Below are 178,714 nucleotides of genomic sequence, written 5' to 3'. Positions count from 1 at the left end.
TCCTGTTTGTGATCGACGCGATGATCGGTCAGGACGCCGTCAACACCGCCAAGGCCTTCCAGGAGGGCGTGGACTTCACCGGTGTGGTGCTGTCCAAGCTCGACGGTGACGCCCGCGGTGGTGCCGCGCTCTCGGTGGCCTCGGTCACCGGCCGCCCCATCATCTTTGCCTCCACCGGCGAGAACCTCGACGACTTCGAGCCCTTCTACCCCGACCGGATGGCCAGCCGCATCCTCGACCTCGGTGACATCCTCACCCTGATCGAGCAGGCGCAGTCGGCCTTCGATGAGGAAGAGGCGATGAAGCTCGCGGAGAAGTTCGCGACCGACACCTTCACCCTTGACGACTTCCTGAAGCAGATGCAGCAGCTGCGCAACATGGGTTCGATCAAGAAGATGATGGGCATGCTCCCGGGCATGGGCCAGATGAAGGAGCAGCTCGACAACTTCGACGAGTCCGAGCTGAACCGTACCGAGGCCATCATCCAGTCGATGACCCGCGCCGAGCGTCAGAACTCCAAGCTCCTCAACGGCTCGCGTCGCCTGCGTATCGCACGCGGTTCGGGATCGACCGTGACCGAGGTCAACCAGCTGGTGAACCGCTTCGAGCAGGCCGCCAAGATGATGAAGACCATGGCCAAGGGCGGTATGCCGCAGATCCCGGGCATGGGCCCGATCCCCGGTGGTCGCCCGAAGATGCCGAAGAAGAACGCCAAGAAGAAGGGCGGCTCGCGCTCGGGTAACCCGGCAAAGCGCGCGGCCGAGGCCAAGGGCATCACCGCGGCTCCCGCGGCGCCCACCGGCGGCGGATTCGGCCTGGGCAAGGCGGCCGGTTCCGGTCAGCCCAGCGAGGACGACATGGCCACGATCCAGCGCATGCTGGGCGGTCAGGGCTAACAGCGCCTCACGGAACACTCACGGCGGCGGTGGACTTCGGTCCGCCGCCGTCGTCGTTTTGCGCCGTGGTTTCGCGTTCTGTGCCGGTTGATCCGGAGCGTTTAGAAGCCAGCACCCCAGTAGCTCACGCCGGGGAACATCTGGGTGGCCTGGTCAAAAACAACGGCGCCAATCTCTCGCGCGCGCGTCAAGTCCTCGGCACCGTCGGGGAAGAAGTCGGCGTAGTTCTTCTCGTTGCCGGTGTAGGAAATCCCCTTGCGGTCCAGCTCGGCAAAAACCTGCTGCAGCAGAACGGGGTCCATCCGCTGAGGGAACTGACGAATGTACTCGTGTTCAACCTCGGTGAGTTCGCTCCTCTGACACTCCGAGTCCGCGTCATTGTTGACCTGTGCACCCGGGATCATGGTGATCTCCCAGGCGTACTTACGTCCGCTGATGGGGTCGGGGATCGGCGTCGAAACCCGATAGCCCGAGTCGTTTTCCATGCACAGCGCGTAGTTGGCCCAGGCCTCCTTGTACTCGTCAAACCCGACCTGATCTCGTGCCAGAATCTCGCGCTGAGCCTGTGAGATACCCGTGGGAAGTTTTTCCGTAACGGATTCTTCGGCGGTGCAGCCGGTGAGGCTAGCCAGCAGGGCTGCTCCGAGTACGGTGGCGATCACGATGTTTCGGCTGCGCATGGTTCCCCTTCGGCTGCGTGACGAGCGACGCTCAGCCTAGCGAGCGGGGCACCCGCGAGATGGAGTGCCGCTCCCTGTTTCGGTCAGAAGCGCCCCGATCTGGGGGCGAGGCCCGGGGCTCTAGAAGTCGGCAGGCCATCCCGCGAAGTGAGGGAAGAGCTCTCCCATTGCCTCGCCCAAGATTTCATCAATTGCGCGGACCCGGGCCTGGTCCTCGTGGAGATTAGGGAGGAAGTCTCCGTAGCGCACTTCGTTACCGGTGTAGGAGATCCCGGCACGATCCAACCCCGCGAACATACGCTTCAGGAGCACGGGGTCCATCTGCTGCGGGTTTTGCGAGATGTATGCGGCATCAACAGAGCTCAGCTCACTACGCTGACATTCCAGCATCGCATCAATGTCGAACGTTGCGCCCGGGACAACCTCGAGGTTCCAGTTGTAGCGGCGCCCGCTGATGGGATCGGGGACGGGATCCGTCGCGCGATAACCGGTTCCGTTTTCCAGACACAGTGCGTAGTTTGCCCAGGCCTCCTTATGCTCGTCGAATCCGATCTGTTCTCGCTCGAGGATGGTCTGCTGCGCAGCGGAGATGTCCACCCGGGACTGAGTGCCCTCCGGCCCTTCCGTCTCCACCGAGCACCCGGTGAGGGCAAGACCAATGCCAACCGTGACGAGCAACCGTGCCGTCCTGGATATGTGAGTCTGCATGTTTGTCCTTTCACCTCGTTGCCGCGCATGGAGGTCTAACCTGTTTTGGCGATGCAGCCGTAGGGATCCCCTTACGCGAGTTAGAACCCGACGCTCACGAAGGGCGCATCCGGAAACATTTCACGAGTTGTGTCGGTGATGATTTCCGTGATCGCGGAGATCCGATTCTCATCGCTGACGTTCGGGAAAAAGTCGGCGATCTTGGTCTCGTTGCCGGTAAAGGAGATCCCCGCGCGCTCCAACCTTGCGAAGATTTCTGCGAGGAGCACCGGATCGATGAACGGCGGATTCTGACGCATGTACTCCTCCTCAACGTAGGAGAGTTCGTCCGGTGCACATGCAAGCTCACGTTGGGTGTCCTGTTTCTGTCCAGGGACGGGCTCGATCATCCCGTGGTAGCGGCGGCTATCGGTGGGGCTCAGCGCGACCTCCGTAATCCGGTATCCAGCGTCCTCGGTGCAGCGTGTGTAGTTGGCCCAGGCCTCCTTATACTCGTCAAACCCAATCTGCTCCCGCTCGAGGATGGCGCGCTGGGCAGCGGATATCTCGGCAGTGCTATCGCCGTCACCAGAAAAGTCCCTCCCCCCATCCGTTTTGGCGCAGCCGGTGAGAATGAGGGTGAGTATGCTCATCGGAACTAATATGTGGACTCCATGGTGTGCTTTCATTAGTGCACCTCTCGCCTTTTTTCTGGGTGGGGCCACTGGCGTGACCCCACCCAGATTGCGCTGGTTTTTACCGACTACGTAATCCAGCCATTTCTATCTACGATCGCACGCCAGTGATACCCGCCGACGATACGCGCGCCAATTCGTGAGGTTTCTGCGCGGTACGGATGGTTCACCCGGGTAGACCTGGTTCCATCCGAATACAGTATTGATACGCCCGGATGGCCCTTGCAAGAACCGTCAGTGCCCTTTCCTGATACCGCGGCACCCCCACCATTGATCGTCCAACTTGCGAAGCCGTACGTCGTTCCGCAACCGGAGTTGAAGACGTTTCGGGAGCCAAACGCGTTTGCCGCGCCGCCGGTGCTGAAGATCAGTCCGGCGTTGAGCGCCAGGGTGGCACCCGCCAGTGTTGATGTTCGTTTCATGTTTCACCTCCTCGGGTAACCGTTAGGAGGTAGCCTGAGGGAGCCGCGACGGCAGAGCAACGGCTCAGCTCAGATCGCAGCACACCAGCGGAGGCGATGCCCGGATTTCCGCGGGTCCTCGCCCTTTTCGGGCGCGCGAGAGCGAGCTAAAGCGGAAAAGCAGGACAGCCGGGAAACGGGATCGCGTGTGGCACGCGGGCGTTAGAACCCCGTGGCCACGTAGGGCAGATCGGGGAACAGCGCCCAGGTGGAGTCCTCGATGATCGAGAGAATTGCGTTCACTCGGGTCATATCCTCCGTGCCGCTGGGGAAGAAGTCGCCGATCTTGGTTTCGGTGCCGGTGAACGGGATGCGCTTTTGCGAGAGCCGGGCGAAGACCTCGGTTCGGAGCACGGGGTCCATGACCACGGGGTGATCTCGCAGATACGCGGACTCCACGCCGTTCAACTCGCGCGAACTGCAGGCATACTTATCCTCGTCACGGCCCTTTTCGCCGGGAATCGGGTTGATCATCGCGAGGAAGCGTCGGCTATCGGTCGGGTTGAGGGCGGGTTCCTCCACGGCAAAACCCACGCGCTTCAGGCACACCTCGTAGTTTGCCCAGGCCTCCTTATAGGAGTCGAATCCCACATCGTCACGATCGAGAATTGCGCGCTGCGCGGCCGACATCGTGGTGTCGTTATCGCGGCCCTCATTGACACCAGAGGCAGAACACCCGGCCAAAACTAGGACAGCTCCGAGCGCGGCCAGCGCGGTGATTCCCCGAGACATTCTTCCCCTTCAGAACGGCGGATACGCACGCATCCACATCCAATGCTAGCGGTATGCGGGCCGGGCGGCCGCGCGGGGCGATGGCCCATGTACGAGTGTTATCAAATTGACCGGTGACGGTCGAAACCACTAGCGTGAGGGGTGCCCGCGGAGATGCGGTGCGCACTCGATGAGCGACGCCAGCCCCGGCCACCACACCGGCTCACCCGGCAGCACGCACACGTACTTCTTGGGGGAAAACATGGCCACGCGTCGGTCAACCGGTCGGTCCGTGCTGCTCTGGATCGGGGCGGGGCTCTGGGTGATTCTGCCCTTCGGGCTCATCGCGGCCATCGTGCTGTGGAGCGGGCAGATCCGCTTCACCGAGGCCGCCGAAACCTGGACCCCGGTCGAAACCGGGCAGGCCCAGACCGACTCCCCGATGGAACTCGCGCTCGGTTGGGAACAGGGCCCGGTACTGCGCGCACCCGCGTGGACCGGCCTCATCACCGCCGTGCAGCCCCCGCGCACCACCGTTGCCCACGGCGACGTGGTGGTCACCATCGACGGCATCGACCGAATCGCCGCGCACACGCCCGCTCCGTTCTGGCGGCCGATCGGCCCGGACACCATCGCGGGTGCAGACATCGGCGCGCTCAACACTCTGCTCGGAGACCTCGGGCTCGCCCGCGGCACCGCCAACACTTTTGGTTCGGGCACGGCGCGCGGCATCACCCAGCTGGCCAAGAAGCTCGGCGCAGAGGGGGACACCTTCGACCCCGCCTGGGTGCTGCACCTCGCCGAGCCCCGAATCACCGTCGGCGCGGCGGCATTCTCGGTGGGCCAGACGGCACCGGCCGCCGGGGAAGAACTGTTTGCGCCCCGACCGCGCGTCACGGCCGCCCTCGTCACCGGAGAGGGAATGGCCCCCGAGAACGAAGGCCCGCTGGGCGGCGGCGGTAACGGCGGTGCTCGGGCGGCACTGCCGGTGTTTGACGCCGAACGCATCATGCGCATGCCCGTGCCCGCCGAGGCGATCCTCCGCGTGGGCGGTACCGAAATCCCGCTGGAGGAGACCCGAGACTCCGTCACCGCCGAGGGGCTCGCCGCGCTCACCGAAACCGTGGGGGCGGGCGAGGCCAAGGTTCGCGCGCTCATCTCGCAGACCACCCAGACGCAGGGATGGCAGGTCCCCGCCGCCGCCGTCTACGGCGTCGGAGCAGCCTCCTGCGTACTGACAAAGGACGGCCCGGTGCGCGTGGAGGTGAGCGCGGGGGAGGGCGGCAGCGTCGTCGTCTCCGGTGAGCTCAGCACCGCCAGCCGCGTGCTCCTCCAGGTGCCTGCGGAGCGCCGCGCATGCCCGTAGTCGCCACGGACATCAGCGTCGCCTTCGGTGAGCGACGGGTCCTCAACGGAATGAGTGCCACGTTTGAGGAAGGCACCATCACCGCGCTGCGCGCCCCCTCGGGATTCGGGAAGTCCACCCTGCTTGCCATCATCGCCGGGCATCAGAAACCCGACGCCGGCACCGTCACCATCACCTCGGCGGACGGCGGCGACGACACCCCGGGCATCTCCTGGATCGACCAGGCCTCACCGGTGTTCCCGCACCGCACCGCCACCGACAACGTCGCGATGGGCGCACTCTCCCGCGGCGCCACCCGGGAGGAATCCCTCACCATCGCCGCGCACAACCTCACCCGCCTCGGGCTCGACGACGTGCGCGACCGTGCGGGAAAGCGGCTCTCCGGGGGCGAGCGTCAGCGCGTGGCCGTGGCCCGATCAATGGCCGCCGAAACCCCGGTCATTCTCGCCGATGAACCCACCGCCTCACTCGATGCGGCCTCCCGCGGACTCGTGATCGACGCCCTGCGCGCCGCCGCCGACGCCGGAGCCATCGTCATCATCGCCACCCACGACGACACCGTGGCCGAAAGCGCCGACCGCATCATCCGGATGGACACACTGGACACCCCGAGCGCGCCGGAGGCCACCGCATGACTCGCGGGTTCCGCACCGGGGAGTTTGTGCGCGAACACGCCCGCGGCCTGCGCGCACGCCCCTGGCGCGCCCTCCTCGTGGCGCTCTGCGCCGCGGTGATCGGTGCCGCCGTGCCGCTGGTGTCGCTCATTGAAACCGGCGGGCTACGTGACAGCTGGGAACAGCAGCGACAGGCCGGACGCTTCGTGGAGATCATCCGTGCGGGCAGCATCACCGGTTTCCCGATGGAGTACTGCGAGAACATCGCGCGCACCGAGGGCGTGATCGCGGTCGGTGCCATCCTGCACCGTGAGCAGATTCAGCTCGATACCTTCCCCGGCCAGAACCGGGAACTGCTGCGGGTGTCACCGGGCATGGTGCGTATTGCCTGGCCGGGATTTGAGATCCCCGCGGCCGGTATCGTTGCTGGCCGCGACCTCGCCACCCAGACCGGTCTGGTCGCGGGCACCAGCGTGACACTCAGCCGGGCGGGCACCACCGAGTCGCGCGACATCGTAGGCGTCGCGGGGGAGCGCTCTCGCGTCGACGGCCTCAACTCCTCGCTCCTCGAACCCGATGTGCGCGCCGATCAGAACACGCGGGAGTGCTTCGTCGAGTTCGAGCCGGGTGCCGCCTCCGCGGTTCTCCCGGTACTCCGCACCGCGGTTCCCGAACAGTACGGCGCGATCACCGCACCGTTCCTCACCAAGAACGCCCTCGTGGGCGACCCCGAAAAGCTCCTCCCGCAGCGGGCGAGCAACTGGGCTTGGGTGGCCGGAGCGGGCGTCATCGCGCTGCTGCTCGGCGTGCTGTGGTGGTCGGGGCGCTCCGAAATGGCGCTGTATCGGGCCTTCGGTGTGCGGCCCATACAGATCACCCTCGCCCTCGCGCTGGAGGTCGTGGCAACGCTGCTCCTTCCGGTCGCGATCGGAGCGGCCGCGGTGATCGCCGTGGCCGGGCTGCTCGGCACCGGCATCGGATCACAGGAGTACCTGCTGGCCGGGGCCGATATCGCGCGCCTCATGCTCGCACTGCTCCCGCTCCCGCTGCTTGGAACGGCCCTCGCCTCGGCGATTTCGCCGTCCGCGGTGTTCAAGGGCGCCTAGCGCGGGGTAGCTCCGAGCAGGCCATCGCGGGCAGGCGTCTGCCGGGCTCGCTATGCGGCGCCGGGCTCGCCCAGATCCCACTCCACCGAAACCGGCAGGCGAAGGCGCGGGATCTCGCCACCGGGGGTGGCATCGAGGCGCGCGAGCAGGGTGTCCATCGCCTGGCGGCCGAGTTCGAGACCGTCAACCTCGAGCACCGGCACATTCTCGGCCCCCACCGCATCGGCGACGCCGCGATCCGCGCTCACCACGAGGTGCGTGACGCCACGGGACTGCAGACCAAACATGATGCCGGTGGACAGCGACGCCGAGTAGCTGATGACCGCGGTGGCCCCGGAGGTCAGGATCTCGTTCACCACGCCCACGCCCGCGGCGAAGGTTGAGCGGTGCGGGCCCAGCACGGTGAGCGCGGCCTTGCCACGCAGCGCCTCGATCACGTGGGCGACGCGGCGCAGGTTCTGCCAGGAACGGCCGGGGCCACCCACCAGCGCGATGTGTGTGTGCCCCTGCGCCACCATGCGCAGCGCGAGCTCGGCAAAGCCCGTCGCGGAGTCGGCCACCACCGAGGGGACACCCTCAATTTCGCGGTCGATCAGTACGGTGGGTTTGAACTTACACGCGGGCTCAACGAAGCGATCCTTACCGCGCGGGGCGGCCAGGAGGAAGCCGTCAACCTGCGGTACGAGGCGGGCGAACTGCTCCACATCCTTGTCTTCGAGAAACGCGGTGGAGGCCACGGTGAGCAGGTATCCGGCGGCGTCCGCCCGATCCTGCGCTCCCTGAATGATGGGCGTGAAGAACTGGTTCTCGAGGGTGGGCACCACCATCGCGATGACGCCGGTGCGCCCGCTGGCCAGGGCTGTCGCGGTGCGCGAGGGTGCGAAGTGCAGCTCCTCGGCGGCGCGCAGCACGCGGGCGATGGTGGCCGCGGCCACCAGCTCGGGCTTGCTGAGCGCACGCGATGCGGTGGCCTTGGACACTCCGGCGAGCCGCGCAACGTCCTCGAGTGTGCTCACGAAGCCTCCGAAAGTGCGGGTGGGTGAGGGGCGGAGCCCTCGGTGGGGGATGGGGTGACGGCGAATTGCGGTGCCGTCGGGGAAGAAAAAGAAGTGTTTGTTTCTTCGATAGAACTTAGCGTATAGTGTGTGAAACCGGTTGTGCAACCGGTTTCATTGCCCGTTTCGGCGTTTTGCGTCGAAATTGCCCGCCCGTGCGTGGGGATCCCCGTCCCGCACCCACAACACCACCGCCAATGGGGGCACACATGTCTCGAAAACCAGCCTGGCTGCTGCTGCCCGGTCTGGTGTTTATCCTGCTTGGATTCGCCATTCCCTCGGTCGCGATGCTGCTCGCACCGCCCGGGGTCAGTACCGGAGACGTCTTTGTGCGTTTCGGGGAGATGCTGACCGATCCGTACTCGCTCGCGATCATCGGCCGCACACTCGGCCTCGGACTGATCACGACCGTCACCTGCCTCGTGCTCGGCTTCCCGATCGCGTACCTGCTGGCCCGCTCCACCTCGCGCTTCGCGGGAATGTGGCTCGCGCTGGCGATCTTCCCGCTGCTGCTCAGCAACGTCGTGCGCACCTTCGGGTGGATCGTACTGCTGGGCAGTCAGGGTGCCATCGGTCAGCTGATCACCGGCCTGGGCCTCGCCCCGGAGGCACCGCAGCTGCTCTACACCGAGCTCGCCGTGGTGCTGGGTATGACCCAGCTGTTCCTGCCGCTCGCGATCATCTCCTGCTACTCCGCCGTCGCGCAGGTTGATCCGGGCCTCGACGATGCCGCCCGCGGCCTCGGCGCGAGCCGCACCCGCACCCTCTGGACCATCGTGCTCCCGCTGTCGGCCCCCGGCCTCGTGGTCGCCACGACCCTGGTCTTCGCCGGTGCCGCGACCGCGTATACGACGCCGTATCTGCTCGGTGGTTCCAGCCAGCGGATGCTCGCCACCGAGCTCTACAACTACTCAAACGTGACCGTGGACTGGGCCTCGGCCTCGGCCACCGCGCTGATTATGACGCTGCTGGTGTTCCTGGTCTCCGGCCTGAGTTCGCTGCTGTCGCGAGGAAAGAGCGTGCAGTCATGAGCCTGACCAAGCCCACCAACGCCCGCCCCGTCCTCGGCACGCTCGCCGTGCTCGGCTACATCATCATGATCGTCCCGATCCTGTTTGTGGTCAGCACCGCGTTCTCCGCCGGCCGCACGGTGTCCTTCCCGCCCAAGGGATTCACGCTGGACTGGTTTGGTGCCGCCCTCGGCAACAACTCCTTTATGTCCGCGCTGGGATCCAGCATGCAGCTCGCGCTGATCGCGACCGCCCTCGCCCTGGCGATTGGCGTGCCCGCAACCATCGCGATGCACCGCGGCAAGATCCCCGGCAAGTCGATCGTGCAGGGGCTGTTCCTCTCCCCGCTCGTGGTGCCCGAACTGGTGGTGGGCCTCGCGCTTTACCAGCAGATCATGGTGGTGCTGGGCCTCGGAAACTCGGTGGCGCTGCTCATCGGCCACACCGCGATCCTGCTGCCCTACGCCGTGCGCGTGACCGGTGCCTCGCTCGCCCTCGCGGACCCCGCGATCGAGGAGGCCGCCCGCGGTCTCGGTGCCTCACCGCTGCGCGCGTTCTTCACCGTGACGCTGCCGCTGCTGCGCCCGGGAATCTTCTCGGCCGCGCTGCTGAGCTTCGTGACCTCGTTCAACAACGTGCCGCTGTCCCTGCTGCTGCAGGATCGCCAGTTCCGCACGCTCCCGGTCACGATGCTCGACTACATCCAGCAGAACTACGACCCCACCATCGCAGCAATGTCGACCCTGCTGCTCGCCGCCACCGTGGTGGTAGCCATCATCGCCGAGCGCACCGTCGGCTTCGCCAAGATCTTTGGAGGCATCAACAAATGATTCCCGCAGCCGAATTTGTCGGGGTAACCCAGGCGTATGGCGACTTCCTCGCCGTGGACAACCTGGATCTCACCATCGAGGAGGGCAAGCTCACGACCCTGCTGGGCCCCAGTGGATGTGGCAAGACCACGTCGCTGCGCATGCTCGCCGGTTATGCGCGCCCCACCTCGGGCAAGATCCTGATCGGCGGGGAGGACGCCACCGCCCTGCCGCCGGAAAAGCGCGGCCTGGGCATGGTGTTCCAGTCCTACGCCCTGTTCCCGCACCTGACCGTGGCGGACAACGTGGGCTACGGCCTCAAGCTCCGCAAGGTACCCACCGCCGAGCGTAAGGCGCGCGTTGCCGAGGCGCTGGAGCTCGTGGGTCTCGGCCACCTGGCCGCCCGCAAGCCCAAGGCGCTCTCCGGCGGTCAGCAGCAGCGCGTGGCGCTCGCCCGTGCGATCGCGATCCGACCGAAGCTGCTCCTGCTGGATGAGCCGCTGTCGAACCTTGACGCCCGACTGCGCGTGCAGATGCGCGCGGAGATTCGCCGCATCCAGGCCGAGACCGGCCTCACCGTTGTGCTCGTCACCCACGACCAGGACGAGGCCCTCGAAATGAGTGACACGATGGTGCTCATGCGCGCCGGCCGGGTGATGCAGACCGGTGCACCGGACGAGGTCTTCCCCGCCCCGGCCAACCGCTTCGTCGCCGAGTTCCTCGGATATGAGAACTTCATTCCCACCGCCGAGGGCCTCTTTACAGTGCGTCCCGAGCAGCTGCAGGTGTCCGCCGCGGCAGCCACCGCCCCGGGCCTGAACCTCGATGGCGTGATCACGAGCAGCGCCTACCGCGGCGTTGACCTCGTGGTCGGCGTCAACGCGGCCGCCCCCGGTGGCGAGACCGTACCGCTCATCTCAGTGCTGCGCCGCGACTCCCTCCCCGCCGGGCACACCGGCTTCACCCCGGGCGAGCGCATCAGCGTCTCCGCTCCCGCCCCGGCGCTCGTGCACCTGCCCGAGTAGCGCGTGCTCCACAGACTCCCCACAACACCCCTTTCACAGTAAGGATCCATCCGATGAGTTCCCGTATCCCCGTTCGCGCCCTCGCGACCGCCGCGGCCCTGCTCACCTCCACCGCTCTGCTGGTGGGCTGCTCCGCCACCCCCGGCGCGAGCAACGGTGGCGATGACGACAACAAGACCATCGTGGTCAGCACCTTCCCGTTCGGTGTCGATGAGGTCACCAAGGCCATCATCACCCCGTTCGAAAAGGCCACCGGTTACAAGGTGGAGGTGGACACCGGATCGAACTCCGAGCGTCTGTCGAAGCTCGAGCTGAACGGCAAGCGCGCCGGAGCCGACGTCATGCTGATCTCGGACTACTACGCCGCCCTCGGCCAGTCGAAGAACCTGTTCCAGAAGGTGGATGAGGCACAGCTGCCGAACCTCGCCAAGATCGCGGTCTTCGCCAAGGAGAAGCAGTACGACGGCCCCGCCTACAGCTACCAGCTGAACGGCATGCTCTACCGCACCGACAAGCTGGACGAGGCCACCGCGGCCAAGTGGGACATGTTCGGAGACGCCGCCTACAAGGGCAAGCTCGCGCTGCCGGACTTCAGCGTCACCGCCGGTCAGCTGACGGTATCCGGTGTGGCCGAGTCCGTGGGCAAGGACGCCTATGACGTGGACGCCGCATTCAAGACCCTGGGCGAGTGGGCCCCGGGCGTGCTGCAGTTCTACAAGTCCTCCACCGAGGTCACCAACCTGCTGCTGCAGGGCGAGATCGTCAACGCTCCGGCGCTGAGCGGTTTTGCCACCAGCCTGGTTGAGGCCGGCGAGCCCATCGCCTGGACCCCGCCGGCCACCGGCAAGTTCATGGCCACCAACCGCGCCATGATCCCCGCCAACGCCGAGAACGTGAAGGGCGCACACGCGTTCATCAACTACCTGCTCGGTGCCGAGGCCCAGACCAGCTCCGCCAAGATCGTGGGTGACCTGCCCGTGAACCCCGAGGCGAGCGTGCCCGAGAACCTGACCAAGATCGTCGGCCAGGCCGCAACCGACCCCATCGGTGCCGGCTACAAGACCCTGGACATCTCGGTCATCGTGAAGAACCGCACCGAGTGGACCGACCGCTTCGCCCGCGAGGTCGCAACCCGCTAGTACCCGCCTCGCCCGGACCTCGCATGCGGGGTCCGGGCGTTGGCCATTTCTGTTTTCGTTTTACCCGAGGGGACCCGACCATCACCGCGTCAACCGATGCGACCGCAGAGTTTCTGCGCCGCGCACCCAAAACCGACCTACACTGCCACCTGATCGGCACCGTCCGTGCCTCGACGTTTGCCGAGCTGGCACGCCGCGAAAAGCTGGAGCTGCCCGCGGATCCGGAACTCATCTTCCGCGACATCAACTCGCTGCCGCCGGACCCGGCGCTCTACCGCGACACCCACATTCCGGTGCCGCAGGGCCGCTCCGCCGATGAGCCGGAGACCTCCTACTCCCTCTTTAAGGCGTCGGAGTGGGTGGTTGAGGTGCTGCGCAGCGCGGAGGACCTCACCCGGGTGACCTATGAGGCATTTGAGGCCGCGCACCGCACGAGTGCCACGCGTCACCTCGAGCTGTTCTTTGACGATCTGCCGCCGCACCTCGAAATGCTGGGGTACCGCGGCCAGGTGGAGGCATATGCCGAGGGCATCCGCATGGCCGAGCGCGACTTTGGGATGACCGGGCGCATGATCGCCGGGATTGACCGGAGTAAGTCGGGGGAGCACGCGCTGGCGATGGTGCGTCGTATCGTGGACAACCCCAACGAGTATGTGGTCGGCATCGGCCTCGACAACCTTGAGACCGCCGGTCCGCCCGAGCGCTTTGCCGACGCCTACCGGCTGGCGGGGGAGGCGGGGCTCTTCCGCACCGCTCACTCCTCCGAGCACGCGCCGGTCGCGGTCAACACCGTCACGTGCCTCGACCTCCTCGGCTGCGACCGCATCGACCACGGCTACTTCGTGCTGGAGGACCCCGCGGTTGTGGAGCGGGTCCGTGAGGAGCAGACCGCGTTCACCGTGGTGTCCACCACCTCGCGCCGCTCCTGGCGTCCGTGGCGTCGCGCGTCGATCGCCGCGATGCTCGAGGCCGGCCTGAACGTGATCCCCGCCTCGGATGATCCCGGCATGTTCCCGACGACCCTCGCCGAGGAGTACGCGATCCTGAGCGAACAGATCGGCGTGGACCGCCAGAAGCTGCGCGCGATGGCGATGGCCGGCGTCGAAGCCGCCTGGGTGCCCGCTCCCGAAAAGCAGGCCATGCGGGAGCGCTTCACCGCGGAGTTTGACGCTCTCGAAGCGGAGCTGTTCCCCGCCGTCTAGCAGGCCATTTTGCACGTGCCCCGCACCCGTTTGTCCAAACGGGTGCGGGGCATTCGTGTTGCGGGTACGGCTCTGGCCGGAAAGCAGCCGCGGGGCCGAGGGCCCCGCTTGGAGGCCACGAGGCGGAATTTTGACCCCCAGACCAGGGTATTTGCTAGGCGGGTGGCCTAAATTCTGCTAAACAGGGTCTCGTAACGTCGCAGTTACGGCGGTCACGTGTGCATTTCTAGTGGGGGAAATCAATGAACGGGTTGACACAGCAGAGTTCGGTTCTATCCCGGCGCGGTCGGGTGGTGCGAAAAGCCACGCTCGCCCTGGCTCTCTCCATCGGTCTGGTTGCCCCCGCATTCGTGGCGACCGCGGCGGGCGCGGCGGATGAGCCCGATAAGATCACAACTACGGTGGTAGCAGGATCGGTTGGGCAGCGCGATGGGAGTGCCACGATCATCATCAAAGAGCGTGCGACACTGGTGACGGTGACGCCACCGGCAGGTATACGTATCATCCGTCCCAAGACGGATTTTAGCTGCTACGACGCCAGTAACGTGCTCATTCCCCCAACTGACTTCACCACGTTGCACACCAAGATCTCGTGTGGTTTTCTCGACGGCGAAACCACGGGAGATTTTAGCTCGCCGCAGTATTTTTATGAGGTACCCGTGACCGCGCAGCCGGGAAGCGCCCTGGGATCGTTGTCGTATGAACTCTTTACAGGGGCGACCAGAGTGGACTCCGGCACGGTAACGCTGAGGGCCGAGGTGCTTCATCAACCCGTGATTATTTCTCCGACTCCTGGGCAGCTGGTAAATGATGCCCGGTTCCCCATCTCTGGTACGGCGGATAAGCTTCCGGGAACCGGGCTGAAGATGAATATCTTCGATTTTTCCTCGGGTACCTTCATTGATTTGATTCCAGTAAATGACGACGGCACCTGGACCTATACCCCGTCCGAGCCTCGACCTCAGGGGACCAACGAACTCGCTGTCATGGCAACCCTCAATGATGCGGGCACCATGGAAACCGAGATCATGTACGTCATTGATTCGATCCCACCCGCGGTGCCCGTCATTACCAACCCGCCTACCGGCTCGCCCACGAACAACAACACCCCAACCGTGAGCGGTACCGGTGAGGACGAATCAACCGTCGAGGTGCGCAATAGCGCAGATGCTACGTTGTGTTCCTCGCCCGTGACCAACGGCACGTGGTCCTGTACCCTCACGACCGCGCTGAGCGACGGTGATCACACTCTCGAACCGGTAGCCTTCGATGAGGCAACAAACACTTCTCGAGGAACACCCATCACGATCACCGTCCTCACCGCTCTGCCGGAAGCTCCGGTGATCACCGCGCCGGAGACCGGCCTGGTCACCAACGAGACCACCCCGACGGTGTCGGGCACCGGCCCGAATGGCGTGACCGTTGAGGTGCGTGGATCGGGAGGCGACGTGCTGTGTTCCGCCGCGGTGAGCGGTGGCACCTGGTCATGCACCCTGGAAACCGCCCTCGCTGCGGGCACCTACACCCTGACCCCGGTGTCCGTGGACGCCGCAACCAATGAACGGGCGGGCACCGCGATCTCCATCACGGTTGATCTCACGCCTCCCGCCAAACCGGTCATTACCTCGCCGGAGACCGGATTCGTCACGAAGGATGTGAAGCCCACCATCTCGGGCACGGCGGGTAACGGTTCGGCGATCGAGGTTCGCTCCGGCGGTACCCTGATCTGTTCGGCCACGGTCTCCGACGGGGCGTGGGAGTGCCAGCCGACCGCCGACCTGGCCGAGGGTGACTATACCCTCGTCGCCACGGCGAAATCGGTCGCGGGCAACACCACCGCCAGTGATCCGGTTTCGATCACCATCGATACCACTCCGCCCGCCATCCCGGTGATCTCGTCGCCGGTGGACGGCACCGAGACCAACGTGCAGAAGCCCGAGATCTCCGGCACCGGCGAGGCCGGCTCCACCGTGACGGTGAGCAGCACCGCGGGACCGGTGTGTAGCGCGACGGTTCTCCCCGCCGGCACCTGGTCGTGTATTCCCACGACCGACCTCTCCGAGGGCACGCACACGCTGACCCCCACGGCCACCGATACCGCGGGAAACCCGGCCATCGGCGCGGCGGTCAGCATCGTGATCGATCTCACTCCGCCCACCGTTCCGGTCATCACGTCTCCGACGAATGGTCACATCACGAACGAGGTGAGGCCCACGATCAGCGGTTCCGGTGAGAACGGCTCGACCGTGACCGTGCGCGACGGCGTTGTGGCGGTCTGTACCTCACCTGTGACCAACGGCACCTGGTCCTGCGTGCCCACGGCCGACCTGTCCGAGGGCTCCCACGCGTTCACCCCGAGCGCCACCGACGCCGCGGGAAACAGCTCCGAAGGGCAGCCCGTCACGATCACCGTGGACACCACGGCACCGGCGGTTCCGGTGATCAACGCACCGCTCAACGGCGCGGCAATCAGTGAGCTGAACCCCACGATTTCGGGCGGCGGCGAGAACGGTTCGACCGTGACGGTTCTGAGCGGCACCACGGTGGTGTGCTCCGCCGTGGTCGTGGCTGGAATCTGGTCCTGCGAGCCCGAAACCGATCTGAGTGAGGGTGAACACACCCTGACCCCGGTCGCTACCGATGCGGCGAACAACACCGCCACGGGCGTGGCAATCACGATCACCGTGGACACCACGCCGCCCACCGTTCCGGTCATCACGTCCCCGCAATCCGGTAACGCCACAAACGAGGCCACGCCCACGATCTCGGGCACCGGTGAGAACGGTTCGACCGTCACCGTGCGTGAGGGGTCGACCGTGATCTGTTCCGCGGTGGTCTCCGGCGGAGTGTGGTCCTGTGCACCCACGACGAACCTGAGCGATGGCTCACACTCGCTGATCCCAACCGCGCGCGATGCCGCCGGGAATGAGGCCGAGGGGGCAGCGGTGACCCTCACCGTGGACACCACGCCCCCGACCGTTCCGGTGATCACCTCGCCGACGGACGGCCACGTCACGAACGAGGTCACCCCCACGATCAGTGGTACCGGCGAGAACGGGTCCACCGTTGAGCTGCGCCACAGCGTCAGCGCAACCCAGCGCGCAGCCGAAACCGTGCTGTGTTCGGCCGTGGTCGAGGGTGGGACGTGGTCCTGTGAACCCACCGAGGAGCTCGCCGACGGCCTGCACACCCTGGTGCCGGTCGCGAGCGATGCCGTCGGGAACACGTCGACGGGTGCCGCGGTGTCATTCACCATCCTCACCGTCAAGCCCGCGGCCCCCGTCATCACCTCGCCGGTGAGTGGCACCTCGGTGAACACCGCGAAGCCGACGTTTGCGGGCACCGGCGAGGACGGCACCACCGTTCAGGTGCGCGACGCGAACGAGCGGATCCTGTGTTCGGCCGAGGTTCGAAACGGCAGGTGGTCGTGTGAGAGCACGGTCGAGCTGCCCGAGGCGGCGTACGCGCTGACCCCGGTGGCACTCGATATCGCCAAGAACGAGACCGCCGGAGCTCCGGTGCGCATCACCGTGGACACCACTCCGCCGGCCCCGACCACGGACATCACCTGCATCGTTGATGAGGCGGGCATGGTTGCCTGCGAGGGCGACGGCGATGAGGGAGACACCATCATCATCACCGATGGCGACGGCAACACCGTCTGCACGGTGATCATCCCCGAGGGTGGTCACTGGAGCTGCATCGGTGGCCCGGTTACGAAGTTCCCGATCGGCGTCGAGACCATCGATGAGGCGGGCAACTCCGGGGGAGTGACGATCCTGCCGGCACCGCCGGTGATTACGAGCCCCGTATCGGGATCCGCCATCGGCACCGCCACGCCGACCTTCTCGGGCACGGGAACCGCAGGGCACGACCTCACCATCGTGGACGAGAACGGCGACACCGTGTGCTCCACGACCGTGAAGGCCGATGGCACCTGGAGCTGCACGATCACGCAGACCCAAGAGGACGGCGAACACGAGTACCTGCCCGTCTCGACCGCCGAGGACGGAACCGTCTTCGCCGGAGCCCCGGTGCGACTGACGGTGGACACCGAGGCACCCGCACCGGTGACCGGTGCCGAGTGCGTCGCGAACGCCGATGGCACCGTGACCTGCTCGGGAACCGCCGAGCCGGGGTCGACGATCACCATCACCGACGCCGAGGGCAACACCGTGTGTGAGGCCGTCGCGGACGAAACCGGCGCGTGGTCCTGCACCTCGACCGGACCGGTTGATCTGGACGAACTCACGATCACCGTGACCGACGCGGCGGGTAACGTCTCGCCGTCGATCACCGTGGGCGTGGGCAACCGCCCGACGACGCCGACCCCGTCGCCGACGCCGGTCACCCCGACGCCGACCCCGGTCACCCCGACCCCGCAGCCCTCACCGGGTGGCGAGCTCGTTAGTACCGGTTCGGATTACGCGAGCCTGGGTGCCATGGCCATTGTGACCATGCTGCTCATCGGCTCCGGACTCTTCCTGCGGAACCGGAGAACCGGACAGAAGAACTAGCGAATCAGATCGAGGGCTCCTCCGACTCGTCCGTGTGGACGAGTCGGAGGAGCCCTCGATCCGTATGCGGTAAAGCGAATCCTCAGCCAACCGCCATGTATTTCTGACACCATCGCGCCAACGTACCTCAACCAGTGGTGCCGGTCGGAGGTCCACGACGTGATGGAAACGTGGTTTTTGGTGGTTTTGGCGATCATCTTCAACGGGGGTGATCGGCTCCTTACCCGTGCCACACTTCGACGGAGCGGAGAACCAGATCGCTTTCTTCTGGTGTACCAGGCAACGGCTACTCTGATCACGGCCCCAGCCGCGATTTTCTCGCTGGTGAACCCGCCTCAATACGCCGTGAACACTGAGCATCCGAGCGAGTTCTGGGTTCTCATTCCGCTGTCGATTGCACTGTGGGCAAGCTACTCGGTGTTTTCCTTTCGCAGCGCGAGCCTTCTCGAGGTTTCCATCGCCTCGACGATTGGGCGTCTCCGCATCGTCATTACAGCGGTACTCGGTGTCGTTCTGTTTGGTGAGACCCTGGGCCCCATCGGCTGGATCGGGATTGTCCTCCTTGTCCTCGCATATCTTCCGATCAGTCGACTGCCGAGCGCAACGATGAATCGTCGCGGGCTCGTCTATGCGGTGGCCGCAACACTGGCCATCTCACTGGCGCTCATACTCGACAAGGCACTCACGGCGGGTATTCCCCCGTCCGTCGTCGTGTTTCTGGGATTCCTCGGGACAACGATTGTCGCGCTCGTCCTCAACCGGAATCGACTTCGAGAACCGGAATCGTGGCTCTTGTGGCCTGCCGTCGTTGCCGGCATCGCCGGCGCGGCAGGCTATTACCTCCTGCTGAGCGCACTGGTTGACGGGCAGGCTTCGATCATCCTTCCGATCTATCAGGCAGCGGGAATTCTGTACGTCGTTGCGGGGATTATTATTCTTTCCGAGCGTGATCATGTCGCTCAAAAGCTCACCGCTGCGGGAATCGCCGCGGCGGGTGTCGTGCTCGTCGTGGGGACGTGAGAGTGCAGTGGCTTTCTCCGTATCCTGGTATGAACGATATGTGCAGATGGGAGCCCAGTGGCCCCAGCTGAGAGCCCCGCTCGTCGCCGTGATTACCGAGGCTCTGCTCGCTCGTCAAGCGCGGAGCGATCGAGCGAGTATCTGGCCCGAGGAACAGTCACTGATGTATGCGGCTAAGGTCGCACAACGATTGCATGTTGCTGCGGGGACCACCTCGATCGCTCTCAGCAGCGATGACCTGAGGAAGGACTGGTCGGACACTCTTGACGCGGTGGATTCTCTCTGTGAATCAGCGCTTGAACTCGCGGATCGAGGAGGCATTATCGGCGCGCAATTCGGGACCCCCGTGGAACGGGTGCTGCTCCAGCCAGGGCTGTCGGAGTCTCTTCGGATCGCCGGGTCTCGGGTGACACATCTTTATCGAGCTGAGGCTCGGCGTGCCAATAGATTTCGGCGTACCTATTCTCGTACGGGCACTGGAGAAAATCCGCATCCATCCGATCATCTCTTTGCGTCCCCGCGTGCCGAAGAATCTGCATACGCACTCAGACTGATGATTTGTCGTGAAATCGGTACGTCGATTCGACACGAGTGTAGGGACCTTGATCCCTCCGTCGTTGAACACTTCATTCCACGACCTGCGCGCAAACGAGCTCCCGAGGCGTGACGCCACGGCCTGGCCGCGTGAGTGCGGCTAGCGTGCGGTGAAGTTTGTGAGCAGCTCGGTGAGGTGCGCGCGGCTGAGGGTGCGAGCCAGCTCGGCGTCACGGTTGACGATGGCCTCGATCAGGCCGCCATGGCCGTCGGCATCGGTGGCCGCGGGTCGGGGCTGTGCCCGGAGCATCGCGATCATGGCCTGCCGGATGCGAGGCACGAAGGTGTCGAAGAGCTCGCTCAGTACCTCGTTGTGGGCGGCGGCGAGCACCGCACGGTGGAACTCGGTGTCGGTATCGACGTAGTCCTCGATCACGCCGCGGGCGGCCTCTCGCGCGGCCAGGGTCTTGCGCAGGAGACGGATATCCGCGCTCGTACGGCGCGAGGCGGCGAGATGCGCGGCCTCGGTTTCCACGGCGATGCGGGCCTCGATGACGGCGGTCACCTCGGCCGCGCGCACGACGTCCTCAAGGCCCTGTTCGACATCGAGTGCGGTCACGAAGACGCCCGCACCCTGGCGGCTCGTGAGTACGCCCTTGCCGGCGAGCTCACGGATGGCCTCGCGCAGGCTTGAGCGGCCGACCCCGAGTTGGGCGGCGAGGGTGGTCTCGCCGGGGAGCTTGTGGCCGAGCGGCCACTCTCCCTGGCGGATCCGGGCCAGAAGCTCCTCGGCAACGCGCGCAGCGAGTGGCTGTTGTGAAATCGGAGAAATCATCGTAACCTGTCTACTTGTCTGAGGGGTTGCGTGACCCCAACCATATCCCGACGCAACCGGGATGTCCACGCAATTGAAGGAAAAACATGCAAAACAGAGCAGGTCTGTGGGTGCTGACGGCCACCCACGCCGCCAACGATTTCTATGCCGGTGCCGTGTCCGCCCTGCTGCCGTTCCTCATTCTGGAGCGCCACTACGATTATGCCGCGGTGGCCGGCATTACCCTCGCCGCCACGAGCCTGTCGAGCGTGGCGCAGCCCGCCTTCGGTCTGCTCGCCGACCGCTTCCGCCTGCGCTGGCTCGTCCTGGCCGGCCTCCTCACCGCGGGGGCGGGGATCGCGATCAGCGGGCTCTTCGAGGACAGCTACGCGGCCACCTGGATCTCCATCGCTATCTCCGGCATCGGCGTCGCCGCCTATCACCCGTCCGGCACCGTGCTCGCGCGGGAGTATGGCGGGGGAACGAACCGATCGCTCAGCATCTTCTCGGTGGGCGGCAACGTGGGGGCCGCGCTCGCACCCACCGGTGTGCTGTTGACCGTGGGCGTGTGGGGCCTGTCGGCCACGCCGCTCCTGATGATCCCCGCCGCGGTGCTCGGGGTAGCGTTTCTGCTACGTCCGCGCGGCGGTGCGGTCGCCTCGAATGCGACGGGAGCTGCCACGGTGCGTGCGCTCGTCCCGGCGAAGGACGACTGGCGCGGATTCGGTGTGCTGGTCGCCGTGCTCGCCTGCTGGTCGGTGGCCTACATCGGCACCAGCTCGTTCATCACGCTGCTGGAGATTCAACGCTTTAGCATCTCGACCGCCGACGCCTCGATCGCTCTGACCGTGTTCCCCGCGGCCGGTGCCGCGGGGACCCTGGCCGGGGGATTCCTCGCCGATCGATTCGGCCGACTGCGCGTCATTCGCTCCGGTTACGCCCTCGCCCTGATCGCCATGGTGGCCATCATCCTCGCACCCGCGCCCCCGTTCGCGGTGCTCGCCACGGGTGTGCTGGGTGTATCCCTGTTTCTGCCGTTCTCTCCCCAGGTCACGCTCTCGCACGCGTTCCTGCCCAATCGAATCGGCCTGGCCAGTGGCGTGACCCTCGGGCTCACCCTCTCGTTCGGTGGCCTGATGAGCCCGCTGCTCGGCGTGATCGCCGATGCCAGCAGCGTTCGTACCGCGTTCGTGGTGATGGCGGGCCTGCTGATCGTCGCGCTTGCGGTGGCCCTGGTGCTGCGAGACCCCGCGCGCCGCACGGTGCGTTCAGGGGTCGAGGCGCTGGAGGGCGCGCAGTAGTCGGTTAGCTTTATTCGCGCAGCTCGGCCGCGAGTGCCGCGACCACCGCGCGCAGGTCGCCGCCGGTTTCGGCGGCGACCTGAAGCTGGCGCTGGTAGCTGCCGCCGCGGGCCAGGATGCCGGGGATCGCGGTCAGTTCCTTGGCGCACCCCAGCCGTTCGGCGATCGGCATCAGCTCGACCACCAGCTCACGCAGGTGGTCGGTAACCAGGCGCTCATCGCCGGCGGCGTTCACGATCAGTTCGGCCTCAAGCCCGTAGCGGGCGGCGCGCCACTTGTTTTCGCGCACGAACCAGGGCTGCAGAACGGTGAGCTCCTCGCCCGCGTCGAGCTTCTGGGCCAGGGAATCACTCAGGCAGTGGGCGAGGGCGGCGATGGCCCCAAACTCGGTCAGGGTCGAGGCGGCGTCGCAGGAGCGCAGCTCGATCGTGCCCCAGCGCGGAGAGGGGCGGAGGTCCCAGCGCACCTCGCTGTGGTCCTCGATGATGCCGGTGCGAGTCATATCCGCCACGTATGCCTCAAACTCGGACCAGTGCGCAAACTGCTGTGGGCTGCCGGCGGTGGGGAGCTGCTGGAACATGAGTGAGCGGTTCGACGCGTATCCGGTGTCGACCCCCGCCCAGAACGGGCTCGATGCCGACAGCGCCTGCAGGTGCGGGGAGTAGGTGAGGAGGCCGTCGAGCAGGGGGAGTGCGCGATCGACGTCCTCCACCCCGACGTGCACGTGCACACCCCAGATCATCATGTTGCGACCCCACCACCGTGTGCGGTCGATCAGTTTCTCGTACCTCGGTTTGGGGGTGATCGGCTGATCCTGCCACTGCGCAAATGGATGCGATCCGGAGGCGATGAGGTCAATTCCCAGGGTGTCCGTGGCGGCGCGCAGCTCGTCCAGCTGGCCACGCAGGTCGGCGATCGCCGCGGGCACCGTGGTGTGCACGTCGCTCACCAGTTCGACGGTGTTCAGCAGGAGCTCACCGGTGATCCGCGGGTGCGGCGCGCCGCCGGGCCCCGCGAGCGCGCGCAACACCTCATCGGCCCGGGAAACCGGGGCACCGGAGGCCGGATCAACCAGGGTGAGCTCCCACTCAAGCCCCACCGTGCCCCGCGCCGATCGGGCAAACGGAATGGCCGGAATCGCGGCGGATGATGCGGTGGCTGCCACGGTGGGCGTCGGCGCAAACGGAGTGGGCACGGGCATCGAATCTTTCTGCGCGGGCGAGTGTGGGGGTTCAATTCTGACACGCGTGCCGATCCGATTACCCGGATGCGTCGATTTCTGACAGAATAGGTGTTTGAGTCCGTGTATGGCCGACCCTCTATCCGCCTGCACGAACCCCATTAGAGCTTTCGCCGCGTGTGCACCCCACGCGCTCGGCACCAGTTCACCACACTAAACACACAGGAGAATTGTGGCTGTCAAGATTCGTCTCAAGCGCATGGGTAAGATCCGTGCACCCTACTACCGTGTCGTCGTTGCCGACTCGCGCACCAAGCGCGATGGTCGCGTCATCGAGGAAATCGGTAAGTACCACCCCACCGAAGAGCCCTCGTTCATCGAGATCGACTCGGACCGTGCCCAGTACTGGCTCTCCGTTGGCGCACAGCCGACCGAGCAGGTTGCCGCTCTGCTGAAGCTGACCGGCGACTGGGGCAAGTTCAAGGGTGACAAGGACGCCGTCTCGACCGTCAAGACCAAGGAAGCCAAGGCTCCCTTCGTGTTCGACGCAAAGAAGAAGCCGGTTCTGAAGCCCAAGGTGGAGAAGGCTCCCGCCAAGGTTGAAGAGGCTGCTGCTGAGACTGCAACCGAAGAAGAAACGGCGTAACATTGCTCTCCACCGCTCTGGAACACCTCGTTAAGGGGATCGTTGACCACCCGGAAGACGTCCAGGTCGCGGCGAAGAGCACGACGCGCGGCGAGATCCTCGAGGTTCGTGTGAACCCCGAGGATCTCGGCCGCGTGATCGGCCGCTCGGGTCGCACCGCGAAGTCGCTGCGTACCCTTGTAAACTCTCTCGCCGGTGACTCCCGGGTACGGGTTGACGTTGTCGACACCGCTGCCTGAGATGAATCGCGGAGTAAAGCCAAAGAGTAATCAGCTGCGTGTCGGCCGGCTGACGAAGGCACACGGGCTCAAGGGAGCCCTCAAGGTAGAGCTGTACACCGACGATCCCGCCCACCGGTTTACCCCCGGAGCCGAGTTCACCCTCCAGGTGCCCACCGGTTCGAAGTGGCACGGCAAGACCATTGAGCTTGTCGAGCTGCGCTGGTACAACGGTCACGCGGTTGCATTCTTAAAGGGTGTCGAAGACCGCAACGAGGCGGAAACCCTGGTCAAGGCGATCCTCTGGATCGACGCCGACGAGGCACCCGATAACGACGAACCCGATGCCTGGTACGACCACCAGCTCGCCGGGTTGCGCGTCATGCGCGACGGCGTGGAGGTCGGTACCATCGCACGTATCGAGCACATGCCCGCTCAGGATCTGCTGATCGTGAAGGCCGCCTCGGGCGAGGTCATGGTTCCTTTTGTCTCGGCCATTGTGCCCGAGGTGAACGTGGAGCAGGGCTATGTCCTGGTGACCCCGCCGATGGGCCTGTTCGAGGACATTGCGGACATCGTGGTGGAGGACGCTGAGCCTTCTGAGGACGCTGAGTCTTCCACGGACGCTGAGTCGTCTGAGGACGCTGAGTCTTCCGCAACCCCCGCGGAGTAGCGCCATGAAGATCGATATCGTCTCCATTTTTCCGGAGTACTTCGACGTACTCAACGTGTCGCTGCTCGGGAAGGCCCGCCAGTCGGGTCTGATCGACATGAACGTGCACAACCTGCGCGATCACGCCCATGATCGTCACCGCACGGTGGATGACACCCCCTACGGTGGCGGCGCGGGCATGGTCATGAAGCCCGAGCCCTGGGGCGAGGCCCTCGACTCCATTCTCGGTGCCGACGCCGTGGCCTCGGATGATTCGCCGCTGGTGATCTTCCCGTCGCCCGCGGGCGAGGTTTTTGACCAGAAGATGGCGCGTGAGCTCAGCCTGGAGCCCGCACTCGTGTTCGGCTGCGGCCGCTACGAGGGCATCGATCAGCGCGTGTTTGATCACACGGCAACCCAGGCGCGCGTGCGCCTGGTGAGCCTCGGTGACTACGTGCTGAACGGCGGCGAGGTCGCCGTGCTGGCGATGATCGAGGCCATCGGTCGCCTCATCCCCGGCATGGTTGGCAACCCGGAATCCCTCGTCGAGGAATCCCACGAGGACGGCCTGCTGGAGTACCCCAGCTACACCAAGCCCGCCACCTGGCGCGAGCGTGAGGTGCCGCCGGTACTGCTCTCGGGCAACCACGGTGCCGTTGATAAGTGGCGTCACGAGCAGCAGGTTGAGCGCACCCGTCGCGTGCGTCCGGACCTCCTGCCGCCGGATCTCACAAACTAAGCGTTATGTAATGCAAAACACCCCGTGCCGTGGCACGGGGTGTTTTGCGTGGGGCACTCGCTAGTCGCGGGCGGTCAGGATGACCGGGCCGTCGGCGGTGATCGCGACGGTGTGCTCCTGGTGGGCGCCGCGGGAGCCGTCGGCGGAGCGCAGGGTCCAGCCGTCGGGGTCGGTGAAGAGGAGATCGGTGGTCTGCAGGAACCACGGCTCAATCGCGATGACCAGGCCCTCGCGCAGCGGGAATCCGCGGTTCGGGCGGCCCTTGTTCGGGACGTGCGGCTCGCCGTGCATGGTGCGACCCACCCCGTGGCCGCCGAAGTCGGTGTTGATCTTGTAGCCGGCGACGGTCGCGACCGCGCCAATGGCGTTGGAGATGTCGCCCATCTTGTTACCCACCACGGCCTGCGCGATGCCGGCCTCGAGAGCGTTCTGGGTGACCTCGATCAGGCGGCGGTCCTCGGGACGCTCGGTGCCCACGATCAGGGACAGCGCGGAGTCGGAGACCCAGCCGTTTACCGAGGCGGCGAAGTCGACGCTCAGCAGGTCACCATCCTGCAGTACGTAGTCGTGGGGGAGACCGTGCAGCACGGCGTCGTTGACCGAGGTGCAGAGCACCCTGCCAAACGGGCTCGCACCGAAGGAGGGGTGGTAGTCGATGTAGCAGGATTCGGCACCGCGATCCCGGATCATCTTGTGAGCCAGCTCGTCCAGCTCCAGCAGGTTCACACCCACCGCGGCCTTCTCCTCGAGGGCGGTCAGGACCTCGGCCACGAAGCGGCCGGCTGGCCGCATCTGCTCGATCTCTTCGGGGGTGCGCAGTTCAATCATGCCTCCATTCTCGCAGGAGCGGTGCCCCACCCGCATCTGGCCGCGCGCGTGCCGTAGGGTGAGGGTATGTGGATCCCCTTCCTGCACCGCATTCGCTGGGTCGTGTACACCGTGGCGGCAGTCTGTCTCGTGGGCGGTATCATCGCGGGCATTCAGACGCCCGAAAACGTTGGCGCATGGGTAATTGCCGGTGCCGGAATCCTCGGTTTCCTCACCCAGCTCGCGATTCGACACGAGGTGCGTCAGCCGGGCCGTGATCCGCGAAACACGCTCGGCTAGGCGGCAGACCCCTGCTCGGCGGGCTCGGCCCTGCTGAGCCGTGCCGCTAGACCACGGGGTCGAAGGCGCGCCGCTGGGCGCTTGGCGAACCCACCGCGTCTGCTGCGCGGCGCAGCGCGAGCACACCCGCGGTGAGGTCCGCGTGGGTGTAGCCGAAGGGGAGGCGGAGATGGTGATCGAACGCGCCATCCACGCCGAACCGGGTGCCGGGGATGATCGCGAGACCCTCGGCGCGGGCGGCATCCGCGAGGGCGAGGGTCGAGACCTGGCCGGTGTGCTGCCAGAGTGACATGCCGCCATCCACCACGTGTGGGGTCCACTCGGGGAAGTGCTCGCGAATCAGGCTCACCAGGTGATCACGGCTGTCGCGCAGTTGCGTGCGGCGGAACCCCAGCACGCTCTCAATATCGCGTAGTGCGAGCGTTGCCACGATCTGTTCCAGGATTGCGGTGCCGAGGTCCACCGCCGAGCGAGCGGCGAGAATGCGGTCGACGAGCGGCCGCGGCGCGCGAATCCAGCCGATACGCATCGCGCCCCACACCACCTTCCCGAGCGATCCCAGGGTCACGACGTCGCCAGAGAACGCGGCCAGGCCGGTGCGTTCGCCACGATCGATGTCGAGCCAGGAGGTGGTCTCGTCCACGATCAGCGTGGTTCCGCTCTGTGTGGCGGCTCGCGCGAGCGTGCGGCGATCCTCCTCGGCGAGGCTCGCCCCACTCGGGTTTTGGAAGTCGGGCATGACGTAGCCGGCCGCGGGGCGCGTGCGACGCAGCGTGTCGACGGTGGCCGAGATATCCCATCCGCCGGGCTCGATGGGCTGGGGAAGGAGCCGGGCACCACCGGAAATCAGGGTGTCAAACGCGTGCGCGTAACTCGGATGCTCGATCAGTACCCGCTCACCGGGCCGAATGAGTGCCCGCGTGACCAGGTGGAGTGCGTGCTGCGCGCCGCTGGTCACGATGATCTGCTCGGATGTGGTGGGGATCCCGCGCCCCACGTAGTGCGCCGCCACCGCCTCGCGCAGCATCGGGAGCCCGTGAATGTCATAGCCGGACTCCTCGATGTGCGCGGGGATGCGCTCCACCGCCTCGGCATACAGATCGGTGATCCCGGGATAGGCTGTAAACGTCGCGCGGCGAAAGTCGATTGCGCTGGTGCGGCCGAGATCCGCGCCGCCGCGCGCCCCACCCGGCAGGCAGAGGCGCGAACCCGAGCCGCGCACACTGGTCAGATAGCCGGCCTCGCGCAGCGCCGCATACGCGGCCGCGATGGTGTTGCGGCTCACGCCCAGACGCGCGCCGAGATCACGTTCGGCCGGGAGCCGAGTATCGACCGCGAGGCGGCCATCAAGGAGCAGGAGCCGAATCCTGGCGGCGAGGGCTCGATACGTGGGCTGATCGGGGCGCTGCCAGTCGCCGAGCTCTCGAACGAGACGGGCGGGGGAGACCGGAAGCGGAGTGGCGGGTGACATGGTGCCACTTTATCGAATGTGGCACTGTTCGAAGGTGCCAATTTGTCGAGAGGATGGGATCCTGCCGGGCGGTCGCCCGGATGTCTCACTGAAGAAGGACCCCATGCACCACCTCCTGACCGGATCCCACCCCCTCCTGCGCACCACCCGACTCCTCCTCGGGCTCATCGGCTACGGCGTCGCGATCGCCCTGTTCGTGCGGGCGGCGCTCGGCCTCTCGCCGTGGGATGTCCTCTCCCAGGGGTTCTCGTTCCGTACCGGAATGGACTTCGGCCTGAGCGTCCTGGTGCTGAGCTTCCTTATCATGCTGCTCTGGATTCCGCTGCGCCAAAAACCCGGCATCGGCACCCTCGTCAATGCGCTGACCGTGGGACCCATCGCCGGTCTCACCCTCGCCGTGCTGCCTCTCACCGACTCGCTGATCGCCCGCATTGCGCTCTTTGTGGGCGGAATGCTGCTGCTCGCATTCTCCAGCGCGCTCTACATCGGAGCGGGCCTCGGCCCCGGGCCGCGTGATGGCCTCATGACCGGCATTACCGCCCGCACTGGTTGGACGGTGTGGAAGGTGCGCGGATCGATCGAGGTGGTCGTGGCGCTGGTCGGCTGGAGTCTCGGCGGTGGCCTCGGCGTTGGCACGATCGTTTTTGCGCTCGGCATCGGTCCACTGATCCAGCTCTCGCTGCGGCTGCTGCACGTAAACCTGCCGGGGAAGACCGCCCCCACGGCTACGCTGGATACCGCGCCTGCACTGGACACCGCGCCTGCGCACCCGGGCACCGAGCCGATCGAGCTTCCAGCCCGCTAGTATTCGCTCACGCTACGCCCTGGGTGAAATCATCCCTCCGGACGACCTCCAGGCATACCGTGATGGCCGCGGACGCCGTACCCTGGAAGCATGCTTGTACGTCGTATTTTCCTCCGCTGGATGTTCCTGGCCGTGGTGCTTCTGCCGCTGTGGCCGCTTCTGGGCTGGATCATCTTCGACGGCAACCGCAACGGCTGGGATTTCCTCGGGCTCCTGTTCGCGATGCCCGTGCTCTTTGTGGCCCTACTCACCGTCTCGCTCCTCTTCTATGGGCGAGCCCAGGTGCGTCGCCAGCGGGCACTCGAATGGGCGGACGTCGCGATCCTCGCGGCCTGGCACATCTCCATTGTCGGTTTTGGCTTCTTCGGCGAGTCGATGGCGGTCTTCGGGTTCCTCGGCATCGTGATCGCCCTCGGCGCGCTCTGGTACGGCATCTGGCGGCTATTCCGCGAGGCCGCGCTGCGCACCCGTGAGGCCATGGCGGAGTTTGAGCGTCTTGCCCAGCAGCAGTCCGGGGCACCGGGAAACACCGCTCCACGTTTTGATGACGATGGCGAGTACATCGTGATCGAGGAGCGTCCGCGCGAGTAGTGACGCTCACAAAGTTGAGTGCGCGGCCCGGAGTGTGACATAATTACCCCTTGTGCCGCGGCCACGCTCTGCCACAGGGGAGCCGGCGTCCACGCGATACACACCTACATCAAAATTCTATTTTCGTAGTCGACCTGTGGCGGGTACAGAGAGCGAACAAAAATGCATATCCTCGACGCAGTCGATGCAGCATCGCTGAAGTCGGACATCCCGGCATTCCGCGCCGGTGACACCGTCAAGGTTCACGTAAACATCATCGAGGGCACCCGCTCTCGTGTCCAGGTCTTCCAGGGCGCGGTTATCCGTCGTCAGGGCGATGGCGTTCGCGAGACCTTCACGGTCCGCAAGGTCAGCTTCCAGGTCGGCGTGGAGCGTACCTTCCCGGTACACTCCCCGGTGATCGACAAGCTCGAGGTCATCACCCGCGGTGACGTCCGTCGCGCCAAGCTCTACTACCTGCGCGAGCTGCGCGGTAAGAAGGCGAAGATCAAGGAGAAGCGCGACTTCTAAGCGCTGCTTCATATCTCTCACGGCAAGCCGTCAGAATAACCAGGCTCCCCACCGCTATGCTGGTGGGGAGCTTGGGCGGTTAAATGACAGAAAACACTCTGGCGGGGGAGAGCATTCCCTCGCGTCGGTCGCAGCGCGCTACCAAGAAGCGCGGCGGATGGTACTTCGTCCGCGACCTCGCGGTCATCGTGGTCATTGCGATACTCGCATCGTTCCTCGTGAAGACGTTTCTGGTGCGTTCGTTCTACATCCCCTCGGGGTCGATGGAGAACACGCTGATTAAGGATGACCGCATCCTCGTGAACGAACTGGTGCCGAACCTGGTGCCGATTCAGCGCGGTGACGTCGTGGTCTTCCGCGATCCGGGCGGATGGCTGCCCGTGACGCCGCAGAAGAAGCCCGGCAACCCGATCGTGGAGGGCGGCGAGTGGCTGCTCTCGCTCGTGGGTCTGGCCTCACCAGACAGCAACGACCACCTGATCAAGCGCGTGATCGGCCTTCCCGGCGACCGTGTTGAGTGCTGCAACGCCCTCGGCCAGATGATGGTCAACGGCGTGCCGCTCGATGAACCCTACGTGAAGCTAAAGGGCCACCAGAGCGTGTCGGAGATCAACTTCGACGTCGTGGTGCCCGAAGGTAGCCTCTGGGTCATGGGCGATAACCGCTATGACTCCCTCGACTCCCGGTTCAACCAGCAGGGCCCCACCAAGGGATTCGTGCCGATCAAGAACGTGGTTGGCCGCGCATTTGTCATCACCTGGCCCTTTGACCGCTGGGGCGGCCTCGGCAACTATCCCGAGGTGTTTGACGGCGTCGGAAAGAAGTAGCACCGCTCTATGCCCGTAGTTTTGCCCACCGATGAGGTGGAAACGCTGTTTTTGGCAACCGGATCGCGCCTGGTCATCGGCTGCGATGAGGTGGGCCGTGGTGCGGTGGCCGGCCCGGTCGCGGTCGGCATGGCCGTGTTTATTCCGGGTCTTGGCACACCACCGGACGGCCTGCGCGATTCAAAGCTCGTGAGCGAGAAGAAGCGTATCGTGCTCGAACCCCTGGTGCGCGTCTGGGCACCCCTGCACGCCGTGGGGATGGCGAGTGCCGAAGAGGTTGACGCCATCGGTATTGTGCCCGCGCTGGCCCTTGCCGGCAAGCGCGCCCTCGGCATACTGCACGCCGCGGGTGCCGATGTGGCGGGTGCCACGATCCTGCTCGATGGCTCGCACGACTGGCTCTCACCCGGCCTCGCGAGCCCGCTGGATGTGCGCACCCGGGTGAAGGCCGACCGAGACTGTGTCTCGGTGGCTGCCGCGTCGATCATCGCGAAGGTCGAGCGCGACACCCTGATGCAGGAGCAGGACGCGGCCTTCCCCCAGTACGGCTGGGCGAGCAATAAGGGGTATGGTTCGCCGACCCATCTGGAGGCGCTGCGCCAGCACGGGCTGACCCCACAGCACCGTGCGACCTGGCTCAGCGCGTATACGACGCCCGAAAACGTCTAGGATAGAGGCACCATGGATGATGACGAGATTGAGGACTACGACCGCGAGGTCGAGCTCGCCCTGTACCGCGAGTATCGCGATGTGGTTTCCCAGTTCAAGTATGTGATCGAGACCGAGCGTCGGTTCTACCTCGCCAACGAGGTGAGCCTCGTACGCCAGGACACCGAGCACGACTTCTACTTTGAGATCACGATGAACGACGTCTGGGTGTGGGACATCTACCGTTCGGACCGCTTTGTAAAGTCGGTTCGCGTGCTCACGTTCAAGGACGTGAACGTGGAGGAGCTCAACCCCAGTGATTTTGAAATTCCGAAGGATCTCTCGCTCGGTAAGTAGCGAGTGACCGACGTATAGACGTGGCGCGTTCCGGGACTGTCCGGGATGCGCCACTTTTATTGTGATGCTTGTGTCATCGGGTAGGCTCGAAACACGATGCGTACCAGTACTCGAATTCAAATTGCCGTAGTAGTTGTCCTCCTCATCGTATTGGGGGCGGTGATTTTGTGGATGGTAAAGCCATTCCAGAACGAGGCCGCACCCAGCCCATCGGCATCCGGCGGGCCCGTCGTCTCGTCGGTCGCCGAAAACAGCCACCGCATCGGTGAGGCCGATGAGAACGCCGTGGTGCTCACCGAGTTCCTCGACTTCGAGTGTGAGGCCTGCGCCGCGGTGCACCCCTACGTCGAAGACCTGCGCGCCGAGTACGGTGGCAAGGTGCAGTTTGTGCTGCGATACTTCCCGCTGCCGGGGCACCCCAACTCGGGCCCCGCAGCGCTGGCCGCCGAGGCCTCGGCACAGCAGGGCAAGCTCGAGGAAATGTACAACAAGCTCCTGGACTCCCAGGAGGAGTGGAGCCACAGCGACGAGTCTCGCGCAAACGTCTTCCGCGGGTATGCCGAGGAGCTCGGCTTCGACATGGCTGCCTACGATGCCGCCATCGCCGATCCGGCCACCGAGGATCGGGTGCGGTATGACTTTGACGCCGCGGTGGAGCTCGGCCTGCAGGGCACGCCATCCATCTTTGTGGACGACCGACTGATTCGCCTGACGTCCCTCGACGATATTCGCGACGCCATCGACGCCGCCCTCAAGGCGCGCGCCTAGCCGTTCGGCTGTGTGATCTCGCTGCCGGGTTGCGGGATCTAGCTGCCCGGCTGCAGGATCTCGACGGCCGCTAGCGCGAGTACGGCGATCAGGATCCACGAGCCGAGCGCCAGCAGGGCGGTGCGTGCGCCGCCGCGTCGCAGCTCGCCGATGCGGACGCCGGCACCGAGGGAAAACAGCGCGAGGGCGAGCAGCCAGTCCTGGGCGTGCCCAGCGATATCGATCAGGGTGGGGGAGACCACGCCCACGCTTCGCAGCGCGACCATGAGTAGGAAGCCGGCCACAAAGAGCGGCACGATCGGCGGAAGAACCCGCTCCTCGATGGTGGCGGTGGCGGGGTTTCGGCGGGCACGGGCACGCACCACGAGGGTGGTGGCGGTCACCATCGGTGCCAGCATGAGTACGCGGGTGAGCTTCACGAGTACGGCGATCGCGAGGGCGCTCGCGCCGGCGGTTTGCGCGGTGGCCACGACCTGGCCCACATCGTGGACGCCCGCGCCCACCCAGAATCCGAACTCCACCGGGGTGAGCCCGATCAGGTGCCCGGCAAGCGGGAGCACGGCGATGGCGAGGGTGCCGCACAGCGTCACCATTGCGATCGGTGCGGTGGCATCCTTGCTCTTGGCTCCCGTGGCGGCGCTCATCGCGCCGATCGCCGAGGCCCCACAGATCGCAAAGCCGGCGGCCATCAGAATCGGCTGATCGCCGGGAAGCCGCAGGAGCTTTCCGCCGAGGAGGGTGCCGGCAAAGGTGATAATCACGATCCCGATGATGACGAGGAGCGTGCCCCAGCCCAGGTTCAGGACGTCCACGATGCTGAGCTTGAGGCCGAGCAGCACGATGCCGAGGCGCATGAACTTCTTGGCTGCGAACCCGATACCCGGTTTGGCAGTCCCCGAGAGGATGCGCGCGGTGACGGGCACATTGGCGGCGACGATGCCGAGCAGTACCGCCCAGGTGAGCGCCGGAACGCTCGGGGTGAGCGTGTGCACGCCAAACGCGATGATCGCGGCGAGAAGCGCGATACCCAGCCCGGGCGCGAGGGCGCGGATCCTGGTGCCGAGCGTGGTCCTGTTCACGTGGGGCCTCTCTGCGGGTTGTCTCTTGTGGCGCGGGTGTGCGCGCTCTACGCTAGCGTCTTTTTCGATGGAATCCGCGCAGGCGGGAGGCGACGCGCGCGAGCCCGCAGGCGTCACGCGTATCCGGTCGTTTTAGAAGACGCGTACCGCCTGTTCGACGAGTATCCCGATGCCCACGGCGAGCATTGCGACGCCGGCACCGCGGGTCACGATCTGGCTGGCGCGGGGGCGCGTGCGCAGGAGCTTGCGTGCCAGCAGGGCGACGATCGTGTAGACCACGATGCCGTTGATCACGTGCAGGCTGCCGAGCACGAGCATCTGCCCGGATGCCGGCCATCCGGTCGGGCTGAGAAACTGCGGAAGGAGCGTCAGCAGGAGAAGGAGCCCCTTGGGGTTGAGACCGCTGACCGCCATGCCGCGCAAAAACTGGGGGAGCGCGCTGGTGTTGAGCGGGCGATCGCTTGCGGCGAGGCCCTCGGAGCGCTGCAGGACCGTGCTGGTGCCGAGGTAGATCAGGTAGCCCGAGCCGAGGAGGGAGAGCACGGTGAGCGTGATCGGCTGCGCGGTGACGAGCGCGCCCACCCCGAGGGCGAGCACTACGACGACGAGGCTGTAAGCGGCGGCCATGCCGAGGATTGCCGGAGCGACCGATTTAGCTCGCAGCCCGGCCGCGATCGCGTAGGCCCAGTCGGCCCCGGGGGTGAGCACCAGGAGGACCGCAACGAGCCAAAACTGTGCGATGAGTGTGGGGTTCACGGGGCCTACTTTCGGTATCTGATCGAAGATTCTAGGCAAAATATGGCGGGAGGTGCTCCGTAAATAGTCGCGACCAGCGGGGAATGCTGGAAGAATGGGTGCCATGGACGCAATTAACCGGGAGATTCTTTCACTCCTGCAGGAGGACGGCCGGATGAGTGCCACGGATCTCGCCACGCGCGTGGGGCTGAGCCTGTCCTCCTGCCATCGCCGCCTGCGTGATCTGGAGCAGTCCGGTGCGATCGAGCGCTACCGTGCGGTGGTTGCCCGTGCGGCGGTGGGGTTGACCTTCGAGGCGCTGATCTTCGTGACGATGAGTCATACGGATCTGCACACCATCACCGCGTTTGAGGAGGCGGTCGTGGCGATCCCAAACGTCGTCGATGCGCAGCGACTGTTTGGTGAGCCCGACTATATGATGCGCGTGCTCACCCGCGACATGGCCGCGTACCAGGAGCTCTACGACACCGAGCTGGGCGCGCTTCCGGGCGTGCAGAGGCTGACCTCCACGATGGTGATGAAGCGCCTGGGGGCCGAGGGTACGGTGCCGCTGTAGGACCTCGGGCTTTTTCTGTTCTGTTTCCCACAGGGGGCGGATCTGAATCTCTTGTGCACATAATCACTGCGCACCGCCCACCCGAGTGCCGCATCGTTCAGCCTGGTAGCAGGAGGCAAAACGATGGCCAATCAGGACGTAGGGCGCGACGGTGAAAACCTCGCGGTGGAGTATTTGAGCGCGCACGGTTTCGAAATCGTCGAGCGCAACTGGCGCTGCATCGCGGGCGAGGTCGACATCATCGCCCGAGACGGCACCACCGGTGTCATCGCCATGGTCGAGGTGAAGACACGGCGTGGTCTGCTCGCCGGCCATCCGTTCGAGGCGATCACGGCGAAAAAGCTTGCGCGGATGAACGCCGTGGGGGTGCACTGGCGAGAGCAGGCGGGCCTGCACGAGCGCGTGCAGCTGGATGTCATCGGCATCATCCTGCGCGGCGCCGGCCCCGCCGAAATCGAACACCTGCGAGACATCTCGTGAGCGTGGGAAGAACCTGGGCGGTTTCGCTGCTCGGTATTCAGGGCTCGATGGTCGAGGTAGAGGCAGACGTCTCGCAGAGCCTGCCACGCCTGGTCATCATCGGGCTCGCGGATCGCTCGCTCGGGGAGGCCGAGGGGCGGGTGCGCCTCGCCGCCAACAACTCGGGCTGCCGGCTGCCCACCGGCCGCATCACGGTCAACCTCTCTCCCGCGGGTCTTCCCAAAGCAGGGGCGGGGTTCGACCTCGCGATTGCGCTGGCGTGCCTCGCGGCCGATGCCCGCCTCCCGCTCGCCTCGGTGGCCAGCGTGGTACACCTGGGCGAGCTGAGCCTCGACGGCCGCCTGCGGGCCACGCCGGGCATCCTTCCGGCGGTATTGGCCGCGCGGGATGCCGGGTATCCCCGCATCATGGTGCCGGCGGCCAACCGTGCCGAGGCCGAACTCGTGCCCGACACCGAGATAATCCCCATCGAATCGCTGCGGGCCGCCGCCATCTGGCACGGCGCCGATCTCGAGCCCGAAGATCACGATGCCCCGCTCATGCGGGGAGGGCTCGAGAAATCGACGGAGCCGGCATCGGCCGGCACGGCGTCCGCACTGATCCGCTCCCCGCCCGAGCCCAGCCTGGCCGATGTCCTGGGCCAGACCGACGCGGTCAAGGCGCTGATCACGGCCGCCGCGGGTGGGCACCACCTCGGCATGGTGGGGCCGCCGGGTACCGGCAAATCGATGCTCGCAGCCCGGTTGCCCTCACTGCTTCCAGATCTCCCGATCGACGTCGCCCTGGAGGTCGCCTCCGTACAGTCGTTGGACGGCGCCAGATTCGATTCCGGTATCCCGGTTCGTCCGCCCTGGGAGGCACCGCACCACAGCGCCTCGGTGGCGTCGATCATCGGTGGGGGAAGCACGCTGATCCGCCCCGGTGCCGCGGCGCGCGCGGCACACGGCGTGCTCTTTCTCGATGAGGCGGCGGAGTTTCCCGCCCACGTGCTCGACATGCTCCGTCAGCCGCTCGAAACCGGCGAGATCGTGATTCATCGCGCCATCGGAGCAGCCACGTTTCCCGGCCGATTTCAACTGGTACTCGCCGCCAACCCCTGTCCGTGTGGCTACCACGGCGAGAAGGCCCGCCGGTGTGACTGCCCGCCGCAGTCCGTCCGGCGCTATCGTGGCCGGCTCTCGGGGCCGCTACTCGACCGAATCGACATTCAGGTGCGCGTTCACCCCATCACCTCGGCGCAGCTCAACCTCGCCAGAGACTCACCCCGGTATGACCATCAGGCGCTCCGCGAGGACGTCAGACTCGCTCGTGAACGCGCGGCCCATCGCCTCCGAGACACTCCCTGGACCCGCACCGCCGACGTGCCCGGAAGCTGGTTGCGCGAGGGCACCCACCGGGTTTCCTCGGCGATGCTCTCGCCGCTAGACAAGGCCTTCGCCGCGGGTCGACTGAGTATGCGTGGCTACGATCGCGTGCTTCGCGTCGCCTGGACGGTCGCCGACCTCGGCGCCCACGCGGCCCCCACCCTCGACGACATCGGGGAGGCCCTCTTCCTCAGAGACGGCCTCACCGTGTGACCACCAGGCAAAACAGAGAGGCGAACCATGCCCATCCCACCCACGGTATTTGGTCTTCCCCGCGACCGCGTCATTAACGCCGCACGCGCGGTGCGTCAGACCTCGCGGGACGCCCTGTCCGATACCAACACCGATGACGCCCGAGACCACATCGATACGTTTGCGCGCGCGGCCTGGTCATCAATCGTCGAGCCCGGAGACTCCACCGCCTCCGAGCTCATCAACATCCTCGGGGCCACCGCCGCGCTGGATGCGCTCGTGCGCGACGAATCCGCGCACTACTGGGCCTCGATTCTGCTGGAGCGTCACGCGGGCGACCTCGACTCGGCCACAACCCTCGACGGTATGCACCGGGCACTGGAACGCTGGCAGCCACGCCTCGTCGCCAATCGAGTCCTTGACCTCCTCGAGCGCGCCCAGCGCACCGAAACTCTCGTCCTCGGCCCGTTCGATCACGAGTGGCCCCTCGCCCTGAACGACCTTCGCCTGCACACACCGCTCTGCCTCTGGGTGCGCGGCAACCTCGACACCATCGAGTCGGCACGCAACTCCGTCGCGCTCGTGGGTGCGCGCGCCTCAACCCGGTACGGCGAGGAGGTGACCCTCGAGATCGCGTCCGGCCTCGCCGTCCGCGGCTACTGCCTGGTGTCCGGCGCAGCCTACGGCATCGACGCCATCGTGCACCGTTCCGCATTTGCGAGTCACGGCCAAACCATCGCAATCGTGGCCGGAGGAGCCGACCGCCCCTATCCGAGCGGGCACGCCGACCTCCTTGCCCGCGTCGTACGCGATGGCGCCGTGATCTCCGAGGTTCCCAACGGCACGGCACCCACCCGCTGGAGGTTCCTGCAGCGCAACCGACTGATCGCCGCCCTCACCCGCGGCACCGTGGTGATGGAGGCGGGGCAGCGCTCCGGTTCGCTCAACACGGCCAACCATGCGGCCTCGCTCGGACGCCCCCTCGGGGCCGTTCCCGGCCCGGTCACGAGCACCACCTCGGCCGGCTGCCATCGCCTCATCCGCGACTATGCGGCCGCGCTCATCACCGACGTCGACACCGTCGTGGAACTCATCGAACCCCTCACCGGCCCCAGCGCACCCGCGGGCGTCCATCCTCGCACGGACGCTGATACTCGCCGAGGTTCCAGCCAGCCTCCCGGTGTCGAAGCGGTCGAAGTGCCCGGTGGCGGTTCGGGCTCCGCCCTGCCTCCCGAAGCCGACAACCGTGCCCGCGCTCGCCCAGGCATCAATCTCGCCGCATCCGGCGACCACGCTGGCGGTGCATCGAGCAGCGCGCCCGGGGATAAAACAGCCGGTGTTAGCCCCCAAAATCCTCGTCATACATCCGCGGGCGAGGAAGGCGAGGGCACGCCCACCGCCGAAGTCGAACGAAACCAGGGCGGAGCCGAGGCGATCAACCCCAACCCGGAATCAGCGGCGCCCGCCGTCACCTCGCAGAGGCGCACCCCGTTCTCGCGAACTCGCGTGGGAGGGGTCCCGCCACCGCTCTCGGCCCGAGCGCGAGCCGTGGAATCGGTGGAGGTCGCCCGGGTTCGCGACAGTCTCAGCCGCCGCCGTCCGCGAAGCGCCGAGGAAATCGCGGTCGATTCGGGGCTGTCCCACGAAACCGTGCGCTCCGCACTCGGTCTCCTCGCGGTCCAGGGCGAAATTGGCGGGGGTTCCGACGGCTGGACCCTCCGCGACGCCGAAAAGCACAGATAGGAGGTGAAACGAATGCCGTACGTGTTGAACCTGCACGCCTGGTTCAATTAGGTTGGTCGAGTCTGAATTGACTGGGAACTCCCGATGAATTGTGTTTTGGGAGAGAACGTAATTCACACTCATGGACTGATCTGGATTACTGGGGGAACCAGTCCGCGTGCCGGGCAGAGCTGCCCAAATTGAAGGGGAAAATGAACGTTATTATGTTGTTGACGCTCGTCATCGGGTTGAGCGGAGTGGTGTGGTGCCTTCTGCTAGTCGTCGTAGAGATTGTCACCTGGTCGTCTATTCGAGAACCGAAAAGGCGGAGCTTTAGCCGCATTCAGTTCGAAGCAAGACAGAGCCAGACCGTTATCGCCCCGGCGCTGGGCGCGCTCTATTCTGGGTTGTTCATTAGTCTCTCCGCCTCCTTTATCTTCAAAGGTCTCACGCCGGACGGGGGAGCAGACGAGTCTTCCCACCTCTGGAATCCCTTCATCGGGGTTGTCCTGTTCTTCGCGGGGGCCGTGACACTGCTGTTCATCTTGTGGGTGTTTTTCAAGGATCGGAGCGACTCGATCAGCCTTGCGCAGGACCCCTTCTCAATTCGTGCCGCCGCGGAGGAGTACATTAGCGCCCCAGAGCAGGCATCGTTGAAACCCGAGGATCTCGACACTCAGCTCAAAAACTGGGTGCAGAGAAAGGCCGCCTACACAATGGGGGTAGCGCCGGGACGTCCGAGGGAGAAGAACACCCGGGGGGAGGACCAGCGTGTCCGCAGAACCACCGCGCTAGAAGCAGCTCTGACCAAATCGGAAAACTCGCAGGGACGGCGGCAGGGCATTGTGAACTCGTTGAGGATCTACTACAGGGCGGCACGTAGATATCGACTCCGATTCATCTGGCCCGCGGGGGTTTCTGCAATTCTCTTGGTCGGAGTCGTTTGGATGGCCCTGGACCAGCCGGAGGTTCTTATCTCCAGCTCCGGCTGGGGAAGTCCATGGCTGATGGTCATTATCGTGGCGGTGGTGGAAATGGTTGTTGTGTTGGCATACGCGGTATTTCGAGGTAACCGCGCCCGCTTGTGGTATCGCGTCTATCGGTCCGCGCAAACGGGGGCGGAGCACCAGATCAGGGCGGCGCACGAGGTCAAAATCAGTCAGGTCTCCGAAGAGCAGCGTCTCCGGGAACTCGTCGATCAGCTAGAGAACATCCTGGAAAAGACCCGTACTGAGAGCGCTCCAATTGACGGTGCGAGGGCACGAGAGATCATTAGGCTGGGAAGGTTCCGCCTGGTCAAAGACTAGAAAACTGAGATTGGGCGCGGCCTCTGCCGGTCTGTGACACCATGGAACCATGGACATTCGGAGGTCGATCGAGGAATACCTCGACGTCGTACAACTTGAGCGCGGCTACTCGCCCGCCACGGTTACGGCATACGCGTCCGACCTCGGTGCCCTCGCGCAGTTTGCCGAGGAACGCGACATCGACGACTGCGCAGGCATCAGCCTCGAACTCCTCCGCGACTGGCTGTGGCAGCTCAGCCGAAACGGACTCGCCCCACGCAGCCTTGCCCGGCACGCGGCATCGGTACGAGGCTGGAGTGCCTGGCTGGCAAGAACCGGGAAAACGTCCCATGACGCCGCCGCACGGCTCCGTGCACCCAGCGCCGGGCGCACGCTCCCCAAGGTGGTGCCTCAGGACGCACTGCGTGAGCTCCTCGACGACCTCCGCACCCACGCCGCCGAAACCAACGACCCCCTCGCACTGCGCGACAGCGCAATCCTCGAGGTGCTCTACGCCACCGGAATCCGCGTCGCCGAACTCTGCACACTCAGCCCACACGACATCGACCACCAGCGCCTCACCCTCCGCGTCTGGGGAAAGGGCGGCAAGGAACGCATCGTGCCCTTCGGCGCCCCCGCCCGAGCCGCCCTCGAGGCGTACCTCGTGCGGGCCCGACCCGGCCTCGCCCATATCGCCGAAGAAAAAGCCCGCCGAAACACCGCCGCAGTCACCGACTCCGCCGCCACGTCCTTGGTCGCAGGTGACCCGGCGCGCGCGAACGACCGCGTATTCCTCGGTGCCCGCGGCGGAGCACTCGGCACACGGGCCGCCTACGGCATCGTCACCACTCGACTCGGTGCCCTTCCCGGTTCACCCACCTCCGGCCCACACACGCTTCGGCACAGCGCCGCCACCCACCTCCTCGACGGGGGAGCGGACCTCCGCACCGTCCAAGAAATGCTCGGACACGCCTCCCTCGGCACCACCCAGATCTACACCCACGTCTCGCGCGAACGCCTCCAAGACGCCTACCGGCTTGCCCACCCGCGCGCCTAACGGCCTGAACTCGACTGTGCCGCCTACCGGCTTGCCCACCCGCGCGCCTAACGGCCTGAACTCGACTGTGCCGCCTACCGGCTCGCACATCCGCGCAACCAGCACCCCGGGCACGGCACCCCGCCCGAAAAACAGAAGGGCACCCCGGCGGCCGCAGCTGCCCGCCGAGGTAGTGGCGGGCAGCCTGTTGCGGTCTTGCCAGGATGCGTTGCGTCCGTTTGCGACAAACGGCGAACGGATCACTATCGGGCGATAGCTGAACCTGATCCGTTCGTGATACACAATCTAATGATAAACATTAGGTTAGGCAAGCCTTATTTTCAATTTCGTCCGTTTGGGTGTTTCCACACAGGAAGTCGAGCCTAGTTTGGAGTCAACAGAAAGACGCGAACCGAGGCCCCAAAATAGAGCCGGGGATTGACATACTCATCGTTGAGTTTCACTCCCACGTGCAGGCACTCGGTGGGGCACACCCCGCCCGAGGCAACGACGCCCAGAACGTCACCCTGGGCGACGGGCTGCCCCGCCTCTGCCTCGGAGGACAGCGGCTCATACGTGGTGCGCAGCCCGCCGGGGTGCTCGATCGACAGCACCGGGCGGTTGACCACCGTACCCACAAACGCAATGGTGCCCACCGCCGGAGCGCGCACCACCTCGCCCATCGTGGCCGACAGTGCGATACCGCGTCGGCCGGGTCCCCAGGGTGTTTCGGGCGCCTGAAACTCCCAGAGTGCCACCGTCGGCGGCGGGATCGGCCACGGCCAGCGCGATGTGCGCCCCGCCTGAAGAACCCCGCGAGCGTGTTCCACCCCCTCGCCTGCGGGGGGAGAAACGGCTGAAGGGACAAAAACGGCTGAAGGGGTGGAAAAGGCGAGGCGGGAGGGAGGTGCCAAGGGTGTGGAAGAGAGGGAAACCACACGGATTGCTGCGTGCGGTGGGTCGGCGAGTGGCTGGGCGCGGGATACAGTGCCAGCGCCAGCGCCAGCGCCAGCGCCAGCGCCAGCGCCAGTGCCCGTGCCCGTGCCGAGCGACAAGCCCACCGTGAGCGTGAGCGCGGCAGTACCCAGCGCGCGAACCGGGGAGAATGGGAAGATCGTCATGGTGTCGATCCTCGGTGAATACCGCGGCGAGTGGGGCCCACGGACACAGAATGTGCACAACCGAGCTGGAGCCCTCGCCTGTGTAAACGGGTGAGGGCCCGAGTGCGCCGCCCGGCCGCTAGAGTCGCGCGATTTCCTGCCGCGGACGCACCGCAATGTCGGTCAGCTGGACATCAGCCGGGGCATCCACCACGAAGCGCACGGCCGCGGCCACCGAGGAGGGCTGAATATAGCGCTCCGGCGTGTAAGAAGACGGCGGAACGAGGGAGCGCAGCATTTCGGTGTCGGTCTGGCCCGGGGCGACGGTGGCCACGCGAATCCGGTGTGGCTCCTCATCGATGCGCAGCGTGTCGGCAAGGGCGCGCAGCGCGTGCTTGCTTGCGGCATAGACCACGCTACCCGGAACGGGGCGGGTGCTCGCGCCCGAGCCGATGAAGATTACCGTGCCGGCTCGCTCACGCAGCGTCGGCAGCAGGATGCGGGTGAGTTCCGCAGCGGCCACCACGTTGAGGGTGAGCTGCGCGGCCCAGTCGGCGGGGGAGGCCGTCTCGACGCTGTGTGCGGCACCGATGGCGGCCGCATGAACCAGCACATCCACGGCACTGGCGTCACCCAGCTCGGCACCAATCGTCTCCGGCCGCGCGAGATCCACGCGGCGGGAGTCGACGCCGGGAAGGAGTGCCAGCTCCGCGAGCTTCTCACCCGAACGGCCCAGCGCGATCACATCGTGGGTGCGGCTCAGATCCCGCACAATCTCAGCCCCCATGCCGCCGGTCGCACCGGTGACAATCGCGCGGGGGCGAGGGGCAACGCCCTCCACGGAACGGGTATCCGAACTGCTCATGGTGCTCTCCTTCTGCGCGCTCACGGCTGGCCCGCACCCCTCACGCTATCGCGCCTACCCGACGCTCGCGAGCCCCGCTGACCACGGGGATGTGTGACGACGCATGAGGTCATAGTTTGTCATTCCCGTTTTCTGGCGCGAATACGTCGGTACTGTCAGGTTTACGTTTTTACCCACCCCAACAGCCACCATCCCTCGTGTCGAGCCACCCCTTGCGGCCGCACGGACATCGCCAGGAGAAACACACATGCCTAAACCGAGACGCATTCTCGCCGGACTCGCCGCCGCGACGGTGCTTGCCATCGCGCTCGCCGGATGCTCCGCTAACGCGTCGCCCGCGCCGGGTAGCAGCACCGAGGCGGGTGCGCCCGTTACCGGAGGCACCCTGGTCTACCTCGAGCACCAGACCCACACCGGTCTGTACCCGCCGGGAGCCGGCTTCTACCCCAACGGCGGCATCGTCAACAACATCGCCGACCGCCTGGTGTATCAGGACCCGAAGACCCTCGAGTTCGAGCCGTGGATCGCCTCCAAGTGGGAGTCCAACGCCGACGCCACCGAGTACACCTTCACCATCCGCGATGGCGTGACGTTCTCCGACGGCACCCCGCTGGATGCCGCAGTCGTTGCCAAAAACTTCGACCTCTACGGCCTGGGCGATCCCGCCCGCGGCCTCACCGTTTCCGAGGCCATCAACAACTACGAGAGCAGCGAGGTGGTTGACAAGAACACCGTCAAGTTCCACTTCTCCGCCCCGTCGCCCGGTTTCCTGCAGGCCACCTCGACCATTAACTCGGGCCTGCTCTCGGACAAGACGCTCGACCTCACCTTCGAGAAGTTCGGTCCGGGTAACGCCGCCAACATCATCGGCTCCGGCCCGTTCACCGTGGAGAACGAGAAGATCGGTACCGGTCTCGACCTCGTGGCCCGCAAGGACTACAAGTGGGCCCCGAAGAGCTGGTCCAATCAGGGCCGCCCCTACCTCGACCGCATCCAGATCACAGTGACCCCCGAGGCGAGTGTTCGCGTCGGTGCGCTGCTCGCCGGCCAGGCCGGACTCGTCCGCAACGTCGAGGCTCAGGATGAGCCGCAGGTCACCGGTGCCGGATTCGAGGTCTTCGCCCCGCAGACAAACGGTGTGAACAACGGCCTCAGCCTGCGTTTCCGCAACGAAAAGCTCTCCGACATTCGGGTCCGTCAGGCTCTGATTGCCGGTATCGACCGGGCCGAACTGGTCAAGACCATCTACACCAAGAACTATCCGCTGGCCACCTCGGTGCTCAGCAAGACCGCACTCGGCTACGTCAACACCGAGGATAAGTTTGCCTACGACCCCAAGAAGGCCGAAACCCTCCTCGACGAGGCCGGCTGGAAGCTTGGCAGCAACGGCATCCGCGAAAAGGACGGCAAGCCGCTGACCCTCGTGGTCAACGAGGCAGCCCCGCAGCCGCGCTCCTTCGACGCACTGACCCTCGTCAGCCAGCAGCTGAAGAAGGTGGGTGTTGACCTGCAGATCCTCAAGGCCGATGCCGGCACCTACGCCAAGGCCATCCAGGATGCCGACCAGGTGCAGATCTACCACTCCATGGTTGGTCGCGCGGACCTCGACGTCATCAAGAGCCAGTTCTACTCCAAGAACCGCAACACCCTCCTGAACCGCGACAACTCGGATCAGTCGATCGGTGACCCGAAGCTCGAGGAGCTGCTGGAAGCTGTGGCCTCCACCGCCGACCCGAAGGCCCGCATCGAGGCGAGCCAGACCGTCCAGAAGTACCTGGCGGACGAGGCCTACGTGATCCCGTTCTTCGAGGAGCCCCAGGTCTTCGCCGCGGCCACCTACGTGCACGGATTCGCCTCCGAATCGGTGGGTCGCCCGAGCTTCGACGGCGTCTGGATCGACAAGAAGTAACTCACGAGCCCGGATCATCCCACGCGGGGTGATCCGGGCCTTCCGTGTTTCCCTGAAAGGACACCTCAATGAGGTATGTACTGGGCCGGTTGGGCCAGGCCGCGGCCGTGCTGCTCGCCGCATTCACCGTCGCATTTATTCTGCTTCAGGCGATGCCCGGCGATGCCATCATGATCAAGTTCGAAAACCCCGAGCTGGGGCTCTCGCCCGATCAGATCGCCGCCCTGCGCCAGGCATACGGCGCGGATACCCCGCTGCCCGCGCAGTACCTGCACTCGCTCCTGGGGTTTCTCGGGGGAGACTTCGGCTACTCGATTCAGAGCGGAACCCCGGTCAGGCAGCTCCTCGCCGAGGTGGTACCCGGCACTCTGATTCTCGCGGCGCTCGGTTTCGTCTCGGCCGTGATTCTCGCGGTGGGAATCACGATCCTCGCCAACCTGCCCGGTCTGCGTCGCATCGCCGATGTCTTCCGCTCGCTGCCCTCGCTGTTTGTCGCCGTGCCGGTCTTTTGGCTCGGTATCGTGCTGATCCAGGTGTTCTCCTTCCAGCTGCGCCTCATCCCGGTCATCAATCCCGGGCCGATCGAGGGCCTGATCCTCCCGGTGCTGACGCTCGCGGTGCCGATCTCGGCCCCGATCGCGCAGATCCTGATCCGCTCGGTGGACGACGTGCTGGGCTACCCCTTCGTCGCCGTGGTGCGCGCTCGCGGCGCAGACCCGTGGTGGATTCTCTGGCGTAACGTCGCCCGAAACGCGGTGCTTCCGGCTTTCACCATGGCCGGTGTGCTCTTTGGCGAGCTGATCGGTGGAGCGGTTGTCACCGAGACGGTGTTCGGTCGCGCGGGCGTGGGCCGCCTGACCGCGGACGCCGTGACACAGCAGGACACCCCAATCTTGCTCGCCATCGTGCTGCTCTCGGCCACCGCGTTTGTGGTCATCAACCTCGTGGTGGATCTCCTCTACCCGGTGCTCGACCCCCGCCTCGGTCCCCGCCGACGCGCACGGGTCGCGGCACCCCGCGAACGAAAGGTGGTGTCGGTATGAGTATCGACGAACGCGAGGCCGCGGCCGAACGCGAGATCTCGGTGGGCGGCACCGCTCCGGCCGAACGAGACGAGCGTGCCGCCCGCCTGCCCGACCCCTTCACCCCGCAGCGTCGCAGCCTGCGCGAGCGCATCGGCCGGCCCCGTATCGCGGTGGTGCTCTCCGTGGTCTGGCTCATCCTGGTGGTGCTGTGGGCACTGTTCCCCTCCGTCTTTACGCCGTTCGACCCGATCGCCGGGAACGCCGCCGAGGCGCAGCAGGCCCCGAGTCTCGCGCATCCCTTCGGCACCGATGCCACCGGGCGCGACATGTTCTCCCGGGTGGTCTACGGCTCGATCAACTCGCTCTCCGGCGCCCTGATCGCCGTGAGCGTGGGCTTCGTGATCGGCACCGCGATCGGCGTCTTCGCGGGTTCCTCACGCCGCCTGGTGGATGACATCCTGATGCGCATCGTCGACGTCTTCCTGGCGATCCCGTCGCTGCTGCTCTCGCTCTCGATCATCATCCTGCTTGGCTTCGGTACTGCTCAGGCGGCCATCGCGGTCGGTTTCACGAGCGTCGCGGCATTCGCGCGGCTCTCGCGGTCCGAGGTGGTGCGCGTGCGGGGTACCGACTACGTGGAGGCGGCCTTCGCGAGCGGCGGACGCTTCCTGCCGGTGCTGTGGCGACACGTGCTGCCCAACTCCCTCAATGCCGTGCTCGCACTGGCTGCACTGCAGTTTGGTACCGCGGTGCTCTCGATCTCGACCCTCGGGTTCCTCGGCTACGGTGCGCCGCCGCCCACGCCCGAGTGGGGCCTGATGATCGCCGAGGGGCGCAACTACGTGGCCACCGCCTGGTGGCTCACGACCCTGCCGGGTGCCGTGGTTGTGCTCGTGGTGCTCTCGGCAAACCGGGTGAGTGCGGCCATCGCCGCGCGGGGACGCATCTCGTGATCCCGCGCGCACTTCGCATCACCCCCTCCATCCGTCACTCCGCAGCGAAAGGACGCACCCAATGACCACCCTGCGAATTGAAGACCTCCAGGTGTCATACACCGTGGGGCGCGAGCGCCTCGACGTGGTGCGCGGAGTGTCCCTCGAGATCGAGCCGGGCCAGCTGCTGGCCGTCGTGGGGGAGTCGGGGTCGGGCAAGACCACGACCGCCCAGGCCGCCACCGGCCTGCTCGCGAGCAACGGTGCCGTTACCGGAGGCCGCGTGCTCATCGGCGAACACGACGTGACCGGCTGGAGCGAGAAGCGCTTCCGCGAGCTGCGCGGTCGCTCGATCGGCTGGATTCCGCAGGACCCAAACAACTCCCTCAACCCGGTCAAACGGGTTGGCGAATCCGTCGCCGAGGTGCTGCGGATTCACCGCTGGAAGGACCGCGCCGCGCGTCGGGCGCGAGTGATCGAGCTGCTCGACTACGTGGGCATTCCGAACCCCGAGCTGCGGGCCAGGCAGTATCCGCACGAGCTCTCGGGCGGGATGAAGCAGCGGGTGCTGATCGCGGGTGCGATCGCGCTCGAACCGGCACTGCTGATCGCCGATGAGGCCACCAGCGCACTCGACGTGACGGTGCAGGCCACGATTCTCGACCTGATCGACACCCTACGCCGCGACTCGGGGACCGCCGTCCTCATGGTCACTCACGATCTGGCCGTTGCCGCGGACCGTTCGGACCGCCTGGTGGTGCTCCGCGACGGAGTGGTGCAGGAGGCTGGCGAGACCGAGCGCGTGCTCGCCGACCCCGCAAGCGCATACACTCGGCGCCTGCTGCGTGACGCCCCGTCGTTCGCCTCGCTCTCCCTGGCGGACCCCCTCCGGCTGAATGTGAGCGAAGGTGCGGAGGCGGGGCTCCCTGAAACCGTTCCCGCGGCACACTCCGCCGAGATTACGGCCGAGAATCGTGCGAAGGAGAGACTCCGTTTGGTCCAGCGTGATGCGCTCCCGTCGAGCATTGAGGCCTCGGGAGACGCCCTGGGCCTCGCGGGACACACCGCGACCCCCGCGCCCGTCGTGGTTGCCCGCAACCTGGTTCAGAGCTTCGGCCACGGCGGCGATGCCCAGCGCGCGGTCGACGATGTGTCCTTCAGCATTGCGCCGGGAAGCACCCACGCGATCGTCGGGGAATCCGGATCGGGAAAGACCACCACCGCGCGCATTGTGCTCGGGTTCCAGCGTCCCACCTCGGGTACCGTGCAGATCCACGGTCAGGAGATCACGACCCTGCGTGGGAACGCGCTGCGTGAGCTGCGCCGCCGGGTGCAAATGGTGTACCAAAACCCCTTCGGATCGCTCGATCCCCGGCAGTCCATCGCGGACATCGTGATCGAGCCGCTGCGCAACTTTGGCATCGGCGACGCTGCCTCGCGACGTGCCCGCGCCGCCGAGATCATCGATCAGGTTGCACTCCCCGCCTCGGTGCTCACCCGTCGGCCACACGAACTCTCCGGCGGCCAGCGACAGCGCGTCGCGATTGCGCGCGCACTCGGCCCTGGGCCGGATGTCGTGGTGCTCGACGAGGCCGTTTCGGCCCTCGACGTGACCGTGCAGGCTCGCATCCTCGAGCTCCTCGGGGAGCTGCAGCGCGAACTCGGGGTGAGCTACCTGTTTATCTCCCACGACCTCGCGGTGGTGCGGCAGCTCTCGCACACCGTTTCGGTGCTGCGCGGCGGCCTCGTGGTTGAGGAGGGACGAACGGACAGCGTGTTCGACCGCCCCGAACATGAGTACACCCGCCAGCTCATCGCGGCGATCCCCGGCCGGCGCGCTGCCGCAACCGGGGCGCTGCGCAGCGCCTCCTAGCCCGCGCCGCCGCACTGCCCACTGCGCACTCCGGCCCGTCTCGGGCCGAGCGTCATACATCCCCACAGCACGAAAGAGATCTCCTCCCATGCCCGAACTCGCCTTCTTCACCCGCGTACTCGATGATGCCCCCGCCCCCGAGCGCTACCGGCTCGCGATCGAGCAGATTCAGGCCGCGGAACGCCTGGGCTACGACAGTGCCTGGGTGGCGCAGCATCACTTCAACGGCAACGAGGGCGGCCTGCCCGCGCCGCTGGTGCTCCTCGCCTCGGCGGCCGCGCAGACCTCCACGATTCGCCTCGGCACCGGCATCATCACCCTGGGTATGGAAAACGCGGTGCGCGTAGCCGAGGATGCCGCGGTGCTCGATGCACTGTCGGGGGAGCGGATCGAACTGGGTTTTGGATCCGGCGGAACACCCACCTCGTTCCCCGCCTTCGGCCTGGACTTTGAGGAGCGTCACCGCGCGTTTGATGAGAACTTCGAAACGCTGCGGCACGCGCTCCGCGGTGAGCGTTTCGGTGCGAGCGACAACCTGCTGTATCCGCCGGCGCCCTCACTTGCTGATCGTCTGTGGTTTGCGACCTTCAGCGCACCCCTCGCCGTGCGTGCGGGACACGCGGGGCTTGGCCTGCAGCTCTCCCGCTCGCAGCCGCGTCCCGCGGACAACCCCGATGCCACGCTTTCAGAACTCCAGCACCCCATCGTCGACGCCTATGAGGCGGCACTGCCGGCGGGTGCCCCGCGTCGCGTCTCAATCGCGCGCAGCGTATTCATCTCGGATGACCACGAGGCCGCGCGGGAGCTTGCCGAACGCCGCTACCGGGTGGCTCCGCTTGCCCGCTATCAGCTGGGCGATGAGGTGGACACCCTGGGGCGCGACGACCTGCTGCGCAAACTCGATGTCCACGTGGGGGATGTCGAATCCGTCGCCGCCTCTCTTGCCGCCGATTCGGTGCTGCAGCGCGCGACACAGCTGTCCTTCCAGGTGCACTCGGTTGATCCCGAACACGCCCTCATTCTGCGCTCGCTCGAGCTGCTGATCACGGAGGTCGCACCGAGGCTGGGCTGGCGCTGATTTCGCGCGCGGTCCGGTAGCGACAGGAGCACATTCGATTTCGGTCAGGGGAGGGGCGCTCACCAGCGAGCGTCGATAGAGTCTCGGAGCATTGTCGCGGTGGCTGGCCGGCGAGGTTGGCCATCGCGGCCCACACCTCCAGACACTGCTGAAAGTTGCTCCCATGACCGGTCCCACCGCGCCCTCTCCGACCCCCGGGCCCGATCGGTCCACGCCGCGTGCCGGGCGTACCGGGGCGTGGGTGTCCCATCATCGTCCGCTCGTTGTTGCCCTCTTTTGCCTTCTCGCCGTGATGCTGAGCGGTGGAATGATCATCGTGGCCTGGATCGGGGGCGGCGATCACCTGTTCGCGTCCGCCGAACAGTCCACCTCGCAGACCGCCCAGGCGTCGGCGAGCACGGGTGCCACCGAGTCGACTTCCCCGAGCGCATCCGCTCGACCGACCACTCCGGCCGAGGAGGAGGAAGAGGAGCCCACGGAGGAGCCCGTGACCGGGGGCGGAGGTGCCCCGGAGGACTTCGACGAGGATGCGCTGCGTGCGGTGATCGCGGCGGAAGACACCACGGCCCAGCGCATCGAAAAGGTCACGAACGCGCTCCTGGGAGGGCGCGCGGGAGACTGCGCGATTGGCGACTGCCTGCGCAGCGTCACCTATGACGGTGCCGGGGCGTACACGATGATTCTGGGATCGAAGATCGAGGCGCGATCCACCACTCCGGGGGATCTCATGTCCATGATGCGTGCGACGGGCTCCATCGTCACCTTCGCGGTGAGCTCCTCGGATGCCGCCGACTTTGCGCGACTAACGATTAGAACCCGTGACGGTTCGCTCCAGGCCACGACGCCCGTGGCTCTCGGCGACTAGGTTTTCGGCATCGCGGGTCGTGGCCGCGACCCCGCAGCGCGGATACGGGGAAAAAGCGGGCCGTCCGCGCGACGCGCGGGAGTTCGGCATCGACGCCGATCCTGCTAGGATGTGAAGAGCGCCTTCTTCTGAGGGCGACTACGCGTGCACGGATCACGCACAACCCCCTTCGGTCACCCTCGGTTTCGAGGGTCTGTGGGGCTGTGCCCGGTACCAGGCTACGCACCGTCGGTGCGTGGATCAACCGAGAACTATATAAAAGGAGAACGACCATGGCAGTCGTTACCATCCGCCAGCTGCTCGACAGCGGCGTACACTTCGGACACCAGACCCGTCGCTGGAACCCGAAGATGAAGCGCTTCATTTTCACCGAGCGCTCGGGCATCTACATCATTGACCTGCAGCAGTCGCTGGGTTACATCGACAAGGCCTACGACTTCGTCAAGGAGACCGTCGCTCACGGTGGCACCATCCTCTTCGTTGGTACCAAGAAGCAGGCTCAGGAGTCCATCGCCGAGCAGGCAACCCGCGTGGGTCAGCCCTACGTGAATCAGCGCTGGCTGGGTGGTCTGCTGACCAACTTCAACACCGTGTCGAAGCGCCTCGCTCGCATGAAGGAGCTCGAGGAGCTGGACTTCGAGGACACCTCGAAGTCGGGCTTCACCAAGAAGGAACTCCTCATCAAGAAGCGCGAGCTGGACAAGCTCCACAAGTCGCTCGGTGGTATCCGCAACCTCACCAAGACTCCGTCTGCGCTGTGGGTTGTTGACACCAAGAAGGAGCACCTCGCAATCGACGAGGCTAAGAAGCTGGGTATCCCGGTTATCGGTATCCTCGACACCAACTGTGACCCCGACGAGGTTGCCTACCCGATCCCGGGTAACGACGACGCCATCCGCTCCGTCAGCCTGCTGACCCGCGTGATCGCCGACGCCGCTGCCGAGGGCCTCATCCAGCGTCACCAGAAGCCGGCCGAGGGCCAGGCTGCTGCCGAGCCGCTGGCCGAGTGGGAGCAGGAGCTCCTCGCCGGTGCCGAGGCCGAGGCTGCCGCTGAGGCGCCCGCCGCTGAGGTTGCCGCCGAGGTCACCGAGGTTGCCGCTGAGGCAACCGACGCAGAGTCCAAGTAACAACCGAACCACGAGGGGTTAATACCATGGCTAATTTCAGCATTGCCGACCTGAAGGCCCTCCGCGAGGCCCTGGGCACCGGTATGGTCGACACCAAGAAGGCGCTCGAGGAGGCCGGCGGAGACGTCGAGAAGGCCACCGAGATCCTGCGTCTCAAGGGTGCAAAGGGTAACGCGAAGCGTGCCGACCGCTCCACCAGCGAGGGCCTTGTTGCCACCACTGAGAAGGACGGCGTCACCTACCTGCTCGAGCTCGCTTGCGAGACCGACTTCGTTGCCAAGAACGAGCGCTTCGGCAAGCTCGCCGACGACGTGCTGGCCGCGGTTGCCGCAGCCGGTGCCGACTCGGTCGAGGCTGCCCTGGCCGCTCCGGCCGGCGACAAGACCGTTGCCGAGCTGATCAGCGACGAGGCCGCCATCATCGGCGAAAAGGTTGAACTGCGTCGCGTCGGTGCCCTGAAGGGTGACGCGTTCGAGGTTTACCTGCACCGCACCAACAAGGACCTGCCGCCCCAGCTGGGTGTCGTCGTGGCCTACACCGGTTCGGACGCCGAGACCGCTCGCTCGATCGCGCAGCACATCTCCTTCGCGAACCCCTCCGTTCTGACTCGTGACGACGTCCCCGCCGACGCCGTTGAGAAGGAGCGCGAGATCGTGACCGAGATCAGCCTGGCCGAGGGCAAGCCCGAGGCCGCACTGCCGAAGATCATCGAGGGTCGTCTGACCTCCTACTTCAAGCAGGTTGCCCTGCTCGAGCAGGACTACGCCAAGGACAACAAGATCAACGTTGCCAAGGTGCTCGAGGATGCAGGCCTGACCGTTACCGGATTCCTCCGGTTCAAGGTCGGCGCCTAGTCTCACCCGATAGGAGTCCGGATTGCATTTGCGATCCGGACTCCTTTTCGCTGTCGCCAGCCAGGGGCGAACCACTAGCCTGGACTTTACATACGAACCACCGAAAGGGAAATAACCATGGCCTCGAGCGAAAAACGACGCGTCCTTCTGAAACTCTCGGGTGAGGCCTTCGGTGGTGGCTCCCTCGGTGTGAACCCCGACGTGGTCAGCGCCATTGCCAAGGAGATTGCCGAGGCGGCAAAGACCGTCGAGATCGCGATCGTCGTCGGTGGCGGTAACTTCTTCCGTGGTGCCGAACTCTCGACCCGCGGCATGGACCGCGGCCGCGCCGACTACATGGGCATGCTGGGTACCGTGATGAACGCCCTCGCCCTGCAGGACTTCCTCGAGCAGGCCGGTGCCACCACCCGTGTGCAGTCCGCCATCGAGATGACCCAGGTTGCCGAGCAGTACATTCCGCGCCGCGCCGAGCGTCACATGGATAAGGGCCGCGTCGTAATCTTTGGTGCCGGAGCCGGTCTGCCCTACTTCTCCACCGACACCGTGGCCGCGCAGCGCGCCCTCGAGATCGAGGCCGACGTTGTTCTGGTCGCGAAGAACGGTGTGGATGGCGTCTACACCGCCGACCCCCGCATCGACCCCACTGCCACCCGGATCGAGGAGATCACCTACCAGGAGGCGCTGCAGCGCGGCCTGAAGGTTGTCGATTCGACCTCGTTCAGCCTCTGCATGGACAACGGCATGCCGATGCGCGTCTTTGGCATGGAACCCGCAGGAAACGTGACCCGCGCCATCCTTGGCGAGGAAATCGGAACCCTGGTTCGCAACTAGTTCCCTCCCAACCGACCGCGCTCAGATACCGTTCCCGGTAGACTGTAGCGAGCCCCAAGAAACTTGAAGGAGTCCCCGTGATCGCGGAAGTACTGACCGATACCGGCGCGCGTATGGCCAAGGCCGTCGAGGTTGCCAAGGAAGATTTTGCCGGTGTGCGCACCGGACGAGCCAACCCCCAGATGTTCCAGAAGGTGATCGTGAGCTACTACGGCACCCCGACCCCGCTGGCCCAGCTGGCCGGTATGCAGAACATCGAGGCACGCACCATCGTCGTGACTCCCTACGACAAGGGTGCGCTGCGCGACATCGAAAACGCGATTCGCGACGTCCCGAACCTCGGTGCTAACCCCACCAACGATGGTTCCGTCATCCGCGTTACCCTGCCCGAGCTCACGGAAGAGCGTCGCAAGGAGTACGTGAAGCTCGTTCGTACCAAGGGTGAGGACGCCAAGGTTGCCGTGCGCAACATTCGTCGCAAGGCCAAGGAAGAGCTCGACGCGCTGAAGAGCGAGGTCGGCGAGGATGACGTGGCACGCGGTGAGAAGGAGCTTGAGGCCCTCACCAAGTCGCACACCGACGCGATCGACGAGGCTCTGAAGCGCAAAGAAGCCGAGCTGCTCGAGATCTGATTCCGTTGACCGAATCGATCATGAACTCCGGCGAGGGCGCTCGTGGCTAAGGCCACGGGCGCCCCGCTCGAGCCCGAATCCGGGGAGAACGAGGAGCACCACTCGTCCCGGGATGTTTTGCACGCCCAGATTAAGGCGACCCGCGCCGACATTGAACGCCAGGTTCAGGTCACGCGAGCTCAGATTGATCAGGTTAACGAGCGCATTGCCGCGCGTACCGGGCGAAACCTTATTCTTGCGATTCTGATCGGCCTGGGGCTCGGCGGCGCACTGCTCGTCAGCCTCATCGTCATCAAGGACCTGTTTGCACTGCTCGCGCTCGCTTTTGTGGTGTTTACCACGCTGGAGCTCGTGACGGCGCTGAGGATTACCCCGCGCAAGGTCGACCCGATCCCCAACGTGATCGCGGCCGCGGGTATCGTCGTGGCCGCCTACGTGGCCGATCCGGTCCTGATCTGGAGTTCGCTCCTCGGCGGGATCGCGGTGGTCATCGTCTGGCGCCTGATCGCCCAGATGATCGAGGCCGACGGCCGCACGGCACCGGAAATTCTCCGCGATGTGCTCGCGATCTTCCTCGTGCAGGTGTATGTGCCGTTCATGGCCGCGTTTGCCGTGCTGCTCACTCGCCAGACCCACGGAGAGTGGTGGGCGCTGTCCTTCCTCATCGTGGTCGTCTGCGTGGATGTGGGAGCGTATGCGAGTGGCCTGAGCTTCGGTAAGCACCCGATGGCCCCGAAGATTAGCCCCAAGAAGACCTGGGAGGGTCTCGCCGGTGCGGTGGTTGCCGCGCAGATCGCGGGCATCCTGTTGGCGATCTTCCTGCTCGAGACCCCGTTCTGGGTGGGCATGATCCTCGGTGCCGTCCTGGTGGTTTCGGCGACGTTCGGCGATCTCGCCGAGTCCCTCATCAAGCGTGACATCGGCATCAAGGACATGAGCTCCTGGCTGCCGGGGCACGGCGGGTTCCTGGACCGCATCGACTCGATGCTGCCCTCGGCTCCGCTGGCTTTCGCGCTGTTCATGATTTTCAGTCCGCTCTCAAGCGCGGTGTCCTAGGCTCCGTCTCGTCCCATTTTCGCGTTCGGTCGTCGCTCTGCGCGGCCCATGACGCCTTACAGGAGGTTTCTCGTGTCCACCACGTTCCCGGATAACAAGCGCGGTGTGCGCGGTTACCGTCCCGCCGACGTTGATGCCTTCCTCGAGCGCGCCCGGATTGCCTATGACGCGGCTCCCGGGAGTCCGGAGGCGCTGTCGAGCGCCGACATCCGTTCCACCTCGTTCAAGCTGGTAAAGAAGGGGTACTCCACCGGGCACGTTGATGCCGCGTTAGAGCGCCTCGAGGACGCCTTCGCGCTGCGTGAGCGCGAACTGGCACTGTCCGCGAGTGGACAGGACGCCTGGCTGACCCGGGTACGCGAGACCGCCCAGGTGCTCCTCAATCGCCTGGCTCGCCCCGAGGGGGAGCGTTTCCGCCGTGCCGGCCGACTGACTCAGGGCTATTCGGTCGCCGATGTGGATGCCTTTGCCGCGGAACTGCGCGGGTATTTTCAGGATGGTCTGCCGCTCTCTCTTGACCGCGTGCGCACGGTCACGTTCTCCGCAGAGCGGGGCGGTTATGCCGAGGAACAGGTGGATCTGGTCCTCGACGAGGTCACCAATGTCATGCTTGCGGTCCGGTAAGCGCATCGCTTTTTTGCCGACCGTCGACTAGGGTGGGGTAATCGTGGGTAAACATCGAGCTAATTCACAGCCGCGGGATCGGGCGCAGCAGCGCCGGCCGCGGATCTCGCGAACCCGCGGGCGTCGGGCACTGGGTGCCGTTGCCTTTACCGCGGTGTCTGGATTCCTGATGGTCAGCATCATTGATCCATACTCCGGCGCGACGGCCTCTCCATATTTCCAGCTTGCCGGAACGGCGGTCTCGACCGAGGCCGACCCCGGGCAGAGCCTCGTGAGTGAGGGCACGTACGAGAATACGATCTCGCGCCACGGCTACGAGATCGCGATGATCGAACGCGTGGTTGACGAGCCGGAGACCCCCGCAGACGAGCCTAAAACCCCCGGTCGCAAGGTTGTTGCGGATCCCGGCGGGGCAAAGTCGGTTGCGCTTTCCATGGTGCGATCGCGTGGTTGGGGAGACGAGCAGTACATCTGTCTCGAGCGACTCTGGCAGAAGGAATCCAACTGGCGCGTCAACGCGGCAAACCGCAGCAGCGGTGCGTATGGCATTCCGCAGGCGCTGCCCGGCCGCAAGATGGCCTCCGCGGGCGCCGACTGGGAATCCAACGCCGCCACGCAGATTAAGTGGGGGCTGGGCTACATCTCCGGCCGCTACGGGTCGCCGTGTGGTGCCTGGGGGCACTCGAAGGCGAAAAACTGGTACTAACCGCTCGATCGGGGTGATATTTCCCCCGTTCGGGGGTGGCGTTGGTGGCCAGAATCGATTTTGCCGCGTATGCTTTATCAAATCGTGACAAAACACCTCGCTCCCGTAACCACCGCATCCGCACGTCGTGCTCGACGTACGGCCCCGGTGCGCCCCTTCTCCCGGGGTCGGTTCCTTCTTGGTTGTGTTGCCTTCGCCGCGTCTGCGGGCTTTGTGCTGACGACCGTGATTGATCCCTCCGGTGGAGCCGTTGCGTCTCCCTATCACACCTCACCCTTTGCCCCGGTGTCCGCAGACGTCCTGACGTCGGCCACCCAGGCGCTTGAGGCCACAGGGGAATACACGAACGACTTCTCTCGTGACGGCTTTGACGTCGCGCTCACCCCGAAGATCGAGGTTCCCGTGGCGCCGCCCGCCACCGACACCTCGGACACCACCAAGTCCACCAAGGGAACAAAAACCACCGGCAACAGCGGTGGCGGTTCCCCCTCGGCTCCGCCGGCCGCACCGCCGAACGCGGGTTCCGCCCAGGCCATCGCATTTGACATCGTCATGTCGCGTGGTTGGGGTCAGGACCAGTACGCGTGCCTCGTTGCGCTGTGGAACAAGGAGTCCGGCTGGCGTTACAACGCCGCGAACCCCAGCGGTGCCTATGGCATCCCGCAGGCGCTGCCCGGTCGCAAGATGGCCTCCGCGGGTGCCGACTGGCAGACGAACCCGGCTACCCAGATCCAGTGGGGTCTCGGCTACATCACGGGCCGCTATGGCTCGCCATGTGGTGCCTGGGCTCACTCGCAGGCATTCAACTGGTACTAAACCCGATTCGATCACCGAACGCGAAAGTGGCGGATCGCACGCATTCTGGCGTGTGGCTCGCCACTTTTTCGTACCCGGCGCACCACCCTCATACAATGGACAACATGCCTCGGAGTAATCGGCCGCGGGGACGTAAACCTCCCGCTCATGACCATGACAGCCTGCACCACCTGGTGGTGGGCTTGAAGCGCTCAGAGTCGCGTCGAGGCATCGAGTATGCGGTGCAGCCGGTTTCCCCGCGCAGCGCGATCAAGCCCTATCTATGCCCGGGCTGCAACCTCAACATCGAGATCGGTGTCGCCCACGTTGTGGTGTGGCGTACCGACAGTGTGATGGGGGAGCGTGCCGGCCTGGAGGCTCGCCGCCACTGGCACACGCACTGCTGGCAGATCGCCTAAGTTTTACCCCGAGAGCGGAGAGAAATATGGCTCAGATTGAGGTGCGTGCCGGAGCGATGCTTCCCGCACGCCGTGAAGACATCACCCTGCACACGGGTGACGGCCTGACGCTGGTGGGAGAGCTCGCACTTCCGCTCGAGCATCCGCCGGTCGCAACGCTCGTGACCCTGCACCCGCTGCCCACCGCTCAGGGGTTTATGGACTCCCACATCCTGCGAAAGGCCGCGGCGCGGCTGCCTGCGCTCGCGGACCTTGCCGTACTGCGCTTCAACACGCGCGGCACGTCCTCGCCGCGGGGAACCAGCGACGGTCACTTCGAGGAGGGCGAGGGCGAGCGCTTCGACGTGGCCGCGGCGATGGCGTTCGTGGCCGAGCGGGGGCTCCCGAACCCCTGGTTGGTTGGCTGGTCGTTTGGCACCGAGCTGGCACTCAAGTATGGACGCGAGCATGCGATTCGCGGTGCCATCCTGCTGAGCCCGCCGCTACACCGCGCGAGCGCCGAGGAGGTGGCCGCCTGGCACGGCGACCCCCGAGGGCTCACCGCGCTCATTCCCGAGCACGACGACTACCTTCAGCCGGAGGAGGCAGCGGCACGATTTGCGTCGGTGCCGGAGATGACACTGCTGCCGATCGAGGGTGCCAAGCACCTCTGGGTCGGGGAGAAGTACGTCAAGATCGTGCTGGACGAGATCGTGCGCGTCACCAACCCGGATGCACTGCCGCTGCCCACCGAGTGGGACGAAGCCGAGGCCTAGCTCAAACGAGCGGGTGCTACTTCCGGTTTTGTCGGGGGATGAGCACCTGCTTGACGATCATCTGAATGGCCGCGGCGGTCGGGATCGCGATCAGAGCTCCGAGGAGGCCGAGCAGGGCCCCACCGCTGAGTGCGGCGATGACGACCACCGCGCCGGGAACCGCGACCGCACGGCTCATGATGCGCGGGGAGATGATGTACGCCTCAACCTGCATGTAGATGAGGTAGTAGATCGCCGCGATGAGCGCGATGGTGGGGGAGCCGAGCCCCGGGATCAGGCAGATGAGTGAGATCACGACGGCGGCACTCAGCGTACCCACCAGCGGAATCAGCGAGAAGAAGAAGGCGATGAAGGCGAGCACCTGCGGGAAGGGTGCGCCGATGATCGACAGGAAGATGAACGACAACACGCCGTTGAACGAGGCGGTGGCGATCTGGCCGATCACGTAGCGACCCACCGAGTCGGTGATCTGCTCCGAGAGCTCGGCAAAGCGCACGCGCTTACTTGCGGGCACGAGCAGGTACATTCCACGCTTCATCGCGGGCAGTGATGAGGTGAAGTACACCGTGAGAATTGTGATGACCAGTGCCCCAAAAAGGAACGTGCCAAATCCGAAGGCCACCTGAATGGCCTGACTGCCGATATTCGAGATGTTGGCGAGGAGGAAGTTGGAGACCTGGTCGAGCAGCTGCGGGATGTTGAGTGCAGGGAACTGCTTTTCAAGGTAGTCGACGATGTCGGTGTTGGTGAGCTGGCGCTGAATATCCGGCAGCATCGCGATAAATCGGCTGATCTGCTCCACCACGATCGGCACCACCATGCCGGCGAGCCCGGCGATGACGCCGAGTGCACCCAGGACAACGGTGAGGACGGCGGTCCAGCGCGGGAAGCGCTTCTTTTCGAGCCAGCCCACGATGGGATCGAGGCCCAGAGAGAGGAACAGCGCCGCACCGACGTAGACGAGGATCGTCTGGAGGGAGACGATCGACATCAAAATGAGAAGACCGAGGCCAACGCCGAGCGTGCCCACCAGCCCGAGCCGGAACGCGTTCTTAATCTGCACCGGATGGCCCTTCTTTCCCGTAAATCCTCTACCCGAGCTTAGTCCGGCAGCGTGTTCTCGGTACGGACGATGTCCGGCGCGCCCGTGCGTAGACGCTGGGAGTTTTCGTACCCTTCTAGGCGGTTTAGTTCCCGGTCGGTTATCCTGAGGAGTCTGTGTGTGTGACCGCGTACCCAAAAGATGATGACTGGTAACCCGATTTGCGGTGACACAGAAGGAGAAAATCCGTGCGTTTTGTTTTCGCCATTGCCTCACTCGTACTCGCCTCGGTGCTCATTGTCTTGGGCATCGCGCAGCGAACCGTGTTCCTTGGCCCCGCATACTTTGAGCTCGAAACCAAGGTGTCCTCTTCGGAGCCGTACACCGTGATCGGCGGCTCGGTGCTGACGTCCCACGAGGGCCGGCAGTCGCTGTCGGTGTCGAGTGATAATGGCGAGAAGGTATTCGTGGGCTATGGCCGCACCTCGAACGTCGAGGCGTGGCTCGGGCAGTCCCCGTATAACCAGCTGTCGCTGAACAAGCAGGGCACCGAGCTGGTTTCCAAAGTTCGTACGCCCGAGGTGAAGGACAACATCCCCGGAAGCACACCGCCCGAGGGCGTCAGCGCCGCGGCCTGGGCGAACCCCGCCGGGTCGGATATGTGGCTCGGCGAAAAGACCGAGGAGGGTGCCGCGATCAGCACGATCGCCGTGCCCGAAGACGTATCTGTCATCATTGCCTCGGATGGCACTGCCCCGGCACCGTCGAACATTCGCATCACCTGGCCGCTCGATAACAGCACGCCGTGGGCCGGTCCGCTGATCGTCGCGGGCCTCGCGTTCCTGCTGCTGGGTATTGTGCTCTACCTGCTGGGTGTTCGCCACATGCGCAAGTCTCGTGGCCCCCGCCGAAAGAGCCTCGCGCCGCTTCCGGATGAGGAGGGCTCGATGAAGCTGCCGCGTGTACGTAAGTATCGCCCGGAGGGTCAGGCTTCGCCCGGCCGTCGCTTCGGCAAGCGCAGCATGGTGATCGCCCCGCTGGGTCTCGTCACCGTGCTCGCCCTGTCTGGTTGTTCTCCCGCCTACTGGCCGGGTGGAGCCGACCCCACGCCGGAGAGCGACACCGTTTCGGTGGAGCCCCTCGCGGGTGCTACCCCCTCGGCCAGCGCGAGTGCCACCACCGATGCCGATGCGCTGCCGAACCCGGTCATCACGGTGCCGCAGGCGGAGCGCATCATCGAGCGTATTTCGGTGACCACCCACGACGCCGACCAGAATCTCAATCTCGACCTCGCAAAGACCCGGTTCGCCGGCCCCGCGCTCACCGAGCGTGAGGTCAGCTATAAGATTCGGGCGACCAAGCCCGATCTCGCGCCGGTCACCCCGGTCCCCGGATCGCCGCTGCGCCTGACCCTGCCGCAGGCCACCGATGGGTGGCCGCGCACGGTACTCGCCGTGGTTGCGGACAACGAGGATAAGGAGCTCGCCCCGACCGCGCTCATGCTCGTGCAGGACAGCCCGCGTGCCAACTACGTCGTGCACTACGCAACCCGGCTGGAGCCGAAGGCCACCATCCCGGACGTTGCCTCGGCCGCGATCGGTGCCGCCTCGGTTCCCGCGGACTCCGCGTTCCTTGCGATGGCGCCGGATCAGCTCGCCGCCGCCTATGGTGACATCCTCACCAACGGCGACCAGAGCCAGTACTATGCACAGTTTGCCGCCGATGGCGACTCGCTGCGCACCCAGATCAAGAAGTTCCGCGATGATGTCACCGCGAGCCTCACGGACAAGGCCGCATCCGCGGAGTTCCGCACCGAGGCGGGCACGGGCAAGCCGCTCGCCCTCGCCACGAACGACTCCGGTGCGATCGTCGCGGTCAGCCTGCACGATATTGTGAAGGTGTCGCCGACAAACGCCGACGCCAAGGTCAAGCCGAGCGGTGAGGCCGTGGCCGCCCTGCTGGGTGCGGCCGAAACGGCGAAGCCGCTGCAGACGACCTATGAGGAACAGCTACTGTTTTACGTGCCGGCTAAGGACAGCACCGAGAAGATCACCCTTCTCGGCTTTAGCCAGGCCCTGATTAAAGCCGAGGAAGTACAGTGACCGCACACGAGTCCATCCCCGCGGGTCTGCGCGGAGCCGCAGACCTGTCAAACCTAGGCCGCCCGGCCGCGCCCGCTCAGCCCGCCGCTGCGGGTGCCGGCTTCGGCGCGCCCGCAGCTCCGGCCGCTCCGGTGGCTCCCGCCGCATCGGATGCCGTCCAGGTGTCCAGCCTGGTGCTGGTCGCGACCGACGCGACCGTGGGCGAGATTGCCGAGCTGTCGAGCCGCGTGCCGGTGGCCCTGCTGATCTGGTCGCCACGCAGCCCGGAGAGCGATGCCATGCGCGCTCGCCTGGGTCAACTGGTCGAGGCATTCTCCGGCCGCCTTGTGCTCGCGACGGTGGATGGTGACGCCAACCCGCAGCTCGTGGGGGCGTTCCAGGCTCAGACCGTCCCGACCGTTGCCGGCCTCATCGGCGGGCGTCCGGTCCCGATGTTTGAGGGCGATCTGCCCGACGACCAGGTGCAGTCGGTCTTCGCCCAGCTCATCGAGCTGGCCGGGCAGAACGGCGTGGTCGGAATCGCCCAGGCCACCGGTGCACCGGTGGAACCCGAGCCCGAACCGCTGACCCCGCAGCAGCAGCGCGCGTTTGACGCGATCGAGGCGGGCGACTACCCGACCGCCGTGGAGGCCTACTCCGAGGCCCTCGAGCTTAACCCGCGTGATGAACTCTCGCGTGCGGGCCTGTCCCAGGTGCGCCTGCTGGAGCGCCTGAGCCACGGCACACTGGACGACATTCGCCGCGCGGCCGCCGAGGGCCCCACCGATGTGAGCGCCCAGCTCGCGGTGGCCGATCTCGACATCTCCGGTGGTCACATCCAGGACGCCTTCGTGCGCCTGCTCGATCTGTTCCCCGCGGCTTCGGCCGAGGATCGTGGCCTCCTGCGTCAGCGCCTGGTCGAGTACTTCGACGTGGTCGGTGCCGAGGACCCGCGGGTGCGCGCCGCACGCCGCGCGCTGTCCGACCTCCTGTTCTAGAACCCGCACGCATGTCGATTTATCTCGACCACGCCGCAACCACGCCGATGCGCGAAAGCGCCCTGCAGGCGCTGGTTGCGGCGCATGCGCGCGTGGGTAATCCGGCGTCGATCCACGGCCCCGGTCAGGCGGCGCGTGCGGTGCTGGAGGAGGCTCGCGAGCGGGTGGCGGCCACCGTTGGTGCCGACCCGATCGAGGTGATTTTCACCTCCGGCGGGACCGAGTCCATCAATCTTGCGCTCAAGGGCCTGTACTGGCAGCGTAATGCGGGCGTTCGACGCCCGGTACTGCTCGTGCCCGATGGCGAGCACCACGCCACGATCGATACCGTCGAGTGGCTGGTGTCTCACGAGGGTGCAATCACCGTGCCCATTCCGCTGGACGAGCACGGCAGTATTTCGGTGTCCGCACTGAACGATGCGCTGGCCGAGCACGGCGATGCCGTGGCCGCGGTCACCGCGATCTGGGCGAACAACGAGGTGGGTACGATTCAGCCCGTCGAGGAGATTTCTCGCGTGTGTGCCGCAGCCGGAGTGCCGCTGCACCTGGATGCGGTAGCCGCCTATGGGCATGCGGATATCGATCTACGTGCGCTGCGTACCGCCTCGAATGCTCGGGGAAACGCGGGGCCGGTGGCGATCAGCATCTCGGCACACAAGATTGGCGGCCCGATCGGCATCGGCGCGCTCGTGCTCTCCCGTCAGGGTGCGGTGGAGCCGCTACTGCACGGGGGTGGGCAGCAGCGCCAGGTGCGCTCCGGCACCCAGGATGTTCCGGCGGCGGTGGCGTTTGCTGCGGCCGCGGGGGAATCCGAGCGGGAGCGAGCGAGCGAACACGCCCGGCTCGAGCGACTGCGCGATCATCTGATCGACGGAGTTCTGACGGCCATTCCGAACGCCCGGCTCTCCGGACTCACCGGCGAGGGTCGCCTGGATAACAACGTGCACATCGCGTTCCCCGGAGCGCAGGGCGACTCCCTGCTCTTCCTGCTGGACATGGCGGGTGTTGCGGTGTCTACCGGCTCGGCCTGCCAGGCCGGCATCCCCGAACCCTCGCACGTTCTGCTCGCGATGGGCAGGGATGAGGCGGCCGCACGCAGCGTGTTGCGCTTCACCCTCGGACACACCACCACCGCCGCGGACGTAGATGCCTGCCTCGGGGCGCTTCCCGCGGCCTATGCCTCGGCAGCCCGCGCGGGTCTCTCTAACCGAGCCGTCTAAGGGAGTGTGGTGTAGCCGTAGGCCCACCCCTCCGGGCGGCCCGCGGCACCACACTCAGGCACCGGTGCCGCTCACGGCCGACAGCGCGTAAACTTGTCCGAGTGAAGGTACTTGCAGCAATGAGTGGCGGGGTCGACTCCGCCGTAGCCGCAGCCCGGGCGGTAGAGGCCGGGCATGAGGTCGTGGGGGTGCACCTGGCGCTGAGCCGGATGCCCGGAACCCTGCGCACGGGCAGCCGAGGCTGCTGCACCATCGAGGACTCGATGGATGCCCAACGCGCGGCCAACATCATCGGAATTCCGTACTATGTGTGGGACTTTTCCGAACGCTTCAAACTCGACGTCGTCGACGACTTTATTGCCGAGTACTCCGCCGGCCGCACCCCGAACCCGTGCATGCGCTGCAACGAGAAGATCAAGTTTGCCGCCCTGCTGGAAAAGGCGCTCGACCTCGGTTTCGACGCTGTGTGCACCGGCCACTACGCCGGAATCGTCAAGGATGACCAGGGCAACATCGAGCTGCACCGCGCGAGCGCCTGGGCGAAGGATCAGTCCTACGTGCTCGGGGTTCTGACCGCCGAGCAGCTCAAGCACTGCTACTTCCCGCTCGCCGACACCCCGACCAAGGCGCTCGTGCGTGCTGAGGCCGAGGAGCGCGGGCTGAGCGTCGCAAACAAGCCCGATTCCCACGACATCTGCTTCATTCCGGACGGCGACACCCGCGGCTGGCTGGCCGACCGCGTGGGCACCCAGACCGGTGAGATCGTGGACCGCGCCGGAAACGTCGTGGGCAGCCACGAGGGCGCCCACGCCTACACCGTGGGGCAGCGCCGTGGCCTGCACCTCGGTACCCCGGCCCCGGATGGCCGCCCGCGCTTTGTGCTCGAGGTGCGCCCGAAGACCAACGAGGTCATCGTTGGCCCGAAAGAGGCTCTGGCCACCGCCGAGATCGCCGGATCCCGCTACACCTGGGCCGGGCTGGCACCGGAGAACCCCACCGAGTCATTCGACTGCGAGGTACAGATCCGCGCCCACGCCGATCCCGTGCCCGCGGTGGCGCGCATCGCCGAGACCGAGGACGGCACCGAGCTGCACATCATCCCCGAGACCCCGCTGGACGGTGTGGCCCCCGGCCAGACCGCCGTGGTGTACGTGGGTACCCGGGTGCTCGGCCAGTGCACCATCGATCGCACCGTCTCCGCGGTGCCGGCGGGTGCGCTGGGCTAGAACCCAATCAAAAAGGCGGCGACCGGAATTCCGGTCGCCGCCTTTTTGTGGGAGAACTAGTTCTTCTTCGACACGTTCTTGCGCGTGAACAGGGTTTCCGCCTGTTCGAGGCTCAGACCGTTGGTCTCGGGAATCTTGAACCAGACGAACACCAGCGAGGCAAACGCAAACAGCGCGTACATGCCGTAGGTCAGCGGCAGCGAGGCGGCGGCCATGACCGGGAAGCTCACGGTGATGAGGAAGTTCGCGATCCACTGGGCCATCGCGGCCACACCGAGCGCCTTGCCGCGGATACGACCCGGGAAGATCTCGCCGAGCAGCACCCACACCAGCGGGCCCCAGCTCGCGGCGAAGCAGATGACGAACAGGTTGGCGGCGATCAGGGCCACGGTTCCCCAGGCACCGGGCAGGTGCGGTTCGCCGTTCACGACGGTGGCGTTCGCAAACGCGATGGCCATGGCGCCGAGTGAGATTCCCATGCCGAGCGAGCCGGTGAGTAGGATCGGGCGGCGACCGATGCGGTCCACCAGCGCGATTGCGACCAGGGTGGCGGCCACGTTGATCACGGAGGTGATCACGCCGATGAGCAGCGAGTTGCTCTCGTCGAACCCGACGGCCTTCCACAGGGTGGTGGAGTAGTAGAAGATCACGTTGATGCCCACGAACTGCTGGAACACCGACAGGATGATTCCGATCCACACGATCGGCAGCAGGCGACGGCCCTCAAACAGCGAGGCCTTCTTGGTGGTCTTGTCCTCCTCGATGGCGCGGTTTGCCTCGGTGACGGCGGCCTCGATGTCCTCGGACTTCCACATGGTGGCGAAGATCTTGCGTGCCTCGGGCTCGCGGCCGTGCATGAGGAGGAAGCGCGGGGATTCGGGCAGGCGCAGGGCCAGGATGCCGTAGACGATTGCCGGAACCGCGCAGGCGAGGAACATCCAGCGCCAGGCCTCGATCCCGAACCAGAACTCGGATTCGGCGCTTCCGGCGGCTCCGGCGAAGGAGGCGTCGGAGAGCAGGGCGGCGAAGATACCCAGGGTGATCGCGAGCTGCTGCAGCGAGGCCAGACGGCCACGCTCATACTTTGGTGCAACCTCGGCAATATAGGCGGGTGCCACCACGGAGGCGATACCGATTCCGAGGCCACCCACCACGCGCCAGATGATCAGATCCCAGGGTGCGAATGCGAAGGCCGCACCGAAGGAGGACACCAGGAAGAGAGCGGATCCGAGCAGCATCGTGAAGATGCGCCCGCGGCTGTCGGCGATGCGGCCGGCAAAGTAGGCACCGATCGCACAGCCGAGCAGGGCGGATGCGACCGCGAAGCCAATGAGTGCGTCGGAGAGTGCGAAGTGTTTCTGCATGGCGTCGACGGCTCCGTTGACAACGGATGAGTCAAAGCCGAAGAGGAATCCACCTACGGCTGCGGCTGCGGCGACCCCCACCACACGCCGATGAAGCTGTTTTTGTTCCGCAGTTGACTGCGGCCCCCTTGATTCGGACACGACTTCTCTTTTCTCGTTCGGGGATTAACCCGCGTCCGACCGTGAAGAGTCGGGCTCGGCCTACGGCTGCCCCCGGAGCCACCGTGGATCGAATTACTACGTCTCACACCATAAGCACGTTTGTGCAAAACACGGAAACTCTGGCCGATATCTAATCAAAATTCACGGCAAACACCAGACAAAGTGTGTATCAGCGAGGCGGGTGGTGGATGTCTGAGGCCGTTCGTAGAATGAGACCGTGACTACAGACGCAGGATCCGACGCTCCCCAGGCCGCCTTGTCCGGGAACGAACCCGCCCCCGGCGGGCACATCGAGCTCGCCGCCACGGCCGTACCGATCGACACCCTCGCCGAGGTAGAACACCTGGACCGCGCCGCCGCGGCCGCCGAGGTGGCCGAGCTGACCGAGCGGATTCTCTCGCTGCGAGACGCCTACTACGGGGGCGATTCGGCCCCGGTCACGGATGCCGAATACGATGCCCTGCAGCACCGGCTGGCACAGATCGAACGCCTCTATCCCGAGCTGCAGAGCCAGGACAGCCCCACCCTCACGGTGGGTGCCGCCAAGAACACCCTGTTTTCCGAGGTTACCCACGCCGAGCGCATGCTGAGCCTCGACAACGTCTTTAGCCTCGACGAGCTGCGCGAGTGGGCCGAAAAGGCCCGCGCCCTCGCCGGCCGGGACGTCCGCTTCCTGACCGAGCTGAAGATCGACGGCCTGGCGATCAACCTGCGATACCGCGACGGTGTGCTGGTGAGCGCGGCCACGCGTGGTGACGGCGTCGTGGGGGAGGACGTCACCGAAAACGTGGCACTGATCCCCGGCATTCCGGATCGCCTCGTCGGGGAGAACCTCCCCGAGCTGGTCGAGGTGCGCGGTGAGATCTTCTTCCCCGTGGCAAAGTTTGACGAGATCAACCTCGCCCAGCAGGCGGTCGGCGAGAAGGTCTTCGCGAACCCGCGGAACGCCGCGAGCGGTTCGCTGCGCCAGAAGCCCGACCGCAAGACGCCGGCACAGCTGGAGGCCATGAAGACGCGCCTCGGCAGCCTCGCGATGCTCGTGCACGGCATCGGTGCCTGGGAGAACCCGCCGGTTTCGGCGCAGTCCGAGGTGTACGACCTGCTGGCGAGCTGGGGCCTGCCGACCTCGCCGAACTCCCGGGTATACGAGACCATCGACGAGGTGGCCGACCGGATCGAGTACGTGGGCGCGCATCGCGGGTCGTTCTCGCACGAGATCGACGGCATCGTGGTCAAGGTGGATGAGCTGGCGCTGCACTCGGAGATGGGCGCAACCAGCCGTGCCCCGCGCTGGGCCACGGCCTATAAGTACCCGCCCGAGGAGGTCCACACCCGCCTGCGCGACATCGTGGTGAGCGTGGGCCGTACCGGCCGTGCCACCCCGTACGCGGTCATGGACAAGGTGCGTGTGGCGGGTAGCGAGGTGGCTCAGGCTACCCTGCACAACCAGGACGTCGTGAAGGCGAAGGGCGTGCTGATCGGCGACATGGTGGTGCTGCGTAAGGCGGGAGACGTCATTCCCGAGGTGTTGGGCCCGGTTGTCGACCTGCGCGATGGCACAGAACGTGCGTTTGTCATGCCGACGGGCTGCCCCGAGTGTGGCACCGAGCTGCGGGCCATGAAGGAGGGCGATATTGACCTCCGCTGCCCGAACGCCCGCTCGTGCCCCGCGCAGGTGCGCGGCCGGGTGGAACACATCGGTTCCCGCGGCGGGCTCGACATCGAGGCGCTGGGCGAGGTGGCCGCGGCCGCGCTCACCCAGCCGGTGTTCCCCGAGGTGCCGCCGCTCGTCACCGAGGCCGGCCTGTTTGCGCTGCGCCTGGAAGACATCTTCCCGATCGTGGTCGAGGTGCGTGACGGCGAAACGGGCGAGCCGCGCATTGATGACAAGACCGGTGAGCCCAAGCGGCTGAACCCGTTCCGTCGCAAGCGCAGCAAGCGTGATCCCGAGTTTGATCCCGAGGGCGAGTTCTTCGGCGACGCCGAGTGGGTGCCCTCGAAGAACGCCGAGGAGCTGCTGCGCAACCTGGAGCTCGCCAAGACCAAGCCGCTGTGGCGCCTGCTGGTGTCCCTGAACATTCGCCACGTGGGCCCGGTGGCCGCGCGCGCCCTGGCCGACTATTTCGGCTCGCTCGAGGCCATCCGTTCGGCCACCCGTGAGGAGCTCGCGGAGGTTGAGGGGGTGGGGCCCACCATCGCCGACTCCCTGCTGGAGTGGTTCCCGATCGACTGGCACGAGGAGATCCTCACCTCCTGGAGCGCTGCCGGCGTGCAGTGGGCCACCCCCGGCCACCCCGGCCCGGGTGCCGCCGCCTCGGCGGATGGCGTCCTGACCGGCCTGACCATCGTCGCGACCGGCTCCCTCGAGGGCTTCACCCGCGAGGGTGCCGCGGAGGCGATCATCTCGGCGGGCGGAAAGTCCGCGTCGAGCGTGTCCAAGAAGACCGATTTCGTCGCAGCCGGCCCCGGCGCGGGCTCGAAGCTCGCCAAGGCCGAGGCGCTGGGTGTGCCGGTGCTCGATGCCGCGCAGTTTGCGCGCCTGGTGGTGGAGGGGCCCGGGTTCCTCGCCGCCGAGGCCGGGGAAGCGACGGCCGAGGACGCCGCCGAGTAGCACGCTCGCATAACGAAGAGATCCCCCGGAGGCTTCGGCCGCCGGGGGATCTTCGTTGTCGCGGTCTACGCGGCGTCGAGCTCCTGAATCTTCGCGCGCACCTCGCGGCGCAGCACCTTGCCGATGAGCGAGCGTGGCAGCTCGTCCAGCACCACGATGCGGCGGGGCACCTTATAGGGGGTGAGGCGTTCGCGCAGCCAGGCGCGCACCTCCTCCTCGTTGAGGCTCTGGCCGGCCTGCACGATGACGCCGGCCACAACGTCCTCACCCGAGTGCGGGGAGGGGAGCCCCACCACGGCCACGTCGGCGATGGCCGGATGCGTCTTCATGGTTGCCTCCACCTCGGAGGGCGAGACGTTGAAGCCGCCGGTGATGATGAGTTCCTTGATGCGGTCGACGATGCGGGTGAAGCCGTCCTCGTCGATGGTGACGATGTCTCCGGTGCGGAACCAGCCGTCCACGAACACCTCGGCGGTTTCCTCGGGCTTGCGGTAGTACCCCGAGAACACCTGCGGGCCCTTGACCAGGAGCTCACCGGGCTGGCCCAGCGGCAGCTCGACCGTGGGGCTGTCCGGATCCACCACCCTGAGCAGGGTGCCGGGCATCGGCAGGCCCACGGTGCCGGCCTTGCGGTTTTCGGCGACCGGGTTGGCCATCAGCACGGGGGAGCACTCGCTGAGGCCGAAGCCCTCCACGAGGTATCCGCGGCTCAGCTTCTCCCAGGGCTCGACCAGCTCGGTGAGCAGCGGCATGGCACCGGAGATCGCGATTTCGATGCCCTCGAGCGAGATGCCGCGCTCCACGGCGCGCTGCATCAGCCGCTCGGCGATGGGCGGAACCGCGGGGAAGAACGTCGGCGGGTGCTTCTTCATGACCTTGAGCACGAGGTCCGGATCGAACTTCGGGAAGAGCACGAGGCGTGCGCCCATGCTCATCGCAAAGGTGAGGCACAGGGTGAGGCCGTAGGCGTGGAACATCGGCAGCACCGCGTAGACCACGCAGCCGCCGCGGGTGATGGTGGGGGTCCACGCCTGCGCCTGCATCGCGTTGGCGAGCAGGTTTGCGTGGCTGAGCACCGCGCCCTTGGGGCTGCCGGTGGTGCCGGATGTGTACTGGATGACCGCGGTGTCGGCGGTCTCGGGTTCGGTGATCTCCGCGGAAATGCGATCATTCTTGAGGAGCTTTTCCCAGCGGATGGTGTTCTCGACCTGGGTGGTCAGCTGCTTGCGAGACGCGCGGGCGGAGGCGATGGGTAGGTGTAGGGCGGCCCGCATCGCCCGCGGCATCGCGGTGGTCACATTGACCGAGACCAGCGAGCGGACGCCGAGGTCCACCGGGAAGTCCTGCACGGTTTCGGCAACCTTGTCCCAGACGATCGCGGTCTGGGCACGGTGGTCTTCGAACTGGTGGCGCAGCTCGCGCGGGGTGTAGAGGGGGTTGTGTTCCACCACGATGGCACCGAGGCGCAGCACCGCGTAGAAGGCCACGATGTGCTGCGGGCAGTTGGGCAGCACGAGTGCGACGGTGTCGCCGCGGCGCACGCCCAGGCGGCGCAGACCCTCGGCGACGCGCTCGATCTGATCCTGCAGCTGTGCGTAGGTGGTGGTGGCACCGAAGAACTCCAGCGCCACGGCGCTCGGGTACCTCTCGGCCGAGCCGCGCACGAGCGCGCCCAGGTTACCCTCGGGGACGGCAATGTCCTCGGGCACGTTTTCGGCGTAGCTGGCGAGCCAGGGACGGGTTTCGGAAGCGAAAGACGACGTGTTCACGCGCCCCATACTACGCAGACCGGCGTGATTTTCGGAGGAAAATCGGGGCGTGGTGCCAGGCTCACCGCCTCGACTCCCCGGATTTGCGGTGGCGGGAAGAGATCGGGCGGCACCCCGCGATAGACTGGAACGATTCTTCCCACCCTCTGAGATGGAGCTACATGTCGGAAATTACCCCGGAGCTCGTGACGCACCTCGCGTCGCTCTCCCGGATCGACCTCAGCCCGGACGAAATCGCCAGCCTCACCACCGAGCTGGGTCAGATCGTCGACAGCATCGCGAAGGTTTCGGAGGTGGCCACCGCTGACGTGCCCGCCACGAGCCACCCGATCCCGCTGACCAATGCGCTGCGCGCCGACGTGGTGGGGGAGACCCTCACCCAGGAGCAGGTGCTCCAGAATGCGCCCGAGCAGCAGGACGGCAAGTTTGTGGTCACCGCGATCCTCGGGGAGGAGCAGTAATGAGCGACCTGATTCGCCTGTCCGCGGCCGAGCTGGCCGCCAAGCTTTCCGCCGGTGAGGTCTCCGCTGTGGAGGCCACCCAGGCCCACCTGGACCGCATCGCCGCCGTTGATGGCGACGTTCACGCGTTCCTGCACGTGTCGGATTCGGCGCTGGAGACCGCCCGCGGTATCGACGAGCGTCGCGCCGCCGGCGAGCAGCTGCACGAGCTGGCCGGTGTGCCGCTCGCGGTGAAGGACGTCCTCGTCACCACGGACATGCCGTCCACCTCGGGATCGAAGATCCTCGAGGGCTACATGTCCCCGTTCGATGCGACCGTGGTGGAGCGTGCCCGCGCCGCCGGCCTGATCGCCATCGGTAAGACCAACATGGACGAGTTCGCGATGGGTTCCTCCACCGAGCACTCGGCCTACGGCCCGACCCACAACCCGTGGGACCTCTCCCGTATCCCCGGTGGTTCCGGTGGTGGCTCGGCCGCGGCCGTGGCCGCCTTCGAGGCACCGCTGGCCCTGGGTTCGGACACCGGTGGATCGATCCGCCAGCCCGCCCACGTCACCGGTACCGTCGGCGTGAAGCCCACCTATGGTGGCGTGAGCCGCTACGGTTCGATCGCCCTGGCCTCCTCGCTGGACCAGATTGGCCCGGTCACCCGGACCGTCCTCGACGCCGCGCTCCTGCACGACGTCATCGGTGGGCACGATGCCCGCGACTCCACCTCGATCCCCGAGTCCTGGGTATCGATGGCCGCCGCTGCCCGTGAGGGCCAGTCGGGCGAGGTCCTCAAGGGCCTGCGCGTCGGCGTGGTCAAGCAGTTCTCCGGCGAGGGCTTCCAGGCCGGTGTCGAGCAGCGCTTTGCCGAGACCCTGACCCTACTGCAGGGTGCCGGTGCCGAGATCGTCGAGATCGACGCCCCGCACTTCGAGTACGCCGTTGCCGCGTACTACCTGATCCTGCCGGCCGAGGCCTCCTCGAACCTGGCCCGCTACGACTCCGTGCGCTTCGGACTGCGCGTGCACCCGCAGGGTGGCGGCACCGTTGAGGACGTCATGGCCGCGACCCGCGAGGCCGGCTTCGGTCCCGAGGTCAAGCGCCGCATCATCCTCGGTACCTACGCCCTGAGCTCGGGTTACTACGACGCCTATTACGGTAGCGCGCAGAAGGTCCGTACCCTGATTCAGCGCGACTTCAACGCCGCGTTTGACCAGGTGGACGTGATCGCCTCGCCGTCGGCCCCGACCACCGCCTTCAAGATCGGTGAGCGCGTGAACGACCCGCTGTCGATGTACCTCAACGACATCACCACCATTCCCGCGAACCTCGCGGGTGTGCCCGGAATCAGCATCCCGATGGGTCTCGCACCCGAGGATGGCCTGCCCACCGGTCTGCAGCTGATGGCTCCGGTTCGCGCCGATGACCGTCTGTACCGCGTCGCCGCCGCAATCGAGGCTCGCCTCGAAGAGGGCTGGGGACACACCCTCATTTCGCAGGCACCCGCCCTGGGAGGAAAGTAAACATGGCCAAGGACAAGATCCTCTCCTTCGAGCGCGCGCTCGAACTGTACGAGCCCGTACTCGGCTTCGAGGTTCACATCGAGCTCGGTACCAAGACGAAGATGTTCTCGTCGGCACCGAACGAGTTCGGTTCCGAGCCCAACACCAACATCACCCCGGTGGACCTCGGCCTGCCGGGCACCCTGCCGGTGGTCAACGAGCAGGCCGTGCGCTACTCGATCAGCCTGGGCCTCGCCCTCGGCTGCGAGATCGCCGAGACCTCGAGCTTTGCCCGGAAGAACTACTTCTACCCGGACATGACCAAGAACTACCAGATCACCCAGTCCGACCAGCCGATCGCCTATGACGGTTCGGTCGAGGTTGAGCTGGCCGACGGCACCATCTTCCACGTGCCGATCGAGCGTGCGCACATGGAGGAGGACGCCGGAAAGCTCACCCACGTGGGTGGTTCGGCCGGCCGCATCCAGGGTGCCTCCGCCTCGCTGGTGGACTACAACCGCGCGGGTGTGCCGCTGGTGGAGATCGTGACCCGGCCCATCTTTGGTGCCGAGCACAACGCCCCCGAGCTGGCCAAGGCCTACGTGGCCGTAGTGCGTGAGATCGCGATCTCGCTGGGTATCTCCGAGGCTCGCATGGAGCGTGGTAACCTGCGCTGTGACGCCAACGTGTCGCTGCGCCCCCGCGGCCAGGAGAAGCTGGGTACCCGCACCGAGACCAAGAACGTCAACTCGCTGCGCTCGGTTGAGCGTGCGGTGCGCTACGAGATCCAGCGTCAGGCTGCGATCCTCGAGGCCGGTGGCACCATCACCCAGGAGACCCGTCACTGGCATGAGGACACCGGTACCACCAGCGCCGGCCGCCCGAAGTCGGACGCGGATGACTACCGCTACTTCCCCGAGCCCGACCTGCTGCCCGTTGTTCCGGGCCGCGAGCTGATCGAGCAGCTGCGTTCCGAGCTGCCCGAGGCACCCGCCGCCCGCAACCGTCGCCTCAAGGGCGAGTGGGGCTTCACCGACCTCGAGTTCCAGGACGTCGTGAACGGTGGCCTGCTGGCTGAGATCAGCTCCACCGTCGCAGCCGGCGCGACCGCACAGGCCGCCCGTAAGTGGTGGACCGGTGAGATCGCCCGAATCGCCAACACGCAGGGCGTTGATGCCGCATCGCTGATCTCCCCGGAGAATGTCGCCGCGACCGCCAAGCTCGTCGAGGCCGGCACCCTGACCGATAAGCTGGCCCGCCAGGTTATCGAGGGTGTTATTGCCGGTGAGGGTTCGCCGCAGGAGGTCGTGGACGCCCGCGGTCTCGCCGTGGTGAGCGATGATGGTGCGCTGATCGCCGCCATCGACGAGGCTCTCGCCGCCCAGCCCGACATCCTGGAAAAGCTCCGCGAGGGCAAGGTCCAGGCCGCCGGTGCCGTGATCGGTGCCGTCATGAAGGCAATGAAGGGCCAGGCCGACGCCGCCCGCGTGCGCGAACTCCTGCTGGAGCGCGCCGCGCAGGCGTAGCTCACGCCCCGTTACACGGCGGCCCGCGCTCCCTTCGGGGAGGGCGGGCCGCCGTTTTTGCTCGCCGTGGTGCTGCGATGTGCGAGCGATTCCGGCTACTCTAACGAGCATGGAGCAGCAAATCATCTCGTTACTTCAATCGGACAAGTATGCCCGGAAGGCCGCGGCGCTGGAGGCCGAGCTTGCTCGGATTGACGAAGACCTGCATTCAAGCAGCGAGAAGGATCGCCTGCACGCGGCACGAGCACTGAACAGGTTGGCTCGTGCCGAGCTCAGCTGGATGCTCCTCTCCGTCAGAAACCATTTCCTCTCTCCGGCTTTTCGAGACCTCCTCGACCCTGTTATCGATACCGCTGATGCCCGGACTCGTGCGATCCTCCTCCACACGATGAGAAACGCATACGAACGCTATATCGTGCACCCAATGTGGGGAGACCTCCGCCGCGAGGATGACGGTTCGTGGTGGGATGCGTGGATTCTCTCCACCGGTGAAACGTTTATTGAGAACTCGGATCTGCCAATACGGGGTGAGGCCGCCTATCTGCTGGCGCTGAGCGGCGATCCGCGCGGCTGGGAGACCTATCTTGAGATCGTGCCGAAACGCTCTGCGCTGTTGGGACAGCTGGAACTCGCGATCCTGCTGTGCCCCGATTCCCGCACACCCGCCATGGTTGATTCGATTCTCGCCCTCGCCGATGAAACCGAACGGCGTCACCCCGGGCAGGCATATACGGCGCAGAGCATCCGTGATGCCCTCCGTGTCAGGTTCGGCGATTAGCCTGTAGCCCGGCCCTGTGTCGCAGTTTCTGTCAGTCTGCACGTAACAAGTGCGAAGGTTTGTGCGTTGTGGATGAGGGAGGCAGGTCGTAGGATTGGGTCAAACGTCCCACCCCGCTGATAAGAACCCCAGAAGGTTCTGCCGAAAGGCTAGGCGGGGTGGTCATTTTTCACCGGGATGACGATGTTGATCCTCAATACTGATCCTCGATTGCTCGTCGAGTTCCCTGACCTCCTGGGTGATTCCGCTGAGCGCTCGAAGCGGAAGATCGTCGAGGCGCTCGAGCTGACGAAATAGAGACCACGCAAAATAGTCGGCGATCTGCCCGTTAAAGTCTGATTTGACGGGCATGAACGATATTCGGTAGCTCTGAGATGTGTCATTCAGTCGAGCCTTGAGACGCTGCATCAGCTTTCCCCGCTGCCCTTTTGTCAGCACGGAATCGAAATTGATCAGCACACGATCAGACGAGGTCACGAGTGTCTCTGTAAGCCACATCCCGAGAGCCTCGGCAAACCTTTCGAAGTACTCCGCTGGATCCGGGGCATCGTGCCTAAGCGGTCCCTTATGTCCGTAAATGCTATGAACTCGAATGCAATCGATGCCCTGAATCGCGTCACTCACTCGTTTTCGGGTCCCTCGAGAATTCTCTGTTGCATGAAACTCGAGCTGGTCAGATCCCTGGGCAAGGAGTTCATACCGCAACTCTTGCAAGACCGCGGCCGACCTTGAGGGCTTCTGCGTGATGATTGCGGATACGACAAAGTAGCTGGTGCCCTTTCGCCCGAAATCTAGATTTCCCGACTCATCGACAAATACGTAGGTCGCTGCGCGGGATGAAGCCGATGAGGACACCTAGTTTCCCTTCTTTTGACGTCGCTCCGTTTCTCACCATTTTCGGGTTATTGATGCTCCTATGCACGGAGAAAACCCTTGAAATCTTCTGATCCCTCAGGACCTATGCGGTGATCGGCGATGCAGGCCACAGCCAGTCTGTCCAGCCATACGACTGGTGGTGGCGTGCACCTGATATCTCCTGTGAGCCCAGGGCAGATAGGGGACGGGGTATGGCGGTCGAACCTAGGCTGTGAACCTGATCTTCGCACCGTGCGGAGGCGGTTCAATCCACAATGATGCGGAGCCTTCGATGTCCGAGCGCCAGTTCCTTCGATCCCTGACCCGACGCAAGCCACTCGATCAGATCGTGGCCGACGCCGCCAACAGCCCGTTCAAGAAGACCCTCGGCCTGTGGCACCTCACCGCGCTCGGCATCGGCGGCATCCTCGGCGTGGGCATCTTCTCCCTCGCCGGGCTCGTTGCCCGCGGGAGCGAGGATATGCCCGGGGTGGGGCCGGCCGTGATGTTCTCGTTCCTGATTGCCGGGCTCGCATCCGCCGCGGCCGCACTGTCCTATGCCGAGTTCGCCGGAATGGTGCCGCGCGCGGGCTCGGCCTACACCTACGGATACGTCGCGCTGGGGGAGCTCGTCGGCTGGTTCATCGGCTGGGACCTCCTGCTGGAGTACATCGCCGTGGCAGCCGTAGTTTCGATAGGCGTGGCCGGATACTTCCAGGCGTTCCTCAGCGGAATCGGGCTGGAACTGCCCATCTGGCTGACCTCAACGGTAGACGAGGGCAAGGGCGGATTCATCAACCTCCCCGCCATTATGGTGTGCCTCATCGTCACCTGGATACTCAGCCGCGGGGCACGTGCGTTCGGCCGCTTTGAACTCATCGCCGTGGTCATCAAGGTCGCGCTCGTGCTCGGAATCGTGGGCCTCGGAGTGTTCTTCATCAACACCGACAACTACGACCCCTTCATGCCCAACGGCTTCACCTCCGTCGTCACCGGAGCCGCGATCGTCTTCTTCGCGGTGTTCGGATACGACGCCATGAGCACCGCCGCCGAGGAGGCCAAGGACGGGCCCAAACACATGCCCAAGGCCATCGTGCTCTCCCTCGGCATCGCACTCGTGCTCTACATTGCCGCGAGCCTCGTACTCACCGGGATGCAGCACTACGCCGACATCGACACCCGCGCCGGCTTCGCCTCCGCATTCAACAGCGTGGGGCTCCAAAACATCGCCACGATCATCTCGATCTTCGCCGTGGTCTCCATCGTCACCGTGGTCCTGACCTTCCTCATGGGTGTCTCCCGCGTCTGGTACTCCATGAGCCGAGACGGCCTGCTGCCGCGCTGGTTCGCCCACACCGACAAGCGCGGCGTGCCCAACCGCGTCACCTGGATCGCCGGGTGTGCAGCGGCATTCCTCGCCGGGGTGTACCCCATCCGCGAGGTCGCCGAACTCACCAACATCGGCATCCTCTCCGCCTTCATCGTCGTGTGTATCGCCGTCATCGTCTTCCGATACACCCGTCCCGACGCCAAGCGCTCCTTCAAGATTCCGCTGTTTCCGATCGTGCCCGCCTTCGGAATCCTCGCGTCCGGATTCCTGATCTACCAGCTCGACGGCCTCACCAAGGTGCGCTTCCTCGTCTGGCTCGTGATCGGGCTCGCCGTCTACTTCGGATACTCCCGCCGTAACTCGCTCCTGAATCCCAACAGCCCGAGACACCGAACCGATGCCGCCACGAACGCGCCGGTGGACGAGCCCCCGCGTTCCTAGCGAAGGCGCGACAGACCGGTTAACAGCAGGAGCCGGGTTTCATCGCCCATCCCGATGAAACCCGGCGGTCTTGAATCCTTACTAACAGCTAACAGCTAACAGCTAACAGCTAACAGCTAACAGCTACGCGCTCGCCGCCAGGGCGAGCCGCGCGAGGCGGCGCTCGCGCTGGCGCTCGGGATCCGGCACCGGAGAGGCGGCCAGGAGCGTCTGCGTGTACGGGTGCGTCGGATGCTCGGTGACCCGCTCGGTGGGGCCCTGCTCGACGATCGCCCCGCGATACATCACCGCAACCCGGTGACTAATCGCGCGAATCACCGCGAGGTCGTGCGAGACAAACAGGTACGCAACCCCGGTGCGATCCTGAATCTCCGCAAAGAGATCCAGCACCCGCGCCTGGGTGGTGAGATCCAGCGCCGACACCGGCTCATCACACACGATCAGTCGCGGCTGAATCGCGAGTGCCCGGGCAATCGCCACCCGCTGCCGCTGCCCACCGGAAAACTCCGAGGCAAAACGATCCGCGGCATCCGCCGGCAGGTTCACCTCGCCCAGCAGGCCCGCCACACGATCCCGAGCCTGCGCCCGCGATACCCCCTGCGCACGCAGCGGCTCGGCCAGAATGTCGCCCACCCGCATCGCCGGATTCAGCGAGGTGTAGGGATCCTGGAAGACCACCTGCAGGTCACGGCTCAGCTTTCGCCGCTGCGCGGGGGAGGGCTGCCCGATCTCATTCCCGGCAAATTGGATGCTGCCCGCACTCACCGGGGCGAGCCCCAGCACCGCGCGGCCGAGCGTCGTCTTTCCCGAACCGGACTCACCCACGAGGCCCAGGGTCTCGCCGGGTGCGATCTCGATGTTGATGTCCGTTAGCGCACGGAAGGAGCGTCGGCGGCCGGTACGGTAGTCCACGTTGAGGCCCGTTACCGAGAGCAGTGGTGCGGTCATGATTCCTCCGAAACGGTTGAGGACGATGCGGGTGCCGCGGCCAGCGTGCGGATCGGTGCGTTTTCGAGCCCCGATCCGAGCAGCAGACGGGTGTATTCGTGACGCGGCCGCGCGAAGATATCCGCCACGCTGCCGTGCTCCACGATCTCACCCGAACGCATCACCGCGACGCTGTCGCAGAGATCCGCCACCACACCGAAGTTGTGCGTCACGATCAGCACGCTGAGATTGCGCTCGCGCTGCAGGTCTCGGATGAGCTCCAGAATCTCCGCCTGCACGGTCACATCCAGCGCGGTGGTCGGCTCGTCGGCGATCAGGAGCTCGGGCTCGCAGGCCACCGCACCGGCAATCAGCACGCGCTGTGCCATACCGCCACTGATCTGGTGCGGATACGATTTGAACACGCGCGCGGGGTCAACGATCCCCACGCGATCCAGCAGTTCGAGTGCGCGCGCTTTCGCCGCCGCCTTCGAGAGGTCGCCACGCAGGCGCATCGGCTCGACGAGCTGAGATCCGATCGTAAACGAGGGATCAAGGTTGCTCATCGGCTCCTGCGGAATGTACCCGATGGTCTTGCCGCGCAGCTCGGAAAGCACGCGCTCCCGCTCACCCACGATCTCGCGACCGTTGATGCGGATACTTCCGCCGGTCACGGCACCACCCGCGGGCAGCAGGCCCAGGGTAGACAGCGCGATCTGCGTTTTACCCGAGCCGGACTCACCCACGAGACCGAGGATCGTCCCGCGTTCAAGCGTGAGCGAGACCCCGTGCACCACCTCGGTTTCCTCGCGGCCGGTGGCATACGCCACCTTCAGGTTCGAGATCTCCAGCACGCCGTGTTCCGCGGTGTCCTTCAGGATCGCCGGGGCATCCAGCGTACTGATCGCCGCGGTGGAGGCCAGCGGTTCGGGCTGCCCGGCCGCCGCGGGAAGAACCGCGGTGGGTGCCGTACTGCGCGGAGCACCGGTCACCGGGGAGATCGCCGTTCGGCGACGCGGGCGCCGGCTCGAGCGATCGGTTCCGGCCAACGCATCGCGCACGGCGTTGGCAATCAGCAGCAGCGAAATCGCGGTGATACCGATCATGATGCCGGGCGGCCACATCAGGTGCGGCCCCACGTAGAGGTTGTTGAAGGCGTCGAGCAGCATTCCACCCCAGGTCGGGGTCGAGGGATCGCCGAGCCCGAGGAACTCCAGACCCGCCTGCACCACGATCGCGGCGCCACCCACCGAAGCGCCCAGAATGATGATGGGTGCGCGAATGACCGAGAGGATATGCCGCGCAATAATCCGTCCGTTTGAGAGCCCGGATACCCGGGCGGCATCCACGTACAGCTCATTCTTGACCGCGATGACCTGGTTACGCACCACGCGGAAGAAGTTCGGGGCCATCATGAAGCCGAGGATCACCATCGTGAGGATCACGTTTGGGCCCACCACGGCGAACAGCGCCACCAGCACGATCGTGCCGGGGAGCACGATCAGGAGGTTTGCGACCCAGCCGCCGATCTGGTCAAACCAGCCGCCCACATAACCGGCGATGAGGCCGGCGGTCACGCCGAGGGCGATGGCCACGCCCACGGTGGTGGCCGAGCCGAGCAGGGTCAGGCGGCCGGCGAAAATCAGCCGGCTGAGGACGTCGCGTCCCGCGCCGTCACCGCCAAGCAGATACTCGCCGCCCGGCGCAATGTTTACCGCGCTGAGGTTTGCGGTGGTGGGGCTCATCGGGGCGATGAGGTCGGCGAAGATCGCCGCGAGCACGATCAGGAGGAGCACCGCCGCCGGCACCGAGAACAGCGGATTGCGGATCAGCCGGCGCATAACGCCGAGCCGGGGCGCACGCGGCGAGGGGGCCGCGGAGGGGAGGAGTGTCTGGGTCACTGGACTCTCGCTTTCGGATTGACCCACCCGTTGAGGAGGTCGACGAGGAGGTTGATGATGACCACGATCAGGGACATGGTGACCATGACACCCATGATGGTGGGCACGTCGCCGCGGATCGCCGCGGTCACGGCGAGGGTGCCGAGCCCCTGCAGAGCAAACACCTTCTCGATCATGATCGCGCCGCTGATCATGCCGATGAACTGCAGCGACAGCACGGTGATCGCGGGCGGGGCGGCGTTGCGCAGCGCGTGGCGCAGAACCACCCGGTGCGCGGGGATGCCGCGGGCCCGCAGGGTACGCACGTAGTCGCGGCTGAGGACGTCGATCAGGGCGCTGCGCACCTGCTGTGCTGCGCCGGCAATACCGCCAAACGCGAGGGCGGCCACCGGCAGTGCGATCGTCGCGAGCCAACCGGCGGGGGACTGCGTAAACGGCACAAACCCGGTGGGCGGGAACCAGCCGAGCGAGAGGGAGAAGGCGGATACCAGCACGAGCGCGATCCAGAAGTTGGGGAAGCCCTCACCGACCACCGAGAACAGCTGAACGATGCGGTCGATGACGCCGCCGCGCACGGCGGCGATCACGCCGAGAGTGACCGAGATGATGATCGCCACCACGATGGCGGCGACGACGATCGAGAGGGTGAGGGAGATGCGGTTCAGGATGGCCGAGGATACCGGCTCGGCGGTAAACCAGGAAACCCCGAGGTTGCCCTGTAGCGCCTGCGATACCCAGGAGCCGTACTGGGCGAGGAGCGGCTGATCGAGGCCGAGCTCGGCCTGCTTCGCGGCTACCTGCTCGGGGGTGGCAAATTCGCCCAGAATGGTGCGGGCAATGTTCTCGCTCGAGATGCTCATGAGCGCAAACACGATGGCCGTGATCGCGAAGATGAGAACGACCCCGGCGAGGATTCGTTTCACAATAAAGGAGACCATGGGAGCCTTTCGGTCCACCGGCCGGGCGACGCGTGAGCGCCACCCGGCCGGCAATGGGGAGGTCGGAACCGGTTAGGAGGCCGGGGCGAAGCCGCGGATGTAGGGCACGACGTTCTGCGGGTGCATCGTTACGTTCACGTTCTTTGCGGTGAAGTAGACGGTGTCGGCCACGAACCAGGGCTGGAACCAGGCCTCCTTCACGAGCCACCGGTTGACGTCCTGCAGTGCGCTCGCGTAGGCGGCGTCATCCGAGGCGGTGCGGGCCGCATCGATGTGCGCTTGAAGCTCGGGGTTGGTGTTGTCGAACACGTTCCACACACCCTCGGGCAGGATGCTCTTCTGCACGTCCCACCACGGGTCTCCCGCGGTCAGGCGCATCCAGAACGCCGAGTACTTGCCCGACTGGATCGCGGTGATCCAGGAGTCGTTGGGCACCTTGTCCCAGGTGACGCGGATGCCGACCTCGCCGAGCTGCTGCTCGATGATCGGGTTTGCGGCCACCGAGGCGTTTTCCGGCAGGAGGAGGTCGAAGCCGTTTGCATAGCCGGCCTCGGCCAGGAGCGCCTTGGCCTTCGCCGGGTCGTACGGGTAGGCGTTATCCAGCTCGGGGACGTGGGCAACGCTCGTGGTGTTGAACACCTGATCGGTCGCGGTACCGAAGCCCTGCTGGATGCTCTTCAGGATGCCCTCGGTGTCGATCGCGTGGTTGATCGCTTGGCGGACGCGGGCATCACCCATGGCCGGGGTGACCGAGCCGTCACGGTCAACGAGCAGCAGGCCCTCGCGGTCCAGCGGCTGCTGGGTCACGTTGAGTCCGGCTGCCTTCGCCTCGGCGACGGTGGCGGGGGAGCCCGATGCGCCATCGATCTGGCCGGCCTTCAGGGCGTTCATGCGGGCGGTGGCCTCGGCCATCGGCTTCAGCTCGATCGTGTCGTACGGGAAGGCGTCCTTGTTCCAATAGTCCGGGTTGCGGGTGTAGGAGTAGACGGTGCCCTGCACGGTCTTCGCCGCATCCAGCAGGTAGGGGCCAGAGCCCACGGGCTTCGTGGCGAAGTCCGCGTTGTTCAGTGCGTCCGGGCTGCCCTGAGCGCCGGCCACGAAGGTGAGGTAGGCGAGCAGGGCGGGGTTCGGCTCCGAGAGGTGCAGCTCGGCCACATACTCGGAGGGGGTTTCGACCCGCTCAACGGTCGAAACCATCACGCTGTTCTGGCCGGTTCCGGCCTTCAGATGCTCGACGTTTGCCTTGACCGCGGCGGCGTTAAACGCGGCACCGTCCGAGAACTTGACGTCCTTGCGCAGTTCGAGGGTGAGCACCGTGTGATCGTCGTTGTAGGTCCAGGAGGTGGCGAGGCCGGGCTGAATCTGGGCGTCCTTATCCATCAGCAGCAGGGTGTCGTACACCGGGAGCCAGTACTGCGCGCGATGCCCGTTTTCGAGCAGCGCGGTATCAAACGAGTTGTTGTCCTGACCGATGGCCAGGGTGAGCGAGGTGGGGGCGGCACCATCGCCGGATCCTCCGCCGGGGGTGCCGGGGGTGCCGGCGCACGAGGTCAGAACGAGGCCGAGGCTGAGCGCCGCGGCGGCGACCACCACGAGCCGCGAGCGGCGCGATCGAATGGGTTTCATGTTGACTCCTTTGTCACGGGTAGTGCGGGGGTTACTCGGGTGGCGGCAGCGACGGACATCATCGTTGTCGCGGGGAGGGGATTCCGGATGGCGGGCCGAGGGGGCCGGCGCCGCCATCCGGCGAGGGGCGAAGGTGGTGCCTAGGCCAGGGTGAGATCCAGCGACTCGATCAGTTCGGTCATGTTCTGCAGCGGTGCAAATCCGTGGTCGTCCAGCGGGTAGGCGCCGGGCATGCGGCTGGCCGCGGTGATCGGCATTCCGGTGCGCTGGGCGAGCAGCTGCTTGGCCGAGCTCGGGTAGTTGACGTTGATCATCCGCTCGGCCACGGTCAGCAGGCGCTGCACGAGGCGGGTCTGCTCGTTGTCGGCGCCGTTCTGCGCGCACAGCCACACCACGAGCTCGGGGTACAGGCTTGAGGCGTACCCCGAGTGGCCGCGGCCACCGAGCGCCATCGACTCGATGACCGAGGAGATCTGACCGTTGTAGAGGCGCAGCGGGGTGCCCGCGGAGGCCTCGAGCTTGCGGGTCATATCCGGCACCGAGTGGCTGACGTCCTTGTGGAACACGAAGCGTCCGGTGTGGGCGGCCCAGCCATAGACGTTCGCCGGGATGAGGCGCTTCCACGGGGTCGGGCACTCGTAGAAGCCGAGCTTGATGTCGCCGGTTCCCTCGACGATGGTTTCGAGCTGGCCAGACCACTCGGCCTCGGAGGCACCGGGCTCGCCCAGGTGGTTGGTGAGGATCACCACGGCGTCGGCACCGGCGTCGTGCACCTTCTTGATCGAGGTGATCTCCTCGGCGGCGCTCTGACCGAAGGTGCCGGTGGCGACCACGGCGGCGCGGCCGTCGGCACGGGCCACGACGCGGCGGACGAGTTCGACGCGCTCGTCGGGGGTGAGGAACTCGACCTCGCTCGAACGCGAGTTTGTAAACAGGCCCTCGCAGCCGGCGTTGATGTACCAGTCGGTCACGCGGTCCACGCCGGCCCAGTCGATCGTGCGGTCGGCGTTCATCGGGGTCAGCATGACGGGCCATACGGCGTTGGTCATGAGTTTGTTGCTCGTCATCGAGGTGCTCCTTGGGTTATCGCGGTGCCCGGGGAAGGGCGAAGGTCGGGGTGCCAGCCCGGATGGGGCCGGCGAGTGCGGCACGCAACACCTGGGTCAAGCGTCCTTGCCGATCACATTTTCGACTGTAGAAGATTAATCAATGCTCAACAAGTACACTCTTGTGCTTTTTGCGGTCATAAATATAGGGTGTCTGCATGGACTTCAATGAGGACGTTTCAGAAATACGCGGGGTGCGCCTGCACGCCCCCCGCGTCGCCGCCCGACTCCCCACCGCCGAGGCTGCGAGTACGTTTGCCCGCCTGATTGCGAGCGGCACCGCGACCACCCGATCGGCGCTCGCCCGCGAAACCGGTCTGTCCCGCACCACCGTCACGACGGGTGTGGACTACCTGTTCGAGCGCAACGTGCTGCTCCGAGAGGGGGAAACTGAGACGCTCCCCGGCGGCCGCGGGCGGCCCTCCGATTCCCTGGCCCTGAACCCCGCCTACGGGAGCGTGCTCGTCGCCGATCTCGGAATCGCCTCGACCCAGATCTCGCTCTACGACATGGAGCAGCGCACGATCGCCTCGCGCTCGCTCACCCTGGATCTCTCGGCCGGCCCCGAAACCAGCGTGCCCGAGCTCGTGCGCGCCTGCGTCGCCCTGGTCAAGGAAAACCTGGAGCGCGTGGGGCCGCTGCGCATGTGTGTGATCGGTGTGCCGGGCCCGGTCGACGCCCGCCGCGGCGAAATGTCGCGCCCACCGATCCTGCGGGGCTGGACCAAGTTTCCCCTCGCCGACGCCTTTCGTCGTGGCCTCGGCTGCCCGGTCACCGTGGAGAAAGACGTCGGGCTGCGCGCGCTCGGGGAGGCGCGCTCGCGCCGCGGAACCGAACGCTCGCTGCCGCTGATCTATATCAAGGTGGCCTCGGGCATCGAGGCGGGCATCGTCACCGCCGATGGCCGGCCGTATCGCGGGGCGAACGACGCGGCCGGGGACCTCGGCCACGTCTGGAGTCGAGCCGCGGGCGATGCCCCCTGCACCTGCGGAAACACCGGCTGCCTCGCCACCATCGCCACCACCACGGCGCTGGTACGGCTGCGCAACGAGGAACTCGGGCTCACCGATGCGGGCCTCGACGAGTTTGAGGAGGCCGTGCGCCTCGGCGAGCCGGTGGCCGTGCGCATCCTGCGCGAGGCCGCCTCCGCCGTGGGCGAGGCCGCCGCCGGGATCGTCAACTTCTTCAACCCGGCGCGCATCGTACTCGGCGGCTCGATTGCCGCCGTCAGCGACGACATCCTCTCCGGGGTGCGCGGTGCCGTGTATCAGCGCTCGCTGCCGCTTGCCACGCACACGCTCGAGGTATCCATGCCACATCACGGCCACCTCTCCGGTGCCGCGGGCGGGCTCGTGCTCGCCCTCGAACGGATCTTCGCGGCGGAGTCCCTGGACGCGGGATCCTGCGGGATCGGGCTGCCGAGAACCGGCCCGATCACGGTGCCGGAGGCCGCGCGGCGGTAGCCAGCTCCGGCACTCAGCTCACTCTCGGTCGCAATGTCGGGGGTGAGTGGGACAATGGAAGCGTGAGTAAGCAGGATGGGCGTGAGCGGGTGGTCTCGGCGGTAGACGCCGACGATAGCGAGACCCCCATCATGCACATCGATATGGACGCCTTCTTCGCCTCCGTGTCGCTGCTGAATCGCCCCGAAGACGCCCATCGCCCGGTCGCGATCGGGCACGTGGCGGGGCGCAGCGTGGTCTCCACCGCCAACTATGCGGCCCGCCGCTACGGGGTCAACGCGGCCATGCCGATGGCCCGGGCGCTGCAACTGTGCCCAAACCTCCTCGTGATCGAGCCCGATTTCACCGCCTACCGGCACTACTCCGGCATCGTGATGAACATCTTCCGCGAGATGACACCCATGGTCGAGGTCCTCGGCATCGACGAGGCCTTCCTCGATGTCTCGGGCGCGCGTCGCCTTCTGGGCAGCCCCACCGAGATCGGGCACGAGATCCGGCGTCGGGTACGGGAACAGACCGGGCTCGCCTGCACCGTGGGCATCGCCGCCACCAAGTTCGTGGCCAAGATCGCCTCGGGTAAGGGCAAGCCGGACGGCCTGCTCGTGATCCCGAAGTCCGAGACGGTCGCCTTCCTTCGCCCGCTGCCTATCCGCGCCCTCTGGGGAGTGGGGGCGAAGACCGCGGAGTCCCTCGAACGTCTCGCTCTGCGCACGGTGGCCGATGTGGCCGATGCCCCCGAGCGTCAGCTCGTGCGTGCGGTGGGCCCCGCCACGGCCCTCAAGCTGCAGCAGCTGGCTCGCGGGCACGACCCGCGCCGGGTCGAACCCGCGGTTGCGGCCGAGAAGAGCATCGGGCACGAGGTCACGTTTGAGCACTCGATCACCGACCCGCGGGCGATCCGACGCGAGCTACTCGGCCTGAGCGACCGCGTTGCGGCGCGGCTGCGCGCGGCCGAGATGTCGGCGCGCACGGTCGCGATCAAGGTGCGCTTTGACGACTTCACCACCCTCTCGCGCTCGCGCACCCTCGCCGAACCCACCCACGTGGCCCGGCGCATCTACGAGGAGGCCAGCGATATGGTGGATGCCCTCGAGATCGCCGGCCGGCCGGTGCGCCTGATCGGTGTGCGCGGGGAACAGCTCCAGACCGGAACCGATCCGCGTGCCGCCCTCTGGGATCCCGACGAGGAGTGGCGGGAGGCCGAAACCACGATCGACTCGCTGCGTGCCCGGTTTGGCTCCGCCGCCATCATGTCGGCCTCGCTCCTGGACCGCGCCGCTCCGACCCCCTCGGTGCCGCCACACGGCATCGTCCGCGACCACATCGAACCCTACGATCACTAGGCCCCGCTCCAAAGCGCCGCCCCCTCATCACACCCTGGAGTACCCGTGTCACTGCCCGAAAACACCACCCCCGCGCGCGAAGAATTCGTCTACGTCTCGCCCGAGGACCCGCGCGCGCTGCCGCTCTTTACCGAGCTCGCCGAGGAGTACGATCAGCGTTACGGCAGCATTTTTGGTGAGCCCGCCTCGGCCGAGCTGTACCGCTATCCGGCCGAGACCTTCCTGCCGCCGCTCGGTGCCTTCGTGCTCCTGCTGCGCGACGGTGTGGCCGTGGCGGGCGGCGCATTCAAGATTCTTGACGACCGCACCACCGAACTCAAGCGCATCTGGGCGTCTTCGGCCCACCGCCGGCAGGGCCTCGCCAAGCGGGTGCTCACCGAGCTGGAAGACGAATCGCGTCGCCGCGGATACGTCCGCTCGTATCTGACCACCGGCCCGCGTCAGCCCGAGGCCGTGCGCCTGTACCTCGGTGCCGGCTGGACGCCGCTGTTTGACGTCGACGCCACCGCCGACGAGATCGGCGTGTACGGTTTCGCGAAGTCGCTCACCGAGGCACCGCTCGAGGCCGAGGACATTCAGCGGGGATACGATGCCGAGCGCGCCGAGGCACGCGTGGCATTTAGCCACCTGCTCTCCGGGGAAAGCACTGCGGCCTAGCCGCGGCAGCCGATCCTATCGCCGGGCGTCGAGGGCGAACAGACTCGGTGCTTCGCGATCCTGCACCAGGTCGGCCAGATAGGTGCCGACCACCGGGGTGAACTTGAAGCCGTGCCCGGAAAAGCCCGCGCCAACCGCGACCGGGCCGATTCGATCGATCACAAAGTTCGAATCCGCGGTGGTTGTGTACGTGCAGCTGATCTCGGTGAGGCTTTCGGCGTCGGCACCGGGCAGCCAATCGCGCGCATAGCGGCGAAGGTTTTCGAGCTGCCCGGGTTCGCTGCGATACGTGCGGCGATCCGGGTCGATGAGCGGACCGACTCCGTGCCAGCCCGCCTTGATGCCCTGCCCCGGAGTCTGCATGCCGTACACGGGGGTGTGCCAGTATCCGTAGCGCTCATCGCCGGGTGCGGGCGTGTGGTTGAATCCTGGCCAAATCAGGCCCGGCTCACGCTCGGCAAAGTGGGCGGGCTGCTCCTGCGTGACCGTGAGGGTGGGCAGCGCGAGGGCGTCCCCCAGAAGCCGGGTGGTCCAGGCACCCAGGGTGACCACCGCGCGCCGAGCCTCGATGATCTCGGGGTCGGCGATCCGTTCGCCATCGGGGCCCTGCCGCACCACCTCGATGCGCACGCGGTCCTCCCCGAGCACCGTGATACGGGTGGCGCGGGAGCCGTGCCGTACCCGGGCGCCGTGCGTTCGGGCCGATTTCTGGAGTGCGGCCACCGCGGCGTCGGCGTTGAGTCGCCCGGCCTGCGGGGTGTAGAGCACGCGCTGATCGAATCGGATGCCGGGCCAGCGCCGCCCCGCCTCGGCGAGATCGAGGAACCGGGCGTCGAATCCAAACGTGGGAAGCATCTCGGCCACCGCATCGAAGGCCGGGTTGTGTCCGTGATTGACCACCCCCACCTGATCAAGCAGCGCGGTTCCGGTCTCCGCCTCGAGCTCGCGCCAGGCGGGTAGGGCCGCGGCGAGCATGTCGAGGTACACCGGCTCGGCGTAGGACAGGTTGAAATTGCGCGAGGCCCCGTGGGACGCACCCCGCGTGTGACCGGGGAAGAACCGCTCCAGCAGGATCACCTCTATGCCGCGGCGGGCCAGCTCGCGCGCCGCGGCGGAGCCCATCGCCCCGCCGCCGACCACGACGGTGTCGACGGTCTCGGTCATCGAGACTCCGCCGCGGTCCCGATGAGCTCGGGCTCAAAAACCTCGGACCTCACCCGTGCAATTTCGGCCGCGTGCGCGAGGAGGGCTCGGGCGACTCGATCATTTTCGCGGAACGCCACCGCGTTTGTGCGTGGGCGCGAGAACGCACCTACAAACGGCGAGTTCGTGTACGGGCCGATGGCATAGCGCCGCTCGGAGGGTGTGCCCGAGGAGCGCACCACGCGGCGATCCGCCGCGCGCACGGTGAGCCGTCCGGTGGCCGCGGACTGGATGGTGGTGTTCACCCCGCCGATGTTACCGGGCGGTGCCTCGGGATCGCGTGCGATCTCCTCGATTCCATGGCCCGATCCGAGCAGGTTCAGCAGAATCTCGCTGTCGCTGCGGGCGATACTGGTGTCGGGCAGGCGGGCATCCACCAGTGCGGTGGCGGTCACGATGCGCTGGTGGTTCGCGCTTCCCGCACGGAACACCCCGCCCACCTCGTCGGTATCAACCCAGATTTCACCGCCCAGGAAATCGACGATGCCCGCCTCCGAGAGCGCAAGCAGCTCCTCCAGCCGGTGTGCGGGCGGGCCGCTCGCGATGAAGGAGAAGTAGCCCTGCCACCAGCCGTGAATGTCGGAAACCCGGGAGTTCGCGGTCCACTTCGGCGAGGCCACCAGCTCGGCAAAAACGAACATCGAGGTCAGGATCGAGAGAAACAGGCCCAGCGTGGCACTGTGCTCGGGGCGGGTGCGCAGCGTGAGGTCACGCCGAATGTACGCGCGCACCGCCGCCTGAAGATCCTCCGCGGTGTCGAACCGGGCATCGGCGAGGGGGCGATCCAGTTCGGGTAGGAACAGGCGATCAATCTCGTGCGGCACCCGGGACTCGATGAGTTCGGTCAGTGCCCGGGCTTCGGCGCGCAGCCGTGCCTCCTCGGCGGGGTCGGTGCCCCGCGGAACGGGATGCCCGCTCGTGCGACCGGCGGTAGTGCTGGCCCGGGTACCGGCCGTGGCATCGGCGGCGGTGCCGGTCGCGGTGCCGGTCTTCTCGGCGGCCCCGGCCGAGGGGCCCGCCAGGATCACCGCTCGCGGATCGATGCCCTCGTACGCGCGGGCGAAGTCCTGCCAGCTGCCGGACACCCGATCCGCATGCCCGGTAAAGAGCTCGCGATAGTAGCCCCAGAGCATGTCCTTCGCGATCAGGGGCCAGATGTCTCGCCCGAAGTCGAGCGATTCGCTGTGGGCCTCGAGCTCGGCGGCGATTGCGGGCGTGAGAAAACGCGGGGCGGGAGCCTCGCCAACGATGGCCGAACCAATCTTGGAGTGATATGGCACCCCGCGGCGGGATCCCACAACGATTTTTGGTTCCTCGCCGGAGGGCACATACGTGAGCGATCCGCCGTCTTCGGAACGCACAAACTCGCCGCCGCGGCCCTCCGTGAGCAGCACGATGAGGTCCACCGCGGCGAGGCCAAACCCGCGCACCAGCACCCGCTCGCCGGCCGCGATCGGGCGGGTATCCGCATCTGCGGTGAACGCCGGCGGGAGGTAGTAGCGATCGTGGCGCGCGGCGAAGTCGGCGAGCCGGGCGTGCGCGGGTTCGGCGGTCACCCCGGTGTGGCCGAGGGAGTAGAGCACGAGATCCGCGGTGAGTTCGGACCCATCATCGAGACGGACGCGCTGCCGGGTGTCCGCGGTGTCCTCTACGTCCAGTGCACGCGCCCGGTGCTCGCGTACGCTGACATCCACCCCCAGCTCGGCGAGGGCGCCCTCAAAGAACCAGCGTAGATACAGGCTCTGCAGCCTGCGGGTGGGGAAGCTGGCCGGCCCGAGCGCCCGCACCTCGCGCCACAGCGCATCGTCGAGACCGGCTGCGCCACCAGGCCCCGCCGCGGGCAGGGTGATTTCGCCCGCACTGACCCGCGCCGCCCACTCCACCAGCGCGGGGCCGGGACGCACCGGGCCCTCGATTGTGGAGGTCTCATCGGTGAACATCGTGACGTCCGCCGCCATCGAGTTCAGCTTCAACAGCGGAGACTGGGCAAAGCGCCAGATACGCCCGGGGCCGGCCGGATGCGGATCAATCAGGTGCACCTCGAGGGGTGTTCCGGGCGTCCAGAGCTCGTCAAGATTCGCGGCAATCCGCTCGATAACGCCCACCGCGCGCGGCCCGGCACCGATCACGGCGATCGAGACGGCGGGGGAGGACGGGGACGAAGTGATGGGGTCTGACATTCCAGCAGGCTAATCACCCCGCGCGAAAAAATCCGCTGTGTGACCTCCCACGCTGGCGCGTGACGAACTGTGAATGGGGGCCATTGTCGAGCGGCGGAATCCGGTGTTAGCGTCTCGCAACCGCACCACGACCGGCCAGGCTGATCGCGAGTGAACCACCGAAACGGAAAGGAAAGACCGTGCCCATCGAATTTCTCGGCATCGCCGCACTCAATGATGGAAGCGAGACCCGTGCACGCAGCGGCGCCAGCTTCGACAAGGACTTCACGCTGCGTTTGGCGCGAGCTCACGAGGACAACGGCTGGGACCGCATCCTCTTCGCCTACCACTCGGGCTCCCCGGATCCCGCGACCATCGCCGCGTACGTGGCCTCGAAGCTCGATCACCTGAAGCTGCTGCTCGCGCACCGCCCGAACGTCTCGGCACCGACCTATGCGGCGAAGGTCATCGCGACCCTCGACCAGATCAGCGATGGTCGACTGAACGTGCACATCATCACCGGTGGATCCACCGCCGACCAGGCCGCCGAGGGCGACTTCCTCAGCAAGGACGAGCGCTACGCCCGCACCGGGGAGTACATTCAGATTCTGCGTCAGGCCTGGACCAGTCACGAACCGTTCAGCTTCGACGGCGACCACTACCGAATCGAAAACTTCGTGAGCGACATCTGGGCGGCCCAGCCCGGCGGCCCGCAGGTTTCCTTCGGGGGCTCCTCGCCCGCGGCCTACGCGATCGGCGCCGCGCAGAGCGACATCTACGCGCTCTGGGGCGAGCCGCTGGCCGACACCGCCGAGCAGATAAAGACCGTGACGGACGCGGCGCTCGCCGCCGGGCGCACGCAGCGGCCGAAGATTCAGGTGGCGTTCCGCCCGATCCTGGGCGCAACTGAGGAGCTGGCCTGGGAGAAGGCCGAGCGCATCCTCGGCCAGATCCAGAGCCGCACCAGCGCGCTACCGGCATCGTTCGCGGGTGACCTTCGTAACCCCGAAAACTCCGGTTCGCAGCGGTTGCTGTCGATCGCCGATCGTGGCGATCGCTTCGACCGCGCCCTGTGGACGCCGGTTGCCGCCGCCACCGGTGGCCGCGGAAACTCGAATGCGCTGGTGGGCACCCCGGAGACGGTCGCGGCCGCTCTGCTCGACTACATTGACCTGGGCGTGGACATCATCTCCGCCCGTGGATACGACTACGTGGACGACACCATCGACTTCGGTCGCTACGTGATTCCGCTGGTGCGAGCCGAGGTTGTCCGCCGTGACGCCGCCGCCGAAAAGCCCGCGGCACCCGCTGCCGATTCGGGTGAGACCCGTGACGCTGCTTGAGGGGCGGCACCAGCCCGACGCTGACGCCTCGGCCGGGAGCACCCAGCCCCGCGAGGAGTTTGTCTACGTCGCACCCGATGATGCGCGTGCGAGGCCGCTGTTGACCGACCTCGAGCGCGAGTATGACGCGCGCTACGGAGACATCTTCGGTGAGCCGGCCTCGGTCGAGCTCAGTCGGTATCCGGCCGAGGAGTTCAGCGCACCCCGTGGCGCGTTTGTCCTCCTGCTGCGCGACGGCGTGGCCGTGGCCGGGGGAGCCTTCAAGACGCTGGATGAGCACACCACCGAGCTCAAGCGCATCTGGACCGCGGCCGAGCATCGCCGCGAGGGTCTCGCCCGCCGCGTGGTGTTCGAGCTCGAGGAGGAATCGCGCCGCCGAGGCTTCACCCGCTCGTATTTGACCACCGGGCCGCGTCAGCCCGAGGCGGTGCGACTCTACCTCTCTGCCCACTGGACCCCGCTGTTTGACACCACCGAACCGCCCGAACGCGTGGGCATCCACGGCTTCGCGAAGTCACTCACCGACGAGCCGCTGAACGTTGAGGAGGTGCGCGCCCGTCACGACGCTGAGCAGGCGGAGTTCCGGGCCCACACCCCCGAATTCGCCGCGCGGCTCGCCGCAGAAGCTGCCGAAACCGCTGCTGCGCCTGCCGAGGCCGTAGCTGCCGCCCATCAGGCCACCCCACTCGCTTCGGCGACCGACTCACCCGGAGCTTCCTCATGACCGCCCTTGCCCAGAGACCCACCGACGCGCAGCCGCCGGGCACGCTCCCCGACGGCATCGATGCCCATCGGCTCTCCGAACGCCGCGTGGTACCGCTACGCCATCCGCTGCGCTGGGTGATCACCGGGCTCGTCCTGGTGCTGCTGCTCAACTTCGCGCAGACCCTGTTTACCAACCCCTCCTGGGAGTGGGAAAAGGTCGGGGTCTGGTTCTTTAGCCCGCCGATCCTGAAGGGGCTGCAGCTCACCATCATCGCCACCGCGATCAGCACCGTGGTCAGTTTCTTCGGCGGCATCGTGGTGGCGCTGGCCCGGCTCTCGGGCAACCCGGTTCTCACCACGCTCAGCTCGTTCTATATCTGGCTGTTTCGCTCGGTGCCGCTGCTGCTCGTGCTGGTGTTCCTGTTCAACCTCGGTAACCTCTACCCCGAGATCGGCGTGGGCATCCCGTTTGGCCCGCAGTTCACGGTGAACACCGTGGCCACGCTGACGCCGCTGGCGCTGGGTGTGATCGGCCTGAGCCTGTCTGAGATCGCCTACAGTGCCGAGGTGGTCCGTTCCGGACTCCTGGCGGTGGATCAGGGCCAGCACGAGGCCGCCGATGCGCTTGGAATTCCCAAGCACCGGCAGTTCACGCGGATCGTGCTGCCGCAGGCGCTGCGCTCCATCGTGCCGGCCTACGTCAACCAGATCATCGGGCTGATCAAGGCCAGCTCGCTGCTGTACTACGTTTCGCTGCTCGACCTCTTCGGGATCGCCCAGAACCTCGGCAGCACCTACCCGACCGACGTTATTCCGCTGCTCGTGGTGGCCACTATCTGGTACCTGATCCTCACCAGCGTGATCGCAATCGTGCAGTACTACATCGAGCGCTTCTACGCCCGAGGTTCGGTGCGGGTACTCCCGCCGACCCCGCTGCAGCGCCTGCGTAAGGCCCTCGGTTGGAACCGCGCGAAGGTGAGTGCAGCATGAGCCAGGCTATTGCCGTCCATAACGCCACCAAGTCGTACGGTGACAAGACCGTCCTCCGCGGCGTCGACTTCAGCGTCGAGGCGGGCACCGTCACCGTGATCCTCGGCCCCTCGGGTTCGGGAAAGTCCACGCTGCTGCGGGCGATCAACCACCTGGAGAAGCTCGATGAGGGCTTCGTCTCCCTGAACGGCGAACTGATCGGAGTGCGGGTCAAGGGCACCCGACTCAAGGAGCTGCGGCCGAAGGACATTCTCCGCCAGCGTGCGAAGATCGGGTTCGTCTTTCAGAACTTCAACCTGTTTCCGCACCTCACCATCCTCGAAAACGTCACCGAGGCTCCGATTTCGCACGGGGTGAAGGCCGCCGAGGCGCGCGAGAACGCCCGGGCCCTGCTGGCCCGGGTGGGGCTCTCCGAGAAGGAGGCCGACTATCCGCGGCAGCTCTCCGGCGGGCAGCAGCAGCGCGTGGCCATCGCGCGGGCGCTGGCCCTGGACCCCGACGTGATCCTGTTTGACGAGCCCACGTCTGCGCTCGATCCCGAGCTCGTGGGGGAGGTCCTGGCCGTGATTCGAACCCTCGCCGGCAGCGGCAAAACCCTCATCGTGGTGACTCACGAGATCGGGTTTGCCCGCGAGGTGGCCGACCGGGTCGTGTTCATGGATGAGGGCGCGATCATCGAGGAGGGCACCCCCGACCAGGTACTCACGCGCCCCGCCCACCCCCGCACCCAAGACTTCCTGAGCAAGGTGCTCGCCTGAGTATCCGTTCAGGCTGCGCACCCGCAAGCGTGCGTGGCCGCACCCGCGGCATCCACCAGTAGATCGTTACCCGAACCCACCAATTGAGGAATCCATCATGACCATCTTCACCCCCAAGCGTCTCAAGACGATCGGAGCGGTTGCGGCCGCGGCCGCCCTCGTGGCCGGCCTCGCCGCCTGCTCCAGTAGCACCGAGGCCGCCCCCGCATCAGACGGCACCGTGACCGTCGCCGCGTTCTCCAACGGTGCCGGAACCGAGACGAAGATCAAGGTATCCACCGTTGAGGACATCCGTAAGACCCTGCCGAAGAAGGTGCTCGACTCGGGCAAGCTCACGATCGGAATTGGCGCGCTGCCCGCGGGCTTCCCGCCGCTGGCCTTCACCGGAGACGATAACGAAACCCTGACCGGTGCCGAGCCGGACCTCGGTCGTCTCGTCGCCGGCGTGTTCGGTCTGAAGCCCGAGGTCAAGAACGCCACCTGGGACAACCTCTTCGTGGGGATCGACACCGGCGCCACCGACGCGGGATTCTCGAACATCACCGTGACCGAAAAGCGCCGGGAAAAGTATGACTTCGCCTCCTACCGTGGCGACAACCTGGGCTTCCAGGTGAAGGCCTCCAATAAGTGGGAGTTTGCGGACAACTTCGAAAACCTCAACGGCCTGAACGTCGCCGTGGGTTCGGGCACCAACCAGGAGAAGATTCTGCTGGAGTGGAAGTCCAAGCTCGAGACCGAGGGCAAGACCCTCACCGTGACCTACTTCCCGGACAACAACGCCACCACGCTGGCACTGAACTCGGGCAAGATCGACGCCTACTTCGGCCCCAACCCGGGAATCGCCTACGGAAACAAGCAGTCCGCGGGCAGCGCGAACCCGACCCGCACCGCCGGAACCTACTCGGGTGCCGGTGAAACCCTCGAGGGCCTGATCGCCGCCACCGTTAAGAAGGACTCGGGTCTCGCCCAGCCGATCGCCGACGCCATCAACTACCTGATCGACAACGGCCAGTATGGCCAGTGGCTCGAGGCCTGGGGCCTGTCGAACGAGGCCGTGAAGAAGTCGCTGGTAAACCCGCCGGGCCTGCCGCTCGACAACAACTAGCGCTCAGAAAAGGGCCCCGGGTACGCCGCGTACCCGGGGCCCATTCGCGTGTGTCGGCGGCACGCAATCACGTGACCCAAAGCGTCGCCGGGGTATCGGTATTCGAGCTGCCGCGCTAGCGTGGGTGCATGACTAAAATCGTGCTGGACCTCGCCGACCGATTCCAGAAGCTCGGCGTACAGACCGCCTACGGTGACCCCGTAACGGCAGATGGCGAGACACTGATTCCCGTGGCCCTCACCGGCTTCGGTTTCGGAGCCGGTGAGGGTGAGCTCTCCGAGGGCGTAGATGGCGAGCCCGCGGGTAGCGGCGGGGGCGGCGGCGGATTCTCGATCCCGATCGGCGCGTATCTGCGCAGCGGTGGCGGATGGCGCTTTGAGCCCAACCTGCTCGCCACCATCGTAGTTTCGGTGCCGCTGGTCTGGGTGGCCGGCCGCTTCCTGACCCGCCTGATCAAGGTTTTGAAGAAGTAATACGCCCCGCAACGTCACGCACGCGCCCGGTCCCCCGAGGGGATCGGGCGCGCGCTATACTCGGTGTAACACGGGAGTCCGGGAACCACCGGGCTGAGAGGAAGGTACGTACCTTCGACCGTCAAACCTGATCTGGATCATGCCAGCGCAGGGAGGATAAGTTTCTCTAACCCGTGCCTCCATTTCACTTATGAAAGGGGCACGTTCACAGTGTCTGTTAACAAAAACTCCGAGGTAAAGCCGCGCCTGAACTTCCGCTGGCGGGTCGTCGACATCGTCGTAGCCAGTGTTCTGGGTGTCGCGGTGGCCCTCATCTTCATCGCCTTCAACCTCGGCTGGAGCGGCATCAAGGCGCCGTTTGAGGCTCTGCTACCGGGGCTCCAGGGGTTCCTTGAACCGGTCTGGTACATCGGCGGTGTGCTCGGCGCACTGATCATCCGTAAGCCCGGTGCCGCGATCTACGTCGAGACCGTGGCCGCGATGGTCTCCGCCCTGGTGGGAAACCAGTGGGGTGGCTTCTCGACCATCGAGGCCGGCCTGGTGCAGGGTATCGGTGCCGAGATCATCTTCCTGCTGTTCGCCTACCGGGTATGGAACCTCCCGGTGACCCTGCTCGCCGGTGCCAGTGCGGGCCTCTTCGGCGCGGTGAACTCGCTCATCCTGTGGAGCCCGGGCGCCAGCTGGAACTACATCACGATCTACGTGAGCGCACAGGTTATCGGTGGTGCCCTGATCGCCGGCCTGCTGGTCTGGTTTGCGGTCAAGGGCCTCGCGGCCACGGGGGCGCTCAACCGCTTCGCGGTGGGTCGCAGCCACGGCGTTCGGGTTTAGCGTGGCGGAGGTTTCGCCGGTGACGGCCTCGGCGGTATCGATTCGCGACTGGGGATGGCGGCACGCCTCCCGGCTCGCCTGGGCACTCGAACACGTCACCCTCGAGATCGCGGCGGGGGAGCGGGTGCTCATTCTTGGCCCCTCGGGTGCCGGGAAATCCACGCTGCTGCACGCGCTCGCCGGAGTACTGGGCGGCGCTGATGAGGGCGATGCGCAGGGGGTGCTCACCGTTGATGGTGAGGACCCCGCGCATCGTCGCGGCCGCAGCGGCCTCCTGCTTCAAGACCCCGATTCCCAGATGATCCTCGCCCGGGTGGGCGACGATGTGGCCTTCGGCTGCGAGAACCTCGGCGTACCGCGCGATGAGATCTGGGCCCGGGTGGGCGAGGCGCTCGAGGCCGTGGGCCTCGACGTTCCGCTCGATCGGTCGACCCAGGCGCTGTCGGGCGGGCAGAAGCAGCGGCTCGCGCTCGCCGGCGTGCTCGCGATGCATCCGGGTCTCCTGCTGCTGGATGAGCCCACCGCTAACCTTGACCCCGTCGGGGTAGCCGAGGTGCGCGATGCGGTGGGCCGGGTGCTCGATAAGACCGGGGCAACCCTGGTCGTGATCGAGCACCGGGTTGACACCTGGCTGCCGCTGGTGGATCGCGTCATCGTGCTGGGCACCGGCGGTGCCGTGATCGCCGACGGGCATCCGGATACCGTGCTCACCGAGCGCGGTGCCGAGCTCGCGGCCGCGGGGGTGTGGGTGCCCGGGCATCCGCCGCGCGTCGCGCTTCCCGAGCCCCTGCCCGCGGGTGAGGCCCTGCTTGATACCCGCGACCTGCTGACGGCGCGCGTACGCGGCGTGCCCGTGGGCACCCCGGTCAGCACCACCGTGCGGGCGGGGGAGGTGCTGGCGATCACCGGAGCCAACGGTGCCGGAAAGTCGACGTTGGCGCTCACCCTCGCCGGGCTGCTGCGCCCCGAGGGCGGTGAACTGACCGCCACGGCCACGCTGTCTCGGGGGCTCGGGGCGGCCCCGATCGCCTGGAAATCAACCCAGCTTCTGCAGCGCATCGGCACGGTGTTTCAGGATCCCGAACACCAGTTTCTCGCGACCACCGTGCGCCGCGAACTCGAGGTGGGGCCGCGCGCCCTGGGGCTTGAGCCCGCCGAGATTGATGCCCGGGTGGACGATGTGCTGGCCCGGCTCGGCCTCGCGCACCTCGAGCGGGCGCACCCGTTCACGCTGTCGGGTGGGGAGAAGCGCCGACTCTCGGTTGCGACCGCCCTGGTGTCGCGGCCGGATATTCTGGTGCTCGATGAGCCCACGTTTGGGCAGGATGCGCTCACCTGGGCGCGGCTGGTTGAGCTCATTGGCGCGCTGCGGGCCGAGGGGTCGGCGATCATCACCGTGAGTCATGACGCCGAGTTTGTGGCGGCCCTGGCCGACCGCACGCTGACCCTGACCGCGTTACGCCCCGAACAGTCAGACACCGAGGAGGCCGCATGAGCGCGCTCGCGGATACCCAGATTTCGGTGGTGAAGCCCACCTCGGCCGCGGTACATCGAACCAACGCCGTAACCCGGCTGATGGTGCCGGTGCCGCTCACCCTGGTGCTGTTGATGACCCTCGACTGGGTATCCGCGGCTACCGCGCTGCTTGCGCTCGCGCTGCTGATGCCCTTCGCCGGGCTGAGTGCGAAGCAGTTCTGGTTGCGGACGCTTCCGGTGTGGATCGCCGCCCCGCTCAGCGGCGTGACCATGCTGCTGTACGGTCGCCCGGATGGCACCGTCTACTGGGAGTTTGGGCTCGCCCAGATCAGTGACGGCTCAATTGCCATCGCGATTGCGACGATGCTGCGGGTGCTCGCGATTGCGCTGCCCGCGGTGGTGCTGTTTATCACCGTGGATCCCACGGACCTGGCCGATGGGCTCGCCCAGATCCTGCGGCTTCCCGCACGGTTTGTGCTCGGGGCACTGGCCGGGATTCGCATGATCGGGCTGTTCCTGGATGACTGGCGTGCGCTTGAACTCGCGCGTCGGGCACGCGGGGTGGCCGATACCGGCCGGATCAGGCGCTTTGCGGGGATGGCTCTGGCTATGCTGGTGCTCTCGATCCGGCGTGGCAGCAAGCTCGCGACCGCGATGGAGGCCCGCGGTTTTGGCGGGGATATCCCGCGGACGTGGGCGCGGGAGTCGCGTCTCGGGTGGGCAGACGCGATCCTGTTTGCGATCGGTATCCTGGTATCCATCGCCGTCGTGTGGACGAGCGTGGCCACCGGACACTGGAACTTCATCTTTGCCTAGTCACATCGCCCCCTCCGAGGAGGCCATCGATCGGGTCCGAGCGCTCCTTCCGGGGCGCCCGGACCCGATCGTGTTGATTGATGGCCCGAGTGGTGCCGGAAAGTCGACGTTTGCCGATGAGCTCGCCGCGCACTGGCCGGGCGCCGGCGAGCCGCTGCTGGTGCGGATGGACGGGATGTATCCCGGCTGGGGTGGCCTCGAGCTCGCGGCCGCCGCGCTGGCCGAGGAGCTGCTGGGGCCGCTTCGCCGCGGGGAGCCCGGAACCTGGCGGGAGTGGGACTGGGCACGTGACGAGGTGGCCGCGGTGCACACGGTGACCCCCGGGCGTCCACTGATCGTTGAGGGCTGCGGAACGCTCGGACCCGCGGCAAGATTTGCCGATGTGGCGGTCTGGATTGATGCCGAAGATGATTTTCGTAAGGCGCGGGCGCTGGCCCGTGACGGTGAGACCTACGCGGTGCAGTGGGACGGCTGGCAGGCTGCCTTCGAGCGTTATGTGAGCCGTTGGGACCCCCGAGCCCACGCCCACCTCCTCCTGCGGGCGGAGCACGAGCGGGTGGTTGCCGCGGAGGGTACCGACTAGCGCGAGCGCTAGGGGATGAGTTGCTCCCACAGCGCCTTCAGGAGCGGCAGTGGGTGGGTGAGTCGCCAGAGCACATCGGGTTCGGTAAGAGCCCCGTCGGCGATCAGGGGGATGCGGCGATCGCCGGTGGCCTGGGAATCGTCGGTGATGGTGACGCTGCCCACCGGAGTGCCCTCGGCGAGCGGCACGGTGATGGTGCCGGGCTCGACCCTGAGCGTGGGTGCGGTGCTGCCCCAGTGCGGCTGTGCGGGTGTTTCTCCGGAGAGCCCGCGGACGCTCTGCTCCCAGTCCGTGGTGATGGTGAGAAGCGGGGTGCCGGTGGCGAGATCGGCGGTGGAGTTGATGCCGCTTTCGGCGCTGGCGACAAGCGCGCGCGTTTCGGTTTCGAGGGTCTGCCAGGTTGCGGATCGCAGCGAGGCGGAGGCATAGCTGAAGGGGCCGGCCGGGGTGGTGACGGTTTGGCTGAACAGCAGGATGATGCCGGCCTGGTCGGTGTATCCGCGGTAGAGCACCCGAATGCCGGTATCGGCGAGGTAGGGGCTCGGGAGGGTGAGCCCGCGCTGCACGGCGAGGGTGTCGGGTTCCTCGGTGAATGCGGCGGTGATGCCCGGATCGGCGGCCGCGAGCGCGGTGATGCGGGCGAGGTCTGAGGCGGTGGCCTGGGTGCCGGTATCGACGCCGGCGGCATCGGTGACAACGAGGCTCGTGAGGCCTTCCTTTTTGGCCCAGGCCTGGGCGGCCTTGAGGTAGCCATCGATCGAGCCGTAGGCCCAGGTGGCCAGTGCATCGGCGTGGGCGGTGCTTCCCCCGCGCAGCATGGCCTGCAGTACGGAGTGCTGGGTCCAGACGTCGCCGGGGAATAGCGAGACGGCCGATTGGCCGGCATCGACGCGCTCACGGTACGTCTCGTAGTTCTGCTCGGTCATGGTGATGTCCTGACCGGGGCCCTCGGGAAGCGGGTAGCGCTGCGCGACCACCAGGGCGGTGATCAGGCGTGCGGCACCGGAGATGGGCAGTGCGGCGGTGTCGCCCGCGTGGGCGAGTACGGCGGCGGTCTGGGCGACCGCGGTGGCGCCGGTGGTGGGGAGCGCGGGCGGCGTTACCGCGGCAGCGGGTGTGGGGAGCGCCAGCGTTGCGACGGCGGGGGCGGGGAGCGGACCGAGCAGCGTTGCGGGGCCGTAGCCGACCACGCCGATCAGCACGATGGTGCCGAGGGTGATGCTGATGCCACGCTTGGCCATGCCGTTCCTCATCTTCCGGGTGGGCTGGTGGTGCCCCGAGTGGACGCGTTAGGGTCAGCGTAATCGCATCCGTGCCGTGTGGAGGCGGGGCGTGCCGAACACCAAACTAACAGCGAGTGTTATCCCCACCCGAGCCGGTGAAGTTCCTCATCGTCTATGCCGTAGTAGTGGCCGATTTCGTGCACGAGGGTGACGCGTACCTGCTCGCGGAGATCCACCTCGTCGGCGCAGAAGTCGAGCAGGGGGAGCCGGTAGAGGCTGATCAGGTCGGGCATCTCGCCGAAGCCGTACTGGTCGCGTTCGGTGAGGTCTACGCCGTGGTAGAGGCCGAGGAGATCGAGGCTGCCGTCTTCGGGGAGGTCTTCGATGGCGATGGCGACGTTTTCGAGACCGTCGGTGACCTCCGCGGGCAGCGCGTCAAACACGTCGTTGACGAGGTCTTCGAAGTCGTCCGGATCCATTTCCATCACGTAAAAAATCCTATCGGGATTTTGCACCGAAATGAGCATCTCGGGCGTGGCGCTGATCGGGTGTCGGCGTGTCGTCTCCGGGGTGGTTTTCGAGCCTCGGGCGTGTCGTTCGAGGGTGAATTTCTCCGGTTAAAACAAAAAGAGGAGCAATATATGCTCCTCTTTTCATATTTACTTGGGGTGAGTAACGGGGCTTGAACCCGCGACCTCCTGAACCACAATCAGGCGCTCTACCAGCTGAGCTATACCCACCATGTCACTACTCGATAATAGCGCTTCTTTTCACTGGCTGCGAATCGAAGCGTTTCTTTTCTCGCGGTGCAACATGATTAGTCTATTACATCTCCGGAGCGTATTTTGCCACCACGGTCTCGGCGATGGCTTTTGCCTCGTCCGAGGTGGGGCCGGGCTCGGCCACGAATGCGGCGGCGCGGTAGTAGGCGAGCTCACGGATCGACTCGAGGATGTCGGCGAGGGCGCGGTGGCCGCCGTCCTTTTCGGGGGAGCGGAAGTACACCCGCGGGTACCAGCGGTGTGCGAGCTCCTTGATGGAGGACACGTCGATGTTGCGGTAGTGCAGGTGGTCGTCGAGTTCGGGCATGTACTTCGCAAGGAATGAACGGTCGGTGCCGATGGAGTTTCCGGCCAGCGGGGCCTTCTTCGCCTCGGGTACATACGTGCGCACGTATTCCAGTACCTGGCGCTCTGCCTCCTCGAGGGAGAGCCCGCCGTCGAGCTCGGTGATGAGCCCGGAGGTGGTGTGCATGTTGGTGACGAACTCGCCCATCTGCTCCAGCGCGGCGGCGCTGGGCTTGATGACGAGGTCGATCCCGGGCGCGACCGGTGTGAGGTCGAAGTCGGTAATCACCACCGCGATCTCTACGAGTTCGTCGACCGAGAGGTCGAGGCCGGTCATTTCACAGTCGATCCAGACCAGTCGGTCCGCCAGATTTGCCATGCCCTCATGTTAGCCCGCTCCGCCGACACATTCGCGGGTTTCGCCTAGACTGGGCGGGTGATTACTCTGCTCGCGATTCTCCTGCTCATCAACGCCGTCTACAACGTGGTGGTGTGGCCGCGGTTCTGGACCCGAGTAAAGAACGACCCCCGTGCACGTGATGCCGCGGGCAAGCCCACCGCGTTCCTGCGCGTCCACGCGATCCTGATCTCCATCGCGCTGCTCATCGCCGCGGTCTCCGCCGTGGCGGGTATCTGGGCATTCTTCGTCTAGCGCGCGCCCTCGTCGCCGCGTTCGGGGCGACGCGCCCGACCCTGCCTCGGATGCCCGCGCATTGTCGCGCCTGATTCGCTCCCCGAGGCGTTCGCGCTACACTTGTTTCGTCCGCCTCCGTAGCTCAGAGGATAGAGCAGGAGCCTTCTAATCTCTTGGTCGCAGGTTCGATTCCTGTCGGGGGCACTTAAGGTTCGAAGCCCCAACGCGCACTCAGACGTGCGGCGTTGGAGCCTCGAGCCCTTTGACTTTGCGACTGTATTCTTTTCTGCAGACTTGGGAAGCCCACTCAAGTTGAGTGCAAACCATCGTAGGTCGATTTCAATCGCTGCTATCCTTCCCTCATGCCCTCGCCATCGCGTATCTCTCGCCTCACTAGAAGCAATGTGTTTGATTGGCTCGCTCTCTCAGAATTTCGATGGTCGGGCCGTTTGCAGCATCCGGAGTTTCTAAATCGCTTGTACGACCTTCAAGCGCTCCCGAGTAAAGACCACCGCTATAAGTCCGCGAGTGGCGATATTCACCAGCACACCGTGAACAACGATGATTGGGAAGACGACTGGGTATTCGGAGATGATCGATTTCACCTTCGTGATGGCTCGGACACAAATTTTCTCAATTTCCTTGTTGAGACGGTACATCCACTCGTGCGCAACGACTCTTCAGATGCAGCAGTGATGGTTGACGCGTACAATAACACGCTACGCCCGGAGGGCTTCGAGCTGTGTGAAAACGGGCACGTCGGCAATCAGATTGTCTACTCGTGGCGTGAGGTGTCCGGGTATCACACGGTCGCCAGATTGCCTTTAGCTCAGTCATTAGACGTCACTCAGAACGAAGTGTTGCTTCAGCACTTGAAGCGTATTGACCGTGATCTACATGCTGACCCATCGTCCGCGATTGCCTCCTCCAAGAACCTAATCGAGAGTCAATGCAAAATCGTCTTGGCGGACCTTGGAGCTGAGTTTTCTGAGCGCGATGAACTTCCAGGGCTCTTCGCGAAGGTCGCGGCTGAACTGAGCATTAATGCAGACTCTGTCGCTGGAGATTCTCGAGGAAGTGCCGCAATGAAAAAGGCCATGCGTTCCCTCTTTGCCACCGTACAATCGATCGCTGAAGCTCGAAACGCAATCGGTGATGGGCATGGGTCTGGGACTATCAGCCCTGCGACGCCACGCCACGCCAAATTAGTGTTCAATTCGACTGTGGCGATTTCCCAATTCATAGCAGACACTTGGAACGAGCGCCCACGCCCCTGACTGTGGCAGGCACGCCGTGCTTGGTTCACTATAGGTCTGATGCAATCATTTTCGGGTGCTCGTTCGCCAAGCCTTCGACTTCGTATATACAGAGTTTGATCGCATTGTTTGTATCGCGCTCTCGCTCCGACGATTTGCGACATCATCTCGAGACCGCCTGCGTCGGTTATTTGTACGTGTCGGAAGTAGATGTTGAGGACACCTAGCCACTGGTTGTGATTTGATTCTCTTGGTATCAGCGGAGCGTCTAGCCCCCCTGTACTGTGACGCCACCCCTGCCAACCACTGCGATCAACTCGCGTCGAAAAATGAATTCGGAGGTCCCGAGGGGTACGTTAATCTGCGTATTGCATGTTCCTGTAAATTGAATTGTTTTTACAACATGAGTTCTTCAGGAGCACAGCGGCGGCGTGTGGACGGTCCGCGTCGAAAGGAATGGGGCAGCGGTATGCAGGCTCTTGAACAAGCCAAGATCCGCTAAAGCGCCCAGCTGCGCGACGCAAACGTCTTCAATATTCTCGTTGCTTGCAGCGATTTTGTTGGAGCGGCTTTTCAAGTCCCAATATCGAGCGTCGGATCATCGCGTGAAGTCAAGATCATGTGCGCAATCGGAGAACTCGGCGGCAACACCACTACGAGTCGTGCTCTTGCGGACACTGCCGATGAGTAGCAAATCACTATTCGCGTTAGTCGCGGAACTCCGATTTGCGGACCTACTGTGCTGGTAATCTCATCGCATGACGACTCAGAATCCGATTGCCGTGCTCGGTGGCGCTGTGGTAGGTTTTCGTGATTTCGCAGCACCGATTACGGCAGGGGCACCGGCAGCTCGCGCCGGGTTAGCGGTCGAACCCGATCAGCGTCTCCGGTAATTTGATTGTCCCTCATATGATCATTGCAGGGCGTATCGGTTCTGTAGCAGACCATCTTTCGGCGTCGGCAGAACTCGCGGATAGCCAAGGAGACGAGACAGAATCCTTGCTACATCTTGCAGCGGACTCCACCCTGTTTCGGCCGGTAGTCGAAGGACGCGTCGAGAACATTTGGGTTTTGGATGGCTCGGACCCAGCCCAGCGCATTAGTCGCGCAGTGGATATCGCGAAGATCGAGTACGTACAAGGATTAAAATTGGTGAGGAATCTCGCCAAAGCAGGTCTTGGTGACGACAAGACTGCACAGGCAATGGCCGCTCTAAAACTAATCATTCAGGCCTCAGCCCAGGCAATCGGACTCGATCCCGACGAATATCTTGAGGAACGAACGATCGATCCTTCCGCCATCACGAAAAAACCGCCCATCGAATCCCCGGCAATACTCTGCGCACATTCTGGTTTTGGGCGATCACCTCAGCGCACGCGCACGGGCAGTTAATCTCAACGATCCGGTTCGCGCAAGAATCGGGGCTTACTGGCATCCATGAGGGCGGTGCCCATTTTGAGGCCGGTGAAAGCCTTCTCGCTGAGTTGGTGCTCTTCGTCGCCGAGCTCCTCGAAGTCGCGGTGGCCCTGCTCAACGAGCAAAGGTATGAACTCGCAGCGTGATGCTAGCAATTTCAGTGCTGTTCGATTCCAGAGTCTAAATCGAACGGTTCGTAGCTTGAAGCAGCGGCATAACGTTGTCGTTGGGATGAAACGAGAACGGGCGGTGGGGCCGACTTCAGCGACCAAACATTGCTCAACTTTTTCGTTTCTCCCGGCTCGCCTCTATAAGTCACGCTAGTGGGAAACCTGGTCTGGGTCCGTGCGCCCGGCTGCTGTGCAACGTAATCGATGCAACAAAGCGAGTAACTAATCCTTCAGCTCCGAGCTTGGCAAGATCGTGTGGCAAGCGGAGTCCTCCGTGTAAGGGCGTACACTGTCGGACCCATATTGCGGATAGATCCCTATTGGCGTCAATTGCGCAGGGGTCGCTAAGGCGGCCATAGCAACTGTGGAAGACACCTGTGCGTTAGCATTGCCACAAAGCAAGGCGAAAGGGAGCGCACCAGTGTCTTTGGTAGATTTGTCGAGGTTTGATGCTATTGGATTTCAAGATCTGGTCGGAGCGCTCGCTGTAGCCGAATTTGGCCAGTCTGTGCGTTCGATGGGCGCTGGGCGTGATGGTGGGCGTGACTACATCCATCGAGGAAGACTTCGGTGGACAACACCGGGTCTCAACGGAGTCCAATGCGCCGATGGGTACACCGTTTTTCAGGCCAAATTCCGCACTGAGCCCTCTTCAAAGCATCAAGACAACGCTGCATGGCTTTGGAAACAAGTGCGTGATGAGCTTGGAGACTGGGCACGGAATATGGACCGCTCTACGGTTCCCAACACTTTGATTTTTGTAACAAACGTAGCACTCACTCCGTTTCCTGGAACCGGTGGGTTTGACGCTATCGTAGCTAAGGTTGAGGCATACATAGCGAGAGCGCAGGCACTACCAAGTGGCACAACAGACGCAGATGAACAGGCAGAACTTCAACTTCAGGCGTGGAGGCTCTCTCAGATCCGTCAAGTGTACTTTTGGGATCATTATCAGATCGACGCACTAGTCAATGCGCATTTAGGCGTTCGCCAGGCGTTCAACGCTTTTCTCACCGCAGGCGACATTCTTGCAGCGATCCCGAAGCTATTAAATCTTGTTCCAGAAAGTGCATTGGAGAGCGCGCTCAGGGACCATGCTCGCACAATGCTCATATCAGGTGGGCGCATCTATTTTGATGAGGCAGGTGCGAGCGGCACTGAAGGGCTTCCCGTGCACAAAGTAGCGGTCGACTTACCTGTGCTCGTTCCCAAGCTAGATGCCTTCGGTGCGCAAGAGCCTTGTCGGCGATTCGCGATTCCCTACATTCTTGACCGAACTGGTCGGATGCTTAAGCCTTCATTCGCGCAGTTTCCCAGGCCAAGGCACATAGTTCTCACCGGACAGCCGGGAAATGGGAAGTCCACCCTATCGAAGATGATAATTCAAGCGCATCGAGCAGCGTTCTTGCGTGAATCGAGTAATCTGAGCGAGGACCAACGCAAGCTAATCGCGGAAACAGACGTAGCGTTGCAAGAGCTGGGAGTTACACCACCGACATACCCCCGATGGCCGGTGCAGATCAATCTAGCTGAGTATGCCCAAGAAGACGCAGTCGATCTTTCGTCAACGCTGATACGACGTATCGCTCGAGATGTAAGTGCAAAGTCAGACGTTGGAGATATCGCACCAAACCTGCTTGCAAAATGGCGCAACCGCTGGCCTTGGCTGTTGGTCCTTGATGGTCTTGATGAAGTCGTGGATCCTGTCGTACGGCACAATCTCATCGAGCAGATCATAGAGTTTGCAAACGACAGTGAGGCGGAAAACGCTGATGTGGTGATCATCCTCACCACTCGACCGCTGGGATTCGATGAGGAAATAGGCCAAAGCATGTTTGAGCGTATTGATCTCGCAAGTCTTACTCCGGATACTGCATTAGAGTATGGGAAAAAGGTAACAGCTGTTCGCCTTGATCGTGATCATGACCGACGTGACGCGGTCATAAGGCGGCTCATTAATGCTACGGAAGACGAAGCATTTGAGAACTTATTGAGAACCCCACTACAAGTCTTGATCCTGACTATTATCGTGGAGCAATCTGGAGAATTGGCTCCTGACCGTTTCAGCCTATTCGATGGGTACTTCCACACCATTCTGGCGAGAGAGAAGCAAAAATTCGGTGGGCACAGCACCCTTATTCGAGACCACGAAACTCTTATTCAAGGGATCCATCATCAAGTTGGGATCACATTACAGATCCGCGCGGAGAAGGGCGAAACAACACGTTCGGTAATCAGCCACCAAGAGCTGCAAGATATTGCTTGGGCAGCTCTAGAACGGGAGGGATATCGTCCCGAGTCGGCGGATCGAAGATTACTCAAAGATATTCAGAACGCGGCGACACATCGACTCGTGCTACTGGCACCGCATGGAACTGAAGGATATGGCTTTGACGTACGAAGTCTGCAAGAGTACATGGCTGGCCAATATCTCACGAGTTCGACCGATGCAATCGTCGAGAGAAGGCTTCAGATCATCGGTGCTAGTCCTCATTGGCGAAATACCTGGCTCTTCGCAGCTGGAGGTTTGTTCGTAAGACCGGGAGTGCACTTGCAGGAGCTCGTTATCGAAACTATCGAGACCGTAGACAGCGACGCTGCTGAACGACTCAGCTTGAGTTTTCCTGCCGGTCCGCGACTAGCTCTTGATATTTTGGATGACGGGATGGCACGCGCGCGTCCTCGTTGGCTTGCAAGGCTCGTCGATCAAGCACTTAAGCCAGGCGCGGGGGTATATGTCCAGGACTTGACGTATGCCCTTGTGAGAATCGCCGCTACCAATGAAAACTCTTGTTCCACGGTGTCATCCGCACTCCGTGCGCGGCGGGGTATCGCTAGTCCGGAGGGCAAGTTGGCGAACATGATTCTCAACCAGTGGATCACGGTTTGTGATGATCTAAAGGTCTCTGAATCTCGCGTACGGGGGATTTCTCAAGTACAGCCGGAGCCAAGAGTTCTATCTGGCGAGAGTGCAAACGGTCGCCTGCCTGAAGACCGTTGCGAGGAACTCTCGTCCGAAGAAGTGGAACAGCTCAACAATGCTCTGAATGCGGCAACGCAGCCTCACGGTTCTTTGAAACCGTTGGAGCATGCTCTGGAGATCGAGAAAGTTGCTCGTATAGTTGATGCGAAACTGAGCGATATTTTACTGAGCCAGCCGACGACTCGACGCCGTATCGAAAAGGAAATTATCCCCATAGTTACCCGGGAGCCGAAGGGACATCTCCTGACGGAGGTGTAGTCCGTTGACAACCTAGGACGACGATTTATCGTGTCCGCAAGGTTCAAAACCTAGCAATTCGCTGTGCGAAGAATGCGAAGATTGGTCCTGTCAAACCTCGGAATGTCCTGGAAGCGTCGACCGCAACTTACTATTTTGCCTGAATAGTCAAAAGCAACCGGGCTTCACAAGAATCAAGGTTCACTGCATTCCTCCTTGCCGAGCATTCTGAAACGTCTGACGTCATGTTATTTATCGGCGATTCTGACGTCACGATGGACTTGATCGCCTAAGGGGCTCTCTAGGGTTTCGGCAGGAACGCATGCAAAGCAGCTGCGAGATTATGAGAACGGCCGCTTATTGCAAATCAACTGCCGTCGGGATTACTGTTTCCCCCGGCACTGCGCCGCTAACCCCGCGACCACCGCGATCAGCCCGCGTCGGAAGAGTCGTTCGGAGGTGCCGCGGGGTGCGCCCACGTAGGTGGTGACGCGGGTGAGGCCGTCGCGTTCGGCGGCGGCGAGGATCTTGCGGGCGAGCGGGGTGTCGAGTTCGAGGGTCTGCTCTGGTTCGACGCGGGTGAGGAGTGCGCCGAGGACGTAGTTCCAGAGCGCGCGATAGGAGTTCAGGGCGTCGATCGGGTGCGCCCCGAGTTCTTCGGCCGCGGCGATGTACTCCTCGGCGAACCACAGAGCGCCGGTGCCGGTGCTGCCGCCGCGGCGGAGAATGTCGACGATCCAGGCGCGGGTGACGAGCACCGCGTAGATGCCCTGGCCGATCGCGAGCATGCGGTCCTGCGGGGTGCCGGTGAGCGGGGTGCGGGGGATGTCCTCGGAGAAGCGATCGAGCACCGCGCTGAGCACGCCCTCCTTATCGCCGAGGTGGCGATAGATCGCCGCGAGCGTGGTGCCCGCGCCGCTCGCCAGGCGGCGCATGGTCAACCCCTCGATGCCGCCGTTCATGAGCATCGTGCCGGCCACGTCCAGGACGTGATTGCGGTTGAACGATACCGGCCGGCCCGGGCCGCGCGCGGGGCCGTTCGTGGAGCCTGTCGTGGGGGAACGGGTGGGCATAAATACCGTCCAAATAATTTCGAGAACGCCTTTGCATAATTGGCGAGCGTGGATCTAGCGTACCGAGTACACACCCCGAATGAAAGGTCTCCATGCAGCCCTCGGTCGCGGATACTCCGCCCAGCCAACCCACGTCTTCACTACCCACGTCTTCTCGCCCCACCGCCCCGGCCCCGCAGGTGCCCCTCGTCCTGAGCGCGGTGTTCCTCGTGTTCCTCGGGCAGATGACGCTCAATCCGATCATCGCGCCACTCTCCCGCGAGGTGGGGCTCGCCGAATGGCAGGTGGGCGTGATGATCAGCCTCGCTGCAATCTGCGTGGTGGTGAGCAGTCAGTTCTGGGGTCGCGCCTCACTCTCGCGTGGTCGCAAACCCGTGCTCCTCGCGGCCATGGGTACCGCGGTGGGCGCGATGGCACTGTTTGCGCTGCTCGCCCACCTCGGCATGCGCGGCATCCTCACCGGAACCGGCCTGTTTGTGCTGTTCCTCGTGACGCGCGGCCTGCTGTTCGGGCTCGCGATCGCCGCGGTGCCGCCCACCGCCCAGGCGTACATCGCCGACGTCACCACCACACCCGAGGCGCGCGTGCGCGGTATGGCGGGCGTAGGAGCTGCCCAGGGGCTCGCGATGATCGGGGGTGCCGTGGCCGGGGGAGCACTCGCCGGGTTTGGGCTGATGGTGCCGCTGCTGTGTGTGCCCGTCATGATCGCCCTCGGGCTCGCTGCGGTTGCGGTGTTCCTGCGCCGCGAGGAGAAGCACGAGCTGGTGGCGAATCCGCCGCGGGTGAGCCCGTTTGATCCGCGCGCCTGGCCGTTCCTCCTGGCCGGATTTGGCCTGTTTACCGGGCTCGGATTCGTTCAGATCCTCACCGGGTTCCTCGTGCAGGACCGCTTCGCTCTGAACGCCGGTGGAACCGCCGCCGTCTCCGGTGCCGCACTGCTGGCCGCGGGCGTGGGCATGGTGGCCGCCCAGGCCGTCATCGTGCCCCGCCTGAACTGGATGCCCGGCACGCTGCTGCGCGTGGGGGCAGCCGGGGCGCTCGCCGGGTTCCTGCTCCTCATTCCCAGTGCGGGGATGGCCGCGCTGATCCTGGCGCTGTTCCTCATCGGGTTGGGACTCGGCCTGGCGATGCCGGGATACACCGCCGGGCCCTCGCTGCTGATGTCCGCCGAGGAACAGGGCGGCATTGCCGGCCTCGTGGCCGCGAACAACGCGCTTACCTTCGTGCTGACGCCCACGCTCGCCACCCTGTTTTACGCCTGGTGGCCGCCGCTGCCGCTGATCGTGGGTGCGAGCGTCTGCGCGCTGGTGCTCGTGTTTGTGCTGCTGCACCCACGGTTTCGCGGACCCCGAGTGGCTCGCTAAGCCGTGGTGTCGGCCTGGTCTGTCCATCGGGCGCGACGCCCGCGCCGCTCGATGATGTCCGACGCCCAACCGGCGGGAACGAGAAGGAGGAGCCACCAGATGCCGGGTGTCGGCACGGCGATGGTGAGGATGAGGGCGAGCAAGACCGCGCCGAAGGTGAGCCAACTGTTTGCCGGGCGCAGTTCCCCGCGGCCCTCATCCGTGCGCAGTGCGGGATCGCGCAAAACGCGGGCCTCCATCAGGGCAAACATGAGGCTCGACACGGCGATCGTCCCGATGTACATGACGCGTGCGGCCGCGCTCTGCCCGGCCGCCGCGAGCATGTTCGAGGCGAAGGGAAGGAACGCGATGCTCGCGAGCCACACCAGGTTGATGCGCATCAGCGTGGGGGAGTAGGAGCGCACCACCTCGAAGAGCCGGTGGTGCATCGTCCACATTCGGGCGATCACCGCGAAGCTCACCACGAAAGCGATCAGGGTGCCCCGATGCTCCGCAAGGAACTCCCATACGTGATCGGCGCGCGCATCGGCTGCCGCGTCCACCAGCGGCAGGAGGAGCAGCGTGATCGCGATCGCGACCGTCGCGTCAGAGAAATTGATCAGGCGGTCGAGTCCGCGCCGGGTTGGGATCAGCCGGCTCATCCGAGTACCCGCTGCGCCTCGCGCCGCGAGGCCCCACGCTTCCGGGAATCGCGCACCGCGAGGGCGATCATGACGGCAGGGATCAGGGCGTCATAGAGCAGCACGCCACCGGTGTTCCCCGGCTCCCAGTTGCCGTGGGCGAGCGACTGGAACACGTGCCCGAGAATGGCGCCCCAGAGGAACATGCCGGCCATCAGTCCGATCGTGATGCGCTCGCGGGGTCCGGCGTGGATGGCGCGGAAACCGCCGATCGCGAGCGCGAGGTTGGCGAACGCAATCTCGGTGACGAATGGGGTGTCTGAGAACCCGATCGCGGTGGCCATGATGTCCGGGATAGCGAGGAACGAGAGCGTCATCCAGAGGCTTCCGCAGCTCAGGGCGGCGATCGCCCACCAGCGCTGCCAGATCTCGAGTCGGGTGAGTTTCGTGGAGCGTGCGGAGTGGACGCTCGCCCCGATGGTCGCGATCAGGAGCCAGAGCAGGGGGAGGGACGTTTCGAGCAGATACCGTGTGTTTGACATGATTTCAGTCTTGCATATGCAATATTGCAAGCGCAAGACTCGTGTATGCTGGTGGCATGGATGATGGACTTGCCGACCTGCTGCACCGCGTCGTCGCGACGTTTGGAGACCTCGCGCGGCGGCGCATTGCCTCCGGCCCCGGCCAGCTGACCTACACGCAGATCCGAATCATCGGCACGCTTGAGGAAGCCCCGGGCATGACACAGCGCGAGCTCGCCGACTCGGTAGGGCTCTCGGAGGCCGCGATGTCCCGGGCCTTGCGCGCTCTCCGCGATGAGGGCCTTGTCGACATCGTGGTCGATCCGACGCACGCGCGCAGGCGCCTCGCCACCGCTACCGCGGAGGGGCTGCGTCACTTCCATGACTCCGGTGCCGCGATCGCCGGGCAGCTGCGCGAGTGGCTCATCCGCGAGGGGTTCCCCTATGATCGATACCTCGCCGATTCGCAGCAGCTCGCCGATCTCCTCGGCCCGCTCAACCGGGCCGCCCCGCCTCGGGCGTCCATCGTCGCTACGGAGGGCGCTGCGGAGGGCGCTGTGCAGGGTGCCGCGGAATAACCGCCGGTGACCCCGCCGTAGTGTGGCGTGCGTGTGGCGATGGCGTGAATCTTTCGTATCGTGGCGTGCGTGCCAATTGTGTGGACGCCCGCGGTGCGGTGAGATGGTGATATCCGGCACTCCGCCGGATCGTTTTCTTCGGAGTCACACATACATGAAAACCTGGTTGCTGCTTCTCGCAGCGATTCTGACCGAGGTCACCGCCTCGGTAAGCCTGAAGGCCGCACAGACCCATCCCATCTGGTATCCGCTCGTCGTGATCGGCTACGTCGCCTCGTTCTATCTCCTCTCGCGCGTTCTGAAGCTCGGGCTCGGGCTCGGCGTCGCCTACGGAATCTGGGGTGCCACCGGAGTGGCCCTCACCGCCCTCGCCTCGGTGCTGCTGTTCGGTGAACCGCTCACGCCGCTGATGATCGGCGGTCTCCTCCTCATCATCGCCGGTGTCCTGGTGGTTGAACTCGGCTCGCAGCGTGCCCACACGGCGGCCGAAAATGCCGCGCGCATCGCGGCCGAGACCGGCGCTGCCGAGGCCCGCGCATGATCGCCGGAGTACTCCTCGGATTGGCCGTGCTGAGCGAGGTGGCCGCCACGGCCTCCCTGCGCGCCGCGGTGGACGGCAGCCGCCGCTGGTACATCCTCGTGGTTGGTGGCTACCTGACCGCGTTCTCCCTGTTTGCCGCGTCGCTCAGCGCCGGCATGCCGCTCGGCGTGGGGTACGGCATCTGGGCCGCGAGCGGTGTGGCCATCACCGCGGTGCTCGCAAAGTTCCTGTTCAAGGAGGCGCTCACGCCGCTCATGTCACTCGGCATTGTGCTCATCATCGGCGGGGTGGTGCTCGTCGAGGTGGGCTCCGCCACGGCTCACGTGGCGCTCGGCTAGTGCGCGCCGCCATTCGAAGCACCGCCATCGCACCCCATCGGGTTGCGGTGGCGGTGCCGCCCGGCGTGGGGCTGTTTGATCTCGCGATCCCGGCCGAGGTGTTTGGTGACGTTCGGATCGACGGCGTCTCCGCGTACACCGTGACCGCCAGCGCGATCGGCGAGGGCGGCCGGATCCCGATAGCCGGTGGATACTTTGCGGCCCAGACCGAAACCCTGGAAGAGCTCGAGCGCGCGGACACCATCATCGTGCCCGCGGGGGAGCGCATCGATGACCCGCCACCCGCCGTGCTCGTGGCCGCGATTCAGCGCGCTCACGCCCGCGGCACGCGCATCGTCGGTCTCTGCACCGGGGCCTTCACCCTTGCAGAGGCGGGCCTGCTCGATGACCAGATCGCAACGACCCACTGGCGCTATGCCGATGCCCTCGCCGAGCGTTATCCGCGGGTAAACGTCGATCCCCGCGTGCTCTACACGGTTCAGGATCGCGTGTTCACCTCGGCCGGAACCGCCGCCGCCATCGACCTCTGCATCGAAATCGTGCGGCGTGATCACGGTAGTACCGTGGCCAACGAGCTCGCCCGCGGCCTCGTAATGAGCCCGCATCGCGCGGCCGACCAGGCACAGTTCGTGCCGATTCCGGTGCCCGAGTGCACGGGCGAGAGCCTCGGGCCGGTGGTGACCTGGGCACGCGAAAACCTGGGCGAGCGGATCAGCGTGGGCGACCTCGCCGCGCGCGCACACGTGAGCGTGCGTACGATCATTCGCCGCTTCGAACGCGAGTATGCGCTCACGCCGAGTCAGTGGCTGCGGCTCGAACGCCTCCGTCGGGCACAGCAGCTCCTCGAAGAAACCGAACTCGGTATCGACGAGGTGGCGAGACAGAGTGGATTTGGTACCGGAACGAGCCTGCGCCAGGCCTTTGCCGAACGCCTCCACACCTCGCCGAACGCCTATCGGGGAGCGTTCCGCGCGAGGGTGAGCTAACGCGGCTACGGCTTGGGCGCGCGCAGCGAGCGGTCGAGAATGGTCAGAACCAGCGCGGCGCCGGTCAGTGCGGCCACGATCCAGCCGATGGTATTGAGCCCCGCATCGCTCGGTGCCTGGCCAAAAACGATGCCGATGATGCTCGAAGCGACGATGGCACCCATCTGCACGGAGGTACGGGAGAGCCCTGCGGCCACTCCGATCTGCCCCTCCGGCGCCTGCCGGTAGAGCGCCGCCTGGTTCGAGATTGAGGCGAGACCCTGCGGGAGACCGAAGATCGCGAGGGCAAGCAGAATCAGGAAGTACGGCGTATCCGAGGCGAGCAGGGTGAGCAGCAGGCCGCCCACCATTGAGGCCGCGGCCGAGATGATCAGCGGCAACCGGACGCGCTTAGCCCGCGCCACCAGCACCGAGCAGATCCCGGCGACGATGGCCGTCGGGATCTGGAACAGGCCGGCGGTGGAGGGCGCGAGCCCCACGTCCGTCTGCAGCCACTGGCTCATCGCGTACACGACGAGGTAGGAGCCGGTGAAGACCAACATGAGTCGCAGGTAGGTGCGCGCGAGCGGCCCGTTGTGCACGAGCATGCGCACGTCGATAAACGGCACCCGGGCACGGTACTCCCACCAGATCAGGGCGATCAGGGCGCCGGCGGCAATGGGGATAAGCCAGAACAGCTCGCTGCGCAGATCCAGAAGGAACAGCAGGAGCGCAACGATCGTGATCGCGAACAGGGCGAGCCCTGGCGGGTCAATCGCCCGCCAGGCGGAGACCGTGCGCGGGGCACGGACGCGGCTGCGATCCGCGGGCAGCCAGAGGACGGCGAGCACCAGTGCGATCAGCGCGAGCGGGATGTTGACCAGGAAGATGGACTGCCAGCCGAACGCGTGAATCAGGACGCCGCCGAGCACCGGGCCGATCGAGGCCGTCACGAGGCTCGAAATTGAGAGGCCAGAGAGCAGCGCCTGCGGTGCGGGTCGACCAAGGCGAGCCGACTGATCCGAGATCAGCGTCATCGCCGACGGATAGGCGGCCGAGGTGCCGAGGCCGAGTAGCAGGCGGGCGATCAGGACGCCACCAAAAGTGGGCACCAGTACCGGGATGACCCCGGCGGCGGCCACGATGAGCAGCCCGAAGAGGTAGATGCGGCGTGGACCGAAGGTGTCCGCGAGCTTGCCCATCGCGGGCTGACTGACGGCGCTCACCAGATAGAGCCCGGCGACCAGCCAGATCACCGTGGCCGCGGACACGCCCACGGCGTGCGCGATCGGGGTGAGGGCGACGGCGATCATCGTGGTGTTGATCGGGTTGAGGGCTGGGCCGATCAGGATGGGGATGGCAAAGCGTGGGCTGAACCCCACCGACTCGGCGCGGGCAAGATCAGCCGCGGTCTGTGGGCGGGTGGTCATGCGCGATCAAGACCAAACGCCACGCGCTCCATGAGTTCGACAGCTCGGTGCAGGGTGTCGCGCTCCTCGGCGCTGAGATCGCCGTCCAGGATCAGAGCGAAGTCGCGATCCCGAACCTGGTTGACCCGGTCCAGGACCGTCTGGCCGGCCTCGGTGAGGCTGATGAGATCCCGCCGGCCATCCCGCGGGTCGGGCTGCTTGGCCACGAGTTCGCGTGTCACCAGGTCGCCTACCACGGCGCCCATTGACTGCGGCCGCATCTGCTCGCGGCGCGCCAGATCGGCGATGCTTAGCGGCCCCTGCCGAAACACGAGACTCAATACTGCCTCGTGGGTGCGCCCCAACTCCTCGACGATCTCGATGCGGCGCAGCGAGCGGCGAAGTCGATCGACGTTGAGTCGAAACCGCTGGGCAGTTTCGAGTGAGGTCGGATCGGGGATCGGGGGATTCGCTGCTGTGGGCATGCCCCCAGCGTAAAACACAACAGGCAATCTTGCAAGTTTACCTGTCAAGTTGTACCGTGGGGACGACCGATGAGGAACGAGGAGCACCATGAACCCACCCGCACCCGGCGTCCTGCTGCGCGGCATCCGCGCGGGGGAGCGCCGAAGCCTGACGCACGCACCCGAACTGCGTACCGACGCCACCTTTCGGCTGGAGAGCCCGGCATTCGCGGCCGATGGGCCAATCCCGCTGCGATACGCGGGCACGGGGGTGGGCGACAACATCTCCCCGGCGTTCGCCTGGTCCGCGCCGCCCGCGGGCACCCGGAGCCTCGTGTTTCTGATCGAGGACGTGGACGTTCCGCTGCCGCGGCCCCTCATCCACACCATCGCGATTCTCGACGGCACACGCGACTCCCTCGCCGAGGATGAGCTCGCCCCCGGCCCCACCGACGACGACCGCGCCGACGTTTCCCTGATTCCCGCGGGCTTTGGCCGTCGGGGCTACGCGGGCCCGCGCCCCCTGCCCGGGCACGGCACCCACCGCTATGGGTTTCACCTCTACGCGGTGGACACTCCGCGATCCGCGCTGGCCGAGGCCGGATCCTGGCGCGAACTGCGCGGCCTCATCGCCGGGCATGTACTGGCCGCCGCGCACCACTTCGGAACCGCCGAGCGAGACGCGACGCCGCCGCGGGAGAAACGCGCGTCGCGGTGAGCGGATCACGGGGGTACATTAGAAACATGAGTGAGCTACAGCAACAGATCATTTCCGAGCTCGGCGTCCGGCCCACCATCGATGCGGCCGAGGAAATCGAGCGTCGAGTGGGCTTCCTGACCGACTACCTGCGCCGTACCGGTGCCCGCGGCTTCGTGCTCGGGATTAGCGGCGGTCAGGACTCCTCGCTCGCTGGCCGTCTCGCCCAGCTCGCCGTTGAGAAGCTGCGCGCCGAGGGAGTGGACGCCACATTCACCGCGATGCGCCTGCCCTACGGCACCCAGCACGACGAGGAGGATGCCCAGCTTGCGCTCGGCTTCATCGCCCCGGATCGCGCGCTCACCCTCAACATTCGTGGCGGAGTAGACGGTGTCGTGGAGGGCTTCCGTGAGGCCACCGGCGAGCTCATCTCCGACTTCAACAAGGGCAACGTCAAGGCCCGCATGCGCATGATCGCCCAGTATGCGATCGGAGGTGCAGACGGCGTACTCGTGATCGGTACCGACCACGCTGCCGAGGCCATCACCGGTTTCTACACCAAGTTTGGCGACGGCGGAGCCGACATTCTGCCTCTCTCCGGCCTGAGCAAGCGCCAGGGTGCCGCCCTGCTGCGCGAACTCGACGCGCCCGCCCGGCTGTACGAAAAGATCCCCACCGCGGACCTCCTGGACGAGGTGCCCGGCCAGACCGATGAGTCCAGCCTGGGCGTGCGCTACGCGGAGATCGATGACTACCTCGAGGGCCAGGAGGTCGACCCGGAGGTCGCCGCCGCCCTCGAGGCGCGATTCCTCGCGACCCGGCACAAGCGTGCCCTCCCGGTTACCCCGGATGACTCCTGGTGGCGCGCGGACTAGCCGCGTGAGAGCGGGGGCGGCGCTAGGCCAGGTCGCCCTCAATTTCGCTGAGCGCCCGGGCCGTCAGCAGCGTGCGCGGATGATCCGCACCGAGAATGCGCGAGCGGTCCTCCAGCAGCGCCCGGTAACGCGTGGCCGCCTCGCGCAGATCCCCGGACTGCCGGGTGATCAGAGCGCGCAGGCTGCGTGCGGCCAGGGCATCCGGGTGGTCCTCGCCAAGCACGGCGTCGCGGCACTCGATCACGTCATCCAGCTCGTGCAGGGCGCGCCGGATTTCCCCCAGGTGCCAGCGCTCGCGCGCGAGATTGAACCGGGTGCGCAGAATATCGGGATCGGCATTCGCGATCTCCTGGCGTCGGGACGTACCGGTCACCGGAATGTTTGCGACCTCGATCTCCAGGAGCCGGATCCAACGATCGCGCGCCAGCGAGTGCCGCCCGAGCTCGCAGGCGACGACGCCCAGATTGCCGAGGATGCGCAGGTCCGTTGCGGTCGGGTGCTCGGTGGCGGCATCCTGCAGTGGTTCGAGTACGGCTTCGGCTTCGGCGTACTGCCCCGCCTGGATATGCGCCACGGCCAGGGCATTGAGGATCGAACCCTCGCCAAATGGGAAGCCCTGCAGCAGGGCGATCGATTCCTCGTGGAGCCCGCGCGCGGTGAGATCCTGCGAGAGCTGAATCGCGAGGGATTCGCGTGCAGAGGACGATGCCTCGGCGAGATTCAGTGCCGCCCGCAGTACCTCGATGGCCTCGTCGAGTGCCCCCAGCTCACGCAGCGAGAGCGCGATGGCACCGCGGATCGCGAGCACCGAATCGGGCTCGCCCGTGCGCGCGAGCTCATCGTCGAGCAGTCGGAACTGGTAGAGCGCGGGCGCGTGCCGGTTTGACTGGCTCAGCCGTGCCGCCCAGCGCTCGCGCAGCGCCAGAATCACGGCGTTCTCCGCGTCGGGAGCCGCTTCGAGCCGGGAGAGTGCATCCGTATAGGCCTCGTCGACGGTGGAGGCGGGAAGCCCCAGCTCCTCCTCGCCGCGCTCAAACAGCGCGAGTCTGCGCCGCAGGACCGTGGCCAGGAGTTCCCCGTTCGGGTGTTCCGCGAGAACGTCGAGGAGGTCGGTATAGGCGATCTCGCTGTCGTCGAACCGCTCGAGCATTCCGAGCAGGAATGCGACGTCCTCCCGAGTGTCCAGCGTGCTTTCGGCGAGGGGCCCCTCGGACTGCTCGAGGGCGATCAGGGCCGCGCGATACCCCTCGAGGGCTCGCTCATAGTCGCCCTGAGCGGCCGCAATGCCCGCGGTCATCCGGTGACTGCGAATCGAATCCGGATGCAGCGGACCGAGCGCCGCGATTCTGCGCTCTCGCAGGTCTTCGGCGAGTTCGAGGGCCTGCGGATGCCGGTCGAGATCCGCGGTGAGGCGCACCCGGATCTCGCGGACGCGGAAGGCCGTGGGGGAGTCGGGCCCGAATGCCCGCTCGATATCGTGCAGGAGGGTGCTGGACTCCACCAGGGCGGCGTCCAGCTCACCCGAAAATGCCGTGGCGAGAATCCACTCGGTGCGTGCGCCAAGCGCCTCACTCGAATCGGCACCGTGCAGCTCCGCCCACTGCCTCGCAACCTGAGCCCAGAGATCCGCCGCCTCCTCGTCTCGATCGAGAAGGTACAGGAGCGATGCCTTGGCCGCGAGCGTCCGGGTGGCGTCCGGAGAGCCGGCCTCGTGCAGGGAGGCTTCGGCAATGCGCTCATCCAGAATTTCGAGGGCACGCTCGGGCCCCTCGGTCTGCAGCAGGTGAACCAGTTCGTCTCGAGACTCAAAGCTCATGGCGGCCTTTCGCTGGATGTGCGAATCAGCCTACCCCGTTCCCGACTAGATCGGGTGGGGCGTGTTTCGTTCGGGATCGGTCGCGGTGGCGGTGCGTGCCGAGGGATCGATGGCGGCCACATCGTCGATCAGCTGCTGGGTGCGGGTGTCCGCACCCAGGGCGGCGCCGGGGGAAACCGCCGGGGAGTCGACCCAGACCTCGGTGGGGGTGCCCGTGACGCGCGGGGAATCGGCCACGTCGGTGCGCCAACGCTGAATGTCTTCCTCGAAGATCTTCTTTGCACGGCGAGGTTTGTTCTGCCACTCGATCAGTCGGTCGCGGAACTCGGCGACCACCGGGTCGAGCTGAAACCCGAACGCAGCCGAGTTTCGCTTGAGCTCACCGAGCTGATGGGCCGACCAGTTTGCGGCGAGGGCCGCACCTGGAATGGGGAGCAGGCGCAGCGCGATATCCGCCTGGGCGACGGCACGATCGGCGAGGATCTGCTCCTGCGGGGAGAGCGAGGACCAAACGGCGGCCTCGGTCGAGGCATCAACCAGTGCGGCGATGGCGGCACCCTTGGCATCGCGATCGCGGCGGTTGATGAGCGCGCGAATGGCGCCGCGCACGATGAGGCCGGACACTATCACCGAGACCAGGATCGCGACGGCGGTGACCGCGGCGGAATAGAGGGCCGGCTGTGCATCGGCCGAACCAAACCAGGTGAGGAAGTCGTTCCAGGAGTCCATAATTCGCACACTACCCGCGAAATGGGGCATTGCCGTGCGCGATGGAGGCCGTGTCGGGAAATTTGGGTGGAACTCTCGGCCAGCGTTGTCCGCGTGTTACGGGTTACGTGGCACGGGCTAGTTGTGATGTGACTCGTCGTGGGCGCGCTAGGCGCAGCGCAGGCTGTCTACGGCATCGTCGGCGGACCAAAACTCACCGAGCGCGGTGAACGTCGAGTGGAGCGTGGAGAATCGCTTGGCCACAAAGACCGGGCCCTCGGGGGTCTCGCGTTCCTCGAGGTGGCCCACGATGCGGTCATCGAGCGCAACAACGCGCCACAGCGTGGGGCGTACAGGGTGCAGGCGCAGGCCGCCGTGGACCTGAATGAGCGTCGGAGTTGTCATGACACTCACGCTACGGGGAACCACCGACACGCCCAGGTTGCCGGGAAATACTCGTGAATAACACCCGAGATTTCTGGATCCGGAATGTGTGAGTGCCGCATCGGGTTATAGTCGCTGAGCACGCATCCGTCGCAGGATGTGGCAAAAGGGAGTGAGATCGTGAGCACAAGTTTTGTTCTGGCCGGTGGCTGTTTCTGGTGCCTGGATGCCGTGTATCGGACCCTCGACGGCGTGAGCGCCGTGGTGTCCGGATACACCGGCGGCAACGTTGCCAACCCCAGCTATGAGGCCGTCTGCACCGGGCACACCGGGCACGCGGAGGTTGTACGGGTGGAGTTCGACGAGTCGGTAATCCCCGCGGACATCATCCTCGACGCTTTCTTCACCCTGCACGACCCGCGCCAACTGAACCGGCAGGGGAACGACGTCGGTACCCAGTACCGTTCGGCAATGTTCTACACCGATGACGCCCAGCGTGAGCTGTTCGAGGCTGCACGCGACCGTGCGGCGGACATCTGGGACGGCGAGGTCGTGACCGAAATCTCCCCGCTGGGAGCGTTCTACAACGCCGAGGACTACCACCAGGACTTCTTCGCGAAGAACCCCGGGCAGGGCTACTGCCTCGCCGTTGCCGTCCCGAAGGTCAACAAGGTGCGTCGCCGGTTTGCGGAGTACATCGTTCGCTAGCGTGACGCGCTAGTTCTCACAGGAGCGGCCGAGTACGGGGTTTTCCCCAGTCTCGGTCGCTCCGTGGTTTCCGCCGGTGCCCGGCCGCACACTGGAATGAGTGACCGCTTCGAAACGCCACCACGAGACCGGCACACACGGCGTTTCGAGGTCGAGTCACGTTTTGCCCCTCCCCATGGTCAGAAGCGGGCACGTTTCATTCAGAACTCGCGCCGTGTCATGCTCCGCACACGCTTCCTGCGTACAATCGGAGGCGCGTGCGGATGAACCCGCGCGGCAAGACCGCTTATAAAAACCCCGTGTAATCAACCCGAAGGTGGACCAGTGAACGTGACCCGTACAGTACGAGCCGGGCTGATCCTCGCCGCCCTCACCCTCGCGGGGTGTACCGCCACGTCAGCCCCCGGCCCCTCCGCGTCGGCTCCGGCAACTGCCGCAGCTAGCGACACCCCGGCTCCTCCGGCCACGCTGCTTCCGGACGGCACCGCGCAGGACAACCTGCCCTTCTTCGATCAGACGAATCGCGCCACCGTCGCCGCGAACCCCGATGCCCTGGGCAAGGACTTCATCGACGGCCTGGTCGCCGCGGGCTTTGACAAGGCCACAATGCAGGTTTCGGAAGACAAAACCACACTGGGTAAGCCGGTAGACGCCATTGAGTTTGCCGTTCTGTGGAAGGACTCCTGCCTCCTTGGCCAGTTTGGCCCCACTGTCGGCGGCTACCACTCGAGCGTTCAGCCCAAGCTCGAGGCCGGCGGTTGCCTGATCGGAAAGACCCGCGCCATCAACTGGTAATCGAGCTGTAGGAAACCACACGCCGACGCGGGCAGACGCGGGGCACCTCGGCCCACTAGACTGGAGTCGATATGGCTGAATACATTTACTCGATGGTCCGCGCCCGCAAGGCGGTTGGCGACAAGGTTATTCTCGACGACGTCACCATGGCGTTCCTCCCCGGAGCGAAGATTGGTGTGGTCGGTCCGAACGGTGCCGGTAAGTCCACGATCCTGAAGATCATGGCGGGCCTCGACACCCCCAGCAACGGTGACGCAAAGCTCACCCCCGGCTTCACCGTCGGCATCCTGATGCAGGAGCCCGAGCTGGATGAAACCAAGACCGTACTGCAGAACGTGCAGGACGGCCTCGGCGAGATCAAGGTTCAGGTAGACCGCTTCAACGCGATCTCCGCCGAGATGGCCGAGCCCGATGCCGACTTCGACGCGCTGCTCGAAGAGATGGGCAAGCTGCAGGAGGCCATCGATGCCGCCGACGCCTGGGACCTCGACTCCCAGCTCGAGCAGGCCATGGACGCCCTGCGCTGCCCGCCCGGAGACGCCGAGATCGCTCAGCTCTCCGGTGGTGAGAAGCGCCGCGTTGCGCTCTGCAAGCTCCTGCTGCAGAAGCCCGACCTCCTGCTCCTCGACGAGCCCACCAACCACCTCGACGCCGAGAGCGTGCTGTGGCTTGAGCAGCACCTCTCCAAGTACCCCGGTGCCGTCATGGCCGTGACCCACGACCGCTACTTCCTCGACCACGTCGCGGGTTGGATCTGTGAGGTCGACCGCGGTCGTCTCTACCCCTACGAGGGCAACTACTCGACCTACCTCGAGAAGAAGGCCGAGCGTCTGCAGGTTCAGGGCAAGAAGGACGCCAAGCTCGCGAAGCGCCTGACCGAGGAGCTCGAGTGGGTTCGCTCGAATGCCAAGGGCCGCCAGACCAAGTCGAAGGCTCGTCTGGCCCGCTACGAAGAGATGGCTGCCGAGGCCGAGCGCACTCGGAAGCTGGACTTCGAGGAGATCCAGATCCCCGCCGGCCCGCGTCTGGGCTCGGTTGTACTCGAGGCGAAGAACCTCAACAAGGGCTTCGGTGACCGCACCCTGATCGACGGCCTGAGCTTCTCGCTGCCGCGTAACGGTATCGTCGGCATTATCGGCCCGAACGGTGTGGGTAAGACCACCCTGTTCAAGACCATCGTGGGCCTCGAGCCGCTGGATGGCGGCGAGCTGAAGGTCGGCGAGACCGTCAAGCTGAGCTACGTTGACCAGTCGCGTGGCGGCATCGACCCGGAGAAGACCCTGTGGGAGGTCGTCTCGGACGGCCTCGACTACATCCAGGTCGGAAACGTCGAAATCCCCTCGCGTGCCTACGTCTCGACCTTCGGTTTCAAGGGCCCGGACCAGCAGAAGAAGGCCGGCGTGCTCTCCGGTGGTGAGCGCAACCGTCTGAACCTCGCGCTCACCCTGAAGCAGGGTGGAAACCTCCTGCTGCTCGATGAGCCCACTAACGACCTCGACGTCGAAACCCTGTCTAGCCTCGAGAACGCCCTGCTCGAATACCCGGGTTGCGCCGTGGTCATCACCCACGACCGGTGGTTCCTCGACCGCATCGCGACCCACATCCTCGCGTATGAGGGCACCGAGGAGAACCCGGCGGCCTGGTACTGGTTCGAGGGTAACTTCGAGTCCTACGAGGAGAACAAGATCGAGCGCCTCGGTGCCGATGCCGCGAAGCCCTCGCGTGCAACGTACCGCAAGCTGACGCGCGACTAGTCGTTACCCGGCAGTCAGCGTGAACCACGGCGGCTCGTGGTGGGGTAACCCGCCGCGGGCCGCCGTTTTTATCCCCGATGGAGGTTTTGCATGAAGATTGATGTTCCCCTGAGCCTGCGCTGGGCAGACCTGGACGCCTACAACCACGTCAACAACGTCGAGTTTTTCCGGCTGCTTGAGGAGGCTCGCGTGCGTGTCTTCTGGACCCGTCAGCCGGGGGAGTCGGACCTCCCCGATGAGCTCGCGGTGATCTCGGCCGAGGCCGGATCCGGCATCATGACGCTCATCGGTTCGCAGCGCATCGAGTATCTCGCGCCCCTCGAGTACCGGCAGAAGCCGATCGTTATTCGGCTGTGGATTGCCCGCCTGGGTGGCGCCTCGATGGAGGTGCACTACGAGGTGCGCGACGGCTCAGCCCCCGAGGATCGCGTGTACGCCATCGCCTCGACCACGATGGTGCTGGTGGATGCCGCCTCCGGTCGCCCCATGCGCGTGCCGAGCGAGCAGCGCGAGGCGTGGACCCCGCTGCTTGAAGAACCGGTGAGCTTCCGCGATCGCTAGCCAACGCGAAAGGGCCCCGAATATTCGGGGCCCTTTTGCGTTGGGGAGGCTAGTCGCGTGCACCCGGCACGCGCACCATGCCCTCCTGGGCGATGCTCGCCACCAGGTTGCCCGCGCGGTCGTAGATCTTCCCGCGGGAGAGCCCGCGGCCGCCGCGGGCCGAGATCGACTCCTGCACGTACAGCAGCCACTCATCGGCGCGGGCGGGGCGGTGCCACCACATCGCGTGGTCGAGGCTTGCAATCTTCAGGTGCGGGGTGACCCAGGGCAGGCCGTGTGCGCGCAGGATGGGTTCGAGGATCGTGTAGTCGCTCGCGTAGGCGATCGCGGCGCGGTGCAGCAGGTCGTCATCCGGCATGGTGCCGTTGATGCGCATCCAGACCGCCTGGTGCGGGGTCTTCTCCTGCACGCTGAAGTAGATCGGGGTGGGGACGTGTCGGATGTCGAAGGCGCGTCCGGTCGCCCACTGCCGGGCCACCGGGTTGTCGACGCCGGCGAGTGCGTCGGCGGCGCTCGGGAGCGATTCCGGGTCCGGGATGTCCGTGGGCATCGGGTCCTGGTGTTCAAGCCCGGGGTCTTCGTCCTGGAATGAGGCGATCATCGAGAAGATCGGCCGGCCGGACTGGTACGCCTGGGTGCGGCGGGTACTGAACGAGCGGCCATCGTGGATGCGATCCACCGAGAAGGTGATCGGCAAATCGACGTTACCGGGGCGCAGGAAGTAGCCGTGCATCGAGTGTACAAAGCGGTCCTCTGCCACGGTGCGTGCCGCTGCAACCACGGCCTGTGCCAGCACCTGACCGCCGAACACGCGTCCACCGGGGGACCACTCGGACGGCCCGGTGAAGATGTCCTCGCTGGTGCGGGCACCGGTGTCGGTGAGGTCGAGTGCGCCGAGCAGGGACGCGAGCGGATCGGACATGAAACTCCTCGGGGGTGATGCGAACCGTTCCAGTTTAGGCCTCGACGCGCCAGCCGCTTGGGAATGACGCCGGGTCCCGGATAGTTTAGGGAGGTGATGGATACCTCCTTTACCCTTGCCGATGCCGAAACCCGATCCGATCTGACCGTGTTTGTGCAGCGTGCGCAACGGGTGGATCGCGAGGCAGTGCGCCTGCTCGGTGCCGGGCGTGTGCTCGCGGTATCGAGCCCCATTCTGGTGCCGCGCGGCATTCTCTCGAGCGGCCCGACGATTCTGGGGCTGCGCACGTTTGCGCTGGCCGAGGATGCCGCCTTCGACACCGTGGTGGCCCCTGCGTCCGTTCTGGAGCGGCTGGCCCGTCTCGATGCGCTGGGCACCGCACTGCACACGATCGGGCTGCCTCCTGCGGAGGTGCGTGCGTCGTGGTCGGGGATCGCCGCCCCGCGCGATGGCTGGGCACGCACCGGGAGTGTGAGCGCCGGCGTGCTGCGTGCCGGTGCCCGAGCCGGGGTGACCGAGATCGCCGCCGCCCTGCCGGATAACGCGGGGGACCCGATCGTCGCCGGTGTGCGCATGGGCGTCTGGGGCCGCGAACTTGAGGGGGCCGAATCGCTGCCCGCCGGTGTGGCGTTTGCCGCCGATGCGCTGGGTTTCCTCGGGCCGGATGACGCCGAGGAGCTCCCGATCTTCGAGTCTGGCTCCTGGACCAGAATTTCGAGCCTCCGCGGGCACGTGCTCGTTCGTCGCGCCGGCGGCGGTCTGCTGGTCGGCTAGTGCCGGGTCTCGGGCAGGCTCGCTGCGACGAGCGTGTTCTGCCTCGTGCCACGCGTCTTGCTCGGCGTCCAGCATGCTCGGATAATAGGGTGATGGACCTGCCACTGCCGCCCAGCGCCCCGACCATCCCGATTCGTGAGGATCTTCGGCTGCGACCCTGGCGTCTCGGCGATGAAGACGTGATCACCGCCGCCTGCCAGGATCCCGAGATCCAGCGCTGGACCACCATCCCCGTACCGTACACGCGGGAAAACGCCGAGTTCTTCCTGGAGATCACCGCGAGCGACTGGGCATCCGGGGCCGGCGGCTCGCTGGCGCTGGTGGATCCCCGCGAGGATGTTCCGTTTGGCTCGTTTGGGTTCGTGAGCATTCGCGCCGATCACCGGGCCTCCGAAATCGGGTACTGGTTGGCCCCCGATCGGCGCGGGCACGGCTATGCAATTGCCGCGGTGACGGCGCTCAGTGAGTACGCGCTCGGCCTGGTGGGGCTCGACGAGGTGTATCTGCGGATCGATCCGCAGAACGTCGCCTCGGTGGCCGTAGCGCTCGGTGCAGGATACGAACTCACCGCGACCGCCGTGACGGATGCGCGCACCCCGGACCTCCTGGACACCTACACCCGATACTCGCCCCGACACCGCGAGGAGGGGGCCGCATGAGCCCGGTATTCCCGGTCGATGCCCCGACGCTTGCCGTACGCGGCGGGTTTGTGCTGCGCCCCTGGCAGCCGGATGACGTCGACGCGGTGTTTGAGATCTGTCAGGACCCCGAGATTCAGCGCTGGACCCCCGCACCCACGCCCTACACGCGCGCCGATGCTCAGCGCGTGGTCGATCGCGGCCTGACCTCGTGGGCAGCCGGCGTGGGCGGTTTCTTCGCGTTGGCCGACGCTCAGACCGATGAGCTGGCCGCCTGGTTCGGTTTTGTCGCGCTTCAGGAAGAGCCCGCGAGCGCAGAGCTCGGCTACTGGCTCGCGGCACCATTCCGCGGGCGGGGGCTCGCTACCCGCGCCCTCAACGCCCTGGTGGACTACTCGTTTGACGTGGTCGGGCTTGACTCCGTGTACCTGCGGATTGATGCGGCCAATGCGGCCTCGGCGGGGGTCGCAATCCGCGCCGGATTCGAGCTCACCGCGAGCTCGGTGACGGATGATCGCACGCCCGAGCCGCTCGACACCTACACGCGGTACTCGGCCGCCTAGGGCGAGAGCGGGCGGGGATTGTTCGGTGCCCACCAGCGGCTCCAGACCGACGTCCAATCGAGTCCGACGGGCGGGTCGACCTCGATCGAGTCCTGATCGGCAATGACCCATCCGAAGGGTTTGTCCGTCGCACGCTGGAGAGTAAACAGGGTCTGGTAGGTCGGGGAAGGGGCGAACCCTCCCTGGAGATGGGTGAATGATTGCCCGCCGGTGACGAGCACCGTCGCCGTATCGGCCTCGACCGAGATTCCCTGCCACTTCTGTGCCGCATAGTTGTTGTCCACAAACCACCAGTCAGGATTGTGCGCGGGAATAGCCTCCTCGAATCCGCGGTTGATCTCGACGAGGTGCTGGGCGGCGCGCTCGGCGGTGAGGGTGTCGGTGAGCGCGCTGACGCGTTCGGCCCGGAGCTCGGGATCGTCCACGAGCTCACGGAGCCGCTCTTCGTCGGTAACGAAGGCGATGGTGCCACTGGGAAGGCCCCCCGCAGAGGTGCTGACTTCGACGAGGCGGGGCAGGACCTCACGGATCTGCAGGATGTCTTCGGTCGGGCCCGAATCTACGAATGCGGTGCGCGGCTCGCGTGCGCGTCCGTCGTCCGGGACCAGGACGGATGCCAGGATCATCCCAACCGCGGCGAGCCCGAGGAGGCCCAGCAGGGTGCCCCCAACGACCCGCTTACGACGCGTGCTCCATCCCGCAGTGCTCTCACTCATCACGCCTCCGAAGGGTTGTCGAGACGTCTGCTCGCTGCCCTTAATCTAGCGCAGGAATGCTCCCCTGATGGGAGCCAGGACCCCAACGATGTCCCCAGTTCAGGAGTGTTTTCGGCGCCGAGCGCCCCGCGCTACTCCTCGAAGGTGTTGACCATGGCCGTGGCGGCGCGCGAGAGGTAGTCCCAGAGGATTGCCTCATCCGCCGGCGGCAGACCCATGGCGTCGACTCCGGCGCGCATGTGCAGCAGCCAGCGTTCGCGAGATGCCGGGTTGACCTTGAACGCGTTGTGACGCATGCGTAGACGGGGGTGGCCGCGCTGTTCGGAGTACGTGGTGGGGCCGCCCCAGTACTGTTCGAGGAACATCAGCATGCGCTCGGCGGCGGGCCCGAGGTCTTCCTCGGGGTACATTGGGCGCAGAATCGGGTCTTCGGCCACGCCCCGATAGAACACGTTCACGAGTGTTTCAAAGGCCGGCCGGCCGCCGAAGCGTTCGTATTCCGAGCGTCCGAGAAGGTTCTTGGGCTGTTCGCCCTCGGGGGTGGACATAAGGCTCCTGTGTGTTGCACCGAGTGGGGCGCCGCGGCGAAAAATTACCGGACAATATCAGCCTACTCCGTTGCCCGGCGGCCATCCGTTCGGCGGTCGTTTCGGGGAGTTAGTGCGTCCCATCTTCGCCGGGCTCGGGGGCTTTCCCCGTGACGGTACCGTTACCGGTGCCGGCTTCCGGTGAGCGGCGCTTTGCCCCGCGGCGCGGCGCGGGGCCATCGGTGGCCGGAGGCTTCGTCAGACTCTGCCCGACGGTGTTGACCGGACGCGTGCGCGGCGGCTTCGCACCCAGCACACTGCCGGCGCTGTCGAAGCCGGAGAGGACCACGGCCTCGAGCGAACTGAGCGCCACATCCTGCTCGCGGAAGCTCTGGAAGAGTCGCGCGCGCAGTTCGCGAGACACGTCGTCCTTCGCGGCGGTACGGGTCTTGGTGACGACGCGAATGATCAGGGCCTCGGCGGAGACCGACTCGATGCCCCACACCTCCGGACGATCGATGATGCGCGTGCGCCACTTCGGGGTGTGGGCGAGAGCCGTGGCGGTTTCCAGCGCGAGCTCCTGCGCCTGGACAACATCGGCCGTGTACGGCACCGCGAGGTCAACGATGACGCGTGACCAGCCCTGGGACATATTGCCCACCCGCAGGATTTCACCATTGCGCACGAACCACAGGGTGCCGTTGACGTCGCGCACCTGGGTGATGCGGATGCCGACCCGTTCGACCACACCGGTTGCCAGGGCGGTGGCACCGCCCAGCTCCACGACGTCCCCCACACCGAGCTGGTCCTCCATCACCATAAAGAGCCCGTTGAAGACGTCCTTCACGATGTTCTGAGCGCCAAAACCGAGGCCGGCACCCACCGCGGCGGTGAGTAGCGAGAGGGAACCGATGATGTTCTGGTCGATTGCGTTGACGATGAGGACGATCGCGATGATGACCACCACGACGTTGACGATGTTGCTGAGGACCGTACCCAGGGTGCGCGTGCGCTGAACGAGGCGCACGGCGGCGAGCGGTGAGACGCTGAGTGCCTGGGTATCTTCGGCACCCTGGTTCTTTTTGACGCCGTTGACGATCTGGCCGACGACGCGACGAATGAACAGTCGCAGGATCCAGGAGGCGATGACCGCACCGATGATGATGATCACGACGCGTACGAGAACTCCGAGCGGGCTCTCGAGGAAGGCGCCGATCGTGTCCCAGATGTTTTGCACGACGACGTCCGGGGTGGTGGGGGTGTCCGGTATTGTAGCCATGCCTGAAAGTGTAGCGGCGGGCACCCGGGAGATCCTGGATGCCCGCCGCTAGCGGGTGTGCCGCGCGTGGCGGCGACCGGTTTTGCCGGCCTCGTTACGGTGTCACCGGCGTGTGCCGGTGCGCGTGATTACGCCCGGGCGTCGCGCTCGCGTGCGGCAAGGGCGCGCTCGGTGCCGGCCACAGCCTCGAGCACGATCCGGCGCAGCGCGGCGGGACGCTCGGCGTTAGCCGCGAGCCAGGCGTGTGCGGCGTCGCGCAGATCGGTGTCGATCAGGGCGGACGGGTACAGGCCCGAGATCAGCGGCTCGGCCACGTGGTAGGCGCGCTTTTCCCAGAGGTCGGCGATCACGTCGAAGTAGGCCGTGCGGAAGGGCTCCTGGTCTGCCGCGTCGTGCAGACGCTGGAAGCCCAGGGTGGTGGCCGAAACGATGGCGTTGGCGGCGGAGTCATCAACCACGACGCTGTCCCAGGCGCGCTGCTTGGCGGCTACACCCGGAAGGGCGGCGCGTGCCTGAGCGGCGGCCTTGGCTCCACCGGCGGTGTTGTCCGATGCCAGGGCGGCGTCGATCTCGGTGTCGGTGACGCGGCCACCGGTGGCGAGGGCGCTCAGGAGCTCCCAGCGGAGGTCGGTGTCAACGGTGAGCTCGGGCAGCGTCTCGGTGCCCGCGTGCAGGGCCTCGATCACGTCGAGGTGCTCGGCGGTGTTCGAGACGGCCGCGAAGAACTTGACGAACTGGAACTGGGCATCGCTGCCGGCCTCGGCGCCGCGGGCGAGTGCCAGCAGGGCGTCGCCCACGGTGGCCAGGATCTCCTCGCGGATCTCCGGTGCCACGTAGGCCTCGGCAGCGAGCAGCAGCTGGTTCAGCGTGGTGCGCAGGGTGGTGGACTCGGTCTCGGTGGCGATGTGGTTCAGCACCAGGAAGACGTAGTCGCGGGCCGGGGTCTCGGCGTCGCGGGTGGCGTCCCAGGCACTGCTCCAGACCAGGGCGCGAGCCAGCGGGTCGGTGATGTCCGACAGGTGCTTGGTGGCGACCTCGAGGGAGGCATCGTCCAGACGGATCTTGGCGTAGGCAAGGTCGTCATCGTTCAGCAGGACGAGGTCCGGACGGGTGCGACCGATCAGCTCGGCCACCTCGGTGCGCTCGCCGTCAACGTCGAGCTCGAGGCGGTTCTCACGAACGAGCTTGCCGTCTACCAGGTTGTAGAAACCGATGGCGAGGCGGTGCGGGCGAATGGTGGGGTAGTCCTCGGCGGCGGTCTGCAGGATCGCGAAGGAGGTGATCACACCGGCCTCGTCGACCTTGATCTCCGGACGCAGGGTGTTGACCCCGGCGGTCTCGAGCCACAGGGTCGACCACTCCGAGAGGTCGCGGCCCGAAGACTTCTCGAGCTCGACCAGGAGGTCGGCCAGGACGGTGTTGCCGAAGGCGTGCTTCTTGAAGTACGCGGAGACACCGGCGTAGAAGGCGTCAATGCCCACCCAGGCGGCGAGCTGCTTGAGGACCGAACCACCCTTGGCGTAGGTGATGCCGTCGAAGTTCACCAGGACGTCGTTGAGGTCGTTGATCTCGGCGACGATCGGGTGGGTGGAGGGCAGCTGGTCCTGACGGTAGGCCCAGGCCTTCTCCATCGCGGCGAAGGTGGTCCAGGCCTCGGTCCACTCGGTGGCCTCGGCCGTGGCGATGGTGGAGGCCCACTCGGCGAAGGACTCGTTGAGCCACAGGTCGTTCCACCAGCGCATGGTCACGAGGTCGCCGAACCACATGTGGGCGAGCTCGTGCAGGATGGTGACGACGCGACGCTCCTTGATGGCGTCGGTGACCTTGGAGCGGAAGACATAGGTTTCGGTGAAGGTCACCGCGCCGGCGTTCTCCATGGCACCCATGTTGTACTCGGGTACGAACATCTGGTCGTACTTCGCGAAGGGGTAGGGCACGTCAAACTTGTCTTCGAAGAAGGTGAAGCCCTCGCGGGTCTTGTCGAAGATGTAGTCGGCGTCCATGAACTCGGCCATCGAGGCGCGAGCGAACACGCCGAGCGGGATGGTGCGGCCATCGCTCGAGGTGAGCTCCGAGCGCCATACCTGGTACGGGCCGGCCACGAGGGCGGTGATGTACGAGGAGATACGCGGGGTTGGCTCAAAGCTCCAGGTACCCGAGCCGTTGCCGTTGTCTACGGGCACCGGCGTGGGGGAGTTTGAGATGATCTGCCAGGCGAGCGGCGCCGTGACGGTGAAGGAGAAGGTGGCCTTCAGATCGGGCTGCTCGAAGACGGCGTAGACCTGGCGGGAATCCGGCACCTCGAACTGGCTGTAGAGGTACACCTCGTTGTCGGCGGGGTCGACAAAGCGGTGCAGGCCCTGGCCGGTGTTTGTGTAGGCGTGGTCGGCGTCGACCACCAGCACGTTGTGCTCGGCCAGGCCGGCCAGCGCGATACGGCTGTCGTCGTTAATGGCGGCGACGTCGAGCGCGGTGCCGTTCAGGGTGACCGAGTGTACGGTGCGGGTCACGGCGTCGATGAAGGTCGAGCTGCCCGGGGTCGCGGTGAACGTCACGGTGCTCACGGTGCGGAAGACCTCGTCACCGGTGGTGAGGTCGATGTTGATGTCGTAGGACTCGACCGAGACGATCTCAGCGCGCTCGGCGGCTTCGATCCGGGTCAGGTTTTCTCCGGGCAACTTAACTCCTTGCAATGGATGGGATTGTGTCCAGCCTTCAGCGTACCGCTTGGAGTGCGCTTGCGGTCAGGCCTGTGGAAGCGGGTCGGCGTGTGACGACTTGTGGACGAGAGACACGCCGGGTATTGTTCTAGTTGAAGTAGAACAAGTGGAGGTCAGATGTTTTTGAGCATTCATCCCCAGTCGTCACAGCCGCTCTATGAGCAGTTGGCCGGCAGCGTGCGCGCCGGCATCCTCGATGGCAGCATCTCGGATGGCGAGCGGCTCCCCAGTGCCCGCGACCTCGCCGGCTCCCTCGACCTCAACGTGCACACGGTACTGCGGGCATACGGAATGCTGCGTGAGGAGGGCCTGCTTGACCTCCGCCGCGGCCGTGGCGCGGTCATCACCGCCCCCGCACGCGATCTTGATGCCGTCACCGCGGCGCTCGACACGCTGCTGGACGCCGCCGAGCGCGCCCAGCTCTCCCCGGAAACCCTGCTCTCCCTGGTGCGTTCGCGCCTGAACCCCGTACCCACCCGTCTCGACCCGGAAGGCCCCCGATGACCACCCCGACTCGCCCCACACGAACCGGTTTGATTACGGCCCTGATTGTGACCTTCGCCCTCGTCGTACCGCTGATCGCGGTGGTGGCGTCGGCCCTGATCTTGCGCTCCTGGCGGGATGATCTTCCCGCGCAGGTGATCGCCCAGTGGAGCTTCGCGGGCGAGCCGTCACGGTGGGCCGACACCCGCTGGGAGCCGCTGGTCCTCCTCCTGCTCTGCGGCGGTCTCGTTGCATTCTTCGGAATCATTGCGCTGTATATGGCGCGGAGCGGATCAATCCGGGCCGGTGCCGTGCCCGCCACCCTGATGTCCGGCGTGATCGGTGCGGCCATTTCCGCTACCTTCCTTGCGACCACCGTGCTTCAGCGCACGGGTGCCGGGCAGGACGATCCGGCTGCGCTGGTACCCATCCTGATCGGTGGGGGAGCGTTCGCCCTGGTCTCGGTCATCGGCAGTGTGCTGCTGTGGCGCGCGAGTCCATCGGTCGGGATCGACGCCGAGGCCGTGGTGACGGGCCCCGAGCTCACACTCCCCGAGGGGGCACGCGCGGTGTGGCTCGGTCGGGCACGGCTGAACGTGGCCGCGCAGGTGGTACTCGCGCTCGTTGTGCTCTACGTGCTCGGATGGCTCGTGTGGGCGCTGATTGTCGCGCCGCAGCAGGAGATCACCATCGCGATCTCCACCGCCATCGCGCTCGTCGTTGTGCTCGCAGTGCTCTCCATGCTGTCCTGGCGAGTGCGGGTGGACCGCACCGGCCTCCACGCCCGAGCCCTGCTGGGGCTCCCGGCCACACACATTCCCCTCGGCGACATTGCGCAGGCGCACGTGATCGAGGTCAGTCCGCTGCGCGACTTCGGCGGATGGGGCTGGCGCGCCGGCCGCGATGGCCGGGTGGGGATCGTCCTTCGGGCGGGACCCACGCTCGAAATCGAACGATCCGATGGGCGTCGCTTCGTGGTCACCATCGCCGATGCCGAGACGGCGGCCGGCCTGATCAATACCCTCGTACGGCGCCAGAACGCGACCCGGTAGGCTCGGCGGGAGAGTCCGAGGGAGGAGAGTCTGTGGTGACGTCGTTAGAACCCGAACCCCGCGAGCGTCCGGAACCGAACGGGCACTCCCCGGCCCCCGTGGCCGAGTCCGATTCCGCAGGGGCGCAGGATCCACGCCGCGTGGCGGCACTCGCACGCACGGCGAGGCTGCTGGTGATCGTGCCCATCCTCGCGCCGGGGATTATCGGGTCGCTCCTGGTGCTGCTCTGGTCGGGATCGCTGCCCGACCCGCTGGTCACCCAGTGGGACTTCGACGGCTCCGCAAGCTCCTTCCAGCCGCTCGTCGCCGTCATCCTGTTTCCCCTCGGTTTCTCGGCACTTTTCACCCTGGTGATGGCTCCGACGGCGTTCCTCGTGATTCGCGGGAAGCACGAGGCATCCACCGTCGCCACGCAGGTGGCCACGGGCGCGGGCATCTCCGCGGCGACCACCACGCTGTTGCTGTCAACGGTGGTAATGCAGCGCGGATTGGAGGGCCAGACCTGGGCCGGTTCGGTACTGCCCATCCTGATCGCCGGCGGCATCTGGATCATTCTCGCGATTCTCGCCACGTCCCGGCTGCGCCGTCTGATACCCAAGCTGCGCGCGGCGCGGGCATCCCAGCGGCCACAATAGCCCTGGGGTCTGCGCGTATTCCCAGCCTTCGCGTGGATGCATGCGCGTCGCCCGGGAATGCGATTAGATGGGTGCATGACCTCCGTAGACTTCTGGTTTGACCCGAGCTGCCCCTGGGCGTGGATGACCTCCCGCTGGGTAGACAACGTTTCCGCACAGCGTGACCTGAACGTCACCTGGCACCCGATGAGCCTCGCCGTGCTCAACGAAAACAATGCCGACCTCACCGATGAGCGTCGCGCGGGCCTCGCAAAGGTCCTGCGCTACAACCGTCTCGTGACCGGCGTTGCCGAGGAGGTCGGTGCCGAGCACATCAAGCCCCTCTATGACGCCCTCGGAACCCGCATTCACCCGGGTGGCCGCAGCGATCAGGACGCCATCATCGCCGAGGCGCTCGCCGAGGTGGGCCTCGACGCCGGCCTGGCCGCGCTCGCCGACTCCGACGCTCACGATGTCGCACTGCGCGAGAGCCACGGCAGCGGTATCGCCCTCGTCGGACAAGACGTTGGTACGCCGATTATCGCGGTCAACGGTGCCGCATTCTTCGGCCCGGTCATCTCCCCGGCACCCTCGGGCGAAGAAGCCCTGCGCCTCTGGGACGGCGTGCTCGCGGTATCCTCATACCCGGGGTTCTTTGAGCTCAAGCGCTCGCGCACCGTCGGCCCCATCTTCAACTAAAGGATTTTCACGAATCATGCGTATTCACGTCGCCACCGATCACGCCGGCCTCGACTTCAGCCGCGCACTCCAGGACCACCTGGTGAGCCTCGGTCACGAGGTCGTGGACCACGGGCCGCAGAGCTACGACGCTCTCGATGACTACCCGGCGTTCTGCATCAACGCGGCCGCCGCCACGGTGGCCGACCAGCGCGCGGGCGTTCAGGCCCTCGGCGTGGTGTTTGGTGGTTCCGGTAACGGTGAGGCCATCGCGGCCAACAAGGTGGAGGGTGTGCGCGCCGCGCTCGTCTGGAACCTTTCGACCGCAAAGCTCGCCCGCGACCACAACGACGCCAACGTCATCTCGATCGGTGCCCGTCAGCACGAGGAGTCCGAGGTTTTGGCCCTCGTCGAGGCGTTCATCGCCGAGCCGTTCAGCCAGGATGAGCGCCACGTGCGCCGCATCGCCCAGCTGGCCGAATACGAGACCACCGGTGACATCGCCGGAAAGGGTGTCGAGCGTCCCGTCGTTCGCGACTAGCCGACCGTGCCCGAGGGTCACTCCGTCCACCGCATCGCGCGGCAGTTCGAACGCAACTTCCTGCACACGCCCGTGCACGCAAGCAGCCCGCAGGGTCGCTTCGCGGACGGCGCGCGGGTGCTGGACGGTCACGAACTGCTGCGCGTCAACGCGGTGGGAAAGCAGATGTTCGCCGAGTTCGATGGCGATCTGTGGCTGCGAGTGCACCTCGGGCTGTACGGTGCCTGGGACTTCGCCGGTCAGATATTCACCGACGCGACCATCGCCAGCGCTGCGGGCAGGATGGGCCAGACCAATCAGCGGGGCACGGATCTCGATCCGAGCCTGCTGATCGATCGGGGCGGCGAAGACTCGGTGTCCTCCATCGGGGCCCCGCGAAACTCGCGCATGCGCATGTCCGAACAGACGAAAGCGCTCGCCGGGCCGGAGGACGAAACCTTTCCACCCGAGCCCGTGGGCCAGGTGCGGCTGCGCCTCCTGACCGAAACCTCGGTCGCGGATCTGCGCGGCCCGACCGCCTGTGCGGTGATGACCCCCGCCGAGGTGCAGGACAAGATCGACAGCCTCGGTCCGGACCCCCTGACGGACAACTCCGCCGCCGCGGAGGAGAAGTTCGTCACCGCGGTGCGCAAACGCCAGGTGTCGATCGGCCAGCTGCTGATGGATCAGTCGGTGGTGGCCGGGATCGGCAACGTCTACCGCGCCGAAATGCTGTTCCGGGCCGAGCTCAACCCGCACACCCCCGGTAAGCAGGTGCCCGAGGATGTCGTGCGCGCGCTCTGGCGTGACTGGGGTGTGCTGCTGCGCATCGGCGTCGAAACCGGGCAGATGATGACGATGGACGGTCTCTCGCCCGATCAGTACGTGGCGGCGATGGGAAACCTCGCCGACCGCCACTGGGTATACCGCCGTGCCGGTTTGCCCTGTCGCCGATGCGGCACAAACATCGCACTCGAGGTCATGCAGGCGCGCAAACTGTACTGGTGCCCCGGCTGCCAGTTGTGAGCGCGAAAACACTGACCGTTCGAGATTTCCCCGCCTGCCAGCTGTAGCGCGGAAGCGCTAGTTTTCCGGCGTACTGCGCCAGCGGTATTCGCTCTGCGGACGGCCGGGCGTTCCGAGCCGCGGTGCGCGTTCGACGCTGCCGGAGGCCGTCAAATGCTCGAGATAGCGTCTGGCCGCCACGCGGGACATTCCGACCTCCTCGGCGATCTCCGCCGCGGAGCGTGCGCCATGTCCGCGCAGAGCATCGGTGACGAGCCGCAGCGTTTCGGGGGCGATGCCCTTCGCCGGCTGTTCGCGGGTCGGCGGCCGCAGCGCGGTGAACAGAGAGTCGACGTCCTGCTGGGTGGACTGCCCGGTCACACAGAGTTCGCGGTTGTGGAACTCGCGAAACTGCAGCATCCGCTCGTGGAAGGTCGCGAAGGTAAAGGGCTTGATCAGGTACTGGGCGACGCCGAGGGCGAGCGTTCGGCGTACGCTCTCGGCCTCCCGCACGCCGCTGATCACGATCGCGTGGGTGTCGCTGCCGCGGGCGCGGATGTGGCGGAGCACGTCGAGACCACTGCCATCGGGCATGGTGATGTCGAGCAGGATCAGATCGATGCGGGTGTTTTCATCGCGCAGGGTCGCGACGGCCTGAAAGGCCCCGATCGCCTCCGCAACCACGGTGAAGCCGGGAATGCGGTCGACGAATGAGCGGTGCAGCTCGACGATCAGCGGGTCATCGTCAACGATGAGTACTCGGATATCCGGGCGTTCGGTCATCGGGTGCCTCCGTTCGGTGCGATGGTGGGGAGGATGGCGCGCAGCGTGGTGGGATGCTCATCCACCGTGAGGTGGCCGCCGGCTTCGGTGACGATCTGTCGGGCCAGATGGAGCCCGAGGCCCCGGGTTTTCGAGGGGGATTCCTTGGTGGAGTAGCCGTGTTCGAACAGACGGGCACGGGATTCCGCGGTGAAACCGGGGCCGCTATCGGTCACCGCGATTTCGACGTGTGAGTTTCCGTGCGGCCGCACCTCGATGTGGACGGAGCGCGGAGTGGGGCCGGTCGCGGCCGCATCGAACGCGTTGTCGATGAGGTTTCCCACGACCGAGATCGCGTCGATGGGGCTGAGCGCGGGTGCCGCTGCGTTCGGATCGATCTCGGCGTCGAAATCGACGCCGCGTTCGGCGGCCTGCGCGGTTTTGCCCAGGATCAGCGCGCTCATGGTGGTTTCGGCGGTGGCGGGGACGGCGAGGCGATCCACGAGATCCTGATTGCGCTGGGCGGTCTCGGTGAGGAGGCTGATGGCCTCGCGGGTGCGGCCGAGTTCGAGCATCGCGACCGCCGTGTGCAGGCGGTTACCGTGCTCGTGGTTCTGTGCGCGAAGGGCCGCGCCGAGGGTACGTAGTGACTCGTACGAGGAAGTGGCATCGCGCACGTCCGCGGCGCTGAGATCTCCGGTGAGCCTGCGTGTGTAGCGGCGGCCCATGAGTGCTCCGGCGATGCCCGCGGCGAGGAGACCGGCCGTGATCAGGATGATGACGGGGAGCTCATCGCGAATCGAGGCACCCACGGTGTTGAGCGTAACGCCCGCCGATACCCAGCCGATGATCGTGGAGCCGGCGGTCGCTGAGCCTGCCGAGTCCTGCGCGGCCTGCACGGGCACGATCGTGCGAATCGAGGGCCCCAGCGTGCCCGCGAACACCTCGGTGAGGGCGGTGGGCGTGCGGGGGATGGTGCCGACGTAGTATCCGCCGATTTGGGAGGCGTCGCGGTGGGTGAGGCGCACGCCCTCGGGGGTCATGATCGTGACGTAGGTGATGTCGGCGGTGCCGATCAGCCGTTCGGCAATGGGCTGTAGGCGGCCCGAACCGGCGTTAACGGTGATCTTTCCCTCGGCGATGGCGGCCAGGGTATCGCGCGTTGACGGCGTGAGCGCCAGGGTGGTCGCGATGGCGTCGGTGGTGCGTTCGGCCTCGTGTTCGCCGGCGCGCTGGCGATCCCAGATCAGGAGCCCGCCCACGGCAAGGCCCAGTACCGCGGCGACCAGAATGAGCGCGATAAACACGCTCGAGGAGGCGCTGCGGGTACGTTTTTGGACCATCCCGTCATTCTGCCATGGGCGCGCTGGCGACGGGTTTTGGCGTGACCAATACGACCAAAACGATGGCCGGTGGAGGGCCCACCCGTAGCGTGAGGGAAATTGATCTGGCGCCCTGCCCGCGCCGCATCCGAACGATGACGTTTCAGGAGGAACCCGTGGCACACAATTCGATTCGACTCCCCGCCGGCCGGCGCCGCCCGCGCCGCTCCTGGGATCGGCACACCTGGCTCTACATGTCCGTGATCATCGCCGTCGTGGCGGGTGCCCTGCTCGGGCTGATCGTGCCGGATGTTGCGATCACCCTCGAACCGCTGGGGAAGGCGTTTGTCTCGCTCATCAAGATGATGATCGCACCGATTATCTTCTGCACGATCGTGATTGGAGTGGGCTCGATCGCGAAGGCCGCTACGGTTGGCAAGATCGGCGGACTCGCGCTGATCTACTTCATGATCATGTCGACCTTTGCGCTGGCGATCGGGCTGGTGGTGGGAAACCTGATCCACCCGGGCGAGGGCCTCGACATGCGCGGCTCGCACTATGAGACGAAGGGGGAGGCGGCGGGCACCGTCGACTTCATCCTGCAGATCATTCCGCCGACCTTCTTCTCGGCCTTCACCGGCGAAAGCGTGCTGCAGGTGCTGTTCATCGCGCTGCTGACCGGTTTCGCGCTGCAGGGGCTGGGCACGCGCGGCGAGCCGATCATCGGGGCGATCAAGCAGCTGCAGACCCTGGTTTTCCGCATCCTGAGCATGATTCTCTGGCTCGCACCGATCGGTGCGTTCGGGGCGATCGCCGCCGTGGTGGGCCGAACGGGGGCCGCGGCCATCTGGGGTCTGGGCATCCTGATGATCGCGTTCTACATCACCTGTGTGCTGTTCATCCTTGGTGTGCTGGGATCGCTGCTGTACTTCGTGACCGGCCTCAACATTTTCAAAATGCTAAAGTACTTCGGCCGGGAGTATCTGCTGATCGTGGGGACGTCCTCCTCCGAGTCGGCGCTGCCGCGGCTGATGGCGAAACTTGAGCACGCGGGTGTGTCAAAGCCGGTGGTGGGTATTACCGTGCCCACCGGCTACTCGTTCAATCTGGATGGTACGGCGATCTATCTCACCATGGCGTCGCTGTTTATCGCCTCGGGCATGGGTCAGCCAATGAGTATTGGCGAGCAGATCGGTCTGCTGGTGTTCATGATCATCGCCTCGAAGGGGGCGGCGGGCGTGACCGGCGCGGGCCTCGCGACGCTGGCCGGCGGGCTGCAGGCCTACCGACCCGACCTCGTGGACGGCGTGGGTGTGATCGTGGGTATCGACCGCTTCATGTCCGAGGGTCGCGCGCTGACCAACTTCACCGGTAATGCGGTGGCCACCTTCCTGATCGGCACCTGGACCGGGCAGATCGACCGGGATCGTGCGCGCAGCGTACTCGCGGGGGAGGTGCCCTTTGATGAGGCCTCGATGACCGCCGATGGCCACGGCGCCGAGGCTCCGGCAGCCGTGGAGGGCGCGGAAACGCGCTCGTAGGCCTCGCCGTTAACGACGTCGCGCCCCACCTCTCGGAGGTGGGGCGCGACGTGGTTGTGTGGTATTACTTGCTCAGGTGAGCGACGAGGAACCAGCGGTCCTTGTCGAGACCGCGGGCGATCTCGATGGCGACGTCCTGGCTGGTGGCGTCGATCTCGGCGAGCTCGTCGATGGCGGTGTTGACCGAGACGAGGGCGGCGTCGATCTGCGCGATGACCTCGGCGATGGACTGGTCGGACTGGACGAACCCGGCGGTGAGCTCACCGGTGGTGGTCTTGGCGGCGACGGTGGCGAGGCGGGCGTCTACCGGGAGGCCGAGGGCGACGATTCGCTCTGCGGCGAGGTCGGACCAGTCCTGGGCGTGCTCAACGACGGTGTCGAAGAGCTCGTGGACGCCGACGAAGTTTGCGCCACGGACGTGCCAGTGGGCCTGCTTGCCGTTGATGACGAGAGCCTGGAGGTCGAGAACGACGGGGCTGAGGAACTGGGCAACGCCGGCGGCTACCTCTGCGCTGACGGAACTGGTGGCGACGGTCTGAATGTTGGTCATTTTTTCCTGCTTTCCTCTGTTGTTATTTACAACGGTACGCGGATAAAAACATTCCGCAAGCAAGATTAGGCTCGTCTTACGCCGTATTTCATCAGGTCTTGCGTCCCCATTTCGGGGCGTCGTGGCTGCGTAGTCCCGCGGATTCTGGCCAGAAATTCACGGTTTAGCGAGCTCGCTACGCGCGGTCAAAACCCGTCAAAAATTGTTTTGAATCATTCAAAAAAGCACTCGAGGTCGGGTGTGGCTGGCATGAGGTGGGGCCGTACGCTACTTTTTCCGGGTGCGGCGCTGGGCGCGGGCGCTGGCCGCGAGGAAGATGACGCAGACGATCATCATGAGCACCCCGGGGCCAAATCGGCCGAGCCCGAAGAGCACCCCACCGATGATGAAGGTGGCGGCCCCGACCAGGGTGTAGGCGGCGGCGAGCGAACGAATTTTCATGCCGGTGGTGCTGCGCTTTCTGCGGAAGTAGGCGAGTGCGGGGCGCCATTGCCCCGTACCCTGTGCGCCAGTCTGGCACACGTTGGAGGGTGAAATTGTTCGATTCCGGTGGGCTGTGACCGGATCGTTAGTTTCGGACGGATGCTCAGTAATCGTCCTCGTCGAGGTGCGGCTTGGGGCCGCGGGTAGACAGTCCGCTGAGGGCGAGCGCGAAGATCAGGAGACCCACGCTGACCGTGGCGAGCGGGTTGGCGACGCCGATGCCGATTTCCTGGGCGATCTCACCGCCGCTGAGTGACACCATCGACACCAGACCGTTTGCGGTGATGTCGGGAACGAGGAACCCAAAACCGATGCCGCACACCCAGGAGATGATCAGGGTGGCGAGCGCGGAGGGCCGCAGCCGGTATCCGCGCCGCGCGGTAATGATGATGTTGCGCGCCACGAAGATGTTGAGGAGCGCGTAAACCGGGCCGAGGCTGTAGGCGAACCAGCGCACGAGATCTCCGTCGATACCCACCAGCATGCGACCGGCGGTAATCCACACGGCCACGGCGAGGCCGATGACGACTACCGCATAGCCGAATACGCCCGCGTGCGGGGTGCGCACGGGATCGGGGAGCTCGCGCTGCCGACGGGAGGGCCACATGGGGGGAAGTGCGCCGCTTTCCGGCTCGACTGCTGCGGAGGATTCGGACGGGATTTCAGACACGGCACTCTACCTTTGAACACGCACAGAGGGGACTCTTCCATTATCTCGTGCTTCTGTGCCTCATGGCTCATGGGGCACCTGTGGATCGCGTCCCTGCTTCGCAGGGAGTACGTACAACTGAGCGTGTACTAGGGGTCATCCCGAGGGGGAACCTTGCGGACCCATGTTTACAGGGTAGACGATAGCGTGTGCTGCGCTGGAAGGGATTGCCCTTCAATAGACATAACTAGTAAACAACTAGTTGTAAAAAATATGTCTTCACCCTCAATTGGGGGCTTTTCCTCCTGGATGCTTCTCACAATACTGGGTACATCAGACACCACCAGAATGGGTAAGCAATGCAATCGATGCGCCAGGGTCTCTCCGAGGCGGCCTGCTCGGTATGGGCAAAGAGTGCAGGGTCGATCGAGAACCGCGCCGAGGTGGATCGTTGGCTCCCATTGGTGCAACACCTTGAAGACTCCGCGGGGATCGCTGCGTTGCTTTGGGAGCACTGGGTGCCGCGAAGCGTGCAGAATCAAATTGCCGCGGTGTGGGGTGGGGATCTTGATGTCGCCGGAACCGTCTATGCATTCCTTGCGGGTGTGCATGATGGAGGCAAGTGTGCCCCATCGTTCTCAGTAATGGTGCCTGTTCTTGCCGACGCGATGACGGCGGTGGGTCTGCACGTGAACCCCGCGATTGCTCGAGACCCTGATCGTTCGTTAGCCAGGCATGAGCTTGCCGGGCTCATCGCTCTCCGGGGATGGCTGGTCGACACCGCCGAGTTTAGCGCTCGCTCCGCTTCTTCGTTGGCGTCTGTGGTCGGGGCACATCATGGCCGCGCACCGTCCGCTCTGCGTCTGGAATGGCTTGAGGGGCGCCCGGATCTGCTGGGAGATGGGCCGTGGGACTTGGTACGTCGTGAGCTAATCGAGTACATGTTCGTTAGGACGGGCATGGCCGGTGTGGCCGACCGGCTCAGAGAATCTGAGATTCCTCAGGTAGCCCTGGTGAATCTCTCGGCACTGGTCATCATGGCCGACTGGATCGCGAGCAACGAGGCGTACTTCCCACTGTATCCGGTGGGAACCTCTCCCGTGGAAGACTCGGCATCGCGGGTGGCTGCGGCCTGGGCGGCGCTTGACTTCCCCAGCCGCTGGGAGCTGAACCCGGATGATGATTCTGCATCGATGAGTTTCGCCGACCGATTTGGGCTTCCGGCCGGTGCGCTGCCCAACGCCGTTCAGGCAGCCGCTCTGAATCTGGCTTCCGAGGTGTCTGGGCCCAGCATGATGATCATTGAGGCAGCGATGGGGCTGGGTAAGACAGAGGCGGCACTGGGTGCTGCCGAAGCTCTTGCCCGGCGCACGGGTGCTGGCGGAATCTTTGTGGGGCTCCCCACACAGGCCACGACTGACGGGATGTTTCCGCGCGTATTGGCCTGGGCAGATTCGCTGGATCAGCGTTCGAGCGTGTATTTGGCGCACGGAAAGGCGGCCCTCAACCCAGTGTTCGAGCGAATGCTTGATGAGGCGCGCTATGCGGGTATTGGTGCTGACGGAGCAGACGAGAATCGAGGGGGCGAAGACCTTGTCGCTCACGCCTGGCTGAGCGATCGGCGACGCGGACCACTCGCAAGCCTCGTGGTTGGCACCATCGATCAGGCTCTGTTCGGGGCGCTTCGCTCGCGACACCTTATGCTGCGACACCTCGCGTTTGCCGGGAAGGTGGTGATCCTCGATGAGGTCCACTCGGCTGATGACTTTATGGCTCCGTATCTCGATCGAATGCTGCACTGGATGGGTGCCCACGGCGCATCGGTCATTCTTTTGTCGGCCACGCTGCCGGAGGCCCGACGAGTTGCGATGGCCCAAGCCTACTCCTCGGGCCGGAAGGTGGCACAGGGGCTGCGATCAGGTCGTGCTGCCCGTGGCATCGATCGGTTTGCGGAGCTTCGGGGTGATATCGGATATCCGGCGATCACCGTGGTGAGCGATGCGGGTGATCCGCGCGCCGTCTCCCCAAGCCCTGGCGACGGGGCGCGCCGCACGGAGGTTCATCTTGAGCACATCGCTGACGATGATGCTGCCCTGATTGAAACGCTGCGAGCGGCGCTCGCCGAGGGCGGTTGCGCCGGTGTGATTCATAACACTGTGGGTCGCGTTCAACACACAGCCGGGGTTCTGCGGAAGGCGTTCCCCGATACTCCGGTGATCATCGCGCACTCCCGCTATCTTGCCGCCGACCGTATTGCCCGGGACTCCCTGCTGCTGGATCTCTTTGGGCATCCGCGCCGCGCCACCGCCCGCCCTGCGCGAGCAATTCTGGTGGCTTCTCAGGTAGCCGAACAGTCCTTGGATATTGACCTGGACATCCTCATTAGCGATCTTGCGCCAGTAGACCTACTCTTTCAGCGGGTGGGGCGTCTGCACCGGCATCAGCGGGGAGTGGGCCAGGACGATCGGCCCGCGCCTCTGCGTGTCCCGCGTCTGTTGATTACCGGGGTGGACTGGGAGACGGAACCGCCAACTCCGTCCAAGACGTATACGTCGATCTATGCGCCATATCTGCTGCTGCGCACCCTGTTGGAGCTTCGCGGACGTAATTCCCTGACGGTGCCCGATGATGTTGCACCGCTCGTACAGGGGGTGTACGGGGAGCAGGGTGATGTTCCCGCGGAGTGGTCCGAGGCTCTGGCCGTTTCGCTGGGCGCACTGAACGCTGATCGGGACGACCGCGCACGCAGAGCGGAGGCGTTCCTTCTGGCGGAGGCCCGCCCGTCGGGGCTGCTGGGGTGGGCGAGTGATGGAATCGGGACGCTGCGCGAGGAGATTTCCGGGCGTGCGGGAGTGCGTGATGGGGAGGAAACCTTCGAGGTTTTGGTGTTGTGGACCGATCCGGACGGAGCGCTCACTGTGCCGCCCTGGCTCTCCGCTCTTCCACAGCCGATTCCGTTGAACGCGGTTCCGAACCGCGCCCTTGTCCGTTTGATTCGGGGCACGGCGCTCAGACTTCCAGCCCAGTTATGCCGCCCACATCAGATTGATGGGCACATTCAGGAGCTGGAGGCGTGCTATCCCGTGCCGCAATGGCATGCCAGTTACGATCTTCGGCACGAACTCGTGCTTGTTTTTGACCATCAGGGGTGCGCTCGCCTCGGCGAGTATGCCCTGACCTATGACCACATAAATGGATTGGAGGTGACCGATGTTCGAACCGGAAACTCACACCGACGTACCGAGCTTTAACCTTCTGGTCGACCCGTGGATTCGCTGCCTCGATGCGGATGGGGTCGTGCGCGAGCGCGGTCTCAACGCAGTCTTTTCGGACGTGCGGGACATTCGCGAGATCGTGGGAGAGATTCCTACACAGACGTTTGCGATTACAAGGCTCTTGCTTGCGATTCTGTACCGTGCGCTGGACGGTGAGGGGGAAGACCCGGGCGAGTGGGGAAATCTCTGGCGCGAGGGCCTGCCGGTTTCGGGGGTGCAACAGTATCTCAGCGAGTACCACGATCGTTTTAACCTTTTCGATCCGGTGTACCCCTTTTTCCAGGTTGCTGATCTGCACACTTCAAAGAACGAGTTCAAGGGCGTTGTGCAGCTCATCCTCGATCTGCCGGCAAACAATACTCTCTTTACTACCCGTGGCGGTGAATCGGCGACGCGATTGAGTTTTGCCGAGGCCGCACGGTGGCTGGTGAATGCCCAGAGTTTCGATTTTTCGGGAATCAAGTCGGGTGCGGTGAATGATCCTCGGGTGAAGGGTGGCAAGGGCTATCCGCAGGGTGTTGCCTGGGCCGGGTTGATTGGAGGCGTCCTCGTCGAGGGCGACTCGCTGCACGAGACCCTGTTACTTAATCTCGCTCCTCATCGTGCGTCCATCGATGATGACCTCCCCGTCTGGGAGGTGGAGGTGCCGGATGGCCCGGCGCCTTCGGCGCGTGGGGCACGGGGCCCGCGTGGCCCAGCCGCGCTCTACACATGGCAAAATCGCCGAATTCGCCTGTTCGAACGGGAAGGCGTGGTCGTGGGGAGCCTCCTGTGCTACGGCGATCCGCTGACTCCGCAAAACATGCAGGGTGTCGAGCCGATGTCTGCGTGGCGACGCAGCGCCGCTCAGGAGAAGAAGCTTCGCAGCGCGCCGGTGTACATGCCGCGAGAGCACCATCAGAGCCGCGCGTTTTGGCGGGGCCTCTCGGCCGTGTTGCCTCGAACCGTGGAGCAGTCAGCACAGGCGGAGGCTCCGGCAGCCCTGCCTCCATACTCGCTCGAGTGGATTGCCCAGCTCCTCCAGGAGGGCGTGCTTGAACGGAGTGTAACCGTGCGGTTGCGCGCGATCGGTGTGGTGTATGGCACACAGAGTTCGGTGGTGAGCGAGGTGATCGATGATCGGCTCATGCTGCCGCTATCTGTTGTCGGTGAGAATGGTCGCGAGCTCGCGGCTGTCGCCGAGGCCGCGGTAACTCGAGCTGAAAATGCTGTTCGCGCGCTGGAGCGGTTGGATGCGGACCTCACGGTTGCGGCCGGCGGTGAGCACCGCGTTCCCGCCGACTCGTTACGAGAGCTGGGGAGCACTGCAACGGCGGCGTATCTGGTCATTGATCCGCTCTATCGACGGTGGCTGGGCGCTCTGCGCCCCGGCCTCGCTCCCGGACGGGCGTATGACGTGTGGAAGGAAGAGGTTCATCGCCAAATTCTGATCCTGGGCGCAGAGCGTTTGGCTCTGGCGAGCCCGCAGGCGTGGGCGGGCCGGTTGGTGGATGGCCGCCGGCTCAACTCGGCAATTGCGGAGTCACGTTTTCGGCGGGCGTTGCAGAGCGAGCTTGCCCCCACCGCTGAGATTCTGGAAGGAAAATCGAATGACAAAATTTGAATCGGAGCCCGTCGGGGCTCCGCGGCCGCTCTATGCACATGTTGCGCGCCGAGTGTCAGCACTTCACCGTGGATATTCTCAGGGTGTTTCTTCGTCGGTGAGTGCCCTGGCGCGGCTTCGCCGTGGTGTCGGGCAGGAGCCCGGGGCTGAGCTTGACCTGATCGAGCTGACGTTTGCGAACCTCGAGACGGTGAGTTCCGGGTTGCCGGATGAGCCGACCCTGAATGAGCGTGCCGCCTATACGGTGATCTGCCTGTTCGCGCTTCATCAGCAGTCGCGTCCCGAGCGGTCTATGCATCGCGCGGGTTACTCGTTTGGCCGATCCGCGCGCGAGCTGAGCCGGGCCAATTCTGCTCCGGGGAGCAGTGAATTGGATGAGGCTGTCACGCGGCGCTTTGTTGCACTGGGTACCGCCGAAAGCTGGGCGGAAACGGTGCACCATGCGCGCGGCCTCATTCAGCAGTTCCGTGCGGCAGACATCCCTCTGGACTATGGCCGTTTCGCCGAGGATCTTGTTGCGTTGCAGAACCCCGCCACCGCTGGTGCGGTACGCACGGTGTGGGGGCGAGATTTCTATCTTGCACCTCGAGTCTCGGCGGCCCCCGATGACGACCTGCCTGCCCGTCCCTAACCCACGCCATTTTTTAGCTAAAGGAAAACTCATGACCCGAACCATTATTGACATCAGCCTGCTGCAGACCGTTCCGCCGAGCAACATTAACCGAGACGATACCGGAAGCCCGAAGACCGCGATTTTTGGTGGTGTGCGTCGCGCCCGGGTGTCGAGCCAGGCGTGGAAGCGCGCAACCCGACTTGATTTCGCCGGACGGTTGAACCGGGATGAGCTGGGCGAGCGCACAAAGCGCGTGGTCGAGGTGGTGACGGAGCGTGTGTTGGCTGCCGAGGCAGATGTGGATCCGGAAGCGGCACGCACGGTGGTTGAATCCATCTTCAAGGCTGCGGGGATCAAGGTCACGGCTCCGAAGAAGCCTGAGAATGCCCCGGCAGAGTCGGGATATCTGCTCTTCCTCAGCAACCAGCAGAGCCAGCACCTTGCCGAGGTTGCCGTGGCTGCGCTGCGTAGCGATGAGCCCGACGCTGTGATCAAGGCGGCGGCTCCGAAGAAGATTTTGGCGAGCACCCACTCGGTGGATATTGCGCTTTTTGGGCGAATGATTGCCGAGGACACCTCTCTCAACGTGGATGCCGCGGTGCAGGTGGCTCACGCAATCAGCGTGCACGCGGTGAACACCGAGTTTGACTACTTCACGGCCGTTGATGATGTGAAGAGTTCCGCCGAGGGAGAGGATAATTCTGGTGCGGCGATGATCGGCACCGTGGAGTTTAATTCTTCTACCCTGTACCGGTATGCGACGGTGGACGTGGATCGTCTGCTGGATAACCTCGGTGATGTCGAGGCTACGCGGCGCGCGGTCACCGCGTTTGTGGAGTCGTTCGTGCGGAGCATGCCGACCGGTAAGCAAAACACGTTTGCGAACCGCACGCTGCCCGAGGGGGTTGTGATTTCGGTGCGTGATTCCCAGGGGATTAACCTGGTGGGGGCTTTCGAGCGGCCCATTGAGCAGGACCGTGTGGCTGGTTCGTCCGCGGCGCTGCGTGACTACTCGATCGAGGTGGACGCGAATTATGGAACCGCTCCGGTGATTTCATGGGTCGTTCAGACCGGAGCTGCAACCGAGCCGCTGCGTGAGCTTGGTACGAAGTCTTCTCTGGATGAGGCGATTGTTGCGCTCGGCGACGTGGTCGCGGAGCGGATTGCGGGCGTCTAATGCCGACGCTGTTACTGCGCCTTTCGGCACCGCTCCAATCGTGGGGTGCGCATAGTCGCTTTGTGACGCGGGCTACCGAGCAGGCACCCACCAAGAGTGGGGTCTTTGGTTTGCTTGCGGCTGCGCGCGGTCTGCGTCGTACCGAGCCGATTACCGAGTTGTTGGGGTTGAGGTTTGGCACTCGGGTGGATCAGCCCGGGAAGCTCGTGCGGGATTTCCAGGTGGAGCGAAGCAGGAACGGGCTCACGTCAATGCCGCTGTCCTATCGCTACTATCTGGGAGACGCCATCTTCTTGGCCGCGGTGGAGTCGGAAGATCGTGAGCTGCTGAGCGGGCTTCAGGACGCACTGCGCAGTCCGTATTTTCCCCTGTATTTGGGGAGGAGATCGTGCCCAACCGCGGGGCCGATTTGGACGGCTCTTCGGGAGGAATCGCTCGTTGAGGCGCTTCGGGAGGAGCCCTGGCAGGCGTCTTCAGTGCATCAGGATGGCGTGCGGAGCCCACGGGTGGCTCTTCGAATGCTGGTGGACGCCGAGGAGGGGGAGCCGGGGGAGCTGATCCGAGATGAACCGGTGAGCTTTGATCCCGAGCGGCGCGAGTATCTCTGGCGCACGGTGAGCGAGTCTTTTGTGGAGGTGGAGAACTCGAGATATCGAGCACCCGAGCGAGGCGAGGCTTCCGATCATGACCCGATGAGCCTACTTTTTGAGGAGATTTAGGATGTATCTGACGCGTTTTCAGCTGAATCCGCATCGCCGACGTTCCCGCGCGCTGCTGGGCTCTCCACAGGTGATGCACGCTGCCGTGTTGGCGTGTTTTCCTGACGCATCACCGACGGATGCCGGGCGTGTGCTGTGGAGGGTTGATGGCGACGGGGAAAAGTCGCACCTTTATGTGGTGAGCCCGGCGCGCCCGGATCTCACCACCCTGGTTGAGGAGGCGGGTTGGCCCACCCTGGAGACCTGGGAAACTCGCGCGTATGACGGCCTCCTTGGGCGGCTGGATGCGGGGCAACGATGGGCGTTCCGGCTCACCGCAAATCCGGTGCATTCGCTGCCTCCGGCTCCGGGCGAGAAGCGGGGGAAGCGGTTCGCCCATGTGACGGTAGCTCAGCAGCTTGAATGGCTTGGGCTGCAGGCCGAGCGGTGCGGTTTCCGGGTGGGGGTGGAGGGCCAAGTCGAGGACGAGGTGATCGTTTCTCGCCGCAAGACCATAACCTTTGTACGACAAAAGTCCACGGTGACGCTGGGGCAGGCCACCTTTGACGGTCTGTTGGAGATTACTAACCGGGAGCTGTTTGTGCGTGCGCTGGGTCACGGGATTGGCCCTGCGAAGGGCTATGGGTGTGGTTTACTCACCCTGGCTCCGGTGGTCTAACGGTGGCGATGGGGGCTGTCCCACCCGAGATTGCTGAGCTGGTCCGGGTGCAGGATCGAATTTCGTTCCTGTACCTGGAGCGCTCGGTGATTCATCGTGACGCGAACGCCATCACGGCTACGGATGAGCGCGGTACTGTGCATATTCCGGCGGCAGCACTCGGAGCATTGATGCTCGGCCCGGGCACAACCATCAGCCATCACGCAATGATGTTGCTGGCGGAATCCGGTTCCACCGTGGTGTGGGTGGGGGAGCGCGGCGTCCGCTATTACGCACACGGCCGCGGGCTCACGCTGGGGTCTCGGCTTTTGGATGCCCAGGCGGCGCTGGTCTCGAACCGGCGATCCAGGCTTGAGGTAGCTCGGCGAATGTATTCGTATCGTTTTCCCGACGAGGACGTTTCTGGGTTGAGCATGCAACAGTTACGCGGCCGTGAGGGAGCCCGGGTTCGTAAGCTCTACCGATATCACTCGGAGCGGACCGGTGTGCGGTGGTCCCGCCGCGATTACGATGTTGAGGATTTTCTCGGTGGAGATGCCGTCAATCAGGCGCTTTCTGGTGCGAACATCAGCCTCTATGGGGTGGTGCACTCGGTGATCGTGGCTCTGGGGTGTTCACCAGGTTTGGGGTTCGTACACGCGGGACACGCACGTTCGTTTGTGTATGACATTGCGGACCTTTATAAGGCGGAATATACGATTCCGCTGGCTTTTGATCTCGCGCTTGACCCGCCCATTGACATTGCGGGGGAGGCGCGTCGTCGGCTGCGCGATGAAATGGTGGATGGTGCGTTTTTGAAACGCTGCGTCAATGATATTTATGAGCTCCTCCTCGGGGAGAAGAACGCGTCCGATGTGGTTGCGCCGGAGTCAGATGATGTGTGGGTCTGGGATGGGAGCGCAGACGGCTCAGGATCGCCTGTTTTGGAACACGGAACCGGTGAGGGGGCGGCGTGGTCGTGATCGTTCTCACCGCCTGCCCTCCGGGGTTGCGGGGCTACCTCACCCGTTGGTTCCTTGAGATTTCTGCCGGAGTATTTGTTGGACGTGTGTCGAAACGAGTGCGAGATCTCGCGTGGGAGCGTGCGGTGTCGATGGTTGGTGCGGGGCGGGCAATCATGGTCTTTAGCGCACGCAATGAGCAGCGGATGGATTTCAGGGTCCACGGACATCACTGGACTCCAATCGACATCGATGGTGTGTCGCTCATGCTGCGCCCAGCACCTGGAAAGCCAGCCTGGAACCGAGAGTTGGGCGCTGCCGGATCGCCACCGAAGACGGGGTGGAGTAAAGCCGCGAAGCGCCGCAGGTTTGGTCGAAGTATCTAACCAATTCGCACGCCCGAACGTTTTGTCAGTGCCGCTACCGCGCACGTTCAATTTCGAAACCGATGCTGAAAAGCGTATTCTGTCAGTTAAACACCTGATCAAGAAGTGTGCTCCCCGCGTAGCGGGGATGATCCCGCACAGAGCACTGTGAAGATTCAGTACGGGTAGTGCTCCCCGCGTAGCGGGGATGATCCCGTCGTCACTGTTTCTGGTGACGACGCTGTGGAAGTGCTCCCCGCGTAGCGGGGATGATCCCAACGCGGCCAACGTTTTCGAACTCGCGATGCGGTGCTCCCCGCGTAGCGGGGATGATCCCCGAAGCTGTCCTTGAGCGCCTCCCCCACTCGCGGTGCTCCCCGCGTAGCGGGGATGATCCCGCAACGTTTGCTGCTAGGGAGCCTGTGATTGAGTGCTCCCCGCGTAGCGGGGATGATCCCACCTCGGACGCTGCCAGGCATTTGGGGCTCGCGTGCTCCCCGCGTAGCGGGGATGATCCCGCGGCCGGGTTGATGTTCCCGACGGGCGGAGCGTGCTCCCCGCGTAGCGGGGATGATCCCCAGGGGCGTAACGGCGGTTTCTACGCCGGACGGTGCTCCCCGCGTAGCGGGGATGATCCCGGCCGCCAGCGGAAGACCCGAACCGGAGCCTCAGTGCTCCCCGCGTAGCGGGGATGATCCCTATGACCGAACACCCCCGGCGGGCGCGGTGGTGTGCTCCCCGCGTAGCGGGGATGATCCCGTGAGCTCCTTGCCTCGCTCGTACTTTCGAACGTGCTCCCCGCGTAGCGGGGATGATCCCCGTATTCAGGTGAAGCGGTGGCCGGGCCGCGCGTGCTCCCCGCGTAGCGGGGATGATCCCGGAAAAGCTCGGGTGTGGAGGGCAGATTGGTGGTGCTCCCCGCGTAGCGGGGATGATCCCAAATGGGACTTGCGCTAACCCATCAAACCCATGTGCTCCCCGCGTAGCGGGGATGATCCACGGGAGATATGCCGCGCGCTATCGGCTCCCCTCGTGCTCCCCGCGTAGCGGGGATGATCCCTTGGGTGCCCGAAGCTCCGCCAGTGGCGGCACGTGCTCCCCGCGTAGCGGGGATGATCCCTGTCATGAGTGAATCTATCGACTTCACCGAGCGTGCTCCCCGCGTAGCGGGGATGATCCCGCCAGACCTCCGCTGTTCAATCTGACGGTTCGCGTGCTCCCCGCGTAGCGGGGATGATCCCCTCGACATGCCACCCTGCCGGGCGATGCTTGGGTGCTCCCCGCGTAGCGGGGATGATCCCTCATGTCCGTGCTGAACGACGGCGAGCTTGGAGTGCTCCCCGCGTAGCGGGGATGATCCCTCCTTGACGGTGTAGGCCATGCGGTTGAAGACGTGCTCCCCGCGTAGCGGGGATGATCCCGTTCGCCGCTTCATCCAGGATGCCCACCAGCGGTGCTCCCCGCGTAGCGGGGATGATCCCGCGAATACGCCGGGCGTCCCGGCGCAAGCCTGGTGCTCCCCGCGTAGCGGGGATGATCCCGAGCAACAGGAACTCGGGCATGTTCTCGAGCCGTGCTCCCCGCGTAGCGGGGATGATCCCTCGGGTGCGCTGTCATCGAGGTTGTTTTCAACGTGCTCCCCGCGTAGCGGGGATGATCCCTACCGCACGAAGGCCGCGCAGATCGAGCGGGAGTGCTCCCCGCGTAGCGGGGATGATCCTGTGGCGATAACAGCCGTGCCGTCTTCTTTTACGTGCTCCCCGCGTAGCGGGGATGATCCCGGGCTGATGCAAAGCTCGAGGCTCATCGTCGCGTGCTCCCCGCGTAGCGGGGATGATCCCAGGCCGAGGGTGCGCTGGAACAGGCGCACGACGTGCTCCCCGCGTAGCGGGGATGATCCCCCGAACCCCCTACCGAACCCACCGCAGACGAGGTGCTCCCCGCGTAGCGGGGATGATCCCGTCTGGACCGACACCCAGGTCGAGCTACCGGAGTGCTCCCCGCGTAGCGGGGATGATCCTGAGGCATCAGCATGACCGAGAAGATCGACCACGTGCTCCCCGCGTAGCGGGGATGATCCCGAGAGTCATTGAACGATACTCATTTAAGTGATGTGCTCCTCGCGCAGCGGAGATGATCCTTCATGGCGCGCCGGCCGGGGTCACCCTGCTGTGTGCTCCCCGCGTAGCGGGGATGATCCCCCGAAATGGTGTTTCTCGACAACCCCACTATGGGTGCTCCCCGCGTAGCGGGGGTGATCCATGAGCGAACATCGATATCAGCGGCAGGATCAGCGTGCTCCCCGCGTAGCGGGGATGATCCCCAGACGGTGAGGCTCGTCGAAGTTCATGAACGGTGCTCCCCGCGTAGCGGGGATGATCCTGGTCGTTTCTTCACGATCAGTTGGGGGTGACTGTGCTCCCCGCGTAGCGGTGATGATCCCTTCGAGATGAAGTTCTCCTGACTGCCGTACTGGTATTCCCCGCGTAGCGGGGATGCCCCCCCCGGTCACGGGAGATTACAGGGAGTGGCCATAGTGCTCCCCGCGTAGCGGGGATGATCTTGGCAAGTGCGCACCCACATTTATACGGGGTGGAACGATGAGGCTCTCGAGCCGATCGTCGCGCGAGATGTGGTGAAGCTTGGCCTGAGTGGCAGCGGCGGGGTTTTCGAAGGCCTGCTCGCAAAATTCTGTACCTTGCAGAAGGAGGCTGAGGTCGCGGCGGAGTCTGCAGCCTCAGTCGCTACGGACCTCACTGAGGCCACTGCCTCTGCAAACGCGCTCGAGGATTCTCACTTAGACGCGGTCCAGGGCGCAGATAGTGCAGACGCTGTGGCCCAGGCAGCGCAGGTTGCTGCCGGACCAAAATCGGGCGGAGTCTCACGTGAGCCTCGCCTGAACGCACTCGCACGGCCGTCTGCCCCTAAGCGGGCACACGCGGGAAGTGGCGGATCACAGCCCGCCTCGCCTCCAAAGACGGGTGGCGGGCCGGATGGACCTCGCCGAAAACTGTCACGTCTCCGTGCGAGGCCACCGGTAGCTGCACAAAACCAGCCATCTAAAGGGGAGATTGTGCGCGATCTCGACGGGCGTCGCGGTGCTGGGGATGCGCACTGTTAAGCTGAACCCGATGACAAACGTTGCAGCGTATTTACGCGCCTATGATGACCAGCTTCGCACCGACGCGGAGGTTCGCGCCGCCGACTCCGTGGAGACCCACGGCCCCCTCCGCCTGGCGACATTCGCCGGTGGCCACGGCTTCGTTACCTATCGGGACCTGGGGGAGGAAGCGGCGACCGCCGAGTCGGTTGCGGAACTCGTGCGTTTTGCGCACGACTACTTTGCCTCCCGTGACGACGTGGTGGACGTCGAGTGGAAGACCCGCGCACACGACAGCGCGCCCGGGCTGCACGACGCCCTGGTAAACAGCGGGTTTGTGCCCGATGATTCCGAATCGGTGATGATCGGCGCGCTCGAGGCGCTGACCGAAAACGATCCGGCCGCCGAGCTGGCCGAGGCCGGCATTATCATTCGACGGATCACGACCGAGGCCGAGGTGCGCGCAATGAGCGCGATGGCCGCGATCGCGTTCGAGGAGGATGAGGACACCGACCGGCTCGACGAGATGATCGAGGAGCTCAGCGGAGACTCCGGCGTGGAGTTCTGGGTAGCGGAGGCCGACGGCGTGATCGTGAGCGCCGGCCGACTTGAGCCCGTTGCCGACACTGATGTGGTGGGCATCTGGGGTGGAGCAACCCTGCACGAGTACCGTGGACGCGGCATCTATCGCGCCCTGACCGCCGCTCGCGCTCGCGCCGCCCTCGCGGCGGGAAAGAGGTTTGTGCACTCCGACTCGACGGAGTTCTCCCGGCCCATCCTCGAGCGTTCGGGCCTCGTCAAGGTCACCGAAACGACGCCGTACATCTGGGAGCGCTAACCGCGCGGGTACCCGTCGTGCTCGCGTCATACCGGTGAAACCGGGGGTGGGCCAGACGGAGGCCAACCGTTAATCAGCAGAGCCGCCACCCGGAAACGGGCGGCGGCTCTGCTGTTTAGGTCAGCTGTATAGAAGGGGATTCTTTCGTGTGGGCGGCGGCGTGGGGGCCGTTTAGCCGGGGGAGCCCGCCGTCACCCTGGTCTCGGCGGATCGTGCGGAGACCGGGGCGGAGGAATCTGTGCGGTGAGCGCGCTCAATGAGATCAAGGCGCGTGAGATCGCTGTCGTCCTCCTGGATGATGGACGACACAATGCGGGACCAAAACTGCTTCATGTCGCCAGGCTAGGTTGCTCGTGTGAGCACTCGCCGTAGAAAAGCCGTGTGAACGCCGAGAGTGCCGGGTTGCGGGTGCGGCCCCGATTCCGGTGCTAGCGCCGGGCGGCGGGCTCGGCGGGGGCCGGTATCTGTCGCGCGGCGCGCGCGGGAGGCGACGTAAACGGTGGAGCTTCGAAGAGAATTCGAACGGCGGCAAACCGGGCCGAGAGCAGCGCGAATGCGGTGCCCGTGCCAAATCCCACGGTGAGGAACACCGCAAAGAGGGGCCAGTGCGCGGAGTACCCGATGTCGCGCATCAGGAAACCCGTGAGGTGGATCGGAACGAGATGCGAAACGTAGTAGATCAGCGAGTTCCGACCGACAAATTCCAGCGCGGTACTCACCGGGTTCGGGGGAATCCTCCGGAAAAGCCACACCGCGACGATAATCGACCCGAATAGTCCGGGGGCGTAGAGCGGTTCGTAGAGCACCTTGAGCGAGCTGAGGTTCACCAGCCCGGTCGCCACGGCGAGGAGGGCCGCGGTAATCACCACGGGCCTGCGCTCGATGATCGATTCAATTGCCTCCTGCCGAGTGGAGAAATAGACGCCAAACATAAAGAAGGCAAACAGGAACACGAACTTCTCGAGGCGAATATCCTCTGGCATCCAGTGCGAGGCGATCAGGGCGATCATGCCCGGAATCCACGCCGGGACACGCTTGAGCGCCCACGCAAGGAAGTAGTAAGCGGGAAGGAACCACAGGTACCAGAGGTGCGTCTCAACGGGGTCGTAAAGAACACGAAGCGCGGTTTTCGGGGTGATCGTTCCGAGGGCAAAGAGACCAACAAACGACCAGATCAGATAGGGCCACACCACGTGACGAATCTTGCCGGTGAAGTATCGAACCGCGCCCTTGCGCAGCGAACGGGTAACAAAGTAGCCGGCCAGGAACACCAGGAGCGGCATCCGGAACGGTTCCAGTAAGAGGTTAATGCCCCTGAGGGACCGCGGATAGGCATCCGAGTAATACTTGAGGGCGAGGCTGGCATGCAGAAAAATCACGAGGATGATTGCGACGCCACGAAGCGCATCGATCCAGTGAAGCCTGGACGCGCCGGGAGCGATTTTCATAACGGCAGCTTGGCATATGTCCGCTGCGTCTCGAAATTTGTGCCCTATTCGGGGGATATTGGGTGTGAGTGTTGGTGTCTTCAGACCGGACATGCAAAAACCGCCGCTTCTGTCGAGGCGGCGGTTTCATTGGAGGGGATGACGGGAATCGAACCCGCATCATTAGTTTGGAAGACTAAGGCTTTACCACTAAGCTACATCCCCACTCCGGAACTCACGCTCCGGGGTGCGTTCATCATCGTAGTACAGGATTCGGGTTCGGGTGAAGTCGGACACGCAGCCCGGGCGCGGCGGAGGGGAATCTGCGTCATTCGACACCCCGTGTTGCGAATTGGTGTCGGGACGGGTGTTTTTGTCAGCTAGACTTGCGGAGGTCAATTAGCCTGCCGTGCATGCGCGGAATTGACGCAAATACCGGCTTTACTAGCCGGGGCGTAGCTCAGCTTGGTAGAGCGCCCGCTTTGGGAGCGGGAGGTCGCAGGTTCAAATCCTGTCGCCCCGACGAGGCCCACTCCTCACCCGAGGACGAATTTCCAACAATCAGGAGAACACATCATCGTGAAGTCGACGGTCGAACAGCTCAGCCCCACCCGCGTCAAGCTCAACATTGAGGTGACCCCGGAGGACCTGCAGCCCGCCATCAAGCGCGCCTACGCACAGATCGCAGAGCAGATCAACGTGCCCGGTTTCCGCAAGGGCAAGGTGCCCGCAGCCATCATCGACCAGCGCGTCGGTAAGGGTGCCGTCATCGAGCAGGCCGCCAACGAGGGTCTGGACGGTTTCTACCGTGCGGCCGTCGAGGAGCACGGTGTCCGTGTTCTGGGTCGCCCCGAGGCAGACATCACCGAGTGGCCCAACGAGAAGGACTTCTCCGGCGACCTGAAGGTCACCATTGAGGTAGACGTCCGTCCCGAGGTCACCCTCCCCGCCTACGACGGCATCAAGCTCGAGGTTGAGGCCGCCGAGGTTACCGACGCCGACGTCGCCGAGGAGCTCGAGTCGCTGCGTACTCGCTTCGGCACCCTCGTTACCGTCGACCGTCCGGTCAAGACCGGTGACTTCGCTCAGATCGACCTGATCGCCACCATCGAGGGCAACGAGGTCGACAACGCCTCCGGCATCTCCTACGAGGTCGGCTCGGGCGAGCTGATCGAGGGCATCGACGAGGCCCTGGACACCCTCACCGCCGGTGAGAACACCACCTTCACCGCCCCGCTGCTCGGTGGCGAGCACGCCGGCAAGGACGCGGAGATCACCGTGACCCTGACCGCCGTCAAGGAGCGCGAGCTGCCCGAGGCCGACGACGAGTTCGCTCAGATCGCCTCGGAGTTCGACACCATCGCCGAGCTGACCGACTCCCTCAAGGAGCAGGCCGCCAGCAAGAAGACCTTCGGTCAGGGCGCTGCCGCTCGCGAGAAGCTCATCGAGCACCTCCTCGAGACCGTTGAGGTTGCCGTTCCCGAGAAGCTCGTTGAGGACGAGGTGCACCGTCACCTCGAGAACGAGAACCGTCTTGAGGACGACGCTCACCGCGCCGAGGTCAAGGAGTCTTCCGAGAAGACCTTCCGCACCCAGATCCTGCTCGACGTCATCGCCGAGACCGAGAAGGTTCAGGTCAGCCAGGAAGAGCTGACCCAGTACCTGATCCAGGGTGCCGCTCAGTACGGCATGGAGCCGGGCGAGTTCATCCAGGTTCTGGACCAGAACGGTCAGATTCCCGCCATGGTCGGCGAGGTTGCCCGCAACAAGGCCCTCGCAATCGTCCTGGGCAAGGTCAAGGTTGTTGACACCACCGGTGCCGACGTTGACCTCTCGGGCTTCATCCCCTCGGATGAGGACGAGGCCGCCGAGGTTGAGGCTGCTGACGAGAAGTAATTCTCTGAATCACTAAATCTCTGAGATTCACAAAACCGCCCCCGAGAAATCGGGGGCGGTTTTTGCTGTCGCGGTGACGGGGTGCTTTGTGCACGGACCTCGGCTGAGGCTCGCTCGGGAAGGATGGGGCCGCGCGCCTATCGAGCCTGTCGCTCGAGCAGTTCGACAAACTCATCGGCCATCGCAAGCTGAGTGCGCAGTTTCTCGCGACGTTCGGTGGCCTCACGAATGAACTCGGTCAGTCGCGGGTCATCCGCGGGGGAGTCCTGCGCGGCAGCGTGCTCATCGATAATTGCGAGCAGCTCGGCCATCTCCTCGAGGCTGAAACCGAGCGGTTTCATGCGACGGATAAGGATCATGCGCTCAAAATCAGCCTCGGTATAGAGGCGAAAGCCACCCTCGGTGCGAAAGGAGGCCGTCACCAGGCCGACGTCATCGTAGTGGCGAATGGTCCGCAGGGACATGCCGGTACGTTCGGCGAACTCGCCGATGTGCATGGTGGCCGGGGTGGGGGACATGGCACGCCTTTCGCAAACCTACCCTTACGTTAGGGTAGAGTTGAATCCGTCGCTGAATACGCGACGACCACCTCCATTCTTTCACGCCGCTTCGCCGAGCCCCTCGGGAACCGCGGCCCTGTGCACTTCCGTGACCGGAGTTTTTATGCCCGCGATTGCCGCCCCCGCCACCGTAGCCTCCGCCCTGCGCAGCCCGCGGCTCCTCTCCCGGGAACTCCTCGCCGGACTCGTGGTCGCGATGGCACTGATTCCCGAGGCCATCTCGTTCTCGATCATCGCCGGTGTCGACCCGCGCTACGGGCTCTTCTCCTCGTTCATCATGGCGGTCTCAATCGCCGTGGTCGGCGGGCGACCCGCGATGATCAGCGCCGCAACGGGCGCGGTCGCCCTGGTGATCGCCCCGGTCGCGCGCGAGCACGGGATCGATTACTTCATCGCCACGGTGATTCTCGCCGGAGCGCTACAGATCATCCTCAGCCTGCTCGGGGTGACGAAACTCCTGCGCTTCATCCCGCGGAGCGTGATGATCGGGTTCGTCAACGCGCTTGCAATTCTTGTCGCGCTCGCGCAGCTTCCGCACCTGGTGGGCGTTCCGTGGCTCGTCTATCCGCTGGTCGCGCTCGCGATCCTGATTCTCGTGTTCCTGCCGCGGATGACGCGGGCGGTGCCCGCCCCGCTGGTGGCGATCGTGACGGTCACCGTGATCGTGGTGGTCATGGGTGCTCAGGTGCCGAACGTGGGCGACCAGGGAGCCCTTCCCACGAGCCTTCCTGAGCTGTTCGTTCCCCACGTGCCCCTGACGTTTGAGACGCTGGGCATCATCGGCCCGTTTGCGCTGGCCATGGCAATCGTCGGCCTCCTGGAGTCCCTCATGACGGCGAAGCTCGTGGATGAGATTACGGATACCGGGTCAAACAAGACTCGGGAGGCCTGGGGTCAGGGCGTATCCAACATTCTCTCGGGATTCTTCGGCGGTATGGGCGGGTGCGCGATGATCGGTCAGACGATGATCAACGTGAAATCCTCCGGCGCTCGTACGCGCATCTCCACGTTTGCGGCCGGAACGTTCCTGCTCGCGCTCGTCGTATTCCTCGGCGACGTGGTTTCACTCATCCCGATGGCGGCCCTCGTCGCGGTCATGCTCATGGTGTCGGTGGCGACGTTTGACTGGCACAGTATTCGGCCCGCGACCCTGCGTCGTATGCCGCTCGGCGAGACCGGAGTCATGATCATCACCGTTGCGGTGGTGGTGGCCACCGAGAACCTGGCGATCGGTGTGATCGTCGGTGTACTGGTTGCGATGGTGGTGTTTGCGCGTCGGGTTGCCCACCTCGCTACGGTCACCCGCGAGAGTACACCGGATAATGGCGTGCGCTATCAGGTGAGTGGTGCCCTCTTCTTCGCCTCCAGCAACGACCTGGTGACCCAGTTTGACTATGCCGCGGACTCTGGGCAGATCACCATCGACTTCTCGAATGCGCACATCTGGGATGCTTCGACCGTCGCCGCGCTCGACAGCATCGAGGAGCGGTACGCGCGCCACGGTGTTGAGGTTTCGCTGGTTGGACTCAACGCGTCCAGCGACAGGCTGCGGCGCCGCCTGACCGGCACCCTGTAGAACGCGGTTCCGCCAGGCCGAATGCCCTCTGTGTTCAGGGTGTGGCACGGCACTCTGCTCGTGTTGCGAGGCTCGCCCGGTCCCTCGTGAGAAGATAACTCTTGTCTCGCGTGAGTGCACTCGAGAGCGGCTATCCAGAGAAAGAGGGCGCGTGCACAACGCAACCCCCGACAACCAAACGTCTCACGCCCCCGAGACGGCGCGTTCGAGTGCGAATCCGGCCGCTTTCGTATCGCCGGAGAAGACAGCGGCCGAGCGCTATCGCGCGCCCTGGTGGCGACTCAACGTGGCCGGTGTGATCTTTGGTCTGATCCCCGCCTACCTGTCGCTCACGCCGTCACTGCTGCCGCGTCCGGCGATCCTGCAGGGCGTGATGACGGGCGTGATATTCCTGCTCGGGTATGCCTTCGGACGCCTACTCTGGGCCCTCGGCCGCCGTCTTCTGCCCTGGCGCGTATCCACGCGTGTCCGCCGAATCGTCTGGATCGGTGTACTCGTTGTGATGGCGATCGGTCTGTCCGGGCTGGGTGCCGCCGCGCTGGCCTGGCAAAACGAGGTGCGCGAACTCGTGGAGATGCCCCCGGGCGGTGCGCCCCATGCCGGGCTATTCATCCTCGGGCTGCTGCCGGTCACGATTCTCGGGCTGGCGATTGGGCGTTGGTTCTCGAACCTCTACCGCCGCATTCGCGCCCGCCGCGGCGCACCGATCGCACTCGGCGGCTCGATTCTCACTGCCGTTTTGGTGGTCGCCGTGGTGGTCAGCGGTGCGATGTTCGGGGTGGATCGCATCTATGCGGCCTCCAACGCCGAACCCGCCGCCGAACTGAGCGCCCCCACCTCCACCGAGCGATCGGGCGGCCCCGGCTCGGAGATTCCCTGGGATACCCTGGGCCGGCACGGCGCGGCCTTTGTCGCCGAGGGACCGGACGCCCAGAAGATCACCGAGATCACCGGGCAGCCCGCAATAGAGCCGATCCGCGTCTACGCCGGCCTGAAATCCGCTCCGACCACCGCGGCACGCGCGGCACTCGCCGTGCGCGAGCTGGAGCGCACCCACGCGTTTGATCGCGAAGTCCTCGTGGTGGCCACATCGACCGGATCGGGCTGGCTCGAGCCACAGACCGTTGACGCGGTTGAATACCTCCACGGCGGAAACACCGCGATCGTCTCGATGCAGTACGCCTACACACCCAGCTGGGTATCGTTCATCTTTGATCCCGACGCCTCGGTTGCGGCCGCACGTGACCTCTTTGACGCGGTGAGTGCGGCGATTCACGCGCTGCCCGAGGGCGCGCACCGCCCCAAACTGATCAGTTACGGGCTGAGCCTTGGCGCGCAGGGATCACAGGCGGTCTTTGGCTCCCTGGCCGATGTGCGTGCACGTACCGATGGGGCGCTCTTTGTCGGGTCGCCCAATGGTACCCCGCTGTGGCGCTCCCTGCAGGCGCAGCGCGACGCCGGTTCGCCGGAGTGGCAACCCGTGCTGAATGAGGGGCGCGAGGCGCGTTGGATGGCCCGTTCGGGAGATCTGGAACTCCTCGGAGGCCCGTGGGAGTTCCCGCGCGTGGCCTACCTTCAGCATGCGAGCGACCCGGTCACCTGGCTGGGTGCGGAACTCATCTGGCAGGAGCCGGACTGGCTCACCCCGGGGCAACGCTCCGATCAGATCAGCCCGGACATGCGCTGGATTCCCGTGGTGACTGCCGCGCAGGTGCTCATCGACATGCTGATGGGGGAATCCGTCCCCGCCCGTCACGGACACAACTACGGCGACCTGATCGTGGAGTCCTGGCAGGCAGTGACCGGATCCTCGGTCACCGACCCGGCGGCCCTGGCGCGCATCCAGTCCACCATTATGAGCATGGCGAGCATTCAGCCCTTCGGCGGCTAGGTACGATGCCCCGAGGGGATTCCCGTGGCGTTCTGACACGGGACGATACTTTTGGGGGATTTTGAGATGGCCAGAGCAACAACCAAAGACGACCTGGTGAGCGCCGGAAATACGACGTTCGAAACGCTCACCGGCATCCTTGCCGCGCTCACGGAAGAACAGCGCGATCTTCCCTTTTCGTTTGACGTGAGTAGGGAAAAGGGGGCGCACTGGGCCCGGGACAGCAACGTTCACGATGTGCTCATTCACCTGCACGAGTGGCATCTCCTCCTGCTTGACTGGGTGAGTTCCAACCTGGCGGGCGAGGAGAAGCCGTTTCTGAAGGCCGGCTACAACTGGAAAACCTACGGTGCCATGAATGCGGAGTTTACCGAGCGCAACCGAGGGAGCTCCTACGCGGAGTCGTTCGCGCTGGTCTGCGAGAGCCATGTGAGGGTCATGACACTCATCGATCACTTTTCGCAGGAGGAACTGTTCACCCGGGGAGCGTATCCGTGGGTGGGTGGGACCACCCTCGGCAGCTACTTCACCTCGGTCACGGCGAGCCACTATGTCTGGGCTACCAAGAAGGTGAGAAAGTTCGCGAAGTCGCTAGACCTCGCAACCATGGTGCCTGCTTCGGGCACTAGACCGAGGGAATGAGCCGCACGATCGACTTGCCAAAGTTCTTCCCGGTAAACAGGCCCTGCAGGGCGTCGATCGCGTGTTCAAAGCCCTCGGTGACCGTAACGTCCACGGGGACCGCACCCGACACGATGTGTGGGATGAGGAAGCTCTCAAACTCCTCCTGCACGTCGCGGTAGGAGGCCACGAGATAGCCCTCGAGACGCACCTGCTTGTCGACCATGGTGAAGAGGTTGCGCGGGGCAGCGGGCGGCTCCGTCGTGTACTGGCCGATTGCTCCGGCCCAGGCGATGCGGCCGCGCGGCTTCACGAGGTCAATCGCGAGCGAGAGATGATCTCCGCCCACGCCCTCAATGACCGCGTCAAAGCGCCCGCTGTTTTCTGCGCGCAGGCGAGCCAGCGCGGGGGTGTCACGGAACGCGACGACGCGATCGTAGGTGCCCGCGGATACCAGACGCTCGGCCTTCTCCGGCGTGCTGGTCACGCCCACGATGGGGCTGGCCCCGAGGAGGCGGGCGATGTGCGCGGCGGCGGTTCCGACGCCACCGCCCGCCGCGGTGACCAGGAGTGCCTGGCCACCGTGCAGTTCGGCAATGCGGGTGAGCCCCACATACGCGGTCAGCCCGGTGCCACCGAGGATGCTGACATAGGCCTCCAGTGGGACACCCGCGGGTGGGCTGATGCGGCGTGCCTCGGAGGCTGGAACGAGGGCGTGGGTCGCGTATCCTCGGCGATGCAGCACGGTGTCTCCGGGCCGGAAATCGGGGGAGGTCGACGCGAGAACGCGCCCCGCGCTGCGGCCCTCGAGCGGTGCGCCAAGCTCCCAATCGCCGTCCATCGCCTCGCGGTGGTAGGGATCCACCGAGAACAGAACGTTTTGCACGAGCAGGGTGGGCGGCGCAAGACGGGGGAGCGCGCCCAGGTCGAGCCGCTCGGTAACAACCTCGAAGTGCTCGGGGCCGGGAAGCCCGGCGGGACGAGCGACCAGCTGGTAGCGGTGTGCGAGAACGGCCACGGGTGTACCCTTCGAGAATTCAGCGTCAGGTGCACACAGGGACTAAGGGCACCGTGAATCGACCCTATTCGCTCGACGAGGGGTTCGTCACCACCGTGACCCCGTGTGTCTGACCCGACTTCGTGTGTCTGACCCGACGTTGCACTATGGGCACCACGAGCGCCACGGGGAAGGATCTAGGCCGTGAAACCCGTGCGCTGAGTGGCCGCGTCCGCGCTCGAAGCGGGTGAACCGCCGCTCATGAGTATGAGCCGAGCTTCCTCGGCCGACATCAGATGACCGGAAAGGTGGCCCTCGTCGGTGATTCGAGCGACCCGCTCGAGAAACCGCTCGACCTCGGAGTGCGAAACCGCACCCCGGCTGGACGACTCGAGGATCGCTCTGGCCTGCCCCGCGAAGAAAGCCTCTGCGTCTACACTCATGCTTTTGCTCCTCGTATTGTTATCCCTCATGGTTTTGCTCCTTTCCGTGAATCTATGATGCAGAATACGCATCGTTCCCCGCCCGCGTAGGTCAGCCGAATGAAGTTCTGTGAGTAGTGCTCGGCCGCTCGAATGAGGGCGTGGCCGTTGTGAGTGCGATGGCGTTTTAGTTGTACCGCCCAGGCCAAGTAATCGTACCAATGGCTGCCCGCGTAGTCCCAGTCATTGCCGTGCTCATCCCTCACCCACCACTCCACGAAGTCTGCCCACTCATCGTTTGACCGGTGCAGCGTCCTGAGCGGCAGCGGTCGCTTATCATGCACCATGGGCGAGGCTCCCTCCGGGCGGTGTGGCAAGCGACCGATGCCGTCCAATCTGCATATTCACCAGGTAGCCGACGACCGCCCCGACCAGTGCGGGCATCAGGAGCCAACCGATCACTGACACCGCCCAGGCCAGCGCGGTTGACACGGGAGGTAATGGAATGAGCGCGGGGCTCATGTGCCCAATGATTAGGCCGTAGGTGAGTGCTGGCTTGAGCACGATGGAAGCGAAAAACAGGAGAATCAGGGGCGACCAAATGACCGCACCGCGCGGGCTACTCAGCCACCACATCAAGGGGCTCTTGCCGAGCTTGGCAATCGTTTTTCGGCGCTTCCGCAGGCGCGCTGATTCGCCCTGTGGAGGGTGGGTGAGTGGGCGGCGTAGAGGACGGTGATTCCGACGAGAACTGATCATGTTTTCGACGGTAGGTTGCGGGCGAACAGGGCTGCAAGGACGGCAATAGGAAGTCACGCCAAACGGACAAAGCGGACACAGAAACCGCTTCGTCTCGACCAGCGGCGGCCGCTTCTCTGTTTGGCGCGTGCGAACTCTAAACGCCATGGTGTTCGTGTGGGTTGGTCCTGTGCGAACCGGTGGTTGTGTTTGCCCGAAGCGAACTCCTGGGCAACATTCGCGCCACGATGCACGCCGTGGGCGAACACGCCAGCACGATGTGTTCGGGCGCGATAGATTCAATTCGACGCACAAAACGAATGGAGCGCGACATGGCCGACATCACACCCCAGCCCGGTGTATTTGACCGTCTTCTGAAGGACCGAATCATCTGGCTCGGTTCCGAGGTCCGCGATGACAATGCAAACGAGATCGCAGCCAAGCTGCTGCTGCTTGCCGCCGAGGACCCGGAAGCGGATATCTTCCTCTACATTAACTCCCCGGGTGGTTCGATCACCGCGGGTATGGCGATCTACGACACCATGCAGTTTGTGCCCAACGACATTGTGACCGTGGGTATCGGTATGGCCGCCTCGATGGGCCAGCTGCTGCTGACCGCGGGCACCAAGGGCAAGCGCTACATCACGCCGAACGCCCGCGTGCTGCTGCACCAGCCGCACGGTGGTTTCGGCGGTACCTCGAGCGACATCCAGACCCAGGCCGCGCTCATCAACGACATGAAGCAGCGCCTGGCGAAGATCACCGCCGACCAGACCGGCAAGACCGTCGAGCAGGTCAACGCTGATGGTGACCGTGACCGCTGGTTCACCGCTGAAGAGGCTCTCGAGTACGGTTTCGTGGATCACATCCGTTCCTCGGCGACCGACGTCACCGGTGGTGGCGGAACCGAATCCAAGTAACCGGCGCGAGAAGACAGGACATATAACATGCAGACCCCTACTTTCCAGGCCGGCGGCTCGATGCTGCAGAGCCCGAGCTCGCGCTACATTCTGCCGAGCTTCGAGGAGCGCACCGCCTACGGTTACAAGCGTCAGGACCCGTACGCGAAGCTGTTCGAGGACCGCATCATCTTCCTCGGTGTGCAGGTGGATGACGCCTCGGCCGATGACGTGATGGCTCAGCTGCTCGTGCTGGAGTCGATGGATCCGGACCGCGACATCATGATGTACATCAACTCGCCCGGTGGCTCGTTCACCGCGATGACCGCGATCTACGACACCATGCAGTACATTCGTCCGCACGTGCAGACCGTGGTGCTTGGCCAGGCAGCGTCGGCCGCGGCCGTGCTGACCGCCGGTGGTACCCCGGGCAAGCGTCTGGCCCTGCCGAACGCCCGCATCCTGATTCACCAGCCGGCCGTTGGCCAGGGTGGTGGCCAGGCTTCGGATATCGAGATCCAGGCCGCTGAGATGGCACGCATGCGCGTGTGGCTCGAGGAAACCCTCGCACGCCACACCAAGCGCACCGTCGAGGAGGTCCACAAGGACATCGACCGCGACAAGATCCTGTCAGCCGAGGAGGCCCTGGAGTACGGTCTGATCGACCAGATTCTGGAGAGCCGCAAGAACCCGCTCGCGATTTCCGCGTAGCAACCGTTGTACCGCGAGGCGCGTGCTGAGATTCTCATCACGCGCCTCGCGTGCATTCACCTGACATAACAGTCGTTAACTAATACGGCGGGGCCGGACACACGACGTCGGTGGCCTCGACTAGGCTCAGGGTAACGGTAACCTTGGGGGTAACCCGGATCTGGAGGAATCATGGCACGTATCGGTGAGAGCGCTGATCTACTGAAGTGCTCCTTCTGTGGCAAAAGCCAGAAGCAGGTGCAACAGCTGATCGCCGGTCCCGGCGTCTACATCTGCGATGAGTGCGTCGAGCTGTGCAACGAGATCATCGAGGAGCGTCTGGCCGAGGCCGGTACCGAAGAAACCCCCGAGTTTGATCTCCCCAAGCCGCGCGAAATCTTTGACTTCCTCGAGGAGTACGTCATCGGCCAGGAGGGTGCCAAGAAGGCACTCGCCGTGGCCGTCTACAACCACTACAAGCGCATTCAGGCTGGCGGCACCATCGCCAGCGCCGAGGATCGCGCCGACGAGGTGGAGATCGCCAAGAGCAACATCCTGATGATCGGCCCCACCGGCTGTGGCAAGACCTACCTCGCCCAGACCCTCGCGAAGCAGCTCAACGTGCCCTTCGCCGTGGCCGACGCCACCGCCCTGACCGAGGCCGGTTACGTGGGTGAGGATGTCGAGAACATCCTGCTGAAGCTGCTCCAGGCCGCCGACTTCGACGTCAAGCGTGCCGAGACCGGCATCATCTACGTCGATGAGGTCGACAAGATTGCCCGCAAGGCCGAGAACCCCTCGATCACGCGCGATGTCTCTGGTGAGGGCGTACAGCAGGCGCTACTGAAAATCCTGGAGGGCACCGTTGCCTCGGTGCCGCCGCAGGGCGGGCGCAAGCACCCGAACCAGGAGTTCATCCAGATCGACACCACCAACGTGCTCTTCATCGTGGCCGGTGCCTTTGCCGGTCTGGAGGAGATCATCTCGGCCCGTGCGGGTAAGAAGGGCATCGGTTTTGGCGCCCCGTTGCACTCCGATTCGGATGAAACCGACTGGTTCTCCGAGGTCCTTCCGGAAGACCTCCACAAGTTTGGTCTGATCCCTGAGTTCATCGGTCGTCTGCCCGTGGTCACCGCCGTGACGCCGCTCGATCAGCACGCCCTGGTCGAGATCCTCACGGTCCCGAAGAACGCCCTGGTGAAGCAGTACCAGCGCATGTTTGCGCTCGACGGTGTGGCCCTCGAGTTTGAGGCCGACGCCGTTGAGGCCATCGCCGATCTCGCGGTGCTGCGCAAGACCGGCGCCCGCGGTCTGCGCGCGATTATGGAGGAGGTGCTCGGCCCGATCATGTTCGAGGTGCCCTCCACCACCGAGGTGGGCAAGGTCATCATCACCCGCGCCACCGTGGTCGAAAACGCCGCTCCCACACTCGTGGTGCGTGAGCGTCGCGTACGTGAAAAGTCCGCCTAACGGCCCAGAGTTTCACCCCGGGTTTCCCGGCAACAAGCCCGTCACGGTCACCTCGTGACGGGCTTTTTGCGCTTCCCGAAAGAGTCGGCAGACGCGCCGTCGTTACCCTAGAAATCAATACATAACATGCGTAGGCTTATAGCAGGGAGGCGATCCCTCCCATCCGGATAACGAGTGAGGAGCTACCCATGAAGGCAGCACGTTTCTACGACCGTGGCGACATTCGAATCGACGAAATCCCCGTTCCGGAGGTGACCGCAGGCACCGTCGGGATCGACGTGGCCTGGTGCGGAATCTGCGGATCCGACCTGCACGAATACCTGGACGGGCCGATCTTTGTGCCCCCGGCCGGACACCCGCACCCGATCTCTGGCGAGGACGCCCCAATCACCCTGGGGCACGAGATGTCCGGCGTCGTGTACGCGGTGGGCGAGGGCGTGACCGACATCGAGATCGGCCAGAAGGTCGTGGTGGAGCCCTACATTATCGACCCGCAGTACTCCACCGAACCCGGCACCAACTATCACCTGACCCCGAACATGAACTTCATCGGGCTCGGCGGCCGTGGCGGCGGACTCGGCGAAAAGATCACCGTGGAGCGCCGCTGGGTGCACCCCATCGCCGACAACGTGCCCCTCGACGAGGCGGCGCTGATTGAGCCGCTGTCGGTGGGCTATCACGCGTATGTGCGCAGTGGCGCGCAGGAGGGTGACGTGGCGCTGATCGGCGGTGCGGGCCCCATCGGGCTGCTCACCGCCGCGGTGCTCAAGGCAAAGGGCGTCACCGTGGTGATCTCCGAGCTGAGCGAACTGCGCCGACAGAAGGCCATCGAGGCCGGGGTGGCGGATCACGCCCTCGACCCCTCGCAGGTCAACGTGGTCGACGAGGTGCGCGCCCTGACCGACGGACGCGGGGCCGACGTCGCGTTTGAGTGCACCTCGGTCAACGTTGTGCTCGACACCCTGGTGGACGCCATCAAGCCCGGTGGCACCATCGTGGTGGTCTCGATCTGGGGCAAGCGTGCGAGCGTCGACCTGCAGAAGCTCGTGGTCAAGGAGATCGACCTGCGCGGCACCATCGGGTACATGGGCAATCACCCCGCGACGATCGACCTCGTGGAGTCCGGCAAGATCGACCTCAAACCGTTCATCACCGGCAAGATCGGACTCGACGGTCTCATCGACCGCGGCTTCGACACCCTGATCAACCGCAACGAGACCGCGGTGAAGATCCTCGTGTCGCCATCGGGGGCGGGGCTGTAGTCTCCCGTTGATGGTGTGCGGGCGCGTGGCCCTGTCGTGCACGTGCCCGCACGCTCTTATCCACGGGAGATTCCCGCGGGCGGGGCGAGCGTCAGCGTTCGATCCGCGGCGGCAGCGAGGGCAGCCGAGTGCGTGGCAATGAGCACGATCGCCCCCTCCGCGGTGCGTTCCCGCAGCACGTCCAGCACCAGTTTTTCGTTTCCGGCGTCCAGTGAAGCCGTGGGCTCGTCGGCGAGGATGATGCGCGGGTTCTTTACGATGAGGCGGGCGAGGGCAACGCGCTGTTGTTCTCCGCCGCTGAGCTGAAACACCGGGGTGCGTTCGCGGCCGGCCAGGCCAACGCGTTCGAGGGCGGCACCGATGCTCCGGGTGAGGAGTTCTCGCCCGGGGGAACGCACGAGACCCAGCCTGATGTTTGTGCTCGCGGTGGCCGAGCCAACCAGCGCGAAGTTCTGGAAGAGATAGCCGAGGGTGTCACGGCGAAACCGGCGAGCCTGTCCGAAGCGCAGTCTGGTGAGATCGTGGTCGCCCACGAGGATGCGGCCAGCCGACGCGTTCTCGAGGAGACCGATCGCATTCAGCAGCGTGGACTTCCCGGACCCGCTCGGGCCGGTCACCGCCGCGATCTCACCGGGGTTGAGGGTTGCGGAGAGCCCCTGCCAGAGCACGCGCGTGCCATAGCGCTTGCTGAGGTCGTCAAGGATGATGGGGACGGTGCTAGTCACTGTGGCCTCCGGTGCGTCGAGTGCGGGTGGGGAAGAGGTGGAGTCCGGCGATCAGCACAGCGGAGGAGAGTGCGATCATGCCGATCCCCGCCCCCAGGAGGGGGAGCGGGGACTCGAGCGGTTGCCCGGGCGCGGTGAACGCCGAGCGCAGGGCTATTCCGGCGAGTAGTGCGGCGAGTGCGGTGCCGCTGAGGGCGGTCTCCCAGATGAGGATGGATCGGAACCGATGGGTGAACCGTTGGCCCGCCGTAAATCGCACGAAGAGCTCGGTTGAGCGGCTCCGTGTGGTGAACTCGGCGGTGCCGAAGGCAGCCGCGATGAGCACGACGAGCGCGGAGAGGACTCCCAGCGTCGCGCCCGTGACGTCGCGCGCGCTGCGGTCGCGATCCACGAGGGCTGATTCTGCCGCGGGTGCGTACGACCGGATCAGGTTTCCCAGGCCGGCACCGTCAATCCGGGTGCGGAGATCTTGCGAATCCATCACGATGACGTCGCCCTGAGAGGCGAGAGAAGCGAGGGTGAAATCCGTCAGCGGAGTGGTCTTGAGCGGGGTCACCAGCACGATGGGATCGTCGAGATGGGCGGGAGATTGCGGGCTGGGGGTGATCGGAAACGTAAACACAGACTGGGCGTCGAGGGTTTGAATCGCAACGATCTCGGATGCGCCTGCGTGCTGCGGCCCGTCGAGTGGGTCCAGGGTCTGCTGGCCCCGCGCATCGTCGACTGCGGCGGCTATGAGGGATCCCCGTTCCGCCCACTGGGACGAGGGAATGAGGAGGGTGGATTGATCGGTTTCTACCCGTACCGGTGCCCCGTCCGTTCCGGTCAGTGGCTGGGTCAGGAGAAACGCCGGGTTGACCCGGAGCACCTCGCGCTCGCCGCTTTCGGTGGGGAGAAAGTGCGGGCCCGCGAGGATGATCGTGCCTCGCTCGTCGGCTTCACGGATGAGCGCGCCCAGCGGAGGGAGGGCGGCGTCCACCTCGTTCGGATTTTGAGCCCCACGGAGGTTGAGAAACGTCGCGGACGGATACTTGGCCCACTCGGCGATGGCCGCATCGTATTCGCGAAGGTCGCTGCGTGCCTGCACGAGCGGAAACACCAGTATGACGGCGAAGATGAGCGCGGGAACGCGCAGCGTGAGCAGAAGGGGGAGGGAGCCGCGGGCGAGCGAGCGTCCGGTCAGGGCGCGATGAATGGGGATGCGCAGCGTGGTGAGGAGTGCGATGGTGTGGCACAGCACGAGGAGTAGGAACACGACGAGGAGTGTCTGCCCGGCGACGGTGAGATAGAGCGGAAGATGGGCGCCGCCGTTCCCTCCGATGATAAGCGCGGAGGCACCGAGTGTGACGAGCACCCAACCCGGCCAGAAACCCCAAAAGACATCGCCCAGATCGCGTCGGAGAAGCCGCAACGGATGCGCCCCGTGTAACCGCCCGATCGCGTAGCGGCGTACGGAGGAGAGCACCGCAATGACGGTCAGCAACACGCTGAGCAGTGCGAGGCCGATAAGCCCGGGGGCCATGGGCTGGCTCAGAAACCAGGCCAGAAACGCTGGCGCGTCGGCAAGGGTCACCGTCGAGGTGAGATAGCCCGCATCGTGAAATACGGCGGTCAAGCGATCCACTGCCTGCGCGTCTCCCTGAAACACGTAGTCTCCGGAGAGATCGGCTGTTTCCGCCGCGGTGAAGGGAACTACGGCCGCGGTGGTGCCCGGGCCGAACTGTGGGTAGCCGGTACGGAGCCATTCGGCCTGGTTAGCATCCGGTTTCCCCACGATGAGATCAAGGATGTTTCGATCGGCCGGGCGGTCGGGGTCGGCACGAAACCGTGCAGCGTTGCTTTCGGTATCTCGAGCGGTGTCTGCCAGCCGAGCGAGCACCTCGGATGCGGGGGCGAGTGAATCGTTCCCGGGCACAACCTTTGACGCGTAGTCCCACCCGAGCGAACCCGCTCTGTCCTCGGTAATGACGAGCGTTGCAAACACCCCGGCAAGGGCCCCGGCCAGCGCAAGAATGTACGCCAAGCGGAGCCCACGTTGCGGGAGGCGAGACGTCATCGCGGTGCCTTTCGATGTGACGTGTGTCCCGCACCGGATGATGCGAGGTGGCGGTCACGCTACGGGGCGAAACCTGGGAGTTTCACAAAGAAACCGAAGTGTTACGACGACCCCTGTTTCGGGGTGCAAGGGGAGATGAGGTGACCAAAAACGTCACAAACGGGGTGACATATCGCGTGGGCAATTGCGCCACGCGGCAGAACCGGGACGATTCCGTCACACGGTATGGAGCGCCCGGGGAGCGCTCATAGGCTGACGTTATGGCAAGCATGGAACGGTACACGCTGGGGCATCACCCCAGCGTTCTTCGCACTCACTCGTGGCGTACGGTCGAGAACTCGGCCGCCTATCTTCTTCCGTATCTGCTTGCCGGCTGTCGCGTCCTCGATGTAGGAAGTGGCCCCGGAACCATCACCACAGACATCGCCCAGAGAGTTTTTCCGGGCGATGTTTTTGGTTTAGACGCCTCCGAATCGGTTACCCAGCAGGCTACTCAGCGTGCGGCCGGCCTCGGTATGTCCAACGCCCACTTCCTCGCCGGCAGCGCGTATGAGCTGCCGTTTGAGGACAACTCCTTCGACATCGTGCACGCCCACCAGGTGCTGCAACACCTGGGCGACCCGGTGGCGGCGCTGCGCGAAATGCGGAGGGTGACAAAGCCCGGCGGAATCGTCGCGGCTCGTGACGTCGTCTACGGTTCGGCCTCCTGGTACCCGCTCCTCCCGGGGCTGGAGGAGTGGATGCGGGTGTATCAGGAACTCGCCCGCTCGGGCGGCGGTGAGCCCAATGGTGGCCGCTTCCTGAAGGCCTGGGCTCTCGAGGCGGGCTTCACCGAGGTCCGGGCCACGGCCTCGGTCTGGGCATTCTCCGAGCCGGACGAGCGCGAGTGGTGGGGCGGAGCCTGGGCCGAGCGAGCCTCGGCCTCCAACTGGGGACCGGACGCCATCAGCCAGGGCATCGCTACCGAAACCCAGATTCAGCAGATCGCCGACGCCTGGACCGCCTGGGTCGCCGACCCGGCCGGCTGGTACGCGATGCCGCACGGAGAGATCCTAGCGGTGGCGTAGAAGTTGCTCGGGACAGCCGGAGTAGACTCCCACCATGAGTGACCTGGATCTGCGCAAGCTTCGCTACTTTCTCGTGGTGGCCGAGGAGCTGAACTACGGGCGGGCGGCCGACCGGCTGCACATTGCGCAGCCGGTGCTGAGCCGGCAGATCGCCGCGCTGGAGGGGGAGCTCGGGGCCACGCTCTTTGAACGCTCGAGCCGCGGGACCCGCCTGACCGAGACGGGAGTCGCGCTGGTGGCCGATGCCCGGGTGCTCCTTGCCGGTGCGGCCGCGCTGCAGCGACGGGCGCGCACGGCCGGACGCCAGGGCCCGCACGTGACCATCGGTTTCATGCCGGGGCTCATCATCACCGCGGTTGTCCGCGACCTCGTTGAGCGCTTCCCCGGCCTGACCGTGGACGTCCAGCGGACAGGGTGGGACACACAGGTGGACCTACTGCTCGACGGCACCATCGATGCGAGCTTCGTGCGGCTCCCCGTGCCGCGTCGCGGGCTGCGCGTCAGCGAGATTGCCCGGGAGCAGCGCGTCGTGGTGCTCCCTGTCGGGCACGCGCTGTTGGAATGCGCCGACATCACCCTCGCTGATCTCACGGCGGAGCTGCTGCTCCAGGATCCCGAGGCGGTGCCCGAATGGCGCGATGCGGTGCTCGAGGTGCGCCCGCACGCGCTGTCGCTCGAGCGGATCGGCCTGCCCTCGTTCGACTCCGTCGAGGAGAAGCTTGAGTACGTGGCGGCAGGGCGGGGCATCGTGATTCTCCCGGCATCGACGGCGGCGTTCTACACCCGGGGCGACATTGCGATCCGCCCGATCAGTGACCTTGCCCCGGGGACGATCGGGCTTGCTGTTCCCGCCGATCGTTCGACGCCCGTGCTCACCGCGCTCGAGGAGATCGCCCAGCGGCTCTCCGCATCGGTCGTTTCCGAATCTGCGGACACCCGCAGCGCGTAGCTCGAGCGATACCCGCCGGGTATCACAGTGGGCAGAATGGGTCTTGGACGCTCCCGGGTGCGCGGGCCGATCATGAAGACATGACAGTAAACAGCACCTCAAAAATCGTCTTTCTCGGTGGAACCTCGGGCCTTGGTCTCGCCGCCGCACGCGCCGCGGCCGAGGCCGGAGCGCAGGTATTTATTGGCTCGCGCAACCCCGAATCGGTGGCCCGTGCCCTGGCGGAGCTCCCCGACTCGGTGACCGGCCACGTCGTGAACGCGGCGGACTCCTCAAGCGTCGCGGCATTTTTTGACGCGGTGGGGGAGTTTGACCACTTCGCCTACACCGCGGCCGAAAACCTCAGCTCGGTAACCCTCGCCGACTTCACCCCGGAAAAGGCGGCCTCGTTCTTCGGGCTGCGTCTCTTCCACGCCCTCGACGCCGTCCGCCTCGCGGTGCCGCACCTGCGGGCCGGCGGATCAATCACACTCACCAGTGGTACCGCCGCGTACCGGGGAGGCCCCGGCTGGCTGCTCGGATCGGCGACCTCGGGTGCGACGATCTCTGCGGTGCGCTCCCTCGCGGTGGAACTCGCTCCACTGCGCGTCAACGCGGTGGCACCGGGAATCGTACGTTCGCCGCTGTGGGACAGCATGAGCGCGGCCGACCGTGAGGCCATGTATGCGGACGCCGCGAAGCGTCTGCCGGCCGGCCGGGTACCGGAACCCTCCGATGTGGCCCGCGTTTATCTGGGCCTGATGGATCAGGACTTCGTCACCGGAACGGTCTCGGTCGTGGACGGCGGCACACTGATCGTCTAGGTCAACACGGCGAAGAACGCCCGTGGGATCGGTGGATCCCACGGGCGTTCTCTCTGTATTGCGAGCTATGCCCGCGGCGTCACGAACTCCAACAGGTTGCCGAACGGGTCCTCGGAGATCAGCCGTCGGTATGGCGGGAAGAACTCATCCATCTCTACCGGCAGGCCGTACTCGTGCAGGCGGATCGAGAGCAGGTCGAGGTCCCGGGTGGTGATGCCCGGGCGGGCGCGGCGGGCCGGGCGGAAGGGGTCTTCCACGCCGAGGTGAATTTCCAGGGCGTCGCCGCGGAACCACACGCCGCGGCGCGCGATCAGCACCGTGGGCTTGCGAATCTCGGTGAGACCGAGCAGGCCGCCGTAAAACGCACGGGCGTCATCCTCGCCGCCGCGCGGCATCGCCAGCAGGACGTGCTGGAGCCCGAGACCAAACGGGGTATCCGGAACCGGATCCTCACGGTGGGGCAACGGCAGCGGAATCACGGGGCTCCTTTGAAGCGAAAAAAGTGGGGGAGGACGGCCGGGTTACCAGTCGTCGTCGGCGTCGGGGGTGCCTGGCTCAGTGACGCTCGCAGCGCTGCCGTCCGGGTTCAGAACGAGCAGCGTGCCATCCTCAAGCTCCAGGTGCGGGCGGCCCTCCAGGTAGGTGAGCGTCCAGCGCCAGTGTGCGAGTTCCGCCGCCGCGAACGACAGCTGGCGGGCCGCTTCAACCTCGCGCACCGGAACCTCGGCGTCCGCGGGCAGGGCGGCGGGCAGTGCCGCGCCAAAAGCCCATCGAGTACCCAGCTGCATGCTAGTTTCCCACCTCCACGGTCCGGTCGTAAATAATGTACGGGGCCTCCTCGGCCACCTGCGCGTAGAGCGCACGTGCCCGGGTGTTATCCGGGGCGGTGATCCAGCGCACCGTGGGTGCGCCGCCCGCGCGGGCAAACTCGGCCACCCCGTCCAGTAGCTCACGGCCGAGGCCCTGTGCACGCACGTCGGGGTCGATCACCAGGTCTTCGAGGTAGAGGCCCATCTCGCCGGCCAGCGGCCGGGCGATCCAGCGCACGTGCGCCAGACCGACCGGCCGATCCGAATCATCGGTGACCACCAGCGCGTGCAGCTGGTGCTCGCCCCGGGTGATCCAACCCCACACCAGCGCCGCGTGTTCCTCGCTCACACCGTCTCGGAAGAGCCCCGCGTAGGCGGAGAAGAGACGGTGCCAGTCGGTGAACTCGTCGGCGCGGATGGGGCGGACACTCATGCTAGGCCTCGGGAACCTCGGCGAAGACGATCTCGGTCACGGCGAGTTCATCGCCGATCGCGGTCTTCAGCTCGGCGATGCGTCCCACACCCTGCAGGTCGGTCAGGGCACCCTGCAGGAGGGCGATCTGCTCGGCCGAACCGGAGATGGTGGCGGTGTCCACCGGGGTCTTCTGCGAGGCCTTGGCGTCGGTCTTCGCGCGGCGAATACCGATCAGCGCGGCGCTCGCGAGCGAGAACAGCGCGGGGTCACCGGTGGCGGGAACCTCATCCGCGGTCGGCCAGGTGGCCGAGTGGATGCTGCCCTCACGGAACCAGGACCACGCCTCGTCCGTTGCAAACGGAATGAACGGCGCGAACAGGCGCAGCAGCACGTCGAGTGCGAGGTGCAGGGCGGCGACGGCGCTAGCCTGGGCGTCGCCCGGCTCGCCGTAGGCGCGCTCCTTGACCAGCTCCAGGTAGTCGTCGCAGAACTCCCAGAAGAAGGACTCGGCGATTTCCAGTGCCTTGGCGTGGTCGTAGTTCGCAAACGCGGTGGTGGCGTCGGCCACAACCTTGTTCAGCGTGGTCAGCAGGCTCTGGTCCAACGGCTCGGTGACCGCGGCACCCGCGGGCGCCTCGAAGCCGAGGATGAACTTGGTGGCGTTCAGGACCTTGATCGCCAGGCGGCGACCGATCTTGATCTGCGTCGGGTTCTGCGGGTCGAATCCGGCGTCGGTACCCAGGCGGCTGGTCGCGGCCCAGTAGCGGACGGCGTCCGAACCGTGCTTTTCCAGGATGTCCGCCGGGGTGACGACGTTACCCTTCGACTTCGACATCTTCTTGCGGTCGGGGTCGAGGATCCAGCCGGACAGCGCGGCGTCGCTCCACGGCTTGCGGTCGTCCTCAAGGGTCGAGCGCAGCATGGTCGAGAACAGCCAGGTACGGATGATGTCCTGACCCTGCGGGCGCAGGCTGAACGGGGCAACGAGGTTCCACAGCTCGGGGTCGCGCTCCCAGCCACCCGCGAGCTGCGGGGTCAGCGAGGAGGTGGCCCAGGTGTCCATCACGTCAACCTCACCGATGAAACCGCCGGCAACGCCGCGCTGGTCCTCGGTGTAGCCGGGGGCGGGGTCCGCGGTGGGGTCAACCGGCAGCGACTCGGCGGTCGCGGCGATCGGGGCGTCGTAGTTGGGCTCGCCGTTTTCGTCCAGCGGGTACCACAGCGGCAGGGCCACACCGAAGAAGCGCTGACGCGAGATCAGCCAGTCACCGGAGAGTCCGTTGACCCAGTTCTCGTAGCGCACGCGCATGAAGTCGGGGTGCCAGTTCAGCTCGGTGCCGAGCTCCAGCAGGCGGGCGCGCA

At 65.4% G+C, this 178,714-nt stretch carries 172 protein-coding genes, 4 tRNA genes, 1 pseudogene, 1 CRISPR repeat array and 1 riboswitch; of the genes and pseudogenes, 116 read left to right on the top strand and 61 right to left on the bottom strand.

Annotation, left to right across the window (positions count from 1 at the left end; all coding sequences use genetic code 11):
* Positions 1–896, top strand: a pseudogene (locus D9V32_RS11690) (signal recognition particle protein); the annotation flags it as partial.
* A gap of 101 nt (positions 897–997) precedes the next feature.
* Here D9V32_RS11690 and D9V32_RS11685 read toward each other — a convergent pair.
* The 5 genes from D9V32_RS11685 to D9V32_RS11670 form a co-directional block, all read right to left on the bottom strand.
* Positions 998–1,576: a hypothetical protein gene (locus D9V32_RS11685; protein ID WP_121649075.1), complete on the bottom strand. Its 579-nt coding sequence runs from the start codon at positions 1,574–1,576 to the stop codon at positions 998–1,000.
* A gap of 120 nt (positions 1,577–1,696) precedes the next feature.
* The gene (locus D9V32_RS11680; RefSeq protein WP_121649074.1) at positions 1,697–2,284 is read right to left on the bottom strand and encodes a hypothetical protein; all 588 of its coding nucleotides are present in this window, start codon (positions 2,282–2,284) and stop codon (positions 1,697–1,699) included.
* Positions 2,285–2,364: 80 nt separating this feature from the next.
* Positions 2,365–2,916 carry a hypothetical protein gene (locus D9V32_RS11675; protein WP_121649073.1) on the bottom strand — a complete coding sequence of 184 codons (552 nt, stop codon included), beginning with the start codon at positions 2,914–2,916 and terminating at the stop codon, positions 2,365–2,367.
* Positions 2,917–3,026: 110 nt separating this feature from the next.
* The gene (locus D9V32_RS16070) at positions 3,027–3,380 is read right to left on the bottom strand and encodes a hypothetical protein (protein ID WP_147440465.1); all 354 of its coding nucleotides are present in this window, start codon (positions 3,378–3,380) and stop codon (positions 3,027–3,029) included.
* A 201-nt stretch (positions 3,381–3,581) separates the two neighbouring features.
* Positions 3,582–4,151 carry a hypothetical protein gene (locus D9V32_RS11670; protein WP_147440464.1) on the bottom strand — a complete coding sequence of 190 codons (570 nt, stop codon included), beginning with the start codon at positions 4,149–4,151 and terminating at the stop codon, positions 3,582–3,584.
* A 169-nt stretch (positions 4,152–4,320) separates the two neighbouring features.
* Between D9V32_RS11670 and D9V32_RS11665 the strand changes: the two genes are divergently transcribed.
* From D9V32_RS11665 to D9V32_RS11655, 3 genes are read left to right on the top strand one after another with little or no spacing between them, the layout of a single operon-like run.
* Positions 4,321–5,496, top strand: a complete 1,176-nt coding sequence (locus D9V32_RS11665; protein ID WP_147440463.1) for a hypothetical protein — start codon at positions 4,321–4,323, stop codon at positions 5,494–5,496.
* Positions 5,487–6,131 carry an ATP-binding cassette domain-containing protein gene (locus tag D9V32_RS11660; protein WP_121649070.1) on the top strand — a complete coding sequence of 215 codons (645 nt, stop codon included), beginning with the start codon at positions 5,487–5,489 and terminating at the stop codon, positions 6,129–6,131. Before D9V32_RS11665 ends, D9V32_RS11660 begins: the two co-directional genes overlap by 10 nt.
* The gene (locus D9V32_RS11655) at positions 6,128–7,216 is read left to right on the top strand and encodes a hypothetical protein (protein ID WP_121649069.1); all 1,089 of its coding nucleotides are present in this window, start codon (positions 6,128–6,130) and stop codon (positions 7,214–7,216) included. Before D9V32_RS11660 ends, D9V32_RS11655 begins: the two co-directional genes overlap by 4 nt.
* A 50-nt stretch (positions 7,217–7,266) precedes the next feature.
* Here the strand turns inward: D9V32_RS11655 and D9V32_RS11650 are convergent, their stop codons facing one another.
* Positions 7,267–8,232, bottom strand: coding sequence for a LacI family DNA-binding transcriptional regulator (locus D9V32_RS11650; protein WP_121649068.1), 966 nt, complete (start codon positions 8,230–8,232; stop codon positions 7,267–7,269).
* Between the two features lie 248 nt (positions 8,233–8,480).
* Between D9V32_RS11650 and D9V32_RS11645 the strand changes: the two genes are divergently transcribed.
* The 7 genes from D9V32_RS11645 (at position 8,481) to D9V32_RS11615 (ending at position 18,993) form a co-directional block, all read left to right on the top strand.
* Positions 8,481–9,302, top strand: coding sequence for an ABC transporter permease (locus D9V32_RS11645; protein ID WP_121649067.1), 822 nt, complete (start codon positions 8,481–8,483; stop codon positions 9,300–9,302).
* Positions 9,299–10,111 (top strand): ABC transporter permease, encoded by an 813-nt coding sequence (locus D9V32_RS11640; RefSeq protein ID WP_121649066.1) that lies wholly within the window; start codon positions 9,299–9,301, stop codon positions 10,109–10,111. Before D9V32_RS11645 ends, D9V32_RS11640 begins: the two co-directional genes overlap by 4 nt.
* Positions 10,108–11,115: an ABC transporter ATP-binding protein gene (locus D9V32_RS11635; RefSeq protein WP_121649065.1), complete on the top strand. Its 1,008-nt coding sequence runs from the start codon at positions 10,108–10,110 to the stop codon at positions 11,113–11,115. Before D9V32_RS11640 ends, D9V32_RS11635 begins: the two co-directional genes overlap by 4 nt.
* A gap of 53 nt (positions 11,116–11,168) precedes the next feature.
* Entirely contained in the window at positions 11,169–12,254 is a 1,086-nt protein-coding gene (locus tag D9V32_RS11630; protein ID WP_121649064.1) for an extracellular solute-binding protein, read from the top strand.
* A 23-nt stretch (positions 12,255–12,277) separates the two neighbouring features.
* Positions 12,278–13,456 (top strand): adenosine deaminase family protein, encoded by a 1,179-nt coding sequence (locus D9V32_RS11625; RefSeq protein ID WP_121649063.1) that lies wholly within the window; start codon positions 12,278–12,280, stop codon positions 13,454–13,456.
* Between the two features lie 986 nt (positions 13,457–14,442).
* Positions 14,443–17,973 (top strand): Ig-like domain-containing protein, encoded by a 3,531-nt coding sequence (locus D9V32_RS11620; protein WP_183086295.1) that lies wholly within the window; start codon positions 14,443–14,445, stop codon positions 17,971–17,973.
* A 162-nt stretch (positions 17,974–18,135) separates the two neighbouring features.
* Positions 18,136–18,993 carry an EamA family transporter gene (locus tag D9V32_RS11615; RefSeq protein WP_121649061.1) on the top strand — a complete coding sequence of 286 codons (858 nt, stop codon included), beginning with the start codon at positions 18,136–18,138 and terminating at the stop codon, positions 18,991–18,993.
* A 694-nt stretch (positions 18,994–19,687) separates the two neighbouring features.
* Here D9V32_RS11615 and D9V32_RS11610 read toward each other — a convergent pair.
* Complete coding sequence (locus D9V32_RS11610; protein WP_121649060.1) at positions 19,688–20,362, bottom strand: FadR/GntR family transcriptional regulator; 675 nt, start codon at positions 20,360–20,362, stop codon at positions 19,688–19,690.
* Positions 20,363–20,448: 86 nt separating this feature from the next.
* Between D9V32_RS11610 and D9V32_RS11605 the strand changes: the two genes are divergently transcribed.
* Complete coding sequence (locus D9V32_RS11605) at positions 20,449–21,642, top strand: MFS transporter (protein ID WP_121649059.1); 1,194 nt, start codon at positions 20,449–20,451, stop codon at positions 21,640–21,642.
* 10 nt (positions 21,643–21,652) lie between these two features.
* On the opposite strand, the gene D9V32_RS11600 is transcribed toward D9V32_RS11605, so the two are convergent.
* Complete coding sequence (locus tag D9V32_RS11600) at positions 21,653–22,843, bottom strand: glutamate--cysteine ligase (RefSeq protein ID WP_121649058.1); 1,191 nt, start codon at positions 22,841–22,843, stop codon at positions 21,653–21,655.
* 211 nt (positions 22,844–23,054) lie between these two features.
* Here D9V32_RS11600 and rpsP point away from each other — a divergent pair, with 211 nt between their 5' ends.
* From rpsP to trmD, 4 genes are read left to right on the top strand one after another with little or no spacing between them, the layout of a single operon-like run.
* A complete protein-coding gene (gene rpsP / locus D9V32_RS11595) occupies positions 23,055–23,468 on the top strand; it encodes a 30S ribosomal protein S16 (RefSeq protein WP_121649057.1) in 414 nt (137 codons plus the stop codon).
* A 2-nt stretch (positions 23,469–23,470) separates the two neighbouring features.
* Positions 23,471–23,707 (top strand): RNA-binding protein, encoded by a 237-nt coding sequence (locus tag D9V32_RS11590; protein WP_030148708.1) that lies wholly within the window; start codon positions 23,471–23,473, stop codon positions 23,705–23,707.
* A 1-nt stretch (position 23,708) separates the two neighbouring features.
* Complete coding sequence (rimM, locus tag D9V32_RS11585; RefSeq protein WP_121649056.1) at positions 23,709–24,359, top strand: ribosome maturation factor RimM; 651 nt, start codon at positions 23,709–23,711, stop codon at positions 24,357–24,359.
* A gap of 4 nt (positions 24,360–24,363) precedes the next feature.
* Complete coding sequence (trmD, locus tag D9V32_RS11580) at positions 24,364–25,077, top strand: tRNA (guanosine(37)-N1)-methyltransferase TrmD (RefSeq protein ID WP_121649055.1); 714 nt, start codon at positions 24,364–24,366, stop codon at positions 25,075–25,077.
* A gap of 60 nt (positions 25,078–25,137) precedes the next feature.
* On the opposite strand, the gene map is transcribed toward trmD, so the two are convergent.
* On the bottom strand, positions 25,138–25,905 hold the full coding sequence (gene map, locus D9V32_RS11575) for a type I methionyl aminopeptidase (RefSeq protein WP_121649054.1): 768 nt from the start codon (positions 25,903–25,905) through the stop codon (positions 25,138–25,140).
* Between the two features lie 66 nt (positions 25,906–25,971).
* On the opposite strand from map, the gene D9V32_RS11570 reads away from it, so the two are divergent.
* Complete coding sequence (locus tag D9V32_RS11570) at positions 25,972–26,184, top strand: hypothetical protein (RefSeq protein WP_121649053.1); 213 nt, start codon at positions 25,972–25,974, stop codon at positions 26,182–26,184.
* Between the two features lie 46 nt (positions 26,185–26,230).
* Here D9V32_RS11570 and yczR read toward each other — a convergent pair whose 3' ends face one another.
* On the bottom strand, positions 26,231–27,655 hold the full coding sequence (gene yczR, locus D9V32_RS11565) for a MocR-like transcription factor YczR (RefSeq protein ID WP_121649052.1): 1,425 nt from the start codon (positions 27,653–27,655) through the stop codon (positions 26,231–26,233).
* Positions 27,656–27,689: 34 nt separating this feature from the next.
* Here yczR and yczE point away from each other — a divergent pair, with 34 nt between their 5' ends.
* From yczE to D9V32_RS11530, 7 genes are all read left to right on the top strand, one after another.
* Positions 27,690–28,460 carry a membrane protein YczE gene (yczE, locus tag D9V32_RS16065; RefSeq protein WP_147440461.1) on the top strand — a complete coding sequence of 257 codons (771 nt, stop codon included), beginning with the start codon at positions 27,690–27,692 and terminating at the stop codon, positions 28,458–28,460.
* A gap of 90 nt (positions 28,461–28,550) precedes the next feature.
* Positions 28,551–29,051, top strand: coding sequence for an MFS transporter permease (locus tag D9V32_RS11555; protein WP_147440460.1), 501 nt, complete (start codon positions 28,551–28,553; stop codon positions 29,049–29,051).
* 162 nt (positions 29,052–29,213) lie between these two features.
* Complete coding sequence (gene rplS, locus D9V32_RS11550) at positions 29,214–29,561, top strand: 50S ribosomal protein L19 (RefSeq protein WP_121649049.1); 348 nt, start codon at positions 29,214–29,216, stop codon at positions 29,559–29,561.
* Between the two features lie 83 nt (positions 29,562–29,644).
* Positions 29,645–30,388, top strand: coding sequence for a signal peptidase I (lepB, locus tag D9V32_RS11545; RefSeq protein WP_121649048.1), 744 nt, complete (start codon positions 29,645–29,647; stop codon positions 30,386–30,388).
* Between the two features lie 9 nt (positions 30,389–30,397).
* Positions 30,398–31,057, top strand: coding sequence for a ribonuclease HII (locus D9V32_RS11540; protein ID WP_121649047.1), 660 nt, complete (start codon positions 30,398–30,400; stop codon positions 31,055–31,057).
* A 12-nt stretch (positions 31,058–31,069) separates the two neighbouring features.
* Positions 31,070–31,393, top strand: coding sequence for a DUF2469 domain-containing protein (locus tag D9V32_RS11535; protein ID WP_121649046.1), 324 nt, complete (start codon positions 31,070–31,072; stop codon positions 31,391–31,393).
* A 171-nt stretch (positions 31,394–31,564) separates the two neighbouring features.
* Complete coding sequence (locus tag D9V32_RS11530) at positions 31,565–32,161, top strand: DsbA family protein (RefSeq protein WP_245982286.1); 597 nt, start codon at positions 31,565–31,567, stop codon at positions 32,159–32,161.
* A gap of 38 nt (positions 32,162–32,199) precedes the next feature.
* Here the strand turns inward: D9V32_RS11530 and D9V32_RS11525 are convergent, their stop codons facing one another.
* Together D9V32_RS11525 and D9V32_RS11520 are read right to left on the bottom strand one after the other, a co-directional pair.
* Entirely contained in the window at positions 32,200–33,240 is a 1,041-nt protein-coding gene (locus D9V32_RS11525; protein WP_121649044.1) for a YeiH family protein, read from the bottom strand.
* 132 nt (positions 33,241–33,372) lie between these two features.
* Positions 33,373–33,996, bottom strand: a complete 624-nt coding sequence (locus tag D9V32_RS11520; protein WP_121649043.1) for a LysE family translocator — start codon at positions 33,994–33,996, stop codon at positions 33,373–33,375.
* 103 nt (positions 33,997–34,099) lie between these two features.
* On the opposite strand from D9V32_RS11520, the gene D9V32_RS11515 reads away from it, so the two are divergent.
* The 6 genes from D9V32_RS11515 to D9V32_RS11490 all read left to right on the top strand — a co-directional run bounded on the left by D9V32_RS11515 (position 34,100) and on the right by D9V32_RS11490 (position 40,653).
* On the top strand, positions 34,100–34,552 hold the full coding sequence (locus tag D9V32_RS11515; RefSeq protein WP_121649094.1) for an Lrp/AsnC family transcriptional regulator: 453 nt from the start codon (positions 34,100–34,102) through the stop codon (positions 34,550–34,552).
* Positions 34,553–34,675: 123 nt separating this feature from the next.
* Positions 34,676–35,032, top strand: coding sequence for a YraN family protein (locus tag D9V32_RS11510; RefSeq protein WP_121649042.1), 357 nt, complete (start codon positions 34,676–34,678; stop codon positions 35,030–35,032).
* On the top strand, positions 35,029–36,609 hold the full coding sequence (locus D9V32_RS11505; RefSeq protein WP_121649041.1) for a YifB family Mg chelatase-like AAA ATPase: 1,581 nt from the start codon (positions 35,029–35,031) through the stop codon (positions 36,607–36,609). Before D9V32_RS11510 ends, D9V32_RS11505 begins: the two co-directional genes overlap by 4 nt.
* 27 nt (positions 36,610–36,636) lie before the next feature.
* Complete coding sequence (gene dprA, locus D9V32_RS11500; protein ID WP_121649040.1) at positions 36,637–38,331, top strand: DNA-processing protein DprA; 1,695 nt, start codon at positions 36,637–36,639, stop codon at positions 38,329–38,331.
* Between the two features lie 191 nt (positions 38,332–38,522).
* Positions 38,523–39,617, top strand: coding sequence for a hypothetical protein (locus D9V32_RS11495; protein WP_147440459.1), 1,095 nt, complete (start codon positions 38,523–38,525; stop codon positions 39,615–39,617).
* 49 nt (positions 39,618–39,666) lie between these two features.
* Positions 39,667–40,653, top strand: a complete 987-nt coding sequence (locus D9V32_RS11490) for a tyrosine recombinase XerC (RefSeq protein ID WP_121649038.1) — start codon at positions 39,667–39,669, stop codon at positions 40,651–40,653.
* Positions 40,654–41,015: 362 nt separating this feature from the next.
* On the opposite strand, the gene D9V32_RS11485 is transcribed toward D9V32_RS11490, so the two are convergent.
* Positions 41,016–41,462, bottom strand: coding sequence for a murein hydrolase activator EnvC family protein (locus D9V32_RS11485; protein WP_121649037.1), 447 nt, complete (start codon positions 41,460–41,462; stop codon positions 41,016–41,018).
* 409 nt (positions 41,463–41,871) lie between these two features.
* Positions 41,872–42,597, bottom strand: coding sequence for an SDR family oxidoreductase (locus D9V32_RS11475; RefSeq protein ID WP_121649093.1), 726 nt, complete (start codon positions 42,595–42,597; stop codon positions 41,872–41,874).
* Positions 42,598–42,844: 247 nt separating this feature from the next.
* Here D9V32_RS11475 and D9V32_RS11470 point away from each other — a divergent pair, with 247 nt between their 5' ends.
* The 16 genes from D9V32_RS11470 (at position 42,845) to D9V32_RS11395 (ending at position 58,078) form a co-directional block, all read left to right on the top strand.
* Positions 42,845–44,506: a TIGR04028 family ABC transporter substrate-binding protein gene (locus tag D9V32_RS11470; RefSeq protein WP_121649035.1), complete on the top strand. Its 1,662-nt coding sequence runs from the start codon at positions 42,845–42,847 to the stop codon at positions 44,504–44,506.
* 68 nt (positions 44,507–44,574) lie between these two features.
* Complete coding sequence (locus D9V32_RS11465) at positions 44,575–45,549, top strand: ABC transporter permease (RefSeq protein ID WP_121649034.1); 975 nt, start codon at positions 44,575–44,577, stop codon at positions 45,547–45,549.
* Positions 45,546–46,484: an ABC transporter permease gene (locus D9V32_RS11460; protein WP_121649033.1), complete on the top strand. Its 939-nt coding sequence runs from the start codon at positions 45,546–45,548 to the stop codon at positions 46,482–46,484. Before D9V32_RS11465 ends, D9V32_RS11460 begins: the two co-directional genes overlap by 4 nt.
* A 61-nt stretch (positions 46,485–46,545) precedes the next feature.
* Positions 46,546–48,336, top strand: coding sequence for a dipeptide ABC transporter ATP-binding protein (locus D9V32_RS11455; protein WP_121649032.1), 1,791 nt, complete (start codon positions 46,546–46,548; stop codon positions 48,334–48,336).
* Positions 48,337–48,424: 88 nt separating this feature from the next.
* Positions 48,425–49,414, top strand: coding sequence for a putative FMN-dependent luciferase-like monooxygenase (locus tag D9V32_RS11450; RefSeq protein WP_121649031.1), 990 nt, complete (start codon positions 48,425–48,427; stop codon positions 49,412–49,414).
* Positions 49,415–49,577: 163 nt separating this feature from the next.
* Positions 49,578–50,279 carry a hypothetical protein gene (locus D9V32_RS11445; protein WP_121649030.1) on the top strand — a complete coding sequence of 234 codons (702 nt, stop codon included), beginning with the start codon at positions 49,578–49,580 and terminating at the stop codon, positions 50,277–50,279.
* 272 nt (positions 50,280–50,551) lie between these two features.
* A complete protein-coding gene (gene rpsB, locus D9V32_RS11440) occupies positions 50,552–51,406 on the top strand; it encodes a 30S ribosomal protein S2 (RefSeq protein WP_121649029.1) in 855 nt (284 codons plus the stop codon).
* Positions 51,407–51,432: 26 nt separating this feature from the next.
* Entirely contained in the window at positions 51,433–52,260 is an 828-nt protein-coding gene (tsf, locus tag D9V32_RS11435) for a translation elongation factor Ts (protein ID WP_121649028.1), read from the top strand.
* A gap of 117 nt (positions 52,261–52,377) precedes the next feature.
* Positions 52,378–53,091, top strand: a complete 714-nt coding sequence (gene pyrH / locus D9V32_RS11430; protein ID WP_183086294.1) for a UMP kinase — start codon at positions 52,378–52,380, stop codon at positions 53,089–53,091.
* Positions 53,092–53,168: 77 nt separating this feature from the next.
* Positions 53,169–53,723: a ribosome recycling factor gene (gene frr / locus D9V32_RS11425; RefSeq protein WP_121649026.1), complete on the top strand. Its 555-nt coding sequence runs from the start codon at positions 53,169–53,171 to the stop codon at positions 53,721–53,723.
* A gap of 42 nt (positions 53,724–53,765) precedes the next feature.
* Positions 53,766–54,779 carry a phosphatidate cytidylyltransferase gene (locus tag D9V32_RS11420; protein ID WP_245982284.1) on the top strand — a complete coding sequence of 338 codons (1,014 nt, stop codon included), beginning with the start codon at positions 53,766–53,768 and terminating at the stop codon, positions 54,777–54,779.
* 72 nt (positions 54,780–54,851) lie between these two features.
* Positions 54,852–55,403, top strand: a complete 552-nt coding sequence (locus D9V32_RS11415; protein WP_183086293.1) for a DivIVA domain-containing protein — start codon at positions 54,852–54,854, stop codon at positions 55,401–55,403.
* A 43-nt stretch (positions 55,404–55,446) separates the two neighbouring features.
* On the top strand, positions 55,447–56,109 hold the full coding sequence (locus D9V32_RS16615) for an aggregation-promoting factor C-terminal-like domain-containing protein (protein ID WP_342772580.1): 663 nt from the start codon (positions 55,447–55,449) through the stop codon (positions 56,107–56,109).
* 225 nt (positions 56,110–56,334) lie between these two features.
* Positions 56,335–56,925 (top strand): aggregation-promoting factor C-terminal-like domain-containing protein, encoded by a 591-nt coding sequence (locus D9V32_RS11405; protein ID WP_245982282.1) that lies wholly within the window; start codon positions 56,335–56,337, stop codon positions 56,923–56,925.
* Positions 56,926–57,029: 104 nt separating this feature from the next.
* Positions 57,030–57,323: a hypothetical protein gene (locus tag D9V32_RS11400; protein WP_121649090.1), complete on the top strand. Its 294-nt coding sequence runs from the start codon at positions 57,030–57,032 to the stop codon at positions 57,321–57,323.
* 26 nt (positions 57,324–57,349) lie between these two features.
* Positions 57,350–58,078: an alpha/beta hydrolase gene (locus tag D9V32_RS11395; protein WP_121649023.1), complete on the top strand. Its 729-nt coding sequence runs from the start codon at positions 57,350–57,352 to the stop codon at positions 58,076–58,078.
* 16 nt (positions 58,079–58,094) lie between these two features.
* Here D9V32_RS11395 and D9V32_RS11390 read toward each other — a convergent pair whose 3' ends face one another.
* Positions 58,095–59,141 (bottom strand): AI-2E family transporter, encoded by a 1,047-nt coding sequence (locus D9V32_RS11390; RefSeq protein ID WP_121649022.1) that lies wholly within the window; start codon positions 59,139–59,141, stop codon positions 58,095–58,097.
* Positions 59,142–59,368: 227 nt separating this feature from the next.
* Between D9V32_RS11390 and D9V32_RS16265 the strand changes: the two genes are divergently transcribed.
* The 4 genes from D9V32_RS16265 to mnmA all read left to right on the top strand — a co-directional run bounded on the left by D9V32_RS16265 (position 59,369) and on the right by mnmA (position 64,645).
* The gene (locus D9V32_RS16265) at positions 59,369–61,222 is read left to right on the top strand and encodes a DUF8094 domain-containing protein (RefSeq protein ID WP_183086292.1); all 1,854 of its coding nucleotides are present in this window, start codon (positions 59,369–59,371) and stop codon (positions 61,220–61,222) included.
* Positions 61,219–62,199 (top strand): tetratricopeptide repeat protein, encoded by a 981-nt coding sequence (locus D9V32_RS11375; RefSeq protein WP_183086291.1) that lies wholly within the window; start codon positions 61,219–61,221, stop codon positions 62,197–62,199. Before D9V32_RS16265 ends, D9V32_RS11375 begins: the two co-directional genes overlap by 4 nt.
* A gap of 11 nt (positions 62,200–62,210) precedes the next feature.
* Positions 62,211–63,419 (top strand): cysteine desulfurase family protein, encoded by a 1,209-nt coding sequence (locus D9V32_RS11370; protein WP_121649019.1) that lies wholly within the window; start codon positions 62,211–62,213, stop codon positions 63,417–63,419.
* 101 nt (positions 63,420–63,520) lie between these two features.
* On the top strand, positions 63,521–64,645 hold the full coding sequence (gene mnmA, locus D9V32_RS11365; RefSeq protein ID WP_183086290.1) for a tRNA 2-thiouridine(34) synthase MnmA: 1,125 nt from the start codon (positions 63,521–63,523) through the stop codon (positions 64,643–64,645).
* Between the two features lie 56 nt (positions 64,646–64,701).
* Here the strand turns inward: mnmA and D9V32_RS11360 are convergent, their stop codons facing one another.
* Complete coding sequence (locus D9V32_RS11360) at positions 64,702–66,150, bottom strand: sugar porter family MFS transporter (protein WP_121649017.1); 1,449 nt, start codon at positions 66,148–66,150, stop codon at positions 64,702–64,704.
* 337 nt (positions 66,151–66,487) lie between these two features.
* Here D9V32_RS11360 and ligA point away from each other — a divergent pair, with 337 nt between their 5' ends.
* Positions 66,488–68,782 carry an NAD-dependent DNA ligase LigA gene (gene ligA / locus D9V32_RS11355; protein ID WP_183086297.1) on the top strand — a complete coding sequence of 765 codons (2,295 nt, stop codon included), beginning with the start codon at positions 66,488–66,490 and terminating at the stop codon, positions 68,780–68,782.
* Positions 68,783–68,847: 65 nt separating this feature from the next.
* Here the strand turns inward: ligA and D9V32_RS11350 are convergent, their stop codons facing one another.
* The gene (locus D9V32_RS11350) at positions 68,848–70,551 is read right to left on the bottom strand and encodes a long-chain-fatty-acid--CoA ligase (RefSeq protein WP_245982280.1); all 1,704 of its coding nucleotides are present in this window, start codon (positions 70,549–70,551) and stop codon (positions 68,848–68,850) included.
* A 161-nt stretch (positions 70,552–70,712) separates the two neighbouring features.
* Here D9V32_RS11350 and gatC point away from each other — a divergent pair, with 161 nt between their 5' ends.
* From gatC to D9V32_RS11330, 4 genes are all read left to right on the top strand, one after another.
* Positions 70,713–71,012 carry an Asp-tRNA(Asn)/Glu-tRNA(Gln) amidotransferase subunit GatC gene (gene gatC, locus D9V32_RS11345; protein WP_121649015.1) on the top strand — a complete coding sequence of 100 codons (300 nt, stop codon included), beginning with the start codon at positions 70,713–70,715 and terminating at the stop codon, positions 71,010–71,012.
* A complete protein-coding gene (gene gatA / locus D9V32_RS11340; RefSeq protein WP_121649014.1) occupies positions 71,012–72,523 on the top strand; it encodes an Asp-tRNA(Asn)/Glu-tRNA(Gln) amidotransferase subunit GatA in 1,512 nt (503 codons plus the stop codon). Before gatC ends, gatA begins: the two co-directional genes overlap by 1 nt.
* Before the next feature lie 2 nt (positions 72,524–72,525).
* Positions 72,526–74,028: an Asp-tRNA(Asn)/Glu-tRNA(Gln) amidotransferase subunit GatB gene (gatB, locus tag D9V32_RS11335; RefSeq protein ID WP_121649013.1), complete on the top strand. Its 1,503-nt coding sequence runs from the start codon at positions 72,526–72,528 to the stop codon at positions 74,026–74,028.
* Positions 74,029–74,137: 109 nt separating this feature from the next.
* Complete coding sequence (locus tag D9V32_RS11330; protein ID WP_121649012.1) at positions 74,138–74,806, top strand: hypothetical protein; 669 nt, start codon at positions 74,138–74,140, stop codon at positions 74,804–74,806.
* 162 nt (positions 74,807–74,968) lie between these two features.
* Here D9V32_RS11330 and D9V32_RS16260 read toward each other — a convergent pair whose 3' ends face one another.
* Complete coding sequence (locus D9V32_RS16260; RefSeq protein WP_183086289.1) at positions 74,969–75,661, bottom strand: DUF3800 domain-containing protein; 693 nt, start codon at positions 75,659–75,661, stop codon at positions 74,969–74,971.
* A gap of 292 nt (positions 75,662–75,953) precedes the next feature.
* Between D9V32_RS16260 and D9V32_RS11320 the strand changes: the two genes are divergently transcribed.
* A complete protein-coding gene (locus tag D9V32_RS11320) occupies positions 75,954–77,432 on the top strand; it encodes an amino acid permease (RefSeq protein ID WP_121649010.1) in 1,479 nt (492 codons plus the stop codon).
* A 123-nt stretch (positions 77,433–77,555) separates the two neighbouring features.
* Here D9V32_RS11320 and D9V32_RS11315 read toward each other — a convergent pair whose 3' ends face one another.
* The 5 genes from D9V32_RS11315 to D9V32_RS11295 all read right to left on the bottom strand — a co-directional run bounded on the left by D9V32_RS11315 (position 77,556) and on the right by D9V32_RS11295 (position 83,891).
* The gene (locus tag D9V32_RS11315; RefSeq protein WP_121649009.1) at positions 77,556–78,380 is read right to left on the bottom strand and encodes an ATP-binding cassette domain-containing protein; all 825 of its coding nucleotides are present in this window, start codon (positions 78,378–78,380) and stop codon (positions 77,556–77,558) included.
* On the bottom strand, positions 78,377–80,260 hold the full coding sequence (locus D9V32_RS11310; RefSeq protein ID WP_245982278.1) for a dipeptide/oligopeptide/nickel ABC transporter permease/ATP-binding protein: 1,884 nt from the start codon (positions 80,258–80,260) through the stop codon (positions 78,377–78,379). The genes D9V32_RS11315 and D9V32_RS11310 overlap by 4 nt, the downstream gene beginning before the upstream one ends.
* Complete coding sequence (locus D9V32_RS11305; RefSeq protein WP_121649008.1) at positions 80,257–81,198, bottom strand: ABC transporter permease; 942 nt, start codon at positions 81,196–81,198, stop codon at positions 80,257–80,259. Before D9V32_RS11305 ends, D9V32_RS11310 begins: the two co-directional genes overlap by 4 nt.
* Before the next feature lie 72 nt (positions 81,199–81,270).
* Entirely contained in the window at positions 81,271–82,824 is a 1,554-nt protein-coding gene (locus D9V32_RS11300; protein WP_183086288.1) for an ABC transporter substrate-binding protein, read from the bottom strand.
* Between the two features lie 140 nt (positions 82,825–82,964).
* Entirely contained in the window at positions 82,965–83,891 is a 927-nt protein-coding gene (locus tag D9V32_RS11295; RefSeq protein WP_121649006.1) for a dihydrodipicolinate synthase family protein, read from the bottom strand.
* 197 nt (positions 83,892–84,088) lie between these two features.
* Here D9V32_RS11295 and D9V32_RS11290 point away from each other — a divergent pair, with 197 nt between their 5' ends.
* The 3 genes from D9V32_RS11290 (at position 84,089) to D9V32_RS11280 (ending at position 87,393) form a co-directional block, all read left to right on the top strand.
* On the top strand, positions 84,089–85,393 hold the full coding sequence (locus tag D9V32_RS11290) for an ROK family protein (protein WP_121649005.1): 1,305 nt from the start codon (positions 84,089–84,091) through the stop codon (positions 85,391–85,393).
* Positions 85,394–85,455: 62 nt separating this feature from the next.
* Complete coding sequence (gene dinB, locus D9V32_RS11285; protein ID WP_121649004.1) at positions 85,456–86,736, top strand: DNA polymerase IV; 1,281 nt, start codon at positions 85,456–85,458, stop codon at positions 86,734–86,736.
* A gap of 45 nt (positions 86,737–86,781) precedes the next feature.
* Positions 86,782–87,393 (top strand): GNAT family N-acetyltransferase, encoded by a 612-nt coding sequence (locus tag D9V32_RS11280; RefSeq protein ID WP_220700700.1) that lies wholly within the window; start codon positions 86,782–86,784, stop codon positions 87,391–87,393.
* 15 nt (positions 87,394–87,408) lie between these two features.
* Here the strand turns inward: D9V32_RS11280 and D9V32_RS11275 are convergent, their stop codons facing one another.
* Positions 87,409–88,557, bottom strand: coding sequence for an FAD-dependent oxidoreductase (locus D9V32_RS11275; protein WP_121649003.1), 1,149 nt, complete (start codon positions 88,555–88,557; stop codon positions 87,409–87,411).
* Positions 88,554–90,776, bottom strand: a complete 2,223-nt coding sequence (locus tag D9V32_RS11270) for an FAD/NAD(P)-binding protein (protein ID WP_121649002.1) — start codon at positions 90,774–90,776, stop codon at positions 88,554–88,556. The genes D9V32_RS11275 and D9V32_RS11270 overlap by 4 nt, the downstream gene beginning before the upstream one ends.
* A 179-nt stretch (positions 90,777–90,955) precedes the next feature.
* Between D9V32_RS11270 and D9V32_RS11265 the strand changes: the two genes are divergently transcribed.
* The 10 genes from D9V32_RS11265 to D9V32_RS11220 all read left to right on the top strand — a co-directional run bounded on the left by D9V32_RS11265 (position 90,956) and on the right by D9V32_RS11220 (position 99,835).
* A complete protein-coding gene (locus D9V32_RS11265; protein WP_121649001.1) occupies positions 90,956–92,098 on the top strand; it encodes an LLM class flavin-dependent oxidoreductase in 1,143 nt (380 codons plus the stop codon).
* A complete protein-coding gene (locus tag D9V32_RS11260) occupies positions 92,085–92,822 on the top strand; it encodes a GNAT family N-acetyltransferase (protein ID WP_245982276.1) in 738 nt (245 codons plus the stop codon). Before D9V32_RS11265 ends, D9V32_RS11260 begins: the two co-directional genes overlap by 14 nt.
* Positions 92,819–93,793, top strand: a complete 975-nt coding sequence (locus D9V32_RS11255; RefSeq protein WP_121648999.1) for an amino acid ABC transporter permease — start codon at positions 92,819–92,821, stop codon at positions 93,791–93,793. The genes D9V32_RS11260 and D9V32_RS11255 overlap by 4 nt, the downstream gene beginning before the upstream one ends.
* Positions 93,790–94,551: an amino acid ABC transporter ATP-binding protein gene (locus D9V32_RS11250; protein WP_121648998.1), complete on the top strand. Its 762-nt coding sequence runs from the start codon at positions 93,790–93,792 to the stop codon at positions 94,549–94,551. Before D9V32_RS11255 ends, D9V32_RS11250 begins: the two co-directional genes overlap by 4 nt.
* Before the next feature lie 97 nt (positions 94,552–94,648).
* On the top strand, positions 94,649–95,656 hold the full coding sequence (locus tag D9V32_RS11245) for a transporter substrate-binding domain-containing protein (RefSeq protein WP_121648997.1): 1,008 nt from the start codon (positions 94,649–94,651) through the stop codon (positions 95,654–95,656).
* A 128-nt stretch (positions 95,657–95,784) separates the two neighbouring features.
* The gene (locus D9V32_RS11240; RefSeq protein ID WP_121648996.1) at positions 95,785–96,129 is read left to right on the top strand and encodes a spore germination protein GerW family protein; all 345 of its coding nucleotides are present in this window, start codon (positions 95,785–95,787) and stop codon (positions 96,127–96,129) included.
* A 60-nt stretch (positions 96,130–96,189) separates the two neighbouring features.
* Positions 96,190–96,301: riboswitch (TPP riboswitch) on the top strand.
* Positions 96,302–96,339: 38 nt separating this feature from the next.
* Positions 96,340–96,960 carry an ECF transporter S component gene (locus tag D9V32_RS11235; protein WP_121648995.1) on the top strand — a complete coding sequence of 207 codons (621 nt, stop codon included), beginning with the start codon at positions 96,340–96,342 and terminating at the stop codon, positions 96,958–96,960.
* Position 96,961: 1 nt separating this feature from the next.
* Positions 96,962–98,455 carry an ABC transporter ATP-binding protein gene (locus D9V32_RS11230; protein ID WP_183086287.1) on the top strand — a complete coding sequence of 498 codons (1,494 nt, stop codon included), beginning with the start codon at positions 96,962–96,964 and terminating at the stop codon, positions 98,453–98,455.
* Positions 98,452–99,252, top strand: coding sequence for an energy-coupling factor transporter transmembrane component T family protein (locus D9V32_RS11225; protein ID WP_121648994.1), 801 nt, complete (start codon positions 98,452–98,454; stop codon positions 99,250–99,252). Before D9V32_RS11230 ends, D9V32_RS11225 begins: the two co-directional genes overlap by 4 nt.
* The gene (locus D9V32_RS11220; RefSeq protein WP_220700699.1) at positions 99,245–99,835 is read left to right on the top strand and encodes a nucleoside/nucleotide kinase family protein; all 591 of its coding nucleotides are present in this window, start codon (positions 99,245–99,247) and stop codon (positions 99,833–99,835) included. The genes D9V32_RS11225 and D9V32_RS11220 overlap by 8 nt, the downstream gene beginning before the upstream one ends.
* Positions 99,836–99,843: 8 nt before the next feature.
* Here the strand turns inward: D9V32_RS11220 and D9V32_RS11215 are convergent, their stop codons facing one another.
* The 4 genes from D9V32_RS11215 to orn all read right to left on the bottom strand — a co-directional run bounded on the left by D9V32_RS11215 (position 99,844) and on the right by orn (position 102,504).
* Positions 99,844–101,076, bottom strand: coding sequence for a hypothetical protein (locus D9V32_RS11215; protein ID WP_183086286.1), 1,233 nt, complete (start codon positions 101,074–101,076; stop codon positions 99,844–99,846).
* A 119-nt stretch (positions 101,077–101,195) separates the two neighbouring features.
* Positions 101,196–101,543 carry a metallopeptidase family protein gene (locus D9V32_RS11210; RefSeq protein WP_121649083.1) on the bottom strand — a complete coding sequence of 116 codons (348 nt, stop codon included), beginning with the start codon at positions 101,541–101,543 and terminating at the stop codon, positions 101,196–101,198.
* Positions 101,544–101,722: 179 nt separating this feature from the next.
* Positions 101,723–101,798 (bottom strand) — tRNA-His (locus tag D9V32_RS11205).
* 85 nt (positions 101,799–101,883) lie between these two features.
* A complete protein-coding gene (gene orn / locus D9V32_RS11200) occupies positions 101,884–102,504 on the bottom strand; it encodes an oligoribonuclease (RefSeq protein WP_121648992.1) in 621 nt (206 codons plus the stop codon).
* A gap of 57 nt (positions 102,505–102,561) precedes the next feature.
* On the opposite strand from orn, the gene D9V32_RS11195 reads away from it, so the two are divergent.
* The 5 genes from D9V32_RS11195 to D9V32_RS16055 all read left to right on the top strand — a co-directional run bounded on the left by D9V32_RS11195 (position 102,562) and on the right by D9V32_RS16055 (position 108,842).
* Positions 102,562–102,777 carry an SCO4848 family membrane protein gene (locus D9V32_RS11195; RefSeq protein WP_121648991.1) on the top strand — a complete coding sequence of 72 codons (216 nt, stop codon included), beginning with the start codon at positions 102,562–102,564 and terminating at the stop codon, positions 102,775–102,777.
* A gap of 113 nt (positions 102,778–102,890) precedes the next feature.
* A tRNA-Arg gene (locus D9V32_RS11190) sits at positions 102,891–102,963 on the top strand.
* A 158-nt stretch (positions 102,964–103,121) separates the two neighbouring features.
* Positions 103,122–104,036, top strand: a complete 915-nt coding sequence (locus D9V32_RS11185) for an abortive infection family protein (protein ID WP_121648990.1) — start codon at positions 103,122–103,124, stop codon at positions 104,034–104,036.
* 888 nt (positions 104,037–104,924) lie between these two features.
* Complete coding sequence (locus D9V32_RS16060) at positions 104,925–105,407, top strand: hypothetical protein (RefSeq protein WP_147440456.1); 483 nt, start codon at positions 104,925–104,927, stop codon at positions 105,405–105,407.
* Positions 105,408–106,022: 615 nt separating this feature from the next.
* A complete protein-coding gene (locus D9V32_RS16055; protein WP_147440455.1) occupies positions 106,023–108,842 on the top strand; it encodes an NACHT domain-containing protein in 2,820 nt (939 codons plus the stop codon).
* 362 nt (positions 108,843–109,204) lie between these two features.
* Here the strand turns inward: D9V32_RS16055 and D9V32_RS11175 are convergent, their stop codons facing one another.
* Entirely contained in the window at positions 109,205–109,894 is a 690-nt protein-coding gene (locus D9V32_RS11175; protein WP_121648988.1) for a TetR/AcrR family transcriptional regulator, read from the bottom strand.
* 92 nt (positions 109,895–109,986) lie between these two features.
* Between D9V32_RS11175 and D9V32_RS11170 the strand changes: the two genes are divergently transcribed.
* Entirely contained in the window at positions 109,987–111,258 is a 1,272-nt protein-coding gene (locus D9V32_RS11170) for an MFS transporter (RefSeq protein ID WP_121648987.1), read from the top strand.
* Here D9V32_RS11170 and D9V32_RS11165 read toward each other — a convergent pair.
* Together D9V32_RS11165 and D9V32_RS11160 are read right to left on the bottom strand one after the other, a co-directional pair.
* Complete coding sequence (locus D9V32_RS11165) at positions 111,255–111,899, bottom strand: TMEM175 family protein (protein WP_121648986.1); 645 nt, start codon at positions 111,897–111,899, stop codon at positions 111,255–111,257. The genes D9V32_RS11170 and D9V32_RS11165 overlap by 4 nt on opposite strands.
* Positions 111,896–112,420 carry a DUF6790 family protein gene (locus D9V32_RS11160; RefSeq protein WP_121648985.1) on the bottom strand — a complete coding sequence of 175 codons (525 nt, stop codon included), beginning with the start codon at positions 112,418–112,420 and terminating at the stop codon, positions 111,896–111,898. The genes D9V32_RS11165 and D9V32_RS11160 overlap by 4 nt, the downstream gene beginning before the upstream one ends.
* Before the next feature lie 56 nt (positions 112,421–112,476).
* On the opposite strand from D9V32_RS11160, the gene D9V32_RS11155 reads away from it, so the two are divergent.
* The 4 genes from D9V32_RS11155 to D9V32_RS11140 all read left to right on the top strand — a co-directional run bounded on the left by D9V32_RS11155 (position 112,477) and on the right by D9V32_RS11140 (position 114,842).
* Complete coding sequence (locus D9V32_RS11155; RefSeq protein WP_121648984.1) at positions 112,477–112,977, top strand: MarR family winged helix-turn-helix transcriptional regulator; 501 nt, start codon at positions 112,477–112,479, stop codon at positions 112,975–112,977.
* Positions 112,978–113,131: 154 nt separating this feature from the next.
* Complete coding sequence (locus D9V32_RS11150) at positions 113,132–113,518, top strand: DMT family transporter (protein ID WP_121648983.1); 387 nt, start codon at positions 113,132–113,134, stop codon at positions 113,516–113,518.
* Positions 113,515–113,856: a DMT family transporter gene (locus D9V32_RS11145; RefSeq protein ID WP_342772579.1), complete on the top strand. Its 342-nt coding sequence runs from the start codon at positions 113,515–113,517 to the stop codon at positions 113,854–113,856. The genes D9V32_RS11150 and D9V32_RS11145 overlap by 4 nt, the downstream gene beginning before the upstream one ends.
* A complete protein-coding gene (locus tag D9V32_RS11140) occupies positions 113,856–114,842 on the top strand; it encodes a GlxA family transcriptional regulator (RefSeq protein WP_220700698.1) in 987 nt (328 codons plus the stop codon). Before D9V32_RS11145 ends, D9V32_RS11140 begins: the two co-directional genes overlap by 1 nt.
* A gap of 5 nt (positions 114,843–114,847) precedes the next feature.
* On the opposite strand, the gene D9V32_RS11135 is transcribed toward D9V32_RS11140, so the two are convergent.
* Positions 114,848–116,251, bottom strand: coding sequence for an MFS transporter (locus D9V32_RS11135; protein ID WP_121648982.1), 1,404 nt, complete (start codon positions 116,249–116,251; stop codon positions 114,848–114,850).
* A complete protein-coding gene (locus tag D9V32_RS16255; RefSeq protein ID WP_183086284.1) occupies positions 116,248–116,715 on the bottom strand; it encodes a MarR family winged helix-turn-helix transcriptional regulator in 468 nt (155 codons plus the stop codon). The genes D9V32_RS11135 and D9V32_RS16255 overlap by 4 nt, the downstream gene beginning before the upstream one ends.
* Positions 116,716–116,803: 88 nt before the next feature.
* On the opposite strand from D9V32_RS16255, the gene D9V32_RS11125 reads away from it, so the two are divergent.
* Both D9V32_RS11125 and nadE read left to right on the top strand, forming a co-directional pair.
* Positions 116,804–117,412, top strand: coding sequence for a YbhB/YbcL family Raf kinase inhibitor-like protein (locus D9V32_RS11125; RefSeq protein ID WP_121648980.1), 609 nt, complete (start codon positions 116,804–116,806; stop codon positions 117,410–117,412).
* Positions 117,413–117,438: 26 nt separating this feature from the next.
* Complete coding sequence (gene nadE, locus D9V32_RS11120) at positions 117,439–118,266, top strand: ammonia-dependent NAD(+) synthetase (protein WP_121648979.1); 828 nt, start codon at positions 117,439–117,441, stop codon at positions 118,264–118,266.
* A 22-nt stretch (positions 118,267–118,288) separates the two neighbouring features.
* Here the strand turns inward: nadE and D9V32_RS11115 are convergent, their stop codons facing one another.
* From D9V32_RS11115 to D9V32_RS11105, 3 genes are all read right to left on the bottom strand, one after another.
* Positions 118,289–120,082, bottom strand: a complete 1,794-nt coding sequence (locus tag D9V32_RS11115; RefSeq protein WP_121648978.1) for a tetratricopeptide repeat protein — start codon at positions 120,080–120,082, stop codon at positions 118,289–118,291.
* 45 nt (positions 120,083–120,127) lie between these two features.
* Positions 120,128–120,811 carry a hypothetical protein gene (locus tag D9V32_RS11110; protein ID WP_121648977.1) on the bottom strand — a complete coding sequence of 228 codons (684 nt, stop codon included), beginning with the start codon at positions 120,809–120,811 and terminating at the stop codon, positions 120,128–120,130.
* A 147-nt stretch (positions 120,812–120,958) separates the two neighbouring features.
* Positions 120,959–121,195, bottom strand: coding sequence for a hypothetical protein (locus D9V32_RS11105; protein ID WP_121648976.1), 237 nt, complete (start codon positions 121,193–121,195; stop codon positions 120,959–120,961).
* Positions 121,196–121,351: 156 nt separating this feature from the next.
* Here D9V32_RS11105 and msrA point away from each other — a divergent pair, with 156 nt between their 5' ends.
* From msrA to D9V32_RS11085, 4 genes are all read left to right on the top strand, one after another.
* Positions 121,352–121,882, top strand: a complete 531-nt coding sequence (msrA, locus tag D9V32_RS11100; RefSeq protein ID WP_121649080.1) for a peptide-methionine (S)-S-oxide reductase MsrA — start codon at positions 121,352–121,354, stop codon at positions 121,880–121,882.
* A gap of 330 nt (positions 121,883–122,212) precedes the next feature.
* Entirely contained in the window at positions 122,213–122,677 is a 465-nt protein-coding gene (locus D9V32_RS11095; RefSeq protein WP_245982274.1) for a DUF6993 domain-containing protein, read from the top strand.
* Positions 122,678–122,748: 71 nt separating this feature from the next.
* Positions 122,749–124,431 carry an energy-dependent translational throttle protein EttA gene (gene ettA, locus D9V32_RS11090; protein ID WP_121648974.1) on the top strand — a complete coding sequence of 561 codons (1,683 nt, stop codon included), beginning with the start codon at positions 122,749–122,751 and terminating at the stop codon, positions 124,429–124,431.
* Positions 124,432–124,521: 90 nt separating this feature from the next.
* The gene (locus D9V32_RS11085) at positions 124,522–124,992 is read left to right on the top strand and encodes an acyl-CoA thioesterase (protein ID WP_121648973.1); all 471 of its coding nucleotides are present in this window, start codon (positions 124,522–124,524) and stop codon (positions 124,990–124,992) included.
* Positions 124,993–125,041: 49 nt separating this feature from the next.
* Here the strand turns inward: D9V32_RS11085 and D9V32_RS11080 are convergent, their stop codons facing one another.
* Entirely contained in the window at positions 125,042–125,914 is an 873-nt protein-coding gene (locus D9V32_RS11080; protein ID WP_121648972.1) for an acyl-CoA thioesterase, read from the bottom strand.
* A 96-nt stretch (positions 125,915–126,010) separates the two neighbouring features.
* Here D9V32_RS11080 and D9V32_RS11075 point away from each other — a divergent pair, with 96 nt between their 5' ends.
* From D9V32_RS11075 to D9V32_RS11065, 3 genes are all read left to right on the top strand, one after another.
* A complete protein-coding gene (locus D9V32_RS11075; RefSeq protein ID WP_121648971.1) occupies positions 126,011–126,688 on the top strand; it encodes a DUF8185 domain-containing protein in 678 nt (225 codons plus the stop codon).
* A gap of 92 nt (positions 126,689–126,780) precedes the next feature.
* The gene (locus D9V32_RS11070) at positions 126,781–127,347 is read left to right on the top strand and encodes a GNAT family N-acetyltransferase (RefSeq protein WP_121648970.1); all 567 of its coding nucleotides are present in this window, start codon (positions 126,781–126,783) and stop codon (positions 127,345–127,347) included.
* On the top strand, positions 127,344–127,889 hold the full coding sequence (locus D9V32_RS11065) for a GNAT family N-acetyltransferase (protein ID WP_121648969.1): 546 nt from the start codon (positions 127,344–127,346) through the stop codon (positions 127,887–127,889). The genes D9V32_RS11070 and D9V32_RS11065 overlap by 4 nt, the downstream gene beginning before the upstream one ends.
* On the opposite strand, the gene D9V32_RS11060 is transcribed toward D9V32_RS11065, so the two are convergent.
* The 4 genes from D9V32_RS11060 to pepN form a co-directional block, all read right to left on the bottom strand.
* Positions 127,886–128,605, bottom strand: coding sequence for a hypothetical protein (locus D9V32_RS11060; RefSeq protein ID WP_121648968.1), 720 nt, complete (start codon positions 128,603–128,605; stop codon positions 127,886–127,888). The genes D9V32_RS11065 and D9V32_RS11060 overlap by 4 nt on opposite strands.
* Positions 128,606–128,736: 131 nt before the next feature.
* The gene (locus D9V32_RS11055; RefSeq protein WP_121648967.1) at positions 128,737–129,153 is read right to left on the bottom strand and encodes a globin; all 417 of its coding nucleotides are present in this window, start codon (positions 129,151–129,153) and stop codon (positions 128,737–128,739) included.
* A gap of 109 nt (positions 129,154–129,262) precedes the next feature.
* Complete coding sequence (locus tag D9V32_RS11050; protein WP_121648966.1) at positions 129,263–130,411, bottom strand: mechanosensitive ion channel family protein; 1,149 nt, start codon at positions 130,409–130,411, stop codon at positions 129,263–129,265.
* Positions 130,412–130,539: 128 nt separating this feature from the next.
* Positions 130,540–133,089, bottom strand: a complete 2,550-nt coding sequence (gene pepN / locus D9V32_RS11045) for an aminopeptidase N (RefSeq protein ID WP_121648965.1) — start codon at positions 133,087–133,089, stop codon at positions 130,540–130,542.
* Positions 133,090–133,248: 159 nt separating this feature from the next.
* Between pepN and D9V32_RS11040 the strand changes: the two genes are divergently transcribed.
* The 6 genes from D9V32_RS11040 (at position 133,249) to D9V32_RS11015 (ending at position 137,504) form a co-directional block, all read left to right on the top strand.
* The gene (locus D9V32_RS11040; protein WP_121648964.1) at positions 133,249–133,635 is read left to right on the top strand and encodes a GntR family transcriptional regulator; all 387 of its coding nucleotides are present in this window, start codon (positions 133,249–133,251) and stop codon (positions 133,633–133,635) included.
* Entirely contained in the window at positions 133,632–134,666 is a 1,035-nt protein-coding gene (locus D9V32_RS11035) for a DUF1648 domain-containing protein (RefSeq protein ID WP_121648963.1), read from the top strand. The genes D9V32_RS11040 and D9V32_RS11035 overlap by 4 nt, the downstream gene beginning before the upstream one ends.
* Positions 134,667–134,701: 35 nt before the next feature.
* Positions 134,702–135,301, top strand: coding sequence for a DUF1648 domain-containing protein (locus D9V32_RS11030; protein ID WP_147440453.1), 600 nt, complete (start codon positions 134,702–134,704; stop codon positions 135,299–135,301).
* A 75-nt stretch (positions 135,302–135,376) separates the two neighbouring features.
* Entirely contained in the window at positions 135,377–135,979 is a 603-nt protein-coding gene (locus D9V32_RS11025; RefSeq protein ID WP_121648961.1) for a mycothiol-dependent nitroreductase Rv2466c family protein, read from the top strand.
* 16 nt (positions 135,980–135,995) lie between these two features.
* The gene (locus D9V32_RS11020; RefSeq protein ID WP_121648960.1) at positions 135,996–136,499 is read left to right on the top strand and encodes a ribose-5-phosphate isomerase; all 504 of its coding nucleotides are present in this window, start codon (positions 135,996–135,998) and stop codon (positions 136,497–136,499) included.
* A 6-nt stretch (positions 136,500–136,505) separates the two neighbouring features.
* The gene (locus D9V32_RS11015) at positions 136,506–137,504 is read left to right on the top strand and encodes an Fpg/Nei family DNA glycosylase (protein ID WP_121648959.1); all 999 of its coding nucleotides are present in this window, start codon (positions 136,506–136,508) and stop codon (positions 137,502–137,504) included.
* 57 nt (positions 137,505–137,561) lie between these two features.
* On the opposite strand, the gene D9V32_RS11010 is transcribed toward D9V32_RS11015, so the two are convergent.
* Both D9V32_RS11010 and D9V32_RS11005 read right to left on the bottom strand, forming a co-directional pair.
* Positions 137,562–138,266 (bottom strand): response regulator, encoded by a 705-nt coding sequence (locus D9V32_RS11010; RefSeq protein ID WP_121648958.1) that lies wholly within the window; start codon positions 138,264–138,266, stop codon positions 137,562–137,564.
* A complete protein-coding gene (locus tag D9V32_RS11005; protein WP_121648957.1) occupies positions 138,263–139,588 on the bottom strand; it encodes an ATP-binding protein in 1,326 nt (441 codons plus the stop codon). Before D9V32_RS11005 ends, D9V32_RS11010 begins: the two co-directional genes overlap by 4 nt.
* 233 nt (positions 139,589–139,821) lie before the next feature.
* Between D9V32_RS11005 and D9V32_RS11000 the strand changes: the two genes are divergently transcribed.
* Positions 139,822–141,108 (top strand): cation:dicarboxylate symporter family transporter, encoded by a 1,287-nt coding sequence (locus D9V32_RS11000; RefSeq protein WP_245982290.1) that lies wholly within the window; start codon positions 139,822–139,824, stop codon positions 141,106–141,108.
* Positions 141,109–141,172: 64 nt separating this feature from the next.
* Here D9V32_RS11000 and D9V32_RS10995 read toward each other — a convergent pair whose 3' ends face one another.
* The 3 genes from D9V32_RS10995 to D9V32_RS10990 form a co-directional block, all read right to left on the bottom strand.
* Positions 141,173–141,658 carry a Dps family protein gene (locus tag D9V32_RS10995; RefSeq protein WP_030148818.1) on the bottom strand — a complete coding sequence of 162 codons (486 nt, stop codon included), beginning with the start codon at positions 141,656–141,658 and terminating at the stop codon, positions 141,173–141,175.
* Between the two features lie 267 nt (positions 141,659–141,925).
* A complete protein-coding gene (locus D9V32_RS16250) occupies positions 141,926–142,099 on the bottom strand; it encodes a hypothetical protein (protein ID WP_183086283.1) in 174 nt (57 codons plus the stop codon).
* Positions 142,100–142,244: 145 nt separating this feature from the next.
* Complete coding sequence (locus D9V32_RS10990; protein WP_147440452.1) at positions 142,245–142,811, bottom strand: hypothetical protein; 567 nt, start codon at positions 142,809–142,811, stop codon at positions 142,245–142,247.
* Positions 142,812–143,149: 338 nt separating this feature from the next.
* Here D9V32_RS10990 and cas3 point away from each other — a divergent pair, with 338 nt between their 5' ends.
* From cas3 to D9V32_RS10945, 9 genes are all read left to right on the top strand, one after another.
* On the top strand, positions 143,150–146,041 hold the full coding sequence (cas3, locus tag D9V32_RS10985; protein ID WP_121648954.1) for a CRISPR-associated helicase Cas3': 2,892 nt from the start codon (positions 143,150–143,152) through the stop codon (positions 146,039–146,041).
* Positions 146,001–147,668 (top strand): type I-E CRISPR-associated protein Cse1/CasA, encoded by a 1,668-nt coding sequence (gene casA / locus D9V32_RS10980; RefSeq protein ID WP_121648953.1) that lies wholly within the window; start codon positions 146,001–146,003, stop codon positions 147,666–147,668. The genes cas3 and casA overlap by 41 nt, the downstream gene beginning before the upstream one ends.
* Positions 147,556–148,299: a type I-E CRISPR-associated protein Cse2/CasB gene (gene casB / locus D9V32_RS10975; protein WP_121648952.1), complete on the top strand. Its 744-nt coding sequence runs from the start codon at positions 147,556–147,558 to the stop codon at positions 148,297–148,299. Before casA ends, casB begins: the two co-directional genes overlap by 113 nt.
* A gap of 31 nt (positions 148,300–148,330) precedes the next feature.
* On the top strand, positions 148,331–149,458 hold the full coding sequence (gene cas7e / locus D9V32_RS10970; protein WP_121648951.1) for a type I-E CRISPR-associated protein Cas7/Cse4/CasC: 1,128 nt from the start codon (positions 148,331–148,333) through the stop codon (positions 149,456–149,458).
* Complete coding sequence (gene cas5e, locus D9V32_RS10965) at positions 149,458–150,177, top strand: type I-E CRISPR-associated protein Cas5/CasD (protein WP_121648950.1); 720 nt, start codon at positions 149,458–149,460, stop codon at positions 150,175–150,177. The genes cas7e and cas5e overlap by 1 nt, the downstream gene beginning before the upstream one ends.
* A 1-nt stretch (position 150,178) precedes the next feature.
* Positions 150,179–150,835 (top strand): type I-E CRISPR-associated protein Cas6/Cse3/CasE, encoded by a 657-nt coding sequence (cas6e, locus tag D9V32_RS10960; protein ID WP_121648949.1) that lies wholly within the window; start codon positions 150,179–150,181, stop codon positions 150,833–150,835.
* An 8-nt stretch (positions 150,836–150,843) separates the two neighbouring features.
* Positions 150,844–151,797, top strand: a complete 954-nt coding sequence (gene cas1e / locus D9V32_RS10955; protein WP_121649079.1) for a type I-E CRISPR-associated endonuclease Cas1e — start codon at positions 150,844–150,846, stop codon at positions 151,795–151,797.
* Positions 151,788–152,162, top strand: coding sequence for a type I-E CRISPR-associated endoribonuclease Cas2e (gene cas2e / locus D9V32_RS10950; protein WP_121648948.1), 375 nt, complete (start codon positions 151,788–151,790; stop codon positions 152,160–152,162). The genes cas1e and cas2e overlap by 10 nt, the downstream gene beginning before the upstream one ends.
* Positions 152,163–152,269: 107 nt before the next feature.
* A CRISPR array of direct repeats spans positions 152,270–154,705; the repeat unit is 28 nt; unit sequence GTGCTCCCCGCGTAGCGGGGATGATCCC.
* Positions 154,706–155,272: 567 nt separating this feature from the next.
* Positions 155,273–156,079 (top strand): GNAT family N-acetyltransferase, encoded by an 807-nt coding sequence (locus D9V32_RS10945; protein WP_121649078.1) that lies wholly within the window; start codon positions 155,273–155,275, stop codon positions 156,077–156,079.
* 171 nt (positions 156,080–156,250) lie between these two features.
* Here D9V32_RS10945 and D9V32_RS16245 read toward each other — a convergent pair whose 3' ends face one another.
* From D9V32_RS16245 to D9V32_RS10935, 3 genes are all read right to left on the bottom strand, one after another.
* Positions 156,251–156,412: a hypothetical protein gene (locus tag D9V32_RS16245; protein WP_183086281.1), complete on the bottom strand. Its 162-nt coding sequence runs from the start codon at positions 156,410–156,412 to the stop codon at positions 156,251–156,253.
* Between the two features lie 95 nt (positions 156,413–156,507).
* Positions 156,508–157,527 (bottom strand): acyltransferase family protein, encoded by a 1,020-nt coding sequence (locus tag D9V32_RS10940; RefSeq protein ID WP_183086280.1) that lies wholly within the window; start codon positions 157,525–157,527, stop codon positions 156,508–156,510.
* Positions 157,528–157,657: 130 nt separating this feature from the next.
* Positions 157,658–157,731 (bottom strand) — tRNA-Gly (locus tag D9V32_RS10935).
* A gap of 224 nt (positions 157,732–157,955) precedes the next feature.
* Between D9V32_RS10935 and D9V32_RS10930 the strand changes: the two genes are divergently transcribed.
* Together D9V32_RS10930 and tig are read left to right on the top strand one after the other, a co-directional pair.
* A tRNA-Pro gene (locus D9V32_RS10930) sits at positions 157,956–158,029 on the top strand.
* Positions 158,030–158,085: 56 nt separating this feature from the next.
* Complete coding sequence (gene tig, locus D9V32_RS10925) at positions 158,086–159,402, top strand: trigger factor (protein ID WP_183086279.1); 1,317 nt, start codon at positions 158,086–158,088, stop codon at positions 159,400–159,402.
* A 137-nt stretch (positions 159,403–159,539) separates the two neighbouring features.
* Here the strand turns inward: tig and D9V32_RS10920 are convergent, their stop codons facing one another.
* Positions 159,540–159,920 carry a MerR family transcriptional regulator gene (locus D9V32_RS10920; protein ID WP_121648945.1) on the bottom strand — a complete coding sequence of 127 codons (381 nt, stop codon included), beginning with the start codon at positions 159,918–159,920 and terminating at the stop codon, positions 159,540–159,542.
* 145 nt (positions 159,921–160,065) lie between these two features.
* On the opposite strand from D9V32_RS10920, the gene D9V32_RS10915 reads away from it, so the two are divergent.
* The 3 genes from D9V32_RS10915 (at position 160,066) to D9V32_RS10905 (ending at position 164,071) form a co-directional block, all read left to right on the top strand.
* A complete protein-coding gene (locus D9V32_RS10915; protein WP_121648944.1) occupies positions 160,066–161,538 on the top strand; it encodes a SulP family inorganic anion transporter in 1,473 nt (490 codons plus the stop codon).
* A gap of 151 nt (positions 161,539–161,689) precedes the next feature.
* A complete protein-coding gene (locus tag D9V32_RS10910; RefSeq protein ID WP_121648943.1) occupies positions 161,690–163,429 on the top strand; it encodes an alpha/beta hydrolase in 1,740 nt (579 codons plus the stop codon).
* 66 nt (positions 163,430–163,495) lie between these two features.
* On the top strand, positions 163,496–164,071 hold the full coding sequence (locus tag D9V32_RS10905; protein ID WP_121648942.1) for a ClbS/DfsB family four-helix bundle protein: 576 nt from the start codon (positions 163,496–163,498) through the stop codon (positions 164,069–164,071).
* Here D9V32_RS10905 and D9V32_RS10900 read toward each other — a convergent pair.
* The 4 genes from D9V32_RS10900 to D9V32_RS16670 all read right to left on the bottom strand — a co-directional run bounded on the left by D9V32_RS10900 (position 164,055) and on the right by D9V32_RS16670 (position 165,991).
* Positions 164,055–165,068, bottom strand: coding sequence for an MDR family NADP-dependent oxidoreductase (locus tag D9V32_RS10900; protein WP_121648941.1), 1,014 nt, complete (start codon positions 165,066–165,068; stop codon positions 164,055–164,057). The two genes, D9V32_RS10905 and D9V32_RS10900, sit on opposite strands and share 17 nt — an antisense overlap.
* 176 nt (positions 165,069–165,244) lie before the next feature.
* The gene (locus tag D9V32_RS10895; protein ID WP_147440451.1) at positions 165,245–165,490 is read right to left on the bottom strand and encodes a hypothetical protein; all 246 of its coding nucleotides are present in this window, start codon (positions 165,488–165,490) and stop codon (positions 165,245–165,247) included.
* 26 nt (positions 165,491–165,516) lie between these two features.
* A complete protein-coding gene (locus tag D9V32_RS16675) occupies positions 165,517–165,816 on the bottom strand; it encodes a DUF6313 family protein (protein ID WP_220700697.1) in 300 nt (99 codons plus the stop codon).
* The gene (locus tag D9V32_RS16670; protein WP_425462008.1) at positions 165,806–165,991 is read right to left on the bottom strand and encodes a DUF6313 family protein; all 186 of its coding nucleotides are present in this window, start codon (positions 165,989–165,991) and stop codon (positions 165,806–165,808) included. Before D9V32_RS16670 ends, D9V32_RS16675 begins: the two co-directional genes overlap by 11 nt.
* 536 nt (positions 165,992–166,527) lie before the next feature.
* On the opposite strand from D9V32_RS16670, the gene D9V32_RS10885 reads away from it, so the two are divergent.
* The 4 genes from D9V32_RS10885 to D9V32_RS10870 all read left to right on the top strand — a co-directional run bounded on the left by D9V32_RS10885 (position 166,528) and on the right by D9V32_RS10870 (position 170,528).
* On the top strand, positions 166,528–167,127 hold the full coding sequence (locus tag D9V32_RS10885) for an ATP-dependent Clp protease proteolytic subunit (RefSeq protein WP_281272138.1): 600 nt from the start codon (positions 166,528–166,530) through the stop codon (positions 167,125–167,127).
* Between the two features lie 27 nt (positions 167,128–167,154).
* A complete protein-coding gene (locus D9V32_RS10880; protein WP_121648938.1) occupies positions 167,155–167,817 on the top strand; it encodes an ATP-dependent Clp protease proteolytic subunit in 663 nt (220 codons plus the stop codon).
* 171 nt (positions 167,818–167,988) lie between these two features.
* Positions 167,989–169,266, top strand: coding sequence for an ATP-dependent Clp protease ATP-binding subunit ClpX (gene clpX / locus D9V32_RS10875; RefSeq protein ID WP_121648937.1), 1,278 nt, complete (start codon positions 167,989–167,991; stop codon positions 169,264–169,266).
* 188 nt (positions 169,267–169,454) lie between these two features.
* A complete protein-coding gene (locus D9V32_RS10870) occupies positions 169,455–170,528 on the top strand; it encodes a 2,3-butanediol dehydrogenase (protein ID WP_121648936.1) in 1,074 nt (357 codons plus the stop codon).
* Between the two features lie 56 nt (positions 170,529–170,584).
* On the opposite strand, the gene D9V32_RS10865 is transcribed toward D9V32_RS10870, so the two are convergent.
* Together D9V32_RS10865 and D9V32_RS10860 are read right to left on the bottom strand one after the other, a co-directional pair.
* Positions 170,585–171,253 carry an ATP-binding cassette domain-containing protein gene (locus D9V32_RS10865; RefSeq protein WP_121648935.1) on the bottom strand — a complete coding sequence of 223 codons (669 nt, stop codon included), beginning with the start codon at positions 171,251–171,253 and terminating at the stop codon, positions 170,585–170,587.
* Entirely contained in the window at positions 171,246–173,309 is a 2,064-nt protein-coding gene (locus D9V32_RS10860) for a hypothetical protein (protein ID WP_147440450.1), read from the bottom strand. Before D9V32_RS10860 ends, D9V32_RS10865 begins: the two co-directional genes overlap by 8 nt.
* A gap of 260 nt (positions 173,310–173,569) precedes the next feature.
* Between D9V32_RS10860 and D9V32_RS10855 the strand changes: the two genes are divergently transcribed.
* The 3 genes from D9V32_RS10855 (at position 173,570) to D9V32_RS10845 (ending at position 176,128) form a co-directional block, all read left to right on the top strand.
* Positions 173,570–174,376: a class I SAM-dependent methyltransferase gene (locus D9V32_RS10855; protein ID WP_220700695.1), complete on the top strand. Its 807-nt coding sequence runs from the start codon at positions 173,570–173,572 to the stop codon at positions 174,374–174,376.
* A gap of 34 nt (positions 174,377–174,410) precedes the next feature.
* Entirely contained in the window at positions 174,411–175,325 is a 915-nt protein-coding gene (locus D9V32_RS10850) for a LysR family transcriptional regulator (protein ID WP_121648932.1), read from the top strand.
* A gap of 80 nt (positions 175,326–175,405) precedes the next feature.
* Positions 175,406–176,128, top strand: coding sequence for an SDR family oxidoreductase (locus tag D9V32_RS10845; RefSeq protein ID WP_121648931.1), 723 nt, complete (start codon positions 175,406–175,408; stop codon positions 176,126–176,128).
* A 65-nt stretch (positions 176,129–176,193) separates the two neighbouring features.
* On the opposite strand, the gene D9V32_RS10840 is transcribed toward D9V32_RS10845, so the two are convergent.
* The 4 genes from D9V32_RS10840 to D9V32_RS10825 all read right to left on the bottom strand — a co-directional run.
* The gene (locus D9V32_RS10840) at positions 176,194–176,607 is read right to left on the bottom strand and encodes a VOC family protein (protein WP_245982269.1); all 414 of its coding nucleotides are present in this window, start codon (positions 176,605–176,607) and stop codon (positions 176,194–176,196) included.
* A 42-nt stretch (positions 176,608–176,649) separates the two neighbouring features.
* Positions 176,650–176,916 carry a hypothetical protein gene (locus D9V32_RS10835; RefSeq protein WP_183086278.1) on the bottom strand — a complete coding sequence of 89 codons (267 nt, stop codon included), beginning with the start codon at positions 176,914–176,916 and terminating at the stop codon, positions 176,650–176,652.
* A 1-nt stretch (position 176,917) separates the two neighbouring features.
* Complete coding sequence (locus D9V32_RS10830) at positions 176,918–177,370, bottom strand: GNAT family N-acetyltransferase (RefSeq protein WP_121648930.1); 453 nt, start codon at positions 177,368–177,370, stop codon at positions 176,918–176,920.
* A gap of 1 nt (position 177,371) precedes the next feature.
* Positions 177,372–178,714 (bottom strand): class I tRNA ligase family protein (locus D9V32_RS10825; protein ID WP_147440449.1); only part of this gene is annotated, 1,343 nt, incomplete at its 5' end.

This window comes from Mycetocola tolaasinivorans (genome assembly GCF_003667565.1).
In the GTDB taxonomy this organism is placed as follows: domain Bacteria; phylum Actinomycetota; class Actinomycetes; order Actinomycetales; family Microbacteriaceae; genus Mycetocola; species Mycetocola tolaasinivorans.
Note: the sequence above shows the minus strand (reverse complement) of the source record. Positions and strands in the feature narration are given on the sequence as shown.

What these genes read in the sequence shown, in the direction of transcription:
- D9V32_RS11660 (WP_121649070.1), top strand. Translation starts at nt 5,487, where the DNA reads ATGCCCGTAGTCGCCACGGACATCAGCGTCGCCTTCGGTGAGCGACGG.
- orn (WP_121648992.1), bottom strand. Translation starts at nt 102,504, where the DNA reads ATGGCAAATCTGGCGGACCGACTGGTCTGGATCGACTGTGAAATGACC.
- D9V32_RS11145 (WP_342772579.1), top strand. Translation starts at nt 113,515, where the DNA reads ATGATCGCCGGAGTACTCCTCGGATTGGCCGTGCTGAGCGAGGTGGCC.
- D9V32_RS11250 (WP_121648998.1), top strand. Translation starts at nt 93,790, where the DNA reads ATGAGCCAGGCTATTGCCGTCCATAACGCCACCAAGTCGTACGGTGAC.
- D9V32_RS11570 (WP_121649053.1), top strand. Translation starts at nt 25,972, where the DNA reads ATGTGGATCCCCTTCCTGCACCGCATTCGCTGGGTCGTGTACACCGTG.
- D9V32_RS11060 (WP_121648968.1), bottom strand. Translation starts at nt 128,605, where the DNA reads ATGAGTGAGAGCACTGCGGGATGGAGCACGCGTCGTAAGCGGGTCGTT.
- D9V32_RS10920 (WP_121648945.1), bottom strand. Translation starts at nt 159,920, where the DNA reads ATGTCCCCCACCCCGGCCACCATGCACATCGGCGAGTTCGCCGAACGT.
- D9V32_RS11150 (WP_121648983.1), top strand. Translation starts at nt 113,132, where the DNA reads ATGAAAACCTGGTTGCTGCTTCTCGCAGCGATTCTGACCGAGGTCACC.
- D9V32_RS11270 (WP_121649002.1), bottom strand. Translation starts at nt 90,776, where the DNA reads ATGTCAGACCCCATCACTTCGTCCCCGTCCTCCCCCGCCGTCTCGATC.
- D9V32_RS11085 (WP_121648973.1), top strand. Translation starts at nt 124,522, where the DNA reads ATGAAGATTGATGTTCCCCTGAGCCTGCGCTGGGCAGACCTGGACGCC.
- D9V32_RS11040 (WP_121648964.1), top strand. Translation starts at nt 133,249, where the DNA reads ATGTTTTTGAGCATTCATCCCCAGTCGTCACAGCCGCTCTATGAGCAG.
- yczR (WP_121649052.1), bottom strand. Translation starts at nt 27,655, where the DNA reads ATGTCACCCGCCACTCCGCTTCCGGTCTCCCCCGCCCGTCTCGTTCGA.
- D9V32_RS11530 (WP_245982286.1), top strand. Translation starts at nt 31,565, where the DNA reads ATGGTAAAGCCATTCCAGAACGAGGCCGCACCCAGCCCATCGGCATCC.
- D9V32_RS11680 (WP_121649074.1), bottom strand. Translation starts at nt 2,284, where the DNA reads ATGCAGACTCACATATCCAGGACGGCACGGTTGCTCGTCACGGTTGGC.
- D9V32_RS11635 (WP_121649065.1), top strand. Translation starts at nt 10,108, where the DNA reads ATGATTCCCGCAGCCGAATTTGTCGGGGTAACCCAGGCGTATGGCGAC.
- D9V32_RS11655 (WP_121649069.1), top strand. Translation starts at nt 6,128, where the DNA reads ATGACTCGCGGGTTCCGCACCGGGGAGTTTGTGCGCGAACACGCCCGC.
- D9V32_RS10895 (WP_147440451.1), bottom strand. Translation starts at nt 165,490, where the DNA reads ATGAGTGTAGACGCAGAGGCTTTCTTCGCGGGGCAGGCCAGAGCGATC.
- D9V32_RS10845 (WP_121648931.1), top strand. Translation starts at nt 175,406, where the DNA reads ATGACAGTAAACAGCACCTCAAAAATCGTCTTTCTCGGTGGAACCTCG.
- D9V32_RS10945 (WP_121649078.1), top strand. Translation starts at nt 155,273, where the DNA reads ATGACAAACGTTGCAGCGTATTTACGCGCCTATGATGACCAGCTTCGC.
- D9V32_RS11020 (WP_121648960.1), top strand. Translation starts at nt 135,996, where the DNA reads ATGCGTATTCACGTCGCCACCGATCACGCCGGCCTCGACTTCAGCCGC.
- D9V32_RS10885 (WP_281272138.1), top strand. Translation starts at nt 166,528, where the DNA reads ATGGAGCGCGACATGGCCGACATCACACCCCAGCCCGGTGTATTTGAC.
- D9V32_RS11610 (WP_121649060.1), bottom strand. Translation starts at nt 20,362, where the DNA reads ATGATTTCTCCGATTTCACAACAGCCACTCGCTGCGCGCGTTGCCGAG.
- D9V32_RS11025 (WP_121648961.1), top strand. Translation starts at nt 135,377, where the DNA reads ATGACCTCCGTAGACTTCTGGTTTGACCCGAGCTGCCCCTGGGCGTGG.
- D9V32_RS16245 (WP_183086281.1), bottom strand. Translation starts at nt 156,412, where the DNA reads ATGAAGCAGTTTTGGTCCCGCATTGTGTCGTCCATCATCCAGGAGGAC.
- D9V32_RS11135 (WP_121648982.1), bottom strand. Translation starts at nt 116,251, where the DNA reads ATGACCACCCGCCCACAGACCGCGGCTGATCTTGCCCGCGCCGAGTCG.
- D9V32_RS11455 (WP_121649032.1), top strand. Translation starts at nt 46,546, where the DNA reads ATGACCACCCTGCGAATTGAAGACCTCCAGGTGTCATACACCGTGGGG.
- D9V32_RS10850 (WP_121648932.1), top strand. Translation starts at nt 174,411, where the DNA reads ATGAGTGACCTGGATCTGCGCAAGCTTCGCTACTTTCTCGTGGTGGCC.
- map (WP_121649054.1), bottom strand. Translation starts at nt 25,905, where the DNA reads ATGATTGAACTGCGCACCCCCGAAGAGATCGAGCAGATGCGGCCAGCC.
- gatC (WP_121649015.1), top strand. Translation starts at nt 70,713, where the DNA reads ATGTCGGAAATTACCCCGGAGCTCGTGACGCACCTCGCGTCGCTCTCC.
- D9V32_RS11105 (WP_121648976.1), bottom strand. Translation starts at nt 121,195, where the DNA reads ATGACAACTCCGACGCTCATTCAGGTCCACGGCGGCCTGCGCCTGCAC.
- D9V32_RS11010 (WP_121648958.1), bottom strand. Translation starts at nt 138,266, where the DNA reads ATGACCGAACGCCCGGATATCCGAGTACTCATCGTTGACGATGACCCG.
- D9V32_RS11470 (WP_121649035.1), top strand. Translation starts at nt 42,845, where the DNA reads ATGCCTAAACCGAGACGCATTCTCGCCGGACTCGCCGCCGCGACGGTG.
- D9V32_RS11320 (WP_121649010.1), top strand. Translation starts at nt 75,954, where the DNA reads ATGTCCGAGCGCCAGTTCCTTCGATCCCTGACCCGACGCAAGCCACTC.
- cas3 (WP_121648954.1), top strand. Translation starts at nt 143,150, where the DNA reads ATGCAATCGATGCGCCAGGGTCTCTCCGAGGCGGCCTGCTCGGTATGG.
- D9V32_RS11605 (WP_121649059.1), top strand. Translation starts at nt 20,449, where the DNA reads ATGCAAAACAGAGCAGGTCTGTGGGTGCTGACGGCCACCCACGCCGCC.
- D9V32_RS11495 (WP_147440459.1), top strand. Translation starts at nt 38,523, where the DNA reads ATGAACGTTATTATGTTGTTGACGCTCGTCATCGGGTTGAGCGGAGTG.
- D9V32_RS11315 (WP_121649009.1), bottom strand. Translation starts at nt 78,380, where the DNA reads ATGACCGCACCACTGCTCTCGGTAACGGGCCTCAACGTGGACTACCGT.
- D9V32_RS11640 (WP_121649066.1), top strand. Translation starts at nt 9,299, where the DNA reads ATGAGCCTGACCAAGCCCACCAACGCCCGCCCCGTCCTCGGCACGCTC.
- D9V32_RS11255 (WP_121648999.1), top strand. Translation starts at nt 92,819, where the DNA reads ATGACCGCCCTTGCCCAGAGACCCACCGACGCGCAGCCGCCGGGCACG.
- D9V32_RS10830 (WP_121648930.1), bottom strand. Translation starts at nt 177,370, where the DNA reads ATGAGTGTCCGCCCCATCCGCGCCGACGAGTTCACCGACTGGCACCGT.
- D9V32_RS11465 (WP_121649034.1), top strand. Translation starts at nt 44,575, where the DNA reads ATGAGGTATGTACTGGGCCGGTTGGGCCAGGCCGCGGCCGTGCTGCTC.
- D9V32_RS11000 (WP_245982290.1), top strand. Translation starts at nt 139,822, where the DNA reads ATGTCCGTGATCATCGCCGTCGTGGCGGGTGCCCTGCTCGGGCTGATC.
- D9V32_RS10860 (WP_147440450.1), bottom strand. Translation starts at nt 173,309, where the DNA reads ATGACGTCTCGCCTCCCGCAACGTGGGCTCCGCTTGGCGTACATTCTT.
- ettA (WP_121648974.1), top strand. Translation starts at nt 122,749, where the DNA reads ATGGCTGAATACATTTACTCGATGGTCCGCGCCCGCAAGGCGGTTGGC.
- tsf (WP_121649028.1), top strand. Translation starts at nt 51,433, where the DNA reads ATGGCTAATTTCAGCATTGCCGACCTGAAGGCCCTCCGCGAGGCCCTG.
- D9V32_RS11630 (WP_121649064.1), top strand. Translation starts at nt 11,169, where the DNA reads ATGAGTTCCCGTATCCCCGTTCGCGCCCTCGCGACCGCCGCGGCCCTG.
- D9V32_RS11210 (WP_121649083.1), bottom strand. Translation starts at nt 101,543, where the DNA reads ATGGAAATGGATCCGGACGACTTCGAAGACCTCGTCAACGACGTGTTT.
- D9V32_RS11110 (WP_121648977.1), bottom strand. Translation starts at nt 120,811, where the DNA reads ATGGACTCCTGGAACGACTTCCTCACCTGGTTTGGTTCGGCCGATGCA.
- D9V32_RS11540 (WP_121649047.1), top strand. Translation starts at nt 30,398, where the DNA reads ATGCCCGTAGTTTTGCCCACCGATGAGGTGGAAACGCTGTTTTTGGCA.
- D9V32_RS11330 (WP_121649012.1), top strand. Translation starts at nt 74,138, where the DNA reads ATGGAGCAGCAAATCATCTCGTTACTTCAATCGGACAAGTATGCCCGG.
- nadE (WP_121648979.1), top strand. Translation starts at nt 117,439, where the DNA reads ATGAGTGAGCTACAGCAACAGATCATTTCCGAGCTCGGCGTCCGGCCC.
- D9V32_RS11685 (WP_121649075.1), bottom strand. Translation starts at nt 1,576, where the DNA reads ATGCGCAGCCGAAACATCGTGATCGCCACCGTACTCGGAGCAGCCCTG.
- cas7e (WP_121648951.1), top strand. Translation starts at nt 148,331, where the DNA reads ATGACCCGAACCATTATTGACATCAGCCTGCTGCAGACCGTTCCGCCG.
- D9V32_RS11240 (WP_121648996.1), top strand. Translation starts at nt 95,785, where the DNA reads ATGACTAAAATCGTGCTGGACCTCGCCGACCGATTCCAGAAGCTCGGC.
- D9V32_RS11675 (WP_121649073.1), bottom strand. Translation starts at nt 2,916, where the DNA reads ATGAGCATACTCACCCTCATTCTCACCGGCTGCGCCAAAACGGATGGG.
- D9V32_RS11460 (WP_121649033.1), top strand. Translation starts at nt 45,546, where the DNA reads ATGAGTATCGACGAACGCGAGGCCGCGGCCGAACGCGAGATCTCGGTG.
- D9V32_RS11450 (WP_121649031.1), top strand. Translation starts at nt 48,425, where the DNA reads ATGCCCGAACTCGCCTTCTTCACCCGCGTACTCGATGATGCCCCCGCC.
- casB (WP_121648952.1), top strand. Translation starts at nt 147,556, where the DNA reads ATGGCCGCCGGCTCAACTCGGCAATTGCGGAGTCACGTTTTCGGCGGG.
- D9V32_RS11615 (WP_121649061.1), top strand. Translation starts at nt 18,136, where the DNA reads ATGGAAACGTGGTTTTTGGTGGTTTTGGCGATCATCTTCAACGGGGGT.
- D9V32_RS11395 (WP_121649023.1), top strand. Translation starts at nt 57,350, where the DNA reads ATGGCTCAGATTGAGGTGCGTGCCGGAGCGATGCTTCCCGCACGCCGT.
- lepB (WP_121649048.1), top strand. Translation starts at nt 29,645, where the DNA reads ATGACAGAAAACACTCTGGCGGGGGAGAGCATTCCCTCGCGTCGGTCG.
- D9V32_RS11080 (WP_121648972.1), bottom strand. Translation starts at nt 125,914, where the DNA reads ATGTCCGATCCGCTCGCGTCCCTGCTCGGCGCACTCGACCTCACCGAC.
- D9V32_RS10880 (WP_121648938.1), top strand. Translation starts at nt 167,155, where the DNA reads ATGCAGACCCCTACTTTCCAGGCCGGCGGCTCGATGCTGCAGAGCCCG.
- D9V32_RS11225 (WP_121648994.1), top strand. Translation starts at nt 98,452, where the DNA reads ATGAGCGCGCTCGCGGATACCCAGATTTCGGTGGTGAAGCCCACCTCG.
- D9V32_RS11245 (WP_121648997.1), top strand. Translation starts at nt 94,649, where the DNA reads ATGACCATCTTCACCCCCAAGCGTCTCAAGACGATCGGAGCGGTTGCG.
- D9V32_RS11445 (WP_121649030.1), top strand. Translation starts at nt 49,578, where the DNA reads ATGACCGGTCCCACCGCGCCCTCTCCGACCCCCGGGCCCGATCGGTCC.
- D9V32_RS10835 (WP_183086278.1), bottom strand. Translation starts at nt 176,916, where the DNA reads ATGCAGCTGGGTACTCGATGGGCTTTTGGCGCGGCACTGCCCGCCGCC.
- D9V32_RS16070 (WP_147440465.1), bottom strand. Translation starts at nt 3,380, where the DNA reads ATGAAACGAACATCAACACTGGCGGGTGCCACCCTGGCGCTCAACGCC.
- rimM (WP_121649056.1), top strand. Translation starts at nt 23,709, where the DNA reads ATGAATCGCGGAGTAAAGCCAAAGAGTAATCAGCTGCGTGTCGGCCGG.
- D9V32_RS11170 (WP_121648987.1), top strand. Translation starts at nt 109,987, where the DNA reads ATGCAGCCCTCGGTCGCGGATACTCCGCCCAGCCAACCCACGTCTTCA.
- D9V32_RS11125 (WP_121648980.1), top strand. Translation starts at nt 116,804, where the DNA reads ATGAACCCACCCGCACCCGGCGTCCTGCTGCGCGGCATCCGCGCGGGG.
- cas5e (WP_121648950.1), top strand. Translation starts at nt 149,458, where the DNA reads ATGCCGACGCTGTTACTGCGCCTTTCGGCACCGCTCCAATCGTGGGGT.
- D9V32_RS11300 (WP_183086288.1), bottom strand. Translation starts at nt 82,824, where the DNA reads ATGAAACCCATTCGATCGCGCCGCTCGCGGCTCGTGGTGGTCGCCGCC.
- D9V32_RS16670 (WP_425462008.1), bottom strand. Translation starts at nt 165,991, where the DNA reads ATGAGCCCCGCGCTCATTCCATTACCTCCCGTGTCAACCGCGCTGGCC.
- D9V32_RS11515 (WP_121649094.1), top strand. Translation starts at nt 34,100, where the DNA reads ATGGACGCAATTAACCGGGAGATTCTTTCACTCCTGCAGGAGGACGGC.
- pyrH (WP_183086294.1), top strand. Translation starts at nt 52,378, where the DNA reads ATGGCCTCGAGCGAAAAACGACGCGTCCTTCTGAAACTCTCGGGTGAG.
- gatB (WP_121649013.1), top strand. Translation starts at nt 72,526, where the DNA reads ATGGCCAAGGACAAGATCCTCTCCTTCGAGCGCGCGCTCGAACTGTAC.
- D9V32_RS11185 (WP_121648990.1), top strand. Translation starts at nt 103,122, where the DNA reads ATGCCCTCGCCATCGCGTATCTCTCGCCTCACTAGAAGCAATGTGTTT.
- D9V32_RS11165 (WP_121648986.1), bottom strand. Translation starts at nt 111,899, where the DNA reads ATGAGCCGGCTGATCCCAACCCGGCGCGGACTCGACCGCCTGATCAAT.
- rplS (WP_121649049.1), top strand. Translation starts at nt 29,214, where the DNA reads ATGCATATCCTCGACGCAGTCGATGCAGCATCGCTGAAGTCGGACATC.
- D9V32_RS11670 (WP_147440464.1), bottom strand. Translation starts at nt 4,151, where the DNA reads ATGTCTCGGGGAATCACCGCGCTGGCCGCGCTCGGAGCTGTCCTAGTT.
- D9V32_RS11075 (WP_121648971.1), top strand. Translation starts at nt 126,011, where the DNA reads ATGGATACCTCCTTTACCCTTGCCGATGCCGAAACCCGATCCGATCTG.
- D9V32_RS16675 (WP_220700697.1), bottom strand. Translation starts at nt 165,816, where the DNA reads ATGGTGCATGATAAGCGACCGCTGCCGCTCAGGACGCTGCACCGGTCA.
- D9V32_RS10995 (WP_030148818.1), bottom strand. Translation starts at nt 141,658, where the DNA reads ATGACCAACATTCAGACCGTCGCCACCAGTTCCGTCAGCGCAGAGGTA.
- cas6e (WP_121648949.1), top strand. Translation starts at nt 150,179, where the DNA reads ATGTATCTGACGCGTTTTCAGCTGAATCCGCATCGCCGACGTTCCCGC.
- D9V32_RS10855 (WP_220700695.1), top strand. Translation starts at nt 173,570, where the DNA reads ATGGCAAGCATGGAACGGTACACGCTGGGGCATCACCCCAGCGTTCTT.
- D9V32_RS11535 (WP_121649046.1), top strand. Translation starts at nt 31,070, where the DNA reads ATGGATGATGACGAGATTGAGGACTACGACCGCGAGGTCGAGCTCGCC.
- D9V32_RS11155 (WP_121648984.1), top strand. Translation starts at nt 112,477, where the DNA reads ATGGATGATGGACTTGCCGACCTGCTGCACCGCGTCGTCGCGACGTTT.
- D9V32_RS16060 (WP_147440456.1), top strand. Translation starts at nt 104,925, where the DNA reads ATGATCATTGCAGGGCGTATCGGTTCTGTAGCAGACCATCTTTCGGCG.
- D9V32_RS11065 (WP_121648969.1), top strand. Translation starts at nt 127,344, where the DNA reads ATGAGCCCGGTATTCCCGGTCGATGCCCCGACGCTTGCCGTACGCGGC.
- D9V32_RS11035 (WP_121648963.1), top strand. Translation starts at nt 133,632, where the DNA reads ATGACCACCCCGACTCGCCCCACACGAACCGGTTTGATTACGGCCCTG.
- D9V32_RS11600 (WP_121649058.1), bottom strand. Translation starts at nt 22,843, where the DNA reads ATGCCCGTGCCCACTCCGTTTGCGCCGACGCCCACCGTGGCAGCCACC.
- D9V32_RS11055 (WP_121648967.1), bottom strand. Translation starts at nt 129,153, where the DNA reads ATGTCCACCCCCGAGGGCGAACAGCCCAAGAACCTTCTCGGACGCTCG.
- D9V32_RS11215 (WP_183086286.1), bottom strand. Translation starts at nt 101,076, where the DNA reads ATGGCCAAGCGTGGCATCAGCATCACCCTCGGCACCATCGTGCTGATC.
- D9V32_RS11005 (WP_121648957.1), bottom strand. Translation starts at nt 139,588, where the DNA reads ATGGTCCAAAAACGTACCCGCAGCGCCTCCTCGAGCGTGTTTATCGCG.
- D9V32_RS11555 (WP_147440460.1), top strand. Translation starts at nt 28,551, where the DNA reads ATGCTTGTACGTCGTATTTTCCTCCGCTGGATGTTCCTGGCCGTGGTG.
- casA (WP_121648953.1), top strand. Translation starts at nt 146,001, where the DNA reads ATGTTCGAACCGGAAACTCACACCGACGTACCGAGCTTTAACCTTCTG.
- D9V32_RS11665 (WP_147440463.1), top strand. Translation starts at nt 4,321, where the DNA reads ATGAGCGACGCCAGCCCCGGCCACCACACCGGCTCACCCGGCAGCACG.
- D9V32_RS10870 (WP_121648936.1), top strand. Translation starts at nt 169,455, where the DNA reads ATGAAGGCAGCACGTTTCTACGACCGTGGCGACATTCGAATCGACGAA.
- rpsB (WP_121649029.1), top strand. Translation starts at nt 50,552, where the DNA reads ATGGCAGTCGTTACCATCCGCCAGCTGCTCGACAGCGGCGTACACTTC.
- dprA (WP_121649040.1), top strand. Translation starts at nt 36,637, where the DNA reads ATGCCCATCCCACCCACGGTATTTGGTCTTCCCCGCGACCGCGTCATT.
- D9V32_RS11305 (WP_121649008.1), bottom strand. Translation starts at nt 81,198, where the DNA reads ATGGTCTCCTTTATTGTGAAACGAATCCTCGCCGGGGTCGTTCTCATC.
- cas1e (WP_121649079.1), top strand. Translation starts at nt 150,844, where the DNA reads ATGGGGGCTGTCCCACCCGAGATTGCTGAGCTGGTCCGGGTGCAGGAT.
- D9V32_RS10905 (WP_121648942.1), top strand. Translation starts at nt 163,496, where the DNA reads ATGGCCAGAGCAACAACCAAAGACGACCTGGTGAGCGCCGGAAATACG.
- D9V32_RS11625 (WP_121649063.1), top strand. Translation starts at nt 12,278, where the DNA reads ATGCGGGGTCCGGGCGTTGGCCATTTCTGTTTTCGTTTTACCCGAGGG.
- D9V32_RS11490 (WP_121649038.1), top strand. Translation starts at nt 39,667, where the DNA reads ATGGACATTCGGAGGTCGATCGAGGAATACCTCGACGTCGTACAACTT.
- D9V32_RS11290 (WP_121649005.1), top strand. Translation starts at nt 84,089, where the DNA reads ATGGACTTCAATGAGGACGTTTCAGAAATACGCGGGGTGCGCCTGCAC.
- D9V32_RS11510 (WP_121649042.1), top strand. Translation starts at nt 34,676, where the DNA reads ATGGCCAATCAGGACGTAGGGCGCGACGGTGAAAACCTCGCGGTGGAG.
- D9V32_RS11370 (WP_121649019.1), top strand. Translation starts at nt 62,211, where the DNA reads ATGTCGATTTATCTCGACCACGCCGCAACCACGCCGATGCGCGAAAGC.
- D9V32_RS11070 (WP_121648970.1), top strand. Translation starts at nt 126,781, where the DNA reads ATGGACCTGCCACTGCCGCCCAGCGCCCCGACCATCCCGATTCGTGAG.
- D9V32_RS11115 (WP_121648978.1), bottom strand. Translation starts at nt 120,082, where the DNA reads ATGAGCTTTGAGTCTCGAGACGAACTGGTTCACCTGCTGCAGACCGAG.
- D9V32_RS10915 (WP_121648944.1), top strand. Translation starts at nt 160,066, where the DNA reads ATGCCCGCGATTGCCGCCCCCGCCACCGTAGCCTCCGCCCTGCGCAGC.
- D9V32_RS11175 (WP_121648988.1), bottom strand. Translation starts at nt 109,894, where the DNA reads ATGCCCACCCGTTCCCCCACGACAGGCTCCACGAACGGCCCCGCGCGC.
- D9V32_RS11295 (WP_121649006.1), bottom strand. Translation starts at nt 83,891, where the DNA reads ATGACGAGCAACAAACTCATGACCAACGCCGTATGGCCCGTCATGCTG.
- D9V32_RS11275 (WP_121649003.1), bottom strand. Translation starts at nt 88,557, where the DNA reads ATGACCGAGACCGTCGACACCGTCGTGGTCGGCGGCGGGGCGATGGGC.
- gatA (WP_121649014.1), top strand. Translation starts at nt 71,012, where the DNA reads ATGAGCGACCTGATTCGCCTGTCCGCGGCCGAGCTGGCCGCCAAGCTT.
- D9V32_RS10940 (WP_183086280.1), bottom strand. Translation starts at nt 157,527, where the DNA reads ATGAAAATCGCTCCCGGCGCGTCCAGGCTTCACTGGATCGATGCGCTT.
- D9V32_RS11645 (WP_121649067.1), top strand. Translation starts at nt 8,481, where the DNA reads ATGTCTCGAAAACCAGCCTGGCTGCTGCTGCCCGGTCTGGTGTTTATC.
- clpX (WP_121648937.1), top strand. Translation starts at nt 167,989, where the DNA reads ATGGCACGTATCGGTGAGAGCGCTGATCTACTGAAGTGCTCCTTCTGT.
- D9V32_RS16255 (WP_183086284.1), bottom strand. Translation starts at nt 116,715, where the DNA reads ATGCCCACAGCAGCGAATCCCCCGATCCCCGATCCGACCTCACTCGAA.
- D9V32_RS11400 (WP_121649090.1), top strand. Translation starts at nt 57,030, where the DNA reads ATGCCTCGGAGTAATCGGCCGCGGGGACGTAAACCTCCCGCTCATGAC.
- D9V32_RS11050 (WP_121648966.1), bottom strand. Translation starts at nt 130,411, where the DNA reads ATGGCTACAATACCGGACACCCCCACCACCCCGGACGTCGTCGTGCAA.
- D9V32_RS11160 (WP_121648985.1), bottom strand. Translation starts at nt 112,420, where the DNA reads ATGTCAAACACACGGTATCTGCTCGAAACGTCCCTCCCCCTGCTCTGG.
- D9V32_RS16250 (WP_183086283.1), bottom strand. Translation starts at nt 142,099, where the DNA reads ATGAAAATTCGTTCGCTCGCCGCCGCCTACACCCTGGTCGGGGCCGCC.
- trmD (WP_121649055.1), top strand. Translation starts at nt 24,364, where the DNA reads ATGAAGATCGATATCGTCTCCATTTTTCCGGAGTACTTCGACGTACTC.
- D9V32_RS11475 (WP_121649093.1), bottom strand. Translation starts at nt 42,597, where the DNA reads ATGAGCAGTTCGGATACCCGTTCCGTGGAGGGCGTTGCCCCTCGCCCC.
- D9V32_RS11620 (WP_183086295.1), top strand. Translation starts at nt 14,443, where the DNA reads ATGGCAACCCTCAATGATGCGGGCACCATGGAAACCGAGATCATGTAC.